Origin of the sequence: Thermococcus sp. ES12 (assembly GCF_012027515.1) — an archaeon.
Classification (GTDB): domain Archaea; phylum Methanobacteriota_B; class Thermococci; order Thermococcales; family Thermococcaceae; genus Thermococcus; species Thermococcus barossii.
Genome location: NZ_SNUP01000001.1, coordinates 493,524 through 709,452 on the forward strand (window position 1 = coordinate 493,524; position 215,929 = coordinate 709,452).

At 54.3% G+C, this 215,929-nt stretch carries 244 protein-coding genes and 4 tRNA genes (1 of these 248 running past the window's edge); 104 read left to right on the forward strand and 144 right to left on the reverse strand.

What is annotated here, in order from left to right; all coding sequences use genetic code 11:
* Window position 1 precedes the first annotated feature (1 nt).
* Window positions 2-835 (forward strand): winged helix-turn-helix transcriptional regulator, encoded by an 834-nt coding sequence (locus tag E3E37_RS02755; RefSeq protein ID WP_167714652.1) that lies wholly within the window; start codon window positions 2-4, stop codon window positions 833-835.
* Here E3E37_RS02755 and metG read toward each other — a convergent pair whose 3' ends face one another.
* Together metG and E3E37_RS02765 are read right to left on the reverse strand one after the other, a co-directional pair.
* Entirely contained in the window at window positions 836-3,058 is a 2,223-nt protein-coding gene (gene metG, locus E3E37_RS02760; protein WP_167715333.1) for a methionine--tRNA ligase, read from the reverse strand.
* Window positions 3,059-3,163: 105 nt separating this feature from the next.
* Complete coding sequence (locus E3E37_RS02765; RefSeq protein WP_167714654.1) at window positions 3,164-3,421, reverse strand: hypothetical protein; 258 nt, start codon at window positions 3,419-3,421, stop codon at window positions 3,164-3,166.
* 54 nt (window positions 3,422-3,475) lie between these two features.
* On the opposite strand from E3E37_RS02765, the gene E3E37_RS02770 reads away from it, so the two are divergent.
* Window positions 3,476-3,823, forward strand: a complete 348-nt coding sequence (locus E3E37_RS02770) for a 6-carboxytetrahydropterin synthase (RefSeq protein ID WP_167714656.1) — start codon at window positions 3,476-3,478, stop codon at window positions 3,821-3,823.
* On the opposite strand, the gene E3E37_RS02775 is transcribed toward E3E37_RS02770, so the two are convergent.
* Window positions 3,820-4,293, reverse strand: a complete 474-nt coding sequence (locus E3E37_RS02775; protein ID WP_167714659.1) for a DUF192 domain-containing protein — start codon at window positions 4,291-4,293, stop codon at window positions 3,820-3,822. The two genes, E3E37_RS02770 and E3E37_RS02775, sit on opposite strands and share 4 nt — an antisense overlap.
* Window positions 4,294-4,390: 97 nt before the next feature.
* Here E3E37_RS02775 and pfdA point away from each other — a divergent pair, with 97 nt between their 5' ends.
* Window positions 4,391-4,816, forward strand: a complete 426-nt coding sequence (gene pfdA / locus E3E37_RS02780; RefSeq protein WP_014787861.1) for a prefoldin subunit alpha — start codon at window positions 4,391-4,393, stop codon at window positions 4,814-4,816.
* A 28-nt stretch (window positions 4,817-4,844) separates the two neighbouring features.
* Window positions 4,845-5,138, forward strand: coding sequence for a prefoldin subunit (locus E3E37_RS02785; RefSeq protein ID WP_088864522.1), 294 nt, complete (start codon window positions 4,845-4,847; stop codon window positions 5,136-5,138).
* On the opposite strand, the gene E3E37_RS02790 is transcribed toward E3E37_RS02785, so the two are convergent.
* The 8 genes from E3E37_RS02790 to E3E37_RS02825 form a co-directional block, all read right to left on the reverse strand.
* Window positions 5,119-5,679 (reverse strand): 2-oxoacid:ferredoxin oxidoreductase subunit gamma, encoded by a 561-nt coding sequence (locus tag E3E37_RS02790; protein WP_088864523.1) that lies wholly within the window; start codon window positions 5,677-5,679, stop codon window positions 5,119-5,121. The two genes, E3E37_RS02785 and E3E37_RS02790, sit on opposite strands and share 20 nt — an antisense overlap.
* Window positions 5,676-6,521: a 2-oxoacid:ferredoxin oxidoreductase subunit beta gene (locus tag E3E37_RS02795; RefSeq protein ID WP_167714661.1), complete on the reverse strand. Its 846-nt coding sequence runs from the start codon at window positions 6,519-6,521 to the stop codon at window positions 5,676-5,678. Before E3E37_RS02795 ends, E3E37_RS02790 begins: the two co-directional genes overlap by 4 nt.
* Window positions 6,522-7,670: a 2-oxoacid:acceptor oxidoreductase subunit alpha gene (locus E3E37_RS02800; RefSeq protein ID WP_088864525.1), complete on the reverse strand. Its 1,149-nt coding sequence runs from the start codon at window positions 7,668-7,670 to the stop codon at window positions 6,522-6,524.
* Complete coding sequence (locus E3E37_RS02805) at window positions 7,667-8,179, reverse strand: 2-oxoacid:ferredoxin oxidoreductase subunit gamma (protein WP_167714663.1); 513 nt, start codon at window positions 8,177-8,179, stop codon at window positions 7,667-7,669. The genes E3E37_RS02800 and E3E37_RS02805 overlap by 4 nt, the downstream gene beginning before the upstream one ends.
* A gap of 5 nt (window positions 8,180-8,184) precedes the next feature.
* Window positions 8,185-9,039 (reverse strand): 2-oxoacid:ferredoxin oxidoreductase subunit beta, encoded by an 855-nt coding sequence (locus tag E3E37_RS02810; protein WP_167714664.1) that lies wholly within the window; start codon window positions 9,037-9,039, stop codon window positions 8,185-8,187.
* Window positions 9,039-10,229, reverse strand: coding sequence for a 2-oxoacid:acceptor oxidoreductase subunit alpha (locus E3E37_RS02815; RefSeq protein ID WP_167715336.1), 1,191 nt, complete (start codon window positions 10,227-10,229; stop codon window positions 9,039-9,041). Before E3E37_RS02815 ends, E3E37_RS02810 begins: the two co-directional genes overlap by 1 nt.
* A gap of 2 nt (window positions 10,230-10,231) precedes the next feature.
* Window positions 10,232-10,504 (reverse strand): 2-oxoglutarate ferredoxin oxidoreductase subunit delta, encoded by a 273-nt coding sequence (locus E3E37_RS02820; protein ID WP_167715338.1) that lies wholly within the window; start codon window positions 10,502-10,504, stop codon window positions 10,232-10,234.
* Window positions 10,505-10,654: 150 nt separating this feature from the next.
* Complete coding sequence (locus E3E37_RS02825) at window positions 10,655-11,629, reverse strand: archaeosine biosynthesis radical SAM protein RaSEA (protein WP_167714666.1); 975 nt, start codon at window positions 11,627-11,629, stop codon at window positions 10,655-10,657.
* Between the two features lie 60 nt (window positions 11,630-11,689).
* Here E3E37_RS02825 and surE point away from each other — a divergent pair, with 60 nt between their 5' ends.
* Both surE and E3E37_RS02835 read left to right on the forward strand, forming a co-directional pair.
* Window positions 11,690-12,469 carry a 5'/3'-nucleotidase SurE gene (surE, locus tag E3E37_RS02830; RefSeq protein WP_167714668.1) on the forward strand — a complete coding sequence of 260 codons (780 nt, stop codon included), beginning with the start codon at window positions 11,690-11,692 and terminating at the stop codon, window positions 12,467-12,469.
* A gap of 263 nt (window positions 12,470-12,732) precedes the next feature.
* A complete protein-coding gene (locus E3E37_RS02835; protein WP_167714670.1) occupies window positions 12,733-13,203 on the forward strand; it encodes a hypothetical protein in 471 nt (156 codons plus the stop codon).
* 6 nt (window positions 13,204-13,209) lie between these two features.
* On the opposite strand, the gene ftsY is transcribed toward E3E37_RS02835, so the two are convergent.
* Both ftsY and E3E37_RS02845 read right to left on the reverse strand, forming a co-directional pair.
* The gene (ftsY, locus tag E3E37_RS02840) at window positions 13,210-14,115 is read right to left on the reverse strand and encodes a signal recognition particle-docking protein FtsY (protein ID WP_167715341.1); all 906 of its coding nucleotides are present in this window, start codon (window positions 14,113-14,115) and stop codon (window positions 13,210-13,212) included.
* Between the two features lie 140 nt (window positions 14,116-14,255).
* On the reverse strand, window positions 14,256-14,705 hold the full coding sequence (locus E3E37_RS02845; protein WP_167715343.1) for a hypothetical protein: 450 nt from the start codon (window positions 14,703-14,705) through the stop codon (window positions 14,256-14,258).
* A gap of 123 nt (window positions 14,706-14,828) precedes the next feature.
* Between E3E37_RS02845 and E3E37_RS02850 the strand changes: the two genes are divergently transcribed.
* The 4 genes from E3E37_RS02850 to E3E37_RS02865 are packed head-to-tail and all read left to right on the forward strand — an operon-like array spanning window position 14,829 to window position 19,566.
* Window positions 14,829-16,061, forward strand: a complete 1,233-nt coding sequence (locus tag E3E37_RS02850; protein ID WP_088864535.1) for a BMP family protein — start codon at window positions 14,829-14,831, stop codon at window positions 16,059-16,061.
* 43 nt (window positions 16,062-16,104) lie between these two features.
* A complete protein-coding gene (locus tag E3E37_RS02855) occupies window positions 16,105-17,643 on the forward strand; it encodes an ABC transporter ATP-binding protein (RefSeq protein ID WP_167714672.1) in 1,539 nt (512 codons plus the stop codon).
* Window positions 17,624-18,676 carry an ABC transporter permease gene (locus tag E3E37_RS02860; protein WP_088864537.1) on the forward strand — a complete coding sequence of 351 codons (1,053 nt, stop codon included), beginning with the start codon at window positions 17,624-17,626 and terminating at the stop codon, window positions 18,674-18,676. The genes E3E37_RS02855 and E3E37_RS02860 overlap by 20 nt, the downstream gene beginning before the upstream one ends.
* The gene (locus E3E37_RS02865) at window positions 18,673-19,566 is read left to right on the forward strand and encodes an ABC transporter permease (protein ID WP_167714674.1); all 894 of its coding nucleotides are present in this window, start codon (window positions 18,673-18,675) and stop codon (window positions 19,564-19,566) included. Before E3E37_RS02860 ends, E3E37_RS02865 begins: the two co-directional genes overlap by 4 nt.
* Before the next feature lie 58 nt (window positions 19,567-19,624).
* On the opposite strand, the gene E3E37_RS02870 is transcribed toward E3E37_RS02865, so the two are convergent.
* Window positions 19,625-20,605: a metal ABC transporter solute-binding protein, Zn/Mn family gene (locus tag E3E37_RS02870; protein WP_167714676.1), complete on the reverse strand. Its 981-nt coding sequence runs from the start codon at window positions 20,603-20,605 to the stop codon at window positions 19,625-19,627.
* A gap of 103 nt (window positions 20,606-20,708) precedes the next feature.
* Between E3E37_RS02870 and E3E37_RS02875 the strand changes: the two genes are divergently transcribed.
* On the forward strand, window positions 20,709-22,517 hold the full coding sequence (locus E3E37_RS02875) for a DUF4932 domain-containing protein (RefSeq protein WP_167714678.1): 1,809 nt from the start codon (window positions 20,709-20,711) through the stop codon (window positions 22,515-22,517).
* On the opposite strand, the gene E3E37_RS02880 is transcribed toward E3E37_RS02875, so the two are convergent.
* The 3 genes from E3E37_RS02880 to cysS form a co-directional block, all read right to left on the reverse strand.
* Window positions 22,496-22,819, reverse strand: coding sequence for a hypothetical protein (locus E3E37_RS02880; protein WP_167714680.1), 324 nt, complete (start codon window positions 22,817-22,819; stop codon window positions 22,496-22,498). The two genes, E3E37_RS02875 and E3E37_RS02880, sit on opposite strands and share 22 nt — an antisense overlap.
* Window positions 22,820-22,840: 21 nt before the next feature.
* Entirely contained in the window at window positions 22,841-23,488 is a 648-nt protein-coding gene (locus E3E37_RS02885; RefSeq protein WP_167714682.1) for a phosphoribosyltransferase, read from the reverse strand.
* Window positions 23,489-23,578: 90 nt separating this feature from the next.
* Entirely contained in the window at window positions 23,579-25,009 is a 1,431-nt protein-coding gene (gene cysS / locus E3E37_RS02890) for a cysteine--tRNA ligase (RefSeq protein ID WP_167714684.1), read from the reverse strand.
* A 155-nt stretch (window positions 25,010-25,164) separates the two neighbouring features.
* Here cysS and E3E37_RS02895 point away from each other — a divergent pair, with 155 nt between their 5' ends.
* From E3E37_RS02895 to E3E37_RS02905, 3 genes are read left to right on the forward strand one after another with little or no spacing between them, the layout of a single operon-like run.
* A complete protein-coding gene (locus E3E37_RS02895; protein ID WP_167714686.1) occupies window positions 25,165-26,229 on the forward strand; it encodes a peptidylprolyl isomerase in 1,065 nt (354 codons plus the stop codon).
* A gap of 33 nt (window positions 26,230-26,262) precedes the next feature.
* Window positions 26,263-26,865 carry a CPBP family archaeomyxosortase MrtA gene (gene mrtA / locus E3E37_RS02900; RefSeq protein ID WP_167714688.1) on the forward strand — a complete coding sequence of 201 codons (603 nt, stop codon included), beginning with the start codon at window positions 26,263-26,265 and terminating at the stop codon, window positions 26,863-26,865.
* Between the two features lie 38 nt (window positions 26,866-26,903).
* Window positions 26,904-27,650, forward strand: a complete 747-nt coding sequence (locus E3E37_RS02905; protein WP_088864546.1) for a heparan-alpha-glucosaminide N-acetyltransferase — start codon at window positions 26,904-26,906, stop codon at window positions 27,648-27,650.
* Here E3E37_RS02905 and E3E37_RS02910 read toward each other — a convergent pair.
* Window positions 27,616-29,535 (reverse strand): GNAT family N-acetyltransferase, encoded by a 1,920-nt coding sequence (locus E3E37_RS02910; protein ID WP_167715346.1) that lies wholly within the window; start codon window positions 29,533-29,535, stop codon window positions 27,616-27,618. The two genes, E3E37_RS02905 and E3E37_RS02910, sit on opposite strands and share 35 nt — an antisense overlap.
* Before the next feature lie 92 nt (window positions 29,536-29,627).
* On the opposite strand from E3E37_RS02910, the gene E3E37_RS02915 reads away from it, so the two are divergent.
* Both E3E37_RS02915 and E3E37_RS02920 read left to right on the forward strand, forming a co-directional pair.
* On the forward strand, window positions 29,628-31,472 hold the full coding sequence (locus tag E3E37_RS02915) for a prolyl oligopeptidase family serine peptidase (RefSeq protein WP_167715348.1): 1,845 nt from the start codon (window positions 29,628-29,630) through the stop codon (window positions 31,470-31,472).
* 84 nt (window positions 31,473-31,556) lie between these two features.
* Window positions 31,557-32,261: an ATPase domain-containing protein gene (locus tag E3E37_RS02920; protein WP_088864549.1), complete on the forward strand. Its 705-nt coding sequence runs from the start codon at window positions 31,557-31,559 to the stop codon at window positions 32,259-32,261.
* Here E3E37_RS02920 and E3E37_RS02925 read toward each other — a convergent pair.
* Window positions 32,253-34,853 (reverse strand): ATP-dependent helicase, encoded by a 2,601-nt coding sequence (locus E3E37_RS02925; protein ID WP_167714689.1) that lies wholly within the window; start codon window positions 34,851-34,853, stop codon window positions 32,253-32,255. The two genes, E3E37_RS02920 and E3E37_RS02925, sit on opposite strands and share 9 nt — an antisense overlap.
* Before the next feature lie 90 nt (window positions 34,854-34,943).
* On the opposite strand from E3E37_RS02925, the gene E3E37_RS02930 reads away from it, so the two are divergent.
* The 5 genes from E3E37_RS02930 (at window position 34,944) to E3E37_RS02950 (ending at window position 39,242) form a co-directional block, all read left to right on the forward strand.
* Window positions 34,944-35,255, forward strand: a complete 312-nt coding sequence (locus tag E3E37_RS02930) for a hypothetical protein (protein ID WP_167714692.1) — start codon at window positions 34,944-34,946, stop codon at window positions 35,253-35,255.
* A gap of 24 nt (window positions 35,256-35,279) precedes the next feature.
* Window positions 35,280-36,329 (forward strand): glycosyltransferase family 2 protein, encoded by a 1,050-nt coding sequence (locus tag E3E37_RS02935; RefSeq protein WP_167714694.1) that lies wholly within the window; start codon window positions 35,280-35,282, stop codon window positions 36,327-36,329.
* A 93-nt stretch (window positions 36,330-36,422) separates the two neighbouring features.
* Complete coding sequence (locus E3E37_RS02940; protein WP_167714696.1) at window positions 36,423-37,343, forward strand: inorganic phosphate transporter; 921 nt, start codon at window positions 36,423-36,425, stop codon at window positions 37,341-37,343.
* A gap of 41 nt (window positions 37,344-37,384) precedes the next feature.
* Entirely contained in the window at window positions 37,385-39,127 is a 1,743-nt protein-coding gene (tgtA, locus tag E3E37_RS02945; RefSeq protein ID WP_167714698.1) for a tRNA guanosine(15) transglycosylase TgtA, read from the forward strand.
* Window positions 39,128-39,165: 38 nt separating this feature from the next.
* Window positions 39,166-39,242, forward strand: a tRNA-Val gene (locus tag E3E37_RS02950).
* 281 nt (window positions 39,243-39,523) lie between these two features.
* Here E3E37_RS02950 and E3E37_RS02955 read toward each other — a convergent pair.
* Together E3E37_RS02955 and E3E37_RS02960 are read right to left on the reverse strand one after the other, a co-directional pair.
* Entirely contained in the window at window positions 39,524-41,749 is a 2,226-nt protein-coding gene (locus tag E3E37_RS02955) for a hypothetical protein (RefSeq protein WP_167714700.1), read from the reverse strand.
* A gap of 114 nt (window positions 41,750-41,863) precedes the next feature.
* A complete protein-coding gene (locus E3E37_RS02960; RefSeq protein WP_167714702.1) occupies window positions 41,864-43,009 on the reverse strand; it encodes a DUF763 domain-containing protein in 1,146 nt (381 codons plus the stop codon).
* 95 nt (window positions 43,010-43,104) lie between these two features.
* Here E3E37_RS02960 and serK point away from each other — a divergent pair, with 95 nt between their 5' ends.
* Together serK and E3E37_RS02970 are read left to right on the forward strand one after the other, a co-directional pair.
* Window positions 43,105-43,833 carry an L-serine kinase SerK gene (serK, locus tag E3E37_RS02965; RefSeq protein ID WP_088864555.1) on the forward strand — a complete coding sequence of 243 codons (729 nt, stop codon included), beginning with the start codon at window positions 43,105-43,107 and terminating at the stop codon, window positions 43,831-43,833.
* Window positions 43,834-43,921: 88 nt separating this feature from the next.
* Entirely contained in the window at window positions 43,922-44,590 is a 669-nt protein-coding gene (locus tag E3E37_RS02970; RefSeq protein WP_088864556.1) for an HAD family hydrolase, read from the forward strand.
* Here the strand turns inward: E3E37_RS02970 and E3E37_RS02975 are convergent.
* Genes E3E37_RS02975 through E3E37_RS02985 form a run of 3 tightly spaced genes read right to left on the reverse strand, consistent with a single transcriptional unit; the run spans window position 44,578 to window position 46,461 of the window.
* On the reverse strand, window positions 44,578-45,351 hold the full coding sequence (locus E3E37_RS02975) for an MBL fold metallo-hydrolase (RefSeq protein WP_088864557.1): 774 nt from the start codon (window positions 45,349-45,351) through the stop codon (window positions 44,578-44,580). The genes E3E37_RS02970 and E3E37_RS02975 overlap by 13 nt on opposite strands.
* A 1-nt stretch (window position 45,352) precedes the next feature.
* Window positions 45,353-46,147, reverse strand: a complete 795-nt coding sequence (locus tag E3E37_RS02980) for a hypothetical protein (protein WP_088864558.1) — start codon at window positions 46,145-46,147, stop codon at window positions 45,353-45,355.
* Complete coding sequence (locus E3E37_RS02985; RefSeq protein ID WP_088864559.1) at window positions 46,144-46,461, reverse strand: hypothetical protein; 318 nt, start codon at window positions 46,459-46,461, stop codon at window positions 46,144-46,146. Before E3E37_RS02985 ends, E3E37_RS02980 begins: the two co-directional genes overlap by 4 nt.
* A 212-nt stretch (window positions 46,462-46,673) precedes the next feature.
* Between E3E37_RS02985 and E3E37_RS02990 the strand changes: the two genes are divergently transcribed.
* From E3E37_RS02990 to E3E37_RS03005, 4 genes are read left to right on the forward strand one after another with little or no spacing between them, the layout of a single operon-like run.
* Window positions 46,674-47,687 (forward strand): hypothetical protein, encoded by a 1,014-nt coding sequence (locus E3E37_RS02990; protein WP_088864560.1) that lies wholly within the window; start codon window positions 46,674-46,676, stop codon window positions 47,685-47,687.
* Window positions 47,688-47,692: 5 nt separating this feature from the next.
* Window positions 47,693-48,586: a hypothetical protein gene (locus E3E37_RS02995; RefSeq protein ID WP_167714704.1), complete on the forward strand. Its 894-nt coding sequence runs from the start codon at window positions 47,693-47,695 to the stop codon at window positions 48,584-48,586.
* A 10-nt stretch (window positions 48,587-48,596) separates the two neighbouring features.
* Window positions 48,597-49,091: a hypothetical protein gene (locus E3E37_RS03000; RefSeq protein WP_167714706.1), complete on the forward strand. Its 495-nt coding sequence runs from the start codon at window positions 48,597-48,599 to the stop codon at window positions 49,089-49,091.
* A gap of 1 nt (window position 49,092) precedes the next feature.
* A complete protein-coding gene (locus E3E37_RS03005; protein ID WP_167714709.1) occupies window positions 49,093-50,079 on the forward strand; it encodes an SPFH domain-containing protein in 987 nt (328 codons plus the stop codon).
* A 59-nt stretch (window positions 50,080-50,138) separates the two neighbouring features.
* Here the strand turns inward: E3E37_RS03005 and E3E37_RS03010 are convergent, their stop codons facing one another.
* The 7 genes from E3E37_RS03010 to E3E37_RS03040 form a co-directional block, all read right to left on the reverse strand.
* On the reverse strand, window positions 50,139-51,158 hold the full coding sequence (locus tag E3E37_RS03010) for a M42 family metallopeptidase (RefSeq protein WP_167714711.1): 1,020 nt from the start codon (window positions 51,156-51,158) through the stop codon (window positions 50,139-50,141).
* 47 nt (window positions 51,159-51,205) lie between these two features.
* Window positions 51,206-53,269: a hypothetical protein gene (locus E3E37_RS03015; protein WP_167714713.1), complete on the reverse strand. Its 2,064-nt coding sequence runs from the start codon at window positions 53,267-53,269 to the stop codon at window positions 51,206-51,208.
* A gap of 39 nt (window positions 53,270-53,308) precedes the next feature.
* Window positions 53,309-55,879 (reverse strand): calcium-binding protein, encoded by a 2,571-nt coding sequence (locus tag E3E37_RS03020; RefSeq protein WP_167714715.1) that lies wholly within the window; start codon window positions 55,877-55,879, stop codon window positions 53,309-53,311.
* Window positions 55,876-56,466 carry a hypothetical protein gene (locus E3E37_RS03025; protein ID WP_088864568.1) on the reverse strand — a complete coding sequence of 197 codons (591 nt, stop codon included), beginning with the start codon at window positions 56,464-56,466 and terminating at the stop codon, window positions 55,876-55,878. Before E3E37_RS03025 ends, E3E37_RS03020 begins: the two co-directional genes overlap by 4 nt.
* Window positions 56,463-56,876, reverse strand: coding sequence for a hypothetical protein (locus tag E3E37_RS03030; RefSeq protein ID WP_167714717.1), 414 nt, complete (start codon window positions 56,874-56,876; stop codon window positions 56,463-56,465). Before E3E37_RS03030 ends, E3E37_RS03025 begins: the two co-directional genes overlap by 4 nt.
* A gap of 7 nt (window positions 56,877-56,883) precedes the next feature.
* Complete coding sequence (locus E3E37_RS03035) at window positions 56,884-58,053, reverse strand: hypothetical protein (RefSeq protein WP_167714719.1); 1,170 nt, start codon at window positions 58,051-58,053, stop codon at window positions 56,884-56,886.
* Window positions 58,054-58,214: 161 nt separating this feature from the next.
* Window positions 58,215-59,096 carry an AEC family transporter gene (locus tag E3E37_RS03040; RefSeq protein ID WP_167714721.1) on the reverse strand — a complete coding sequence of 294 codons (882 nt, stop codon included), beginning with the start codon at window positions 59,094-59,096 and terminating at the stop codon, window positions 58,215-58,217.
* A gap of 122 nt (window positions 59,097-59,218) precedes the next feature.
* Here E3E37_RS03040 and E3E37_RS03045 point away from each other — a divergent pair, with 122 nt between their 5' ends.
* The 5 genes from E3E37_RS03045 to E3E37_RS03065 are packed head-to-tail and all read left to right on the forward strand — an operon-like array spanning window position 59,219 to window position 64,139.
* Window positions 59,219-59,632, forward strand: a complete 414-nt coding sequence (locus E3E37_RS03045; protein WP_014787932.1) for a helix-turn-helix transcriptional regulator — start codon at window positions 59,219-59,221, stop codon at window positions 59,630-59,632.
* On the forward strand, window positions 59,629-60,930 hold the full coding sequence (locus E3E37_RS03050) for a hypothetical protein (RefSeq protein WP_167714724.1): 1,302 nt from the start codon (window positions 59,629-59,631) through the stop codon (window positions 60,928-60,930). Before E3E37_RS03045 ends, E3E37_RS03050 begins: the two co-directional genes overlap by 4 nt.
* Before the next feature lie 6 nt (window positions 60,931-60,936).
* On the forward strand, window positions 60,937-61,590 hold the full coding sequence (locus tag E3E37_RS03055; RefSeq protein WP_167714726.1) for a DUF4097 family beta strand repeat-containing protein: 654 nt from the start codon (window positions 60,937-60,939) through the stop codon (window positions 61,588-61,590).
* A gap of 60 nt (window positions 61,591-61,650) precedes the next feature.
* Window positions 61,651-62,898 (forward strand): MFS transporter, encoded by a 1,248-nt coding sequence (locus tag E3E37_RS03060; RefSeq protein ID WP_167714728.1) that lies wholly within the window; start codon window positions 61,651-61,653, stop codon window positions 62,896-62,898.
* Entirely contained in the window at window positions 62,895-64,139 is a 1,245-nt protein-coding gene (locus E3E37_RS03065) for an MFS transporter (protein WP_167714731.1), read from the forward strand. Before E3E37_RS03060 ends, E3E37_RS03065 begins: the two co-directional genes overlap by 4 nt.
* Here the strand turns inward: E3E37_RS03065 and E3E37_RS03070 are convergent.
* Complete coding sequence (locus tag E3E37_RS03070; protein WP_167715350.1) at window positions 64,132-64,647, reverse strand: cob(I)yrinic acid a,c-diamide adenosyltransferase; 516 nt, start codon at window positions 64,645-64,647, stop codon at window positions 64,132-64,134. The genes E3E37_RS03065 and E3E37_RS03070 overlap by 8 nt on opposite strands.
* Before the next feature lie 141 nt (window positions 64,648-64,788).
* Here E3E37_RS03070 and E3E37_RS03075 point away from each other — a divergent pair, with 141 nt between their 5' ends.
* Window positions 64,789-66,957 (forward strand): Gldg family protein, encoded by a 2,169-nt coding sequence (locus E3E37_RS03075; RefSeq protein WP_167715353.1) that lies wholly within the window; start codon window positions 64,789-64,791, stop codon window positions 66,955-66,957.
* Between the two features lie 48 nt (window positions 66,958-67,005).
* On the opposite strand, the gene E3E37_RS03080 is transcribed toward E3E37_RS03075, so the two are convergent.
* Both E3E37_RS03080 and E3E37_RS03085 read right to left on the reverse strand, forming a co-directional pair.
* Complete coding sequence (locus tag E3E37_RS03080; protein WP_167715355.1) at window positions 67,006-67,833, reverse strand: translation initiation factor IF-2B subunit alpha; 828 nt, start codon at window positions 67,831-67,833, stop codon at window positions 67,006-67,008.
* Window positions 67,834-67,907: 74 nt separating this feature from the next.
* On the reverse strand, window positions 67,908-68,666 hold the full coding sequence (locus tag E3E37_RS03085; protein WP_167715357.1) for a molybdopterin-binding protein: 759 nt from the start codon (window positions 68,664-68,666) through the stop codon (window positions 67,908-67,910).
* A gap of 155 nt (window positions 68,667-68,821) precedes the next feature.
* On the opposite strand from E3E37_RS03085, the gene E3E37_RS03090 reads away from it, so the two are divergent.
* Both E3E37_RS03090 and E3E37_RS03095 read left to right on the forward strand, forming a co-directional pair.
* The gene (locus E3E37_RS03090) at window positions 68,822-69,826 is read left to right on the forward strand and encodes a phosphorylating glyceraldehyde-3-phosphate dehydrogenase (protein WP_167714733.1); all 1,005 of its coding nucleotides are present in this window, start codon (window positions 68,822-68,824) and stop codon (window positions 69,824-69,826) included.
* Window positions 69,827-69,934: 108 nt separating this feature from the next.
* A complete protein-coding gene (locus tag E3E37_RS03095; RefSeq protein WP_167714735.1) occupies window positions 69,935-70,936 on the forward strand; it encodes a hypothetical protein in 1,002 nt (333 codons plus the stop codon).
* On the opposite strand, the gene E3E37_RS03100 is transcribed toward E3E37_RS03095, so the two are convergent.
* Both E3E37_RS03100 and E3E37_RS03105 read right to left on the reverse strand, forming a co-directional pair.
* Window positions 70,922-71,227: a DUF167 domain-containing protein gene (locus E3E37_RS03100; protein ID WP_167714737.1), complete on the reverse strand. Its 306-nt coding sequence runs from the start codon at window positions 71,225-71,227 to the stop codon at window positions 70,922-70,924. The two genes, E3E37_RS03095 and E3E37_RS03100, sit on opposite strands and share 15 nt — an antisense overlap.
* Before the next feature lie 2 nt (window positions 71,228-71,229).
* Complete coding sequence (locus E3E37_RS03105) at window positions 71,230-71,736, reverse strand: DUF402 domain-containing protein (protein ID WP_167714739.1); 507 nt, start codon at window positions 71,734-71,736, stop codon at window positions 71,230-71,232.
* 59 nt (window positions 71,737-71,795) lie between these two features.
* Here E3E37_RS03105 and E3E37_RS03110 point away from each other — a divergent pair, with 59 nt between their 5' ends.
* Both E3E37_RS03110 and E3E37_RS03115 read left to right on the forward strand, forming a co-directional pair.
* Window positions 71,796-72,098, forward strand: coding sequence for a nucleotidyltransferase family protein (locus E3E37_RS03110; protein ID WP_167714741.1), 303 nt, complete (start codon window positions 71,796-71,798; stop codon window positions 72,096-72,098).
* On the forward strand, window positions 72,091-72,435 hold the full coding sequence (locus E3E37_RS03115; protein ID WP_167714742.1) for a DUF86 domain-containing protein: 345 nt from the start codon (window positions 72,091-72,093) through the stop codon (window positions 72,433-72,435). Before E3E37_RS03110 ends, E3E37_RS03115 begins: the two co-directional genes overlap by 8 nt.
* 2 nt (window positions 72,436-72,437) lie before the next feature.
* Here E3E37_RS03115 and glyS read toward each other — a convergent pair whose 3' ends face one another.
* Window positions 72,438-74,150, reverse strand: coding sequence for a glycine--tRNA ligase (glyS, locus tag E3E37_RS03120; protein WP_167714744.1), 1,713 nt, complete (start codon window positions 74,148-74,150; stop codon window positions 72,438-72,440).
* Window positions 74,151-74,306: 156 nt separating this feature from the next.
* On the opposite strand from glyS, the gene E3E37_RS03125 reads away from it, so the two are divergent.
* The 5 genes from E3E37_RS03125 to E3E37_RS03145 all read left to right on the forward strand — a co-directional run bounded on the left by E3E37_RS03125 (window position 74,307) and on the right by E3E37_RS03145 (window position 76,874).
* Window positions 74,307-74,537 carry an LSm family protein gene (locus E3E37_RS03125; protein WP_055428824.1) on the forward strand — a complete coding sequence of 77 codons (231 nt, stop codon included), beginning with the start codon at window positions 74,307-74,309 and terminating at the stop codon, window positions 74,535-74,537.
* A 27-nt stretch (window positions 74,538-74,564) separates the two neighbouring features.
* Window positions 74,565-74,753: a 50S ribosomal protein L37e gene (locus E3E37_RS03130; RefSeq protein ID WP_088864586.1), complete on the forward strand. Its 189-nt coding sequence runs from the start codon at window positions 74,565-74,567 to the stop codon at window positions 74,751-74,753.
* Between the two features lie 90 nt (window positions 74,754-74,843).
* Window positions 74,844-76,214, forward strand: coding sequence for an MATE family efflux transporter (locus E3E37_RS03135; RefSeq protein WP_167714746.1), 1,371 nt, complete (start codon window positions 74,844-74,846; stop codon window positions 76,212-76,214).
* A 47-nt stretch (window positions 76,215-76,261) separates the two neighbouring features.
* The gene (locus E3E37_RS03140) at window positions 76,262-76,483 is read left to right on the forward strand and encodes a hypothetical protein (protein WP_167714747.1); all 222 of its coding nucleotides are present in this window, start codon (window positions 76,262-76,264) and stop codon (window positions 76,481-76,483) included.
* Window positions 76,470-76,874 (forward strand): type II toxin-antitoxin system VapC family toxin, encoded by a 405-nt coding sequence (locus tag E3E37_RS03145; RefSeq protein WP_167714749.1) that lies wholly within the window; start codon window positions 76,470-76,472, stop codon window positions 76,872-76,874. Before E3E37_RS03140 ends, E3E37_RS03145 begins: the two co-directional genes overlap by 14 nt.
* Here E3E37_RS03145 and E3E37_RS03150 read toward each other — a convergent pair.
* From E3E37_RS03150 to E3E37_RS03165, 4 genes are read right to left on the reverse strand one after another with little or no spacing between them, the layout of a single operon-like run.
* Window positions 76,871-77,965 carry a VIT1/CCC1 transporter family protein gene (locus E3E37_RS03150; RefSeq protein WP_167714751.1) on the reverse strand — a complete coding sequence of 365 codons (1,095 nt, stop codon included), beginning with the start codon at window positions 77,963-77,965 and terminating at the stop codon, window positions 76,871-76,873. The genes E3E37_RS03145 and E3E37_RS03150 overlap by 4 nt on opposite strands.
* Window positions 77,966-78,013: 48 nt before the next feature.
* On the reverse strand, window positions 78,014-79,150 hold the full coding sequence (locus E3E37_RS03155; protein WP_167714754.1) for a tRNA (guanine(10)-N(2))-dimethyltransferase: 1,137 nt from the start codon (window positions 79,148-79,150) through the stop codon (window positions 78,014-78,016).
* A gap of 33 nt (window positions 79,151-79,183) precedes the next feature.
* Window positions 79,184-79,450 (reverse strand): 50S ribosomal protein L35ae, encoded by a 267-nt coding sequence (locus E3E37_RS03160; protein WP_167715359.1) that lies wholly within the window; start codon window positions 79,448-79,450, stop codon window positions 79,184-79,186.
* 41 nt (window positions 79,451-79,491) lie between these two features.
* Window positions 79,492-80,160 carry an HAD family hydrolase gene (locus tag E3E37_RS03165; RefSeq protein ID WP_167714756.1) on the reverse strand — a complete coding sequence of 223 codons (669 nt, stop codon included), beginning with the start codon at window positions 80,158-80,160 and terminating at the stop codon, window positions 79,492-79,494.
* 102 nt (window positions 80,161-80,262) lie between these two features.
* On the opposite strand from E3E37_RS03165, the gene pepQ reads away from it, so the two are divergent.
* Together pepQ and E3E37_RS03175 are read left to right on the forward strand one after the other, a co-directional pair.
* Window positions 80,263-81,309 (forward strand): Xaa-Pro dipeptidase PepQ, encoded by a 1,047-nt coding sequence (gene pepQ, locus E3E37_RS03170; RefSeq protein ID WP_167714758.1) that lies wholly within the window; start codon window positions 80,263-80,265, stop codon window positions 81,307-81,309.
* A 56-nt stretch (window positions 81,310-81,365) separates the two neighbouring features.
* Window positions 81,366-82,439, forward strand: a complete 1,074-nt coding sequence (locus E3E37_RS03175; RefSeq protein WP_167714760.1) for an mRNA surveillance protein pelota — start codon at window positions 81,366-81,368, stop codon at window positions 82,437-82,439.
* On the opposite strand, the gene E3E37_RS03180 is transcribed toward E3E37_RS03175, so the two are convergent.
* From E3E37_RS03180 to E3E37_RS03190, 3 genes are read right to left on the reverse strand one after another with little or no spacing between them, the layout of a single operon-like run.
* Window positions 82,440-83,432, reverse strand: a complete 993-nt coding sequence (locus tag E3E37_RS03180; RefSeq protein ID WP_167714762.1) for an AIR synthase family protein — start codon at window positions 83,430-83,432, stop codon at window positions 82,440-82,442.
* Window positions 83,401-84,222: a 7-cyano-7-deazaguanine synthase gene (locus tag E3E37_RS03185; RefSeq protein ID WP_167714764.1), complete on the reverse strand. Its 822-nt coding sequence runs from the start codon at window positions 84,220-84,222 to the stop codon at window positions 83,401-83,403. The genes E3E37_RS03180 and E3E37_RS03185 overlap by 32 nt, the downstream gene beginning before the upstream one ends.
* 37 nt (window positions 84,223-84,259) lie before the next feature.
* Window positions 84,260-84,622 (reverse strand): DUF4870 domain-containing protein, encoded by a 363-nt coding sequence (locus E3E37_RS03190; protein WP_167714766.1) that lies wholly within the window; start codon window positions 84,620-84,622, stop codon window positions 84,260-84,262.
* 223 nt (window positions 84,623-84,845) lie between these two features.
* On the opposite strand from E3E37_RS03190, the gene E3E37_RS03195 reads away from it, so the two are divergent.
* The 4 genes from E3E37_RS03195 (at window position 84,846) to E3E37_RS03210 (ending at window position 88,653) form a co-directional block, all read left to right on the forward strand.
* Window positions 84,846-85,073, forward strand: a complete 228-nt coding sequence (locus E3E37_RS03195) for a FeoA family protein (RefSeq protein WP_088864598.1) — start codon at window positions 84,846-84,848, stop codon at window positions 85,071-85,073.
* 10 nt (window positions 85,074-85,083) lie between these two features.
* The gene (gene feoB, locus E3E37_RS03200) at window positions 85,084-87,060 is read left to right on the forward strand and encodes a ferrous iron transport protein B (RefSeq protein ID WP_167714768.1); all 1,977 of its coding nucleotides are present in this window, start codon (window positions 85,084-85,086) and stop codon (window positions 87,058-87,060) included.
* A gap of 9 nt (window positions 87,061-87,069) precedes the next feature.
* A complete protein-coding gene (locus E3E37_RS03205) occupies window positions 87,070-87,324 on the forward strand; it encodes a helix-turn-helix domain-containing protein (RefSeq protein WP_206204001.1) in 255 nt (84 codons plus the stop codon).
* An 87-nt stretch (window positions 87,325-87,411) separates the two neighbouring features.
* Window positions 87,412-88,653, forward strand: a complete 1,242-nt coding sequence (locus tag E3E37_RS03210) for a sugar phosphate nucleotidyltransferase (protein WP_167714772.1) — start codon at window positions 87,412-87,414, stop codon at window positions 88,651-88,653.
* Between the two features lie 43 nt (window positions 88,654-88,696).
* Here the strand turns inward: E3E37_RS03210 and E3E37_RS03215 are convergent, their stop codons facing one another.
* Window positions 88,697-89,500 (reverse strand): diadenylate cyclase, encoded by an 804-nt coding sequence (locus E3E37_RS03215; protein WP_088864602.1) that lies wholly within the window; start codon window positions 89,498-89,500, stop codon window positions 88,697-88,699.
* Window positions 89,501-89,600: 100 nt separating this feature from the next.
* Between E3E37_RS03215 and E3E37_RS03220 the strand changes: the two genes are divergently transcribed.
* Genes E3E37_RS03220 through cyaB form a run of 3 tightly spaced genes read left to right on the forward strand, consistent with a single transcriptional unit; the run spans window position 89,601 to window position 91,134 of the window.
* A complete protein-coding gene (locus E3E37_RS03220; protein WP_088864603.1) occupies window positions 89,601-90,134 on the forward strand; it encodes a UbiX family flavin prenyltransferase in 534 nt (177 codons plus the stop codon).
* A 1-nt stretch (window position 90,135) separates the two neighbouring features.
* Window positions 90,136-90,618: an Lrp/AsnC family transcriptional regulator gene (locus E3E37_RS03225; RefSeq protein ID WP_088180376.1), complete on the forward strand. Its 483-nt coding sequence runs from the start codon at window positions 90,136-90,138 to the stop codon at window positions 90,616-90,618.
* Window positions 90,619-91,134: a class IV adenylate cyclase gene (gene cyaB, locus E3E37_RS03230; RefSeq protein WP_167714774.1), complete on the forward strand. Its 516-nt coding sequence runs from the start codon at window positions 90,619-90,621 to the stop codon at window positions 91,132-91,134.
* A gap of 2 nt (window positions 91,135-91,136) precedes the next feature.
* Here the strand turns inward: cyaB and E3E37_RS03235 are convergent, their stop codons facing one another.
* A complete protein-coding gene (locus tag E3E37_RS03235; RefSeq protein ID WP_167715361.1) occupies window positions 91,137-92,330 on the reverse strand; it encodes a redox-regulated ATPase YchF in 1,194 nt (397 codons plus the stop codon).
* Window positions 92,331-92,423: 93 nt separating this feature from the next.
* On the opposite strand from E3E37_RS03235, the gene E3E37_RS03240 reads away from it, so the two are divergent.
* The gene (locus E3E37_RS03240) at window positions 92,424-93,257 is read left to right on the forward strand and encodes an MBL fold metallo-hydrolase (protein WP_167715363.1); all 834 of its coding nucleotides are present in this window, start codon (window positions 92,424-92,426) and stop codon (window positions 93,255-93,257) included.
* Complete coding sequence (gene corA / locus E3E37_RS03245) at window positions 93,258-94,235, forward strand: magnesium/cobalt transporter CorA (RefSeq protein ID WP_167714775.1); 978 nt, start codon at window positions 93,258-93,260, stop codon at window positions 94,233-94,235.
* On the opposite strand, the gene E3E37_RS03250 is transcribed toward corA, so the two are convergent.
* On the reverse strand, window positions 94,232-94,930 hold the full coding sequence (locus E3E37_RS03250; RefSeq protein ID WP_167715365.1) for an aspartate racemase: 699 nt from the start codon (window positions 94,928-94,930) through the stop codon (window positions 94,232-94,234). The two genes, corA and E3E37_RS03250, sit on opposite strands and share 4 nt — an antisense overlap.
* Window positions 94,931-95,019: 89 nt before the next feature.
* Here E3E37_RS03250 and E3E37_RS03255 point away from each other — a divergent pair, with 89 nt between their 5' ends.
* Window positions 95,020-95,244 (forward strand): hypothetical protein, encoded by a 225-nt coding sequence (locus E3E37_RS03255; RefSeq protein ID WP_167714777.1) that lies wholly within the window; start codon window positions 95,020-95,022, stop codon window positions 95,242-95,244.
* Entirely contained in the window at window positions 95,241-95,537 is a 297-nt protein-coding gene (locus E3E37_RS03260) for a type II toxin-antitoxin system RelE/ParE family toxin (protein WP_371731671.1), read from the forward strand. Before E3E37_RS03255 ends, E3E37_RS03260 begins: the two co-directional genes overlap by 4 nt.
* Here the strand turns inward: E3E37_RS03260 and E3E37_RS03265 are convergent.
* The 4 genes from E3E37_RS03265 to E3E37_RS03280 all read right to left on the reverse strand — a co-directional run bounded on the left by E3E37_RS03265 (window position 95,534) and on the right by E3E37_RS03280 (window position 97,021).
* Window positions 95,534-95,875 carry a cupin domain-containing protein gene (locus E3E37_RS03265; protein ID WP_167714780.1) on the reverse strand — a complete coding sequence of 114 codons (342 nt, stop codon included), beginning with the start codon at window positions 95,873-95,875 and terminating at the stop codon, window positions 95,534-95,536. The genes E3E37_RS03260 and E3E37_RS03265 overlap by 4 nt on opposite strands.
* 39 nt (window positions 95,876-95,914) lie before the next feature.
* The gene (locus E3E37_RS03270; protein ID WP_167714782.1) at window positions 95,915-96,139 is read right to left on the reverse strand and encodes a hypothetical protein; all 225 of its coding nucleotides are present in this window, start codon (window positions 96,137-96,139) and stop codon (window positions 95,915-95,917) included.
* Window positions 96,126-96,476 carry a hypothetical protein gene (locus tag E3E37_RS03275; RefSeq protein ID WP_167714784.1) on the reverse strand — a complete coding sequence of 117 codons (351 nt, stop codon included), beginning with the start codon at window positions 96,474-96,476 and terminating at the stop codon, window positions 96,126-96,128. The genes E3E37_RS03270 and E3E37_RS03275 overlap by 14 nt, the downstream gene beginning before the upstream one ends.
* 197 nt (window positions 96,477-96,673) lie before the next feature.
* Window positions 96,674-97,021 (reverse strand): hypothetical protein, encoded by a 348-nt coding sequence (locus E3E37_RS03280; protein WP_088864613.1) that lies wholly within the window; start codon window positions 97,019-97,021, stop codon window positions 96,674-96,676.
* Window positions 97,022-97,247: 226 nt separating this feature from the next.
* Here E3E37_RS03280 and E3E37_RS03285 point away from each other — a divergent pair, with 226 nt between their 5' ends.
* Together E3E37_RS03285 and E3E37_RS03290 are read left to right on the forward strand one after the other, a co-directional pair.
* A complete protein-coding gene (locus tag E3E37_RS03285) occupies window positions 97,248-98,615 on the forward strand; it encodes a TldD/PmbA family protein (protein ID WP_167715369.1) in 1,368 nt (455 codons plus the stop codon).
* A gap of 10 nt (window positions 98,616-98,625) precedes the next feature.
* Window positions 98,626-99,951 carry a TldD/PmbA family protein gene (locus tag E3E37_RS03290; protein WP_167715371.1) on the forward strand — a complete coding sequence of 442 codons (1,326 nt, stop codon included), beginning with the start codon at window positions 98,626-98,628 and terminating at the stop codon, window positions 99,949-99,951.
* 73 nt (window positions 99,952-100,024) lie between these two features.
* On the opposite strand, the gene E3E37_RS03295 is transcribed toward E3E37_RS03290, so the two are convergent.
* Window positions 100,025-101,020 carry a class I SAM-dependent methyltransferase family protein gene (locus E3E37_RS03295; RefSeq protein ID WP_167714786.1) on the reverse strand — a complete coding sequence of 332 codons (996 nt, stop codon included), beginning with the start codon at window positions 101,018-101,020 and terminating at the stop codon, window positions 100,025-100,027.
* Between the two features lie 79 nt (window positions 101,021-101,099).
* Between E3E37_RS03295 and E3E37_RS03300 the strand changes: the two genes are divergently transcribed.
* Window positions 101,100-101,177, forward strand: a tRNA-Glu gene (locus E3E37_RS03300).
* A gap of 254 nt (window positions 101,178-101,431) precedes the next feature.
* On the opposite strand, the gene E3E37_RS03305 is transcribed toward E3E37_RS03300, so the two are convergent.
* From E3E37_RS03305 to E3E37_RS03390, 18 genes are all read right to left on the reverse strand, one after another.
* On the reverse strand, window positions 101,432-101,785 hold the full coding sequence (locus tag E3E37_RS03305; protein ID WP_167714788.1) for a hypothetical protein: 354 nt from the start codon (window positions 101,783-101,785) through the stop codon (window positions 101,432-101,434).
* Between the two features lie 215 nt (window positions 101,786-102,000).
* Window positions 102,001-102,252 (reverse strand): hypothetical protein, encoded by a 252-nt coding sequence (locus tag E3E37_RS03310; RefSeq protein ID WP_167714790.1) that lies wholly within the window; start codon window positions 102,250-102,252, stop codon window positions 102,001-102,003.
* A complete protein-coding gene (locus tag E3E37_RS03315; RefSeq protein WP_167714792.1) occupies window positions 102,245-102,712 on the reverse strand; it encodes a hypothetical protein in 468 nt (155 codons plus the stop codon). The genes E3E37_RS03310 and E3E37_RS03315 overlap by 8 nt, the downstream gene beginning before the upstream one ends.
* Entirely contained in the window at window positions 102,712-102,948 is a 237-nt protein-coding gene (locus E3E37_RS03320) for a hypothetical protein (RefSeq protein WP_167714794.1), read from the reverse strand. The genes E3E37_RS03315 and E3E37_RS03320 overlap by 1 nt, the downstream gene beginning before the upstream one ends.
* 6 nt (window positions 102,949-102,954) lie before the next feature.
* A complete protein-coding gene (locus E3E37_RS03325) occupies window positions 102,955-103,497 on the reverse strand; it encodes a hypothetical protein (protein ID WP_167714796.1) in 543 nt (180 codons plus the stop codon).
* Window positions 103,497-103,808 (reverse strand): hypothetical protein, encoded by a 312-nt coding sequence (locus tag E3E37_RS03330; RefSeq protein WP_167714799.1) that lies wholly within the window; start codon window positions 103,806-103,808, stop codon window positions 103,497-103,499. Before E3E37_RS03330 ends, E3E37_RS03325 begins: the two co-directional genes overlap by 1 nt.
* Before the next feature lie 184 nt (window positions 103,809-103,992).
* Window positions 103,993-104,361 carry a hypothetical protein gene (locus E3E37_RS03335; RefSeq protein WP_167714801.1) on the reverse strand — a complete coding sequence of 123 codons (369 nt, stop codon included), beginning with the start codon at window positions 104,359-104,361 and terminating at the stop codon, window positions 103,993-103,995.
* Window positions 104,358-104,591 carry a hypothetical protein gene (locus tag E3E37_RS03340; protein WP_167714803.1) on the reverse strand — a complete coding sequence of 78 codons (234 nt, stop codon included), beginning with the start codon at window positions 104,589-104,591 and terminating at the stop codon, window positions 104,358-104,360. The genes E3E37_RS03335 and E3E37_RS03340 overlap by 4 nt, the downstream gene beginning before the upstream one ends.
* Window positions 104,588-105,073, reverse strand: a complete 486-nt coding sequence (locus E3E37_RS03345) for a DNA replication complex GINS family protein (RefSeq protein WP_167714805.1) — start codon at window positions 105,071-105,073, stop codon at window positions 104,588-104,590. Before E3E37_RS03345 ends, E3E37_RS03340 begins: the two co-directional genes overlap by 4 nt.
* Window positions 105,066-105,233 carry a hypothetical protein gene (locus tag E3E37_RS03350; RefSeq protein ID WP_167714807.1) on the reverse strand — a complete coding sequence of 56 codons (168 nt, stop codon included), beginning with the start codon at window positions 105,231-105,233 and terminating at the stop codon, window positions 105,066-105,068. Before E3E37_RS03350 ends, E3E37_RS03345 begins: the two co-directional genes overlap by 8 nt.
* On the reverse strand, window positions 105,226-106,218 hold the full coding sequence (locus E3E37_RS03355; protein ID WP_167714809.1) for a hypothetical protein: 993 nt from the start codon (window positions 106,216-106,218) through the stop codon (window positions 105,226-105,228). The genes E3E37_RS03350 and E3E37_RS03355 overlap by 8 nt, the downstream gene beginning before the upstream one ends.
* 5 nt (window positions 106,219-106,223) lie before the next feature.
* Entirely contained in the window at window positions 106,224-106,397 is a 174-nt protein-coding gene (locus E3E37_RS03360; protein WP_167714811.1) for a hypothetical protein, read from the reverse strand.
* Between the two features lie 282 nt (window positions 106,398-106,679).
* Complete coding sequence (locus E3E37_RS03365; RefSeq protein ID WP_167714813.1) at window positions 106,680-107,135, reverse strand: AbrB/MazE/SpoVT family DNA-binding domain-containing protein; 456 nt, start codon at window positions 107,133-107,135, stop codon at window positions 106,680-106,682.
* Window positions 107,136-107,281: 146 nt separating this feature from the next.
* Entirely contained in the window at window positions 107,282-107,773 is a 492-nt protein-coding gene (locus E3E37_RS03370; RefSeq protein ID WP_167714815.1) for a hypothetical protein, read from the reverse strand.
* A 72-nt stretch (window positions 107,774-107,845) separates the two neighbouring features.
* The gene (locus tag E3E37_RS03375) at window positions 107,846-108,226 is read right to left on the reverse strand and encodes a hypothetical protein (protein WP_167714817.1); all 381 of its coding nucleotides are present in this window, start codon (window positions 108,224-108,226) and stop codon (window positions 107,846-107,848) included.
* An 11-nt stretch (window positions 108,227-108,237) separates the two neighbouring features.
* Window positions 108,238-108,468, reverse strand: a complete 231-nt coding sequence (locus E3E37_RS03380; RefSeq protein ID WP_167714819.1) for a hypothetical protein — start codon at window positions 108,466-108,468, stop codon at window positions 108,238-108,240.
* 138 nt (window positions 108,469-108,606) lie between these two features.
* Window positions 108,607-108,888, reverse strand: a complete 282-nt coding sequence (locus E3E37_RS03385) for a type II toxin-antitoxin system HicA family toxin (protein WP_167714821.1) — start codon at window positions 108,886-108,888, stop codon at window positions 108,607-108,609.
* Window positions 108,885-109,904 carry a type II toxin-antitoxin system HicB family antitoxin gene (locus tag E3E37_RS03390; RefSeq protein ID WP_167714823.1) on the reverse strand — a complete coding sequence of 340 codons (1,020 nt, stop codon included), beginning with the start codon at window positions 109,902-109,904 and terminating at the stop codon, window positions 108,885-108,887. The genes E3E37_RS03385 and E3E37_RS03390 overlap by 4 nt, the downstream gene beginning before the upstream one ends.
* A 246-nt stretch (window positions 109,905-110,150) precedes the next feature.
* On the opposite strand from E3E37_RS03390, the gene E3E37_RS03395 reads away from it, so the two are divergent.
* Window positions 110,151-110,984 carry an emp24/gp25L/p24 family protein gene (locus E3E37_RS03395; protein WP_167714825.1) on the forward strand — a complete coding sequence of 278 codons (834 nt, stop codon included), beginning with the start codon at window positions 110,151-110,153 and terminating at the stop codon, window positions 110,982-110,984.
* Between the two features lie 4 nt (window positions 110,985-110,988).
* On the forward strand, window positions 110,989-111,375 hold the full coding sequence (locus tag E3E37_RS03400) for a hypothetical protein (RefSeq protein WP_167714827.1): 387 nt from the start codon (window positions 110,989-110,991) through the stop codon (window positions 111,373-111,375).
* A gap of 47 nt (window positions 111,376-111,422) precedes the next feature.
* On the opposite strand, the gene E3E37_RS03405 is transcribed toward E3E37_RS03400, so the two are convergent.
* From E3E37_RS03405 to E3E37_RS03490, 19 genes are all read right to left on the reverse strand, one after another.
* Window positions 111,423-111,791, reverse strand: coding sequence for a hypothetical protein (locus tag E3E37_RS03405; RefSeq protein ID WP_167714829.1), 369 nt, complete (start codon window positions 111,789-111,791; stop codon window positions 111,423-111,425).
* Window positions 111,788-112,570 (reverse strand): hypothetical protein, encoded by a 783-nt coding sequence (locus E3E37_RS03410; RefSeq protein ID WP_167714830.1) that lies wholly within the window; start codon window positions 112,568-112,570, stop codon window positions 111,788-111,790. Before E3E37_RS03410 ends, E3E37_RS03405 begins: the two co-directional genes overlap by 4 nt.
* 11 nt (window positions 112,571-112,581) lie before the next feature.
* Window positions 112,582-113,994, reverse strand: a complete 1,413-nt coding sequence (locus E3E37_RS03415; RefSeq protein ID WP_167714831.1) for a helicase HerA domain-containing protein — start codon at window positions 113,992-113,994, stop codon at window positions 112,582-112,584.
* Between the two features lie 124 nt (window positions 113,995-114,118).
* Entirely contained in the window at window positions 114,119-114,940 is an 822-nt protein-coding gene (locus tag E3E37_RS03420; protein WP_371731673.1) for a hypothetical protein, read from the reverse strand.
* A complete protein-coding gene (locus E3E37_RS03425) occupies window positions 114,937-115,248 on the reverse strand; it encodes a hypothetical protein (RefSeq protein ID WP_167714833.1) in 312 nt (103 codons plus the stop codon). Before E3E37_RS03425 ends, E3E37_RS03420 begins: the two co-directional genes overlap by 4 nt.
* Before the next feature lie 5 nt (window positions 115,249-115,253).
* Window positions 115,254-115,679, reverse strand: coding sequence for a hypothetical protein (locus tag E3E37_RS03430; RefSeq protein WP_371731674.1), 426 nt, complete (start codon window positions 115,677-115,679; stop codon window positions 115,254-115,256).
* A 71-nt stretch (window positions 115,680-115,750) separates the two neighbouring features.
* Window positions 115,751-116,548, reverse strand: coding sequence for a hypothetical protein (locus E3E37_RS03435; protein WP_240921892.1), 798 nt, complete (start codon window positions 116,546-116,548; stop codon window positions 115,751-115,753).
* 3 nt (window positions 116,549-116,551) lie between these two features.
* Complete coding sequence (locus E3E37_RS03440) at window positions 116,552-116,785, reverse strand: t26-9p (protein WP_167714835.1); 234 nt, start codon at window positions 116,783-116,785, stop codon at window positions 116,552-116,554.
* On the reverse strand, window positions 116,785-117,054 hold the full coding sequence (locus tag E3E37_RS03445; RefSeq protein ID WP_240921893.1) for a hypothetical protein: 270 nt from the start codon (window positions 117,052-117,054) through the stop codon (window positions 116,785-116,787). The genes E3E37_RS03440 and E3E37_RS03445 overlap by 1 nt, the downstream gene beginning before the upstream one ends.
* Before the next feature lie 80 nt (window positions 117,055-117,134).
* On the reverse strand, window positions 117,135-117,677 hold the full coding sequence (locus E3E37_RS03450) for a hypothetical protein (protein ID WP_167714838.1): 543 nt from the start codon (window positions 117,675-117,677) through the stop codon (window positions 117,135-117,137).
* A 12-nt stretch (window positions 117,678-117,689) separates the two neighbouring features.
* Entirely contained in the window at window positions 117,690-119,507 is a 1,818-nt protein-coding gene (locus E3E37_RS03455) for a hypothetical protein (RefSeq protein ID WP_371731675.1), read from the reverse strand.
* 316 nt (window positions 119,508-119,823) lie between these two features.
* Complete coding sequence (locus E3E37_RS11635; protein ID WP_240921894.1) at window positions 119,824-121,005, reverse strand: hypothetical protein; 1,182 nt, start codon at window positions 121,003-121,005, stop codon at window positions 119,824-119,826.
* 725 nt (window positions 121,006-121,730) lie between these two features.
* A complete protein-coding gene (locus E3E37_RS11715; protein ID WP_256366104.1) occupies window positions 121,731-121,865 on the reverse strand; it encodes a hypothetical protein in 135 nt (44 codons plus the stop codon).
* Window positions 121,865-122,218 carry a hypothetical protein gene (locus E3E37_RS03465; protein WP_167714844.1) on the reverse strand — a complete coding sequence of 118 codons (354 nt, stop codon included), beginning with the start codon at window positions 122,216-122,218 and terminating at the stop codon, window positions 121,865-121,867. Before E3E37_RS03465 ends, E3E37_RS11715 begins: the two co-directional genes overlap by 1 nt.
* On the reverse strand, window positions 122,215-122,406 hold the full coding sequence (locus E3E37_RS03470) for a hypothetical protein (protein ID WP_167714846.1): 192 nt from the start codon (window positions 122,404-122,406) through the stop codon (window positions 122,215-122,217). The genes E3E37_RS03465 and E3E37_RS03470 overlap by 4 nt, the downstream gene beginning before the upstream one ends.
* Window positions 122,407-122,553: 147 nt before the next feature.
* Window positions 122,554-122,721, reverse strand: coding sequence for a hypothetical protein (locus tag E3E37_RS03475; RefSeq protein WP_167714848.1), 168 nt, complete (start codon window positions 122,719-122,721; stop codon window positions 122,554-122,556).
* Window positions 122,722-122,737: 16 nt separating this feature from the next.
* Complete coding sequence (locus tag E3E37_RS03480; protein ID WP_167714850.1) at window positions 122,738-123,637, reverse strand: integrase; 900 nt, start codon at window positions 123,635-123,637, stop codon at window positions 122,738-122,740.
* 44 nt (window positions 123,638-123,681) lie between these two features.
* Window positions 123,682-124,050, reverse strand: coding sequence for an EamA family transporter (locus tag E3E37_RS03485; RefSeq protein WP_167714852.1), 369 nt, complete (start codon window positions 124,048-124,050; stop codon window positions 123,682-123,684).
* Window positions 124,047-125,543 (reverse strand): glycosyltransferase family 39 protein, encoded by a 1,497-nt coding sequence (locus E3E37_RS03490; protein ID WP_240921895.1) that lies wholly within the window; start codon window positions 125,541-125,543, stop codon window positions 124,047-124,049. Before E3E37_RS03490 ends, E3E37_RS03485 begins: the two co-directional genes overlap by 4 nt.
* A 121-nt stretch (window positions 125,544-125,664) precedes the next feature.
* Here E3E37_RS03490 and trm10 point away from each other — a divergent pair, with 121 nt between their 5' ends.
* Window positions 125,665-126,777, forward strand: coding sequence for a tRNA (guanine(9)-/adenine(9)-N1)-methyltransferase (gene trm10 / locus E3E37_RS03495; RefSeq protein ID WP_167715379.1), 1,113 nt, complete (start codon window positions 125,665-125,667; stop codon window positions 126,775-126,777).
* A gap of 46 nt (window positions 126,778-126,823) precedes the next feature.
* On the opposite strand, the gene E3E37_RS03500 is transcribed toward trm10, so the two are convergent.
* Entirely contained in the window at window positions 126,824-129,490 is a 2,667-nt protein-coding gene (locus E3E37_RS03500; protein WP_167715381.1) for a valine--tRNA ligase, read from the reverse strand.
* A 237-nt stretch (window positions 129,491-129,727) separates the two neighbouring features.
* Between E3E37_RS03500 and E3E37_RS03505 the strand changes: the two genes are divergently transcribed.
* A complete protein-coding gene (locus E3E37_RS03505; RefSeq protein WP_167714854.1) occupies window positions 129,728-130,207 on the forward strand; it encodes a metal-dependent hydrolase in 480 nt (159 codons plus the stop codon).
* On the opposite strand, the gene E3E37_RS03510 is transcribed toward E3E37_RS03505, so the two are convergent.
* The 5 genes from E3E37_RS03510 to E3E37_RS03530 form a co-directional block, all read right to left on the reverse strand.
* Entirely contained in the window at window positions 130,204-130,965 is a 762-nt protein-coding gene (locus tag E3E37_RS03510) for a class I SAM-dependent methyltransferase (protein WP_167714856.1), read from the reverse strand. The two genes, E3E37_RS03505 and E3E37_RS03510, sit on opposite strands and share 4 nt — an antisense overlap.
* Before the next feature lie 31 nt (window positions 130,966-130,996).
* Window positions 130,997-131,965, reverse strand: coding sequence for an aminotransferase class I/II-fold pyridoxal phosphate-dependent enzyme (locus E3E37_RS03515; protein ID WP_167714858.1), 969 nt, complete (start codon window positions 131,963-131,965; stop codon window positions 130,997-130,999).
* Window positions 131,950-132,834 (reverse strand): adenosylcobinamide-phosphate synthase CbiB, encoded by an 885-nt coding sequence (cbiB, locus tag E3E37_RS03520; protein WP_167714860.1) that lies wholly within the window; start codon window positions 132,832-132,834, stop codon window positions 131,950-131,952. Before cbiB ends, E3E37_RS03515 begins: the two co-directional genes overlap by 16 nt.
* Window positions 132,822-133,568 (reverse strand): uracil-DNA glycosylase family protein, encoded by a 747-nt coding sequence (locus E3E37_RS03525; RefSeq protein WP_167714862.1) that lies wholly within the window; start codon window positions 133,566-133,568, stop codon window positions 132,822-132,824. Before E3E37_RS03525 ends, cbiB begins: the two co-directional genes overlap by 13 nt.
* A 63-nt stretch (window positions 133,569-133,631) precedes the next feature.
* Complete coding sequence (locus E3E37_RS03530) at window positions 133,632-134,561, reverse strand: hypothetical protein (RefSeq protein WP_167714864.1); 930 nt, start codon at window positions 134,559-134,561, stop codon at window positions 133,632-133,634.
* A gap of 48 nt (window positions 134,562-134,609) precedes the next feature.
* Here E3E37_RS03530 and cobZ point away from each other — a divergent pair, with 48 nt between their 5' ends.
* Together cobZ and cobS are read left to right on the forward strand one after the other, a co-directional pair.
* Complete coding sequence (gene cobZ, locus E3E37_RS03535) at window positions 134,610-135,023, forward strand: alpha-ribazole phosphatase CobZ (RefSeq protein ID WP_167714866.1); 414 nt, start codon at window positions 134,610-134,612, stop codon at window positions 135,021-135,023.
* A gap of 1 nt (window position 135,024) precedes the next feature.
* A complete protein-coding gene (cobS, locus tag E3E37_RS03540; RefSeq protein ID WP_167714868.1) occupies window positions 135,025-135,726 on the forward strand; it encodes an adenosylcobinamide-GDP ribazoletransferase in 702 nt (233 codons plus the stop codon).
* On the opposite strand, the gene E3E37_RS03545 is transcribed toward cobS, so the two are convergent.
* Window positions 135,711-136,769 carry an MJ1477/TM1410 family putative glycoside hydrolase gene (locus E3E37_RS03545; RefSeq protein WP_371731681.1) on the reverse strand — a complete coding sequence of 353 codons (1,059 nt, stop codon included), beginning with the start codon at window positions 136,767-136,769 and terminating at the stop codon, window positions 135,711-135,713. The genes cobS and E3E37_RS03545 overlap by 16 nt on opposite strands.
* On the opposite strand from E3E37_RS03545, the gene E3E37_RS11750 reads away from it, so the two are divergent.
* The 3 genes from E3E37_RS11750 to E3E37_RS03555 are packed head-to-tail and all read left to right on the forward strand — an operon-like array spanning window position 136,720 to window position 137,657.
* The gene (locus E3E37_RS11750; RefSeq protein ID WP_371731685.1) at window positions 136,720-136,866 is read left to right on the forward strand and encodes a hypothetical protein; all 147 of its coding nucleotides are present in this window, start codon (window positions 136,720-136,722) and stop codon (window positions 136,864-136,866) included. The two genes, E3E37_RS03545 and E3E37_RS11750, sit on opposite strands and share 50 nt — an antisense overlap.
* Window positions 136,863-137,438: an NTP transferase domain-containing protein gene (locus E3E37_RS03550; protein ID WP_167714873.1), complete on the forward strand. Its 576-nt coding sequence runs from the start codon at window positions 136,863-136,865 to the stop codon at window positions 137,436-137,438. Before E3E37_RS11750 ends, E3E37_RS03550 begins: the two co-directional genes overlap by 4 nt.
* Window positions 137,439-137,657 carry a hypothetical protein gene (locus E3E37_RS03555; RefSeq protein ID WP_088864628.1) on the forward strand — a complete coding sequence of 73 codons (219 nt, stop codon included), beginning with the start codon at window positions 137,439-137,441 and terminating at the stop codon, window positions 137,655-137,657.
* Here E3E37_RS03555 and E3E37_RS03560 read toward each other — a convergent pair.
* Window positions 137,654-139,105 carry a cobyric acid synthase gene (locus E3E37_RS03560; RefSeq protein ID WP_167714875.1) on the reverse strand — a complete coding sequence of 484 codons (1,452 nt, stop codon included), beginning with the start codon at window positions 139,103-139,105 and terminating at the stop codon, window positions 137,654-137,656. The genes E3E37_RS03555 and E3E37_RS03560 overlap by 4 nt on opposite strands.
* A 68-nt stretch (window positions 139,106-139,173) precedes the next feature.
* Between E3E37_RS03560 and cobT the strand changes: the two genes are divergently transcribed.
* Window positions 139,174-140,184, forward strand: a complete 1,011-nt coding sequence (gene cobT, locus E3E37_RS03565) for a nicotinate mononucleotide-dependent phosphoribosyltransferase CobT (RefSeq protein WP_167715384.1) — start codon at window positions 139,174-139,176, stop codon at window positions 140,182-140,184.
* Here cobT and E3E37_RS03570 read toward each other — a convergent pair whose 3' ends face one another.
* On the reverse strand, window positions 140,185-140,775 hold the full coding sequence (locus E3E37_RS03570) for an adenosylcobinamide amidohydrolase (RefSeq protein WP_167714877.1): 591 nt from the start codon (window positions 140,773-140,775) through the stop codon (window positions 140,185-140,187).
* A gap of 99 nt (window positions 140,776-140,874) precedes the next feature.
* On the opposite strand from E3E37_RS03570, the gene E3E37_RS03575 reads away from it, so the two are divergent.
* Window positions 140,875-141,390 carry a molybdenum cofactor biosynthesis protein B gene (locus E3E37_RS03575; RefSeq protein WP_167714879.1) on the forward strand — a complete coding sequence of 172 codons (516 nt, stop codon included), beginning with the start codon at window positions 140,875-140,877 and terminating at the stop codon, window positions 141,388-141,390.
* A 1-nt stretch (window position 141,391) separates the two neighbouring features.
* On the forward strand, window positions 141,392-142,582 hold the full coding sequence (glp, locus tag E3E37_RS03580) for a gephyrin-like molybdotransferase Glp (protein WP_167714881.1): 1,191 nt from the start codon (window positions 141,392-141,394) through the stop codon (window positions 142,580-142,582).
* On the opposite strand, the gene E3E37_RS03585 is transcribed toward glp, so the two are convergent.
* From E3E37_RS03585 to E3E37_RS03595, 3 genes are all read right to left on the reverse strand, one after another.
* Entirely contained in the window at window positions 142,583-142,798 is a 216-nt protein-coding gene (locus E3E37_RS03585; RefSeq protein WP_088864634.1) for a hypothetical protein, read from the reverse strand.
* A 337-nt stretch (window positions 142,799-143,135) separates the two neighbouring features.
* Window positions 143,136-144,230 (reverse strand): DUF835 domain-containing protein, encoded by a 1,095-nt coding sequence (locus tag E3E37_RS03590; protein ID WP_167714883.1) that lies wholly within the window; start codon window positions 144,228-144,230, stop codon window positions 143,136-143,138.
* Window positions 144,231-144,236: 6 nt separating this feature from the next.
* Window positions 144,237-145,295, reverse strand: coding sequence for a hypothetical protein (locus E3E37_RS03595; RefSeq protein WP_088864636.1), 1,059 nt, complete (start codon window positions 145,293-145,295; stop codon window positions 144,237-144,239).
* Window positions 145,296-145,414: 119 nt separating this feature from the next.
* On the opposite strand from E3E37_RS03595, the gene E3E37_RS03600 reads away from it, so the two are divergent.
* Together E3E37_RS03600 and E3E37_RS03605 are read left to right on the forward strand one after the other, a co-directional pair.
* Window positions 145,415-146,698 (forward strand): phenylacetate--CoA ligase family protein, encoded by a 1,284-nt coding sequence (locus E3E37_RS03600; protein ID WP_167714885.1) that lies wholly within the window; start codon window positions 145,415-145,417, stop codon window positions 146,696-146,698.
* Window positions 146,699-146,781: 83 nt separating this feature from the next.
* Entirely contained in the window at window positions 146,782-148,032 is a 1,251-nt protein-coding gene (locus tag E3E37_RS03605) for an HD domain-containing protein (protein WP_167715386.1), read from the forward strand.
* Here the strand turns inward: E3E37_RS03605 and E3E37_RS03610 are convergent.
* Window positions 148,025-148,981: a transcriptional regulator gene (locus E3E37_RS03610; RefSeq protein WP_167714887.1), complete on the reverse strand. Its 957-nt coding sequence runs from the start codon at window positions 148,979-148,981 to the stop codon at window positions 148,025-148,027. The genes E3E37_RS03605 and E3E37_RS03610 overlap by 8 nt on opposite strands.
* A gap of 44 nt (window positions 148,982-149,025) precedes the next feature.
* Between E3E37_RS03610 and E3E37_RS03615 the strand changes: the two genes are divergently transcribed.
* Complete coding sequence (locus tag E3E37_RS03615) at window positions 149,026-149,556, forward strand: GNAT family N-acetyltransferase (RefSeq protein WP_167714889.1); 531 nt, start codon at window positions 149,026-149,028, stop codon at window positions 149,554-149,556.
* 44 nt (window positions 149,557-149,600) lie between these two features.
* A complete protein-coding gene (tiaS, locus tag E3E37_RS03620) occupies window positions 149,601-150,875 on the forward strand; it encodes a tRNA(Ile2) 2-agmatinylcytidine synthetase TiaS (protein WP_167714891.1) in 1,275 nt (424 codons plus the stop codon).
* A 9-nt stretch (window positions 150,876-150,884) separates the two neighbouring features.
* Here tiaS and E3E37_RS03625 read toward each other — a convergent pair whose 3' ends face one another.
* Together E3E37_RS03625 and E3E37_RS03630 are read right to left on the reverse strand one after the other, a co-directional pair.
* Window positions 150,885-152,057 (reverse strand): ATP-binding protein, encoded by a 1,173-nt coding sequence (locus E3E37_RS03625; protein WP_167714893.1) that lies wholly within the window; start codon window positions 152,055-152,057, stop codon window positions 150,885-150,887.
* An 87-nt stretch (window positions 152,058-152,144) separates the two neighbouring features.
* A complete protein-coding gene (locus tag E3E37_RS03630) occupies window positions 152,145-153,152 on the reverse strand; it encodes a deoxyhypusine synthase (protein WP_167714895.1) in 1,008 nt (335 codons plus the stop codon).
* A 71-nt stretch (window positions 153,153-153,223) separates the two neighbouring features.
* Here E3E37_RS03630 and E3E37_RS03635 point away from each other — a divergent pair, with 71 nt between their 5' ends.
* From E3E37_RS03635 to E3E37_RS03655, 5 genes are read left to right on the forward strand one after another with little or no spacing between them, the layout of a single operon-like run.
* Entirely contained in the window at window positions 153,224-154,030 is an 807-nt protein-coding gene (locus E3E37_RS03635) for an SDR family oxidoreductase (protein WP_167714897.1), read from the forward strand.
* A 23-nt stretch (window positions 154,031-154,053) separates the two neighbouring features.
* Window positions 154,054-154,686 carry an isochorismatase family protein gene (locus E3E37_RS03640; RefSeq protein WP_167714899.1) on the forward strand — a complete coding sequence of 211 codons (633 nt, stop codon included), beginning with the start codon at window positions 154,054-154,056 and terminating at the stop codon, window positions 154,684-154,686.
* Complete coding sequence (locus tag E3E37_RS03645; RefSeq protein ID WP_167714901.1) at window positions 154,668-155,492, forward strand: NAD(P)/FAD-dependent oxidoreductase; 825 nt, start codon at window positions 154,668-154,670, stop codon at window positions 155,490-155,492. The genes E3E37_RS03640 and E3E37_RS03645 overlap by 19 nt, the downstream gene beginning before the upstream one ends.
* Entirely contained in the window at window positions 155,476-156,426 is a 951-nt protein-coding gene (locus E3E37_RS03650) for a radical SAM protein (protein WP_167714903.1), read from the forward strand. The genes E3E37_RS03645 and E3E37_RS03650 overlap by 17 nt, the downstream gene beginning before the upstream one ends.
* A gap of 45 nt (window positions 156,427-156,471) precedes the next feature.
* The gene (locus E3E37_RS03655) at window positions 156,472-157,308 is read left to right on the forward strand and encodes a hypothetical protein (RefSeq protein ID WP_167714905.1); all 837 of its coding nucleotides are present in this window, start codon (window positions 156,472-156,474) and stop codon (window positions 157,306-157,308) included.
* 367 nt (window positions 157,309-157,675) lie between these two features.
* On the opposite strand, the gene E3E37_RS03660 is transcribed toward E3E37_RS03655, so the two are convergent.
* The 4 genes from E3E37_RS03660 to thsB form a co-directional block, all read right to left on the reverse strand.
* Window positions 157,676-158,818 (reverse strand): amidohydrolase, encoded by a 1,143-nt coding sequence (locus E3E37_RS03660; protein ID WP_167715388.1) that lies wholly within the window; start codon window positions 158,816-158,818, stop codon window positions 157,676-157,678.
* Between the two features lie 112 nt (window positions 158,819-158,930).
* Window positions 158,931-159,830, reverse strand: a complete 900-nt coding sequence (locus tag E3E37_RS03665; RefSeq protein ID WP_371731682.1) for a M48 family metalloprotease — start codon at window positions 159,828-159,830, stop codon at window positions 158,931-158,933.
* An 81-nt stretch (window positions 159,831-159,911) separates the two neighbouring features.
* The gene (locus E3E37_RS03670) at window positions 159,912-160,790 is read right to left on the reverse strand and encodes a zinc metalloprotease HtpX (RefSeq protein ID WP_167714909.1); all 879 of its coding nucleotides are present in this window, start codon (window positions 160,788-160,790) and stop codon (window positions 159,912-159,914) included.
* A 99-nt stretch (window positions 160,791-160,889) separates the two neighbouring features.
* Window positions 160,890-162,545, reverse strand: coding sequence for a thermosome subunit beta (thsB, locus tag E3E37_RS03675; RefSeq protein WP_167714912.1), 1,656 nt, complete (start codon window positions 162,543-162,545; stop codon window positions 160,890-160,892).
* Window positions 162,546-162,722: 177 nt separating this feature from the next.
* On the opposite strand from thsB, the gene E3E37_RS03680 reads away from it, so the two are divergent.
* Both E3E37_RS03680 and E3E37_RS03685 read left to right on the forward strand, forming a co-directional pair.
* A complete protein-coding gene (locus tag E3E37_RS03680; RefSeq protein ID WP_167715390.1) occupies window positions 162,723-163,034 on the forward strand; it encodes a hypothetical protein in 312 nt (103 codons plus the stop codon).
* Between the two features lie 4 nt (window positions 163,035-163,038).
* Entirely contained in the window at window positions 163,039-163,707 is a 669-nt protein-coding gene (locus tag E3E37_RS03685) for a Kae1-associated kinase Bud32 (protein ID WP_167714914.1), read from the forward strand.
* A 5-nt stretch (window positions 163,708-163,712) separates the two neighbouring features.
* On the opposite strand, the gene E3E37_RS03690 is transcribed toward E3E37_RS03685, so the two are convergent.
* The gene (locus E3E37_RS03690; RefSeq protein ID WP_167714916.1) at window positions 163,713-164,888 is read right to left on the reverse strand and encodes an AAA family ATPase; all 1,176 of its coding nucleotides are present in this window, start codon (window positions 164,886-164,888) and stop codon (window positions 163,713-163,715) included.
* Window positions 164,889-164,987: 99 nt separating this feature from the next.
* Entirely contained in the window at window positions 164,988-166,712 is a 1,725-nt protein-coding gene (locus tag E3E37_RS03695; RefSeq protein ID WP_167714918.1) for an endonuclease MutS2, read from the reverse strand.
* Between the two features lie 91 nt (window positions 166,713-166,803).
* Between E3E37_RS03695 and E3E37_RS03700 the strand changes: the two genes are divergently transcribed.
* Window positions 166,804-167,328, forward strand: a complete 525-nt coding sequence (locus E3E37_RS03700; RefSeq protein ID WP_206204002.1) for a hypothetical protein — start codon at window positions 166,804-166,806, stop codon at window positions 167,326-167,328.
* Here the strand turns inward: E3E37_RS03700 and moaC are convergent.
* The gene (moaC, locus tag E3E37_RS03705) at window positions 167,313-167,798 is read right to left on the reverse strand and encodes a cyclic pyranopterin monophosphate synthase MoaC (RefSeq protein WP_167714922.1); all 486 of its coding nucleotides are present in this window, start codon (window positions 167,796-167,798) and stop codon (window positions 167,313-167,315) included. The genes E3E37_RS03700 and moaC overlap by 16 nt on opposite strands.
* A gap of 98 nt (window positions 167,799-167,896) precedes the next feature.
* On the opposite strand from moaC, the gene E3E37_RS03710 reads away from it, so the two are divergent.
* Genes E3E37_RS03710 through E3E37_RS03720 form a run of 3 tightly spaced genes read left to right on the forward strand, consistent with a single transcriptional unit; the run spans window position 167,897 to window position 171,875 of the window.
* Window positions 167,897-168,826 (forward strand): ABC transporter ATP-binding protein, encoded by a 930-nt coding sequence (locus tag E3E37_RS03710; RefSeq protein WP_088864654.1) that lies wholly within the window; start codon window positions 167,897-167,899, stop codon window positions 168,824-168,826.
* Window positions 168,823-170,952, forward strand: coding sequence for an NEW3 domain-containing protein (locus E3E37_RS03715; RefSeq protein ID WP_167714924.1), 2,130 nt, complete (start codon window positions 168,823-168,825; stop codon window positions 170,950-170,952). Before E3E37_RS03710 ends, E3E37_RS03715 begins: the two co-directional genes overlap by 4 nt.
* Entirely contained in the window at window positions 170,949-171,875 is a 927-nt protein-coding gene (locus tag E3E37_RS03720; RefSeq protein WP_167714926.1) for an ABC transporter permease, read from the forward strand. Before E3E37_RS03715 ends, E3E37_RS03720 begins: the two co-directional genes overlap by 4 nt.
* A gap of 36 nt (window positions 171,876-171,911) precedes the next feature.
* Here the strand turns inward: E3E37_RS03720 and E3E37_RS03725 are convergent, their stop codons facing one another.
* The 6 genes from E3E37_RS03725 to E3E37_RS03750 are packed head-to-tail and all read right to left on the reverse strand — an operon-like array spanning window position 171,912 to window position 175,922.
* A complete protein-coding gene (locus E3E37_RS03725) occupies window positions 171,912-173,351 on the reverse strand; it encodes an RtcB family protein (protein WP_167714928.1) in 1,440 nt (479 codons plus the stop codon).
* A gap of 60 nt (window positions 173,352-173,411) precedes the next feature.
* Window positions 173,412-173,861: a hypothetical protein gene (locus E3E37_RS03730; protein WP_167714929.1), complete on the reverse strand. Its 450-nt coding sequence runs from the start codon at window positions 173,859-173,861 to the stop codon at window positions 173,412-173,414.
* A complete protein-coding gene (locus E3E37_RS03735) occupies window positions 173,854-174,792 on the reverse strand; it encodes a tRNA (cytosine(49)-C(5))-methyltransferase (protein ID WP_167714932.1) in 939 nt (312 codons plus the stop codon). Before E3E37_RS03735 ends, E3E37_RS03730 begins: the two co-directional genes overlap by 8 nt.
* Window positions 174,793-174,801: 9 nt before the next feature.
* Window positions 174,802-175,230, reverse strand: a complete 429-nt coding sequence (locus tag E3E37_RS03740) for an archease (RefSeq protein ID WP_167715392.1) — start codon at window positions 175,228-175,230, stop codon at window positions 174,802-174,804.
* A gap of 1 nt (window position 175,231) precedes the next feature.
* Window positions 175,232-175,693 (reverse strand): type II toxin-antitoxin system VapC family toxin, encoded by a 462-nt coding sequence (locus E3E37_RS03745; protein ID WP_167714933.1) that lies wholly within the window; start codon window positions 175,691-175,693, stop codon window positions 175,232-175,234.
* A complete protein-coding gene (locus E3E37_RS03750; protein ID WP_167714935.1) occupies window positions 175,662-175,922 on the reverse strand; it encodes a ribbon-helix-helix protein, CopG family in 261 nt (86 codons plus the stop codon). Before E3E37_RS03750 ends, E3E37_RS03745 begins: the two co-directional genes overlap by 32 nt.
* 89 nt (window positions 175,923-176,011) lie before the next feature.
* Between E3E37_RS03750 and panB the strand changes: the two genes are divergently transcribed.
* Window positions 176,012-176,869 (forward strand): 3-methyl-2-oxobutanoate hydroxymethyltransferase, encoded by an 858-nt coding sequence (gene panB, locus E3E37_RS03755; RefSeq protein WP_167715395.1) that lies wholly within the window; start codon window positions 176,012-176,014, stop codon window positions 176,867-176,869.
* Window positions 176,870-177,538, forward strand: coding sequence for a glycosyltransferase family 2 protein (locus E3E37_RS03760; RefSeq protein WP_167714937.1), 669 nt, complete (start codon window positions 176,870-176,872; stop codon window positions 177,536-177,538).
* Here E3E37_RS03760 and E3E37_RS03765 read toward each other — a convergent pair.
* Complete coding sequence (locus tag E3E37_RS03765) at window positions 177,516-178,370, reverse strand: DMT family transporter (RefSeq protein ID WP_167714940.1); 855 nt, start codon at window positions 178,368-178,370, stop codon at window positions 177,516-177,518. The two genes, E3E37_RS03760 and E3E37_RS03765, sit on opposite strands and share 23 nt — an antisense overlap.
* A 233-nt stretch (window positions 178,371-178,603) precedes the next feature.
* Here E3E37_RS03765 and E3E37_RS03770 point away from each other — a divergent pair, with 233 nt between their 5' ends.
* The gene (locus E3E37_RS03770) at window positions 178,604-179,035 is read left to right on the forward strand and encodes a hypothetical protein (protein ID WP_371731676.1); all 432 of its coding nucleotides are present in this window, start codon (window positions 178,604-178,606) and stop codon (window positions 179,033-179,035) included.
* A gap of 72 nt (window positions 179,036-179,107) precedes the next feature.
* Here E3E37_RS03770 and E3E37_RS03775 read toward each other — a convergent pair.
* Both E3E37_RS03775 and E3E37_RS03780 read right to left on the reverse strand, forming a co-directional pair.
* Window positions 179,108-179,184 (reverse strand) — tRNA-Thr (locus tag E3E37_RS03775).
* Window positions 179,185-179,223: 39 nt separating this feature from the next.
* Window positions 179,224-180,039, reverse strand: coding sequence for a phosphatase PAP2 family protein (locus tag E3E37_RS03780; protein ID WP_167714942.1), 816 nt, complete (start codon window positions 180,037-180,039; stop codon window positions 179,224-179,226).
* A 109-nt stretch (window positions 180,040-180,148) separates the two neighbouring features.
* Here E3E37_RS03780 and E3E37_RS03785 point away from each other — a divergent pair, with 109 nt between their 5' ends.
* Together E3E37_RS03785 and E3E37_RS03790 are read left to right on the forward strand one after the other, a co-directional pair.
* On the forward strand, window positions 180,149-180,595 hold the full coding sequence (locus E3E37_RS03785) for an HAD family hydrolase (RefSeq protein ID WP_167714944.1): 447 nt from the start codon (window positions 180,149-180,151) through the stop codon (window positions 180,593-180,595).
* A 3-nt stretch (window positions 180,596-180,598) separates the two neighbouring features.
* Window positions 180,599-181,228: a YigZ family protein gene (locus tag E3E37_RS03790; RefSeq protein WP_167714946.1), complete on the forward strand. Its 630-nt coding sequence runs from the start codon at window positions 180,599-180,601 to the stop codon at window positions 181,226-181,228.
* A 42-nt stretch (window positions 181,229-181,270) separates the two neighbouring features.
* Here the strand turns inward: E3E37_RS03790 and E3E37_RS03795 are convergent, their stop codons facing one another.
* Both E3E37_RS03795 and E3E37_RS03800 read right to left on the reverse strand, forming a co-directional pair.
* On the reverse strand, window positions 181,271-183,970 hold the full coding sequence (locus tag E3E37_RS03795) for a DEAD/DEAH box helicase (RefSeq protein ID WP_167714948.1): 2,700 nt from the start codon (window positions 183,968-183,970) through the stop codon (window positions 181,271-181,273).
* A gap of 37 nt (window positions 183,971-184,007) precedes the next feature.
* Window positions 184,008-184,883 (reverse strand): cell wall-binding repeat-containing protein, encoded by an 876-nt coding sequence (locus tag E3E37_RS03800; RefSeq protein WP_167714950.1) that lies wholly within the window; start codon window positions 184,881-184,883, stop codon window positions 184,008-184,010.
* A 125-nt stretch (window positions 184,884-185,008) separates the two neighbouring features.
* Between E3E37_RS03800 and E3E37_RS03805 the strand changes: the two genes are divergently transcribed.
* The 5 genes from E3E37_RS03805 to E3E37_RS03825 all read left to right on the forward strand — a co-directional run bounded on the left by E3E37_RS03805 (window position 185,009) and on the right by E3E37_RS03825 (window position 189,865).
* Window positions 185,009-186,784, forward strand: a complete 1,776-nt coding sequence (locus tag E3E37_RS03805; RefSeq protein ID WP_167715400.1) for a ribosome biogenesis/translation initiation ATPase RLI — start codon at window positions 185,009-185,011, stop codon at window positions 186,782-186,784.
* A gap of 217 nt (window positions 186,785-187,001) precedes the next feature.
* Complete coding sequence (locus E3E37_RS03810; RefSeq protein ID WP_167714952.1) at window positions 187,002-188,183, forward strand: hypothetical protein; 1,182 nt, start codon at window positions 187,002-187,004, stop codon at window positions 188,181-188,183.
* Between the two features lie 191 nt (window positions 188,184-188,374).
* Window positions 188,375-188,671 (forward strand): winged helix-turn-helix domain-containing protein, encoded by a 297-nt coding sequence (locus E3E37_RS03815; RefSeq protein WP_088864672.1) that lies wholly within the window; start codon window positions 188,375-188,377, stop codon window positions 188,669-188,671.
* Window positions 188,672-188,673: 2 nt separating this feature from the next.
* On the forward strand, window positions 188,674-188,871 hold the full coding sequence (locus E3E37_RS03820; protein ID WP_055429438.1) for a hypothetical protein: 198 nt from the start codon (window positions 188,674-188,676) through the stop codon (window positions 188,869-188,871).
* Window position 188,872: 1 nt separating this feature from the next.
* On the forward strand, window positions 188,873-189,865 hold the full coding sequence (locus E3E37_RS03825; protein ID WP_167714954.1) for an AIR synthase family protein: 993 nt from the start codon (window positions 188,873-188,875) through the stop codon (window positions 189,863-189,865).
* Here the strand turns inward: E3E37_RS03825 and E3E37_RS03830 are convergent.
* Window positions 189,862-190,734 (reverse strand): type I restriction endonuclease, encoded by an 873-nt coding sequence (locus E3E37_RS03830; protein WP_167714955.1) that lies wholly within the window; start codon window positions 190,732-190,734, stop codon window positions 189,862-189,864. The two genes, E3E37_RS03825 and E3E37_RS03830, sit on opposite strands and share 4 nt — an antisense overlap.
* A gap of 85 nt (window positions 190,735-190,819) precedes the next feature.
* Between E3E37_RS03830 and E3E37_RS03835 the strand changes: the two genes are divergently transcribed.
* Genes E3E37_RS03835 through E3E37_RS03845 form a run of 3 tightly spaced genes read left to right on the forward strand, consistent with a single transcriptional unit; the run spans window position 190,820 to window position 193,604 of the window.
* Window positions 190,820-191,611, forward strand: coding sequence for a class II glutamine amidotransferase (locus tag E3E37_RS03835; protein WP_167714957.1), 792 nt, complete (start codon window positions 190,820-190,822; stop codon window positions 191,609-191,611).
* A gap of 44 nt (window positions 191,612-191,655) precedes the next feature.
* Window positions 191,656-192,063, forward strand: a complete 408-nt coding sequence (locus E3E37_RS03840) for a cyclic nucleotide-binding/CBS domain-containing protein (RefSeq protein WP_088864676.1) — start codon at window positions 191,656-191,658, stop codon at window positions 192,061-192,063.
* 5 nt (window positions 192,064-192,068) lie between these two features.
* A complete protein-coding gene (locus E3E37_RS03845) occupies window positions 192,069-193,604 on the forward strand; it encodes a metallophosphoesterase (protein ID WP_206204027.1) in 1,536 nt (511 codons plus the stop codon).
* Here the strand turns inward: E3E37_RS03845 and E3E37_RS03850 are convergent.
* Complete coding sequence (locus E3E37_RS03850) at window positions 193,570-194,460, reverse strand: 2-phosphoglycerate kinase (protein ID WP_088864677.1); 891 nt, start codon at window positions 194,458-194,460, stop codon at window positions 193,570-193,572. The genes E3E37_RS03845 and E3E37_RS03850 overlap by 35 nt on opposite strands.
* Window positions 194,457-195,764 carry a 2,3-diphosphoglycerate synthetase gene (locus E3E37_RS03855; protein ID WP_167714959.1) on the reverse strand — a complete coding sequence of 436 codons (1,308 nt, stop codon included), beginning with the start codon at window positions 195,762-195,764 and terminating at the stop codon, window positions 194,457-194,459. Before E3E37_RS03855 ends, E3E37_RS03850 begins: the two co-directional genes overlap by 4 nt.
* Window positions 195,765-195,947: 183 nt before the next feature.
* On the opposite strand from E3E37_RS03855, the gene E3E37_RS03860 reads away from it, so the two are divergent.
* Window positions 195,948-196,127: a hypothetical protein gene (locus E3E37_RS03860; RefSeq protein ID WP_055429436.1), complete on the forward strand. Its 180-nt coding sequence runs from the start codon at window positions 195,948-195,950 to the stop codon at window positions 196,125-196,127.
* A gap of 74 nt (window positions 196,128-196,201) precedes the next feature.
* Window positions 196,202-197,077 (forward strand): MBL fold metallo-hydrolase, encoded by an 876-nt coding sequence (locus E3E37_RS03865; RefSeq protein ID WP_167714961.1) that lies wholly within the window; start codon window positions 196,202-196,204, stop codon window positions 197,075-197,077.
* Here the strand turns inward: E3E37_RS03865 and E3E37_RS03870 are convergent.
* From E3E37_RS03870 to E3E37_RS03880, 3 genes are all read right to left on the reverse strand, one after another.
* The gene (locus E3E37_RS03870) at window positions 197,055-197,294 is read right to left on the reverse strand and encodes an ATP-binding protein (protein WP_167714963.1); all 240 of its coding nucleotides are present in this window, start codon (window positions 197,292-197,294) and stop codon (window positions 197,055-197,057) included. The two genes, E3E37_RS03865 and E3E37_RS03870, sit on opposite strands and share 23 nt — an antisense overlap.
* Before the next feature lie 149 nt (window positions 197,295-197,443).
* Window positions 197,444-198,082, reverse strand: a complete 639-nt coding sequence (gene cas4 / locus E3E37_RS03875; protein ID WP_167715404.1) for a CRISPR-associated protein Cas4 — start codon at window positions 198,080-198,082, stop codon at window positions 197,444-197,446.
* Between the two features lie 181 nt (window positions 198,083-198,263).
* The gene (locus E3E37_RS03880) at window positions 198,264-198,599 is read right to left on the reverse strand and encodes a hypothetical protein (protein WP_088865771.1); all 336 of its coding nucleotides are present in this window, start codon (window positions 198,597-198,599) and stop codon (window positions 198,264-198,266) included.
* 127 nt (window positions 198,600-198,726) lie between these two features.
* Between E3E37_RS03880 and E3E37_RS03885 the strand changes: the two genes are divergently transcribed.
* A complete protein-coding gene (locus E3E37_RS03885; protein WP_167714965.1) occupies window positions 198,727-199,566 on the forward strand; it encodes a class I SAM-dependent methyltransferase family protein in 840 nt (279 codons plus the stop codon).
* A gap of 1 nt (window position 199,567) precedes the next feature.
* On the opposite strand, the gene E3E37_RS03890 is transcribed toward E3E37_RS03885, so the two are convergent.
* Complete coding sequence (locus tag E3E37_RS03890) at window positions 199,568-199,726, reverse strand: hypothetical protein (protein WP_167714967.1); 159 nt, start codon at window positions 199,724-199,726, stop codon at window positions 199,568-199,570.
* 161 nt (window positions 199,727-199,887) lie between these two features.
* Here E3E37_RS03890 and E3E37_RS03895 point away from each other — a divergent pair, with 161 nt between their 5' ends.
* The 3 genes from E3E37_RS03895 (at window position 199,888) to E3E37_RS03905 (ending at window position 202,954) form a co-directional block, all read left to right on the forward strand.
* Complete coding sequence (locus tag E3E37_RS03895) at window positions 199,888-201,789, forward strand: aldehyde ferredoxin oxidoreductase family protein (protein ID WP_167714969.1); 1,902 nt, start codon at window positions 199,888-199,890, stop codon at window positions 201,787-201,789.
* Window positions 201,790-202,047: 258 nt separating this feature from the next.
* Window positions 202,048-202,380, forward strand: coding sequence for a hypothetical protein (locus E3E37_RS03900; RefSeq protein WP_167714970.1), 333 nt, complete (start codon window positions 202,048-202,050; stop codon window positions 202,378-202,380).
* A complete protein-coding gene (locus E3E37_RS03905; protein WP_167714972.1) occupies window positions 202,373-202,954 on the forward strand; it encodes a nucleotidyltransferase domain-containing protein in 582 nt (193 codons plus the stop codon). Before E3E37_RS03900 ends, E3E37_RS03905 begins: the two co-directional genes overlap by 8 nt.
* Before the next feature lie 181 nt (window positions 202,955-203,135).
* Here E3E37_RS03905 and E3E37_RS03910 read toward each other — a convergent pair.
* The 15 genes from E3E37_RS03910 to top6B all read right to left on the reverse strand — a co-directional run.
* Window positions 203,136-203,222, reverse strand: a tRNA-Ser gene (locus tag E3E37_RS03910).
* Window positions 203,223-203,238: 16 nt separating this feature from the next.
* Window positions 203,239-203,547, reverse strand: a complete 309-nt coding sequence (gene rpsJ / locus E3E37_RS03915) for a 30S ribosomal protein S10 (RefSeq protein WP_055429342.1) — start codon at window positions 203,545-203,547, stop codon at window positions 203,239-203,241.
* A 52-nt stretch (window positions 203,548-203,599) separates the two neighbouring features.
* On the reverse strand, window positions 203,600-204,886 hold the full coding sequence (gene tuf, locus E3E37_RS03920; protein WP_167714974.1) for a translation elongation factor EF-1 subunit alpha: 1,287 nt from the start codon (window positions 204,884-204,886) through the stop codon (window positions 203,600-203,602).
* Window positions 204,887-205,263: 377 nt separating this feature from the next.
* Window positions 205,264-207,462 carry an elongation factor EF-2 gene (locus E3E37_RS03925; protein WP_167714976.1) on the reverse strand — a complete coding sequence of 733 codons (2,199 nt, stop codon included), beginning with the start codon at window positions 207,460-207,462 and terminating at the stop codon, window positions 205,264-205,266.
* 166 nt (window positions 207,463-207,628) lie between these two features.
* Complete coding sequence (locus E3E37_RS03930; protein WP_167715406.1) at window positions 207,629-208,045, reverse strand: type II toxin-antitoxin system VapC family toxin; 417 nt, start codon at window positions 208,043-208,045, stop codon at window positions 207,629-207,631.
* Window positions 208,042-208,260: a division/cell wall cluster transcriptional repressor MraZ gene (locus E3E37_RS03935; protein ID WP_167714978.1), complete on the reverse strand. Its 219-nt coding sequence runs from the start codon at window positions 208,258-208,260 to the stop codon at window positions 208,042-208,044. Before E3E37_RS03935 ends, E3E37_RS03930 begins: the two co-directional genes overlap by 4 nt.
* A 78-nt stretch (window positions 208,261-208,338) precedes the next feature.
* Window positions 208,339-209,424, reverse strand: coding sequence for an HD domain-containing protein (locus E3E37_RS03940; RefSeq protein WP_167715408.1), 1,086 nt, complete (start codon window positions 209,422-209,424; stop codon window positions 208,339-208,341).
* A gap of 202 nt (window positions 209,425-209,626) precedes the next feature.
* Complete coding sequence (locus E3E37_RS11640; RefSeq protein ID WP_240921896.1) at window positions 209,627-209,752, reverse strand: type II toxin-antitoxin system RelE/ParE family toxin; 126 nt, start codon at window positions 209,750-209,752, stop codon at window positions 209,627-209,629.
* A 126-nt stretch (window positions 209,753-209,878) separates the two neighbouring features.
* Complete coding sequence (locus E3E37_RS03950) at window positions 209,879-210,064, reverse strand: hypothetical protein (protein WP_167714980.1); 186 nt, start codon at window positions 210,062-210,064, stop codon at window positions 209,879-209,881.
* A gap of 47 nt (window positions 210,065-210,111) precedes the next feature.
* Window positions 210,112-210,915 carry a GTP cyclohydrolase IV gene (locus tag E3E37_RS03955; RefSeq protein WP_167715410.1) on the reverse strand — a complete coding sequence of 268 codons (804 nt, stop codon included), beginning with the start codon at window positions 210,913-210,915 and terminating at the stop codon, window positions 210,112-210,114.
* A gap of 49 nt (window positions 210,916-210,964) precedes the next feature.
* Window positions 210,965-211,735, reverse strand: coding sequence for a DUF4129 domain-containing protein (locus E3E37_RS03960; protein WP_240921897.1), 771 nt, complete (start codon window positions 211,733-211,735; stop codon window positions 210,965-210,967).
* Window positions 211,723-212,133: a DUF1699 family protein gene (locus E3E37_RS03965; RefSeq protein WP_167714982.1), complete on the reverse strand. Its 411-nt coding sequence runs from the start codon at window positions 212,131-212,133 to the stop codon at window positions 211,723-211,725. The genes E3E37_RS03960 and E3E37_RS03965 overlap by 13 nt, the downstream gene beginning before the upstream one ends.
* Window positions 212,134-212,137: 4 nt before the next feature.
* The gene (locus E3E37_RS03970) at window positions 212,138-213,385 is read right to left on the reverse strand and encodes a DUF530 family protein (protein WP_167714984.1); all 1,248 of its coding nucleotides are present in this window, start codon (window positions 213,383-213,385) and stop codon (window positions 212,138-212,140) included.
* Window positions 213,382-214,542 (reverse strand): DNA topoisomerase IV subunit A, encoded by a 1,161-nt coding sequence (locus E3E37_RS03975; RefSeq protein ID WP_088864698.1) that lies wholly within the window; start codon window positions 214,540-214,542, stop codon window positions 213,382-213,384. The genes E3E37_RS03970 and E3E37_RS03975 overlap by 4 nt, the downstream gene beginning before the upstream one ends.
* A protein-coding gene (gene top6B, locus E3E37_RS03980) for a DNA topoisomerase VI subunit B (RefSeq protein ID WP_167715414.1) crosses the window boundary here: on the reverse strand, window positions 214,535-215,929 show its 3' portion. The gene runs 294 nt beyond the window's last position; only the last 1,395 of its 1,689 coding nucleotides appear in the window; its start codon lies beyond the right edge, outside the window; it ends in the stop codon at window positions 214,535-214,537. Before top6B ends, E3E37_RS03975 begins: the two co-directional genes overlap by 8 nt.

The following is a 215,929-nucleotide window of genomic DNA, read 5'->3' on the forward strand; positions in this document are numbered from 1 at the left end:
AATGAGGCTCGATTACCTCGCGGTGTTCATGGTAACCCTCATTCTTTTTCCCTGGGCTAGTTCCTATGCCGTCTCGTCCCTAGTTTTGACGGTTTACGATGACGGCTATGTCAAGGTTGAATACGAGATTCTCCCGGAGGAGTACTCCTCCCAGATTGAACTTCCCCTCCTCGGCGGCCACTACGAAAACGTCATTGTTGAGGACGGAAACGGGAATCCTCTAAACTTCAGGCTTGAAAACGGAAGCATTCTCGTATACTCTGGAGAAGCGGACATCGTCAGGGTATCATATTACACCCCAGATCTGACCGTGAAGGAGGGCATCGTCTGGACGCTTCACGTTGAGACCAACGATTCCTTCACCGTGGTTCTGCCGGAGAACGCCATAGTGGTTGACCTCAGCGACATACCGCTTGAGATAGCCGGAAACTCGATAACCATGCCCCCCGGCAACCAGAGCGTCTCGTACACCCTCAACGGCAGGGCGGCAGGTGAGGGGAACGAGGCCGGTAGCTTACCCTATCTTGCCCTCGTTGGTGGCCTCGCGGTGGCTGGAGCTTCCACCTACATTCTCTGGAGGAAGGGCAGAGGAAGGTCGATGCCCACCCGGGAGGAGTTCGAAAGGAAGCTCGACAACGTTGACCTCAACGAGGAGGAAAGGCGTGCGTTGCTATATATCTTCGATAGGGGCGGAAGGGCCAGCCAGGCAGAGGTCAGGGAGGCGATAGGTCTGCCCAAGACGACAGCGTGGAGGATGTTCAGGCGCCTTGAGAAGAAGGGGCTGGTAAAGGTTCTGAAGGGGAGAAAGGAAAACTGGGTGGAGCTGAAGCTCTGACTACCTTATCCTGGCACCCAGCTTAACCTCTTTGTCCGGCATGAGCAAAGCCACGTTCTCGCCGTCATCGGCCGCCAGAAGCATTCCCTGGCTTTCCACTCCCCTTAGCTTCTTCGGCTCAAGGTTCGCTATGATGACCACCGTCTTGTTGAGGAGCTCGTCCTTGCTGTAGTACTTCTTCAAGCCGGCGACGAGCTGCCTGACCTCATCGCCCAGGTCAACCCTGACCACGTACAGCCTGTCGGCGTTCGGATGGTCCTCAACGCTTATTATCCTCCCGACCCTCAGGTCGAGCTTCATGAAGTCATCAAAGCTGACGTATCCCATGTCCTTACCCTCCTTCTTGGCCTTCTCCTTCTTTGAAGCCTTTTCAGGCTTTTCGGTTTTGACCAGGATTTCATCACCGTAGATGCTCCTGAGGAGTGCCATCGCCTCCTCCCTCTTGGCCTCCCCGAAGCGCTCGATGACAACCTTTACAACATCGTCCCGCCTGTAGTACTTTTCGAGGAGGAGCCTCGCGCTCTCCGGGTTACCCCTGGCTATGTGGTTCACGATGAAGTAGATTATGTCCTCGTCGGTGACCTTCTTGAACATCGGGGTGGCCTTTCTAACCCTGTGGCCGGCCGGAACCTCGGTGAACTCCCAGCGCTTCACCTCCTCTAGGTTGAGGAGGTGCCATATCTTCTCGCTCGCATCGGGCAGGAACGGTTCGAGGAGGATTCCGAGGGCCTTGACGAGCTGGAGGGATATGTTCACGGTTGTGGCAGTCCTTACGCGGTCGGTTTTAGCGGTCTTCCACGGCTTCTGGTAGTCGAAGTAGCGGTTGCCGAAGATGGCCAGCTCCATGACCCTCTTGAGGGCGTCCTTGAAGCGGTACTGACCTATCAGCTCCCCGACTTCCTTGAAGGCCCTCTCGATCTCCTCAAAGGCCTCCCTGTCAAGCTCGTCCAGCTCGCCCCTTTCAGGGACCATCCCATCGAAGTAGCGGTTGGTGAAGGTGAGCGCGCGGTGAACGAAGTTGCCGAGGTTGTTGACGAGCTCCTCGTTTATCTTGCTCTTGAAGTCGGCGAAGCTGAAGTCGCTGTCACGAGTTTCGGGCATTATCGCGGTGAGGTAATACCTCAGGTAGTCGGCCGGGAAGGCATCGAGGAACTCGTGGACCCATATCGCCCAGTTCCTGCTGGTGGAGAACTTCCTGCCCTCAAGGTTGAGGTACTCGTTGGCCGGGATGTCATGGGGGAGAAGCCACTCGGCCTCGGTTTCATCGTCCCTGTATTTACCGTAGGCCATGAGAAAGGCAGGCCAGAATATCGCGTGGAAGGGCACGTTGTCCTTGCCTATGAAGTGTATGACCTTAGTTTCTCCGTCGAGGTTGAGCCAGAACTTCTTCCACTCCTTCTCTTTTCCAGCCCTCTTGAGGGCCTCGATGGTGATCGAGATGTAGCCTATAGGCGCTTCAAACCAGACGTAGAGCACCTTCCCCTTAACGTCCTCGTCGTCGAGAGGAACCGGAATACCCCAGTCGAGGTCGCGCGTTATGGCCCTCTCCTCAAGCCCCTCGTTGATCCAGCCGAGGACGGTGTTCTTTACGTTGGGCTTCCAGTGCTGTCCCTCGACCCACTCCCTCAGCCTGTCCTCGAAGTCCTTCATCTTGATGTAGTAGTGGGCCGAGTCCTTGAATGTTATCGGGTTGCCGCAGATGTTGCAGCGCGGGTTGATGAGGATTTCGGGCGTGAGCGGATGGCCGCAGACCTCACACTGGTCGCCACGCTGGTTTTCTGCCCCACAGTAGGGGCACGTTCCGATGACGTAGCGGTCGGGCAGGAACATCTTGTCGTGCTCGCAGTAGGCCTGCTTGGTGACCTTCTTGACGAGGTGGCCGTTCTCAAGGGCCTTGAGGAAGAACTCCTGGCTTACCCGGTAGTGGACAGGTAACTCGGTCCTGCCGAAGTAGTCGAAGCTTATCTTGGCCCTCTCGAAGGTCGTCTTTATGTGCTCGTGGAACTCGTCAACTATCTCCCTCGGGCTCCTGCCCTCCTTGAGCGCGCGGAAGGTTATCGGAGTACCGTGTTCATCCGTTCCGCAGATGAAGAGCACCTCTTCGCCTTTGAGGCGGAGGTAGCGCACGAAGATGTCCGCAGGGAGGTAAGCCCCTGCCAGGTGTCCCGCGTGTATCGGTCCGTTAGCGTAAGGGAGTGCTGAGGTTACCATGTACCTGACCATTTTAACCACCGTCCCGCTGTGGGTTTGGAGCCTTATAAGACCTGCGGGTTTTAAACATTACGGTGGGTTATTAAGTCGGGAGAAAAATATGCAGAGTTGGATATATCACTTGCCGAGGGAGAGGTTCTCCGCCCTCACGAGGACGGCGCTTTCGGGTACCTCAACCTCCCCGCGGGTGATTATCAACGCACCCTCGTAGGTGGTCATCGTCAGCCTGGTCTTCTTGAAACCTCCCGTCTCGCCAACTATGACGAGCGGCCTTTCCTTGAGCTCAAGGAACTTCCGGAACTCCTCGGGCTCAACGAAGACGAGGACGCCCCCCGCTATCACCCTGTTGGCATTGACGGCCATCCCGCATCCCATGATACCACCCCAAAGGTTTAAGGTCTTCCCATTGATGTGGTTTTCGGTGGTGGAATGAAGGCGAGGGTGGTTGAGCGCTTCAAGTTTGAAGCCGCGCACGCGGTCATAATCAATGGAAAGCCAGAGCAAATACACGGCCACACCTTCAGGCTCGAGGTCGCGGTTGAGGGCGAACTCAGGAGGGGTTACGTGATTGACTTCCTTGAGCTGAGAAGGCTCGTTGGGGAAGTCATTGGCAAGCTCGACCACGGGAACTTAAACGAACTCTTCGACAACCCGACGACCGAGAACGTTGCCCTGTGGATAGCCGAGGAGGTTGAAAAGCGCCTCCCCGATGGCGTGAGGCTGAAACGAATAGTCCTCTGGGAGGGCGACGAGAACGGGGTGGAGTTTGAGTTTTAAGGATTCTCCGCTTTCACTTCCCCCACGCCCTCCGTAAAGGCCATCCCGTTGGTGCCCTTGTCGAATGAGAAGCCATCTGGAAGGGACACCTTCACCGGGACGGCCCGCTCCTTCTCCTCGCTCGGGCTCCAGCTTATGAGGTCGCCCTCCTCGACGTCAAGCGCTTTTATAATCCCCACGGGGCCTTCGATTATGTATTTGGCCGGCTTTCTGGGAGCGTAGAGGCGCCACTTCCTGGCGGTCTTGAAATCGACGACGCGCCTCGTCGAATCGAGCCATATCACGTCTATATCGCTCAGCATGAAGAACATGTGGATCGAGGCGTTGGCCCTGGTCTCGGCGGGAAGGATGAAGACGAGGGCGTGGTTGACGTGCCTTGCCAGCATCAGCCCCCTAAAGCGCTTGAAAAAGCTGTCGGCGAGCTTTACGGGCCCGTGCCACGTCCGCTCTTTGGTCTCGTTGGTGAGCATGTTCTTCTCTCGCGTCGGGAGTTAATAACCCTAACGGCGAAAAACTTTTAAATACAAAAAGTAACTAAAATATGAGAACAGGCTGGAGGTGGTGGGCATGGCGAAGGTAAAGAGAACCCCCGAGAGGATACAGGACGAGATAAGGAGCTACCTCGGCGAGATAGAGTACCTCAGGAGCCAGGTCGGGGTCATCGACGCAACCATAAGCAACCTCCGCACCGTCGATGCGACGCTTGCCTACATCAAGGAGAAGGGCGAGGGCAAGGAGATATACATCCCGCTCGGCAGCGGCATAGCCATCAAAGGCAAGATAGAGAAGCCTGACGATGTCATAATGGACGTTGGAGCCGGCATACTGGTCGGGGCGAGCATCGAGGAGGCGAGGGAGAACATCGAGAAGCGCATAAACGCCCTGATGGAGCTGCGCCTTGCCCTGCTCAGGAAGATAGAGGAGGACGGCAGGAAGGTCACGGAACTCCTCAAGGAGCTTGAGAAGATGAAGCCCGAGGAGAAGAAGGAGTGACCCTTCCTCTTTTTTCGGAGGGTGGACGATGGAGCTGGTGAGGGCGTACGAGAAGGAGCTTGAGCTCCAGAGGCTCAGGGAGCTGAGGGCCTCGCTGGAGCTCAAGCTGGCGGAGGTCAATGAGGCGAAGAAGTATCTTAAATCTGGGGACAGGAAGCTTTACCGCCTTCTCTCGGGCCTCCTGGTGGAGGTGAGCGGGGAAGAGGCGAGGGAGCATCTTGAGTCAATCGAGATGGCCTACAGGCGGGAGCTGGAAAGGCTGAAAAGAAGGGAGGGAGAGATACTCGAGGAGCTCCAGGAGCTCAAAGCTCACCACTCTTAGCCTTCTCCCCAAGTTCGAATCCCTTGTGGAGCGCCCTGAGGTTTATCTCCTCGGTCCCCTTGGGAACGGCGTCGAGAACGGCCTTTTCTATGGCCTCCCTGCTGACAACTCCCGTCCAGGCCGTCAGGATTCCCAGGGTGAGGATGTTCATCGTGAGGCTTAGGCCAGTCGTTTCTTCGGCTATCTCGGTCAGCGGGAGGGCTATCACGTTGAGCTTCTTCTCGAACTCCGCATCGCGGTGCGGGACGAGCTCTTCCTCCACAATGATTCTCGCGCCCTCCTTTACCGTGTGGAGGTACTTGTTGTACGCTTCCTGGGAGAAGAACACCGCGCAGTCCGGGTGGAGGGTCTTGGGGTAGTCTATGGGCTCGTCGCTTATGACGACCTCCGCCTTGCTTGCTCCGCCTCTGGACTCGGGACCGTAGGCCTGGGTCTGGACGGCGTAGAGCCCCTCGTAAACGGCCGCGGCCCTTCCGAGGATGACGCTGGCGAGTATAACTCCCTGACCGCCGAAGCCGCTGAAGAGTATCTCCTTCCTCATTCCTCCCACCCCATCATCTTCTTCGCTCTTTTCTTGTAGGCCTCGTACTCCCTCACGAGCCCCGGTCTGTCCCTGTCGGCGAACTCGCCAATGACTATCTTGCCCTCAAGCTCCTCCGGCGACATCTTCTTCGCCTTCGCCAGCGGGACGGTTATCTTCTGGTACCAGCGGAGAAGCTCCGGGGCCGTCTTCATCCTGTTCCTCCTTCCGAAGCTTATCGGGCACGGAGAGAGGAACTCGACCAGGGTAAAGCCCTCCTTCTGAAGGGCCTTCTTTATGCTGTTGATTCCCTGGAGGTAGTTGAAGACGCTCCACCTGGCCACGTAGTTGGCTCCGGCAGAGACAGCGAGGTCAGCTATGTCGAAGGGGTTCTCAAACTGGCCGTAGGGAGCGGTCGTTCCGCGCAGGCCCTTCAGGGCAGTCGGTGCGACCTGGCCGCCGGTCATCCCGTAGGTGAAGTTGTTGATGAGTATCACCGTGACGTCGAGGTTCCTCCTTATGGCGTGGATGAAGTGGTTTCCGCCTATTGCCGCGGCATCTCCGTCGCCCATGAAGGCGATTATCTTGAGGTCCGGATTGGCGAGTTTTATGCCTGTTGCAAAGGCCAAAGCCCTCCCGTGGGTCGTGTGGAGGCCGTCGAAGTTGACGAATCCAGGCACGCGGGAGGAACAGCCTATTCCGCTGACCCAGACTATCTCGTCCGGGTCGAGACCAAGGTCGTCTATCGCGCGGAGCGTGTACTGTAGGGCCGAGCCTATCCCACAGCCGGGGCAGAATATCGTCGGGAGCATGTCCTTCCTCAGGTACTTGTCTCGAATATCGTAAGCGGACTTCAGGTACATTCAGCCCACCACCCTCTCGACTATCTCCATCGGAGTGTGAACCTCGCCGCCTATCTTGGGTATGAGCTCAACCTCCGCCTTCCCGTTGGCCCCTTCCTTGACGAGGTGGTAGAGCTGTCCGAGGTTCATCTCCGGGACGTATATCTTCTCAACCTGCTCCGCGAGCTCTTCAATCATGTCGAAGTCGAAGGGCCATATCGTGTTGAGCTTCAGCAGGCCCGCCTTGATTCCCTTCTCGCGGAGAATCTTAACCGCCCTCACGCCGGAGCGGGAAACGATGCCCGTGCTTATTATCGCTATCTCTGCATCGTCAAGCATGAACTTCTCGTAGCTTATGATCTCGTCCTTGTGGCTGAGGATTTTGTTGAATATTCTCCTTATGAGCCTCTCGTGGATCTCGGCGTCAACCGTTTTTGGCCTTCCGTACTCGTCGTGGGTCAAGCCGGTGACGTAGGTTCTGTATCCCCTCCCGAATATCGGCATTGGCGGTACTCCGTCGCCGTGGGGATCGCCGAAGGGAAGCTTAGCCTCCTCCTCATTTGCGGGAAGCTTTCTCTCGACAACCTCTATCTCGTCGGGATTCGGGATGTAAACCCTTTCACGCATGTGGGCTATCTCCGCGTCTGTGAGCAGAACCACGGGTGTCCTGTACCTCTCGGCCAGGTTGAAGGCCCTTACCGTGAAGTCGAAGGCCTCCTGAACGGTGGAGGGACTGAGGACGATGAGCATGTGGTCACCGTGGGTTCCCCATATGGCCTGCATTATGTCTCCCTGCGCCCCCAGCGTCGGCTGTCCCGTTGAGGGTCCACCGCGCTGGACATCAACGACGACGACTGGGGTTTCGGTCATTATCGCGTAGCCGATGTTCTCCTGCATCAGCGAGAATCCCGGGCCGCTTGTGGCGGTCATCGCCTTCGCTCCGGCCCAGGAGGCGCCTATTATGGCCGCCATACTGGCGAGCTCATCTTCCATCTGTATGCTCACACCATCAACCAGCGGCATGTAGAGGGCCATAGCCTCGAATATCTCGCTGGCAGGTGTAATCGGGTAGCCTGCGTAGAAGCGGCAGCCGGCGAGGATAGCTGCCCTCGCTATGGCCTCGTCGCCCTGAATAAAGTCGCTCTTACCGACCGGGAAGGGGTATCTCATCTGCATCCCTCCTCATAACCAACCCTGAAGGCCTTGATGTTTATCTCCTCGGTCCCCTTCGGGACGCGTCTCCTTATGGCCTCCTCAACGTTTTCCTTCTTCACAACGCCGGTCTTAGCCACGAGATAACCGAGGGCCACCATGTTAACGGTCAAAGCGAGTCCCGTGTTCTCCTCGGCGAGCCTCGTGAAGGGGGCACCGATGTAGTCCCTGTCCGGCTTTACGAGGTCTGTATCCACTATCAAAAGCCCATCCTTCTTCAGTTCGTCCTTTACGGTGTCGTAGCCGAGCTGGGCGAGCGCAACGAGAACGTCCGCCTCGGTGACCATGACATCGTAAATCGGCTCCTTCGAGATTATCACATCCGCTATGGAGTGACCGCCCCTGCTCGCGGAGCTGTAGTCCTGGGTCTGGAGGACGTTGAGGCCCTCTATGGCTGCGGCCTCTCCGAGTATAACCCCGGCCAGGACGACGCCCTGACCGCCTATACCTGCGAACCTAACCTGCATGGTTCTCAATCCTCCTTAAGGCCGAAATGCTCCTGAATCTCGTCTATCAGCTTGTTGAGTTCAGTGACGAACTCCGGCCTTTCACGGTTCACGAACTCCCCTATGACGAACTTACCCTCAAGCTCCTCAGGTGACATGTTTTTCGCCCTGCTGACCGGGACTGAGTTCTTGAGGAACCAGCGGAGCATCTCGGCCGGCTCCTTCATCCTGTTCCTCCTCCCGTACTGGACCGGACACTGGGAGATAACCTCGACGAGCGAGAAGCCCTTAACGTTAAGGGCCTTCTTTATGCTCTCGATTAGCTGGTAGACGTGGGCTGTGGTCCATCTGGCGACGTAGCTGGCCCCAGCTGCCGCTATCGTCTCGGAGATTTGGAGGGGGTGTTCTATGTTCCTGTACGGGCTGGTCGTGGTTCTGGCTCCAAAGGGCGTCGTTGGGGCAAGCTGGCCTCCGGTCATTCCATAGATGAAGTTGTTAACGAGGATGACCGTTATGTCTATGTTCCTCCTCGCCGCATGCAGGAGGTGGTTCCCGCCTATGCTCGCCAGATCGCCGTCACCGCTTATGACGACGACTTTCTTGTCCGGCAAACCGACCTTGACGCCGGTCGCGAAGGCTATCGCCCTCCCGTGGGTCGTGTGGAGCGTATCAGCGAGGAAGTAGGGCGAGGCTATCCAGGCGGAGCAGCCTATACCACTGACGACAACTAGGTCCTTCGGGTCGAGCTTGAGCTGGTCTATTGCGTTTGCAAAGGCGTTGAGAACGGTTCCACCGCCGCAGCCGGGACAGAGTGCCGTGGGCAGGGCCTCCTTTCGGAGGTACTTAACCATGGGGTAGGTTGAGTAGATTTCCTTCGCCATCAGGCAACACCCCTTATCTCGCGCAGAATTTCCTTAACGGTCAGGGGAACGCCGCCGATCTTGTTAACCCCCTTCAGCAGGACGTCGTCGTTGACGTAGCGCTCGACCTCGATTATCATCTGGCCGAGGTTCATCTCCGGGACGAGGATTGCCCTAACGCGCTTTCCGAGTTCCCTCATTCTCTCACCGGGGAACGGGTGGACGGTCTTCGGCACGAAGAGGCCGGCCTTTATCCCTTCCTCCCTCGCCTTCAGAACCGCACCGAGGGCCGGACGGGCTGTCACACCCCAGCTGACGACGAGTATTTCAGCATCGTCCGTGAAGTGCTCCTCGTACCTCTCGTAAACTTCGCGGTTCTTCTCTATCTTCCGGTGGATTCTCCTCACGAGCCTGTCGTGGACCTCTGGCGTGTAGACGTCCCTCAGCCCGTTCTCCTTGTGGGTAGAGCCGGTGACGTGGGTGAAGTAGCCGTGGCCGAAGAGCGGCATCGGTGGGACACCGTCGCCGTGGGGGTCGCCGAAGGGAAGCTTAGCCTCCTCCTCATTTGCAGGAAGCTTGCGGTAGGTTATCTCCACCTCCGAGACGTCCGGAATCCTTATCTGCTCCCTTGTGTGGGCGAGCACTCCATCGAAGAGAACCACAACCGGAGTTCTCAGCTTTTCGGCGATGTTGAAAGCTCGTATCGTCTCCCAGAATGCGTCCTGCCCGCTGGTCGGCGAGAGTGCAACTATCGGATGGTCGCCGTGGGTTCCCCATCTGGCCTGGAAGAAGTCGCCCTGAGCTCCTTTCGTCGCCTGTCCCGTGCTCGGCCCGCTCCTCTGGACATCAACGAGGACGAGCGGCGTTTCCGTCATCACAGCGTAGCCGAGGTTCTCCTGCATTAGGCTAAACCCGGGTCCGGCCGTTGCCGTCATGACCTTGAACCCGGTCCAGGAGGCTCCGACCATCGCCGCTATGCTCCCAATCTCGTCCTCCATCTGAAGGTAGTAGCCACCGAGCTTCGGAAGCTCGCGAGCCATCGTCTCCGCTATCTCGCTCGACGGAGTTATTGGGTAGCCTGCGTAGAAGCGGCAGCCGGCGAAGAGCGCGCCGTAAGCGACCGCCTCGTTACCCTGCATGAAGTAGTTGCCCGGTTTGTAGAGCTTTCTAAGGAGCCTGAGCTGTTCAGGCTCATCACCGCGAATAATCATAGTCACCACCTTACGGCTATGGCGAAGTCGGGGCAGAGGAGCTCGCAGAGCTTGCACTTGACGCACTTCTCGGCGTGAACGGGAACGGGATAGTGGACACCTTTCTCGCTCAGCTCTTTGCTCCACTCAAAGACCTTTCTGGGGCACATCTCGACGCAGATACCGCAGCCCTTGCACAGAAAAGTGTCCACGTCGATTTCAACGATTCCTTCCGCCTTGCCGGTCACGAGGTAGTCAACCCTTTCGACCACGGTTTTCCCTTCGACATCTGGCATAAGCATCACCCAAGATTTGTTAAGCCCTTTTACGTTTGTCAACATTTAAAGCTTTCGTGGGTGCACATAAATGTGCATCAAAGAATCACGAGGGGCGTTATAAAAAGGGCGAAAAGAAAGCATGAAAATTCTTTCAAAAGCGAAATAACTTCACCACGTCACCAGCTGCCAGTCGAGGAGGCCGTTCTCGACTATGTAATCCCATTTCTCGCGGCACTCGGGCTTGAGATTCTCGATGTAGCTGATGTCCTGAGTCGCGGAGAACTTCTTTATTGCCCTGCCTATGACCCTGTCGTAGTCGGTGAGGCAGTTGTGGGGTCCCCTCTTTGAACCAGCCCCCACCGGATCGCTGAGGATCCTCTTGTTCGGGAAGCGCTTCTTAGCCCAGATTAGAACCTCGACCGCACTCCAGAGCCAGGGCGGGCGGTATTCACCTTTTTCCCATAGCCTCTCGTAGAGCGTCCCCTTCTGGATGTCCGTGATGTTTATCGAGAAGGTATCAGTGTAGGGTTCTGCCTTGATTATGCTCTCCTTGATGTCCTCAATTCCATCCCTCTCGCCCAGGAAGATGGGCTTCAGCAGGAGGTAGGTCTTAACCTTCGCTCCTGCCTCGTGTGTTATCTCCGCCGCCTTAACGAAGTCCTCGAAGGTGTTTCCCTTGTTGATTGAGACGTCGGCAATATCGTCGTTTGCTGTCTCAAGGCCGATCGCAACCTCAAAGTGCTTACCGGGGACTATCTCGGCCAGCTCCTTAACGGCATCGTAGCGAACCAGCTCGCTCCGGCTTTCGATAACTATCTCCTTGACCTCCTCGATTTCAGAGAGAATCTCAAAGATTCTCCTCCTCGTCTCGGGCTTCAGCTCACCGTTGTCGAGGAAAGAGCCGGAGGTGAACATCCTCACGGCGAAGGGACCCTCCTTTCCCTCAATCTTCTTCAAAGCCTCTCTCACGTAGTCCACTATCGCGTCCTGGCTCCACCTAACCTTGGGCGCTGCCGTTGGATATGCGCACATGTAGCAGGCCTGGTTAATCCTGAAGCGGTAGCAGCCTATAGTCGGGAGTATGATGAACAGTGCCGTTCCCGGCTTTCCAGCGACGTTGTCCTCGCTCGTCCAGTAGGTCATTCTCTCACCTAAGCCTCGCTGGAAGTTAGGGTTTTTAAAGGTGAGGGCTTAACGGAAACCATGCCAAGGATACTCATCACGAACGACGACGGGATTTATTCAAGGGGCTTGAGGGCCGCCGTCGAGGCGGTGGCAGGCCTTGGGGAGGTTTACGTTGTCGCGCCCCTCTATCAGATGAGTGCGAGCGGAAGGGCCATGACCCTGCACAGGCCCCTCAGAGCCAAGCTCGTTGACGTCCCGGGGGCGAAGATAGCATACGGCATAGACGGAACTCCAACGGACTGTGTGATATTCGCCCTAGCGCGCTTTACGGAGTTCGACCTGGCGATAAGCGGCATCAACCTTGGGGAAAACCTGAGCACCGAGATAACGGTCTCGGGAACAGCTTCGGCCGCCATAGAGGCCGCCACCAATGGAATTCCAAGCATAGCGATAAGCCTTGAGGTCAGCAGGGAGAAGTACAAATTCGGGGAGGGAAACGAGGTTGACTTTTCAGTGGCCTCTTACTTCCTGAGAAAGGTGGCCCGAGCGGTTCTGAGGAACGGACTTCCCGATGGCGTTGACATGCTTAACGTGAACGTTCCAAGCGATGCCAGCGAGGAAACAGGGATAGCGGTCACGAGGCTCGCCCACAGAATGTACCGGCCTACCATAGAGGAGCGCATAGACCCCAAGGGTAACCCCTACTACTGGATAGTTGGAAGAAAGTGTAAGGAGTTCGAGCCGGGGACCGATGCTTACGCCCTAAAGGTGGAGAGAAAGGTCAGCGTGACGCCGATAAACATAGACATGACTGCGAGGGTTGATCTTGAGGACTTATACGAACTTTTAGTCATTTGACACATCTTTACGTCTCCTAGCATGCAATTGTATCCATCAGGTTCGGTTTGGGGAGGAGTAACGTGCCGACGTATTAATTTCTGTCCACACAAAGGTTATCAAGTGTTTCCGGATATGTCCAAACAGTGATTCCCCCGAAGAAGCGGATACCATCTACGTGGTGGTTCATGATGGACGGAACATGCGCGAACACTATCTTGCATGGGGCAACTGGGGCTCAGATACTCACCTTGTGAAGGTAATTCCTAAGAGGAGGTGAATTCATGAGACTTCGCTCGCTCCTCTATCTTTTCATCTTTCCTGCGTGGGAGTTCCTGCTCATGGTTTCACTCCCTTCGAGGTATTATGTTAAAGCATTCTGCCTTCAAATACACCCATATCCAATCTGCGACTTTCACTTTGGACCGTCAGCAACTTTCGTCCTTTTCGCAACAGCACCGTTCCTAATCGCAATCATCCTCGGCCTCTGGAAGAAATGGGGCAAACTCGTAGCATTTGGAGTTCCTTCCCTTGCCGTCGTTTTAATAACGATTCTTCTCTTGGACATCTTCGAAAGGTCATGGATTTCCTTTTTCGTACCTGCAGCAGTCTCGGTGGTCCTGTACAGCCTCCCAGGTATAAGACTGGACGGCCAGATAAGAAGAGTGGAAAGGCTGATATGGATAGCCACGTCACTCATAGTCTCGTTTATCCTCTGCCTTATGGTGTGGGGTGGAACATCCGTCTCGGTATGAAACGTTTCACCCCTCTCCAAAAATCCTCTCCACGAACCACTTCTCGTCGAAGGGCTTTAAGTCATCGTAGCCCTGGCCGACGCCGACGAAGAGTATGGGCGCGCCTATAGCGTGGCTTATGCTCAGCGCCGCACCGCCTCGCGCGTCCGCATCGAGCTTGGTGAGGATTACTCCGTCGATCTTCACCGCCTCGTTGAACTGCTTCGCCTGCTCCACCACCGAGTTGCCGGCAAGGCTGTCGCCGACGAATATCACCAAATCTGGCTTTGTAACGCGCGCTATCTTCTTCATCTCATCCATGAGGTTCCTGCTCAGCTCGTTCCTCCCGGCGGTGTCTATGAGGACGACATCAAGTCCCCTGGCCTTCGCGTGCTGGATTGCATCGTAGGCTACCGCCGCTGGGTCGGCACCGTAGGAGTGCTTTATGACCTTGACCCCGACGCGCTTTGCATGCTCCTCGACCTGCTCTATTGCCCCGGCACGGAATGTGTCGCTCGCCGCTATTACGACGCTCAGCCCGTTCTTTTTGAGCCAGTGGGCGAGCTTGGCTATGGTCGTGGTTTTTCCGCTCCCGTTGAAGCCCACGAAGGCTATGACGAAGGGCTTCCCCTCCTTGGAGCGTATCATCTCCAGGAGGTCAATCCTTTTTTCAGGCGTGAGAACCTCCAGGACCGCTTCGCGAACGGCCTCCTCAACCAAAGCCTTCTTGTTGGTTCCTATCTTGACCTTCTGGCCGACGAGCTTCTCCTTTATCCTCTCCTTCAGCTCCTCGACGGTCTCAAGTGCAACATCCGCTTCGAGAAGCTCTATCTCCAGGTCCCAGAGGGCGTTCTCGACGTCTTTCTCGCTTATTTCAGTCTGCGATACTTTCTCAACGAATGAGCCCAACTTCTCCTTGAGCTTTCCAAGCATGTTCATCACCTGATGAGCGAGGGACTTATGCCTATATAATTATTATGAAGATGCCCTCGGCGATAGCTGGTGTCATCATACTTCAGACCCGAAACCGCTCGTCATCGGGCGGTTCAACTCTATCCGAACCTCTTATAAACTCAGTACCTCCTGACGTAGGTTTTGCTCTCCACCACCCTGCCGTTCTCAAGGCGCATGACGTCCACTCGTTCGAAGCCGACGGTTTCCCTCTTGTATGCTATTAAATAATCAATGAATTCCCTAATTCCATAGCGCGTTATTGAGTCCTTCACGTACTTGTGCTCGTAGAGCAGAACGAGTCTGTCCCTGTGACTCCCCAGCCATTCCCTGAGCTTTGCCCTCTCAGCCTTTGACCGTGAGAGCGGGTTGACTATGAGGTAGACATCGAAGTCGTCGCTCTCGAAGGGTGAGCCTATGTAAACGTCACCGTCGATCTGAAACGGCAGATACTCCGCAAGTATGCGCCTTCCCGTTTTCCCCCATGCACTCAGGTATATTCTCGCGAGTCTCTTCCCGTCGCCGGTAATTAAAACCGCTCCCGAATTTAATTCGGCTATTTTCTTCAGCATGGTCATCACAAAAAACTTTTACTCCGAGGTTAAAATTCTTTCTCAAATTTTCGGCTCCCAGAGAACCATAAAGTATATATTGCGTTTTAATGCTATACCTTTGAAAACTTGCGGGGTGTTAGCATGAAGAAGCTGTTTAGCCTGTTTTTAATTGGCCTCTTGGCTCTCGGCGTAGTGGCCAGCGGATGTATTTCTCCAGGAAAGGAAGAAACTCAGACCAAGGGCGCCATTGCCATAGTTTACGATGTCGGTGGCAGGGGTGACCTGAGCTTCAACGACATGGCCTACCTTGGAGCTTCCAAGGCCGCAAAGGACTTCAATCTGGAGCTGGTGGAACTCCAGAGCAACAGTGAGGACGACTATGTCAAGAACCTTGAGACCCTCGCAAGCCAGAAGAAGTACCTCGTCATCATAGCCGTCGGCTTCATGATGACCGACGCGGTTAAGCAGGTTGCCGATGAGTATCCGGACCAGAAGTTCGCCATAATAGACGGTTACATTCCTGACAAGGACAACGTCATGAGCATCCTCTTCAAGGAGAACGAGGGTTCTGCCCTTGCCGGTGCGCTCGCTGGTCTCATAGCGGCCAACGACGGCAAGGACAAGGTTGGAATCGTCCTTGGAATGGAGATACCTGTTCTCTACAAGTTTGAGGCAGGTTACCGCTTCGGTGTCAAGTGGGCTGAGGACTACTACAAGCAGAAGACCGGAAATGACGTCAGCATAGACGTCATCTACCAGTACACCGGAACCTTTAACGACGCAGCCAAGGGTAAAGCCGCTGCCAGGGCCCAGCTCGCCCAGGGAGCATGGGTCATCTATCAGGTCGCCGGCGGAACCGGACTCGGTGTCTTCGACGCCGTTTCAGAGGTTCTCGACTCCCAGGGCAAGAAGATGGGTCCGCCGTTTGCAATCGGTGTTGACTCTGCCCAGGACTGGATCAAGCCGGGCGTCATAATAGCCAGCATGATGAAGCGCGTTGATGTCGGTGTCTACACCGCCGTTAAGGATGCCGTGGAAGGCACCTTCAAGGGAGGCATAGTCGAGCTCGGCCTTAAGGAAGACGGTGTCGGCATAAGCAGCGTTGACGACGTCATGGCAATGTTCAACTCTCTCCCGGAGGACACCCAGAAGCAGAAACTCAAGGACCTCGGCTTCAACAGCAAGGACGAACTCAAGCAATACCTTGAGCAGACCAGGGCCCAGGTTCCGGCCTGGATATGGGAGGCCGTCAACGACCTCAAGGGTAAGATAATAACCGGAACTATAAAGGTCCCGGCTCCGATGGACAAGGAAGGCATAGAGAAGGTCCGCGCCGCCAAGACCTGGCAGGAAATGATGGAGCTCGCCAAGTGAGCTCTTAACCCCTTTCTTTTCTCCACTTTAAGGGGGTGCTGTAATGGAGAGGACGCCAATAATCGAGATGAAGGGAATCGTCAAGGTCTATCCCGACGGCACTAAGGCCCTTAAGGGCGTTGACCTTACAGTGTATAAAGGTGAGATTTTGGGTCTCCTCGGTGAGAACGGCGCCGGAAAGACCACCCTTATGAAGATCCTTTTCGGCATGCTTCATCCAACCTCGGGTAAAATATTCATAAGGGGTGAGGAGGTCAGGTTTAAGAGCCCCTCCGATGCTATAGCTCATGGCATCGGCATGGTTCACCAGCATTTCACGCTCGTTGAGGTTTTCGATGCCCTCCATAACATAATCCTCGGCATGGAGGGCCACGGGTTGTTCTCAAAGATTGATGTTGATAGGGCCACAGAAAAGCTTCAGAAGCTCATGGAAGACCTGAACTTCAAAGTCCCCCTGGACGTCCCGGTTGAGGACCTCCCGGTGGGAGTCCAGCAGAGGATTGAAATCCTCAAGATGCTCTTCAGGGACGTTGACGTTCTGATACTCGACGAGCCAACGGCCGTGCTGACGCCCCTTGAGGTTGAGGAACTCTTTGCAGTGCTCAAAAAGCTCAAGGCGGAGGGCAAGACGATAATCTTCATCAGCCACAAACTCAACGAGGTCATGGAGCTCACGGACCGCGTTACGGTTATCAGAAAGGGCGAGGTTATAGGAACAGTCAACACGAGTGAGGCAACGCCCCAGCTGCTGGCAAGGATGATGGTGGGAAGGGACGTCGTTCTCAGGATACAGAAGCCGCCCAAGGAGCCTGGAGAGCCCATACTTGAGATACGGGACCTCTGGGTGAAGGGTGACAGGGGCGAAGAAGCCGTCAGGGGGCTGTCATTTGAGGTACGGGCCGGCGAGATATTCGGGATAGCAGGTGTTGAGGGCAACGGTCAGACAGAACTCATCGAGGCCATCACCGGACTCAGAAGGCCCGAAAAGGGACAGATTCTTTTAAACGGAGTGGAGATAACTGGCAGGAGTCCAAGGGAACTCTATGAAGCTGGAATGGCTCACATCCCTGAAGACAGGACCCGTATGGGGCTGATACTTAACATGACCGTCACGGAGAACGCGATACTCGGTCTCCAGTGGATGAAGGAGTTCCAGCGCTGGAAGGGGACGATAGACTGGAACAGGGCCAGGGAGCACACCAGACAGCTCATAGAGGAGTTCGAAATCGTCGCTCCGGGTGTTGATGCCCCCGTCAAGAGCCTCAGCGGCGGCAACCAGCAGAAGCTCATCGTTGCAAGGGAGGTCAGCAAGAAGCCCGTGCTCATAGTGGCTTCCCAGCCTACGAGGGGCGTTGACGTCGCCTCCACGGAATACATCAGGAACTACCTCGTGAAGCTCAGGAACGAGGGTAAGGCGGTTCTCCTTGTATCCGCGGATCTTGACGAGGTCGTCCAGCTCAGCGACCGGATGGGAATAATATACGAGGGCGAGTTCATGGGCATTGTGAAGCCCGAGGAGGTCACCACGGAAGAGATTGGTATGATGATGGGAGGTATCCGCTATGAAGAAATCAGGAAGTGAGCTCCTCAAATCCCTGAACTTCCGTCCGTTCATCGAGAGCCTCATAGCCATATTCGTCGGCTTCCTCATAGGTGCGATAGTTCTTCTGGCTTTCGGTTACAACCCCTTCGAGGCCTACTACTGGCTCTTCCAAGGTGCGCTCGGCTCCACCAGGGGAATCGCCTCGACCCTCAAGTACGCGACGCCCATAATGCTCACGGCACTAACCTTTGCGATAGGCACCAGAACGGGAATATTCAACATAGGTGCAGAGGGCTCCTTCTACTTCGGTGCAATAGCGGCGGTGATATTCACCAACGTCTGGGACAACATGCTCTTCGGCCTTGTCATGGGCATGCTCCTTGGAGCTCTCTGGGCGCTTCCGGCCGCGGTTCTCAAGGTTTATCGCGGCGTCCATGAGGTCATATCCACGATAATGCTCAACTGGATCGGCTGGTTCTTCGTGCTATGGCTTATAGTCGGACCATACGCCAACCCCAACGACCCCAACAAGACCATCAGGATTCCTGTTGATGCTAGACTCCCGGAGATTGGCTACGGCCTTTCAATAGCCATCATAATCGCGGTGGTAGCGGCCCTTCTGACGTACTTCTTACTCTGGCACACAACAATGGGCTTCGGAATGCGCGCCAGCGGGATGAACGAGAAGGCGGCACGCTACGCCGGAATGAACCCCAAGATGGCCGTTATGTGGTCTTTCCTCATCGGCGGTCTGCTCAGCGGACTGGGAGGTGCCATGAAGATTATGGGTGAAGGCCCCACCTATGCCATCAGTCAGGGAGGAGCTAACATCTACGGCTTCGGTTTTGACGGTATCGGTGTCTCTCTGGTCGGCAGAAACCACCCGCTCGGAATAATCCTCGCGGCGATATTCTTTGGAATGCTCCGCGCTGGAACGGCCCTGATGCAGGCTCAGGCACAGGTTCCGCTCGAAATCATCAAGGTCATCCAGGGAATCATAGTCATAACCGTTGCCATTCCGAGCCTCTACGACCTGATTAAGAAGGCCATTCACAGGGGGGCTGCCCAATGAACGTTGGTGACGTCCTCACAATACTGTTCACCTCCCTCATGGCCATGGTGCCGATAGTGCTCACCAGCGTCGGCGCCGCCTGGAGCGAGCGCGCCGGTGTGGTCAGCATCGGCTACGAGGGTGTTCTCCTGATGAGCGCATTCTTCGGCGCGATATTCGCAGAACTTGCGCACAACGCCATAGTTGGCCTCATCGGCGGAATAGTCGTTGGCGTCCTGCTTGGCATGCTCCACGGCGCCCTCACGGTGTACCTCAAGGGAGACCACGTCATTCCGGGTATAGGCATCAACCTCCTGGCGCTCGGTGTGGTTCCCTTCGGCATACTGGCCTACTGGGGAACCGCCGGGCAGCACCAGCTTCCCGATGACGCGCAGATGTGGCACATCAGAACCCCATACGGCGAGCTGAGCCCCATGGTCTTCGTGACAATAGCGATAGCCATAGTAACCTGGTGGGTGCTCTTCAAGACGCCGCTCGGTCTGCGCGTCCGCTCCGTCGGTGAAAACCCCGAGGCGGCAGACGCGCTGGGCATCAACGTCGAGAAGTACAGGTTCTGGTCCACAGTTTACGGACACGCCCTCGCCGGTCTCGGTGGGGCTTTCATGAGCGTTGACTGGCTCGGCCTGGTTCACAAGACGATGTCGGGAGGCAGGGGTTTCATAGCGCTGGCCAACATGGTCTTCAGCGGCTGGAACCCGCTCGTGTCCCTGATAGGCGGCTGGCTCTTCGGATTCTTCGACGCCCTCGCCACGTGGCTGGCACCGAAGCACATAATCCCCGGGCAGTTCATCCTCATGCTGCCATACATAATGACCATTATCATCGTGGCGGGAATCATCGGCAAGGCCAGGCCGCCGAAGTGGGACGGAAGGCCATACAAGAGGGAGTGATTACCCTTCTTTTTCCATTTCTGTTTCCCCCATTAAGAAAAGTGAAAACAAAGACCCATCACTTCTTCAGTATTACCCCCAGGGCCGTTCCAAGAACGAGCCCAACGACGAGCGAGATTACCACATACTGAGTGACGTCGCTTCTCTGTGTGGGTATCTTTTCCGGTGGCTTTCCTCCGAGGGCTTTGACGACGGCGGCGCTGTTCTCCATGAGGACTTTCGTGTAGGGCTCGTCCTTCCAGAAGACCCTTATCTCCGCGGACGGCTTTCCGCTCTTGGCTGCCAGTTCCCTCGCCGCGTCCTTTAGCTGGTCTGGGCTGTCCACGGCGTAGACCACGACGTCTGCCTTGGCCGCTGTGGGGACAAGTTCATCCACCCCTATGGCCGGCACTTCCTCCTCCGGCTTTATCGAGGCGATTGCTTTGATTCCAAGCCACTCCAGAGCGTACTGGTCTGGGGGCATCTGTATAACCGCCGTGAGGTTCCCATCAACAATGGCCAGGTACGCCTCCGTTATCGCCCTTACCCTGGCTTCGAAATCTCTGTATCCGGCAAGGTACTTCTCTGCGTTTGCGGGGTCGGTCTTTTCCAGGGCCTTTTCGGTGGCTCTGGCGATGGCCAGAGCGTTCGTGGGGTCAAGCCAGACGCCGTGTGGATTGTCCTTGCCCCCGTACCAGTGCTCCGGGAGGTACCTGAAGCCCTCGCGTTTGTAGTCGTCAATGAAGAGCGCCTCGCCCGTTATCGTGCCCTCCTCCTTCAGCTCCGCTATCTTCTTCTCCACCGGGAGATGGCCGCCGGTCGTTACGATGACGCTTGCCCCCCTCAGGAGTTCTATCTGACTTGCCGTGAGCTGGTACTCGTGGGGATCTGCTCCCGGGGGAATCAGGTAGACCACCTCCACCGAGTCACCGAAGGCGTCCTGAACTATTGCCGCCAGTGGTGCGATGCTGGTGACGACGAGCGGTCTATCATCCACGGCGCCGGTGAACGGTGCGATTATGCCCGTGAGGAGCATCATGATTACCAGCAGCCTCTTCATTTTCGGTCACCCTAATTCGATTAGTGTGCCGGGCTTTAAAAGCTGTCGGAAAAGGCGGAAAAGGTTTATAAGCGTGTAAAACTAAATACTCTAGGGTGGCGTCATGAAGAGACTGGTAGCATTAATAATAGTTTTTTTCCTTGCCAGTACTGCCATTCCAGCCGGTGCGTACAGCCTTGATTCCCAAACGACCGTCGCCATTCCTCAGAACTACGAGCTCCTTGGAATTGTTTACTACCTGGCCTATGGGCCGCAGGACCCGTTTGTAACCTATCGCGGGCAGTACCTCAACGATGTTGAATCGTGGTTCGGCCGGTACAGGAATCATGAAGTCGTGAGAATGCTGAGGGAGTACCTCACTGGCGCCAACTCCATCTCGGAGAGGGACTACCGCCTCCTATACCTTGACCAGGTGGCCCTTTCCCTGCCTCCCGGGATGCAGGTGGGTGTTCCGCCCTCCCAGATCAAGAACCTCGCATGGTTCCTGGGGGTTGATACGGAGTGGATGTCCGAGTTCCTTACGGCCCTGAGGGACTTCGCGGAGGAAACGGACTTCTCGGAATTTTACAGCCTCCATGAGGCGTACTATCAAAAAGATATAGACCTCTACGCTGGTGCCCTGCAACTGCTGCCTCCCAAGGACTTTATGGGTAGGTATATGGATTTAACCGGCATTGAATTTAAGTTCCTCCACCCTTACCTGGTGGCGTTCCATGCCCACGCGTACAGGCCGAGGGGTGTCTACGGCCTCGCCGGGATTCAGCCCCTTGTACGACGCATCCCCCAGAGAACTCTGTGGAGCCTCAAAACTGCGAGGGACACGATGTTTGGCCTGCCTCTCAACAGGGACTGCCTCAACAATCCCGGCCTGGACAGGCTTAACTACCTAGGCATGGTGTACCATGAGCTGGGACACGACATATCGACTCGGGAGCTTAACCTTTACGATTCCCTCCCTGAGGAACTCAGCTATCTTGAAAGCACAATTGAAGAGGACATGCCGTATCTGGCCGTCTATGACATACACTTCTGGGGCGACTACGGGATGGTGTACGAAGGCTTCGCGGATGGCTGGGAGGATTTCGCGATTGCGAACGTTGATCCAGAGTACGCCGAACTCGCCATGTGGATGCAGAGGGGATGGGGTGAGTTCTGGATCGATGAGATGGTTGAACTCTACAGGAAATATGCCAACGAGTCGGTCCGGAACAACGGGGATATCCGGATGTACATCCAAGAGATTGCCGAGGAGCTTAAGAAGAAAGTTCCCGAGGAGAATGCCCCCGTTCTCTATCAGAAACGTGTCCCCGTGACCCCGCTGAGGGCGTTTGACAGGGGCGCCATTACTGGAAAGGTTGTGGTGGTCTACGGAACGCAGAATCCGGACCCGGAGGGAACTGAATACGACAGAGAAACCGCCGAACTTATAGCCAACAACCTAAAGACCTTCTACTCCCAGTGGAACGGAAGCGTGGAGATAGTCGTTAAGGCCGACGTGAATGTAACGGATGATGAACTCGGGGAGAACCTCGTTCTCGTTGGAGGCCCCGCCGCGAACTCGATTGTCGCTGAAATGCAGGAGCACTTCCCACTGCGCTTTGTGAAGGAAGGGGACTACTGGGTGATTGAGCACAACACCAACTGGAGCGTCGATTCGTTCATAATAACGGAGAACGAGAGCGATCCGGTACTGAAGGGCCGGCTTGACCTGAGCGACGACCTCACGGCAGCGCTCCTGCTGGCAGTAAGGAACCCCGATGACCCCGAGAACTACATCGTCTGGATAGCAGGGGCGGACCGCTACGGTACGAGGCTCTTCAGAAACCCGACCTACTACCTGTCAAGCTACGAGGTATTTACAGGAAAAGAGATAGAAATGGGCTTCTACGTTCAGCCGCTGGCATCTTCGTGAGGAGATTCCTCTTCTCCGTTCTTTTCATTTCCGTTGCTCTTGATGTGGGGCTTTCCTATGGCTATTGTGAATCCCTTGAAGCTGTCGTCCTTCCTGTTGAACTCTATCGCCAGCGGGAGGCCGTTGTCCTCGTTGAAGACTATGCGCACTATCCTCGCCCGCGAGTGGTCGTTCAGGTAGTCCTCCTTGAGGTCGTCGTAATCTTCGAGAACCCTGTCTATGCTGTCGCTGTGCATATCGTATATCTCCCGGGCGTAGACGCTGTGATTTTTGATCTCCTCGACCTTTTTCTCCTTATTCAAGCTACCACTTCCCGGACTTCATCATGCCCTGCGCCAGGCACCCTCCCTGAACTTAAAAATCTTCCTCCTTTCAGCCATGCGGAGGGCTTCCTCAAGCCTGCCCTTCGGCACCTCGATGCCGTGGAGCTCCTTGAACAGCTCGATGATTTCATCGGTTGTTAGTACCTCCTTCTCCTCAAAGAGGTTGTTCACGAGGTTTATCATGTCCTCGACGAAGTTCCAGGGAAAGATTATCCAGGCCCAGTCTATTTCCTCGCCGTAGTAGTCCGGCTTGAAGCGCGAGCCCTTGATCGTGAGGAGTGTCGCAACCCTCACCTCTGCCGGCTTCTGCCCCTCGACGTAGTTCTTTGCGAGCGTCAGGCTCTCCCCGGTGTCGCTGATGTCGTCCACGATGAGAACCTTCTTTCCACCCAGGTCGTAGTTGCTGCCGTACTTGAGCCTTGCCTTTCCGTCTGGAGTTGCTGTAACACCCCAGTGCTCCACCTTGAGGCTGACGAGGTCTTTGATTCCCAGGTAGTCGCAGTAGAGCCTTGCCGCAATCCAGCCGCCCCTTGCGAGACCGACTATAACGTCGGGCCTCCAGCCCTCCTCCAGAACCTTCCAGGCACCTTCCTTTGCCCACCTTTCTATGTCGTCCCAAGAAGCGAGATAAGCCGGAAACTTCTTCATTGCATTTCCCTTAACGGAGCAAGGGGAAGGTTATATTTAAGCGTTACGCTCGGAGCTTTGACGGGAAGATGGCAAAAGAAGGTTGAGAAATCAGACCTTAACCCTCTTCCACACCGTTCCCTGCGGTGTGTCCTCCAGCTGAATGCCCATCTCCCTGAGCTCGGCCCTGATTCTGTCCGCCAGGGCGAAGTTCCTCTCCTTCCTCAGCTGGGCACGGACATCTATGAGGAGCCTTATCAGCTCTTCCTCCTCGCCCGCCCTCTGCTCCCTGAAGTAGTCCTCGAAGATTCCGAAGACCTCGCTAACGATTCTGAAGAACTCCATAGCCTTGCGGAGGATGCTCTCCTTCGGCCTCTCGACCTTTGTCAGGTATCTGTTAACGGCGTTGCTGATCTCGAAGACGGCCTTCATGGCTTCGGCGGTATTGAAGTCGTCGTCCATCGCCTCGTAGAATTTTTCCCTCGCGCTCCTTATGGCCTCGTAGGCCTCGAACTCCTCCTCGCCCCACTTGAACGATATCTCTGCCCTCTCCATGGCCACGCGGATGTTCTCAAGTGTGTTGTAGAGCCTCTCAAGGTTGTTCTTGGCGTGCTCCATGCCCTCCTCCGTGTAGTCGAGGGGTGAGCGGTAGTGCCTCTGGAGGACGAAGAGCCTTATCACCTCGGGGTCGTAGCGCTCCAGCATCTCCCTTATCGTCACGAAGTTGCCGAGGCTCTTGCTCATCTTCTCCCCGTTCACCATCAGGAAGCCAGTGTGGAGCCAGTAGCGAACCCACTCGTGGCCTGTGCATGCTTCTGTCTGGGCTATCTCGTTTTCGTGGTGCGGGAAGATGAGGTCGTTGCCGCCGCCGTGGATGTCGAAGCTCTCGCCGAGGTACTTGGTGCTCATCGTGGAGCACTCGATGTGCCAGCCCGGCCTTCCCTCGCCCCACGGTGAAGACCACTTCGGCTCGCCTGGCTTGGCCTTCTTCCAGAGCGCGAAGTCCTCCGGGTTCCTCTTGCCTTCCCCAGGCTCGACTCGTGCTCCCTTTCTGAGCTCATCGAGCTTTATCCCGCTCAGCTTGCCGTAGTCCTTAAACCTCTGAACCTCGAAGTAAACCCCATCGCTCCCCTCGTAGGCATAGCCCCTCTCCTGGAGCTTTCTCACGAACTCTATGATGTCCTCTATGTGCTCGGTAACGCGCGGGTATATGTCCGCCGGCTTGACCTTTAAAGCCTTCATGTCCTCAAGGAAGTAGCGGAGAAACCTCTCGGCCAGCTCCTTTGGATCCTCACCGGTCTCATTCGCGCGCTTGATGATTTTGTCGTCTATGTCCGTGAAGTTCATGACCATGAGAACGGTGTAGCCCCTGTGTTCCAGATAGCGCCGGATAACGTCGAAGGCTATGTACGTTCTGGCGTGACCGAGGTGAGTGTAATCGTAAACCGTAGGCCCACAGACGTACATCCTGACCTCATTATCCCTCAGGGGCCTGAACTCCTCCTTCCGCTTCGTCAGGGTGTTGTACACTCTTATGGCCATCTTCTCACCACCGGGGGAACTTTGCAAGGCTCTTTTATTAGGTTATCGCCTTCGCTCCGGGCAAGTTTGGGCATGACCTTTAACATTTCCGAACCCGGCAAAAGCTTAAAAACCGACCCCTTCAATCGGGGTTAGAGCAGTGAAAGGAGGTTACGATGATGAAGGTTCAGAAGGGAGACGTCATAAGGCTCCACTACACCGGAAAGGTCAAGGAGACCGGCGAGGTTTTTGACACCACCTACGAGGAGGTTGCCAAGGAAGCCGGGATATACAACGAGAACGGTATTTACGGCCCGGTTCCAATAGCCGTTGGGGCGGGTCACGTGCTCAAGGGTCTCGATGAGCAGCTTGAGGGCCTTGAGGTCGGGGAGAAGTACGAGATAATAGTCCCCCCCGAGAAGGGCTTCGGCAAGCGCGACCCCAAGCTCATAAAGACCTTCACCCTCGGCCAGTTCAGGAGGCAGGGCATCTACCCGTTCCCGGGAATGCCGGTTGAGATAGAGACCGAGGGCGGGAGGAAGCTCAAGGGCAGGGTCATGACCGTAAGCGGCGGCCGTGTGAGGGTCGACTTCAACCATCCCTACGCGGGCAAACACCTCGTCTACGAGGTTGAGATAGTCGAGAAGATTGAGGACCCGATAGAGAAGGTCAAGGCCCTCATAGAGCTCCGCATGCCAAGGGTTGACACCGAGAAGGTCATCATCGAGGTCGGTGAGAAGGACGTCACCGTTGACTTTGGTCAGCTCATCAACGAGGTCGACAGGAACACCCTCGTTCTGGGTGAGATACTCCTTGAGAGCGACCTCAAGTTCATCGGCTACGAGGAGGTCACCTTCAAGCCCTCCGTTGACGAGCTCCTCAAGCCGCCCGAGGAGGAAGTGGTGGAGCTCGAGGAGGAGGTCAGCGAGCCTCTCGTGGAGAAGACCGGGGAGGAGAAGGAGGCCGAGGAAGAGGCGGCTGAAGAGACCACGGAAGAGCCCATGGAAAAGGTGGAAGAGGCCACCGTGGTTGAAGAGGCACCGGCGGAGGCAGGAGACGTTGAGGTAGCCGAGGAAAAGAAGGAAGAGGTCACCGAGGAGGGCGAGGAGGAGAAGCCCAAGAAGAAGACCACGAGAAAGAGCACCAAGGGCAGGAAGACCAGGAGGACGACCACAAAGAAAACAACCAGCAAGAAGAAGGCCAAGGCCGCCGAGGAAGTCGATGAGAAGAGGGAGGAGTGAAAGACTTTTATCCTCCTCTCCCAACTTTTCTCCATGAGGCTCAAGCGAAACCCCTGGGTTCTCTACGTTATCTCTCTTCCTTTCATCCTTGCAGTTAGGTACAGTGATGGTGGAATTTTTCGCTGGGCGGGCTACAACTTTCTCTTCTACTTTGTCGCCCCCCTGTTACTTGCAAGGGCGATGGGTTTTGAACGAAATGAGCTCGGCGTTGGAATTGGGAAGCGTACCGGCTACATGTGGGCGCTCGTTCTCTTCATCCTCACCGTCCCGCTGAGCCTCTACGGTACAACAATACCCGCGATGAAGGAGTATTATCCCATATTCGAATACTCCGGCTGGGGTGATTTCATCCTCAAGGAGCTGGCCATTGGGCTGATAATGTTTTCCCACGAGGCATTTTACAGGGGTATTATTCTCTTCCCCCTCGCCAGAAAGAACGAATGGCTCGGCATTCTCGCCCAGGATGTGCCATACGCGCTCGTTCACATTGGAAAGCCCGGCATAGAGGTTCCATACTCGTTCGTGGCCGGGATAATCTTTGCCAAGCTTGACCTCAAGGGCGAAAGCTTCGTTCCAAGCTTCCTCCTCCACTGGCTTGGGTCGGTTCTCTTTGACCTGCTCTGCGTCCTTCTCTGAGCGAAAGTCCTATTTAGTATGAGGTATAAACCCGTTCTATGTTCGGCTCCGAGGTGTACATCGACCATCGCTACTGGGAGATAGACCTGCTCCGCGGCATCGGAATAACAATGATGGTGGTGTCAAACTTCGTCACGGACCTCCAGCTGTTTCTCAATTACTCGTCCCACAGAACCTTCTGGATGGCCTTTGCCATAACAACCGCTACAATATTCGTGTTCGCCTCGGGCCTCTCCATGTGGATAAGCTATTCCAGAACGCTGGAGACTACCCCAAAGCCGTACGGAAAGTACCTCCGGCGATTCTTCAAGCTCTTCGGTCTGGGAATGCTGATTACGGTCATCACGTACTCCCTGGGAATGACCATACATTTCGGGGTTCTCCATCTCCTTGGAACCGCGACCCTCCTTGGAGTGTTTTTTTACCGGTTTGGCAGATTCAACGCGCTCTGGGCGGCGTTCTTTATCCTCGGATACCTGGTCGTCAGGAACCTCCACGACGGTATCTGGCTCCTGCCGGTTGGGATAATGCCGGAGAACTACTCTGCCCCGGATTACTTCCCGATATTCCCCTGGTTCGGGGTCTTCCTCCTTGGAATGTCTTTAGGGAGCTTTCTCTATCCCAACGGGAGGAGAAAGAAGGAGATGGCTCTTCCCTCTAATCCGCTGATTCACTTCCTCGCCTTTGCAGGGAGGCACACCCTTTTCATCTACCTGATCCATCAGCCCATCCTCGTTGGCCTGCTGAGGCTCATTCACGGCCCCCTTCCGGGTATCCCGGTTTAGCCTGAAGCCGGGCAGTCCCGTAGCCCACGAAGAGGACTTTATCTGGGTCAAGGGCCTTGAGAACCTCCGGCCGGTGGGTGATTATTAGCGCGGTTATCCCTGCCTCGCGGATTATCTCGGCGACCTTCTTCGCAACGCGCATGGCCGTGAGGGTGTCGAGGTGAGCCGCGAACTCGTCTATCATGAGAAGGTTGGGCTTCTCTGCCAAAAGCGACGCTATCCTGGCCCTCTCCTTCTGCCCAGTGCTCAGCTCACTGTACCTGGCCCTGTAGAGAACCGCGTCGCTCAGCCCGGCCCTGTTGAGTATCTCCACCGCGGCGTTTATGTCTTTAATCTTCCTGTAAACGTGCTCCAGTATACTCTCTGAGCCAAAGCCAGGCTCGAACTCGCCGGGAATCATGACGGAGACCTTGACGTTCTTGGGCATCTCGATTTTTCCTTCCGTCGGCCTGAAGCGCTCCTCCCACCAGCCGTTCGCAGAGCCGAGGATGAGCCTCAGCAGTGTCGTCTTCCCGGCACCGCTCGCGCCAACAACGGCTATAAGCTCCCCGGGCTTTATCTCGAAGTTGAGGTTCCTCAAAACCGGCCTCTGAATGACGCGGTGCCTGACCCCGAAGGCCTTCAAAAGCTCCTGAATCTCCTCTGGCAGGCCCTTGATGTCCAGCTCGCTCTCAAAAACTTTTGAGACGTTTCTGAAGATTATCGGCCCCTCCAAAGGCTCGACCTTCCCGTAGCTCGGCCTCCACAGCTTCCCGTCCTCCGGCGCATAATGATCCTCGCGGAGGAAGCGCTCGATGTACTCCCTCGCCTCTTCGGTTAGAGGATAGAACAGGACGGGCCTTCCGCTCGCGGTCTCCCAGAGGAACTTGAAGCCGACCTTCTCGAAGAAGGGGTTGTAGCGAGCCATCTGGGCGATGGTCTCGACTACGTGCTTTCTCTTCCTCATCTCCGGAACCCTACGCTCGGCTATCCACTCAAGGGCGGCTTTGACGCTCAGCTGCCCCAGCCCGTCGGAGCGGTAGTCGGGGTGAACGACAACGCGCGCGATTCTGGCTCCAGCGGTGTTGGTTTCAGCTAAGGCCTTCCACTTGGCCTTTTCCCACAGGTAGGAGCGGGCGACTCGTTTTCTGTACTTCTTCCTGAGCTCCTCGTAGAGTTCCTTCATTATGCGCTCTGGCCAGAAGGCGGGGTGGAACCACTCTTTAGGAAAGACCCTCTCGCGGATGTTCCTCTCGATTTCGCCGTTCGGAAGCCTGCGGTGCATCAGCGGTATCGGCGGGTCAACGCGGACGTAGCTCAGAATCCTCGGCTCGTACTCCTCGCGCTCAACGAGCTCAAGGATCAGGAAGCGCGAGGCCGGGGTCGAACCTTTGATCTCCAGGATGTGGCTTTCCGCACCGCATACAGGACAGGCCTGCTTGGTGTTGGCCTCGAAGATGTGCCCGTTCTCACAGCGCCAGAGGGCGACCTTCTCCTTCTGGCTGGCGTAGTGGTACTGTTCGAGCTCGGCTATGGCCTCGAAGTCGCTCTCGTATTTAGCTTCTCTCGCCCGGAGCTTGTAGGTGTAGAGAAGCTCGCCGGTGAGGGAGGAGTAGCGCTTGGCCTCAACGGTTTTCTCAAAGAGGGGCCATACAGGGATTCTGTCCCCTCCGTGGAACTTCCAGAGGCGGTAGTCGTCGAAGTCGAGAACTTTAAGCCCATCCGTCTCCTTCGGCCCGCTTAAAACCTCAATCTCGACCTCGTCCCCGCTCAGGAACCACTGCGCCACGTTGCCAGTCATGTAAAGGGAATACCTCTCTCCCTCCGCCTCCACCTCAAGGATTCCGAACCATCGGTGCTTGAAGCGCGGGATTTCGCTTCCGACGACTTCCCCGTGTAGCATCATGAGAACCACCCCTACGAACTCGTCGTGAGAGGTTATAACGTTACCTCACAACCTTTTTATACTTACAGTTCAACGTTCAAATGGTGGTTTTCATGAAGGACCCCTACCTGTGGATGGAGAACCTGAGGGACGAGCGCGTTCTGAGGCTCATCGGGGAGGAGAACGCCCGTTTTAAGGAGTTCGTTGGGGAGCTGAGCGATAAGCTCTTCCCCGAGGTCTGGGAGTACTACTCGATGCCAACCCTTCACGGAGCCAGGCTCACCAAAAAGGGCATCATAGCGATGTTCAAGGAGAGGGACAGGCAGATAATCAGGTGGCTCGGCGGAAAAATCATAGTTGACTCCAAGGAGCTTGAGGAGGAGCTTGGCGACGAGGTTCTCCTTCAGGGGTTCACAGCAGATGAGGCTGGGAAACGCCTCGCCTACAGTTTCTCTATCGGAGGCGCCGACGAGGGGATAACGAGAATCATAGACCTTGAAACCGGAGAGCTCATCGACGAGATGAGGCCCTCGGTCTGGAACGTTACCTTCCTGGAAAACGGCTACTACTTCGGCAGGTTCTACCGCCACGACGAGACACCCGACGGCGTTAAGGCTCCAGCAGTGAGGCTCTTCTGGAAGGATGAGGGCGGAGAGAAGATGGTCTTCGGCGAGGGGCTTAGCTCCGGCTACTTCATCGGACTGAGGAAGAGCACCGACGGAAAGTGGGCGATGGTGACGGTGACCTTCGGCTGGAACAAGGCTGAGATATACCTCGGCCCCATAGAGGAGCCCGAAAAGTGGGAGGAGGTTTACTCAGCTGAGGTTCCGGCACAGCCGATAGACGTTGTCGATGGAAAGATCTACATCCTCACGAAGGAAGGAGCGGGCCTTGGAAAGGTCATCGCAATCGAGGACGGCGAAATCGAGGAGGTTATTCCCGAGGGCGAGTTCCCGCTGGAGTGGGCAGTAATAGTGAGCGACAGAATCCTAGCCGGCAGGCTCGTCCATGCCAGCCACAGGCTGGAAGTCTATTCTCTGGACGGTGAAAAGCTTAAGGAGATAACCTTTGACCGTCTGGGAAGCGCCTACCCGACGGACACCGATGGAAAGAGGGCGCTCATAAGGTATGAGAGCTTCACCGTTCCGTACAGGCTCTACGAGTTCGACGGCGGGCTTAGCCTCCTCGATGGAAAGGAAGTCGGGGGCGAGCTCACGGTAAGTGAAGACTTTGCCATCTCAAAGGACGGCACGAGGATACACTACTTCCTCGTGAGGGGTAAGAATGACAAGAGAAAGGCCTGGGTCTTCGGCTACGGCGGCTTCAACATCGCCTTAACTCCGCGCTTCTTCCCGCAGGTCATCCCGTTCATAAAACGCGGCGGAACCTTCGTGATGGCCAACCTGCGCGGCGGTTCTGAGTACGGCGAGGAGTGGCACAGGGCAGGAATGAGGGAGAACAAGCAAAACGTCTTCGACGACTTCATAGCCGTGCTTGAGAAGCTCAAGGGTGAGGGCTATCGCGTTGCCGCCTGGGGCAGGAGCAACGGAGGGCTTCTGGTTTCCGCTACGCTCGTCCAGAGGCCGGACGTGATGGACGCGGCGCTGATAGGCTACCCCGTCATAGACATGCTCCGCTTCCACAGGCTCTACATCGGAAGCGTCTGGATTCCCGAGTACGGCAACCCCGACGACCCGAGGGACAGGGAGTTCCTGTTGAAGTATAGCCCGTACCACAACGTCAAGCCAGCGAACTACCCACCGACGCTCATCTACACGGGTTTACACGACGACCGGGTTCACCCTGCTCATGCGCTCAAGTTCTTCACGCTCCTGAAGGAGGTAGGTGCCCCCGTTTACCTCCGCGTTGAGACCAAGAGCGGTCACATGGGTGCGTCACCCGAAACTAGGGCTAGGGAGCTGACCGATTTGCTTGCCTTTGTCCTCAGGACGGTTTGACATTACAACCATTTTCCTTTTGTTCCAGTAAGCTCGAAAAGTTCTTATATCTGAGAATGAGAGTAATAACCTAGGGGCGGAATCATGTACGGCAAAAGGATATCAACGGGTATCCCAGGACTCGATGTCATGCTCAGGGGCGGATTAATACCCGGAAGGACGTACCTGGTAAAGGGTGCTCCTGGTACGGGCAAAACAACACTCGCAATGCATTTTGCGATGGCAGGCATCGCCAACGGGGAAAACGTCCTCTATGTGACGCTTGAAGAGCCAGCCGAAAACCTGAGGGCGGACATGGCGAAGATGGGCTTTAGAATCAACGACAGCCGATTCACGCTGATAGATGCAACGCCGACCTCGGAGAGGTACGTTCTCGTGGAGGATTTCTTTGAGTCTTTTGCCGGCAGTCTGGAGAAGATGACGAACGCGATAAAGGAGCAGATACGGGAAAGGCACTACACCAGGGTCGTGCTTGACCCGGTGACCATGCTGAAGCTTACCACCCCCGATGAGATGGAGTACAGGAAAGCATTTCTTGGGTTCATAAAGTCTATGATGCGCATGAGGGCCACAGTTCTGATGACATCAGAGCTCCAGAAGACGGACATCGAGGAGTACCTGGTGAGCGGGGTCATGGAGCTGAGAATGTTCGACATTCAGGGGACGCTGTACAGGGGACTGAAGATACTGAAGTTCAGGGGCAGCAGTTTTGACTGCAGCATGCGGCCCTACGAGATAACGGACAGGGGAATCGTCGTTTACCACGACCGCGTCATTTCCCTACCCTGATGCTTCTATCATCCCCATTATCTTTCTGTGCAGCTGCTTGATGAGCTCCCTTCTGTCCTCCATTAGAACCACGTCACTTGAACCTATCACTTCGAGGTTGAAGGCGAACGGACTTGGCAGCTCGTTGTGCTCGATCACAACCTTAACTTTCCCGTCGCGAACCCACTTCAGGAACTGCTCCGCGCTCTCGACGTCCATCTTGTCCTCCATTATCTCGCGGTAGACCTCCTTGAGCAGGGGAAAGTTCGGATGGTTCTCCTTGAGCACCCTAAGGAGCGCCACCGCCATAACCTGCTGCCTTCCGAGCCTCTTGCTCCTTCCAACGTAGCGCCTTAAAATGAGCAGGCCCCGGTTTGCCACATGTCTGAACCTTCTCTTCAGCAGTTCGGTGTTGTCGAGGGCCCGCTTAAGGGTCTCCCTCAAGTCCTCGATCTCAAAGAGCGCCCGCATTTCCTCCTCGCTCAGCCTTTTCTCGGGAGGAAGGAGCAGGGCGAAGCCGTTGTCGTTTATCGCTATCCCAACGTTGCACTTCTTCCATTTGCTCACAAGGTAGGCAAACGCCCTGCTCAGGGCATCGTTGGCCCTCCTCCCGATGAGCGTGTGGAAGAAGTAGCGGTTGCGCTTTTCTCCGAGAACTTCCTCCACCAGAACCGTTTCGTCATCAGGAACGGTTGAGTACTTCGCCTGCTCTCTGAAGTACGCCAGGATTGCCTTTGCGGCCCTCTCGTCTATGCCGTACTTCCTCATGAGAAGGCTCTTGGCGCGCCGGTTATCGAGAAGCCCTGCGACTTCTCTCCTGAAGCGCTGAACGTCAAGGGCGAGGTCAAAGCTCAAAGGCAGCATCTCCGAGAACCAGGCTGGAATAGTTGGCTTAGCCCCCTCGCGGGGAATCACGTAAATTTTGTTACCCCTGCTCTTGACGAACTCGTAGGTTCTTCCAGCCAGGACGAAGATGTCCCCCGGCATAAGCCTCTCGGCGAACTCCTCCTCCACCGTTCCAATCATCTGCTTGTCCATAGTGTAAACCCTGATTTTTGCTTCATCCGGTATCGTGCCTGTGTTCATGTAGTAAATCGCCCTCGTCATCTTCCCGCGCCGTCCAAAGCGCCCGTCCTCGAGCCATATCTTGGCGTAAACCTTCCTCTCCTCCAGGCCGGCATACTCCCCGGCGAGATAACGGAGAACACTCATGAAGTCCTCGAGTGGAAGGTCGCGGTAGGGGTAAGCGCGCCTTACGAGCCTGTATGCGTCCTCGACGTCCCACACCTGGTTGAGCGCCATGCCGAGGAGATGCTGAACGAGGACGTCCAGGGGGTTCTTTGGAATCCGTATCCGGTCGAGCCTTCTGTTCCTCGCGTTGTGGGCCAGAACAGTTACCTCAATCAGGTCGTCGCGGTCCAGGGCGAGGATTACACCCTTGCTGACGTCGTGGAGCCTGTGGCCGGCCCTGCCGATCCTCTGGAGAGCGCGGTTCACGCTCTTCGGTGAGCCAATTAGGACAACCAGATCAATCGTCCCGATGTCAATTCCGAGCTCCAGGCTCGTCGAAGTGACAACTGCCTTAAGCTCCCCTCTCTTGAGCTTCTCCTCGACGTCCAGGCGAACCTCCCTCGACAGGGAAGAGTGGTGTGCCTCTATCAGGCCCTCAAACTCCGGAAAGCGCTTCTTCAGGTTGAAGGCGACCCTCTCGGCGCCGCTCCTCGTGTTGGTGAAAATCAGCGTCGTTCTGTGCTCCCTGATAAGCTCGGCCAGACGGCTGTACAGGGCATTGCTCAGCGTTCCCGCGTCGGTATAAACGAGGTCATCAACCACGCTCTCGACCCATATCTTCGTCTGCTTGGCGAAGCTGACGTCAACTATCAGGCCCGGCCTCGGCTTTCCATCATCGTCAAAGCCGAAGACGAACTTTGCAACCTCCTCAAGCGGATGAATCGTCGCGCTCAGGCCTATCCTCACGAACTCGTTTTCTGCCCAGTGGGCGAGCCTCTCGACGCTGAGCGCGAGGTGGGAACCGCGCTTGTTCTCAGCTAATGCGTGAACCTCATCGATGATGAGGTACTTTACAGTTCTCAGCCTCTCGCGGAACTTCGGCGCGTTGAGGGCTATGGCGAGGCTCTCTGGAGTCGTGATCAGGATGTGCGGCGGCCTCTTCACCATCTTGCTCTTCTCGTAGCTCGACGTATCGCTCGTCCTTATTCCAACCCGGATTTCAGGGAGTTCGTAGCCGAGCTCCTCTGCCACTTCCTTTATCTCGGCTAAAGGCCCTTCAAGGTTCCGCTTGATGTCGTTGTTGAGTGCCCTCAGCGGGGAGACGTAGAGCACGTAGATTTTATCCTCAAGCTTTCCTGCCTTTCCAAGGAGAATGAGCTCGTTTATTGCCGCGAGAAAGGCTGAGAGGGTCTTTCCGGAACCTGTGGGGGAGGAGATGAGGACGTTTTCGCCCCTGTGGATTTCAATAACCGCGTAGCGCTGGGGAGGGGTGAAGGTTCCAAACTTCCGCTTAAACCACTCCCTAACCGGCTCGCTCAGTATCTCAAATATCTCATCGTCGGTGTATTCCCTCCCGGCGTAGCGTATCCTCTCCCCGCTCATCGAAGGGTGGTTCGGCTTTGGATTTTTAAACTATTCGGTTGCCCTAACAAACTTTTTAAGTGCCGAGTCTGAACTAAAAGCGGTGGGACGATGGATGAGAAAATCGAAAAACTCGGAAAGGTTCTCAAGGAGTTCAACAGGCTTCACGGGAGCGAGGCAAGGGCGAGAATACTGGAACTTCAGGGGGATGAAGCTATCATCGAGTTCGAGGGCTCCTTCTGCGCCACCTGCGGGCTCTACGACTACTTCGACGACATCAAGTGGGAGGCGATGGACTTCGGCCTGGAAATTGAGCCAGTCGAGGTTCTGGAGGCCGAGGAGGACGACTTCGAGCACGGGCGGTACGTCGTGAGGTACAGGGTTGGAAAAGTGCCTTCCTCCCAGCTTTCAGATAAAGGTTAAAAGCTCCCTCTCCGAGTTCCAACCATGAACCCGCTCCTCCTGGGCTTGCTCCTCATCTTCCTCTGGGACGGCTACTTCTTCTTCAATTACATAATTAGCCTTTTCCACAATTACAGAATTAGGGAATGGACGCCGAAGGTTTCCATAATAATCCCCGCCTACAACGAGGGGAAGAGGGTTCTGAGGGCCATCAACTCGGCCCTTGAGCAGGATTACCCCGACCTCGAGGTCATAGTAGTCGACGATGGAAGCGAGGATAACACCTTTGAGGTTGCCTCATCGGTGAAGGACTCCCGTCTGCGGGTCTACCGGAAGGAACACGGCGGGAAGGCAAGGGCGCTGAACTTCGGCCTGTCAAAGGCTTCCGGAGAGATAATAGTCACGACCGACGCCGACAGCTACCTCGAACGGGATGCCATTACGGAGCTGGTGAGGCGATTCTACTCGGATGAGGTCCTCGGCGTCGGCGGTCAGGTCCGCGTCGCCGGAAGCTCCTTCCTCGAGATGGCCCAGGACGCGGAGCACCTCAGGATAGCGATGTTCCGCAGGGCCAAAGAGCTCGACGACCTGAGCCTCGCGCCCGGTCCGGTAGCGGCCTTCCGCAGGGAAGCCCTTGAGAGGACCGGCGGCTTCGTCGAAAACGTCGTGGAGGACTACGCGACGACGAAGGCCGTGAAGGAGCTCGGGAAGGTGGTGTACGCCCCTAAGGCAAGGGTCTGGACCGAGATGCCGAGGAGCTTATCCGGCCTCTGGCGCCAGAGGAAGCGCTGGTTTCTGGGAGACTTGAAAAACCTCGGGGGAGGGTTCACCAAGGACCTGGCCTTTCTGCTCGCCTCGGACGCTGTGGCCTTCCTCGATGTAATTGTGCCGCCGCTTCTCCTCATCACCGGGAACTTTGCGCTCTTCGCCCTCTGGTGGTTCTTCGAGACCTTCACGATGCTTTTACCCACTCTCTTCGAAGGCGGCAGATTGATAAACGCACTCCTCTTTCCACTCATCGTCTGGTTCTGGGCAGCGTTCTACCTTTTCCTTCACATCTACGGCTATCTTGCGGTGCTCCTGCGAAGGGTATGAGACGATGCGGGGCGAAACCCTTTTAAGTGCCCACTTCCGTGCTACATAGACTATATAGATTATTGGGCAACAAATAGACTATAGTGATGCGCGATGATTGTGTTGGTGCTCCCGGCGGTGTTCATGGCATGGGCGATAGGCGCGAACGACAGCGCGAAGGCCGTCGGAACCGCCGTTGGTTCAGACGTGCTCGGCTTTAAGAGAGCCGTGCTGCTCATAGGAATCTTCACAACGCTTGGCGTTCTTATAGGCGGTTCTGGTGTTTCCGGAACGATTTCCGGGCTCGCCGAGGGTATGTCCGCGGGTGAGGTCGGTCTCGTCCTCTTCAGCGTCGCCTCAGCGGTAACGCTCGCGAGCCTCTGGGGGAGGCCGATCTCGACCACCCAGTCCATAATCGGCGGCCTCGTCGGGGCTTCCCTTGCCCTTGGACTGCCGGTCGACTGGTGGACGGTTGGAAGGATAGCATCGGCATGGGTTCTCTCACCGCTCGTCGCCGCGCTCTTTGCGGTGGCGGTCTACAGGCTTTACAAGCCCGTGCTCGGGAGAATAAAATGCCTGAGAAACCTTGAACTGACCCAAAAGTGGCTCGTCTTCACGGCGGCGGCTTTTTCCGCCTTCAACCTCGGTGCCAACGAGCTTTCGAACGTCGCCGGACTGATGGAGAGCCTGGGAATCAACGGCCCCTTCAAACTGGTTCTAGCCATTACCCTCGCCCTGGGAGCGCTAACCTTCAGCTACGAGGTCATGATGACCGTCGGGAGGGATATCTCACCCCTCGGTCCGACGTCGGCCTTTTCAAGCCAGTTCGGTGCATCTCTGGCGGTGAGCGCGGCAAATCTAATAGGTTTGCCGGTCAGCTCCGGTCAGGCCATAGTTGGAGCTATCAGCGGCCTCGGCATCTACAAGGGGGAGCGCGTGAACCTCAAACTCATCGCCGGAATCGTGAAGGGCTGGGTGGTGGCCCCGGTCTTTGCCGGCGCTTTCTCCTACGTCCTCGTCGCGCTTCTGGCTTAGGCTTTTAAACCGACCGCCGAAGGTTCTTGAGGTGTTGCGAGATGGTCGAGTTCAAGTTTGAGGTAAAGGCGAGAGACGCCGCGGGAAGGATAGGGAAGCTGACCGTTAACGGGAAAACCGTAGAGACCCCCGCCATAATGCCGGTCATCAACCCAAAGCAGCTCATCGTAACCCCAAAGGAACTGAAAGAGATGGGTTTCGATATGGTCATCACGAACTCCTACATAATCTACAAGACGCCTGAGCTGAGAGAGAAGGCGCTTGAGATTGGCATCCACCGATTGCTCGACTACGACGGCATCATCGAGGTCGACTCCGGCTCCTTCCAGCTCATGCGCTACGGCGAGGTCGAGGTCACGAACCGCGAGATAATCGAGTTCCAAGAGAGGATAGGCGTCGACATAGGCACGTTCCTCGACATTCCGACCCCGCCCGACGCACCGAGGGAGAAGGCCGAGGAGGATTTGAGGGTAACCCTTGAGAGGGCGAAGGAGGCCGAGGGGGTCAAGAATATTGCAATGAACGCGGCCGTGCAGGGCTCGACCTATCCGGACCTGAGAACCTACGCCGCGAGAAAGCTCAGCGAGATGAACTTTGAGATACACCCTGTTGGGGCAGTCGTCCCGCTGATGGAGAGCTACCGCTACAAGGACCTTGTTGATGTTGTAATAGCCTCGAAGCTCGGCCTCAGGCCGGACAGGCCGGTTCACCTCTTCGGTGCTGGCCACCCCATGATATTTGCTTTGGCCGTGGCGATGGGAGTTGACCTTTTCGACTCAGCGAGCTACGCCCTCTACGCCAAGGACGACCGCTATCTGACGCCCGAAGGCACCAAGAGGCTTGAAGAGCTGGAGTACTTCCCGTGCTCCTGTCCGGTCTGCTCGCGCTACACACCCCAGGAGCTCCGCGAGATGCCGAAGGAAGAGAGAACGAGGCTTTTGGCCCTTCACAACTTGTGGGTGATCCGCGAGGAGCTGAACAGGGTCAAACAGGCGATAAAGGAGGGAACCCTCTGGGAGCTAGTCGATGAGAGGGCAAGAAGCCACCCGAAGATGTTCGCGGCCTACAAGAGACTGCTGGAGTACAGGGACTACCTTGAGAGGAACGAGCCGGTGACCAAAGCCTCGGCTTTCTTCAAGGTGAGCGAGGAAGCTATGAGCTGGCCGATAGTCCAGCGCGCTAAAGAGAGGGCTGAAATGGTTGCCAAAAAGTTTCCCGAGAAAGTTAGCCACCCCATCTTCGGCGAGATTCCGAAGTATCTAAGCCTGAGTTATCCCTTTGCCCAGAGCGAGGGCGAGGAGGACTTCACCATAACCAAGCCGGGGAAGAACGAGGCGAGGAGCTACGTCATGGCCATAGCGGAGTATCAGTTCGGAGAAGGGGCCGACGAGGCTTTCAAAGATGCCTTCGTCGAGCTTTCGAGGAAGACGGGCATGCCGAGGCAGATAAAGGCCAAAGGCAAACATCTCGCGACATTCAGGGCTGAAGATGGCCTCTTGACCCTCGGCATCGAGGGGGCAAAGAGGCTCCACGAGGTTCTGCCGTTCCCGAGGATGCGTGTGGTGGTGAATTCCGATGCAGAGCCCTTCGCGAGGAGGGGCAAGAACGTCTTCGCCAAGTTCGTGGTCGATGCAGACCCCTCAATCAGGCCCTACGACGAGGTTCTCGTGGTGAACGAAAAAGACGAACTCCTGGCGACGGGACAGACGCTCCTGAACGGTGAGGAGCTGAAAGTCTTCGGGAGCGGTTTGGCGGTGAAGGTTAGGAGGGGAGTCGGGAAGTAGAAAATTTTATAACGTCCCTCCCTTCTCCTATTTCGGGCGGGCCCGTGGTCTAGATGGTTATGACGCCACCCTTACAAGGTGGAGGTCCGGGGTTCGAATCCCCGCGGGCCCACCATAGGAAACTTTTGCCAAACAAAAGTTTGATCAAAGATTCTGTTGAACTGAAAATTTTGAAAAAGCAGGGCTTATTGTTTAGTGAGACTTTCTTCTACACTTCTCGGAGGGTTAATTGCCCTTATCCCCGATGATTTGCCTGCTCAAAGTTTGATGATATCACCTCTAAACTCAATAGTTCTTATATCAGTTTCTCTGCAATTCTGTGCTTGTTGCTGGTACTCTATAAGTGCCAAGATAAAATGAAACTTAACTGTTTAAAGAATAGTAAAAATAGAGGTTTTATAATTCTCTCTCTACCCACTGTGGAGGGAATTCGGGAACATGCGCTCCAATCGTCCGTTTGAGATCATCAATTATCTGTTTTTCATATTCTATGAGAGTAGAAAGGTCTCCAGTTTCTATTGAATTATTAACTGCTTGTATAAATGCACTTGTTATACGTGGTCTCATATTGCGAGCCCCGACTAGGTTTTTGTGCTCCCTAAATATTTTGAACAACTCCAGAATGAATTCTAATGTTATAATTCCCATCTCTATATCAGTGCCAAGATTAGATATTTCCTTTCTTGCTGGAAGATTAAGAGATTCCGTTTGTAGTTTTGAACTGCTAATAATAAACACACCCTTTTTTGTTATTCTGACATTACCCAAGTTCATTTTCTGGAGATATCCTTCGAGATATTCCCACATCTTCCGTATCTCGTCTCGCTCTAGGCGTTTGTGCTGTTTAGAATCAATGACATAAGTATGGACTATTGGAGTATCCCTGTCCTCCACCCAGAGTATTAGTATCCCGTCAGGTTCAGCTTCATTATAAATATATCCTTTGGGAATGAAACTACCATAAAGATATTTCAATACAATGCCCAGGTGTTCTTCAACTTTTTCTCCTGATAGTGTATCTAACTGGTTGCTTAATAAACGATAAGATACCGTAGCTTCATTTTCTATGAGTTCTGAATAGTAATAGTCTAAATACTCCAAAGTTTTGATATAAATCTCGAACACAGCATCCTCTTTATTGTCCTCTAATAAGCTTTTGAGGACTTTATATAGATCTAGGTTGTCTAAAAATACATACGTCAATCGTTGATATCTGCTTTTTTTAGTACTTTTTGCTTGGTTGCTTAATGGAATCACGATAGTTATGAAAAATTGATAGCTTCCACCTTTTGGATAATCCCACCGTCTGACTCCTTGGAGAACTATGGACTTGTCCTCTGTTTTATACTCTATATTAAAGATTTTAAACTCCTCATTTATTCCAAAACTATTAGTGAATGAGAATGTTTTCCCTTTAACTTTGTGGAGCTCATTTTCTAGAAGTGTTCCAAATTTATCCGTTGATATCCGATAGGACTTTTTGGTTTTTGATATAATCTTCTGTTCTTTAAGCTTGTTGAGAACGATATCATCACTGGATAATTTTTCTAAGATCTTGTAATATCTTACCCTATTCTGCTTGTCAAGGATCATTTTATTAAAGTAGTACGAGACTGGAGCCTCGTAAGGACTATTTAATTTTATCCCACTTCTTTCCAGTATTCCAATGATTTTTTTCTTGTCACTCTCTGGAACATCATGCTTAAATGATATCTTTATTTCAAAGATGTATTTTCTTTGATTAGTCTTCTCGTCAAGGCCATCTATTTTCGCTTTTGATCTCACGAGAGTCAAAGTGAACAAAATTGGAGATTCTTTTTGCCGATATTCTAAATGAACTTCTCTTAACTTCAAAATATCCTCAGGATTATGTAATAATTTGTCAATATTAAACCGGGTAATAGGTACATACATGTCACTCCATGCATTTATTTTCACAGTGTAGGGATATCCTGAAAGTTTTATTTTAGTCACATATATACCTTCATTACTCAACTTCTCAAAGATCTCTGCGGGAGATTTATTAAAAACCTCAGCTTCATTGATAATTTTTGTGATATCCTGTGCAAAGTGTTTATATGCTCTTGTAATTGTTCGCCTTGTCGCTGCGATTTCTACATTATTCATTTTTTGGCGTATTAAGATCAATGGATAGTATCGCCTTTCCTTGGAAACTAATGGCTGAATATATTTTCTTTCGACAGTTTCAAGAGGATAAAATATCAAGTTTTCATTTTCTTGCATGCCTTTGAGAATTATGGCATTTTGGCTTTTTTCTGTAATTTTCTTGAGAAATTCTTCAGGATTCTCTCCAGTAATTTTATACGTTTCTTTGGGAAGGGCTTCAAATTCTAGTTCAAATCGAATTCTCAATAAGGTAGAGATTATTTTTTCTTTATCATACATTTCTAAGGAAATGTCTCCTACTTTATCCTTTCCATACACTAGTCTAGCCAGTTCAATTAACTTCTTTAGGAATGTTTTTTCATCATTTTCCTGTGTTAGGTTAACAAGATCTTCTTCGGCAATCCCTGTAACTGGTCTTCCAAGGTAATCCGTAAATAAAATGCTAACAATTTCCTCCCTCTTAAGAGTCTCAACACTCGTAGCCATATCTACCATAGATATCACCATGCTTAATTTAATTTTTAATAAATTTCGTAATTGAAGAATTTAAAATTTTTCATAAGGAGGCACTATATTTGATCTTCTCCGTATTTGATGTATCTGGCATCTCTAAGTCGCCCTCTTCTCTTCCTCGGGGAACTTCCAGTTCTTCGTTATCCGCGTCACGTTCCGGACGAGGGATTTTTCCTCCGGGTGCCTCGAAACCAGCTCCTCCAGGAAAGAGATAAGCTCGTCGTATGCGGGTTTGTCTATCGGGAACGGCACTCTATCTTTCCCCCCGACGGCGTAGGTGAACTTGAAGGGGTCGGGCGGGTGAGTTACGGGGTCCTTCCAGCTCGGATGGACGTCGTAGACCAGCTCAAGGACGAGCGACAGGGCCCTCAGCGTGCTCGGACCGAGGCCCTTCAGGAGAAGGAACTCCTCGTAGTTATTTACGCTCAGCTCGCGGGCAAACTCTAAAGCTCGCTTGTTCAGCTCAAACCTTCCGAGGCTCTCGTAGCGCTTCAGCAGGGAGACCTCATCGACATCGCGGGGCTTGTAGTAGACGAGCGGCCGGTAGCCTCTCGCGAACGCTTTCAGGCTCTCCAACTCGCGCTCTATTTTAACTGGGCTCTCCTGAACCACGTCGAGGAGCGTCTTCTGATACTCCCTTGATTCTTTCGAGACCGTGTTCAGGGCGAACTCTTTCTTGAGACCGGAGATGGCCTTGTGAGGGTCGAGGGTGAAGGTTTCGGCGTCAAACCAGTGGAAGCGCCTCGCCATCCTCTCCCTCTCGTTCATGCCCTGCTGTACCACCGCCCAGTTGCCCTCCTCATCGAGGAAGAAGACGTGGTGGTAGAGCTGGTAGCCGGTCTGGAGTGCAACCGTGTCAACTTTGGCCACAAGCCTCGATGTCCTCACGTAGGGTTCCGGGTCGAGTTCGTAGAGTTCGGCTATGGTTTTCAGCTCCTCTGGCGTGGCGCGGCTCTTCTTCCCCTTGCCCCCAGCTGCCTTGACGCCCAGCTCCTCCCTCCAGAGGGCGTCCTTTATCATGCCCGCCGTTACGGTCGTCGAGCCGGAGGAGTCCCAGTCCATTCCAATGACGTTGTTGAAGGCCTGGAACCACAGCGGGTCGGAGAGCCTCTCGAGGAGACCCTTGGTGCCGTACTCCTCAATCGCCAGAACCAGCACTAACCGGGTGAGTTTCCTCATCCTCTGCGCTAGCCACGCCGGAACATGGCCGCCGTGGAGGGGTAAATCAGCGACGTTTCTCATCGGTGGTTATTGGGCTCGAAACGATTTAACCTTTGCCACAAGCTTTTTATCCCCCGGCACGTTTACCCCATCGTAAACCCACGGGAGGTATGCTCATGGGAGTTGAAAAGGTTCCGAAGTACGACATCCCCACCAAGAAGGTTGACTACGTTTTTATCGAGCTCGACAAGATGAAGCCCCACGAGCAGCTCGTTCAGAAGGAGCTTGAGGCCTTCATCGAGAGCGTTACCGGTAGCGGAATCTTCTGGAAGCCCATGCTCCTCGCCAAGGTTCCCGGTGAGGACACCTACCTCATCGTTGACGGTCACCACCGCTGGGCCGGCCTCCAGAAGCTCGGCGCCAAGCGCGCCCCGTCGGTCATCCTCGACTACTTCAGCGACGACGTCAAGGTCTACACCTGGTACCCGGCCTTCAAGGGAAACCTTGAGGAGGTTCTTGAGAGGCTCAAGGCCGAGGGGCTTGAGGTTGTGGAGGACCCCAACGCTGAGGAGAAGGCCGAGAGGGGAGAGATAGCCTTTGCCCTCGTCGGCGAGAAGAGCTTTGCCATCCCCGGCGGCCTTGATGAGCAGAAGAAGGTCAGCAAGGTTCTCGACGAGATGAGCGTTGAGGGTAAAATCGAGCTCATCTACTACGGCCTCAAGGAGGACGCCAGAGAGGACATGGCAAAGGGCGAGATTGACTACGTCTTCATCAGGAAGGCGCCGAGCAAGGAAGAGGTCATGGAGCTCGTCAAGCGCGGCGAGGTCTACTCCCCGAAGACCACTAGGCACGTCCTCCCGTTCAACCCGGACAAGATTGACGTCAAGCTTGAGGAGCTGTTCTGAAACCTTTTAACCCCTTTTTCCTATTCTCACTGCCGATGACGAGGGATCAACCGGCTGATGGGTGATGACCAGTCCAGGAGGCCGAGGCATGCTGAAGGGTCTAATCTTCGATGTTGACGAGACCTTGGTTTACTACGAGGGCTACGATCACAGGGAATGGTACGAGAAGTGGATAATGCCAGCGCTCATGAAGCATGGCATCAAGCTGGATTACGAGACCTACAGAAAGACCGTAACCGGTGAACTTCCGAGGAGCTACATTGAGCGCTTCGGCATAGACCATGTCGAGTTCTGGAAGATCGTGGATAGGGTGAACCTCGAATATCGCAGGTGGATGGCGGATAGGGATAAAATAACCCCGTTTCCAGATGTTGAGGCCTTGGGGGAGCTGAAAAAGATGGATTTGAAGCTCGCCGCGGTGAGCAACGCCTCCCAGGAGTGCACGGAGTTCGTTCTTGAACTGTTCAACCTCAGGGAATACTTCGATGTTGTTTATGGGAAGGACTACTCGAACCTCGACGGTGTCAAGCCCAGCCCGTATCTTGTGAAGAAAGCGCTGAATGCTCTTGGTATTAAGCCCGAGGAAGCGATGATGGTTGGCGACAGCAGTCACGACGTCCTCGCCGGCAAAAGGGCCGGCATGAAGGTCGTCAACATTACCCGTTTCGGAAAAATCGAGGGTGCCGACTACTATGTCAGGGACCTGTGGGAGCTTGAAAAGCTTGTAAAAGAGATTCTGGGGAGTTACTCCCCGTAAAATTCCTTCTCAAAGACGTCTATGCCCACTTCAAGGCCATCGAGCCAGTCGAGGAACCTGTCAACGTTCTCGTCCTGGAATATCGCCCCGTGCTGCGGTGCTATGACCTTCGGCTTCAGCTTCCTGATTGAGCGAACCCATGCCCTCAGCGCCTTGGTTGAGCTCATGTAGCGCCTGTGGAAGCCCTCCATGTACTGTGCATGTTCATCAAAATCCTCGACGAACAGGTACCATTCACCCTCTGGAAAGGCAGCCGCCCCTATGTCCGTGCTGAAGAGTATTCCGCTCTTCTCGTCGTAGAACGAGAAGTTTCCAGGACTGTGGAGGTAGTGGGAAGGAACCGCCTTTATCTTGGAGTTTCCGAGCTGGAACTCTGCTCCTTTGTCGGGTATTCCAATCGTTCTGCCGGCACTCAGAACGGCCATGTGGGGGATGAAGCGGACCCAGAGTTCCGAGATGACGAGCTTTGCGAGGGGGGCGTACTCAAACCAGAGGTTCAATCCAGCCACAACGTCCGGGTCCTGATGGGAGTACATGAGGTACTTTATCTGAGTCGGCGGGATAACCGAGGAAACGTTCCTCAGAACCCTTGAAAACACAAAGAACCCGCCGGGTTCCACGAGGGCCGCCTCGTTTCCATCTATGACCAAGTACTGGTTGGTGAGTATCCCCTTCTCGTCCTCGGCCTCTTCGATGCCGAGCCAGTAAACCTTGTGATTCCCATCATCATAGAGCGGGTAGATGTTCATGTTCCTTATCATCTCAAACACCTCCAACCGGAACCCAGACGTTCACCATGTATGCACCTTCGACCTTGGAAACCAGTTCAAGGGCCTTTCTTGTTTCGGACTCACTGTCTACCTTAACCACCGTAATGCCCTCCGAATCACGGTATTCGACTGCCAGAATCTGGCTTCTCCTTAACAGGAGCTTGAATGACTTTGTACCATCCTGTGTGATGCCGGAGACATAGAGCACCTCATCCTGAAGGTTTCCCCTCAGCTCCATTATGACATCAAGGAGCTTCCCCTGCCCGACTATGTGAAGGCCGCTGTGAACCATCTTAGCCTTGGCCAGAAAATTGGCCACGCTCATTGGGTCTGCGAAATCCACGTCGAGAACCGTTTCGGCCGCTGGTGCGGTGGGCGCGGGAGGGCGCATGCTCTCCGACAGGTCCTTGAGGGCCTTTGCAACACCCTCGGCCAGGAGTTCCAGTGTCTTGCCCAGGAGGAATTCTCCCCTCCCCTTGTATGACAACTCCACCTCAGCGCTGACGTTCTTCTGCCATTCCCTCAACCTGACGACGGCCGTGAGATGGCTCTTCTTTCCGATGCCTTCGTATATGTGGCTGTCGTAATCCTCGTGAAAGGTGAACTTGTAGGTGTCCCTGAACTTGAAGACAAACCTCGGCAACATTATCTCCGCTTCAATGCCCTCCTTGGTGTTCACCCTTACAACGTAGGGCCAGTTCGTGATAAACTGGGCGGGATCGTTCAAAACTTCCTTGATGGTGTCAATACCAGCGTTTATTTCCACGTTGGCCGTTTTTCTCTTCATACTGCACCCCTCAGTGCCTCGACTATTCTCAAATACGCTCCTTCAACCCCATCTCCGGCCCTTACGGGCAGTATAAACAGAACCTCATTTCCGTCCGCAAACACAAGTTCGGTTGGCCGCTCGTGGGCCACGGCACGTACCTCAAAACTGACAATCCTTCCTGCGGAGATTCTGAGATTTCCAACCAGATGGGGAATTGCCTTTTCCCCTTCAATCTTGGCCACATCCGGCCATATTCTATAAAGCGGCTCGAACGGATTCACGGCCCAGGAAATGCTGAACCCTGGGCCATCGGACACAGTTTTGGTATTCATCTCAATCACCCATTGTTGAATATCCAACATGTTGGATACTACAATCAATAGGCACATTTGAGTTTTAAACCTTCGGTTCCAACTTCGAAACCTAAGTCGTTTTAAGAGTTACACATGGAGAGTTTCATCTCAAACACAGGGAAAAAGACTCTGAATTTCGAATGCGTCACTCTTAAATACTAAAAAGACGCCTAAGTATAAGAGTGGTGCCTATGGAAGCCGGTTTTAGATGTGAGCGCTGTGGAGCTCCCCTTGAGGTTTCTCCGGAAACCATCGTTGCGATATGCCCTTACTGTGGTTTTCCAAACCACATAAGTGGCAACCTGAAGACTGAAAACATCCATATCGTCCCAACGATAGACAAAAACGCCATAGCCAAGGCCTTCTGGGATCGCGTTAACCGGGACTTCGACCTGAAGAGGATGAAGGAACAGATTGAGATAGTTGACATCGAAGGCCACTACGCCCCGTACTGGGTGGGCGATGTTCACGTTGAGGGTGATGTCGAGTACATGGTGCGAGAAGAGGAGTGCCACACCGATTCCGAAGGCGAAACCCACTGCCGTACCGTGGAGCGGTACTACCATGACTACGTTGATGAAACCCTCGGCCTAATAGGCCCCGCCAGGAGACAGGTCAAGAGCTTTGGCGTTGACGACATCATCGTCCACTACTCCCGCCACAGGCCGAAGGGGAAGAAGCTCCTTGAGCTGGACGAGGAGGAGTGGGGCAGGATAAAGCTGGAGATACTCAACACCGAGATAGACGAAACCCAGGCCAAGATGATAATGAGGGAGGATGCCATAGACGTCATAAGGAACCGCTATTCGGCCAAGGCGGACAGAATAGAGCGCTTCGACATAACCGCCGACGAACCGAGGAACGTCTCCCTGATTCTCCTCCCGATGTGGACGGTCTACTATAAACACGAGAACTCGATATACCACGCCGTCTTCGCTGGCTGGGACGGAAAGGACGTCGCCGCCACCGAGCCCATGCCAATCTGGAGACGCGCCCAGTATCTGACGGGCGTAGTCCTCGGCGTCCTGATAGGTGCCGCTGGAGCAGCTTACGGCGGTGCCAACGGCTCAGCACTGGTTTCGGTGCTCTCACTGATAATCGGCGCCGGCGCGGGAGGCTACTTCGGCTCGCTGGTTCTGGAGGGACAGAGGACGGAGAGGAGCACGGGGTTCATGGGAAACTTCATGGGAGGACTTAAGAGGTGATTCAGATGGAGGTTCAGTGTCCAACCTGCTCGGCCAGGTTCAAGGTTCCCGACACGGTGAGCGTGGTAACGTGCCCCTACTGCGGAACCACCTTCCACCTGGAGACCGGGGAAGAGGCCGGCGAGCACTTCTTCTTCCCGCCGATGAGAAAAGACGCCGGTGGTGTTCTGCTCAAGTTCCTCTCAAGGCAGTACGGCGCCCCGGCCGACATAACCGGGGCAAAGGTAACCAAGAAGGAACTCCACTGGGTGCCGGTTTACTTCTTCTACCTCCACGGAAAGAGCAGGCGGTGGTCAACGATAGAGGAAGTCCGCTTCGTGGGAATACCAGCTGGTTCACCGTTCCAGGGGCTTCTCAAGGACTACCCCTTCCCCATCAGGGGCAAGCGCTTCTTCGACGAGGCGGTGGTCAAGAAGGGCAGGTACTACGAGCCCAAGATGTCGAGGGAAGAGGCAGAGGCTATGGCGAGGAAGCTTATGGAGAGTGCATTGCTGAGCGAGGCTTCGCAGGAGGACAAATCCCTGGGAGACTTTGAGATAGAGGTGAAGTACCAGGGACTCGTTCACTATCCCCTCTGGGAGGTTCACTACGAGTACGGCGGAGAAGGCTTTGCCGGCTACGTCGACGGCACCGACGGGAGGGTCGTTCAGGCAGAGTACCCGCTCATGAGCGGGGCGAGGAAGAAGGCCAGCCTCCTGGGGGCAGGTGTTCTTGGAGCGGGCCTGGTCTTTGGCATAGCCGCGGCCGGCATTTACGGGAGTGCCTGGGGCCTCATCGGAGGACTTGTCTCAGCCGGCGCCGGAGCCTTCGGCATATTCCGGAAAGGAGCCGTAAAGAGGAGAAAGGTCAGCGAGGTTATGGGGCTCAACAAGGGCAACCTGTATTTCAAGCCTATGTGAGGTGTTGGTTATGGGAAAGGAAACATCGATAGTTGAGAAGCTCGAACTCGTCATACCGGGCTTCCACGGCTACAAGAAGAAGGAACTCATAAGGGAGGACGACAGGCTCGTCCGTGGAAAGGTGGCCGATACCCTTGCCCTGGCCAGGAGGGAGATGGAGCGGGCCCTGCAGCGCTGCGCCATGGTAAGCTGTGCCCAGCTGGTGGCTATAGACAACCTGAGAAAGAAGCTCATGGCCCTGGAGAGCAGGGTGAGGCACGCGGAGGCCGGTTATCGGGGCTACTTTGACAGGGTGAAGTTCAAGGAGGATGAACTCAACAGGCTCCTGGAATACGATGCCAGGATGATAGAGCTGGCCGAGGAGATACTGAACGAGGTTAAGGCCCTGAACGGCCAGATAGCAAATCCACAGGCTCTGGGCATGGCCGTTCTGAACCTCGACGACAAGCTGGTGAACTTTGAGGAAGTCCTTGGCAAGAGGATGAGCTTCGCGGCGGGTGAGTGAGATGGTGCAGGTCATAGAGTGGGTGAACCCCGGTGAGGACGAGATAATCTGGCGCTACCCCAACGAGGTCATCAAGTGGGGCGCCCAGCTGATAGTCCACGAGTACGAGGTAGCGGTCTTCATGCGCGACGGCAAAATCTACGACGTTCTCGGCCCCGGAAGGCACACGCTGACGACGCAGAATCTGCCCCTCCTTTACAGGCTCGTTGGCGGTTCAAACAGCCCGTTTAAGGCGACGGTAATTTTCGTCAGCATGAAGCAGTTCCAGGGGCGCTACGGAGGAGAAACGCAGACGAGGGAGCTTGCCCCAGTCAAGTACTACGGTGTCTACTGGTTCAAGGTCGCTGACCCCGTTCTCTTCATCACCGAGGTTGTCGGTGGCCAGAGCCTCTACGACACTGCTGACGTCACCAAGTTTATTCGCGCCTACTTCAACGAGGGCATGATGAAGCACCTCTCAGCTTATTCAATCGTCGACCTCTTCCAGAACCTCGACATGGTCAGCACTCAAGTGAAGGTCAAGCTCATGGAGGACTTCCGCAGGCTCGGCCTTGAACTGGTCGATGTGAAGATTGAAGGTGTGAACACGACCGACGAGTGGCGCCAGAGGCTCTTCTGGATAATGCAGACTGGCAATGCCCAGGCTGTTATGCAGATGGACACGGCGAAGCAGGTCGCGGCGGAGCTTGGGAAGAGCGAGGGGGCCGCGATAGGCACGGGGATGGTGGTGATGCCCCAGCTCCTTCAGCAGCCGGCTCAACCGGCCCAGCCAGCACAGCCCTACGCCGGTGGGGGCGTTCCGCCTGCAGGATACCAGCAACCGGCACAGCAAGCGGGCCAGGAGATATGTCCCTACTGCGGCAAGCAGATTCCAGCCGGAGCGAGGTTCTGTCCCTACTGCGGGCACGAGATCAAGCGCTGTCCCAACGGGCACATAGTCCCGGAGGGGGCGAAGTTCTGCCCGGTCTGCGGGGCGAAAATAGAGTGAGCTTTTTTCTTTACACTTTTGAGGGCAACGCTCCCCGCTTCAAAAATTAGAAAGGACCTTTAAGCCCCAAACCTCTCCTCAATGTAAGCCCTCATCAGCTCCTTCGTCGCGAGCAGGCCCTTGACGTGCGTCCTCTCCATGCCGTGGCTCGCGTGGACGCCGGGCCCGATTAGGGCAACCCTGAAGTCCCAGCCGGCCCTCAGAGCCGCTGAACCGTCGGAGCCGTAGTAGGGGAAGACATCAACGACGTGCGGTATGCTCCTCTCCTCGGCCACCTCGATGAGCTTCGTCGTCATCTCGTAGTCGTATGGGCCGCTGGAGTCCTTGGCCGCTATGGAAACGGCCGTCTCCTTTCCGGCCACCCCTTCGCCAACCACGCCCATGTCAACGACAAGGAGCTCCTCGGTGGTGGGTGGATAGCCAGCTGAACCGCCGTGTCCGACCTCCTCGTAGGGCGAGAAGAAGAAGGCCACCGGGAGCTTTTCGAGGGTTTCGGCTCCAAGGTCAAGCATGAGGTCTATCATCACAGCCACGCTCGCCTTATCATCCAAAAAGTGGGCCTTGACGAAGCCATTGACGTACTCGAACTTCGGGTCAAAGGCTATGAAGTCGCCCGGCTTAATGCCAAGCTTCTCTGTATCTTCCTTCTTCTCGACGAGCTCGTCTAGCCTTATGTACATGTTCTCCTCCTTGCGCTCCTTCTTTCCGGCTTCCCTGTTCACGTGGACGCTGGGGTTCTTGAGAAGGAGCGTTCCACGGTACTTCTTCCCGGAGCGGGTGACTATCGTGCAGTACTCACCCTCGAAGGCTGGCAAAAGCAGTCCGCCGACGCGGGTGAAGCTTAGATGCCCGTCGGGCAGGATTCCCTTCACCATCGCGCCGAGGGTATCAACGTGGCCCGCCACGACGAGCTTCGGCTCTGGATGGTTGCCCGCTATCAGGGCGCCCTTGTTGGTGTAGTACGTTCTGATTCCTGCCTCGTTGAGCTTTCTCTCTATGTGAGCCAGGACTTCCTTCGTATAGCCCGTTGGGGAGGGTATCTCAAGGATCTCCTTCAGAATCTCGACCGCTCGCTCCATTTAGACCACCGTCTAAAAGAGGGAAAAGGACGTTAAAAAGGAAACGCTCAGTCGAGCCTTCCGTTGTTCGGGCCTATGAGGGCGTAGTAAGTATTACCAGCCCAGAGGTAGAAGTAGTTGTCGTACCGATTGATGTGGCAGTAGCAGTAGTCCTCACCGTAAACAGCCTCGGCCGTGAAGGGTACCTCGAAAGCCTGGTCGAGGACAAGCTCCGGCTCGTCCCAGAAGATAGTAGCGTTGTATATCCTCAGCTCACCCGGCAGGGCAACGACCAGCTGGAATACGTAGGTGTTGTACATCAGGGAGAATGCCTGGACGTTACCGTCAACGCCGACCCCTCCGTGGATGTCTATGTAGGGGACAAGCTCGTCGTTGTCATCATACCTGGACCCGAGGTCGAGCCAGTAGAACTTCCCGTCGCGGAGAAGGGTCACGATGTCCTCGTGGTAGTTGTAGCTAACCTCGCCGGGCAGGTTTTCGGAGAGTGTGTAGAGATGCCACTGGCCGTAGCCGTATCCCCCGCTGGTGTCGAGGTAGTAGAAACCGTCCCCGGCCCGTATTATCAGGCCGTCCCCGTAGGAGTCCCTGAACACGCCGGTAATTTTCCCGGGCAGTGTGAAAGTCCTCGGTTGGACAGGGTTTAGCCCCTTCTCGTCCGCGTAGTAGAGGTCATCGCTGGAGTATGTGAAGACGTACAGCTTATCACCCTTCCAGGCCACGTAGCTGTAGTCACCGCTCGCTATGTCGGTAACGCCGTCAGCGGCGATGTCCCAGGAGACCCAGCTGGTGTAGCGCAGTACCCACAGGCTGGCGTCTCCCTCTTCTTCATCTTCGATCTCGTAGTCGTAGGCCAGGTAGAGTTTTCCATCTGGGGACGCAAAGAAGACCTCATTCGCGTAAATGCCCATCGCAACGTCCTTAACCTCCGCCGGAAGAACGTAGGCCTCGCCGTAGTACGACCGGGTAACGTCTTCCCCATCGGCGTACCTGTTCTTCAGGCCCTCCCCATCAACGCGGTAGAGGACGTTACCGACTGCAAAGTATCCCCACGAGAGGTCGGAGACTTCGTAGGTGGTCTTTCCGATGAACCAGGGTTCAACGTTCCTGAAAGTTGGCTCTCCGTTGACCTCGACGGCCACACCCCTGAGCCCGCCAAAATCAACCGTCTTTACCGTGAAAGCACTGAAAAGGTCTCCACCCTGTGGAGCCTGGATCTCGGTGGGAGTTTCGGTCTCAGTGCTCGTTGTGGTTTCCACTGATGTTTCACTCCCTGAGTGCTCCACGCTCACCTTTATCCAGTCCATCTTGGTGTAGTGGCCTGTATACCAGCCGTAGGAATGGATGAAAAGCCTCACGTACTTCGAGCTGTAAGATGCCGCCCTGACGCTCCCCACTTCCTTCCCGTTGAGGTAGTAGGTCACCCTTCCGTTTTCCGTGTTGTAAACTATCCTCTCGGTGAACCACTCGTCCCACACCGGTTCGGTCGTGACGTAGTTCCCGGAGTCTCTCCAGTCCGGCCCGGTAAGTGCGAAACCGTCCTTTACGGGGACGTAGTTCTCCTGGGGCTCGTAGTAGTGGTAGTAGTGAATCCCGAAGAGGAACGAACCGAACCAGCTTGTCCAGTGTCCGGAAATTTCTGAGGGGGGCGTTATCCCTGAGTAGTTGGTCTGATAGACCATCAGTTCCCCCTGGAAGTACTCGTTACCGTAGTGGACAAGGGCCTTTCTCTCAATAACGACGATGTCGCCCCGGTTTACTTCTATTGGCCTTGAGGCGAGATAGGGCCCCCTGTCGGTTTCCTCAACCGGTATTACCAGAACGCCGTCTTCGATTCTCACCTTGTCGTAAGCCGGCCTGTTCGTTTCCCACTCCCCAACAAACCATCTAGCCGTGTCAAGGTCGGTGAAGTCATCGAAGAAAGCCCCTTCAGGGCTCGTACCTGTGGTTGTTTCCGTCATTGAGCCGCTCTCAGTGTTTGCAGTACTTTCCGACCGTTCGGTCAGGCTTTCGCTCATTGTGGGGCTTTGGGTTTTTTCTGAGGGATTGGATCCTCCCATGCATCCGCTTATCAGCACAACCAGCACGAGCGCAAGTACGAGGAGTTTTTTCATATCAACACCCCCTCATCGGATAGTAAAAGAAAAGAAAGTTCAATCAAACTCGTAGCCATAACCCTGAACCGTGAATGTGTAGGGCACGCAGTAGAACTCGTTGCAGACCTTGACGGTAACGCGATACGTTGTTTCGTGCCTCCTTGCCTCAAGCTCCTTGGCGTCCGCGTACTCAATGGCCTTTTCGGTGACGTAGTCAAAGGTGGCATCGACGATCTTCTCCTTCACCCAGTCCAGGATTCCCTTCTTGAAGGCCTCACGGTCGAATCTGGCCGACTCCGGGGTCTCGATCCCCTCGGGCTTTTCCGTCTCCTCCTCCGGTATGAAGACCTCAACGCCGCCGACTATCGTCTTCACTCCCTTAGCCGTCGCCACCATGCCATAGATTATCTTCGAGCCCAGGCTCTTCGCCTCGACGGTCTTGGCCACCAGAAGGCCTATATCCTTGCCCGTTTTCAGCACCTCGACGCTGTCCTCGTACTTTGTGTAGATTGTCCCAACGTCCGACTGGCTCGCAACGGTGTAGCGGTGGGGGATTATCCGGGCGTAGAAGAACTTCAGCGGCCGGGTTGAGCCGAAGTCGATGACCCTCTTTGGTTCTCCGTTCACAAGCGCGCCCGGGACGATTATCGTGACGTTCTTACAGTGGCGGCACTCGAAGTACAACCTACCGACGTCGAGGGTGTTGAGCCAGGTGTAGTTCACGAGGCGAACCTCGGGCTTTGCGCGGTATTTCAGCTCGATGTTGAAGGAGTAGGTGAAACTGCTGTCGTCTTCGTAATCTATCTCGACCCGGAAGCTGAAGAAGTCGAAGCCCAGCCCGGTGAAGTTCCTCAGCTCCATGCGGTAGGAGCCGTCCCCTTCATCCACAAGCCTCTTCTCGTCGTCTCCGTAGATGAAAATTGTCCTTACCCCAATCTCGCGCTCGGAGCCGTTGGCGTAGACGAGCACGCGTGGCGATGCCTTTACCGTGAACACGGCCTCATCGTCGTCAAGCACGATGGTGGTAAAGGTGTCAGGCTCGACCCGTTTTTCGTTTACGTAGAACTCAACGCTCTTCTTCACGCGGACGCGTGGGACTTCCTCGATCTCCGGCTGAACCTCTTCGTAGCTCGGCTTCTCCACGGCCGGCGGTGCCTCCGGGTGGCTTATTTCATCGGTCGGATCGGTTCCTGCCTTGACCTCCTCGAAGTCCGTGAAGCCGTCCCCGTCTGTATCGGGATTGAGGGGATCAGTCCAGATTGAGACCTCGTCGAAGTCCTTCAGCCCGTCACCGTCGGTATCTGGGTTCTTGGGGTCAGTTTTGAGCTCGATTTCTCTGCCATCGCTCAGCCCATCCCAGTCGCAGTCCTCGAAGTAGGCGCAGGCGTCCTGCTCTATCACTCCATCATCGTCTATGTCCAGGTTGAGGGGAACTGCATCCTCGGAGTCGATTATACCATCTCCGTCGGTGTCCGGGTTTGTTGGGTCGAGGTGGATCGTCCTCGTGAAGGTGAAGTTCCGGAACGTGATGTAGGTCACCTCAAAGGACTCCTCGGAATCGCTCAGACCGTCGCCGTCCGTGTCCGGGTTCAGCGGGGAAGTCGCTATCCCGTAGAACTCCCACTGGCCGTCCTTGGTCTGGACGATGTATTTTTCCACGGTTTCCCTGTCGTAGCCGCCCCACTCACACCTCCCGATGACGGTCTCGTAGGAAGAGCCCCCAGAGGGGCCATCGCCCACAAGCACCTCAAGGTACCAGGAGTAGTAGCCCTTCCTGCCCGATTTCTCGTAGAACTCCTCGGCCTTCATCTCCTCGGGCAGTTTGGCCGAAACGATGATGCTCGGCCTGAGCTCGTCGAGGTCGCTGATTCCGTCGCCGTCCGTGTCCGCGCTGAGGGGGTCCGTTCCATACGCCACCTCCCAGCTGTCCAAGAGGCCATCGCCGTCGGTATCGGGGTCGAGGACGTTCGTCCCAGCTTCAAGCTCCTCGGGGTCAGTTAAACCATCGCCGTCGCAGTCGGCATTGAGGAAGCAGAAATACCCCTTAAACACGGCCCTGTCGATGTATATCTCTCCGGGACTGACGGTCGGGTGGTACTTACCGTCGTCCGGGTAGATCTCAAGCCCGTCGATTATCCCGTCGTTGTCCCAGTCGGGGTACAGGTAGTAGGGCCTGTCCCACTCGTGGTTGCCCTTCGCCAGCTCGAACTCGAAGTCGTCCCTTATCCCATCCCCGTCGGTGTCGGGACTCGTCGGGTCCAACGGTGGAACTGGTTGGTTGCTCCAGAAGCTTCCGTAGGCCTCATCCTCATCGTCAAGCCCGTCCCCGTCGGTATCTGGATTGTTGGGGTCTGTCCCAAATGCGATTTCATCACCATCGTTAAGTCCTTCCCAGTCGGAGTCTACCATGAGAGGGTCGCTCCCCAGCCTGACCTCAAGACCGTCCGAGAGCCCGTCTCCGTCCGTGTCGGGCAGGGCTGGGTTTGTCCCGAGTTTTAGCTCCTCCTGGTCGGTCAGACCGTCCCCGTCGCTGTCGAGTGGGGGATTAGCGTTTGCGGCGGAGTTTACCCGGACGAGGGGCAGGACCACGAGCAGGAGCACTAATAAGGTTAGCAGGGGCTTTTTCATCCCTCTCCCTCCGTCCAAACTATCTTACACGACTCGCCGCTGAGGAAGGTCACGTACTGCCTCTGGAGCGACTTTTCGGTGCCGTCTTTGACGAGAACGGCCGAGTAGCCGTACCTGCAGGCCACCATGTTCACGCTGACGACGAGACAGGTGATGTTCTCCACTTTGAGCTCCTTGAAGTCAACAGCCCGGTAGAGAGCATTATGGAGCTCTACGAGGGAGTCAGCATCGACCACGTCGAGGTCAAAGAACTCCTTCACGTCTTTTTCCTCCTTAACGGCGCGGTAGTAGGAAGCTATGACTTCAGGGGCATCCTTAAGGCACTCGAAGGTTTTCTCCGGGACGAAGGAGGCGTTCACAGCTATCGTGGTGTTGAGAATCTCGCCACTTATGACATCTTCCGCCCCGGATGGGGTGCTGGTAGGCTCCTCGGTCCCCGGGGAAACTGTACCACTTTCACTCTCTGGAGTTTCGGTTTCACCGGGGGTTTTGCTTGGATTGGTTCCCGTATCGGTTCCGCCGTTTCCAACGCATCCCGCCGTTGTTACTATTGCCACCAGCAGTAGAATTAGAAGAACCCTCTTCACAGTATTTCTCCCTCCTTGCTGACTAGCTTCTCGTAATCCGCCATTGTGAAGCGGATCTGGACCTTGTCATTCAGTCCGAAGCTCTTGTTTTTTGTTGTATCGTCCTCATAGCTGAACCAGCCCTCGTCTTCCTCCTCTTCCTCGTCGTACACAACGGGCTCCGAATACTCAACGAAGACCTTGTCAAGGTAGGACTTCCTGAAAAGCCCCACCTCAACCTTATCAATCCATACCCTGTTAATCGGGTACCAGTATGTCTCGTTTCCTATCTCAATGCCAATCTCCGGCCTGTAAAACTTTATTCTGTCCCACTTCTCCGCCAGCTCCTTTGCCCTCAGTTCAAACTTTTTGTGCCGCAACTGCTTGGATACGTTCGAAGCAGCCTTTTTCAGAGAGCTAAAAAACCCCATTCCGCCTTCACCCCCAGATGAGCTCTTGGGTCCCCTCAAATCCCTCCAGGGGGCCCACCATGTAGGTGAATCCTCCGTCCCATGCAACCCCTATCTCCAGAACCCCGTTTTCCACCGTTGCCACCTTCACATCCTTCGCCGGTTCTGGGAGTTTTATTGTCCCGTGGAGCCTGTACTCGCCTTCTTCTTCGAGTTTGTAGAGGTAGAGCGTATCTCCGTAGAGGAGGGCGAGATAGAGGCCGCTCACGGATGCCCCGTCTGGTTTGGTATCAACTTCGAGGAGGGCGCTGTGGGCAAACCCACCGGACTCCGGGTCGTAGAAGACACCCATAATCCCACCCGTATCCTCAGAGTACACCACGATAGCGCCTGATTCATCGTTGTCGTTTGAGATTATGTCCCAGCTTTCATCTCCGAGTCCGGAGTCGTGGACGCTGAAGTCCTCGTCCACATAGTAGAGGCCGCAGGATGTCGCCATGTAGAAGCCGGAGGGCATATCATCCACGAGGGCATGGTGGAGGTAGAAAATCGGGCAGTCGAAGGTATATGCCTCCTGAAGCGCTTCCCCCTCATTTGAAAACCTTGTCACTTCAATTCCATCCAGCGATGCGGTGACAACGATAATCTCCCCATCCTTCATTGTCAGAGCGTAAGATATTACCCCCTTCTTCTCCCTGTAACCCTTCGCCTCGGAGTTGTAGAGGCGCAGTACCCCGTTTTCCAGGCCAAGATAGCTCTTCTCGTTGAGTACCATGAAGTCAAAGAGGTCTCCAACGACCCTCATCGATCTGTGTTCCACCTCTCCATCTTCAATCGAGAAATAGTGCACCCCGTCGTCCACCTGAAAAACCACACTGTTGGCCCAGACGTCAGACATCGTCGCCTCCCAGACTGGATTGACCTTTGCAAACTTTGCTGGCTCGTCAATAAGAAGAACGTAAACATCCACGCCATCCTTGGATAGACGCCCCTCATTCAAGGAGTATCCGATATCGCCGCCGGAGGTTTCAAACTCAAAGTAGCTCCAGTCCTCCTGCTGGTTTCCTTCCACTGGGCTTTGAGTGTGCTCTGATTGCTGCTCCGATTTTTCGGGGCTGTTAGTGCTACCTGAACCGCCGATGCACCCAGCCATAAAAACTACAAGAATAAGAGCAATGGCAAGGAGGTACCTCCTCAACTTACCACCTCCGGGTACTTGAGCATCATCTCTGAACTTTTGTGCTTATTACTCTTTCTTTAGGTCAGTCTAATTATGTTAAGTTCAAACTTGAAGCCAGAAAATGCCGAAGATTTTTCTGCATATCAATTTCAAATGTACAATCGAAAAGCTGCAGATGGTTATTTTAACAAGATGCTTAGAGTAACAAACAGTCCTATCACCATCAGGGTCAGCACGAAGGTGACGCTTATCGCCTCCTCGGCCTTGAGCCTGTACTGAGCCAAAATCGCGTTGGCCGCTATCGCCGGCGGCATCGACGCTTCAACGAGAACGGAGTAGAAAACGTCTGGCGCCGCCCATCGGAGGGTGAGAAAGACGAAGGTGAAGGGAACAGCTATTCTGAAAGCACCCACTTCAGCAAGCTTGCGCCAGTCGAAGCTCCTCAGCGTTATCCGGGAGCCGAAGTATATGATAAGCAGGGGGATGCTGAGCCATCCGATGGTTTTTATCGGGTCGAGAACAGAGGCCGGGAGGTGGATACCCCCGACGACCAGGGCCAGGGCGAGGAGATTCGCCACCGTCGGTGGGAACTTCAGGGCCTTCAGAAAGCTCTCCCTGACGCTCGCTCCGCCGCTGGAATAGTGGGCCGCTATGAAGGTGACGATCGGGATGACTATCATGGAGTTGGTTGTCGAGTAGAGTATCGCGGGCGTTATGTCGTCGAGGAATAAACTCGCTATCGGGAAGCCGAGGGCGGCGGTGTTGGGGTAAACCGAGAGAACCATGAGCGCGCCGGCCCAGGGGTCCCCCTTGAGAACGAATCTGCCGTAGAGGTACGAGGTGGAGAGGCTTATCGCGATTATCAGGAAGACGTAGAGAAAGACCGTCTTTATGCTCAGGAGGTAGTTCAGGTCCTTGCTCGCCACGTTCCCGAAGATGAACAGGGCGAGGAGAACGTCATTCACCAGAATACGTAGGTAGTCAAAGGGCTTCTCCGATTTAATCAGTCTCTTGAGGACGTAGCCGACCGCTATAAGGGCGAGCATCTCGGCGATGTTCATGGGTGAGACTGGGGTTTAAGCGTTAAAACGTTTTTGGCATTCAAACCGATAAACTTTTATATACCCAGCGCGCTAGTTAAGTACAGAAAAGTGTACTACAAAAGTCTGTACCTGGTGGTACCATGGAGAACGATCTGAAGGTTCAGCTCGAAGAGCTGAAGAAAAGGCTGGAGGTGCTGGAGGAAAGCATTGACCCTGTTGATGAGGTCATGCTCTCGATAAAGGCCCGCCTCAGGAGGAAGCTTGAAGGCGGAAGTTTGCCCGAGATAGACGAGGAGAAGGCCGCGAAGACTCTCAAGGCCCTGGCCAACCCCGACAGGATAAGGATACTCAAAATGCTCTCCGAAAGGCCGATGGGCTTCAAGGAGATAAAGGAAGCCCTCGGTGTGGAGAGTCCAACTGTTTCACACCACCTGAAGCTCCTGGTGAAAACCCGCATGGTGAAGAAAGGTGAGAGGTATGAAATCTCGCCGGACGGACGTTTGTTTTTGCGTTTGCTCGAGATAATAACTGCCCTTGAGGAGGTGGAAGAATGAGTTTTAGCTGGAAATACTGGGCTGCCCCACACGAAGGCCCGAGGTTCAGGATAGCGGAGTATCTGAAGGCCCTTACGGCGATACTGCTCATCGTGTGGCTTTTCAAAGGGCCTTTGCGTCTGGAGGCCTATAACGACCAGCTGGTCTACGCGATAGTGGCGCTTATCTTTGCCTTCGAACTTCTCGCGGTGGGCAAGTGGTTCGGGGTAACGGTGAGCGGAATAGTCTTTGCCCTCGCGAAAGGCTTCTTCTGGACGAGCGTCTTTCTGTTCTTCGGCCAGTGGCTCGGGATGAGCGAGGCTCTTCACAGTTATGCTGGTACTGCCTTTGCCTATGCGGTGGTTTTGGCAATAGCCGGTCTGCTTCTCTCCAAGTTCGACGAGAAAAGGCTCGATTTGAAGGTCGAGAGCAAGGCCTACGAGTTCGAAGGCGCCGATTTCGGCGAGGTGAAGCTCAGGGGAACCGGCAAGGCCTATCCCATGAAGTTCGGACGGAAGAGAATAGGCTGGGTGATAGATGGGAGTGTTGAGGTGGAAGCCGAGACGCCGCTCGGAAGGGTAACGAAGAGGCTCCTCAGCCCGGTCATCGTGTGGACCGAGGAAAAGATAGTCGGACGAAAAACAGCCGCTGATTCGGGTTTCGTTTCGAGGGTAAACGAGATGATAAACCCCGACCGGCTCTACCGGAAGGGCAGAAAGGACAGCGTGGTTGACCTGGGCTTCATCAAGGTCTACGAGGGGGAGGGCTTCGAGTACGTAAAGCTGCCCTTCATCGAAGTGGTAGAGACGCCGAGCGGCGAAGAGGTCAGGATAGGCCCGATGAGGTTCCGCGAGGGCAACCCGGAGATGCCTCCCGGCGATATGCTGACCATCAAGGAGCTCCGCAATGGCTTCCAGCTCACAAAAGTTGGCGACAGGCTCAGGATTCAGACCGACGAGTACTCCATCGAGGTGGACGGGGAAAGGGTCACTTACCGGAGCGGAAGCGAGAGCCTCAGCCTCGGTGAGACGATCTCCCTGCGCTCCGGCGACGTTTCGGTCACCGTAGGCAGGGGGAGGGCAAAGATACGCATCGAGGACGTCGTCATCTCTGCCAAGGAAGGGAAGGTCCGCATAAGGGCCGGCGGGAAGACGTACACCGTCGAGAACCCTGAGGCCTACCGTCTGGTGATGGAGAAGGCCAAGGAGATAGTCGAGGAGCAGAGCGCGGAGCTGATAGAGGGACTCGGCATAGACAGAACCCTGCTCAACAGGCGCGTGAAGGAACTCTTGGATGAGCTGATGGGGTTCTTGGGGTGATCTGCGATGATGTTCGAGGACGTCTGGGAAGTCGAGATAAAGGCCACGAATGGCCGGATTGAGATTGAGGGCTGGGAGAACGACCACGTGGAAGTGAACTACGTTCCGCACGGTGAGGTTACGGTTAACGTTGAGCAGAGGGGGAGCAGGCTCATCATCAGGGAGGAGCCAAAGAGGAAGTTCCTGAACCTGCTCGGGGAAAAGGGCTGGGCCGAGATAAGCGTTAAAGTTCCGCGGGAGGTCCTGGTAAACGCGAAGAACGTGAACGGCGAGCTTAAGGCCAGGGGCGTGCGCTTTGAGGAGGTAACAACGGTGAACGGCGAGATAACTCTGGAGGACTGTGAGGCCGAGAAGCTTAGCACGGTTAACGGGGAGATAAGGGCCCATCTAACGGTTGCCGGCCCCCTTAAGGCCTCCACCGTGAACGGGGAAATCGAGCTTACCATCGAAGAGCTTGAGGGGGACGTCGAGGTAAGCTGCGTCAACGGAGACATCGTGCTTCGCCTGACCGAGTTCTGTGATGCCAGGATACTCAGCAAGAGCGTAAACGGTGGTGTTGAGCTGGTCGACATAGACTCCGATGACCCGGTCATTGGGACGGGCGAGTTCGAGGTGAAGATAAGTACGGTGAACGGTGGGGTCAGGGTCGAACTTATTTAATCATTTGATTCTTTAATTGCTTAATTCGGTAACCTGGGGGAGCAATGGGGGTTAGTGGAGATGTTCGAGAATTTCCGAAGGATGGGCCGGAACTTCTGGCTCTATACCGTGGGCAGGTGGATATCACAGGCAGGCTGGGTGATCCAGGACGTGGCGGTTCCGCTCTACGTCCTCGACCAGACCGGCAGCGGGGCGATGATGAGCCTCTTCATAATGGCAGAGCTGATTCCGCGGCTGCTCATCAACCCGATAGCCGGAGTAATCGGTGACCGCTACGACAGAAAGAAACTCATGTACGGCCTTGACATAGCTCGGGGAGTGCTTCTCTTCGCGGTTATCGCCTTCAACCTGCTCGGAATCTACCAGCTCCTGGCAGTCCAGATGGCGATGAGCGTTATGGGGGCGTTCTTCTCGGCCGGTATAGTCGGGATGTTCCCCGATCTGGTGGAAAAGGAGCATCTCGCCAGGGCCAACTCGATACTCCAGAGCGGCGGCCAGATATTGAGGATACTCGGTCCGATCCTTGGAGGGTTAATCTACGCCTTCGGGGGCATTAAGCTGGCTCTCCTGATAAACGCGGCCAGTTTCTTTGGCTCCGGCCTCTTCGAAATCCTGATCGAGTACCGCAGGGAAACGCAGGAGCTCTCAAGCATCCGCGAGGTCTGGGATGACATGCTCGACGGTTTCCGCTTTATCAGAGCTTCAAAAGACCTCATGGTGCTCGTGAGCTTCGGGGTTCTCCTCAACACCCTCCTCAACCCGGTGTTCGCGGTGGTTCTTCCCTACCTCGCCAGGGTTGAGCTCGGCCTCTCGGCAGTCCGCTTTGGCAGCGTCGAAACCGCCGCAACCCTCGGGGCTCTGGCCGGGAACATGCTCATTGCTCTGAAACTTGGTGAACGATCCGAGGACTTCCTTTTCAAAGCGCTCTTTGCCCAGCTCATCTGTTTAACGGGTCTGGCCTTTGTAACGCGCTCCGTTCTTGGGGAACTGGCTTATCCGGCCCTGCTGGGGATAATTGCCTTGACAGGACTCTTCAACACCCTGGTCAACATTCCCCTCTTCACGAAGCTCCAGAAGGCGGTTCCCGATGAGGTTCGTTCGCGATTTTTCACGGCGTTCGAGACGGTGATGATGGCGACGACACCGCTGGGAATGGCGCTGGTTGGGCCCCTCCTCGATGCCGCAGGAACCACCGTGATAATCCTTGCCCTCACCGTGCCGAGCGTCCTGATAACAGCGTATTATTACCTCCGCTTTAGGGAAACCGTCATAAACATCGGATTAGAAAACGTGGAGGTGGTGCCGTGAGCCTCAACAGAAACTTCTGGCTCTTCGCGATCGGCAGGTTCATAAGTCAGCTCGGCTGGGCGGTACAGGACGTTGCACTGCCCCTTTATGTCCTTGACCAGACCCACAGCGGCTCGATGATGACCGCTTTCATACTCGCCGAGATGATACCCGTTCTGATAATCATGCCATTTGCGGGGGTGGTGGGCGACCGCTACAACCGAAAGTGGCTTATGGTCGGCTTTGATCTTGCGAGGGGAGCCCTTCTCTTCGGCGTCATCGCGTTCGACCTCCTGGGCATCTACCAGCTCCTGGCGGTTCAGGTCGTCATGGCGGTCATGGGTGCCTTCTTCTCAGCCGGGACTGGCGCGATGTTCCCAGACCTTGTTCAACCTGACGAGCTTGAGAAGGCCAACTCCACGGTCTCGTCGTTCACCATACTCGCCCGTCTCGTCGGCCCTGCCCTCGGAGGGTTTATTTACGCCGTCGGAGGTATCAAACTGGCCATCCTCATCAACGCGGTCAGCTTCTTTGGCTCCGGCCTGTTCGAGATGCTAATAAGGTACGAGTGGCGTACAAGGGAGCTGGAAGGTTTCTCCCAGGTTATTGAGGACTTAAAAGAGGGCATCGGCTTTCTTCGCTCCAACAGATACCTTTCGACCCTTATGTTCTTCGCCCTCTTTATGATAGCCCTCGGTCAGCCCTTTGGGGCCGTGATCATGCCGTACTCCTACAGAGAAGTACTGAAGTTTTCAAGCTACCAGTTTGGACTGCTTGAGAGCGCTTTCATGGGAGGTGCCCTCCTTGGAAACAGCCTGATAGCGATTAAATTCGGAAAAAAGGCAGGGAGGTACCTTTTCCACACTCTCCTCCTGGACGGGGTGATGATACTCGCCTTCACGTGGGCGATAAGTCCCCTCTCCAGCCTGGGGAGAAACGAGGCGTTCTTTTTCCTCGCGGGGATAAACATCCTATGGGGCAGTATAGAGGCCTTCATAGACGTGCCCATCAATTCGAAGATACAGCGCGCGATACCGAGTGAGCTCAGGGGTAGGGTTATGTGTGCGATGGCCGTTCTAATGCACATCTCCAGCCCCCTCGGCCTGCTCGCCGTCGGGCCGCTCCTCGACAGATTCCCTGCCTGGGAGGTTACCATGGCCATCTGGGTGGGCATGGCGGTTGTCGTCGCCTATTTCTGGGCCAGATACAGGGAGGTTCTGCTCAGGGAAGAAAAGTTCGAGGAAAACGGGAGACTTACTTAACCTCCTTCAGTTTCCCCTCCCTCTTTTCTATTGCCCTCGCCATTACGAAGAGCAGGTCGCTGAGCCTGTTTAGATAGATGAGGGCATTATGGCCGAAGCCGTATTCAAGGACGAGCCTCGCGACGGCCCTCTCGGTTCTTCTGGCCACCGCCCGGCACACGTCAAGCTTCGCACTCGCCGGGGTCGAGCCCGGAAGAACGAAAGCCCTCAGTTGAATCTCTTCTTCATACTTATGAATAAGCTCCTCAAGCCACTTGACTTCCTCATCTCCGACCTTCGCGTACTTCCCCTTGCTGGCCAGCTCGGCCATCAGGTCGTAGAGCTGAACCTGTATTTTTTCGAGTACCTCAGACATCTCTCCCGGCACGTGGTGCTTGGCTTCCCCCAGAAAGCTGTCGAGTTCGTCTATGTTCCCGTTTGCCTCCATTATTGGCGAGTACTTTGCAACACGGTCCCCCGTGAAGAGGCCCGTTAATCCCTTATCCCCGGTTTTTGTGGTGATGGACATTTTAACCACCATCTTATCTGGGGATTGCAGGGTTTTTAGCCTTTGTGGAGCTTTAATGAACACTTTGGGTGATAACTGGGACGGGCAACTGGTGGAAAAACTTATTTATACATCAATGACCTTCTTTTTTGGGTGGTTCACATGAAGAAATCGGCGTTGATACTTGCACTGATTTTGGTTTTGAGCTTGATACCAGCATGGGCGATAAAGCCAGTACAAGCGCAGAGGACAATAATTCCAATTGCCGAAATTCAAGGGCACAACGATAGCTCCCCGTATGATGGGCAGATAGTAACCACCAGGGGTGTTGTGACTTTTGTGACTAAAAAAGGATTTTTCATACAAAATGGGACTGGCCCGTGGAGCGGTATCTACGTCTATGTAAGTGCTTGGGATTACTTGGATTCCGCACACGTTTATCCAGAGTATCTTGATAATACCCCCATACAGGTTGGCGATTTCGTAGAAGTTCAAGGCGAAGTAGATGAATACAATAAGCTCACTGAACTAGAAGTCTATTGGGATGGGACCTCAGTTGTTGGATACATTACCAAACTTGGAGAAGATAATGTCCCAGAGCCGGAGCTTCTCGCAACTGTGGAAACCATGCGGGAACAGTGGGAGAGTGTTCTTGTGAAGGTGGTTGATGCAAAAATAACAAATAGAATCGATGACGACCATGGAAATACAATCTTGCTAATTGACGATGGTAGTGGAGAAGCAAAGGTATTCTTTAAGGACGGGGCTCCGAAAGAACTTCAGGCGGGAGCAAAGTTCAAGTACCTGATAGGTGCTGTTAGTCAGCACAGAGACGACTATGAAATTATGCCCAAGAGCTGGGAACTCTACAATCCAGCTGTCAAAATAACAAATATTGAGTATTACTCGTTTATCAAGGATGCACCCTCAAAGGTCAAGGTTACTGTTTTCAACAATGGGACTAACTCGAGCAATGTGACTTTTACAGTCAAGCTAGATAATGCTGTTGTGTACTCTGAGGACTTCATCCTCCAGTCCGAGGAGACCAAGATTGTGAAGTTTTACGTGATTCCAACGAGTATTGGGGAACACGTCCTCACGATCATCACTGAAGAAAGTGAAAAAATCCTCACCATTAACGTCATTCCCAACCCCTACCAGCTCTCCTACGGCCTCACACCATACTACGAGAGGCTCTACAGCAAAGAAATGACGAACATAACCTCACTCTACGAGAACCTCACCTGGGTGGTCGGCAAGCTCCAGGCCTGCGGCGTTAACCTTGGAGACCTCGAGCCTAAGGTTCAGTGGATAAACAAGACTATGAGTGAGATAGAGAGGGAGTACTACCTCTACGACACCCTCAAGGGGCTTCTCGTCCAGCAGAATCCCTACCGGAGCGCGTACTACTATCCCGTTATGATGCACATCAGAAAGGCTGCCATGATGAGCAGGGACATCCTCAAGGAGATTGAGTCTGTGCTTCCTATACTCCAGAGCACCTACGAGCAGGTAAAGCCAATCTGCCACCCGCCGGCACCTGCACCAAGTAACGAGACCACACCCGGCAACGAAACCCCTGCAAACCAGACCAACGTCACACCCTCAACCAACGTCATCATCCGCGTAACCAGGGTTCTCATTGACGCCTCTCACGGTCAGTACTATGTCAAGAAAGTTGGCATCAGCAACTTGACAGACAAGATACAGAGCGAACTTGGCTGGGAGGTGGAGATAAACCGGCTCCCGCTTACTTATGACCATCTTAACAATTACGACATAGTAATACTTCTCAACCCGAAAGACGATTTCACTGAAGCCGAAATTTCAGGTATCCAGCAGTTCGTTGAGGAAGGAGGAGGACTCTTTATAGCGGGAGATTGGTACAAGTACCTCAATGCCGAAAGCCTCAACGCGGTAGTCGAAAAATATGGAATTAAATTCAATCCCGACGAGCTCATGGACGAGGAGAAGAACAGCGGAAGGCCGTACTACCCGTTCATAGGTCTCTACAACAGGGAACACCCGGCGATGAAGTTCGTTCCAGAGGATTGGACAATGTACTACAACGGCGACACTCTCGAGATAAGCGGAAGTGCTGTCTGGCTCATCAGGGGCTACGAGACCTCGTACTCGGTGGACAGCGAAGGAAATACAGTTTACGAGAAGGGCTCCAAGCCGGTAATAGCAGCCGCCGTTGAGATCGGTCAGGGGAGAATAGTTGCCTACGGTTCAAGCAAAGCCATAAGCGACGCCTATTATGGCAACTACATCAATACCAACTGGCCTTTCGTTAAGGGAGTCCTGCTCTGGCTAGCCCATCAGGAATGAGGACTTTCCTTTTCTCTCCCCTTTACGGGTTTTTTCATGTGCTTGATATCAGATTTCCTTCGGGGGCACCAGAATCCCAAACTCCGTTATTATGCCCCTCACGTAGCGCCAGGGCGTGATGTCAAAGAGGAAGTTCCTCACCCGATAGCCCTGCCGTGCATATGGCTTCTCGACTATTTCAACCTCATCCGAATTCAGCTCCGGGTGGAGCTTGAAGCTCTCGGCGGCGGCGTAGAAGGGAATGCCATTTTCATGGCAGGCGAGGGCGAGGGGGTAAGTTCCGGCCTTGTTCACCACCGCCCCATCGCGCGTAACGTTATCGGCGCCCACGAGCGCCAGTGTAGCCTGTCTGGTGAACAGACCAAGCTGAGCGTCGGTTATCACCTCAAACTGGACTCCAAGCGCATCGAGCTCTCTTGCAAGGGCAATACCTTCAAAGTCGGGGGCGCTCTCTGTCAGTATGACCCTAAAGCGTTTGCCCTTCTTCTTAGCGGCCTTGAAAATTTCAAGAACAGCGGACGAGAAGGAGTGCGTGATTACAACTTCATTTTCGTCTATCAGCTCGCTTCCGATGTTGCCTATCTCGCGCTTCGCCTCTTCGCCAAGGCGGATGAACTCCTCAGCCTTCGCTCTCACCAAGTCGGGGTTGCCCGTTACCGGTATGAACCTCGCGAGGTTGTAGAGTGAAGCCATCGTCCTGTTGACGGCTGGGATTTCCCTCTTCATGTCCCTCAGGGCTTCTTCAAGCTCGTCTCCCTCAAGAAGCTGTGAGAGAAGGGCGTAGGCTTCAGCTCCCCGCCTGGCCAGCCAGCTGGCACCCCTGATCCTTTCGGACCTCATCTCCTCAATGATTGATCGGACTTCGGGCGGAATCATTGGCAACACCACTCCGCGGGTCTTTCTGCACTCCGGACTCGGTTAGTTGGCGTTTTTACCTTATCATACTTTCGCTACCAGCCCTCCTCAAACCTAATTCCCCTGGACTCCATGAAGGCCTTCGCACGCTCTATCTCCCCCTCACTCTCGCCGAAGATTATTATCCCGATGTACTTCCCGAAACCCTTCGGCGATGAGTGTATCCTCACGCGGAACCTCTTGAGGGCCTCGATGAGCACCGGTGCGAGCTTGCTCTCATCTGTTATCTCCGCGAGGAGCTTCCTCTGGATGAATTTCCTCCCACCGAGCCGGGGGAGGACTTCCCTCTCAAGCATTGCCTTCATCTCGCGGGGCATCCCTGGGAGAACGAAGATCTTAACGCCCTCATGCTCGATGTAAGCTCCAGGGGCGGCTCCCTCGGTGTTTTCCAGAGGTTCGGCACCCTCCGGCAGATAGGCCATCTTCTTCCTCCCCTCGTTTAACTCAGGGTCGTCTATGAGGCCCTTCTCATACAGCTCCCTGTAAAAGGCCTTGATTCTCTCAAGGCACTCCTCACAGAGGACAAAGTCCTTTCCCAGGGCCTCTGCAACGGCAAGCATGGTTACATCGTCGTGGGTCGGCCCCAAGCCTCCAGAAATAATGAGAACCTCTGGCTTTCTCCCGAGGATTTCCCGAATGACACTCTTTATCTCCTCAACGTCGTCTCCAACAGTTGTCTTCCTCCTCACCCAGTAGCCCCGCTCGGTCAGCTTCTGGGCGATAAAGGCCGAATTGCTGTCCACGGTGTTCCCGGTAAGCAGTTCATCGCCTATCGTCAGTATCTCGGCAAACATCCTCACCACCGGAAGATTTTCGGCGAGGGAGCTTATAACTCCAGCGGAGGGGTTTTCCAGAAATCTGTCAAAAATCCCGCTTCAGAGACCACTTTTCACCACGAGTGAAAACAAGGCTTAAGTATTTCACGACCATAAAATTCTCCGGTGGTAGCATGAAGATGAAGGTTGGAGTTAACGGGTACGGAACGATAGGAAAGCGCGTCGCTTACGCCGTCACGAAGCAGGATGATATGAAACTCATCGGCGTCACCAAGACCAAGCCCGACTTTGAGGCCTACCGCGCGGCGGAGCTCGGAATTCCCGTCTATGCTGCCAGCGAGGAGTTCCTTCCGAGGTTCGAGAAGGCTGGCTTTGAAGTCGCGGGCACTTTGAGCGACCTCCTGGGCGAGGTCGATGTGATTGTCGATGCTACCCCCGGCGGTATGGGTGCCAAGAACAAGGCGGTTTATGAAAAGGCCGGCGTTAAGGCCGTTTTCCAGGGCGGTGAAAAGGCGAGCACCGCGGAGGTCTCCTTCGTGGCCCAGGCCAACTACGAGAAGGCCCTCGGCAAGGACTACGTTCGCGTTGTCTCCTGCAACACAACGGGTCTAACCAGAACCCTCAGCGCAATTCAGGGGTACATCGACTACGTCTACGCGGTGATGATTAGAAGAGCCGCCGATCCGAACGACGCCAAGCGCGGCCCGGTCAATGCCATAACGCCGAGCGTTACCGTTCCGTCCCACCACGGACCGGACGTCCAGACGGTGATCCCGATAAACATCGAGACCTCGGCTTTCGTCGTTCCGACGACGCTCATGCATGTACACAGCATAATGATCGAGCTGAAGAAGCCGATGGAGGCGAAGGACGTCGTTGATATCTTCGAGAACACCACGCGCGTTCTGCTCTTTGAGAAGGAGAAGGGCTTTGACAGCACGGCCCAGCTCATAGAGTTCGCCCGCGACCTGCACAGGGAGTGGAACAACCTGTATGAAATAGCGGTCTGGAAGGAAAGTATAAGCGTCCGCGGAAACAGGCTCTTCTACATACAGGCTGTCCACCAGGAGAGCGACGTGGTTCCTGAGAACATAGACGCGATAAGGGCCATGTTCGAGCTGGCCGAGAAGTGGGAGAGCATAAAGAAGACGAACGAGAGCCTGGGGATTTTGAAGTAATTTGAAGTAAGAGGTCTTTAAGTGTTCTAATTACTTCCATGATGTCTAAGTTAGTGTAGATATTCCAACGGAAAAAGTTTTAAGCTTTTTTCTATTACATTTATGTTGGTGAACGGCATGGAGATAGAGGGTTTGTATTTTAAGGTGGAGCCAATTAAAGATGCCATTAGACGTTTTGAAGAGAATGGGGAAGTTGCAGTTGACAAACATATAATATGTTCTGCGGTAAAGGAAGCATTATATGAGCCACTTAGAAATGAAACCAAGCTTAGGGAGCTTATAATAGACACTCAAAGTAGATATCAAAAAGAACTCCAGAATTTTGCAAGATTTTATGTGGAATTTGTTAATGAGTTGCCAAAGAATGAAACAATTGATCAATCTAATCAAGGAGACTTTCTAACTACTATTGACAAGTATTCCCAAAAGTTCGAAGAATTGTTTCCTTCGCTTCAAGATGCTTTCACTGAATTCAAAAAACTCTTAGACAACAAGCTCAAATCCTCTTTAACGGACATAGAAGTTAGGATTGCCCAGTCTATCAATGTAGGGAACGTCTCTCCAATATTGCTACTACGGTTAAACAGAGGTACATTACCCAATCCTGTTCCGCGGGAATCTCAAGAAGAGGGCAACAGTCCCTTGTACATATGTAGTGGGCCATTTACAGAATCATCTGATGGTATGGCGGGGGTATTTGCTCGACGGGAAATTAGGGTTTGGGTAACTAGCATGTCTAATTTTGTATCGTGGATTATTCTTTCAGAGTTTATCCAAAACAGTCCTCACTGGAAGATATACCTGACTACTAGCAGGTTATATAAGATCCTGAATAGAGAGGCAAACTATCTCACAATATCAACAAAGAAAGCTCTTAACTCATATAGCCACTACCTTAAGATTAACATATTTGCCGAAAGCTATAAGAAATGTATAGATAGGTTGCAGCTAACAAATTCTAGTGAACAGCTACAAGAACTGCTGAAAAATCTAGAGGAGTATGACCCAATTCTTTTAGTCGGGACTCAATTCACAATATGTAAAGTTAGAGCAGAAAAAGGATTTGATTTCGTTATAGTATTTCCGAGCCCTAACTCACGTTCTGAGTAGGGTGCTTTCTAGTTTTTCTTTCACTTCTTCTACATTCAATCCCCTAACTAGCAAATCCTTTTCCCTTCCTGTTTCCCCGCGGATTATCTTCACCTCCGCACCGAGGAGCTTCGAGAGGAACTTCACCAGCTCTCTGTTGGCCTTCCCGTCCACTGGTGGCGCCTTTATCTTCACCTTCAGCCTTCCGCGCCACTCATCCACGCCCTCGATCTCGTTCCTCTTCGCCTTCGGCTGGACGTACACGAGCAGAACCGTTCCGTCCCTGGTCTCCTTCACGAATTCGGCACCCATCTTCAGCCCTCCAGACCGTACTCCCAGACTATTTTCGGCGGAAACTCGCCGCGTTTAAGCCTTTCGAGTATCTCCCTCGCGACGGAATAGGCGAAGTCTAAGGTACCTTTGTCAATTACGCCGTAGTTGAGGGCCATCTCAAGCTCGTCCTCGTCGAGGAGGAAAGCCTCGCCGTTCGGAAAGACGAAGATGTCAAGGAAGAGGTCGAGCATCTCTATCGTGTTTCCTTCGCGCTTCGTGTAGGCCAGAACGTCGATGTAGAGGCCTTTGAACTCACCGTTTTCGTCGTAGACTTTCAGGATGTCGTAGTTCTCCCCGATGAAAGCGAAGTAGACCATCACGTAGCCGTTCCGTATTACCTCAACGCCGTTCACTTTGAGGGGAGCGAGCATGCCCTCGAACTTCGCCTTGGCAACGATGATGTTGCCCAAGTCAGCTACTATCTCATCCTCCCTCTCCAGCAAGCGGTTTGGAAGGCGGCGGTAGAGGAGGTGGATTCTCCGGCCCATTTCAACCGGAGATAACTCCTGCTGAACCTTTTTATACTTTCGTGTCGCACAAACGTATGATGGCGCGGGTTACCCTCCTAGACATCGAGAACACGCTCCGGGCCCACAAGGAAGAACTTAGGAAGCGCTTTGGGGTCAGTTCGATTGCCATCTTCGGCTCCTACGCCAGGGGAGAGCAGACCGAACTCAGCGACGTCGATATCCTCGTGGAGTTCGAGAGACCCATCGGGTGGGAGATAGTTGACTTGAAGGACTACCTCGAATCCCTGCTTGGGGTTGAGGTGGATCTTGTCACGAAGAACGCCGTCACGGGCAGAAAGAGGCTCTGGGAACACATAAGGAGGGAACTCGTTTATGTCTAAAAGGGATCCGTGTCTCTTCTTTGGGGACATCCTTGAGGCCATCGAACGGATTGAGGAATACACCGCGAATTACGAATTTGAAGACTTCGTAAGGGACAGGAAAACCGTTGATGCTGTTTTGAGGAATCTTGAAGTGATAGGTGAGGCCGCCAGGTATGTGCCGGAAGAAATAAAAGAGCAGCATGCGGATGTCCCCTGGAAGCGCATCATCGGGCTTAGAAACGTCGTCATTCATCACTACTTCGGTGTCGATTTGAATATCGTTTGGACGATAGTCCGTCTCCAGCTTCCAGACCTTAAGAAAAGTGTTGAAAAGATTGTGGAAGAACTGTGCTGAGCTCACTCCCCAAAAATCAGCTCCCTCAGCTTCTCCGGCAGCTCTTCAATCTTCACCCTCGTCTGCTCCCTCGTGTCGCGATCCCTTATCGTCACCGTGTTGTCCTCGGGCGTCTGGTTGTCTATCGTCACACAGTAGGGCGTTCCAATCTCATCGTAGCGCATGTAGCGCCTGCCGACGGTGTCCTTCTCGTCGTAGACCGCTATGAAACCGGCCTTCTGAAGGGTTCTGAAGACGTCGTAGGCTATGCTTTTGAGGGGCTCCTTGGCGACGAGCGGTAGAACTGCAACCTCGATCGGCGCCATGTCCTTCTTCAGCCTGAGGTACGTCCTGTCCTCCTCTATGACGAGGCTGTTCTCAAGGAGCAGGTAGAAGGGTCTGTCTATTCCAAAGCTCGGCTCAAGGACGTGGGGCACTATCTTCTCGCCCGTTATCTTCTCCTCGACCTCTCTGATTATGAAGTCATCCTTCTCCAGTTCGTAGCCCTCAATGGTTATCCTGCCGTCCCTCTCCAGCACCTCCACCAGGTTCCTGAGCTTCTCCTCGTCCCAGCTCTGGATCAGCTCGTTTATCCTCTTGGCGTCCTTCTTCAGCTTCGGTCCGACGCGCTTCATGTTGAGGCTCACTTTGAGGCGCTTGACTATCTTGGGCTCATCGTAATGGATGAGGACGGTCAGGTCAGCCCCGCTCATCTTCATGTGCTTGCTAAGGTCGTAGTCACCGCGGTAGGCTATGCCGACGCACTCAATCCAGCCAAAGCGCTCGCTGTGTATCTCGACGTCCCAGGTGTCGCTCGAGTAGTGTGCCCTCTCCTCGGGCAGCTGCTGGCGGAACCGTATGGCCTTCTCGGGGATGCCGATGTCCAGGAGCGTCCTCTTGACCATGACCATGTAGTAGGCGAAGAAGGTGTTCATCACGTAGCCCTTCTCAACGGCCTCTTCAGCGGTAAGCTCGACCATCCCGAGGTTCTTGAGCTGGTTTTCTATCGGGTAAAGGCGCAGAACCTCGTCCTTGACCTCGTCGAAGTGCGGATGAGCCGTTTCCTTCGGGTTGAAGAATATCTCTGCCTCCGCCTGCGTGAACTCCCTGAGGCGGAGCATGCCCTGTCTCGGCGAAATCTCGTTGCGGTAGGCCTTGCCGATCTGGAACACACCGAAAGGTAACTTGTTCCTGGCGAAAGCGTTGAGGCGCCTGAAGTTAACGAAGATGCCCTGGGCGGTTTCGGGCCTCAGGTAGCCCTTCTGGTCGCCATAGGGACCAATCTTGGTCTCGAACATTAGATTGAAGTACCAGACGTCGCTCAGCTCGCCGCCGCACTCCGGGCAACGGATGTCGTGCTCGCGGATGAGGTTTGTAAGGTGCTCCGCGCTCATTCCCTCGGTGTCTATGCCGAGGGCCTCCTCGACGAGGTGGTCTGCCCTGAAGCGCGCGCCGCATTTCTTACACTCAACCAGCGGGTCAACGAACTTGTCAACGTGACCGCTCGCTATGAAGACCTTCTCAGGAGTTATGTCGGGAGTTTCCAGCTCGAAGAAGCCCTCCCTCTGGAAGGCTTCCCTTATTTTCTGCTCTATCTTCCTCTTTATCGTCGCTCCGAGAGGACCGTAATCGTAGAAACCCCTCGCACCGCCGTAGATTTCAAAACTGCCCCAGGCAAAGCCTCTTCTCCTCATCAAATCCTGAAGAACCTCGTACTTGTCGGGCTTCTCTCCCATCACTCACCACCTGAAACTGGAGTAAGGCCATTTCATAAAAAGCTTTTGGGAGGAACGTTGTCCAACCGCCAAGTCCCGCGCCGAGGGGACGGAAAGAGTTATAAACCGTTTCCCTCGTTATCGTTACGAGCTTTGATTATTTGGAGGTGCGTGAAAATGGCGGAAAGACCACTTGATGTTATTCACAGGTCGCTCGATAAGGACGTGCTCGTGCTCCTGAAGAGGGGTTCCGAGTTCAGGGGCAGGCTCATCGGTTACGACATCCACCTGAACGTCGTCCTCGCCGATGCTGCCCTCATTCAGGACGGCGAGGTCGTTAAGAAGTACGGTAAAATCGTCATCAGGGGAGACAACGTTCTGGCCATTTCCCCTGTCGAGATTGAGTGAAGCTTAGCGAGTTAGTGGGGTGATACAATGGGAAGCGGGACTGCACCGAAGGGCAGGAGGAACCACACTCCAACTCACATTAAGTGCAGGCGCTGCGGAAGGCGCGCCTACAACGTCAAGAAGGGCTACTGCGCCGCTTGTGGCTTCGGCAGGAGCAGGCGCATGAGGAAGTACAGCTGGTCCCACAAGTGGAAGAAAAAGAGGAACCTCCTCTGAGCCCTTTTCTTTTCCTTTGATTTGAGCCTTCTCTGCACCGCAATCCTTATTAACTTCTACAGGCACTTCATCGTTTAGAGGGACGTCTTAATGATACACCTCAACGAAGACCAGCGAAGGCTCTGGAAGCTCGCCTGGCCGGCAATCATGGGCAACATATCCCAGACCCTTCTCAACCTAGTTGACATGATGATGGTCGGTCAGCTCGGTGCCCTGGCGGTGGCCGCAGTGGGCCTTGGGGGACAGGTGAGCTGGTTCATGATGCCAATAATGGCGGCCGTGGCTACCGGAACCCTCGCGCTGGTGGCCAGGTTCGTTGGAGCCAAAGACGATGTCAACGCGACCCTTGCACTGGAACAGAGCCTCTACCTCGCTTTCCTCCTGGGAATTCCCGTCATGTTCTTCGGATGGTTCTTGGGCGATGACATCCTCCGGATAATGGGGGCCAAACCGGACGTAATCGCTTTGGGCTACAAATATATCAAGGTTATCTTCGCCTTCTACCCGATACGGTTTGCCGGCTTCACGGCCTTTGCCGCTCTCAGGGGGGCGGGGGACACAAGAACGCCCATGAAGCTCGGCATCTTGATGAACGTCATCAACGCGACCTTTGACTACCTCCTCATCTTTGGAAAACTGGGCTTCCCTAAACTCGGACCGGTGGGTGCCGCCTGGGCCTCGGGGCTGGGTATAACGGTCTCTTTTCTCATCGGCCTCTACCTTCTCTGGAGCGGCAATCTCGTGCTCCGGTTTAAACCCAGCTGGAGCTTTCATCTCGACATGGCGAAGCGTATTCTGCGCATAGGCGTCCCCACGATGGTCGAGCGCGGTATATTCAGCTTCTACAACCTTCTGTACATGAGCATAGTTACCCGCTTCGGAACCCTTGCACTGGCGGCCCATCAGATAGGACTGCGCGTCGAGAGCATCGCGTACATGCCAGCGTTTGGCTTTAACGTCGCAACATCTGCCCTCGTTGGCCAGAGTCTCGGGGAGGGAAACCCTGAGAAGGCCGAGCGCACCGTTTATGAGGCCCTTAAGATGGTCGGGATTTTCATGGGGTTCATGGCGGCTATCCTGATAGTCTTCCCGCGCTACCTCGTCATGCCGTTCATAAGCCCGAACGACCCCAACTACGGCGAGGTTCTCCGCCTGGCGAGCATATACCTGATAATCGTTGGAATAAGTGAGATACCCCTCGGCTGGCTCTTCGTCCTCGGAGGTGCGTTGAGGGGAGCTGGCGATACAAAGACCCCGATGTACATCACCGCCACCAGCAAGCTCCTCTTCCGCATAGTTCCCGCTTACCTGCTCGGGTTTGGCTTCACGATAGGCCTGATACACTTCGAGGGCCTTGGGGTCATAGCGGCGTGGATAGCGATGAGCCTCGAAACCTTCACCACCGCGGCCCTCTTCTGGTGGGCGTTCAAGAGAGGAAAGTGGAAGTACGTAAAGGTGTGACGGTAACGTTTATATCTTCGTAATGCGTTCTTGTAAACGGTGGTTGTATGGCCGTGATAAGCGTTCGCGTCCCGGATGAGCTAAAGGAGAAGATGAAGAAGTACGACATCAACTGGAGCGAGGAGATACGGAGGTTCATAGAGCAAAAGATTAGAGATAAAGAAAAGGCAAAATTGCTCGACGAAATTGACTCCTTCCTCGAAAGCGTCCCCACGCTTGAAAGAGGGAAGGCCACAAAGCTTGTGAGGGATTCCCGTGATAGTAATTGACACATCTGCCCTCATAAAGTATCTCCTAAAAGAAGAGGGGTGGGAGACGGTTTCGGAATTCCTTAGAAAGAACGGAGATTTGGTCTCGCTGGAAATGGCACTGATTGAGGGTGCTAATGCCGTGTGGAAAAGGTACAACCTGTACAAGGATATATCCATTGAAACTGCCCAGAAAATACTAGACTATCTCCACGCCACCAAGGGTATAATACTGTACGAAAATCCGCTTCAATATCTCCCTGAGGGGGAGAAAATAGCCTTGGAGCACAAAATCACTGTTTATGACGCCCTCTACATAGCCCAGGCCCTCAAGTACGGCAGGCTCGCAACCAGCGATGAAAAGCAGGGAAAAACAGCGAAAAAGCTCGGCGTCGAGGTGTTCTATCTTTAAAGCGCCGAGACGTTGAAGAGGGCCTCCATAAGCCGGCCGAAGAGGTAGCTCAGGAACGCCGCCCCGAGGCCGGTCGCCACCATCTCCGCGACCTTCTTCCTGATGGAGATTCCCGAGAGAAGCGATATCAGGGTCGCCACTATCGCCAGTACGGAGCCGGCGAGGAGTATAGAGAACGGAAGCGCGGTTAGCGAGCTGGAGGCGAGGAAGTAGGGCGTGACCGGAAAGACCACGCCGAGAAGATAAGCAAGACCGGTGTAGATGGCCGCCCTTATCTCGTTCTCCTCCGCCTCGGGAAGGAGGAGCTGCATTATTGCCTCGCTGTTGTCTGCCAGTTCACTGGCAACCTCCCTTGCGACGTCCTCCGGCATGCCTCCTTCGACGAGCTTCTCCACCAGCTCTTCAGCGGCCCTCTCTGGGGAGACTCTGAAGAGAACCTCCATCCTATCGCGTATTGATTCCTTGATCTGCCTCTGAGAGCGGACTGAAACGAATGTTCCTATGGCCATCGAGAGCGCGCCGGCAACACCGACGATCAGGCCGCTGATTCCAACAAGCTGGGGGTTGTTCGGGTAAACCGCGGAGAGACCGGTGACGGCACCGAGTATCTCAACGAGACCGTCGTTCATGCCCAGAACCAAGTCGCGGGTGTTCTCGACGTGGAAGCGCTCCTTGCTCTCGTAGAAGAACTTCTCGTGCTCCAGCTCGTCGAGGATAACCTCTTTGATCTCCTCCATCTCTTCCTCGCTGAACCTGTCGGCGTAGGTGGTGAGATACTTGAAGTACTTCTGTATCGCACTGTTCTCGCCCATCTCAAGGAGAGAAGCTACCGAGCCTGGGCCGAGGAGCTTCCTCAGGAGCTTGACCGAGAAGACGGTCAGCCTCTTTACGGAAGGCTTTGGAACCTCACCGCCGTGTCGCTTTATGAAGTCGTGCCAGAACTTGGCGTGCTTTGATTCTATGTTCGAGAGCCTCAGAAATTCCTTCCTTATCTCCTCGTCCTTCTCTATCTTCGCCAGCTGGGCGTAGAGAACCGAGTCAGCGTACTCATCCCTGTAAAAGTCCCTTGCGAGCCTTATCATCTCGTCCATTCCCTCACCCCTCAATGGAGAACGGTGAAGTGGTTAAATGAATATCGGCTACTTCAGGGGCTTCATGGCCTCAAGCACAGCATCAAAGGGTGCGTCCGTTTTTATTGCAGTGGGAGAGAAGTGCGTCCTCGTCGCACGGTAGCCGATTTCACGGAGGGCCTCGATCACATCGGCGAGCTTCCCGACCTGAAGGCCGTTCCTCCTCGCGAGGGCGTGCGTGTCGTAGTGGAAGGGGAGGTCGAGTTCTTCGGCGAGGACTTCGAGAAACGGGAGGGTCTTTTTGTGGGCGAGGCCTTTCTCCCTGGCCAGGGTGAGCATCTCCTCAACGAATCCCTGCTCCTTGAGGGGACCAAGCCAGAGGGGGCCGTGTGCAGGTGTCCTCTCGGGGAGGAAACCCGTCTCGTACTCGAAGCGTCCGCTGGCTTCCTGCCTGAGGTAGCCAAGATTTGAAAGGCTCTCGTCGGCCTTCCTCGCACCGCTCCTGAGCCTTAAAAACGCTCTGAAGTAGTGGTCGCGGTAATATGCGAGGAGAACCTCGACGCCGAGGTCGTACTTCGCCGCGTATCTGACGACCGTCCCTATGAGAATCCTCAGCCCGGCCTCATGGCAGAGCTCGCCCCTTATCGGCTCCGCCAGATACTTCCTCCTGCAGGCCTGCCTGTAGGCGCCGCAGAGGACGCCGGTGTCTGTAGCTGTTACTGCCAGAACCCCCCGCCTTTTCACGCTCCTCAAGGCCGTGTCGAGGAACTCGACCGGCGAACCGAAGGGGTCCAAGTCCAGAAAGTCGAAGTAGCGGAACTTCTCGGCCATCAGCCTGTTGGCATCGTCGTGGTTGGCCACGATCGTTTTCTCGCCGCGAAAGACGAACCTCCTCTCGCTTATCTTCTCGCCCTCAACGCCGAGGTTTCTCCTGACGTTTTCCAGAATCAGGCTGAAGGCCTCTTCGCTTATGTCGTTCAGCCAGACCTCCCCCAATGGGGTCTCAAGGGCGTAACGAATGCCCCTTATCCCCGTCGCGGAGAGGGCATCAAGGACCCTTCCGGGCTTGAGCACGCTAACAGCTAGGACGCTTATGTCCCTGTTCAGGGCCATCACGGGGTTGTAGAAGACGGGGGCATCGTAAATCCTATCAGCCTTCGGGACAAGGATTCCTGCAAGACCCTCGCGCACCTCAACGAACTCCATTCTCTCACCGGAGAAATGAAAAGGTTGGGAGGTTTAAAGGATTTCGACGTAGTCGCCGAGTGCCTGTCCGGGCAGGCCAGGTTTGAAATAGGCCTTGACCTCGCCCCTGTTGCCATGAGCCCTGAGGATTTTGCCGTACATCTTCCTGCCGGTAGGGGTTCTCCAGACGACCTTCCTGCCTATGAGCCTTGAAGCCGCGTTCCTGTCGTCGATGCCGAGGGGCTTCAGAATCATGTGGTGGTTGTCTTGGTGCTCCTTGGTTCCGGCGTAGGCAAGGACGAGAGCCTTTCCCCTGGCCATCGCCCTCACCTCCACCGAAGGGGGTTCGCGGGGTGGAATTTTTAAGTTTTATCCCCTCCGGCGAACGCCGAGAGTCCCTCGTCTATCTCCAGAATCTCTCTGAGAGACTTGATTTTGAGGAAATTCTGTCTCTCGAACAGGAGCGCGACGTCGCTCTTGTATGGAGATGCTTTCTGGACGAGGAGGGTGTTTTCGTCGAGGATGTAGGTGAACCTGCTCGGACTGTCGTCCACCCAGACGAAGGGTTCATCCGGATAAAATTCTCTCAGGGTCTGGAACTTCTTGAGCATGTCCCTTGTGCCCCTGAATGTTATCACTTCATCGAACTCGTCGTACCAGTCCGTCTTCTTCATGAAGATTACCTTCCCGCCGGGATAGGTGTGCTCGCCGGAGAAGCTTATGACGCGCCTTCCCCGAGCCCTGAGCTCCCTAATAACTCTCCTCGCGTGGGGAAAGTCCTTGATGTATCTCGGCATGAGTTTGTAGTACTCGTGTATCGTGCCCTGGGCAACGAGCTCGTGGATGACGCCGAGATACTGATAGGTGAGCTTCCCCTTGATGAAGAGGAAGAGGGCCTTGTAGTAGTCATCGTAGAGGTCGCTCTCTATCACAGCAGGGATGGTCTTTTCGATGGCTATTCGGAGGGCCTTTTCAACTGCCTCTGTGCTGTCCACGAGGGTTCCATCGAAATCAAAGAGGTACGTCACCATGCCATTATGTATCACTGACGGGGTTATAACCTTTCCCGTCTCACGGAGATGCCCGAAAGGGTTTTATTGGTGGCAGGGTTAGGGGGAACTGGTGGTTGTCGGATGAGGATTGAAAGGCTCAAAGGGTTCATAGCCGAGAAAGAGCTCGACGGTGTTGTAATCACATCAAAGCCGAATCTCTTTTACTTCACGGGAAGCTCGCCAGTCCTCGGGGGTTCGTTGCTTGTGACTCCTGACGATGCCATTTTCCTCGTCCCCGAGCTGGAATACGAGGAGGCGAAAGAAACCTCCCGCGTTCCCGTTGATAAATTCAAGAAGGGAAGCGAGCTGTACGAGAAGCTCAGGGAGTTCGGCCTCCGGCGTCTCGGAATAGAGGGTAAGACAAGCTATTCCGCGGTTCAGGCTTACCGGGAAAAGCTCGGAGTTGAAGACTTCGTTGTGATTGACGACGTCATCAGGGAACTCAGGATTGTGAAAACTCCCGAGGAAATCGAGGTTATAAAGGCGGCCTGCGAGATAGCCGATATGGCAATGATGGCCGCTCTGGAGGAGATCAGCGAGGGCAGACGCGAGAGGGAGATAGCGGCGAAGATGGAGTACGTCATGAAAATGAACGGTGCGGAAAAGCCGGCCTTCGACACGATAATAGCCAGCGGCTGGCGCTCCGCGCTGCCACACGGCATCGCCAGCGACAAGAGGATAGAGAAGGGTGACCTGGTGGTTATCGACGAGGGAGCGCTCTACAGGCACTACCACTCCGACATGACCAGAACCATCGTTGTCGGTTCTCCCAACGGGAAGCAGAGGGACATCTATGAGGCCGTCCTTGAGGCCCAGAAGAAGGGAGTTGAGACAGCCAGACCGGGAATGACTGCAAAGGAGCTGGACACCATCGTCAGAGACGTCATCAAGGAGTACGGTTACGGCGACTACTTCATCCACTCCACCGGGCACGGCGTCGGCCTGGAGATTCACGAGTGGCCGCGCGTGAGCCAGCTCGACGAGACCGAGCTCAAGCCGGGAATGGTGATAACGATCGAGCCGGGCATCTACATCCCCAAGCTTGGCGGTGTCAGGATAGAGGACACCATCCTCATCACAGAAAACGGCGCAGTAAGGCTCACCAGGACCGAGAGGGAGCTGATTTAGGCCCCTCCTAACAACTTTTTAAAGGCCATCGCCTACTCTTCTCTGGGGGTGAGCGGGTGCAGATAATCCACCAGGACGTCAAGGAGGGCAAGGTGAAGGTCAAGGCCGAAACCCTCGACGACCTCTGGCACCTCTACCACATCATCGACCCGGGCGATATCGTTTACGCCAAAACGCTCCGAAAACAGGCCCAGAGGAGCGATTCCCTCAGGGCCGAAAAGGTGGAGGTCATTCCCGTCTTCCTTGGGGTTAGGGCCGAGAAGATAAACTTTCACAAGTTCGCCAACCAGGTCCGCGTTACCGGGCCGATAGTCTACGCCAGCAGGGACGACGTTCCCCTCGGAAAATACCACACGATAGCGATTGAAGAAGGCACGGTCGTAACGATTCAGAAGCCCCGCTGGAAGGAGCACCACATCGAAAGGCTAAAAGAAGCGGTTGAAGCCTCGAAGAGGGCAAGGGTGATGATAGTCGTCATAGACGACGGCGAGGCCGACATGGCGATAATCCGCGAGTACGGCGTAGAGATACTCAAGGGGATACGCTACAACCTCGGGGGGAAGCGCTACGCCACCAACCGCGAGAGCGAGGAGAAGAGGTTCTTCCACGACGTGGCGAAGAGCATGGAGGAGATAATCAGCCGGGAAGGCATAGAGCGGGCCATAGTTGCAGGCCCCGGCTTCGTCAAGGAGGACTTTTACAAGTTCCTGCGCGAGAACTACCCCGAACTGGCCAAGAAGGTGGTCATCGAAGATACGAGCGTTACCGGAAGGACGGGCATCTACGAGGTCATAAGGCGAGGGACCGTCGATAAGGTCTACCACGAGAACAGGGTTGCGAAGGAGGTTCAGCTCGTCGAGAAGGTGCTGGAGAACATAGCGAGGAACAACGGTTTGGCTGCCTACGGTCTCAGGGAGGTGGAGGAGGCCGTCAATTACGGCGCGGTTGAGACGCTCCTGGTTCTCGACGAACTGCTCAAGGGCGAGAACAGGGAGAAGATCGAGGAGCTGATGGAGGCCGTCCGCTACTCCCGCGGCGAGGTGGTCGTGGTGAGCTCGGAGCACGAGGGTGGGGAGAAGCTAAAAGCGTTGGGCGGCCTGGCGGCGCTGCTGAGGTTCAGGGTGAAGTGATCAGCCGTACAGCTCCACGTAGGGGTCGCCCTCAAAGACCGGAAACTCCTTCTCCTCTCCGTTTTCGATTAGGAGGCGTTCCTTATCCTCGGTGAACTCTCCAATCTCGAACGCCCCAATTCCATTTTTGTTTAATTCTGTAATTAAAGCATCAACCTTCCCGGGCGGGGTTATCGCTATCAGCGTTCCGGTGGAGGAGACGCTCCACGGCTCAAGGCCGTAGAAGTCGAGGACCCTCTTTACAATGGGGTCGAGCTGGAGCTTCTCGGCGTAAACCCTGAAGCCCAGTCCGGAGTTGTCCGCCACCTCATGGAGCGCCGTTAGGCCCCCTTCGGTGGCGTCGTGCATGCCCCTGACGAAGGGTCTGGCCGTTAAGGCCTCGGAGACAACAGTTTCAGACCTGAAGTACTCCCTGAGCCTCGCCATTTCCCTGAAGCTCAGGAACTTTCTCAGTTCATTTTCACGGAAATACGCGGCGGAAACAGCAAACTCAAGGCCGACTTTGGCCGTGAGGACTATCCTGTCTCCGGGCCTCGCGAGTGGAAGTTTCAGCTCGTCCTTCCGCACCAGCCCCATAACAGTTGTTGTGCCGGTTGGCTCCTTGATCGATGGATAAACCCCGGTGTGGCCGCCTATTATGGAACTCCCGTAGCGCCTGCACTCCGCGTTCAGCTCACGCATCACCTTTTCCAGAAAACCCTTCTCGCTCCCGGGAGGGAGAAGCAGATCCACCACCAGCCACCTTGGCCTCGCCCCGAAGACGGCAACGTCGCTCGATGCGAAGTGGTAGGCGAAGAAGCCGAAGGTCTCCTCCGGAACGCCGAGCGTTGGGTCCGTCGCGACGACGAGGTAGTGGCTTTCATCGTATTCGAGCACCGCCGAGTCGAACCCCTCCCTCGGGCCGTGGATCACCTTGGTATCATCTACACCGAGGTTTGGGAAGACTACCTCCCTCAGCACGTCATTCCTCAGCTTTCCGGGCGGAAGCTTCACCTTCCTTCCCTCCGAACCTTGAGACGACCCGCCTTACCTCCCCGAGGGTTTCCTCATTGCAATCCCAGCACATCACCTCGAAGCTCGGAACCCTCACGCTCACGCGGACCTTCCTCGCTCTGGCGATTTTGCTCACCTCGTAGTTCACCTTAAAGGCGAGGTTCATGAGCTCCTCCGTGACGACCTCCTCCCGGTCGATGTACTGGAGCGGACAGCCCTCGCGCCACTGCCTCCTCCTCGCGTGTTCATACATGCGGTAGGGCCTTATTCCCGCCTCTTCGGCGAGCCTTTCCACCTCCTCGGCGGTGTACCTTATCAGCGGCCTGAAGAAGGGAACCCCGATTCGGGGTATGTCGCAGAGCCTTATGTCTCCCCTGCACTGGTCTAACAAGGCCCCGATGATTTTATCGTTGGCGTTGTCGCCCTTGGCTAAGACCTCAAAGCCGTTGTTGAGAGCGAACCACTTGGCGTTCCAGAGCATGACCTTCTTGCAGTTGATGCACACCGGCCCCTTCCTCCCGGTTGCCTCGCGAATGAGGCCATCCGTTATGTCCACAAGGTAGTGTTCAACACCGAGTTTTTTTGTAAAGCCCATCGCCCAGTTTAAGGTTTCCCTCCAGCTCCAGCGGTGAAAGAAGGTGAGCGCCGATACATCAAGACCTGCTCTTTTCAGAAGGTAGAGAGCCAGGCTTGAATCCTTTCCGCCTGAAAAGAGGACAAGGATTCGTTTTTTATCCACACCGGTGCGTTTCGAAAATTCCCAGACTTCCCTGACCGCTTCCGATATCATGGAGAAAAATAATGGGGGAGGCTTAAAAATATGAGCCTCAGACGTTGACCTTACCGATCCACTTTTCTGCCAAGTCACCGAAGAACGGAAACTTGTAGCGCTCGCCCTGATAGGCTTTGACCATTCCCAGTATCCAGAATATCAGGCCCACAATCGAGAGCAGGCCCCCCAGGATGGCTCCTATCACCGGTATGAAGCCAAGCACAAAGCTGAGTATCGTCAGCCCCAGGAACGTTATCGTTGACTGCATGGCGTGGAAACGGACGAAGTCGCTCTCCTTTTCGAGCAACAGGAATATTATCCCAGTTAGCCATCCGAGCACATATGCCAGCAAACCCTCAATGTTCTCATCCATACCCAACGAAGTCTTTTTGGGTTCCTCGGGTGGAATCTCTTCCATAGTCAATGCACCTCCGAAATTCAATCAGTTGTATTCTCCTCAATCCTTTAAATACCTTTCCAAAGTTTTAACACGAGTGCCCAACGTTGCCCCATCTTCTTTAACGCATCAGAACTCAATGATTTCTGATCTCGAACCCCTGAGTTTTGTTAGGCTCACCAAAGCTTTTTAAGGTCATCGAGAGATTGGAATATCGAATTAGGAGAGCCTAACGGTGATGCTCATGATTGTACCTTTAAACAGCATGAGGCCCGGCGAGAGAGGAGTTGTGGTTAACATCCTGGGCGGTCCCAATGCCCGTGGAAAGCTTGTCTCAATGGGACTTAGCCCTGGTGCCACCGTTCAGGTGCTTGAGTCCCATCCTATGGGCCCTATAATAATCTCCGTCGGCGGCGTGAGGTTCGCCATAGGGAGGGGTATGGCCAGCAAAGTCATGGTAAGAAAGCTGTGAGGTGTCCGCTATGATGAAGGTAGTGGCCCTGGCAGGGAACCCCAACGTCGGGAAGACCACCATCTTCAACTCACTCACTGGAATGCGCCAGCACGTCGGAAACTGGCCCGGAGTCACCGTCGAGAAGAAGGAGGGGATACTCGAATACAATGGCCAGAAGTTTCTCGTGGTTGACCTTCCGGGGATATACTCCCTGACGGCCCATTCCATTGACGAACTTGTTGCCAGAGACTTCCTTCTTAAGGGAAGTGCCGATGTCGTTGTGAACGTCGTCGACGCGACAGCCCTCATGAGGAACCTATTCCTTACGATGGAAATACTTGAGATGGGTCTGGGGAACGTTATCATAGCCCTCAACAAAATCGACCTCGCAGAAAAGCGCGGCATTGAGATAAACGTCAGGAAGATGGAAGAGCTATTAGGGGTTCCCGTCGTCCCCCTGAACGCCAAGGAAGGCCTTGGCCTGGAGGAGCTCAAAGACAAGATCTACAGAATGGCAAACGGCGAGATAAAAACCAATCCCACAGTTCCCACCTACGACCCTGAGGTTGAGAGGGAGATCATGCACATAACAGAGGTTCTGGAGCACACAAAGCTCGCTGGGAAGTACAACCTCCGCTGGCTTGCGGTGAAGCTTCTCCAGAGAGACGACGGAGTGATAAAGCTCGTTCTCAGGCATCTTGGAAAGGAGAAGCTCGACGAAATCATGGGACACATAGCCGAGGTGGAGGAGCGCTACAAGAGGGCGATGGATCTGATAATAGCCAGCCAGAAGTACGAGTTCATAGACGGCCTCATGCACCGCTTTGTGAGGTATTCCCACGAGCAGGGAGAGACCTTCAGTGACCAGCTGGACAGGTTTCTCACACACCCCGTTTACGGCCTACTTGCCCTCTTCGGCGTGTTTTACCTCCTGTTCAAGTTTGTCTTTGCCCTCGGATTGCCAATGCAGGGACTGCTGGATGAGGCTTTTTCCGCCTTTGGCGAGTGGCTGGCGCCCCACATTGCCAACGAAACGCTTCGCGGTCTCTTAGTTGACGGTATCATTGCCGGTGTCGGATCTGTTCTGAGCTTTTTCCCGCTGGTTTTCCTGCTGTTCTTGGCCATGTCCATCCTGGAAGACGTGGGTTATATGGCCAGAGCCGCGGTCGTCATGGAGCGCATCATGAGGAAGTTCGGCCTTCCGGGCAAGAGCTTCATTCCACTGGTGCTTGCCTTCGGCTGCAACGTTCCTGCAGTCATGGCGACAAGAACCCTTGATGAGGAGAGGGACAGGTTGATAACGATGCTGGTCAACCCCCTCATACCGTGCAGCGCCAGGCTGAGTGTCATAAGCTTTCTGGCGGGGGCTTTCTTTGTGGAGAACCAGGCCTTGGTCGCGGTGAGCATATACGCGACGGCCATAATGCTGGCGCTACTAATGGCGTGGCTCTTCAGCCGCTTTGTGGTTAGAGGAGAGGAGAGCCCCTTCATAATAGAGCTGCCTGAGTACCTCATACCCTCGTGGAAGACGGTGACGTTACACTCATGGGAGAGGAGCAAGGAGTTCGTTAAGAAGGCCGGAACCATAATCCTGCTGGGTTCAGTTGTCATCTGGTACCTCAGCAACTACCCGGTTCCAATAGGCTCCGGCCAGAGCTATTCCGAGAAGATAGGCATGTTTTTCGAACCGTACATGAAGCTCATGGGGCTCGACTGGAAGGCGGCCGTAAGTCTTCTCTTTGGAATCATTGCCAAGGAGAACGTCATATCAACCTACGGGATAATCTACGGCAGCGTTGACGAGATAGTCAACTCAATGTCTGCCCTCCAGGCCTTTGTGCTGGCCCTCGTCACGACCCTATACGTTCCCTGCATTGCCACGATAGGCGCGATAAGGGCGGAGAGCAACTGGAAGTGGGCCGCTTTCACTGTCGTCTACATGATAGGCCTCGCGAGCATCGTGGGGATACTCGTCTGGAACATAGGAACGGCACTTGGGTTCTGAGGTGTGAGGATGCTGGAGAGAATACTTGAACTCATAAAGGAAGGGAAGAGCATTGAAGAGATAGCCCGGGAGCTTTCACTCCCCCGCGAGGAAGTAGAGGGTGCCCTCAGCGTTCTGGAGAGCATGGGATACGTCGAGAGGGTGGAGCTTGGCAGTACTCAGTGCGAAAGCTGTCCATTGAAAAGCGTCTGCCCTGGTTCGTGCTTCAGATTCAAGGGAAAGGTGTACGCGGTGACCGAATTCAGGATTGATGCACACAAATGAGCGCGTCCTCCTTCCGGTTCATCGTTGGGCATATTTAATGGCCGTAAAATATATAAGTTTCCCTCCTGAATGTTAAACGGTGATACCATGAAAGCTGTTATTCTTGCTGGCGGTTTTGGCACCAGGTTAAGGCCGCTCTCATCGACCAGACCGAAGCCGATGGTTCCAGTTCTCGGAAAGCCCAACCTCCAGTACCTCTTGGAAAGCCTGGAGAAGATACCGGAAATTGACGAAGTGATACTCTCCGTTCACTACATGCGCGGTGAGATAAGGGAGTTCATTGAAGAGAAGATGAGCGACTATCCGAAGGGCATAAGGTTCGTCAACGACCCGATGCCCCTTGAAACCGGAGGCGCCCTTAAGAACGTCGAGGATTACGTGAGCGAGGATTTCTTGGTCATATACGGTGACGTCTTCACGAACTTCGACTTTGGCGAACTCATAGAGGCTCACAAGAGAAACGATGGGCTCATAACAGTCGCAGTTACCAAGGTCTACGATCCCGAGAAATACGGCGTCGTTGAGATGGACGAGGAGAACAGGGTGACCCATTTCGAAGAAAAGCCGAAAAGGCCTAAGACAAACCTCGTTGATGCGGGAATCTACATGGTCAACAAAAAGGTTCTGGAGGCCATACCCAAGGGCAAGGAGGTTTACTTCGAGAGAGAGATTCTCCCGAGGTTCGTGAGCCAGGAGGCTGTGTACGCGCACAGGATACCCCGCGAGTACTACTGGATTGACCTCGGAACGCCCGACGATCTGTTCTACGCGCACCAGCTCGCTATGGACGAGATAACCAAGCAGAACGGCTACTACACCATAGCCGAGGGTGCCGAGGTTCCGGAGGACGTTGAGATACAGGGACCGGCGTACATAGACAAAGGCGCCAGGATAGGGCACGGGGTCAAGATAAAGGCCTACACCTACATCGGACCGAACAGCATAGTCGAGGACAAGGCTTACTTCAAGCGCGCTATTCTCATAGGCAACGACATAGTCGGGGAGCGTTCCGAGATAAAGGACAGCATCCTCGGCGAGGGTGTCGTCGTCGGAAAGAACGTTATCCTCAAGGAAAACGCCGTCGTTGGCGACTACGCGAGGATATACGACAACCTCGTCATCTACGGCGCCAAGATACTGCCCTGGAAGAAGGTCGAGGAGTACGAGGCATACATCAAGATAAAGCTCGATCCGACTAAGGTGAGGCCCGGCGTTACCCCGGAGCGCTGTCCGCTCGGCCTGCCCGAGTGCATCTACACAAAGTTTAAGGCAATAGCGGGAGAAAAGCCGCCCTGCGACGAGTGCATAGAGAACCAGTGGCTCTTCTGATTTCCCTTACCCCTTTATATCTCTACCTTCGTTTTCGCGGGATTCAGTACCGGATCCGCGGGTTATATTCGAGAAGCATGAGACCGTTTTTGAATATCCTTATCGTGCCGCTCTCCGAGAGGGTTATCGCTATCGCTCTCGTGAGCCGGGTTATACCCGCTGCCGCTATGTGCCGGCTCCCCAGGCCAGGTGGAAGCATCAGGTCTATCACCTTTGGCTCGACTTCAAGGTACCTCCCGGCGGCGGCTATTCTACCGTCGTCCCTCACTATGAACGCACCATCCAGCTGGGCGAACTCTTTTATTATCTCCTTGCTGTTCCTGTCGAGGACGTTCACCCTGTGCCCCTTGAAGGGATTGGGTATGAGCTGATGGGAATGCCTGAGAACCCGTCTCGTGTCGCCTATGACAAAGATCGTTCCAACGGGAACGCCCTCCCTGCCCTCAATGCTCAGCTCTATCGTTATCTCAAGGAGCCTCTGGAGAACGTTCTGATTCTGGGCAAAGAAACCCCTCATCGCAGAGATGCTCTTTTTAACCGTTTTGATCCCGATAAGTTCCCGGGTGACGTAAACGAAGGAGTCGCCCTCCCTGAGTATGTCGTGCTCAAGGAGAAAAGCCGAGATGAGGTTGAGAACGTTGTTAATATCGAGGTTCTGCGGGATTGAGACCCTCTTTACCCTGTCGCTCTCCACATCAAAGGATGAACCAACTATCACAACGGTGACGTTCACATCTGGAACCCTCTCGGGTTCTATGTCCTCCAGAATAACAAGGGCCTTTCCATTCAGGGCCTCCACAACATCCACCGCGCTCCTTATAAGAACCTCAGGAACTTCCTTACCCATACTCACCAACCAATGATAAAATAACTCCGGGAGGTATAAAAACCTACCGTCCCTAGAAAACGTTAAAACATAACCCGACGAAGCCTTTTTGGTGTGGGAGATGAGGATAGTCGTCGCAATCACGGGTGCGAGCGGTTCAATATACGGCCTGCGGCTGGTTGAGGTTCTGAAACAGCTGGGTCACGATGTCATCACCGTGGCATCAAGAACGGGTCTCGCGGTTATGAGGCACGAAACCGGCGTTGAGTTCAAGCCGGACTACATGGAGGATGACCTTTTCGCCCCCATAGCCTCGGGCTCAAATCCCTTCGACGCCATGGTCATAGCCCCCTGCTCCATGAAGACTCTTTCAGCGATAGCCAACGGGTACGCCGACAACCTGATAGCCAGAACGGCTGATGTGGCCCTTAAAGAGCGCAGAAAACTCATTCTGCTCGTCAGGGAGACTCCTCTGAACTTGATACATCTCCAAAACATGGTACGGGTTACACAAGCTGGGGGGATAATTATGCCAGCTTCCCCAGGATTTTACACAAAGCCCAAAACTTTGGACGATATGGTAAACTTTATAATTGGAAAAATCTTAGACCTTCTTGGGATTGAGAACGAGATATACCCTCGATGGAGGAGTTAACATGGTCCAGCTCGATGACCTTGATAGGGCTATCCTCCGCATCCTGAAGGAGGATGCGAGGTTAACGATATCAGAAATCGCCGACAGGCTTAACAGGCCTGAATCCACCATTCATTTCAGAATAAAAAAGCTCCAAGAGAGAAACATAATTGACAAGTACACCATCGTCCTTGGCGAGAACCTCCAACCCAAGAGCCTCGCGATAGTTTACATCCAGGCCGAGACCCCAATAATCGAGGATTTCCTTGAGAGGTACATCCGCCACATCATGAAAACGCTTTCCCTGCTCCCCAACGTTCTTGCCGTTGCCAGGAGCGGAAAGGATGGGGTTGTCGCACTCATAGGAGAAGATACCCCAGAGAAACTCAACCGCTTCGTTGACGAGACCATCCGGGTTCTCCCAACCCTTAAAAGGGTCGAGGTCTTCACCCTGGACGAATTCAGCAAGGGTGACGGCCTGGTGGGCTTCCTAGTGGGGGTTTGAATGGAGGTAGAGGTTAAGTTCCGCGTTGACTTCAACTCCACCAAAAGGGCGATAGAATCCATCGGAGCGGCGTTCGTCAGGGAGGAGATACAGGAGGACGTTTACCTTTCCATCCCCCTTCCCGAGCTCCTGAGGGTAAGGAGGATAGGCAATCTAAACCGTTCTTTTCTGACCTACAAGCACATAGCCGACCCGGGCAGGAACGAGGAGTTCGACGAGCTTGAGGTCGAGGTGAGCAGCTTTGAAACGACCCTTGAGATACTGAAGCGCCTCGGCTTTAAGGAAGACGTCGTGGTCAAAAAGCGGCGCCTCGTCTACCGTCTTGGCGACGTTACCTTCGAGCTGAGCGAGGTCGAGGGGCTTGGGGCCTTTCTCGATATAGAGGTCATCTCCGATGACGTCGAGGAAGCGAAACGCAAAATCTGGCAGATTGCTAGAAAGCTTGGACTGAGCGAGGAGGACGTCGAGCCGAGGCTCTACCAGGAACTCATCCGCGAGAAAATGGGAAGAAGGTAAGGTCAGCGGGCAGTGGCAACTATCTTGATGATGTCGTTGAACCCCAGCTCGTAGTCCTCCCCAACGCGCCTGTGGGTTCTCGCGTTCACCGCGTAAAGGAACGTCTTCCCGAGGTCGGTGTGCACCTTGTAGGCCAGGTCACGCGGCGTTGAGCCTTTCGGCAGCAGATGGACGTGCGGCAGGACGTTGCCGAACCCGTCGGTGAGCTTGTGCTCGTCCTCGACCGGGTAAACAGGAACGAGGTTAAGCAGTTCAAAAACTGCCCTGTTTATGACCTCCTGCACGCCGGTGGAGCCGAAGCGGTCGAGAACCTTCTCCTTTATCAGCTGGAGGGCCTTCTCCTGCTTGGGGCTCATGGGCCTGAGGATTTTGAAGTCGCTCGAACCGGGGACGTAGTCTATGAAGCCGGCCTTGGCGGCCTTCCTCAGCGTGAGCTCCGCCGCGGCGCTGGTCGGCACGACTATGTACCCCCTGCTCCTGCCCTTCCTTATCAGGCGCTCTATCTGGGCATCGGCGGCCGCGTCGGCCTTGTTGGCGGCTATGATTATCGGCTTGTTTATTTTCCTCAGCTCCCGGACGAAGGCCAGCAGGTCTTCATCGCTCCACTTGGTCGGATCGTTGTCGAGGCCGAGCTTGTGGATGGCCTCGAAGGCGTCCTCCTCCGTAACCCCAATTCCCGTCAGCTGGTCCGCTATTGCCTGGGCGAGCTTGAGGTGCTGGAGCTTTATCCTCTTCGCGAACTTCTCCCAGTTCTTCCTGAGGATGCCGTATATCCAGTAGTCTATCTCCCTCTCAAGGAACTCTATGTCCCCGACCGGGTCGTGATGCTCCGTGGGCTGGCCCTCGGCGTCGGTCTTGCCGGTGGCGTCAACGACGTGGATTAGGGCGGAGGCCATCCTCAGGTCGTCGAGGAACTTGTTGCCCAAGCCACGGCCCTCGTGCGCCCCCGGAACGAGACCGGCCACGTCTATCATCTTTATCGGAATGAGCGCGAGACCATCCTTGTACTCGTAGTTCTGGGGGTTCGGATTACAGCCGAGCTCCCTGCAGGGGTGCTCCGCTATCGCGTACGTTACACCAACGTTCGCATCGATGGTAGTGAAGGGATAATTGGCTATCTGAACGTCAACGAGAGTAGCCGCTGAGAAAAAGGTCGACTTTCCAACGTTTGGCTTTCCAACGACACCTATCTCCATGCTCACCACCGGGCTAAATTGGGTGGAGGGTTTTAAGGGGTTTCGGCCGAAAACTATAACTCCACCTTTTCCCTAATTCCTCCGGTGAAACCCATGCTAATACACGTCCTTGTTGAGGACTATTCTGGCTACGAAAGCCCCTATCTTGCACAGCACGGGGTGAGTTTTCTTGTGGAAAAGGGCGGAAAGAGAATCCTCTTCGACACCGGTCAGAGCGCCGGGCCGATACTCCACAACATGGGCCTTCTCGGGATCGAACCGTCGAGCATCGACTATGTCTTCCTCTCCCACTGCCACTACGACCACACGGGCGGGCTTCTGGAAATGCTGAGGGCCATCGGGAAGAGGATTCCCCTGATAGCGCACCCTGACATCTTCAGGAGGCACTTCGTCACGAAACCCTACCTCAGGGACGTCGGGATTCCCTTCAGAAAGGAGGAAGTCGAGGAGCTGGCGGAGCTATACCTCACAGCGAAGCCCCTTGAGATCGTAGGGGGTGTTTACTCCACCGGAGAAATCCGGAACCGGGAGGAGTTCGAGCGGGAGCACATTGGAGTATACACGCTGAGGGACGGCCAGGTGATGGAGGATAACATCATGGACGACATGAGCCTCGTTGCCAAAACGCCCGAGGGGCTGGTAATCGTGAGCGGCTGCAGTCACGCGGGAATAGTGAGCATCGTGAAGCACGCGGTGAGGCTTACGGGGGAAAAGCGAGTGCGGGCCGTTGTGGGTGGCTTCCACCTCATAGGGGCCAGCGACGAGAGGATAGAAAGAACGGTGGCGGAGTTCGAGGAACTTGGCGTTGAGGAGGTCTACACCGGCCACTGCACCGGACTGAAGGCCGAGGCGGCCTTTCTGAAGGCCTACGGCGAGCGCTTCCATAAGCTCCACTCCGGAATGGTCATCGAGCTCCGAGGTGATTGAATGGGGGAGGAAGAGAAGCCCAGAATAACGGTCATTGCGTACTCGAGGGACAAGTTCCTCAGCAGAAAGGTCCCGAGCATGAGAAACGTTCTCGAAATCGAGGGCTACGACGTCGTCTGGGCAAACGTGGATACCCTTGAGGCCGTTCCGGAGATAATGGAAGTCCTGGGCATACACGACCGGCCGATGAAGGTTCTTCGGAGGGCGAGCACCCACGCGAGGGTGTTTGTCTTTCCAGACTACCTGTTCCTCATTCTGCACCAGGTCTACGAGATAGACAACGGACTGAAGAGGGAGAGGATGGGCCTCCTGCTCAAGGGCAACCTTGTAGTGACGGTGCAGGAGATACCGGGGGACGTCTTCGACCCCATCAGGGAAAGCATCCGCGAGGGCGAGGGCCTCTTCCGCGAACGCGGTGCGGACTACCTGCTCTTTGCCCTCCTCGAAGCGATAGTTGAGAACTACGTTCCGATAATGGAGAAGATAAGCTCCAAGATGGAGTCACTGGAGGCGCGGATACTGTCGAGAGGGGAGGAAGGAGTTCTCCATAGGATACACGGCCTCAGAAGAGAGATACTGTTCATGCGCCGCACGATATTTCCCCTGCTGGAGGCCTTCCGGAAGCTTGAGCTGGAGGGAGGAAGATTCTTCACCGAGGAAACACAGGCTTATATCGGGGAGCTTCACGACCACGTCCTTGAGGTGCTGGAGATACTCGAGGGCCAGAGGGAGCTCGCCAACAGCCTCGTGGAGCTGTACTACTCGACCATCTCGATGAAGACCAACGACATAATCCGTATTCTGACTGTCGTCTCCACGATATTCATCCCCCTGACCTTCATAACCGGCCTCTACGGGATGAACTTCCGGTACATGCCGGAACTCTACTGGCGGTACGGCTACCCATTCGTGCTCCTGCTGATGCTGACCATGGCTGTTGGAATGCTCCTCTACTTCAGAAAGAAGGGGTGGATTTAGAGGTCATCGAGGCCAAGTGCGAGCTTTACCGCCCTTTCAGCTATGACATCCATTGGATCAATGAGCGGGACTTTGAGGTCTTCAGGCTTCAGAGCAACGCTGACCTCCGTACAGCCGGCTATTATCCCATCAACCCTGCGTTCAAGCCTTCTGGCCACGTCCAGGAGAAGTTTCCTCCCCAGCTCCAGGTTCCCGGCCTTGACACCGTCGTATATCGCCCTCATAACGAGCCCCTGGTCCTTCCTGCCCGGAACGGCAATCTCCACGCCACGGGCCATAAGTGCCCTGTGGTAGACGAGCCCCTTTATCGTGCCATCCGTCGCGAGGAGACCGACCTTCCTGAGGCCCATCCTCCTAACCGCTTCCGCCGTTTCTTCAACCATGCTTACGAGGGGGATGTTTATCGCCCCCTGAATCGTCTCGGCGAAGAAGTGGGCGGTGTTGCAGGGCATTATGATGAAGTCCGCGCCCCAGCTTTCGAGCTTTCGCGCGCTGTCTATGAGCTCGGGCCTCGGGTCCTCACCCTTCCCCAGTATGAAGGCCGTCCTGTCCGGTATCTTCGGGTTGTTGTAGATGATTATCCTCGGGTGCTCCTGGTCGCGCTTTGCGGGGGTCTTCTCGACTATTCTCCTGAAGAGCTCGGCCGTTGCCAGCGGCCCCATCCCGCCGAGGATACCTATTACCCTCTCCCCCATCTCGCACACCACAAAACCTTGGGCTTGGTGGAATTAAATCTTTCCAAAATTCTTTTTAAGTTTCAACGCGAAAGAGGCTCGGTGAGAGGATGGAGGCACAGGCCGTTAGGCTTCTTCTCCAGGACATCCGGGAGATGAAAAAGAAGCTTGAGGAGATGGAAAGGAAGTTAGTTCGGATGATTGCCGAGAGCGAGGAGCCGGAGATAATAGAGGACGAACTCCACGGGGAGCTTCTCCGGAAGGCGGAGGGGCTCAGAGAAAACCCGGAAGATGGAATGAGTGTTGATGAAGCCGTTGAAGAGCTGATGGAGTGAAGGTGTCCCCGATGCCCTACCGCGTCGTGATCAGCAGGGACGTCGTCAAGAACGCGAGGAAGTACCTAAAGGCGGGCCAGAGAAGGAAGCTGGCAGAGTTCCTCAAGACCCTTGAAGAGAACCCCTTTCCAAAGCCGCCCTTTGACGTCAAGCCCGTGAGAGGGCAGAAAAGCGGTCCCTCAAACGTCTACCGTTTCAGGATTGGCGATTACCGCCTCTTCTACGTTGTTTACTGGGACGAAAAAATGATAGTAGTGACCGATCTGAGGCCAAGGGAAAGTGCCTACCGTTAATCCAGCCACACCGAGTCGTCGCCGCGGTAGTTCAGCTTCACCACGAAGAGCCTGAAGGGTTTGTCACTCTCATTGATAACCCAGTGGATGGTTCTCGGCTTGACGAGAAAGATGTCGCCGGGCTTTGCAGGGTATTCCGTTTCACCTATCCCCAGCTTGGCCTCGCCGCTTATGATGTAGAACAGCTCGTACTGGTGGAGGTGGTAGTGCCTCCTAACCGTCTGCCCCGGCTTGACTTCAACTATCTGGGCGTAGCTTCCCTCGGGCAGTTCTCCTTCAAAGAGCGGGAGCTTCCTGTAGGTCCCGCGGTCTATGAGGTGCTTGATTTCGGCCTTCATGTGCAAAAATTCGCGAGGAGAACTAAAAAGATTGCCGGTTTATGCCCGGCTCTCTTCACCGTGCAAACGGGCAAAGGACAGACTCATCACAAGGTCGATGACCAGCAGGGTCGCAAGAACGACGATGGCCGTTCCCGTCTTCCCGTAGAGGGCCACAACTAAGGACGCAGCCAGGTAGCCGGAGAGTCTTTTGAAAAATGAGGTAAGGGAAGCGGAATAGTTCCTTTTGTACGCTTCTAAGAGCCGGACGTTATTGGCCCGCATTTATGGCCTCCTCCTCTCTGTTCTTACCCTTCCGGTCTAAGGCAATGTAAGCCACAGCCAGTATCACGCTCCCAAAAGCTTTCAAGCCTGCGGCCCTTAGCGTTTCCTGGGTAACTGTTCCCATCAGGAACTCCCGCGCAAGGAAGGCCAGTGCCCATAGAATCGGCACAAACACGAGACCTGGATTCCCAAACCTCACTATCAGCCAGTAGCCGGCCAAGATGGGCAATGCAACTGTCACCAGAGCAACAGGCGTGGGGGTCCCATTCGCTATCACCAACACTGTAAGGAGCAGAGATATGAAAATGAGGACGTACAGTTTTTTATTTCCCATCATCGGTCCCCCTCCATACCTATGTTCGGATGATCAGAGTATGCTCCCACAGGTTTTTCGTATTAGATTGTTTTCACCCATTGTATATAACACTTCTGCCCAAAAAGAATGCCTATATTCTTGATGTGGCAAGTATTTCACGGATACTCAAAAAAGTATGGCATAAAAATCCACCTGGAAAGTCCAATATGCAAAAAAATTTAAAGATTGTGTCTCCTGGCCTGAAACCCATAGAACGCCCTGACCGAGGCTTCCAGCACAAGATAAAGCATTAATCCGCCAAATAACGGCTTCAGCGATTCGGTCAGGCCCCATCCCTGGATGGCTGTGATCGAAACAAAGCCAGCTATAGTTATTGTCACCACAGTGAGAATTCTCCGAAGTTCCGAGCGGGCTTTTCCGGTGAAAAACAACATGGAGACTATCATCGCGGCCAACACTGCCTCACTGACTGCCCATCTCAGAAGCGAAGAAGAGCCATCCCACAGGATAATGGAAAAGAGCAGGAAGCTTAAAATTGCCAGCCAGTGATGATGGCCAATCTTCATGCTGCTCCCTCCGGAATCCTTTCTTCCGATTTATCACATTGAGTCATTTTCACCCATCACATATAACACTTTCGTTAGGAACAAATGTCCACAATATGGGTTGTTTTTCTCTCCGCTGGGTAGCTAAGTAATAATTCCAGCATGTTTCGACCTCCATCGAAACACTCAAAATACTTTTATATCCGGATGCAGAGACACGAGTGAACAAATGAAACCGGTGGTGACCATGGAGGCACTCGAAAGGGCCCTTGAGTGGGCTGAGGAGAACCTGAAAGCCGAGTACATCGAGCTCCGCTATGAGGACTTGAAGAAGACTACCCTCGGCCTCAAGGACGGCGTCTTCACAAGCTTCACCGGCAAGCTCCACAGGGGAGTCGCCATCAGAGTTCTGGCGGATGGAGCGTGGGGCTTCGCCTCGACCAGCGAGCTGGACAACCTTGAGAAGAAAATTGAAGAGGCCTACAAGCTGGCCAAAGCCGCGGCCCAGACGAAGAGGGAGAAAATCCAGCTGGCCGAGATTGAGCCAGCTCAAGACTTCGTGAAGAGCAGGATGAAGCTCAAGCCGAGGGAAGTGGACATCGAGGAGAAAGTTGCCCACCTGAGGGAGCTGGAAAAGCTCCTCAAGGAAGACAGCGCCGTCAAGAGCGTCCAGGTTCGCTACGAGGACGGCGGAGGGAGGAAGGTACTCCTCACCAGCGAGGGAACGCGCATAGAGTGGGACTACAACTACCTCTACCAGGGAACCTACGTCACCGGAAAGGCCGACGGAAAGCTGGCGATGGCAAGGGACAGCATTGGAGCCGTCGATTACGGCTGGGAGCTCATGACCGAGATAGAGCCGAACGAGAAGGTGACCGAGAGGCTCCTCAGGAAGATGCACAGCCAGCTGAAAGGAGTGGCCCCGAAGCGCGGCGAGTGGCCGATTGTTGCTGGGCCAATCGTCGTTGGAATCATCGCCCACGAGGCTTTGGGACACCTCGCGGAGGCGGACTTAACAATAAACTCGCCCTTCAAGGACCTCATCGGCAAGCAGATTGCTCCTGAATATGTCACGATGAGCGAGCGCTACGTTGAGGGCGGCTTCGGAAACGACAGATACGACGACGAGGGAGTTCCTGTTAAGGACATACATATCATCGAGAACGGAATTCTCAAGGAGATAATGCTCAACCGCGAGTACGCCCACAAGTGGGGCATGGAACCCAACGGCCACGCGAGGGCCGAGAGCTACCGCTACCCGCCGATAATCAGGATGCGCAACACCGTCTTCGAGCCCGGTGATTACTCCTTCGAGGAGCTCATCGAGGACATCAAGTTCGGCTACTATGTGGTTGACTTCCGTGGCGGTCAGGCCCAGCTCAACAGCGCCTTCCAGGTCGGAATCCAGGAGGGTTATGTGATTAGAAACGGCGAGATAGCGGAGCCGATAAGGGACACCTCCATCACGGGGGTTGCCATCGAGGCGCTCAAGAAGATAAGTGCCGTTGGTAAGGACTTCGGCCTTGAGGTCGGCTTCTGCGGCAAGGGACAGACGGCCTTTGTAAGCTCGGGTGGACCGCACATGCGCTTCGACGGGGGAATACTAATCGGGTGAGGTGGTGGAGATGGAGAACCTCATACGCTACGCCGAGAAGTTTTTCGACGAGGTTGAAATCGCCCTTTACCGCTCCCGTGATGTCAGCACGAACGTCGAGCTGAACGAGATTTCGATGGCCTCAACCAGGAGCGGTGCGGTAACGATAATCCGCGGAATCAAGGACAAGCGCCTCGGCCTGGCCATAGTGGACAGCGATGAGGAGAGCAGGGTTAAAGAGGCAATAGAGCAGGCCGCGAAGATGGCGAAGCTCAACAGCCCCGATGAGAAGTGGGTTTCCCTGCCGGAGCCGGGAAAGTACAGGGAGAGGCCAAAGCCCAACTACGAGCTGAAGGAGGCCTCGCCGGATAAGCTGGTGGAGATGCTCGTTGAGGCGATAAAGCTCGCCCGCGAGAAGGACGAGCACGTCGTCGTTGCGGGCGGAGAAGGGGGCGTTGGCTGGGAGGAGAGGCACATCATCAATTCCCACGGGATTGACGTCTTCCAGGAGGGCGGTGCCGCGTTCTTCTTCGTCGAGCTCGTCGGAAGGAAGGGCGACGTTGTAACGCCCGGAATCTTCGACTTTGACGCGAGGAGGGATTTAAACCTTGACGTCGAGGGCGTCGTCGAGAGGGCCGTCAGAAAGGTCAGCTGGGCCTACAACGTCAAAGCCAGCAAAAACGAGGAAGTGCCGGTTATCCTCGGGCCCTGGGCGATTGCCGGGCTCTTCAGCTACGCCCTCCTGCCGGCCTTCAGCGGTGAGAGGCTCGTTAAGGAGACCACTCCCTTAGCTGAAAAGGTCGGGGAGAGGATAGCGAGCGACGTCATAACGCTCTACGACGATCCGTTCCACGAGCTGGCCATCGAGCAGACCATAGCGGACGGCGAGGGCGTTCCGACGAGGAAGAACGTCCTCATCGAGGAAGGAACCTTCAGGGGCTTCGTCTGGGACAACTATTGGGCGAAGGTCTACGGCACCGAGAGCACAGGGAACGGGAAGCGCGACCTGAGGAGCGGCGGCATAAACATCGGCTTCCACAACGTCGTCATAGAGAAGGGCAGGCGCTCGCTTGAGGACATGATAGCCGAAATCGAGCGCGGCTACTTCGTGGACGGCTTCCAAGGTGCCCATTCAAGCAACCCCGACAACGGAAACTTTGCAGTTACTGCAAACCCGGCCTTCCTCATCGAGGACGGCGAGGTCGTCGGCTCAAGCGTGTTCCTTATAGCGGGCAACGTTTACGAGCTTCTCAAGCAGGCCAGCGAAGTCTCAAGGGAGCAGACAGTTATGCCCTTCATGAACACGATGATAACGCCCTTCATAAAGTTCGAGAACGTGAAGATAGCGGGGAAGTGACTCTTTTTCTAACTTTTTGTGTGTTCTATCCTGAAAACAGCGCACTTTTAAAGGCTGTTCGCCACACAAAACATCACTTCAAAACCCTGAAGTCAATCGCTATGTTGAACTGCCGCGGCGCGTAGGGACGGACCTTTCTTTCCTCCAGAAACTCAACGGTAAAGCCGAGCTCCCGCGCAACAGCTTTAATCTTCGCCTCATGCTCCGAGTATAGGTCCTCCTCCGGCCCAAAGCCATAGTAGTGGATTACCCCACCGTCCTTAACGCTCAGCATCGCCTCCCTCAGAAAGCGGTCGGCGAACTTGGGCAGGTTCATTATAACCCTGTCCGCCTCGACTTTGCCCGCGACCTTCCTCACATCGCCGAGGATCGGAACGACGTTTCGGGCTTTATTCAGCCGTACATTCTCCTCAAGGTACTTTATCGCCCAGGGGTTCAAATCAACGGCGAAGACGAGCTTCGCCTTTCTTGCAAGGAGTATCGCGTACGGCCCGACTCCGGCGAACATGTCAAAGACAACTTCCCCCGGTTGAGCCTTCTCAAAGACCCTCGTTCTCTCGGTGGCCAGACGGGGGGAGAAGTAGACTTTAGCCACGTCGAGCTTGAGCCTTATTCCGTTCTCGCGGTGGAGCGTTTCGGTTCTCCTCTCGCCGGCAAGATGAATCAGCCCCCTCACACGGTATTCCCCTTCAACTTTGCTCCCCTTAGCGAAGACGGCCTTTATGTGCCTGTGAACTTTGAGAATAGCCTCGCCGATTGCCCTGCCGTGGGGTACCAGTTCCTCATGGAGCTCGATTATCGCTATGTCCCCGATTATGTCAAAGGAACTTGGGAGAAGCGGTTTAACCTCCTCGGGAACCTCAACGACCTCACGGTAGCTGTGGGGTCTTCTCTCAAGCTTCTCGAAGTCGGCTTCGACGAGCTTGAAGTCCTCCACTGGCTCCGTGATGGGGAAGAGTATGAACTCCCCTTCTCGCTTGACGGCGTATCCTTTAGCCAGAACGCCGAGTTCTATAAGCCTTCTCCTAACCTTTTCCGCTTCCCGCTTGTGGACTTTTACCCCCAGCATCGGGGAAGAATCGGGAGGAGGATTAAAAAGAATTGCCCCGACGAAAGATTTTTAAACGCTCGCCCTTCCCTAATATCGAGCCCCGGTGGTGTAGCCCGGTCAAACATGCGGGCCTTTCGAGCCCGCGCCCCGGGTTCAAATCCCGGCCGGGGCACCAGAATTCTCCTGCCCGTCTTTCTAATAGCAGCTTCACCGTTACAGAAGGCTCTTCTCCAAAGAGAGCCACCCTTAACAGGCTGTTAATAAAACGAGACCTTACCACGTCCAATCTGGCCAGTTCTAAGAGGACGTCCTGGTCAAGAGTAATGTGCACATCTGTCTTTTTATGGCGGTTCCCTCCATAATCATCCATGAAAGTCCACCAATTCTGACCTGCGCCCCACGGGGTTATTGCTGTTGCGGTCATGTGAATCACCAGATTTCCTCGACTTTACCCATCTTGAAAAGCCAGAGTTTTCCGAGGTATTCCATGCGGTCCGTAAACTTCTTCGAGAGAATGTACGTGTGGTAAGCCCCGCGGCTGATGAAGCCAAGAGCCTCAAGCCTCTTGATGACGCGGAAGTAAAGGTAATGCTTCTCCGGCGGGAAGAGATCCTTGTACTCGTCCCACCCCATGCGTCCGTTCTTCTTAATGTACTCGACAATCTCCTCGGCCATCTTTCTGGCTTCCTCGCTCTCGAACACAACCTCGAAGACATCGCGAGGTTGGACTAACACGGGCATTTTGATGGTCACCACGTCCGGAAGGCGTCTTTTCCTCGGCATAATACCACCACCTTAGTTATTAACTGCGACGGGCTTAAAATTATCAGTCGGGTTGCGGTTAGCGAGTTGGGGGTGAATACTGCACGATGGTGCAAGTATTCCATATTTGGGCCGTTTGTCCTTGGTCATACGGGAACTTCTTTTCGGAAAGATGGATAATATACAGAGGCTGTTAGTATCCCGAACGTTAACATCCATACGAAAGTTAACATGAGTCATATCCAGTCCTCCTCGTCATCTATTGCAGAGGGAGAAATTATGCCAAGAACTCTTGATTCCTCAAGTGAGACTCTTGTGATGTTGTCAACATCAACTTCGTCAAAGTGCTCCTCAAAGTATTGAAATGCAAGCTTCTTTGCCTCGTCAATGTCTTTCGCAATCACGAGGATGTCAAAGATACTTTCTTCTTCGTAGGGTGCAATATCCTCGCACCAAACAGTTACTTTCCAGAGCTTCACATCACTCACGGCCATCACGCTCCTTTTCGAGCTCTTCGAGCCTGCGTTTTGCCTTCAAAAACTCAGCTTTTGTAAAGAGATACTCCATCTCTCTTGCAAACTTCTCATTATCCTCCAATTTGATGATGCCGTGCTTTTTTGACATAAGAAATCTTCCTTCATGCCCTTCAACCTCTGAAGCGAACACTATCAACGCCCAATCGTCATAGGCGTACGCTAGGGACTTCGCGAACTCAAACGCCGCCTCGAACTCCTTCTCAATTATGTCATAATTGTGATTGATGAACGCGAAGAATTTGTTGTCCTCAATGAGGTATCTTGCAAAGTGCTCTGCCACGCGCACTTTGTCAGAATCTTCGAGGTATAGTTCTCTGAACATCTCTAGAGCTTTCTTGACTCTTCCCTCGTGTGTCTTCAAGCTCGTATCCGAGTGATACACCGAAATGTATGAACTAATGCTCACGGCCATCACGCTCCTTGAGTTTCGAAAGATTCTTCGACCGCCAAGGTTGAAAGCCAGTCAAGGAACTCCATTACTGTCGTGCCTTCCTTCTCAGTTAGTTCCTTAGTTTTGCCAGTCCAGTCGAACCTCACAATGTACTTGTGCCGCTTGCTATCATATCTGAAAGTGATACTGAAAAAATCCCCCGAAGACGCCTCCACCTCATAATAGCCCCACTCCACCTTTCGAATTCTAATCGCCACGCCCCGTCACCTCCCTAAGAGTAGGCCTAAGTCCGTCCTGAGGTCCTCAATGCTCTTGGAAACGATAGCATCATCAAGCGGAATCAGCGCGTATAGGTCTTCGGCATAAGTCCCCTCGTACTTCCGCTCCAACTCAGCCCGAATCTTCAGCGGGTCAAAGAGCACGTACCGGGCCTTGGGATAATGCCCCACCTGAACAAAATAATACAAAGGAACCCTGAGGAGCCTGGCCAACCTCTTCACCCTGATGAACTGGTAACCATTCACCTCAAGGTACCCATCAAGCCACGCGGGCTTGGCTACCTTCCAGCTCTTGAACTTCAGCTCAAAGGCCGAAACGTAACGCTTAACCTGCCAGTCGAAAACAATCGCATCAATATCATAAACCGAGAACTCGCCCCTGCCAAAGAGGAAGTCAAGAGTCCTGCTGAACACCATCTTGTTCTCCGAAGTGAGGATTTCTCTCCTCATGTGCTCGTAGAAGTCCTTGAAAAGCTCCGGGCCCGCCTCAGGCTTAGCGTAAACCATCGCCGCCCTGGCTGCAACCATCACTCCCCACCTCCCCGAGCCTTCAGGAGGTTCAGCCTCCGCTCCGCCTCGTAAAGCAAATCCACCGCACGGCGACGAGGAACCCTGAGGAGGTGCGTTTCCCTGAACCCCATGACTCCAGCCGCCAGCTCAACGTCCATCAACGCCGCCCTATCATCCCCATCCGGAACATCCTCCATTGCTTTAAGCGCCAGCCACGCGGCGAAGGCCCTCTTCGCCTCCTCCCACGACTCCGCCTCAATGACGACCTCCGAGAAATACCTCTGCTCCGGCCCCTCCCGAATCTCCAAAAACCCATAAAACTGCCTCATGCGAACCCCTCCCTTGCGATGTACAAGGGCCCGTCACGGTAAACCAGGCCCCTCCTTGAGAGGTCCCTGAGGATGGCCTTCGCGTCGAGGATGTCAATGTGCAACTCCCTGGCCAACTCACTCGGGCTCCGCCAATCCTCCCTCAAAAGTTCGAGAGCGCGGAGGCGGAGAGTAGACCAGTCCCTCATTCTAGATCAACCCCACCAGTTTTTTCCAAGTGTGCGCGGATCTCTTTGACCGCCTTCTCCAGGTCATCCCAAGTGGGCGCCATGAGAACCTTCAAGCGGAATTCTTCATCCCCGCCTTCGAACTTTTTACCCGTCCATTCGCCCCAATAGAAGAGTATTTTAGCCCCTGCTGCTATTGCTTCCCTCCACTCGTCTATAGTGTCCTCTGTGATTTCCTTCAGTATTAGGTCGATGTCGACCGTGTTGTCAAAGCTGTTGTGGGTGATTGCTACTGCACCGCCTGCTTCAACCACCTGCCAAGGCAAATCGTCCATAGTCTTGTTGAAATAATTCCAAATCCTCAGGACAAATTCATCCGCGTTCATACCCCAACCCTCCTGAGCTTTTTCAGCACCGCGTTGATGACTTCCAGCCGCCCCTCCTCATAAGCCGCCTTGAGGGGCTCGTTGCGAAGCGAATACGAAAACCTCAACTCCTCCGCCTTGGCCTTCTGCTCCTCAAGCCACGCTACCACGTCCTCAATGCCCTCCTGCGGGCGGGCCTGCTTCACTTCCTCCGCAACCCAACTCCAAAACTCAGCCTCCGACTGGCTCATCCCAACCACCTCTCGACCACGGTTGAGAGATACTCGTAAACCTCCGCCTCCTCGGGAGTGAGGCGCGCCAAAATGCCATCAGAGTGGGGCCTCAGCATTGCGGTCGTGAGAATCTTCCTCAGCCTGATGGCGCGAAGAGTCCGAAGCTTCTTCTTGAGGTTCGCCAGCTTTGCCAGCCTGACATTAATATCATCCACAGGAGCGCGCCTGCTGTTCCTCCTGATGTACTCCTCCGTGTACCAGATCCAGAATTCCGCGCGCTCATAGAGGTTCTTAGGGAGCTCCGTGAGCGGTTCTGATTCCTTCTCCTCCATTACCGCCCTGTCAACTTCCCCGACCATCTTACCAATCTCGTCGATTACTTCCACGGCCCCAACTGTCCAGAGGACCTTCGCAACCTCCGGCTCTATGAGGTACATCATGCCCTCCTTGTAATCCCCAACCGAAACCAGGAACTTAACCGGAACAAACGGCTCAGACATCAGCACCCCTCCTGTGCTTGCGGTAGAAGTCCAGCAAGAACGAAATCGCCTCATCCGCGTTCTTCACCTCGTCATTACTCCTGACGAAAGCCAGGAGCCGCTCCTTCGTCTCCTTCGAAACTGGCAGCCTCTCAGAGAGGCGAACCCCATACTCAGACATCGGCCCTCACCTCGGCAAGTGATGCGCGTGAAAACTCATTCAGGGCACGCAGGGCAACGCGCCGGAGGTTAGAAACGAAAACATCTCCCCAATCCTCCTCATGCGCCTCCAGAACCGCAAGAACAGCCCTGCGCCAGTCCTCAGGGTCAATGTCCTGAAGGACCTTCTCCAGCTTCTTGGGGACATTCTCCTCCAAGTACTTCTTCGCGTCCTTGCCGCGCTTCTGGTTGATGAGCGCCGTGTAATCACGGTAGACGACCTCAAAGAACATCTCGATCCAGCGCTCTGCGGCTTTTCCAGTCTTGAGCGGCTTGACTTCAGGGACCTTCTCCTTCGCGGCCTCACCGACCTTCAGGTCCTTTGCAGCCTTGAGGGTGTCCTCCCTGTGGAGGACGTAGTCAATGATGTCCGCGACCTTTGTCTCTGGCCTCTTGAGAACCCAACCGTGGAACTCCTCCGCAATGTCCTTGGGGTAGAACTTGTCGGGGAAGCGGTTGCGGTCGTTCTTCCTGACGACGAAGGCCAGCTTGAGAAGATCCTTTATCTTCTTCTCATCGCGGAGGCCGAGGACCTCAGCACAGAGGGCCTTCCAGCTGACGCCTTCCCTCGCGTTCTTGGCCAGCTCCTTGAGCTTGAGCGCGTCCTGGTACGAGCGCACCGAGCGGCCCTGCCTGAGGGCCTCGTTTTCGAGTTCAAGCTTTTCGATTCTGGCGAGAAGTTTCTCGCGTTCTTCGAGAAGAGCCTGGTTTTTCTTTTCGAGCTGCGTGATGTACTCTTCTTGATGCTTGACTTTCGCAATGAGTTCCATAACGTCCAACTTGATATGACGAAGCATCCAGTGGAACCACTCGGCCCGCGAGAGGCCCAACTTGAGACGCTCTTCCTCGGCAAGCTCATAATCCTCCTGAGGAATGTCAGCCCTCCACTGCACAAGCGGGCTGTTCCATTTCCTTGGACGTCCAGGGCCCCTCGCGGGAATTCTCATAGAACTCACCTCTTGCTTTTGTAGGCACCCCACATGTCAAGAACGAGCTCTGGCCAAGAGATGCCGCGGCGCTGCTTCTCTTTCTCCATCTCTTGGTAGACATCATAAGGGATCCATGCCTCGAACCTCTTCACAGGACCTTCATACTTGCGAGGTCTTCCGAGCCTTCTCACATCCACCACCTTACGAGATTTTTTCCCGTACGAGAATATTTCTCGTAAGATAGTAAGCACTTCAAATATAAAAGATTTTTGCGGGCATAATTGTGGCAAAATGTACAGTGTTGGTTTTTTGGATGGAAAAATTCCGACAAATTATAAGCCAACGTAGTAAGTTAAAATATTTTATCGGCATATTAATTCAGTCCTCTAAAAATCAGCCCGGAGCATGGCGTAAAGAACAATAGGAGTTTTTAGGTTGTTCCTATAATCTTAATTAATTATAAGTACTTAATATTAAACTTAAACAAAAACATAGGTGAAATGTTCCATGCTTTTGTCTCCTGGCAGTTGATCGTCTGGTTTTAATTCTGTCCATTTGCCTGTGCTTTGGATTTTTGTCATCAGTTGTCTACCCTTCTCACTTACAAGTTCATCAAACTTATAGAAACCATACAGAACAACTTCAACAATATCCTTTTCATTCAATTCAAATTCTTTTTTCAGTTCTGCAGGTAAAAATATCAATCCCTTGGCACCGAGCCGGGTAATAAGATACGCTTGACGAAGCACGCGAATTTCTCTTCTAGCATAATTGATATTTATCTTTCTTATAATGACTTCTACATAGTCATTTTTTGAAAGATTCAGCGCATCACGAATCACTTTTGGGATTGCAACCCTACCTTCTTTGTCGAGTCGTGCATGAAATTTCGCGAGTGGTTCGATGATCTTAGTGTGATCCTGGTCGTTGGTCATTATATCCTCTCCCCGATTACCATAATTGTTTTGGCAATTGAAGATAAGGCACATAAGATAAATAAGGTTTACCGTCTATTTCCTGCCGCGTTCTGTAGTAGCATTCAGAAAAGCTCGGAGGATTCGTAGGTCTAAAAATTTGTGGGTCAGAGAAGGAGGGTTAAGGCTTGCGTGAGGGCGTGTCTGAGTTGGATTGGTAACCGATCCATGTCCCATGCTCTGTATGCTTTCACTCTTGACCCGATGAATATTATCCCTGCTATTTGAGGGTTTTGTGATCCGATTAATTCAATGAGCAGCCTTCCCTTGGGTGGTGAGCCGTTGAGGGAGAGGGTGATTGTTGCTGGAACGCCGTAGTTGTCCATCAATATTGAGATGTGCAGGATCCTGTGGCGGCCCCCTGGTACGGGTTTTATTCTTCTGTATTCATACCATCCGTAGATATATTCTGCGAGTATACCCCACGGGTCTTGGAGGGGTCTTCCTTTACTGGCGGGGATTATTGCGTAGTTGTCAGTTATCCATTTCAGGGTGGGGTCTTTTTTCTGTATTTTTAGGTGTTTTAAGTTCCATTGGATAATCCCCGGGAAGAAGTCTATGGTGTTGTCCCATGTGGGGAAGCTTCTCCATTTGTTCATTTGGTCTCACCATGGAGGTTGTGTTTCTTGAGTTCTTCTCTGAGAGTTTTCCATATTTTCGAAAAGGCCGTGTCAATGTCCCATTCCAATGGGACTATTATGCCGAAATACAGCTTGCCATCTTGTGCTTCGAAGATTTCCGTCTGAGCTCCACCGTTCATATAAAGCATTGTGTTGATGTATGCGGATGTTCTTTGGATGGGATCTGGTATATTCTTGAGGCTTTTCAATAAACTCTTTCTCATCAAAGAAAAAGACCCCGGCTTGATTTATTGGTTCCCAAATTTGCTTTAGAGATTCCATTATTCCCTCTAGCTCTTGTTTAACTTTCTCAAAAGTATCCCCAATGACAATATATCCTACTTCTGATATGTAATTGATTTGTCCGTGCTTTAGGTTTTCCTCAAGCTCCTTGCTAAGCCCCAATGGATACAATATTAGTATAGTTTTCATCGGAATCCACCTCAATCCTTCGGTTTTCTAAATCTAATTGCGAGGGTATCACTGTTTCTGTGATAATAAATCCTATCGAGGATTAATCCTCCTCTCCAAGCTGCGTTTTCTATTTCTCTAAATTCTTGACCAGAAAGGCCCCCATGGATGTGGATCTCTATGCCTCCATCCCTGACCCTTACATGCCCTTTGGTAGAAACTATGTGGGAGATAATATCTTGGAGGTCTTTTATAGAATACATGGTGTCACCTCAATCCAAAGTAATACTCTTGAGATTAATAAGATTTTGGGTTCACTATTTCCTCATCAGCAGAATAATTTCGGCAGTGGTTCGATGATTTTAGCGTCTGAGCTCCCTTGGGTGGTCATGCGCTCACCTCTATATAATGCCTTTTTGTTGGAGTATGGTGAGGTAGTCCTCGTATGTGAGGGGGCATTTTACAAAATCTTCAAACTTTTTTGGGTCATCAAAGTGGAGTTGTTTCTTTATTCTCTTTATCAGGTCGTCTCCAAGCTCTTTTTTGTCTTTGCCCCTGCTGAATACTGTCATTATTCGGGTTTTCTTGCCGTCCACATAGAGGATGTATTTGGTGTGTCTTCCACCTTCTTTTTTCTGAAATCCTTTCTTTTTGAGTGCTTTCTGGATGTCTGTGGCTTTCATGTGTCCACCTCCACGTACTGGAGAAGGGCTGAGCGGAGGGTTTTTGCACTGTCGTCTAAGAGCTCCTCATCTTCTAGGGCGTATTCTTCGATTAGGGCCTGGAAGACTTCCTCCGCGTCTTTTAGTGCTTCTTCGAGGGTTTGTCCGCAGCCGTAGAGTTCGAGATCAGGGTTTTCCACGCACCATACGTCGGTGGTGTGGTCGTATTCGGGTTGTAGGATCAGCTCTTTCTTTAGCTTGTATCCGGCGAATTTTCCAGAAATCCTTATGGCGTGGAGTTGTATGTCTATTGTTTTCTCGACTTCCTTTTTACTACCTTTCTGCTTCAAAATACCAATGACTTCGACGGGTTTCCAGAAGTGTTTATAAGCTTTCATTTCTAATTCGGGATCTTCTTTGGGGTCATAATAGCATTTGATCTTCTCCCCTGTATCCGAGATGATTTCGAAATATGGTTTGCGCCCGTGAGTCTTGAGGCCAACTATGGCGCCTACTATCTTGTCGGAGGCTTCTTTTATGAATTCGACAACTAGTTTTTCTATGTAGGGCTTCTTCTCGGGGGGGAGATAAACAAAATCGGTGGGTTCGTAACCTTTGGCTATCCCGACTTGTATGTCTTCTTCAGACCACATTCTTTCAAGGCGTTTAAGAGCACTCAAGACGGCTTCGGGAGTCTTTAATTCCTTCAATAGATATTCTTTTGCCTTTGTAATATCATCCACGTACTGGATGAGGTTTATTATGAAGTCTATTGCCTCTGAGGTGGGTTCTATATATCTGTAATATTCTCTGGTAGGTTCGGTTTCTACGAGGATGCTTCCGGGTGATATTTTGGTTAGGTATAATTTAAGGTGTTCTTGGGGCTTCTTAATGCCCTTTGCCTTCCCGTATTCAAATAAGAGGCGTTGAAAGTTTGAGAGGAAGTCTCCTAATTTCAAGACTTCTATTTTATTAGCTTTCACTCCTTTTCCAGTGAAGTGAATCAGCACTTTCATCTTGGGGTCTTGGTCGGTCATTGTGCCCCGCCTGCCTGTTGTTGTTAATAATATTATTACGGTATCACAATATGAGGATATGGTAAAAAAGGTTTGCGAATTTTTCTGGTTGATGGGGGATTGTTCGGGGTGGGTTTTGTTGTGGAACCAGAACTTTGAGTGATATCCAAAATCCTGGCGTTTTCCCAACGCGGCGCGGCGAAATGTTCTTATACGTGCTCGTAATAGGAGTATTGCATTGTCGAAAAGAGCGGAGGAGGGCCCATTATGGCGGATATCCCCGAGCCGTACAAGAGGTTAGATAGGGAGCCAAAAAGCTTGAAGGCTCTCACAGAGCCGAAGTCGTTGAAGCCGCCTTCTGGAATCAGGGTTCGTAAGCGTCGCGAGCGTACGTGGGGTTGGCTTATAGGCCTCTTGGTCATCGGGCTCATTGTGTCTGTTGCGGGATTAGCCATTATTGAGGATCATAAGTTCTACAAGTCTTGGCACGAGGAATTCACGGTCCTCCCAAAAGAGGCCAAGCCATGGGGATGGAGGCTCTCAAAGGGCACTATCCTCGAGATAAATGCCACGGTGTCTGGTGGAAACAGGGATATCCGCATTTATGTGGTCGATGATAGAACGGGGCAAACTGTGAAGGATTTCGGCCGTTTGGTGAGCCCGATTAGCATTCGTTTTGAAGCGCCTGAAAAGGGCAATTATACCGTGTACTTTGACAATACTTTCAGCACACTAATGCCAAAGGGCCTTAAAGTGACTTCCACGCTTTACGTCACCGACATAAACTTTTGGGGATTCATAATGATGATTTCAGGAGTGGTCATGGTTGTCTTGGCTGTTATATTCATTATAATCGGCAACGTGCCAGTACTCACTCTCGAGGATGGGGAAGCGGTGTATGAATTCAAGGTCTGGAGAAATGGAAAGATCAAAATTTGGGTGAATGGTGTCGAGGTTCCGGAGCAGGTCGGCAAGCATGCGGTCTTCAAGATAGGTCCTAATGATGAACACACGCTCGAGATTGAGCGGAAGTTCTCTTGGACGTGGACTTGGCAGTGGATCTTCAGGGTTGATGGCCGTGAGGTCGGTCGGTTGCCGTGAGGTGATGAAAGTGATAGAGAAAGATGTTTTGGTGGGAGCATTCGTCCTGATAGTATTAGGTGTGACATGTATACTCCTCCCTCCATTGTCTGGTCAGGAGGACATATCAAGTGTGTTGGCTATGATAGGACCAACACTAGGATCAATACTAATTTCTTTTGGAATTGCAATCATTGCATTGAGACTAGCAGTCAAGTCAGCATATTCATCAGAAGAGAAATTAGGTACATTACAAAATTCTATTAGTGACTTACAGAGGTCTGTCAAGGCGTTACAAAAAACCATTGGGGAGCTAGAAAGCCAGAATAAGGGGGTGTTAGATGAAATCAAAGAACTAAAAACTGATATCAAATCCATCAAAGAGATCCTACAAGAGTTGAATAAAGAATAGTGAATAAAGAACCTCAGGGTAGGTCGTTGATGATGCAGAGCTTTTCTTCAATCTTTTTGCTTCAACACCCCCGGAAACATGTCCTCGTTCTCCTCGATGATGCGCTTGAGGATGATTACGGCCTCACGGATGTTCTCCTTGACGTCGGGCTGGAACGAGTGCTCTTCCGCTGCTTTCAGCCTACGAAGCACAAGGAGCATCAGCGCCGAGTTTGTTCTGTCAGTAATGGAAATGTAGCGGCGTTTTCCTCCACTCTTCTGCTTTCTCTCCTTCTCGCTAACTTTCTCCTCCTCAGCCGGGGGAGTATGCTGTGGCTCCATGACCTCCTGCTGTTCGAGGATCTCTTTGAACAGGTCCTTCGCTACGACCTTCTGTCCATCCTGTGGTGGGGCGGTTGGTTCAGCTACCTCGCTCATATGTTGAACTCCTCCCAAATGTCTTTCTCTCCTCTGCTGAGGATGATTTCTCCACCCTCAGCCACTTTCAGGCGCTCTTCTTTCTTCTTCTGGTTCTTGGTCTTCTCAATGAGCTGGTAGCTCTTGACGAACGGGTTAATGTCCAGGGCTGTGTTGACGAGCGAGCCGGTCTTCTTGAGCACGTTATCAACCAGAGCCTCGAGCGTCTGGCTCTTCTGGTAGATTGCGTAGAATGCTGCGATCTGTTCTTCGCTCAGCTCTGGAGGCATTGCAAAGTCGCCCCACACTGTGCTCATTATCCTTGAAGTCTCCACGATTATCGTTGTGTCCATGGCCGAGAGTGGGGCGAACTGTGGGAAGGTCCAGAGGAGCTTCTGTTGTGGCCCTCTGCCGAGCACTCTGGCAAGGGAGAGAAATATCTCATCCAGCCAGCTTGGAGGCCGTGGGGTGTATGCTATCACGAGCATGTTGTTCGGAGCTATCGCAACGCCCTGGACGTAGCCGAGGGTTACGATCTCTTTTACCATGCTGTTGCCGCTTTTGAATTTGTAGTAAACCTTCAGAACTTGATGGTGAGTTCTCACAAACTTTAGGGACTGGATGGCCTGTTTCTGCCTCCAGTCCTGGAGGACCGGCTTTTCCTCATGCATCAATTTCTGTTCGGCCTGCTCGGCTTTCTCAAGGACTTTTTCTTGGAGCCCGCCTTGGGGTTCGGTATAATAATCCCTTCTTGGAAGGCCACCTTCTCTTTTCTTTTTCCTCCTCAACCACTCGAGCATCTCAACTCACCTCACAGGGTTTGTGAAGGGCGGAAATGAATCCGCTCGGTGAAGAACTTGTTATAAATGAAATACCCGCGCCCGCGGTACTTTCTTTTGAGCTCTTCAACTTCTTCGGGCGAGGAAGCGACAATACGCTCAAAGCTGACGTCAAAATCAGGAACGACCTTTTTCAGGAGCGCGTAATCGTCAGCTGAAGCGAGGGTTCCAAGGATGGCGATGTGGCTGGCTCCGTATATGAGTTCGGACGGCAGGCTGTGAAGGTACTGTGTGGCGGCGAGAAAGTTTACCTGGTTGGAACGGCCTTCTCTGAAGAGCTTGGCGGCCATAGCTTTGCCCCACCGGGAGCGGAGGTAATTCTGGATTTCATCGCCAGCGATGAAGACGGCCGTCTCTTTCTCTTGGACGTACTCGTTCAGGACCCACTCTACGACTTTCTTGAAGATGATGTTCTTTGCACTCTCGGTCAGGTCGGAGTTCTGGCTAAAGTCAATCACGTTGATTTTCGTGTTGTCGAGCTGGTCGAAGAGGTCTTTCCCTTTGACTTTCAACCACCGAACCTTTTTGAGGCTCTTGGCGACGTTGTAAACGCCCCACAGGCTCGTGGGCGGCTTCTTGTTTTCCACCTCAAGAAACTCCAGCATTTCATCGTAGATTCTTTTTGCCTCCATAACGAGATCATCAGGATCCCTTGCCTTCTCTTCATCCCACGCCGACTTTATGATCTGAGCATAGATTGTGTTGGGGTTGATGTTCACGACCTTGGCTACATCCTCGAAGTCCAAGCGCTCATACCGGATGAATGTTGCAACAACTTCCGTCTCTGGCCCGGAGTCCAGGGCTATGTGATGAGGATCTCTAGTTGGATTGAAGACGAACCTCCTGATGGGGAAGGCCTGTGGCCGGATGCCGAAGAGGCTGAAGAGGGTGTGCTGCCTATCGTACCTCAGCCAGCCGAGGATGTTCTCCCATCCGAGTGCGAAGTCCCCCATGAGCCCAAGCTGGCCCTCAAAGGCTGGAAGCTCAAGCATTTGGATATAGAGTTTGAGTTCTGTCACTTGAGTCATTCTGGCCCTCAGCCAGCCCTCTCCTCTTTCCCTCACCAGATCGTAGAACGTCTTCTTGACCAGTTGCGCTTTAGCGCGGTCGTACTTGCGCTCGAAGATTATGATAAGCGGAGGTTCTTGATTCCTGCCCCAACGAGTGTTTAACCAAATCTCTTGTAGGATGGCTTTCATTGTTGTTGACTTCTGGAAGCCGCTTGGCCCGAGGAAGAGCATGTGGTTGGCATCGTCCTCATTGATTCTCAGCCAGCGGTCTAGAGTATGATTCATGCTTCTAACGCCTCTTCCGAGATAAATCTCGTTCAGGCGCCCTTTTGTTGTGGGCGCCCATGAGGTCAGATTCTTGCCAACATACTCCACGCTAACCCCTCCGTTTCTTTATTGAAAATAAAATAACCCCTTTCACACACATAATATTTTAGCACCAGGCGCCCCGCTCATTTCTTCGTTTCCTCAAAACTCCAACCTCCTGCTGTGTTATTGCTTATGTCAGCTCCCACGCCCTTTTCTTCCTATAAAGCCCGTATCCAACCAATCCCACGACGACTAAGCTGAATACGATGCTCTTCAGCAGAACTGAACCTATCAGGCGTTCTTTCTTCGCTTTCTCGATGTAGCTCTGCTTGGCCTCGGAACTCTGCTCGTTCATCACCTGCTGAATAATCTGCCTGTACTCATCGTTCTGCTGGCTCAGGAAGTCAGCCTTTGCCTTGAGCTGATTGTATTTGGTCGTCAGGTTTGCTAACTGCGCTTTGAGCTCGCGGTTTTCCTTGGTCAGGTTCACTATCCTGGCATTTAGCTCGGCGATGTTCGGTTGGCTCTTCAGCTTCTCTTTCAGCTGTGAGTTCTCCTTTTTGAGAGAATCAATTTGGGCCATGAGTTTCGCGTTCTCGCTCTTCAGCGCGTTAATTTCCTCGGTGAGATTGGCCACCTGCTCCTTGAGCTTCGCGTTCTCGGTCAGGATTGCCGGATTTACCCCAACTGGCCGGCCAACTGTGAACAGCCCGGGCGCGTTGATGGTGATATACCCCTTCTCGTTGAAGGTAATGAAGGAAATCGTAAGATTCCCAACTCTTGTGCTCCCGTCCCCCTGAATCAGAGCGAGGATATTGCTTCCATTCTCAACTATGAGGGCCAGCTGGCCTGTTTGATTGTTCTGATCTATACTAAGAGTCAGATTGTTCACGGTGATGTTCTGGCCCACGCTGAGGACCCCCGACCAAGAGAATGTGGCCGCAAGCGCTGGCCCAATGGATAACATATATATTATAATGGGAAGCCAGAACTTTATACTTCTGAAGCTCACCCTCCCACCTCCTCGAGAATCCACTTGCAGAGTGCTTCCCTCCAGCCTGGAGCCAGCCAGATGAAATAGCGCGGATCTCCCCACCTTGTAGAGTAGGGCTTGACTACGAAGATGCCTCTGTCAGCGAGCGGAAGGATAATGCGGTGGAAGTACTCGTTCATCGTCTGCCGCTTGATTCCGAGGTCTCGAGCCATCTGCGCCTGATAACTGGTTCCAACGTGATTGAGCAATCTGATGATGTCAAAGAGCGTTTGAATCTCAAAGTTGTATTTGTCAGCTTTAGACCTGACACGCCAGTTTTGCCCCAATGTTCTCACCCCAAGAGGCCTTTCATCTTCACCGTGCCGGTCTTTCTGTTCACGTAGGCGAAGCCCGCAAAAATCTCGGTCGAGCCCTTGTGGATGTAGACTTCGAAGACCCAATACAGGTTGTTGTTCTCCTCCTTTTCCGCGAGGCTCTCTTTTTTCGGCTCGATTTTCATGTCGTACTGTTTCAGCTTCTGGTTGTAGTCGGCGAGGTAATTTCTCACAATCTCGTACGCCTGCTCGGCGGTGATTGGATAGTCTTCCACGTAGGCGCCCTGGAAGACTGTCAGATGCCCGTCGGCCCACCTCACCGTGTCGTTCGTGAAGATGTAGCCCTCTGTTGGATAGCCGAGCTCATACAGTCTTTCTTTCAGCGGGTCGTGCTCGACGAACGTCGAATAGCTGAAATGGAGCAAAAAAATTAGGCTAACCACTGCGAACAGGCGTAATATCACTTTTGAAAAAGATGGAGAGGCGCGGTAGGTGGGCATCATTTCAGCCCACCTCAGCCGCTCACGGTCTTAGTCTCGTTCGCGTAGAGCTGGACGGTGCCGTTCTCCGGCACTCTGGCCATGTTACCGCTGATGTCATGGACTTCCGCGTAAACGTCGAGGTAGTAGTAGGTCGTGTCGGTGGTGTTGCTGTCAACGGTGAGCGTGTAAGTGTACGGGCTGACGTTGAGGGTAACGTTGCTGAAGGTCACGTTGGTCAGGTTGCCGTCTGCGGTGACCGCATAGAACAGGACGACCTTGTCTATGGCGTCGTTGTCGCTGGCGTTGATGGTGATGGTCGCATTGCCGGTCGTGGCGTTGTACTCAATGCTCAGGGTCGCGGTCGGGGCAGTGGTGTCGGTAACGGTTATGCTCTGGACGTCGGTCACGAGCTCCTTAGTGCCATCATAGACGACCTTGACCTTGTAATAGACCACATCGCCGAATTTGCTCGGAATCTCGGCCTTGTAGGTGTCGTTCTCGGCGGTGGCGTTCAGGGCGGTGTAGGTGGCGTTGTTCGGGTCGGCGACGTTGAGCGCGTAGAGGACCTGGACGCTGCTGATGTTGAAGTGCTCCTCGTTCGTCAGGCTAAACGAGACGGTCACATGTCCGGTTGTCTGGTCAACGCTCGCGGCGAGGTCAGCGACAGCGAGCTGGTAGGTAGTCTCCTCGCTGGTGTTGTCGCCGCCAAGGGTGTTGCTCAGGTCAATGAAGCCGCCGCTGCCGAAGCCGCCGTTGTAGGCCCACCAGGCTATGGCCGCGAAGAGCACTATCAGGCCGATTGTTATCCACCTTTTCTCCTTCTTTCTCATTCTTCAAACACCTCCGAGTGCGCTTTTGATGAGGGAAGGAACTTCCTTCAGGAAAGAAAAGAAAGTGTCAACTAGCCCGAATGACTTGAGGAGTGCCAGACCGCCGAGAGCGTAGAATATCAGCGCTACCTTGCCCCTAACCAGCGCACCGATGAGGAACAGTATGAGGGCCAGAGCGATGTACGGGTGGCTTCCTGCGAGGCTTTGGAGCTGGTTGATTGCATCGTTCACATTCATCAGCGCCCACCTCCGCGGAGGGCAAGAGCTCCAAGGATGGCCGCAACGCTGAACGAAACGACGCCCTTCACAAGCTCGTAGGCGGTCGCTTCAGGGTCTGAAGTCATTGCGAGCATGATGATACTGCCGATGACGAGGAAGCTGGCCGCGTCCCACAGGCCCCAACTGTCCAAATCAGCGATTCTGTAGACTGCGAGGCCGATCAGGGTGCTCGGTATGAAGAGCGCCCAAAAGCCCGTGAGGCCGAAGAGGCTGGCTACTGAAGTCACTGCATCACTGAAATGGAAAATGCAGAGGAGGTACGCGATGAGAGCTACTGCGATCCTGCCGAGCACTGTTCTTCACCCCTTCAGAGTGCTGGAATCAGCGTCCTCACGAGCATGCTGATTGTGTCGAGGTTGAAGTCCCATCCAGGGAAGAGGCTCAGGTACTGGCCTTTCGTCGCTATTGTGGCTGCTATCCAGGCCCACAAGAGCAGTTCGTCGTCGCCGGTCTCTGGAGCGAAGATGTAGAGGCTGATTATTCCCGCAACGAAGACGTTAGCCGGGCCGTAGCTGCCGAGGTTCATGGTGATGGTTCCTGTCAGGGCCCACAGGATGACGAGCATTCCGAGCCCTGCGAAGAGCAGGCTGATGAGGATAGCACTTCCGCGGCTCTTGTTCGCTCCGAACTGCTTGTAGAGGGCGTTGTAGAAGTCGTTCTTGTCGGCTATCTTGTCGAATATCTCTATCAGTGCCACGAAGGCCAGTGGGATGCTGGCTAGGGCTGTGTTGGTCTGTGCTATTGTTATGCTCTTCTCGGCCCCATACCAAAGAAGGAGGCCAAGGAATCCGGAGGCCAGGGCCGTTTTCAGGGCCCACTGGCCCCATTTCAGGCTTTTTCCGTCCGCCATCTTTTCATCACCTCAGAGTAGCGTTTTCCAAATCACCACAGCTCCAACAAGAACGAAGATAATCAGCAGAAGCACCCACAGCTTGAGGCCGAAGACCTCCTTGTTCAGCAGATCCTTCGCGGTCGCTACGATGTCGATGTGAGGCCTGTACTCGTCAGCGAGCTGGCTTAGCTCGTCACCCTTCTGCGCGTCGAGCTCTGCCTGCTCGTACTCGCCGTAGAGGGCTTTCTCTGCCGCGCTCATGTAGAAGTCGCCGGCCTGTTCGAGCTTCTTTGCCACGTTCAGCCAGTTGAGGTATTCCTGAACCGCGTCGGTTTGGGTAATCTTGTTCAGTGCATCAATGGCGTCTTCGTACGCCTGTATTGCTTTCTCAGCGTAGAGAGAAGCCTTCTCGTTGTTCTCCGCGTCGGCCTTCTTCTTGAGGTCCTCAGCAGCGGTTATCTTCTCCTGGAGACCGTTGATGAGGCTGGCCGCGATGCCCTTGATCTGCTCCATTTCCTCCGCAGTGAGCTTGTCGTCGTTGGTGAACTGGACGAGCTGCTCCATCTGCTCGTCGGCTAGGACAGTCCTAGTGTTCGGGATGACGGAAATCTTTGGGCTGACTACGAGCCAGAGCGGAATGGTGGTATTATCATCACGCTTGATAGTGAAGGACGCCAGCCCGTAGACCTTGTAGGTGAGAGTGTTCGGATCTTCGGTGTAGCGGGCAGTCAGGAGCTTCAGCACTGGTGAATCAGCGCTCATTGTCCCGAGGTCGCCGAAGATGCTGTCCGCGACCGTCCAGGACAGGTCTTTGTACTCCCTCACAGCCACAAAGCGGAAGTCGTCGGTGAATGTGGGGCTCAGCGGGTCGAAGTAGCCTGGATTCGGCACGATGTAGAACTTATAGTCGGCGGTTGAGCCTATCACGTGGAGCGGCGTGGCAAAGGTCAGGATGATGAAGTTCGAGAGGGCTCCGGCGTATTTCTCCTGGTAGATCGCCCACTTTGTAGCTGCTTCAGTGTTGAGGAATTTGACCGGCAGGGAGGCATAGAAGCCGTCCGCCAGCTGCGCTATGTCGTGGGCCATTGTCACGTGCTTCCAGGCGGATGTGGTATAGGCTGTATAGTCTATGTCGACGTTCTTCACGAAGACGTAGCAGACGTTCTCGTTCGAGTCCCACTTTCCTCCGTTGTCCTCACAATCCTGCTGGTTCGTATAGCTTGGCTCGTTCTGCCAGACTTCACGGTAGGCGTCCACCTTGACGAAAATCTCCCACGTTGAGGTGTTTGCATCGAAAAGCTCTTCGATGAGGTTCCTGGTAACCTGGCCGGTCGAGATGGCTTGCTGGACTTTGTAGACGTAATCATCAGGGACCTTGAGGATCGTCGTATAGACTGCGCTCTCGCCGTTCATGCCTTCGCTGCCGTTACCATAGTCCCACACCCTTCTCCAAAGCGGGACGGTGCTGTTCTCTTTCTGAAGGTAGATTTCAACACTGCGGAGGTGGATAACATTGAAGGGTATGTTGCTCTCCTTCGTGTAGAGTTTTGCCTGGACGGGGAAGGCAGAGAAGCCGTAGACAGTCTTGGGCCCGTAGATTTCAATCCACAGGTCCCCGGTGGCGCCGTCTTCTTTCGTGTCGTACCTCGTGAGGTCAGAGCGGAGCTTTGCAGTAAGCTCGGCGATCCTCTTGTAGGCCTCCTGGTTCGACTCGTCGAGGAGCTTGCTCGTTTCGTCAGAATCGTTAGTAATGGTGCTCTGGTTTGCCTGGCGGTCGGAGGTGATTTGAGCACTTGCGTCCTGGTCCGAAGGCTCTGATACAGCATCCACTATCGAGCCAATTCCCACAGAGCCCGCAATATATCCTGCAAAGAAGCCGACTGCCGCCCCAATCGGCCCGCCGATAGAGGCTCCTATTGCAGCTCCAACTGCCGCCGTCGCCAATCCTTCCTTCCAGTGTGATAAGAACTTGCTTCCCCAATCCCAATCTGGAGAGGGGAAGCTGGATGCTGCAACGGGCTCGGCGACCATCCCGGTGAGGAGGATCATGAGCATGAGTGCTCCAGCGAGAGACTTCCGTCTCTCCGTGCGTTTCTTGTGCGGCTTCTCTCCCTCTTCTTCGTCTTTCTTCCGCTCAAAAAGGGAAAAGAAGGGCTTCATGTGCTCACCTCCTCCTCAGCACAAACACCAGCCCGCCGAGCACGAGAAGGCCGAGGAGGGCGTAAGCCCACGTGGAGGTGCTGGTTCCGCCGCCGAAGAGCGTGAATCCTCCAGAATCCCCGATGTTTACGGCAACCTTATCGCTGAAGACCGTCGCGTTGCCCTGGAGAACCTGGACGTTCAGCTCGTAGGCGTCATAAGCGAGGTCTTCCGGCACGGCGAAGGCTATGCTGACGTCTTTCTCGCTCAGTGGAGCAACGCTGATGCTCTGGTTGATTTCCGCCGGCAGGAAGCCGCCGGAGACCTTTATCGTGTAGTACTGGACATTGCTCGACGGGTTCTTGAAGTGGAGCGTGATGACTCCCTCGCCGCCTTCGGAGACGGTGAGGGTCTTGGTAACGAGGGTAATGGCCGGGTTCACGGTGATGTCATAGACGGCCGTCTGGCCGTTCCACTGCAATTCGAGAGTGTAAGAGCCCTCGCTCGGGACGTTGATGCTGAAAGTGTGCGCCTCGTACGGGCTGAAGGCATAAGAATCGCTCCAGACTTCATTGCCCTGGCTGTCCTTGAGAACGGCCGTGATGAGGTAGCTCTGGCCAGAGCTTTCAGAAATCCTCAGCTCGTTCGTGCCCACCTGCCACTCACTCGGCATCTGGATGCTGAACGGCAACGGCTCAACCTGGTATGTGACGCTCTTCGTCGTCGTGTAGGTCTGACTCATTATCGCGTCGTTCGAGGTGAGGGTGAGAGTGAAGCCGTGCTGGCCGACCGCGCCGGCCTTGAACTTGATAGAAACCTGCGTCGGGCCGCTGATGTCGCCGAGATAGTACTTCCCGTTCTCGGGAGAGATGGCGGAGCCGTCTTTTCTGACTTCTATGATGTCGGAGAGGCCGCTCAGGCTCAGGTAAGTGTTGTAGGTCGCGGAAGTGTCAATCGGGCTTAGGGTAAAAGTGAGTGTGTAAATCGTGTTCTCAGGAATCGTGATGTCAGCCGGAAAGTCTTCGAGCTTGAAGGCGGCGCTTGAGGGGTACATCTCGACTGAAACGCTCATATCACTCTGAACGTCAATCGTCTTCGTGACGCTCCAATAGCCCTGCTTTTCGAAAGTGAGTGTGTGAGTGCCTGGAGTGAGCCCTAACGTCCCGCCGTCGTCGAGAGTGCCGAGAACCGTATCGCCCTCCTTCACCGTCACACCCGTGAGAGCCTGGCCAGTTAGGGCATCTTTTAGCGAGAACTGTACAAAATATTTGTTCTCTGAAATTAGTAAGTATGAAACATAAGCATCAATAATTCCCCTCGTGTCAGGCCCACGCTCAGTATATAGTCTCAGTCTTCCATCAACAATCGATGTTGAAGCAGCATCATTGTATAATGCAACATTCAATTTTGTGAATGATACTGTCAAATTTGTTTCAACATTTGCAGTATATATTGTCTCATTAGTATCTAAATCAACAACTCTGAACTTTGCGAGCCCGTCAGAATATTCAAGAACAAAACGCACATAGTCTCCAGTATGAAGTATAACATCAGAGGTTGCACCTTGTCCGGCGACTGAAAAGCTGATTTTCGCACCACTTGAAACATAAGCCCTGTCGATAGTTATCTGTACTGCGTTGTCCCATGCTTTATAATCCGTATCAAGTCCTATGCCCAATTTTGGATTATACTGCCCTGCATCATTATCAAGCGAAGCAAAATCTACATCAAGAACGAACCTAAGTGAATCTCCCTGAAAGCTGATGTCTTTTGAATATAAGTCTGTCGTGTATGCGAAGTCTGCCTTAGAATATGACCATGCCCAATCTGTGAAATCTGAAATCTCTATCAACTGTGAAGCCTGCACCGTACCCGTGCCCACTGTCAGCATCGAACTGAACACCAGCAGAGCGAGCAAAACCCCGAACCGCTTCACTTAGACCACCTCCTAGAAGCTTTCCTATACGACAGCCATGCCGAGGCCATTTCATAGCCAAGGCCAATGAGCACAAGCGCGAGAACACCATATGCGAAGAGGAGCGGAATCTGGAGAACGTCCATCACCATCACCCTCCGACAAAGTAGTCAATGCCAATCCCGCCGAGGAGCGCGAGCAGAAGCGCGAGGTTCTGAACGGAGTCCTTGAGCGCGTCGAGAAGAGCCGTGCCGTTCTGTTGAATTAACGCCGTGAGGAAAGCCACGAACATCATGTCGTACAGCAGAACCCTCCAGCCACTCGTGAGCGGCTCGATGAGCGCAACCGCCTTCTTGCCCTTGTTCGTGAAAGCCCAATGAACCAATACTCCACCCACCGCGCCGATTGCCAGGCTCTCCTTCGTCATCACTGGCCAGCCGACCTTGTACCAGAAGGCCGCGATAATGATGAAGAGGATCAGCTGAGCGAGGCTCTTGGGCTTCATACGGCTGTCACCCCTTTTGCTTTTGCCGTGCGAATCTGCTTCAGCCTCGCGAGCTCGGCTATCTTCTGCTGTTTGATGCGAGCAATGCGGGCAAGCTCCTTCTGCGCAGCGTCAATCTGCTCCCGAAGCTTCTCAGCGTACCTGTCATAGAATTCAACCTCACGTTCAAGTTTCTCAAGCGGATCCATACTACCGCCTCCGGAGGACTTTGCCAATTTGAGAGAACTGATTTGAGCGGAGGAAGGCCCAAGGTAACCTAAAATAGAGAATACGGCGAAGATATTTAAGAATCCTCGAAAAGCTCATGCAAAAGGATTGAGAAAAGTTCGCAAAAATTAGGCCTTCACTTCGTTGTAGAGCCTCCTAATCGCCATCCTGACGACTGCTGACTCGTTTCTTATGCCAAGACTCCGCGAGAGTTCTTTAATCATGCGATGAGTCTCCTTATCAATGCTAAACCCCCAAACATAAGTGCCAGAGCCGTTAACCTTCTCCCGGGCCATCCTCCGCTCACCTCCATTATTTTTCTAAAACCTTCTTCAACTCACCCACAACCGCGGAATACCACTCGTCCGCGAGGAGTTCGAGGTTGAGGTAGTGTTTCTCCAAGACTCCGCGTTCAGCCCTGCCCTGGATGAAGTTGATGACCTCGAAAGGAGCTCCTTGACGGGCCATGAAGGTCGCGAACCACTCCCTCACTGCTGAGGCCGAGAACTGAATGCTTTTCTCAGTGTTCCTGACGGCACGAAGCTTGACGCGGAGCCTGTTCCTCACGTGCTCATAGTCGAGAGGGAACTGCTCCAGTTCTGAAAGCGCGAAGTCGCGAGGTAAGTATGCATAGAAAGCTTTTTTCTGGCCTTTCTGACGGTGTAGTGGATATTTTGCTATGTTCCCATGCTCATGAGGCAGAATTAGTTTCTCAGGATTGTACTCGTTGAAGAGCTCAATCACGGCTCTGAGCCGCAATCCTGAATAAACAAGAGCCTTGTAGATTGTCGCGAGGACGACGTCTTTTTGCTCGTAGTACTCTAGGGCGGCCCTAATCTGCTCGTCTGAAACGTTCACCTTTCGCGGGTTCGTGGGTTTTGTCCATATTACCTCCTTCAAGTCGAGGTACTGTTCGCGGGTGATCACTCCACGATTCCTCAAGAACCGGGCAAAGCTTCTCAAGGCTTTGGTGATGTGGCGCTTGTATCCAATCTCGGTGAGGACCTCCTGGAGATCCTCGTATGTCTTTATGCTATATGAGTCAAAGAACTTCTCAAGGGTATAGAAGTAGCGTTGCTTCGTTTCTTCGGTGGCAACTCTGAGGGAGAGCCACTTCGCGTAGGCCTCTTTGAGCTGAGACCACTTCTCATTGAGGCTTATTTCTGGAGAGGACGTCGCTGGAGGCCTTTCGAGCCCGCGCCCCGGGTTCAAATCCCGGCCGGGGCACCAGAATTATATTTTGTTTGTTTTCATAATCATCTGTTAATACCAATTAATATACTACCCAAAACAACTAACACCACGCCAATCCATCTAGTGGTTCTTACAGGTTCATTGAGCAACATAAACGCCAGTATCGTGGTTACGACATAGGCCAGGCTGAGTAAGGGATACATGAAACTCACATCCAACATTGAAAGCCCTAGCAGCCAAAGCATGGAGGATACTGCATACATCATTAAGCCTGCGAGAATGTATTTGTTTGCGAATATCATTATCATGGTCTTGAAAGAGAGCAATTCCTCAAGGGGGCCTATTGAGTTCATACCCATCTTAAACAAAACCTGGGTAGTTCCACCTAGGAGGATACAAGTAGCAAGGATAGTATAAGGCAAGAGCCTCATTCTTTCACCTCCCATATCGTAACATTCTCAATCTGATATACGGGTACAGCAATACACTCAATATCTGTCACGTTCCAGTGCTCATAAACAAATGGCTCGGTTATTATAACCTTGACGTCATATCTGGCAACGATCTCCTTTTTCCTATTGCAAGAACTTGTGAAGAGTTGTTCCAAGTCTTCTCGTCTTTTTTGGTTGTCAATAAAGGTGTTTCCATGCCCATATAACGTGGCAACTATTGGACGTCCAGTCAGTGCATTTAACACCATTCCCACTTCCTCACTAGTAGCAATAACATCATCCCTCTCTGTATTGTTCCATATCCAAGAACTCACCTCAAGAAAGTGTTCCTCAGGATAATAAAGGGAAAAGTCATATTCGGAAATCCATACAAATTGATCATTATCTACAGAATCCCAGAAAATCACCGCTCCAGCTAGGGGTACTAAAAGGAGCATTGTAACAGTTAGAAGGGTTGACGCTCTTTTAGTTGATAGCTCAACGCCAGAAGCTCCATATGCACTCAACAGGGTATATATGTACCTGAGCATTCCCACAAAACGCTTGGACCATATGTATACTCCAAATGGTTGCAGTAATTCTGGGAAGAGCCTAGCGATTGCAATGATTCCTACCAATAAAAAAAGTGCCCCAGATAAAGGGTCTCTTTCCCGATTCCATCGGAGAAACGACAAAACCAAAAAAGGAACAAGGTACACAGGAGGAAGTAGACTTTTCAGTTTATTTACAAGTGTATCGGTCTCCCAAGGATTGTAAATACTCTCTATTTGTGGCAGTCTTCCCGAATGAACCGCAGCATTGATAACAAACGGAGAGAATATAAGAAATGCCAAGATGGGCACTAAGATGTTCTTTTTTTCTTTCTGAACAATCGCGAACAGGATTGGAAGTCCCACAAGGGGCAGGGTGAAGGCATAATGCGTCCAAAATGCTAGGCCCAGTAAAAACCCAGACGGTACATACATACGCTTTAACACAAAATAAATAGAGAGAACACCCAATAATGGTGCCAACTCTTTGGGGTTGGGGTATATATGCGAGCCTAACAACATCAAGGATAGTGAGGCTGCATATACTCCTGCTTTGGCCCCCCACAGGCCTCTGGCCACATAAAACAGTACAAGGATCATTGTTATGGCAAGAAACGCTTGGAAAGCTATCATTATGGTTTCAATTGACATTCCTGTTGCCTTTGCTGCACTTGCTACCACAATATGATACAAAAATGGGTACCAGTTTGGATATATGTTGTATGTTTGGTCCAAAAAGGGGTTCCTGCCCAAATAGATACCCCTAGCTATAGCTGCATGAACCAACGTGTCACCACCAATTATGTATCCGGGAGGCGTTTTCCTAGTTAAAAAGTATGGAAACGTTATAATGCCTGCGATTATTATCAGGTAGCCTAAAAACAAATATACATGGGGATTATTACATTGTAGCTTAAACGTCCCTATTCTTCTCATGGCCATTGTGAAATATGTCTAATACGTGGAATTTAAAAGATTATGGGCTTCTAAAGAAGACAAAAGAAGCCCAGAGAATATCTCACGAAAACCTTTTAACCCCTCTCCCAACCCTCAACCGATGGCCATGAAAACGCTCGCCGACGTTCTCAGGAAGGCATTGAAAGAGAAGGGAATCGAAAGCATAGGCGTCCTCTCAAAGCGCTTCAGGAAGTCAAGGAACAAGCTTCAGGACATCGCGGTGGAGATAATCAACGGGAAGGGAGCCATCTTCCGGGTTCCGGAGAAGACCGCCGTTGCCTGGGACTTGAGCGGAAACCGCGTTGGGGGTTCTCACTACGCCTACGCTCCCCTCTGCATGGCGGACAAGTTCGAGATGGTTCTCTCACCAGAGGAGCTCCGCTCAAAATTGCCTGAGTGGCCATACTTCATCATCGACCTCTACCACTGGGACAGGCACACCCAGAAGGAGAAGGGCAAGATATGCCTCCAGGTAAGCCAGAGCTACGGCCTGCTGAGGGACTACTTCACGGGGAGAGAGCTGGCCGTCACCTGGGCCAACGATGAGTTTAAATCAATGTTTCACGGCCCCCTTGAGAGAATAACAACCTATACCGGCCCAACGGCGGAGTTTTTGAGAGAGAACGGCATAGACGAGGTCGTCCTCCTCGATCCCTGGGCCGAGAAGGTTCTGAGTGAGGAGGACTTCGGCGTCAAGGCCTTCATAATCGGAGGGATCGTCGATACCGGGGGGAACAAAAAGAAGACCACCCCCAAAATCGGAGAGGAGCTTGAAGGGGCAGGGATAAAGGTCCGCCGGAGGAAGATAGTCCTAAGGGGCGACGTCATAGGCGTCCCCGACAGGATAAACCGCATTCTCGGCATAATCCTCAAGATGATGGTGGAAGGAAAGTCCATGGACGAGGCAGTTTACGAGTTCCAGGAGCCCCTCCATGCCCGCTGGCGCCTGAGGAAAGAACTTCCGAAGAGAGCCACCCGCTACATGGTGGACGGAAGGGTTTACAGGGTCGTTGAGAAGGAGCTCTTCGACGAGTACTCACGCTGGCTCAAGATACGCTGGGAGGACTTCGTGAAGGTTCTAAGGGAGCTAGACCTGATAGCCCTTGAGAGGAAGAGGATACGCCACCTCAACAAGATATCCAACGCGAGGATAATAAACGGAAAGCTCTACCGCGTGATCCTGCTCAAGAAAGCGACGATGCTGTGCTATAACTGTTAAATCTCCTTTTCAATTCCATCTGAGGACAATAGGAGAAAAGAAAGGCTCAGAAGAACACCACAACCGCGTCCCCAACGACGGCCGTCTCTACCTCTTCGCCTTCGCTGAAGACCGCCTTCCTGAGTACAATGTCGTCCTTGCCCAGCTCGACCTTCTGTCCATCAATCTCGAACTCGACCTTTCCAGTCTCTTTGAGTGCCTTGGCAACCTCCTCTGCGTTCTCCTTGAGGTAGGTGGTTATCTTCGGCACGAGCTTGCCGTACTTCGGCCCGACGGTTCTGAAGTTGGGCTTTATCTCGACGATGCGCTCCTCCAGCTCTGGCTCACCCTTGATTATCTCCAGCCTCTCGATGTTCATCGTTCCCGCGATGTCCCTCTCGATGGCCTTCAGCATGTCGTAGCTGTCGGTGGCGTAGATGGCCACGTGCTTGAGCTTGGCGTTTAGGGCTAAGCCGTGGGAGTTCTTGTAGCGCCTCATGACACCCACTATCTCGCGGGCAAGTTCTCCGAGCTTCTCAGCCTCCTCATCGATCCTGGCCTCGTCGTACTCCGGCCACTCGAGGAGGTGCACACTCTTAACACCGACATGCCCCTTGAACATCTCCTGGTAGAGCTCCTCGGTTATGTGCGGAGCAAATGGAGCGAGCAGGAGCATGACGTTGTAGAGCAGCTCGTAGAGCGCCTTCTTAGCTTTCAGCTTGCTCTCCTCGTCGTCGCCGTAGAGGCGGTACTTGATCATCTCGATGTAGTCGTCGGCGACTTCGTGCCAGACGAAGGTCATGAGCTCCCTCGTGAGCAGGTTGAAGCGGTAGCGCTCCATCTCCCCGGTGGCGAACTTGATGAGCCTGTGGAGCCTGCTGAGGATCCAGCGGTCGAGGGGTTCGAGCTCCTCCGGGGCTTTAGCGGGGTCGAAGTCAGCGAGGTGCCTCTCGGCGAAGCGGTAGATGTTCCAGACCTTCTGGAGGAAGCGGTAGTTGTAATCGACGGTCTCCCACTTGAAGGGGTGGTCTTCGCCGGGCGGTGCAAGGGCCGTCCAGAGGCGGAGCGCGTCAGCGCCGTACTTCGGGATCACCTCGTCAGGTGCAACGACGTTTCCGTAGCTCTTGCTCATCTTCCTGCCGTCCGGACCGGCAACCATTCCGTTGATGAGGACGTCGTCCCAGGGCTTCTTTCCTGTTAGCACGTACGTCCTGAATATCGTGTAGAAGGCCCACGTCCTTATGATGTCCGTTCCCTGCGGCCTTAGTGCGGTCGGGAAGTTGTGCTCGAACCAGCGCTTTGCCTCTTCATCGCCCTTGATTGCATCGTGCCACCTGCTTATGATGAGCGGGGTTATGCTGGAATCGACCCAGCAGTCGAGGACGTCGGTAACGGGCTTGGGCTCGCTTCCGTCGGAGCACTTCCTCGGCGGCCTGTCGAAGCGCGGGTCCACGGGGAGGTCCTCCTCGTCCGGCAGGATAACCTCGCCGCTGTCGCAGACCCAGAAGGGAATCGGCGTTCCGAAAACGCGCTGCCTGCTTATGACCCAGTCCCAGTCCATGCTCTCGGCCCAGTCCTTCAAGCGGAGGAACATGTCGCTCGGATACCAGTTTATTTCCTTCGCGACCTTGACTATCTCATCCGTGAAGTCCTTAACCTTGATGAACCACTGGGTCTTGGGGAGCAGTTCAATCGGAGCCATACAGCTGCTCCTCTCGGTGTGCCTCAGCACGCGGTGCCTTATCTTCTCCTTCCTGTAGAGCAGGCCCATCTTCTCAAGGTCTTCGGCTATTTTCTCCCTGGCCTCCTCGGTCTTCAGCCCCTTGTATGGCCCTGCCCTCTCGTTCATGGTGCCGTCCTCGTTGATGGCTATGATGACCGGCAGGTTGTAGCGCTTCTGCCAGACGACGTCCTGCTCGTCGCCGTAGGTACAGTTGTAAACGGCACCGGTTCCGAAGCTCGGGTCAACGTCCTCATCTGCTATAACCGGCACCTCGCGCTCGAATATCGGGAGCTTCACCTTCTTGCCGACGACGTCCTTGTAGCGCTCGTCGTCCGGGTGCACGAAGACGGCAACACAGGCCGGCATGAGCTCGGGCCTCGTGGTTGCTATCGGCACGTGGCCGGAACCGTCAGCTAAGGGGAGCTTGATGTAGTAGAGGAAGCCGTCCTCTTCCACGTAGCCAACCTCAGCCTTGGCCAGACTCGTCCTGCAGCGCGGGCACCAGTAGACGGGGTGCTTGTCGCGGTAGAGCATTCCTTTCTTGTAGAATTCAAGGAGAGACTTCTGCACAGCGGCTTTATACCAGTCGTCCATCGTGTGGTACTCAAGGTCCCAGTCGGCGGAGTAGCCAATCCTTATGAACTGGTTGCGCATCGCCTCGATGGCCTGCCAGGTCCACTCGACGCACTTCTGGAGGAACTTCTCGGGCTGGTCTTTGCTTATTCCGAACTCTTTCTCCACCTTGAGCTCCGTCGGAAGCCCGTGGTTGTCGAAGCCCTGCGGGAAGAGCACGTTGTAGCCGGTCATTCTCTTGTAGCGCGCGATAATGTCAATCCAGGTGTGGCTGAGAACGTGGCCGAGGTGGAGCGTTCCGCTCGTGAACGGGGGAGGTGTGTCTATCGCGTAGCTCGGCCTCTTCTCATCGAGCTCGTACTTGTAAATCTTCTCCTCCAGCCAGAACTTCTGCCATTTCGGCTCAATCTCGTTCGGATCGTAGGTCTTAGGAAGCATGGACATCACCTTTCTGGATTTTTGAAGATGGGTTACCCTCAGAAGGGTAGCTTAAAAATCTTAGCAACGCCGGTGGTGCCGGAGTAAAGGCTAACCAAGAAGCGCGGAAGGCTTTACTAAAGGTCGAAATCGGCGTTGCGGTGGACGATAGGCACCACCGAGGTATAGAAATGAGCCCGAGGTTTAAAAAGTTTGGGGTTGACAAAACTTTATAAGCGATTCTCCCAACCTCTGACCATGCCGTTTACACCCTTCCATCTCGGTCCGGCACTGCTCTTCTCGGCTCTTTTTGGGTATTTGGATTTATTGACGTTTGCTATCGCGAATGTCATCGTGGATTTCGAGCCTTTACTGGTTCTCGGTCTCGACCCAGAGGCGCGCTACGGTTATCCCCTCCACGGATTCTTTCACACACTCGTTGGCAGCTCCCTCGCCGCCCTGCTCCTAGCTGAAGTTATAGCCCGGTTTTACGGCCATCTTGGAAAGGAGATGGACAAAAAGAGGCTCAGGATCACGGCACTGGCTGGGGTTTGGCTGCATGTAATCCTTGATTCATTCCTCTACACTGATATAAGACCCCTTTTCCCTTCAAGCTGGAATCCTCTTTATGGCGTGTTTTCTTCCCCGGAAGTTTACGGGTTCTGTGCGGCAGCCTTTTTGGCGGGAGCATTTCTTTACCTGTGGAGAGGGCTTAAAGAGAGGAAGGGCATCCCTTAATCTTTTTCCCATTCCTTGACCGCCACCAGCCAGTACCTCCTGTCGTTTGGCCTAAGCTCGTGGAGGTCTCCGTAGATTTTGACCTTCCTGAAGTGCCCCTCAGCCAAAAGCCTCAGCTCTCTTGGTGTGTAGATGTTCACTTCATCGTCCACCATGAAGGCCCTAACACTCCCGTCGGGCTTTATTATCTGCACGAGTCTCTTGAAGTGGAGCTTCTGGAAGGCAGGCTCGACCTCGCGCCAGTCGGTTATGACAAGCCTCTCATCGCCCTTCCGCTCGTCCCACACTATTGGCTCATCCCCTCCGACGATGTTCCACCCGGGTGTGTCCGCAATGAAAACGCCCCCAGGTTTCAGCGCCCGTTTTACAGAATTAAATAATTGTTGAATTGCAGAATCGTCGAAATACATAATGCTGGAGAAAAACATCGTCACGGCGTCGAACTCCTCCTCGAAGTCTATCTCAAGCACGTTTCCCTGAATGAACTCGACGCTAAGCCCTTCCCGTTCGGCCTTTCTTCTCGCAACGGCAAGCATCTCCTCATGGAGGTCGAGGCCGACCACCTCATAACCGCGCCTCGCCAGTTCGAGCGTTGGGATTCCGGTTCCACATGCCAGGTCAAGGATTCGCCGTACTTCCCTTTCCGCATCCTCCCTAAAGAGTTCCTCCACGAAGTCTATCTCCTTCCCAACGCGCTCGGCCCTTCTCCGGTAGATCGCGTCGTAGTACTCGGCAAGGACCGTGTAGAGCTCGTGCATCGCACCACCAAAAATGAATACTCCTTCAGATTTAAAACCCTTCTCCCAGCTCCCGGAAGGCCTCAATCAGCCTCCCGTTCTCCTCCGGCCTTCTGACGGAGAAGCGGACGTATTCCGGCAGACCGAAGCTCGTGCAGTCCCTCACAAGGATTCCGTGACCTTTGAGGGCCTCGGCGAATTCTTTCGCGTCTCCAACGCGCTTGATGAAGAAGTTAGCGTCGCTTTTAACCCGGAGCTCCTTCTCCAGCCTCTCCTTTTCCCGCCAGATCAGGGGCATCGTTTTCCTTAAGTGCTCGAAGCCGTCCTTGAGCAGGAACTCAAGGAAAGCAACTCCGGTTGAGCCTATGCTCCAGGGCATTCTGACGCTCCTAAATGCCTCGCTGAAGCCGAGAACGTAGCCGACCCTTATCCCGGGCAGGCCGTAGCTCTTGGTGAAGGTTCTGAGCTTTACGATGTTCTCCCCTTCGGGGCTGTCGGCATCTTTGACAAAGTCTATGAAGGCCTCGTCAAGGATTAGGAGGGCTTTTCTGTCCTCCACCGCATCGAGGAGGGGTCTCAGCTCTTTAACGCGGTAGAACCTGCCGTCGGGGTTGTTCGGGTTGCAGAAAAACACCACGGAGTCCCTCCCGACAAGCTCCGCAAGCTTATCCGGCTCGTTCGGGCCGTTAACTACCTCTGCCCCAAAGATCCTGGCAACGCGCTCGTACTCGCCGTAGGTGTGGCGCGGGATCACCACCTTCCTCCCTCGGAGCGCGAGGATTCCGAGGAGGTAGAGGGCTTCGGTAATCCCAGCCGTTACCGTCAGGGGCTCCCCGAGGAGCTCTTCCAATTCCTCCTCAAGCTCCTCGTAGTAGGGGTAGCGGTTGCTAAGCTCCTTTGCGCGCTCGAACATCTCGTCGAGCCATTCCGGCGGATATGGGTTCAGCGAGGCCGAGAAGTCAAGGTAACCTTCCTCCCTCGCCCCACCATGGTGGGTTTTGAAATTCATGGGCTCAAGCATGGAAACACCTCCGTTGCAAGGAGTAGAGCGACGATAATTATCCACTCGGCAACAACCAGCCAGTAAACCCTCAGGGCGCGCCTTATGTCGTCGTTGACCGGCTCCCTTCCGGGAAAGCGGTAGAAGCCGGGCTTTTCGAGCATGACCCCAAGAACCGCTGACATGGCCGCAATCGGCTTGTCGGAGTTGAGCTTGAACCTCGCGAGGCGGTAGTATTTCAAAACCCTCCGTCCGCCGAGCGGGAGGTAGAGGAGAACGGTTAAGCGGGCCGGGACGAAGTTGAGGAGGTCGTCGAGCCTCGCCGAGAACTTGCCGAAGAACTCGTAGCGCTCGTTTCTGTAACCCAGCATCGCGTCGAGCGTATTAGCGGCGCGGTAAACCAGCGCCCCTGGAAGGCCGAAGAGAAGGAAGTAGAAGAGCGGCGCAATCACCGAGTCGTTGAGGTTCTCGGCGAGGCTCTCTATCGCTCCCGAGTTAAGATGCGCCTCGTCGAGGGTCTCAGTGTTCCTGCTGACTATCATCGAGACGGCTTTCCTCTTTTCCTCGATGTCATCGGTTACCGCCCTCGAAACGTGCTCGTGGAGGCTCCTTATCGCGAAGGAGCCCTTGAGGAGGTAAACGGCCAAAGCATAGTTGAGAGGGAAGGGAAGGTAGAACGGTAGGAGTGAGAGGGCAATGGCAAAGAGAAGAACGACCAGAGCTGTCAGCGTTCCGGCTAAGAAGTCAGGAAGAGGACCTTTTCGCCCCCAGCGTTCGTCAAAAAATCCCGCCAGCTTACCGAACCACACAACCGGGTGGACTAACGCCGGCGGCTCTCCAATGAGCAGGTCCCAGAGGAGGGCGAGTAGAAAAACCGTCAGAACCTCCATTCCCCGAAGGCCTCCTTTATCACCGAGTACTCCTCCATCATCTCCTCCCCCGGTTCCCTCACGCCCCTGCGCACGTACCAAGCGGGGTGCCGGAGGTAGACGGCCTCATAGCCAAGCCTTTTCAGGGCCTTCTCCGCCGTTCTGCCGATGGCAAACATGGCCTCTGGCTTCAGGATTTCAAGCTCCCGCTGGAGGAGACCAAGCTCGCCCTCACCGAAGCCCCTCAACCTGTTCTCCGGCGGATTGCACTTGACAACGTTGGTGATGTAGACGAAGTCAGGGTTAATGCCGAGCTGGAAGAGTGTCTTCCTGAGCAGCATTCCGGAGGCGTCGCGGTAGAAGCATATCCCCGTCTTTCCGCAGCCTTTCCTTCCCGGCGCCTCCCCCACGAGCACCACTCCCGAGCCGGGCCAGCCGTTGGCGAATGGTAAGCCATCAAACTCGCCCACCTCAAGCTGGTAGTGGTAGTACTCCTCGCGGCAGAACCGCAGGGGCCGACGGAGAAGCTCCCGGTAAAGGGCCTCAAGCTCCCCCGCGAGCTTTTCATCTTTTCTGTCCACAGCGAGAAAGCGCTCTCCGGGGTTGTAAATCGTCCGGGCGTAGAGGCCGTAAGTCCTCTCATCGAGGCCCAGAAGGTCCCTCCAGTCCCGGATAAAGAGGGGTGCGACCTTGAAGTTCCGGGGGTTTATGTAAACGTCGCCGACTTTTCTTAGCTCTTCAAACCTCAGGAGCATAATGGATAAAAAGTCCAGAGGGTTTATAGGTTTGGTGGTTTCATTGAGAGAAACGAAATTTATTTACAAAAAACCTAGAAGAGTTAGAACCAACGTAAAAATTGCACCCGAGATAATTACTGATAATATTCTAGCTATCTCTCTAACAAAATTCGGATAAATCCAGACAGTGTGAAATATTGTGTAATCTTCTATTTTTTCTAACTCTCCCGTGTTGTTTTCTCTGAGGATAGACATCCTAAAACCCAAAATCTTTTTAGTAAAAACTGCTATAGCAGGGAAATGACAGATCCAAAAATATTGTAATTTTTTACCGCCCACCAGTTCTCTTTGTATTGAGCGCCCATTACATTCTATGGCCGGAGAGACTACAAGCTCTACTTGTAGGAAATACTTCTTACCACTCTCCCCAATAATGTCTAACTGGATGGAATATTTATTATTGGATTTGACTATCTTGAATTCGGAACTTTGGGTAACAACACCAGTCTTGGGCACATAAATCTTCCTAAAGATTCGTTTAAACTCAAGTCTGATTATCTTATCCGAATCTCCTGGAGTAATAGTTGGTACTATAAGACGGCCTTCGTATTTTGTTATCCATCTAGACAAATCTACGTATGCCCGCTCGCTTCTTAGGAGAAAAGAGGTGAGCCTTCCATTAGAGACGACATCAATGAGATATAGACCTGAAATAAAAGAGACCATAAAAAGAGCTAATCTCCTGTCAGTGTAGTATATAATTGGTATTAAAACGGCCGTAAGGAGTATTTCCGAGAAAGCTGTTCTAATAACTGTAAACATTAAGGAGTCTCCAAATTTCACTACCTCCCTTCTTGACATTTTGTGCCCAAGAATATCTAAATTAAGATCCCCTGAGTCGAATATTCGAATATCAAAAAGAACATCTGAATAGCGAGAGACAGCAAAAACATTCAGTAAGATCAGAAAGAGAAGGAGAACAACCAAAACATATACCTCATAGGGCAACATTGATCCCCACCAAAATCTTTTATTATCATGAGTCTTAAAAGGATATTCATGAGGATAGGAAGTCACGTTATGAATCTCCTCGAATCAAAGGGCATAACCCTCAACGGCATGCTCAATACAGCGATGGAGCTCTACATCGGCGAGGAAGAGGAGAAAGTCCGCGAGGAACTCAAAAACCTCATGCTGAGATACCTAGACGACATCAACGTCCGGGCTCTGCTCATGGCCGCGCTCCTCCTTGAGGAGAACTTCGAGGTTGAAGGTGACCCTGTGAACTTAGTCGCCGATGAGCTCATCGGAATAAGCATTGCCGAGTACATCGGCGGCAAGATGGCGCTCTTCAACTTCTTCTACTACGACACGAGAAAGCCCGGGATTTTAAAGGAGCTTCCTCCATTCCTCGATGATGCCATCGGCGGCTTCATAGCTGGCTGTATGACGAGGTTGTTCGAGGGGGACTAACATGAAGAACCTCCTACCGTTCCTGACAAGGATTCCAGTAAAAGGAGACTTCGAGAAGGCCAGGGAAGAACTCTGGGCTTTTCCTTTCCTCTCCATGGTTACTTCAGCCCTCCCGACGGCTGTTCTTTACCTCAGACTCCCCCTCGCCAACGTTCTTGCACTCCTCTCGCTCTACCTCACCATAGGCCTCCTGCACCTTGACGGCCTCGCCGACTGGGCCGATGGGATAATGGTGAAGGGCGATCGCGAGAAGAAAATAAAGGCAATGAAGGATCTGAACACCGGAATAGCGGGCCTCTTCGCGGTGGTCATGGTTCTGCTCCTTCAGGTTTACTCGCTCCCGCTCGTTCCCTTCTACGCGCTCTTTCTGGCCGAACTCAACTCCAAGTTCGCCATGCTTCTCGCACTGGCAACCCGGAAACCGCTCGGCCAGGGGCTTGGGGCATACTTCATGGAGGGTATGAACCGAAAACAGATGGCCATCGGAACGGCCCTTTACCTCCTCCTGCTGGTCCCCTTTGTCTTAATCGAACCCTTCGCGCTTGCATCTCTCCCCGGTCTTCTGGTAGGGGTTTATGTCGTCCACGTTTCCCTGAAGAACTTCGGCGGCCTTAACGGAGACTGCATAGGGGCAGTGGCGGAGATAACGAGGGCCGGGACGCTTTTGGTCATGGCATTCCTGTGGGCTTACCTCGGCGGCTGAACCCCGGGAATCACATTAAGCTCGTCCAGCTCCCTGTCTTCGAGTGCCGCGTAGGGTACGTATCCCCTCTCCCTGGCCTTTTCAATGAAGTCGAGGATTCTCGCAAGGTCTTCCCCGCTCCTCGTCCCGTCATCGAGGTAATCCACAACCAGAACAACTTTTCCCGCCTTAACAACCCTGTCCAGGAGGGGAACTTTCTCGTCCGTCCAAAGGCTCGGTTTGAGGCCGTCGTAGAAGACATCTTCACTCGCCCAGCCGGAGACGGTCTTCAGAAGGCTCCCGTTGTCGTAGTTGAGGAGCCACTCCCCGTTCTGAGGGATTACAATGAAATCCTCACCCGCCTTAGAGCGGGCGTAGTTGGCTATCTGGAGTATGAACTCGATCATCTGCCCCGCAGTCCAGTTCTCGTCGTAGCCGTTCTCAGCCCAGAACCAGTACTCGTCAACCTTGTCGAGATAAACCCCTCTAAAGCCCTGAGCGATGATTCTATCGAGGTACTCAAAGACTATCCTCCTCCAGCCCTCCTCCCAGTATTTGACGGCGTAGTTGCCCTCCCAGTCGGGGTTCTCCGGGCCGAGCCAATCCGGTGGCTCCGTCTTCCAGCTTTCGTTCCAGTAGAAGCGGTAGTCCTCAGCTTCGCCGATGCTGATGTAGGCTATGGGAATTACCCCGGCCCTCTTAATCTCAGCTATTTCCTCCCGCGTGTAGGCTGTCTCATCGCCCCCGTCCCTTGAGTAGTCCATGACGATTAAGTCGAAGCCGCTCTTCGCTATAACCTCCGGGCTGGCGTTTTGCAGCCAGTAGGCCCAGCTCCTCACCGAGGAGAGGTTCAGTGTTCTCTTATGTTGGATTTGGCTTGAGTTTTCACGTTTTGGAGTGGTCCGGGTCGTTGATGTCAGGTTTTGACGGGCTATTTCTGGAGAGGTTGAATTCGATAGAGCTGGAGGGGAAGAAGACGTCGTCTCAGGTGTATGGGGAGAAGGGGCCGAAGGCGTGCCGGTTTTCTCGCCGGCTGGAGCGTTTGAGAGACAGGCAGATGCCAAAACTATGAGGAGCGAGAGGAACATCACGCCGACATACCTCATAGGTGCTAACTGGACGGAAGGCCTTTTAACCGTTGCCCGCTATTCCCTTCCATGATAATCATCATGGCCGGCGGGCGTTCGATCAGAATGGGTCAGGAGAAGCCCGTCCTGGAGGTCGGGGGCAGGCCGATGCTCCTGCGCGTTTACGGGGAGGCGGAAAAGGTAGGGGAAGTGCTCGTTGCCGTCTCCAGAAACGCGCCGAAGACGAGGGAGCTCTGCCTCCGCGAGGGGATTCCCATCGTTGAAACGCCGGGCAGAGGCTACGTGGAGGACATTCTTTTCCTCCTCCGCGAGTTCGGGCCCTTCATAAGTGTCTCCGCTGATTTGCCCTTCCTGAAAGCGAGCGATGTGATGGCCATAGGGGAGGCCTTCGACGGGAGGACGAGTTTAACGGGCGTTCTCCCACTTGACAGGATACCAAAGGACCTGCACCCCCTCACCTACAGGGGCTACGCGGTAATCGGCCTCAACGCCGTTGGAACTGAGGGAGAGGAGTTCTTCGAGCTGAGCAACCCCCTGCTAGCTTTGAACGTGAACACTCCAGAGGAGTTAAAGCTCGCCGGGAGGATAGCGAGGCTGGTGGAAAAACCATTTAAGGCCTTCCGCGAACTCCAGGGAGGTGGTTGAATGGAAGGCTCAGGGTCGTCCATCGGCGGTTTTTTGATGTTCATAGCCCTCGCGATAATCGGCGTGATAATCATACTGGGCCTTCTCCTCTTCGCGGCCGCGTTCCTGGTGGTTCTGGTCCCGCTGATAGTAATCCTGCTCGTTGTCGGAGCGGCCAAGGGGTGGTGGAAGAAGAGACACCCTCCCAAGGAGCTTGAGAGCCCCGAGGATTATTTCTAAACCCCCAGCTCCCCTAAAATCCTCTCCACGTCGAGGTGTCTCTCAACGACCCTTGCGAACCTCTCTATCTCCTCCTCTATGCTCCAGCCTTCGATGGAAACCGGTTCGAGACCCCTCTCCGCCCGGAGGGAGTTGAGGAACCGCTCGGTGAAGGCGAAGTTGTGGAAGATGCCGTGCAGGTAGGTGCCGAAGGCCCTCTTGCCAATCGCCCCCTCAGGCTCAAAGGTTTTCACCCCGTTTACTGCCGTTATCACCGAGAAAGGCTTCGCAGAGGTGCTCCTGCCGAAGCGTATCTCGTAGCCCTCAACCGCCATTCCCTTAGCCGGCCCCCATAGAACTTCTGCCCTCAGGTGGTTCGTCCTCTTGACCTTCCCGAAGAAGGTCTTGGCCGGCAGAAGGCCGATGCCCCTGACCGTTCCGCGCTTCGATTCGACGGTGTCTGCTATCTTCTCGCCCAGCATCTGGAAGCCCCCACAGATTCCGACGACGAAAGAGCCTTCGCGGTGAGCCTCCAGTATAGCATCTTCAAAGCCATTTTCACGGAGCCAGAGCAAATCCTCGACAGTGTTCTTGCTCCCGGGGATTATGATAACGTCGCCCTTGATTTCCTCCGCTTTGGTAACGTAATCAACGCCGTTGGCCCAGTGGAGGGGCTCAAAATCTGTAAAGTTGCTTACGTGGGGGAGCTTGATTATCTGAATGTGAAGCTCGCCCTTCACCTTCGGGAACTCCGCCAGGGAGTCCTCTTCCGGTAGGCGGTGCTCGACGTAGGGGATAACGCCGAGGGTAGGCTTCCCGTAGCGCCTCTCCAGGTACTCAAAGCCAGGCCGGAGGAGTGATTTATCACCCCGGAACCTGTTGAAGACGAAGCCGATTATCTCTTCCCGCTCCCGTTCGCTCAAAAGCTCCATCGTGCCCACTATGCTGGCGAAGCTCCCTCCACGGTCTATGTCCGTAACGAGGATCCCTTTGGCCTTTGCGTGGAGCATGACGCGGGTGTTGGCTATGTCGTAGTCTTTGAGGTTTATCTCGACCGGACTGCCTGCGCCCTCGATTATCACCAGGTCGTGCTCCTCCTTGAGCCCGTCTAGAACTTCCATCGCCTTCCTGAAGAGTTCCTCCTTCCGGGAGAGCATGTACTCTCTGGCCGAAACGCTACCTATTGGCTTCCCCATGAAGACGACCTGGCTCCTCATTTTGCCCTCTGGCTTGAGGAGGATCGGGTTGAACTTTACGCTTGGTCTCTTTCTGCATGCTATCGCCTGCAGATACTGCGCCCTGCTTATCTCGCCGCCCTCTATGCTCGGCGCCGAGTTCAGGCTCATGTTCTGGCTCTTGAAGGGGACGACGTCGTAACCGAGGTTCGAGAAAATCCGGCATAGTGCGGTAACGAGGAGCGACTTGCCGGCTCCGGACGAGGTTCCGAGCACCATCAGGGCCCTTCCCATTCTCCCACCGTTCCCAGTTGGCCGAAGGGCATATAAACCCTTGGATAAAAACTCCAGCGGTGGTTGGAATGGAGAGCCTCTTCCTTCTCGTCTTGGGGAACACAGAGATAAGCACCGTACCCGGAATAAGCGTCGCCGGGGCAACCCCTGAGCTGACGAAGCTCACACCGGTGGCCGATGCCGAGTACCTCTTCCACGAGAAGCCCCTGACCATAGACGTGATTCCCGTAACGCCCGAAGGTCACCCGACGCCGGCGATAATAACCAAGGCCGCGAGGGAGCTCGCGAACTTCCCCGTTCTGGTCGTGAGGGGCGGGACTTATCTTGCTCCCCTCGTCCCGCACGTGCACGTCAGCGATGCCATTGGGAGAGACTTCAGAAAGGGGCCGGCTTTACCCGAGTTCGGGGAGATAATAAAGCGCGCCAGGCTGTTCGGGGAGGAGCTCAACAAACTGCCGGTCAAAGAACTCGTCATCGGGGAATCAACGCCCGGTGGAACGACAACCGCTCAGGCTGTTCTGTGGGCACTCGGCTACGACGCGAAGACCAGTTCAGCCTCGCCTAACAACCCGCAGGATCTCAAGGAGAGGGTAATCGGCGAGGCCTTCGAGAGGGCCGGAATCGGGAAAGGTCAACTGAAGGACAACCCGCTTGAGGCCCTGAGGCAGTTCGGCGACCCCATGATGGCAACGGTGATAGGTTTAGCCCTCGGCTTCAGGAAGAGCGTCGTCTTAGCTGGAGGAACGCAGATGCTCGCCGTTGCAGCTCTGTTGAAGGCCCTCGGCGAGGATTTAAACAGGTTCATGATAGCGACCACCAAGTGGGTGGTCAATGACAGAAGCGCCACATTCCTAGAAACGGCGAAGGAAATCGGGATAATAACTTATTCCGCCGATCTCGACTTCTCCAAGAGCGAGTTCGAGGGCCTCAGGGACTACGAGAACGGCTACGTCAAGGAAGGCGTCGGCGCGGGAGGAGCGACGTGGCTGGCCGTTAAGGCCGGTTTCTCACCGGAAGAGGTGAGCGAAAAGGTCGAGGAGCTTTACAGGAGGCTCATGGAGATGAAGGCGTCTCCCTGATTATTTTTCCCTCGTTTTCTCCCACTTCCTCAGGCTCTCTTTCAGCGCATTTCTTACCGCCCTTCCGATGCTTATCCCCAGCTCCGTCGCGGTTCCTGCCCACTCATTTTCCCCTTCGAAAGCGAAGACGCCGATGCCGTCGCTCGTCGTCCCCGTCGCGTTGTAGCCAAGGCTAAGGAGAGTGTAGGTTTTTGCCTCGGTTGCCGTCATTATCGCGTTGGTCATAGCACCAACGGTTAGTCCCTCGTTTATCACGAGCGCGATGTTTATCGTCCCCGGCTTCCAGGGAGGCGGCACATCGCCTGCTATCGCCGGGTTGGTGATTCCAGCGGTGATGTAGGCCGTAACGCTCCCGCTCCTTGCGACCGCTAAAACCTTCGCTACGTCAGCGGCCGTCATGAAGCCAACGAAGTTCTCAAGGCCGTTCTCCCGCTCGAAGGCGAGGCAATCAGCCCTGTAGTCGCCGGAGTAGTTCTTGTGAACCATCATGAAGAAGAAGCCGTTGGCCCTCGTAAGGCCTCCCCTGTGGGGCGCGTTGCTGAGGGCGAGCATCGGCTCGTCGAACGGAAGGATAAAGTGTTTGAACCCCATGACTTTCTCCTTGGCTTCCCGAAATATAACCCTAGTGTTAAACGCTTCCGTTTGCTGAAAGGTTATTAAGTTCCGGGACGAGCTTACTCCGGTGGTAGCATGGGAACGGAGGAGCACAAGAGGAAGGCCCCAAAAAAGTTCCGCTTCGCGGTCATAACCGTTAGCGACACCGCGAGCAGGGGGGAGAAGGAGGACAAAAGCGGGAAGTTCCTCGTGGAGGAGCTTGAAAAGGCGGGGCACGAGAGGGTTCTCTACAGAATCGTGTCCGACGAGAAGATGGCTATAATAGGGGCCGTCGTTGAGGCCTTCGAGAAAGGTGCCGATGTGGTTGTCACCTCGGGCGGAACTGGAATCACGAGCAGGGACGTCACGATAGAGAGTTTAAGGCCCCTCTTCGACAAAGAGCTTACCGGCTTCGGTGAAATATTCAGGCTCCTCAGCTACGAGGATATAGGAACGGCCGCGGTTATGACGAGGGCGACAGCTGGAATAATCCGTAGCTCGGGGAGGGCAATGGCGGTCTTCTGCCTGCCGGGAAGCCTCGGAGCGGCTAAGACCGGAATAAAGATCATCCTCAACGAGGCCGGCCACGTGCTGAAGCACGGGAGGGAATGAGATGAGGGAATTCAAGCGCCTCACCCCCTACCGCGGGGCCCTGAAGCTTCTTCTCGACGATCTGAGCGAGATTCCGGAGGTGGAAGAGGTTCCGCTCGACGAGGCGCTCGGCAGGGTTCTGGCCGAGGACATTGTTTCACCGATAGACAGCCCCCCCTTCGACCGCTCCGCCGTGGACGGCTATGCCTTGCGCGCGGAGGACACATTCCAGGCTAGGGAATACAGGCCCGTTGAGCTTAAAGTTATTGATGAGATAGTCGCCGGGGAGGAGAGTGTGGCAAGGGTAGAACCCGGAACGGCCGTGAAGCTCATGACCGGCTCGAAGATGCCGGAAGGGGCCAACGCAGTTCTCATGCAGGAGATGGCCGAGCACGAAGGCGACACCATAAGGGTTCTCCGCCCTGTTGCGCCGGGCCAGAACGTGGCCTTTGCCGGCGAGGACGTGAAGAAGGGCGAGGTGATCCTGCGGAAGGGGCAGATTCTAAGACCACAGGATCTGGCCCTCCTCAAGAGCATAGGGTTCAAAACGGTCAAAGTCAAGAGAAAGCCCCGCGTCGGGATAGTAGTTACGGGCGACGAGCTGATCGAAGATTTCGACGAGGAAGCGCTAAAGGGGGGCAAAATCATCGAAAGCAACTCGGTGATGCTGAAGGGTCTAGTCAGCCAGTACTTCGGCGAGCCCGTTTTCTACGGCGTCGTCCCCGACAACGAGGAAGCTATAAGGGGCGCGATAGAGAGAGCCAAGAAAGAGAACGACCTCGTCCTCGTCACCGGGGGTTCCGCCTTCGGCGATAAGGACTTCGCCCACAAGTTCGTTAAGCTCCTCTTCCACGGGACGACGATAAAGCCCGGCCGGCCAATAGGCTACGGCGAGAGGGTCTTCATAATGAGCGGTTATCCAGTGGCTGTCTTCGCTCAATTCCACCTCTACGTCAAGCACGCCCTGGCAAAGCTCGTCGGTGCTAAGAACTACGAGGTTCGTGTCAGGGCGACGCTCACCGAGCGCGTTCCCAGCCAGCTCGGGAGGCACGAGTTCGTGAAGGTCTGGTACGAGGACGGAAAGGCGAGGCCAATTAAGAAGAAGGGAAGCGGGATAATAAGCTCGCTCGTGGAGAGCAACGGTTACATCGAGGTTCCCGAGGACAGCGAGGGGCATCTTGAGGAGGAAACGGTTTACGTAACTCTGTACTGACTAAGCCTCTTGGAGAAACGATTCGAGCTTAATGAACTTCAAAATGGCACGGACATCCTCCGGGAGGTCATTAAGCTTCCTGGGGTCACCCAGCATCTCAAATACCTCAATCAGCTCGGTCGTTTTTCTTTCCTTCCTCTTCTTGGGAGGATACCCCTGCCACGGGGGATAATACTTCAAAAGAATTTCCCACTTGTTTCTGCCTGCAATTCTCATAGTCTTCTCCGTGTGTCTTTTCCCCCAGCACTTAATAAACTTTTTCAGCACATCAGGGAACATCGTCGAAGATGTTTCGACGAAGCGTCTATGGCCCGCCCGTAACACCCACCCCCATCGGTGCCGAACGGCGAACTCGGGCGGGTTAACCCAGGCGGGCCTGATTGTGCTCGGCCTGGGTTTCCCGCGGTCATCGCGCTCCGTAACGCGGAAGGCCCTCCCGCGGGGACCTCGCTGAGGCCGAGCTGTAGCCCCCGCATCGCCCCCCGGTTCATTCTCCCCGGGGTCCTCGCGCAGGGGCGTTATAAGGTTAAGAGAAAAGGTATATAAAGCTGTCTCACCCCATGAGCTTCCTGAGCTGGGCGTAGAGTCTGTTCTCAAGGCTCTCCTTCTCGATGACGAGTATCAGGGTACCCTTGTTGATTATCACAAAGTCCCTGAGCTTCGACAGGAACTTCATGAGGCTCTCCCATGAGTTGTAGACTGTAAGGTACTCAAGGCAGTCGATGACTATTATCCCATGACCACCCATTTTGGCAAACTCCTCTAGGTACTTGTACGAGAGCTCGGTCATCCTGGCGAGATTAGTCGGATTTATTGTGTTCTTGAACCTCCCCTGGAAGGGTATCGTCGTGACAAAGTAGTACTGCCATCCCTCCGGAACCTGGGTAACGTCCCTGACGAAGGCCAGAACCGGTCTGTCTTTGAGCTTCTCCTTGAGCTTCTGATACTCTTTTCCGTTGACTATAACAACCCCTGGCTTCAGGTCAACAGGTGCTGCAGTTCTCCCCCTCCTCGGTGTAAATGACTCAGAGGATGTGAGTTTTACCATGGCCACTACCATGCTGACTATCAGTATTGTGGAGAGCGTAAAACCAACGGCCTTATACCACTCCTCAATACCAAAGAGTGCAGCAGGAATCAGGTGCAGTCCAAAGAGAATTATGCTGATGTAGAGGTATTTGACCGCGCTCTTGTAAATTTCCTCGGTCTCCTTAAGAAGGAGTCCCCCCGCTATGACAAACACACCAGTTATGCCGAGGGTGGCGGCACTCGTTATTGTCCATACAGCGTCCCCGGTGTAAAGGTAAACCCCTACCATATATATCATGAATGCTACTGGCATTATCGCCAGCGCGCTCAGGGTTCTGTACCTAACGGCAATGGATTCTTCCTCCAAGAACTTCACTGCACCGTAGAATATTAAGCCGGAGAACGCGGGCAGTAGAAGAACACCCATCAGCTGTGCGGTGGGGTTCGCAATGGTTGTTAAAAGAATAGCCAGGAAATCGAAGATCCACGCCAACGAGAAGGCCAGGGCTGATTTTCTCCGGTTACGGAGGTATATACGGAATATCCATCCCGCGGCCACTAAGTCCGCAATCAGGACCATCACGGCCTCGACAAACACCAACGCATGGATGCCATCCAATACATCTCACCTCACTTTCCTTTCGGGGTCTCCGAATCCATCCCATTTAAACGGCCCATATGGGGGGGTTCTGAATGCCGTTTCGTCCTCAAATTTGACGACCAAAACTTCTGGTCTAGCTATCAACATGGCCACCCTTCCACGCTCGGAGCGCTTCACTATTCTATACCTGCCCTCCTCTTTCTTCATGGGGAACACTACTGTGAACGGATAGTTAGGGTAGTACCAGAACTCCCTGCCCCGGTGTATACCCATCAGGTCGCCAATGAGATAATACCCATAAAGGGGTATAAGCTTTGCGCCCTTGAATTTAGCACCGAGTTCCTCGAAGAATTCATGGTTTATGCCCACGCCGCTTATTATCGCCGTCTCAATTTCCTCGCTGTACGGTTCAAAAAGTGCCATCAACGGAGGCGCCGACCGTACGGTGTTTATGGAATCGCGCTCCATAACTCGGTGGGTGTATCTGACCAGCGGATCCAGCATCCTCAAAACCGCGGGTAAGCCCTGGGTTTCGTAGACCTTTTTCAGTCCATCTGTCTCCATGCCTATGAAATACAGCAAACCTCCGTAGCTCCACACCAGCTCGCTTATCTCTTCCTGAAACCATCCGTAGGGACCGTGGGCGATAGTTCTCATCCGGTGATCCTCACCGTAGGTCTTGTCAAGAGCGTAAATTTCGTCGAGGGAGGTTCTCAGATACCTGTGGACAGCAAAAAGGTACTCCCTGTCCCAGTGCCCAATGGCCCGCTCCCTCGTGGTTCCGGAGGATTGATAGAACCTTATCCTCCCGGTGTAGCCCTCGGGAACGAATTCCACCCAGTTGTGTCTGAGGTATTCCTCATCCACGGCAAGCCCGGAGTTAAAAATGTTCTCGAAAATTTCCTCCAGCGTCCCCTGGAATATTGAATCCAAGTCCGGTCGAAGCTCGGTGGAAATTCTCCTCCAGTAAGGGGTGGTTTGAAAATGAAACTCAAAAACCTCTCTGAGGTACTCCTTCATATCGGAACCATCTATTTTCAACGGATTCTTGTAGAGGTTATCCAATATTTCCCGATAGTTCATGGGGGTAATTTAACAGGAACTGTATAAAAACCTTTCTTGTTGGAATCTATCCATATTTGGTTGGACAAACCCCAACAATTATATACCATTAGCGCGATTTATTGTTCCGGTGAGTGTACATGACTTTGATTGTTGGAAGGGTTGATAGGGAGGGGGTTGATGACTTTAGGTACACCCTCAGAAAAGCCTTAGAAACGACGAAGTTCTGGCAGGAGAAGTTCTCAGGTGTTGACCCCGATGGGCTGTCCCTCGATGAGCTAGCTAATCTTGCCGATACCGTAAAGATAACCCCGCACGACCTCTATGCCATCGATAAGGTATGGCCCGACTACATACAAGAAACGCGGGTATTCTACACAGTCATGAGAACGAGCGGTACGACTGGACAACCCAAAAGGATTCCATACACTCGCGACGACCGTTTCAGAACGGCCCGACAGGTCGAACCGTGGATCCGAGAGTACATGGACAAAGGGGACAGGATAGCCTCGTTCTTCCCACCACTGCCCTCCTCATCGGGTATGTTTGCCTTCGGAAGCTTTGAGGCGCTCAACGCCAAGTCTGCATACTATCAGATACCAATCCAGTATCTCCTTGACAAGGACATGCTCCTCAAAGAGCTGAGCTACATAAAGCCCACAGCCCTTTTCTGCCTGACCGCCACGGCCTACAACCTGGGCCTCGTTCTCCCCGAGTCCATAAAGGAGGACATCCAGACCATAGTCGTCGGGGGCGAAACACTAACCCCTGAACTCGCGAGGGCTACCCTTGAACTGTTCGAGAACGCAGTGATAATAGACAACTTCGGCTCGACGGAGGATGCCATAACGGGCTACCGCGTCATTACTCGGAAGAAAGCAACGAAGTTCAACTTCGAGGAATCAATAGTCGTCCTCAAGGACAACGGGGACGGCTACGATGACTACAAGCGCATTTACATAACCAAAGTCATGAGAGAGGGAGAGCTTACCGGTCTGCCCCTCTTTAACTATGACATCGGCGACCTTGCAAGGATTGAAAACGGAGAAGTCAGGAACATAATCCGCATCAAGGACGTTGTAACGCTAGCCGGAGCCAAACTCCACATCGATCAAGTGATGGAGATAGTTTACGACCACCCGGCACTCCTTGACTTCGTGATAATTTACTACCCACTCTCACCGGAGAATCCCAAACCGAAAGCAATACTGCGCGTCGCTTACAGTGGAGAAAAGCCGGCGGGAATAGAGGATGAGGTCAGGGAGCTCATCTACGAGGCGAACAACCCCGTTCGCTATGAGGTGGAGGAGTCCAAGCAGGCCGAGTTGATTATCGAGGCTGTGCCGCTTGAGAAGCTCAGGGCAGACCTTCCAAAGAAGCTCGGGAAAACGAAGAGGATATACATCGTTGGCAAGGATCTCTGATTCCGCCCTCTTTTCCCTTCCAATTTTGTCATAACGCCGAAAATTTATATAAGGCTCTTCTCAAAATTCCAGCGGTGGTGTCAATGGATGGAAAGATTATTCACGACGGCATACACGGTAGCATGAAGCTTACCGGTATTATCCTCGACCTCGTTAAAACCCCCGAGTTTCAGAGGCTCAGGAACATAAGACAGCTCGGCCTGGCCTACCTTGTCTATCCCGGTGCCAACCACAGCCGCTTTGAGCATTCGCTCGGTGCATGGCATCTCGCCAAGAGGCTCTCGCAGGAAGTCGGCCTGGACGAAAACGAGAGCATGCTCCTGCAGGTCGGGGCGCTGCTTCACGACATCGGTCACGGACCCTTCAGCCACACATTTGAGAGCATATACAAGCACTACGTCAAGGAGCACGACCACATGCACCTGGGCCAGGATATGGTGCTGGGAAAGGTGAACATAACCGAGAGCGAGAACGGAGGAAGGATTCCGGAGATAATCGAGACCTACGGCTACGATTTCACACCCAAGGACGTTGCCAACCTCATACGCGGGAAGCACGAAACCCACTACCTCGGTCACATGCTGCACGGCGACGTTGACGTTGACCAGCTCGACTACCTCGTGAGGGATGCCCACTACACCGGCGTTGCCCACGGCATAATAGACCTTGAGAGACTGCTGAAGGTGCTCAGGATTCACGATGGCGAACTCGTCGTCGATGAGAAGGGCATAGAGGCCGTTGAGGGCATGATGGTGGCCCGCTCGCTGATGTACTCCAGGGTTTACTTCCACCACACGGTCAAGATAGCCGAGGGCATGCTCACGAGGGCCCTTGAATTCGCCCTGGAGGAGGGCTACCTCTGGGACTTCTGGCGCATGACCGACTGCAGGGTTCTGGTTGAGCTGGAGGACCTCGAAGGCTTCCCTGCGGAGATGGTGAGGCGCATAAAGTACCGCGAGCTTTACAAGGCTGCCGTTTTGGCAAGCGCGGAGGAGCTGACAGGCGAGGAGAAGAGGGAGCTCCTGGCTGCATATAGAAATGTGAAACGCAGACAGGAGATAGAGAGAACCCTCGCGGACATGGTCGGCGCGAAGGAGGGGGAGATTATTCTGGAGTTCAGCATAGCGGACCTCATGCTCAGCGAGCCAAGGCTCAAGGCAACGGAGATAAACGTCCTCCTGAGCAACGGAGAGCTCCAGCCTCTGACCAAGGTAACACCGCTCGCCAACGCTCTCAAGAGACGGCAAACGCCGCGCTGGGCAGTCCTCATAGCCGCGCCCAGAGAATATGTCCCGAAGGTGCGGGAGGTCTGGAGAAAAGTTCTCTTCAACTGAACAGCTGCTTCTTTATCTCCTTCTTGAGCTCCTCTATCATCTCTATGAGTTCATCGGCGTCCCGGACTTCCTTGAGACTTTCCTTCGGTATCAGGGGAACCTCCCCGACCACCTCGGTCCTGGTCTTCTCAAGAATGAAAACGCCGTCGCTGTTGATTATCCTGCTGACCTCAGTCACCATCTCGGCCCTCCTGACCGTTGAACGGGTTTTCGTCTCGTCTATTCCGGTGAGAATGTTGAACTCGCCCTCCTTGGACACGGCGTTGAAGGGCGCCTTCTTGACCTTCACGACTCCGAGGCCAAGTCCCTTGAGGCGCTCAAAAATTTCCTTTTCGAGGGGACTCTCTGGGGTCACGTCGAGGTTCGCCTCGACCGTCGAGTGGAGTATATCAATCGGCTCGGCCAGGGGCTCGTCGAACAGCTCCTCAAGCCGTATCGCGACCTCAAGAGATACAGCCTGCTCCCCGCGCTCGTAGTTTATCAGGCTCTTGCGCGAGACCCCCAGGAGCTGGGCAAGCTCGTTCACGGAGTAACCGTACTTCTCCCTCAACCGCCTCAAGAGACCGCCGTTTATCCTCACGTAGAAGCCGCCGCGTTCGGCAAATATCGCCGGCAACTCGTTCTCGACGAGGACGTCGTAGAGCGTCTCGGGCCTCAGGGCGTAAATGCCGAATCTCTCGTAAACGACACCCTCCTCAAGCTCGGCGTTCTTCGTCTTGAGCCCGACTATCAGCGGTGACGCCTTGAAGAACTTGGACAGGCGCTTAAGGTCCTCGGCCTGCTCCTCGGTAACGGTGTCTATGTTGGTGGCAACTTTGACGAAGAGCAGGAGGAGTAACCTGCTCGCCACTATGTCGAAGCACGAGCCCTTGAAGTCCATCCGTGCCGTTTTATAGCCCGTGCCCCTGAGTATCGCCTCGACGGTTCTTATGAGCCTCTCCCTGTCCATCATTTTTAAATACGCAAAGGACTTAATAAAGTTAAGGTGTTCGCATGAGACCGATAATACTCCGAGGCAATCTTGTTTCCCTCAGCATGCTCCTCCGCGAGGATCTAAAACACGTGTGGCTATGGTACAACGACCGCGATGTGAGAAAATACCTCTCCTTCCCGGAGGAGATATTCTTCTACGAGGACGAGCTGGAATGGTACGAGGCTCTCCGGAGAGAGAAGAAGCACGAGAAGGTCTTCGCAATCCTGGAAAATTCCTCGCGCTCCCTCGTCGGACTCGTTGGCCTTCACAGGATAGACCACCACAACGGTCGTGCCGAGCTGGGCTACTTTCTGGCCAAGGAGCACTGGGGGCACGGCTACGCGAGCGAAGCAGTCAAGCTCGCTCTCAAATACGCCTTTGAGTGGCTCAACCTGCGGAAGGTCTACGCCCACGTCTTCGAGACAAACATCGCATCGATAAGGGTTCTTGAGAAGAACGGCTTTCAACTCGCCGGCCGCTGGAGGAAGCACCAATACGTCCCCGGAGAAGGCTTCGTTGATGTGCTCTGCTACGAGAGGTTCAGGGAATGAACGTTGCCGTTTGCTTTTTAAACCCCCATCTCGTTTCTTCACCCATGCTCCTCCATATCGGAATCGACGACACCGACTCACCCAACGGCATGTGCACCACCTACCTCGGTGCCCTCCTCTACCGCGAGCTGTCCCGCTTAGCGGAGCCTATGGACCTGCCGAGGCTCATCAGGCTCAACCCGAACATACCCTACAAAACCCGCGGTAACGGAGCGGTCTCGATGACTTTTAAGGTCGAGGAAGAGCTGATCTCGGAGATCAAAAACACTGTCCTCTTCTACGTGAACCAGCTCGCAGATTTTACCCACGAGAACACCAACCCCGGCGTCGTCTTCTTCGAAGGGGCTATTCCGGAGGAACTCCGTGAGTTCTCGCTCAGGGCCCTGAGGGAGCACGTCACCATCGAGGAAGCTGAAAGGGTCGCGGGGAAAGTCGGGGCCGAGTACTTCAAGTTCAAGCTCGGGAGGGGTATAATCGGCGCGCTCGCTTCAATCGGCTACCCGCTCAAACGCTTCACCTACGAACTGCTGGCTTATCGCGAAAGGGAAAACTGGGGAAGGCCGAGAAGGGTCGATTCGGAGAGCGTTTTCATGGCAGACCGCTGGAGCTACCCCTTCACCTACGACAACGTTGATCCATACAAAAAGACCGTCCTCATAACACCCCACGGCAAGGATCCCGTCCTCGTTGGAATCCGCGGGATCGACGCGGGGAAGGTTCTCCAGACCTTTGAGATGGTTCGCTTTGAGGAGCCCGTGACATTTTACCAGCTCTACAAGACGAACCAGAACACCGACGACCACCTTACATACAAAAAAATCGGCGAGCTGAAGCTCTACGACAGCGCAGTTGTGAGGGGTAAAGTGGCTGGTCCCTGCTGGGAGCGCGGGAGGCACGTATTCTTTGAGCTGGAGGACGAGACGGGAAGAATCCGCGTTGCCGCCTTCGAACCGACGAAGAAGTTCAGGAACTACGTGAGAAAGCTCCTACCGGGCGATGAAATAATCGCCGCAGGTGGAGTGAAGGAGCACGAAGGAGTGCTGACGCTCAACCTCGAAAAGTTCTACCCGGTGAAGCTCGTCCCCAAAGTAGAATATCAGAAGCCGAAGTGTCCACGTTGCGGTGGGACGATGAAGAGCAAGGGCGACTACCTCAAGTGCAAGCGCTGTGGCTATAGAATGCCGAAAAAGCTCATTCCAGTTGAGGTCCCGCGCGGGCTGGAGAGGAAGATCTATGAGGTTCCTCCAGATGCCAGAAAGCACCTGTCGAGGCCCCTCGTCCTTCCGGGCGGGGAGGAGAGGATTCTTGAGCTTGTGTAGCCTGGAGGATTAGTACACCAGACCAAACAGGAATAGAGGAACCCTTCCTTTTCCGGTGATAAGGCCATCAACCGCTATATAGTCGGGCCTCTGATAACGGCCCTTGGATTCGCCGCCGACTTCTATGACCCATTCCCCAACCTTAAAATCTGCCGTTTTCTCGCCTCTCCTGCCCTTCAGGTAGCAGGGGCCAAAGTTTTTCAGGTGGTTTACAAAGAACTCCTCGCGCAGGGCACCCCTGTGGGTGTCAAAGCCTTTTCTGGCAAAGAACTCTCTCAGTGGAACCGTGAGGTATAGTTTAGGCTCCTTTCTCCCGCCCCTGCAGGGATGAAGGACAATCAAAAGCCCCGCCTTCGATAGGTCCCCCACGAGCCTTATTGCCATGTTCTTGGAAACTTCGAGGGCCCTGGCTATCCGCGAGTAATTGGCCTCGAATGGGGCGGATTTAGCGACGAGGTAGAGAAGCTTAAACGCATCGGTCTCGTACTTAACGCTGACCTCCCTCAGTGCGGAGAGGTCTTCGAGGATCACCTTCCTGATAGAGTTGTCGAGGGCATCGTAGAAGCCACTTCTCGGATAGAGTACTCCCCCCTCGCGCATGTATTCCCTCCAGAGGGGGTGGAGTTCAGCGTACATATTTGTCAGGTCAAACGATCTGGAAAGGACTTCTTCCAGAGGGTATCTGGGAACGTTGAAATTCCTCCTTATGTTGAGCCACTCCCGGAAGGAAGCCGGGGGGAGTTCCTTGAGGACGACCCTTCTTGACAGGTCTGCCCCGGAATGAATCAGGTCTATTGCTGATGAGCCCGAGAAGAACACCCTAACCTCGTGTTCATCGTAGAGCGTCTTTAAGTCCTCGGCCCACCCCGCTTTCCTGTGGATCTCATCGATGAAAATGTTTCTGTATCCCATCTCCGCGAGGGATTTAACAACCTCATACAGCGAGAAAGGCTTTATTGGAGTTGAGTCCGCGGAAAAATAGACACTGCTCTCGGTTTCGTTGGCGAGCTGAAGCAGAAGAACGGTCTTGCCCACGCCACGGATTCCTTTGATGCCAACGTAGTACTCCTCATCAATGGCCCTGAGCTCATCGAAGAGAAAGCGCTTTCTTGGGAACTTTCTCGCCCACGCCATTACCCGCCTGCTCGTGGCGATGAGGGATGTGAGGATTCTATCGTCCATGTTTTAACGTGGGAAGTTTTACTTATAAATCTTGTCCTCACACGAGGACGATATGCATGCATATCGTTTATGAAAAAGAACGAAATGTCAGCGCATCACCTTCCACACGAGCAACGGGAAGACGAGCGTGGCATCTGCCCAGATTTCGACGTAATCCGCTTTAGCCCTTATCTTGCCCCAGCTGACCCCTTCGCTCGGAGGTGCGCCGCTAAGCGAGCCGTCCCATGGGATAGCGGTTGTGATGTAGATGGCGTAGTCCGTTCCTCCCCTGAAGAGGTTGGCGTTGATAATCGCGTGCTTCGGCAGGGAACCACCCAGAATTATCGATGCCGTCTCCTTGGCAGTAACGGCCAAATTGTTGAGCTTGACTATGTCGTTGGCTATGTCTATGACAAGCTCTCTATCGTTTCTCTCCTCCTTGAAGAAGTAGAGCATGTCCCCTATCGAGCCGTCGGTAATGGCGGGGCAAAAGATGGGGACGTTTCTCTTGTAGGCCCAGTAAATAACGGAGCGCTCCTTCTCCTTCCCCAGCTTCTCGTCCATGTAGCGACCCATCTCGTGGATGAACTCGCTCGCCGTTAGCGGTTTGCCCCTCTCGCGCTCCATCTCAAGGACCCGCTCGAAGAAGGGAATCATGTACTTCTCGAACTCGATGTAGCGGTCGTTGGGCACGAAGATGTTGCCTATCCTGTTGATGCCCTTCTCGCGCATCTCCGCGTCGTTCACCTGCCAGTCACCGAGGATGAAGGGCTTAAGGGCCTTTATGAAGTCCTCCTCTATGCCACCGGCCGTGGTGACTATCACGTCCACCTTGCCCTCCTTGACGAGCCACGCGATCAGCTCCCTCAGCCCGGAGGAGATGATGTTGGAGGTGTAGCCGAGGAAAACTCTAACCTCCTCACCTTTAGCGCGCTTCTCCTCGACCTTACGCCATATCTCTACCGCCCTTCCGAGGTGCGTCGCCTGAAAGCCTATGCGCTCGTAATAGTCCAGAACCTCCTCAAGGCTCGAAACCTCATCAAGCCAGGGCCCCTCGATTGGAAGGCCCTCAACCTCTTCGCTCTCCTTGAGGACTATATCCTTCGGCTCGGTCATGGTTTCGGGTTCGAGGGTGGACGTATAAAGTTTTGGGAAAGCGTTTTATTCTCCAGCCCCAACTTCCCCCCATGTTGGTGGGGATAAACCTGAACGGTCTCGGGGTCATCGTCACGGCCTCATCGCGCGGCATAGGCTTCAACGTTGCCAGGGAGCTTTTGAAGAGGAACGCGCGCGTGGTAATAAGCTCCCAGAACGAGGAGAACCTGAAAAGGGCCCTGGAAACGCTCTCGGAATACGGTGAAGTTCACGCGGTCCGGGCGAACCTCTTCGACCAGCGCGATCTGGAGAACCTCGTCAAAGAGGGCTGGGAGCTTTTGGGGGGCATTGATGCACTCGTCTGGAACGTTCCCAACGTCCGCTGTGAACCCTGCCTCCTCCACGAGGCGACCTACATAGACTGGATTGAGGCTTCCGCACTTCACACGGTCGCCCCGGGCTATCTGACAACGCTTCTCGTCCAGGTGTGGCTTGAGAGGAAAAGGAAGGGCACGTTGATTTACCTCAACTCCGTCTCGATAAAGGAGCCGATGCCGCCGCTGGTTCTGGCGGACGTTACGAGGGCGGGTCTGGTTCAGCTGGCAAAGAGCGTTTCGAGAACATACGGAAAGCATGGAATAAGGGCCTACAGCGTTCTGCTCGGCAGCTTCGACACCCCCGGAGCGAGGGAGAACTTGAAAAAGCTCGCCGAAGCAAGGGGAGAACCCTTTGAGGAAACCTGGGAGCGGGAAGTTCTGGCCAGAACTCCGCTCCACAGGACCGGCAGGTGGGAGGAACTCGGCTCGCTCGTGGCTTTCCTCCTGAGCGAGGAAGCGGAATACATGCTCGGCTCGACCGTCATCATAGACGGCGCGATGACGAGGGGGATAGACATTTAAGTCTCCTTTCCCTTCTCACGCCCATGAAGGAGGACTACTTCACCGGGGAATTCATAGCTGAGATGAGAGGGAGGTACTTCAGGCCGAGGAAGTGGGAGAAGGTCAAACCGTTCCGGAAGGCGGCGATTCTGGCGATAGACCTTCAGGCGTACTTCCTCAGGCCGGAGAGCAGGGCGTTCCTGCCTTCCGCGCCGCGCTTCGTACCGATGCTGGTGGAGTTTTACAGAGAGGCAGAGAGGCTCGGCGTTCCGATAATCTTCACCCGTCATTTCCACCAGAACGACATCATGACCCGGTGGTGGGGCGGCAATATGCCAAGAGACGACCCGCTGAACGAACTTCTTGAAGAGTTCAGGCCCTTCGCCGGAACCGTCATTGAGAAGAGAACCTACGACGCCTTCCACGGAACCGAACTTGAGGGCATTCTGAGAAAACTCCACGTGGAAACCGTAATCGTCACCGGCGTCATGACGCACCTCTGCTGCGAGACCACCGCCAGAGAGGCCTTCGTGCGGGGCTTCAACGTAGTATTTCCGGTCGATGGGACGCTGACCCAGAACAGGTTTTTCCACGAGGCGACGCTCAGAAACCTCTCCCACGGCTTCGCGGTCACGCCCCTGTTAGAGGAGGTGCTGGAATGGCTCTCGTCGGGATAATCGGGGCTGGAATAGGAGGTATAGCGACGGCGGTGCAGCTGGCGCGCTACGGGATAGAGAGCGTGATTTTCGAGCGCGACCGAATAGGCGGGCTGATAAGGAACGCCTACTCCGTCGAGAACACGATGTTCTTCCCGGACGGAATAAAGGGTGAAAAGGTCGTCGAAATTCTTGAGGAGTACGTGAGGAAGTACGACCTGAAAATCCTCTACGAGGAAGTTAGGGCCGTGAGAAAGACCGGCGGACTCTTTGAAGTTGAAACCGCGAGCGGGGTTCACCGCTTCAAGTACCTCGTGGTGGCAACCGGAACGAGACCGAGAAGGCTTCCCTTCGAGGGGATAATCTACCACGTCACCGAAATTCCGGAGAGGCACTACGGGAGGGTTCTCATCATCGGCGGCGGCGATGTGGCCTTTGACTACGCCATGACCATGAGCGAGACCAGCGATGAGGTAATAATTCTCATGAGGAGCGAGCCGAAGGCCCTGCCCTACCTCCAGGAACTCGTGAGGAAGCGCCCGAACATCAGGACGCTGATGGGACAGGTATGGGAAATAAGGCCTATAAGCGGGAAGCAAAAGCTTTTAGCCAGAACGAGCGCCGGCAACTTTGAGGCTGACCTAGTGCTCGGTGCCATCGGCAGGGTGCCGAACATCGAGCTGGTGGAGGGCATTGAAGACGATAACCTTTTCCTGGTCGGGGACGTTAAGAACGGAATCTACCGCCAGACGGCCGTGGCGATAGCAGACGGAATAAAGACCGCGATGGTGATATGGAGGAGGGAGAGGTATGGAGATACTGAGTGAGGTTGGCGATCCCAACGTTGCGGTGGTTTATATAGGAAAGACCTCAAAGGGCAACATAGTGGAGTTCGTCGAGTCAATCCCGACCTACAATCCGGCCGAGAAGTGGGTGCTCATCGTCTCATCGCTCAACGGCTGCCCCGTGGGCTGCAAGATGTGCGACGCAGGCTTCTTCTACAAGGGGAGGCTCGACTTGGACGAGCTGATAGAGCAGATAGAGTACCCGATAGTCAGGCGCTGGAACGGGAAGCCCAAAACCAGGAAGTTCAAGGTGCAGTTCGCGCGCATGGGCGAGCCGAGCTTCAACATGGCGGTGATAGAGGCGATGCGCATTTTGGGCGAGCGCTACGAGAACTTCCACCCATCGCTCTCCACCGTTGCCCCGATAGGAACCGATAAGTTCTTCGAGGCCCTCCTCGAGCTCAAGAAGGAGATGTTCCCGACCAACTTCCAGCTCCAGTTCTCGATACACTCCACCAGCCCAGAGCAGAGGGACGAGATAATCCCGGTCAGGAAGTGGGACTTCGAGAGGATAGCCGGGTACGGAAAGGCCTTCTACGACGAGGGCGGCAAGAAGATCACGCTCAACTTCGCCCTGGCGAGGGAGAACGAGGCCGATGCAGAGGTCATAGCAGAGCATTTCCCGAAGGAGTACTTCCTCATCAAGATAACGCCGCTCAACCCGACGGTGAGCGTGCTGAAGAACAAGCTCACCAACGATGTGGACCTTGAGACGGGCCTTCCGATGAAGCACAGGAAGTTCGTTGATGACCTCAGGGGGCTCGGCTACGACGTCATAATCTCGGTCGGGGACACCAGAGAGAACCTCATCGGCTCGAACTGCGGCCAGTACATCCTCCGCTTCCTCAAGGAGAGGCCAGAGCTTAGGGAAGCCTACACCTTCGCGAGGGGGTTTAGCTACTTTAAAACAACGTAGCAACAAAAATCTTTAAATCTATAATAGTTAAAGAGATGACAGATCATGACATCCAGAAAGCACTTCAAACAAAAAATTCTCTACACCAAGACTATGTCGAAACTGGAATCTGAAATAGAAGCAACAAATAAATTACTTGCCTCATTGTCAAATTTTGGAGAGTTTAGTTACATAATGACAGTTGTGTTATTTACCGTGTCCATTATGATCTCAATGTTATACTCTAGTAAAATAGATACTGACCTCGTAGATTCAATTTCAAATTTTTTCTTTGTGCTAATTTTGTTATTCTTGTTAGTTGCATTATTTACCGAAATCATAGGAGCATTTTGGATCGTATCCAAAAGTGACTTGGAGAATAAAAATCCTAGCATAGATCCAAAGTTGTTACACACTAAGAGATACTCAACAACCGCACTAAAGTTTATTATCATTATCATAATACTAGCTTTTGGTTTTGGCATATTCACCCCCAGTCTTTTGCCAAATGGGGATTTAAGTAAACTATATTTTGTCCTTTTTGTTGCAATAGCATTTATGCTGATCATGTTGGGCTCGCTATTTATCGGAATAGGAGTATTCTTCGAGTTAAATATTAGCACAGAATACTTTCTCCCAAAAAGATATGAAATCTCTAACACGTCTAACAGAGCAATTAGAGCTCCGTCTAGCATCCTCACCAAAATCAGGAAAAAGCAATTTCTCGAAATATGGTATATTGTTAACATTGTCATCATGGGCTATTTAGGGGCCCCAGTAATCAGAGAAATGTCTAATATTATAATATCTGCACCGTCAATAGGAGTATTTGTTCTTGCACTAATAATGATTTATTTGTATGCAAGCTTTGTTCATACGACTGAACTCGTCAAAGACGCTTAGTGTTGCAAAATCTCCTTTTTTATCTTAACCATAACAGCGTTGATACTAGTACATTAGTGTATATTAACCGTAGATTAATGGAGATACAAAATCTGAGATATGTGCGTATTAAAGACTATGTCTTCGTTAGATTCATCGAATTTGATGGTCCAGAACATATTGATCCAATTAGCTATATCCAACTGGTAATGGGACTATGTTTTTTATGGGTCAACTCCCGGATAATGTTCAGTGGAATCCCAGAACCCAGTTTTTACAGCATGATCCAACCAATAATGCAACATATTAAACTTTTTGTCGGGGAGACTGGCATATTACTCCTCTTATGGAAATTTAAAAAGTCAAAGAAAGGACTAAAACAAAAGCCTCACCACCCAGCCTCGTGAATCAGCTCTCCCTCCGCGAAGACGTGCGTCGGGTAGTTCTCCAGGTGGAACGGGTCGCCGTTCCAGACGACGAGCGAGGCCCACTTGCCCCTCTCTACGCTTCCAAGCTTATCATCAACGCCGAGTATCTTCGCGTTGTTGTGGGTGATGACCTTTATCGCCTCCTCCTTGCTCATTCCGAGCCTTATGAAGTGCCTGAGCTGGAGGTAGAGGTTGGCCTGGAGCGTAACCGGGTGGTCGCTCATCAGCCCGAAGAGCGGCTTGACCTCGAGCAGGTATCTGGCGTTCTTCCAGTCCTCGTGCTTCAGCTCAACCTTGTATGGGTGGGCATCGAAGGGGCCGTAGATGACCGGAACGCCTTCCCTCTTTATCTTCTCAAAGGTCTCCCTGCTGTGGACGTCGCCGGCGTGCTCGATGGTTATCTTGAGCCCGAACTTCCGCTTTATCATGAGCAGCGCCGCGATGTCGTCCTCCTTGTGGACGTGGACGCGGAGGGGAACCTCTCCCTTCAGGACAGGAATCAGGGCTTCAACGGTGGGCTCAACCTCTTCCGGCTCCTTCTTGCCCTTCTCAAGGAGCGCTATCGTCTTCTGGGTCTTTATGAGCCAGCTGAGGAGGATTCCTATCGCCCCCATCCTCGTGCTCGGCCTCGTCCCCTTCCAGCTCGTTGTCGAGCGCGGGTTGTAGCCGAAGGCGGCCTTAACGCCGGCGTACTTGATGAATGCATCCTCAATGTCCCTTTCGTAGTTCCTGATGAAGACCGCCTTTCCGCCGATTATGTTCCCGCTTCCCGGCAGAACCGAGGAATACAGCACGCCGAACTCTATCGAGTGCTTGAAGGCCTTGTCGTCCATGTAGATGGAGTATAGGGCATCCACCAGGGGGAGAACCGCGTCCATCTGCTCGTTGGCCTCACCCTCCTGGTAGGGCTCCCCATAGCGGTCCATCCCTATATGGCTGTGCCCGTCTATGAAGGCAGGCGTTACGACGCCTTCGGCTATTATCTCGGCTTCCTTCGGCTTCTCCTTCGTCACGTCAACGATGTCTCTATCAAAAACGACATAGACGTCCCTCAGAACGTTCCCCAAACCATCGTAGAGAAGACTAGCCTTGACGGCTTTCACGTTCACCACCGTTAAGAGATGTGCACTAACGCTTAAATGCTTATCGACTCCGGAATTAAGGGGTTACGCAATTCAATAATTATGCAACAAAAGAGTAGGGGAAAGGAACGGCTCAGTAGGGGAACTCGACGCCCATCTCCTTGGCTATCTCGCGGAGGTGGGCTATCCTCTCCTCGGTGGGCGGGTGGGTGGCGAAGAGCCTCGAAACGCGGTCGCCCTCGAAGTGGTTCACGATGAAGAGGTGGGCCAGCCCCGGGTTGCCGAGGGGCTTTTTCTTCTTCGCCTCCGCCTCCTTCCGGAGCTTCTTTACCGCCTCGTCGAGCTTCAGAAGCGCGCTCGCAAGGGCCCAGGGTTTTCCGCTGAGCCTCGCACCGCCCTCGTCGGCCGCAAACTCCCTGCGCCTGCTTATGGCGGAGCGGATTATTATAGCCGCTATCGGAGCAGTTATGGCAATCAGCAGGGCATAGAGAAATCTGTCGAGACTGAGGTCGCCGAATATGGCCTTGAAGAAGGCGAGGTACTTGGTGAAGTAGGCTATGTAGACGACCGCACCCGCCAGTGCACCGGCGATGGTGCCGACGAGTATGTCGTGGTTCTTTATGTGGGTCAGCTCGTGACCGAGGACGCCCTCAAGCTCGTCCCTGTCAAGGAGTTCTAGGATTCCTGTCGTTACTGTCACGAGGGCGTGCTTGGCGTTTCTTCCCGTTGCGAAGGCGTTCGGCGTCGGGTCGTCGATTATAGCTATCCTGGGCATCGGAAGGCCTGCCCTCTTGCTGAGCTTCTCGACTATCTCGTATAACTCGGGTGCCTCCTCCCTGCTGACCGGCTTTGCCTTCATCATCTTGATCACGAGCTTGTCGCTGTACCAGAAGGCGAGGAAGCTCATTATGACGGCGAACCAGAACATGTAGGTCATCCATCTGGCGCCACCGAGGAGGTATCCCATGGCCATCAGAAGGCCCGTCAGGAGGGCTATCATGAACGTCGTTCTGAGGAACAGCCAGAGTTTCACATCCATCACCTCTTTGGTTTACCTTTCAAACCGCCTTTACAAAGCTTTCGTTCGCTTCAAACGATGGACAGAAATGGGAAATCAGAAAGTCGGGGCGTAGCCCATCTCCTCGGCTATCTTTCTGAGCCTCTCTATTCTCGCCTCGGTCGGCGGATGGGTTGAGAACAGAGTCGCCAGGCTGGTCCCCTTAAAGGGGTTTACGATGAACATGTGGGCCGTTGCAGGGTTTCCTTCGCGCATCGGCCTGTAGCGGACAGCCCTCTCTATCTTCAGCAGTGCGCTTGCCAGAGCATGAGGCTTTCCGCTTATCTTCGCCCCACCTTCATCCGCCAAAAACTCCCTTGAACGACTGACCGCGGTCTGGATGAGCATCGCCGCTATTGGAGCCAGGACCGCTATTAGTATAGCTGCCAGAACACTGCCTGCGTCGTCTTCATCTCTGCCGAAGCCGCCGAATATCGCTATCCACCTGGCCCAGTAGGCGAGCTGAATTATTGCCCCGGCCAGAGCGGCCGCGAACGTTCCGATGAGCATGTCTCTGTTCTTTATGTGGGTCAGCTCGTGACCTATAACGCCCTCGAGCTCATCCCTGTTCAGGATTTTGAGGAGCCCTGTCGTCACCGCCACGACCGCATGCTTGGGGTCCCTGCCGGTGGCGAATGCGTTGGGTGTCTCGCTGGGGATTATGGCAATCCTGGGCATTGGCAGACCCGCGTTTTCGGCGAGCTTTCTTACTATGACGTAGAGCTCCGGTGCCTCAAACTCGTCAACTATTCTCGCGTTGTACCAGCTCAGGACGATTTTATCGCTGTACCAGTAGGTCATGAAGTTAAAGACCATTGAGAACAGGAACATCATGAAGGCAACACTGGGGCCGCCGAAGACATAGCCGATGGCCATAAGTAGTCCGGTCAGCACGGCCATCAGCAGGCCCGTTCTAAGCCACAGACCAAGCCCCATGCTCTCACCTCCGTGGATTCATCGCTCCCATAAGAAAAGGCGGATTTACAAATAAAACTTTTTGGTACATGATTGGGTACAAGAAAAGAGAAGGGGGCATCACATGCCCATGTCCATGCCGCCCATTCCGCCCATGCCGCCGGGCATTCCGCCGGCCTGGCCGCCTTCGGGCTTGCTTATCTTGGCGGCGATGACGTCGTCGATCCTGAGGATCATTATGGCAGCCTCGCTGGCACTCTTGATGGCCTGCTTCTTGACGCGGAGCGGCTCGATGATGCCCTTGGCGAGCATGTCCGCCGGCTCGCCCTCGAAGACGTCGATGCCGATGTTCCTGCCCCTGTTCTTGTGCTCGCTGATGACCTTGACGAGGGTCTCGACGGTGTCGAGGCCGGCGTTCTCGGCGAGGGTCTTCGGGATTATCTTGAGGGCATCGGCAAAGTTCTCGATGGCAAGGGCTTCCTTTCCGCCGACGGCCTTGGCGTACTCGTCGAGCTTGATGCTGAGCTCTATCTCGCCGGCACCTCCGGCCGGAAGGACGTAGCCGTCCTCCATTACGTCCTTGACGACCTTGATAGCATCTTCCAGGGCGCGCTCAACCTCGTCGATGACGTGCTCGGTTCCACCGCGGATGAGTATAGTCACAGCCTTCGGGTTCTTGCAGCCCTCAACGAAGATCATGCTCTCGCCGGCGATCTTGCGCTCCTCAACGAGGTCAGCGTGGCCGAGGTCCTCGGCGGTGAGATCCTTAACGTTGGTGACGATCTTGGCACCGGTGGCCTTGGCGAGCTTCTCCATGTCGCTCTTCTTGACGCGCCTGACGGCCATTATACCGTACTTGGCGAGGTAGTGCTGGGCGAGGTCATCAATACCCTTCTGGACGAAGAGAACATTCGCACCAGTGGCAGCTATCTGGTCGACCATCTCCTTGAGCATCTTCTCCTCCTGCTCAAGGAAGCTCATGAGCTGGTCCGGGCTGGTGATGTTTATCTTGGCATCGGTCTCGGTTTTCTTGACCTCGAGGGCCTCGTTGATGAGGGCTATCTTAGCGTTCTCAATTCTCTTCGGCATCCTGGGGTGGACGCGCTCCTTGTCGATGACGACGCCGCGAACGAGCTCGCTCTCCTCGACGCTCTCGCCGGCCTTCTTCTCTATCTTGATGTTGTCTATGTCCACGACGTACTTCCTGTCCTTCTTCTCCGCCACCTGCTTAACCGCCTCGACGGCAAGCCTGGCGAAGAGCTCCTTGTGGCTCTCGGCGTTCTTGCCGGTTATCGAGGTCATGGCTATCTTCATGAGGGTCTCCTCGTCGTCCGGGGTAACCTCGATGGCTATCTCCTGGAGTATCTCCTGGGCCTTTTCGGCGGCCATCGTGTAACCCTTAACGATTATGCTTGGGTGGATGTTCTGGTCGAGGAGTTCTTCAGCCTTCCTGAGGAGCTCGCCGGCGATGACGACGGCAGTGGTAGTACCATCACCGGCCTCCTTGTCCTGCGTCTTCGCAACCTCAACCATCATCTTGGCGGCCGGGTGCTGAAGGTCTATCCTGTCGAGAATAGTAGCACCGTCGTTTGTAACAACGACATCCCCAAGGCTGTCCACGAGCATTTTATCCATACCCTTTGGACCGAGGGTGGTCCTAACAGTCTCGGCTATAATCCTCGCGGCGAGAATGTTGAGCCTCTGGGCGTCCCTTCCAACGTACCTCTGAGTCCCCTCAGGCAGAATAACAACCGGCTGTCCGCTAAGCTGTGCCATTTGACATTCCTCCTATCAGATTCCTTTTTGCAGAAACGCTTCGTCAGTGCTGCATATAAATTTTTGGGTCAAAAATTTCAAAAAATACCAGAATATCTGAACAAATGACAGAAACTATGGCCAAAACTGGGGGAAAGGGCTAAAACCCTGAGAACCAAGACACCGCCGGTGGAAGCGATGGGACCTGAGGTATATCCCCTAACCCGCGAGAAGGCCCTTCACGTTCTTGGCTCGATAGAGGATTACGGCGTCGTGAGCGTGGATGTCGATAACGCCGCTTCGATTCTCGATGATATGCTGGACTCTAACTCCAGAAAGCTCCAGTACGCCCGTAGAATTCTCGACGATGGAAACGTTGATAAGGCCGTTTTAGTTGTACGGGATAACGAGGGAATTCTGGTCATCAAGATGGAAAACGTCGTTGAGATAAGGGTTGTGGTTAGAAACTACCGCCGGCTGATGCAGGATCTCTCGCTTGAGGTGGGGTGAGCGAATGAAGCTGATAAAGCAGGGGGCAGAGGCCAAGATATACCTGGCTGGATTCGGAGAGTACTTTGGAACCGAGCTCCTTCCCGGGGAGAGGGTCATCGTCAAGCACAGGATTCCGAAGCGCTACCGGATAAGGAAGATAGACGAGAAACTGAGAAAGGAGAGAACCGTCCGCGAAGCCAGGGTTCTGCACCGGGCAAAGGAGTTCGGCGTGAACTGCCCCTACGTTTACGAGGTCGACATGAAGGAGATGATAATAGTCATGGAGTTTATCGAAGGTGAGAGGCTCAAGGAGCTGCTGGAGAGCGCCCCCATGGACGAAAGGCTCGAGCTGTGCCGCGAGATTGGGAGGCAGGTTGGAAAGCTCCATCAGGCCGGCATAGTCCACGGCGATCTGACAACATCCAACATGATACTCCGGGATGGAAAGGTTTACCTGATCGATTTTGGCCTAGCGGACTTCGACCCGACGCTGGAGGCACAGGGTGTTGACCTGCACCTCCTCAAGCGCGCAATGGAGAGCACCCACTATACATGGTTTGAGAAGGGCTTTGAGGCAGTTCTGGGGGGCTACGCTGAGATTCGCGGTGAGGAAAAGGTCGGGGAGATAAGGGACAAGATCGAAGAGATAGAGAGCCGTGGCAGGTACAGGGAAAGGAGCTGGGTTGGCTGAAGGTGCTAATAGACAAAACCAAAAAGGAACAGCGGGATCCTGCCTTTCCCAGTAATCAAGCCATCCACTGCCATGTAATCGGGCCTCTGATACCTGCTCTTTCCTCCACCCCCGACCTCTATCACCCATTCGCCGATCCTAAAGTCGGCCGTCTTTTCGCCGCGCTTTCCTTTCAGATAACAGGGTTCAGAGACCCAGCGCATATGGTTCACGAAGAACTCTTCCCTCAAAGCCCCCAGATGGACATTGAAGCCCTTCCTAGCGAAGAACATCCTGAGGGGGACGGTGAGATAAAGCTTTGGCTCCTTCCTCACGCTGTTGCAGGGCTGGAGTGCGTAAACTAGTCCCGCCTTTGAGAGGTCTTCCACGAGCCTTATGGCCATGTTCTTCGAAATGCCGAGCTCTTTGGCTATTGAGGAGTAGTTGACCTCGAAGGGAGCCGACTTCGCCACGAGATACAGCAGGCGGTAGGCGTCAGTCTCGTACTTCACGCTGACCTCCCTGAGCGCTGAGATGTCTTCGAGAATGACCTTTCTGATCGAGTTCTCAAGGGCATCGTAGAATCCGCTCACGGGATAGAGCACCCCACCCTTCTCCATGTAATCCTTCCACATGGTGTGCAGTTCTATGTACATATTTGTGAGGTCAAACGACCTGGAAGTGACTTCTTCCAGAGAAAGTCTCGGCAGGTCAAGACCCATCTTTATGTTGAGCCACTCCCTGAAGGACGCGGGAGGAAGTTCCCTCAAGACAACCCTGCGGGAGAGGTCAGCACCTGAATGCAGGAGATCAATCGCCGAGGAACCGGAGAAAAATATCCGGACTTCATGCTCGTCGTAGAGTGTCTTCAAGTCTTCGGCCCATTCCGGCTTTCTATGGATTTCATCGATGAATATGTTCCGGTAGCCGAGCTCGGAAAGGGTTTTGACAACTTCGTGCAGAGAAAAAGGCCTGATCAGCGTTGAATCTGCCGAGAAATAAACGCTTCTTTCCATTTCATGCGCTAATTGGAGGAGGAGAACAGTTTTGCCAATACCCCTGATGCCTTTAATGCCTATGTAGTACTCCTCGTCTATATTGAGTATTTCATCGTACAGAAACCTTCTCTTCGGGAACTTCCTAGCCCAAGACATCAACCTTCTGCTCGTGGCCAAAAGGGAAGTTATTACCTTTTCATCCATGATTAAGGATTGGTCGCGATGTTTATAAATCTTGTCCCCACGCAAGGACGCTACGCATGCGTTTCGTCCCTGCACAAAGACAATATGCAAAGCTCATTCCTACCTGAACGCCCTCAGCACCCTCTCGAAAATCTCCCTCTCCTTCCCGCGCTTTTTCCTCGCGAGGCTCTCAACTATCAGCTCCGGCGTGCTCCTGCCGAGCTTTCCAAAGACCGGCTGCCTGTCGACGATGAGGTTGAGCCTCTCGTCCAAACCCCTCGCCTCTATTCCATCGACCCTCGCGAAGGGGAGCTCTTTCCTGAGGTCCTCGCCGAGGTGCGACACTATGACAACGTAGAAGCCCTTCTCGTGGGCTATTTTGAGGAGTTCGCCGATTATCTTAACGGCCGCACCGGGCTCGGTTATGGCCTCGAACTCATCTATGAGGATCAGCTTCCTGCCGGAGCCTTTGAGCGCGCGGACGAAGGAGCGTAAGGCCGTCTCAAACGCCCCGGCACCGTAGGCGCTCCTCTTCCGCCTGAAGAAGAACAGCTCATCGAGGGGCTCGACCCAGGCCCTTTCAGCAGGAACCGGGAGACCCATGTGGAACAGAATTTCTATCTGAGTTATGAGCTCCAGAAGGCTCGTCTTTCCGCCGCTGTTGGCTCCGGTGAGGATTACGATTCTCTCGTCTTGGACGTTCTCCGAACCGCTCACGTTGAAACCCTCCGGCCTTTTACCGACAACGTAGCTTACGGGCTGGGGGTTTTCGATGAAGATGTGCCGTCCGTTGACGAACGCCATTCCTCCCTCCCAGAGCTCGGGGAAGGAGAATCCCTCTGCGAAATTCCTGACCGCCAGCAGAAAGTCCAGTTCGTGAACCCGGCCGAGTTCTTCCTTAAGTCTAGGAAGAAGGGGCATGATTCTCTCAAGTACCTCTCTGCTCTTGAGGTAAAGCTCGACCTTCAGCTCCCTCTCCAGCTCCTCACGGAGCATCTCAACCCTCTCGGGAGGAACGGTTACGGGATAAAGCTCCTCCCTGGAGAAGAGCTCTACCGTGATGCCGAGACTCTCGCTGAGTTGGTTCTCGGCCTCGTTTATCAGGTCGAGAATTTCACCCTCGACCTCACCGAAGTGCCTGAATATCGCCTCGTAGTTCCCGGCCTTGAGCTCGCCGAGGAAGTCGAGCAACTCCTTCCCGCTCAGCGTTAGGCTGAACTTCTCAAGCTTCTCCTCAATCTCCTCGTTCAGCTCGCGCTCCCTCTCGGCTATTAGCTCCTCAAGGCTATCGAGGAGCTTTCGCCTTTCCATGACTTCGCCAAGTTTCTCCAGCTTGCTGAGGATTTCCGGGGCAACACTGCCCTCGCCGGTTAGTTCTCCAATTCTGGCCAGGGCATCAAGCGTTTCTCTGTTCTCCCAGAGGGGCATGATGTACAGCTCCGGTGCAACCTGCGAGGGGACGGGCTCAACGTCGATGCCGTAGCCGATGGTGCTGAGCACGAGCGGATATCCCTCCGAATCCTCCGGGTTCGTAGAAACCTCGCAGAGGCCAAGCTCCCCTGCCCTTTCAATCTCGTCGTCATCCACTATTAGAATCCTGTCGTGGAGGTAATCACGGCGAAACTTTACAGGTTTAACCCTAGCGACCTGCTCCCTCAGTTCGGGGCTTATCTTTGGAAGGTTCCTGCTGAGGTAATCCTGTCTGCGGAGAATCTCCTCTCGGTCCGAAGTTGGCTCAAACATATCGAGAAAAGACGAACTCCCAGGGAGGACTAGCCGTTTCTTTATCTCCTCGCGGATTGAGCGGTATATCGCTTTAGCCTCAGGGTTCAGCTTGAGCGTCATCGCTAAGGGAATGTCCAAAGGGCTAAAAAAGTTACCTGAATCCCAGAGACGGCAAATTTTATAAACCTTTGAAGTAATATTCAGACAATGTTTGCGGGTGATGCGGGTGATAGTCGAGAGGCTTCTCAGCCCCAGCTACCGCATCAGGGTCCTCAATATGGGTAAATTCGAGCCGGGGGAGATAGTTGATGGATTTCGCCAGCGGGGGGCTTACATTATGGAGTTCCCAAGGGACATAGACCCCGAACTCGCCATAGAATCTTTTATGGCCTCAAGCTACGGCCCCTACGTCTACGTCCTGAAGTTCCCAAAGGGCAGACTGTTTCTTGCGAGACATACCACGTGGGTGTTCGAAAAGAAATGGCCAAGTCCAGAGCGCTACATTGCCCGGGATGAGAGCGGACTCAAGCGCTTTCTTCTCAAGGAGGCCTCCCGGAAGTCCATGATTCTCATGGAGGTGCCCGCCATGCTCATCTGGGGGGTGGTATGGTGGCTGATCTGGAAGTACTCCAGGGAGTATCCCCTCGCCACGTTTCTGCTGTTCTTCCTCGGCTTTCTCCTGAACGACCTCGCGAAGGTCTTTGAGTACTTCGTCCTCGGCTACTGTAAGGAATGAGCCCACTCCCCTTTCATCTTCTCGACAACGTGGACATCCTCGATCCTCGTGAAGGGGTACTGGCCGTTCTCGTCCTTCTCAACGGCTTTCACCATGTCCCATATCGTCAGCAGGGCAACCGTAACGCCGGTCAGGGCCTCCATCTCAACTCCCGTCTTGTAAGTGGCACGAACTTCGCAGGTGGCCTCGATGTAATCTTCGCCGAACTCGAATGAGACGTCAACCCCTGTGAGGGGTATCGGGTGGCAGAGCGGAATCAGCTCTGGCGTCTTCTTTACCGCCAGGATGCCCGCTATCTGCGCGGTGGCTATAACGTTGCCTTTCTTCGTCTTTCCGGCCTTTATCAGCTCTATTGTCTCCGGTCTGAGCCTTATCCTCCCCCTAGCGACCGCCCTCCGAAAAACTTCCTTCTTGTGGCCGACCTCTACCATCTTGACGCCCCTTTCATCAACGTGAGTAAGTTCCTTCATGACATTCCCCAAGCTTTGTACACAACACCCCCTTTAAAACTTCACTCCGTAATCCTTTTAAGTTATGCCCTCCTTACTATCGCCGGAGGTGGTAGTGTATGCCATCACCCGCTATACTCATTGAGAACCTTACCAAATCGTACGGAACGTTGAGAGCAGTGGATTCCCTCACCTTGGAGGTTAACAAGGGGGAGATCTTCGGTTTTCTAGGGCCCAACGGCGCGGGTAAAACAACCACCATCCTCAGCATGCTTAACCTTGTCATTCCAGACTCGGGGAGGGTGGAGATTCTCGGGATGGATGTAACAAAGGATTCAATTCGAATAAAGGAAAAACTCGGATATCTCCCGGAGAATGCCACGATATATGGTGAACTCACCGCATGGAAAAACCTCGAATTCTTCGCCAACTTTTACAGAATGTCAAATGCCGAGAAGGAGAGGCGAATAACCGAGCTCCTGAAGATGGTTGGCCTCTGGGATGCCCGCTACCGGAAGGCAAAGACTTTCTCCAAGGGCATGAAACAGCGGCTTCTCATAGCCCAGACGTTCATAAACGACCCCGAACTGCTCATTCTTGACGAACCGACGAGCGGCCTTGACCCTGAGGGGGCCCACCTCGTCAAGAGGCTTATCCGGGAGGCAAAGACGGATGGAAGAACCGTCTTTTTCTCATCCCATGTACTCAGTGAGGTCGAAGAGCTCAGCGACAGGGTCGGGATAATCGTGAAGGGAAAGCTGAAGGCCGTTGGAACTCTTGGAGAGATAAAAAGGCAGTTCATGGAGCTCGAAGGCTATGAGATAAAGGTCGAGACAAAGGAACCGCTACCGGAGATAGAGCACCCGGAGATAACAAGGATCGAGGTGATCCAACCAAATCGGGCTATAATATTTGCCCGCTCGGACATCAGGGAGGAGCTGTCGAGATACTTCACTGAGAAAGGCCTCACGATTCTCAAGCTCGATGTTGAGGAGCCGAGCTTGGAGGATGTCTTTCTCAAAACCATCTACGGGAGGGAGGAGGAATGAAGAGGTTTTTGGTAGTGCTCCTTTCGCTGGTTCTCTTGTCTTCACTCGTTGCGGCACAGCCATACGTGACCGTGTTCGAGGGAAGGATCTCCACGGGACAGACGGTTGCCGTTGGGAACTACACGATAACAGTCGTTCAGGCCGCCGACGGAAGCTACTACCTCATGCTCAGGAACGGGAGCAGGATACTGGAACTGAAACCCTTCGCCTTTGGAACCGAGATAGAGCGTGACGGCCTTAAGATACTCATCGGGAGCTACACAGCGCAGGGCGGTTTCATAGTTGTATCGGTGAAGCCGAACTTCGTTACATCACTTAGGCCCGAGGTCGGCGCCAGGGCCTCCTTCAACGGCAACGTCGTCGAGATAACGGCTGTGGGCAACAGGACCATCGACGTCTCCGTAAACGGTGTTGCACGAACCCTGGAGGTAAACAAAAGTGTTGTCGTTGACTTGATAGCGGTTGAGTATGATGGAAACGCTATCAACATCTACGCCGCCAACCCCGCTTCTGAAACTGTAAGCATGGAATACTCTGTGTTCTATCCCTACGGGAAGATAAGGGTCTCTGGACCCGTTGACGTGCCGATAACCATAACCAGCACATCGGACTCTGAGCTCAGCCTGAGTCTCAAGGTCACCTCAATACCTGAGGGCTGGAGGGCAAGCTTCCGATACGAAGGAGTTGAGGTGGAGGAGATAACACTTCCTCCGAGGGGTTCGGTAACCATTAGCATTCACATTGAACCAGCCGGTAGCGGAACTGTTGGATTCGTCATTGGCGACTTTCCGGGAAGCATTCAAGTGGAGGACGCCGCCGTTGATGTCTCGATTCCATATCTGAGCCTGGAGGCTGAGGCCGGACAGAGACTCGCGATTCCGGTAACATTCACCGGAAGCGGCACCGTGGAGTTCGAGCCGAAAGAGGTTCCAGCGGGATGGACAATGTATCTAACGGACGGGCAGTACAAGCTCAGGAGCTTTACCGTTTCTGGAACCTTCAGCGCCACCCTGTTAATCGAGATACCCAGAAACGCTACCCTCGGGGACCATAGGCTGAGCTTCACGGTAAACGGTGAGGAACACGGTCTAACGGTCCACGTATACAAGACCTACCTGGGTCAGCCGGCAAGATTGACGGTTATCCTGACTGATGAGAGTGGAAACCCCGTGAGGGGCTGGGTCAGCGTTGGCGGAAAGAACATCACAACATCTGCCGCAGGCAGCATAACAGTTGAGCTCCCGGCGGGAGAGTACAGACTTACCGCCAGCGCCCCAGGGGCTATTCCAAAGGAAGAAACGGTAACGCTAGGGGACGGCGAGGAGAAAACTCTCAGAATAACCCTTGCGAGGGCTCCCTACTATTTTGAGGCCAAAGTCCAGAACGATGTTCTTATGGTGCAGGCGGGAGCGAGTGCCACCACTGAGATAACGGTCACCAACCTCGGCTCTAACGAAGACGAGTACAGAATCACGCTTGAGGGCCTTGAAGCCGGATGGAGCTACGTGGTGAGTCAGGACCCCAGCGGCGCCACTCCCATTGGGAGCCTGAAGGTGGATCCCGGTGAGAGTGTCAGCGCATATCTCGTCGTTATAGCTCCGTTCAACGTTGCGTCGGGAGAGATAAACGCCAGACTCGTAATCACAGGGAAGGAAACCAAGAGAGAAATACCCGTCACGATTAAAGTTGAGAACCCCGCAACCCTCTCCCTCGATGTGGACTATCCAACGCTTACGGTTAAGGCGGGAGGCTCAACGGCCACCAAGATATGGGTTGACAGCATGGGAACCACAGTTACCAATGTTAAGATAACCGCCCAGGCTCCGAACGGCTGGGAAGTTGAAGCTGTTCCCGCTACGATACCCCGTGTAGGGCCCACCCGTGAGGGGAACATGATCATCAGCGAAGGTCCCACCAATGTTGAGTTGAGAATCAAGGTTCCGAAGTCGGCCCCGGCAGGAACCTACACCATCACAGTGACCGCCACTGGCGATCAGGCAAAGGCGGAAACCGTGATAACGGTCAGAGTTACGCAGGGATCAAGCAGTGCCTACATAGGCATCGTTTTGCTGGTGGTGGTCTTTGGCATTGTAATATGGCTGATGAGGAGGGTCGGTAGGAGATGAACCCGGCTTGGAACATAGCCACGAAAGAGCTTTATACCGCAGTGAAGAGCAAGAGATTCATCGTCATCATGGCCCTCTACCTCCTCATTTTTGGCCTCGCGGTCTACGGTATCAAGGACTACCTGATCCAGATGGGCGTCCCCAGAGTGGAATCCAACGAACTTGGCCTGTGGGGTGCCACAGGCGAGGTCTACATGACACCACTCTCAATGCTCTTCATGATAAACATGATGATCATCACCATCATAGGGGCGGTCTTGGGTGCGGCACTGGGCGCGGATGCAATAAACAGGGAGGTAGAAACCGGAACAGCCAAAGTTCTCCTTGGTCATCCGGTTTACAGGGATGAGGTCATCAACGGCAAGTTCATAGGCATGGGAGTCCTGATAGTTCTCACCAATATCGTGGTCTATGTGGCCATTGTCGCCGTGATGCTCATGCTGGGAATTCCAATGGACGGCGACTCTCTCTTCAGGGGGTTCCTAGCGATCCTGGCGACGATGCTTTACACGCTGACTTTCCTTTCAATCGGCGTTCTGTTCTCAACGCTCTTTAAAAAGCCGGAGACTTCAATGCTCGCTGCCGTTGGTCTGGCAATATTCCTTACTGTATTCTACGGCATAGTGGTTGGAATCGTCGCGCCCAAGCTGGCCGGCCCAGAGCCCCCATGGGGGACGAGCGCCCACGATGTCTGGCAGGAAACTGTGAACACCTGGATGGCAAGGCTGCACTTCCTCAATCCAGCGCACCACTACGTCCAACTCGTTCAATACATCTTCGGAGGCGACAAATTCCTCAACTACTACCTTCCGCTGGGCGATTCCTTCACATATGGCTTCAACAACCTGGCAATGCTACTGGTCATGCTCTTTCTGCCCTTCGCGTTCGCCTACATCAGATTCATGACCAGCGACATAAATTGACCTCTCATTTTCATTTTAAGAAAAGGAAAACCAAAATCAACCCTTGGCGACACCCATCGGGCGCATTCTCGCGACGAGCTTTGCTATCCCTGCCTGATGGACGACGCTAACCACGTTGTCCACGCTCTTGTATGCGCCCGGCGCCTCCTCGGCAACGACCCTGAGCGAGGCGGCTCTAATGTAGATACCCTGCCTCATGAGTTCGTTCCTGAGCCTGTCTCCGCGGTACTGCCTCGTTGCGGCCTTCCTGCTGAGCAACCTACCGGCACCGTGACAGGTTGAACCGAAGCTCTCCCTCATCGAGCCCTCAGCTCCAGCCAGGACGTAGCTTGCCGTCCCCATCGAGCCCGGAATCAGAACCGGCTGGCCAACGTCACGGTAAGCCCTTGGCACATCGGGGTGGCCGGCCGGGAATGCCCTCGTCGCCCCCTTCCTGTGAACAACGACCTTGACTTTCTTCCCATCGACCTCGTGCTCCTCGACCTTGGCTATGTTGTGGGCGACGTCGTAGACGATGCTCATCTCCATGTCCTCCGCTTTACGCTTGAAGACCTCCTCGAAGCTCTCCCTGACCCAGTGGGTTATCATCTGCCTGTTGGCCCACGCGAAGTTGGCAGCGGCCTTCATCGCGCTGAAATAGCGCTGCCCTTCCTCGGTCTGGAAGGGAACGCTTACGAGCTCGCGGTCGGGCCACGGAACCCCGTACTTCCTGTTGGCCTTCTCCATTATCCTGAGGTAGTCGCTCGCCACCTGATGGCCGAGACCCCTTGAACCGGTGTGGACCATCACAACGACCTGTCCCTTAAAGAGACCGTAGGCTTTCGCTATCTCCTCGTCAAAGATTTTATCAACGACCTGAACCTCAAGGAAGTGGTTTCCAGAACCGAGAGAACCGAGCTGGGGTTCTCCGCGCTGCTTTGCCTTCTGGCTGACCGCGTTCGGGTCTGCACCCTCCATTCTGCCTCCTTCCTCCAGGTGCTCTAGGTCCTCCTTCCAGCCGTAGCCGTTGTCAACGGCCCACTTGGCACCGTCCGCCAATACATCGTCGAGCTGGGTCCAGTGGAGCCTCACGCGTCCCTTGCTTCCAAGCCCGCTCGGCACGTTTCTGAAGAGCGTATCGACGAGTTCCTTGATGTGGGGCCTTACCTCCTTCTCGGTCAGGTTCGTCCTTATGAGCCTGACGCCGCAGTTGATGTCGTATCCGACTCCTCCTGGGCTTATGACCCCCTCTTTAACGTCAAAGGCAGCTACCCCACCGATGGGGAAACCGTAGCCTTGGTGGCCATCGGGCATGACGATGGAGTACTTGTAGATGCCGGGGAGCATGGCTACGTTGGCCGCCTGCTCAAGCGTCCTGTCCCCACGCATCTTCTCGATGAGTTGGTCGTCAGCGTAAACCCTTCCCGGAACGCGCATTCTCTTGTCGAACTTCGGTATCTCCCAGCGTATTTTATCTATCCTCTTCAGCGGTACCATCCTCCCACCTCCGTTTTAGATTACCCTAACGTTATTTTAAGCTTTCGCGGGACGGAGCCATCACTCAAGTTTCAGCCTTCTCTCCTTTGGCACGTAATTGATAAGCCTGCCCTCCTTGGCCTTGGCGGAGCCGAGGTAGTAGGAGCGCCACCTGACGATGACCCAGCCGTGTAGGTCTTTGTCATTAATTTCAACGCTCTCCCCGGCCAGGTAGCGCTTGGCCCTCTCGTCGTCCAGCTCTACGACGTTCTTCGTCGCTTTAGGCCCGACGAGGAAGGAACCTTCTATGCTCAGCCTTATCCCGTCGCTCTCCACCCTGCCGAAGTAGACCCCCTGTCTGTCGGGCCCCCTGATCTCAAAGGAACAGGGCTTCCATGCGTAGACTTTATGATACCTTCCGCGTATCTCGTACATCAGCTCCGGTGCGTAGCCGTAGCTCTCCATGAGGAGCCTTTTGACGAGCTCGGCATCCGGGGTTTTCCCTATCTTGCTCCTCGGGTTCTCAGTCATCGGTATCACCCGGCTTCACGATTTTCGCTATGAAAAACGCCTCGGTGTCGTTGTCGTTGGGGTGTATGCGGAGGGCTTTCTTCAGCTCCTCCGAGTAAACCCTGCCCTCCCACTCTAAAACAGGCTCGCTGGTCTTCACCGGCAGGTTTATGCGCCCAAGCCTCGCGTCTGTCTTCCTCAGGAGGTAATCAACGACCTCCTCATTCTCAAGGGGGTCTATCGTACAGGTGGAGTAGACGAGCGTTCCACTGGGCTTGAGGGCCTGATAAGCCGCCAAAATTAGCCTCTTCTGGATGTTCATGTATTTGATGACGCCTTTAAGGCGCCAGCTCTCCAGGAACTTCCACCTCTTCCTTATCATTCCAACCGATGAGCACGGTGCGTCGAGCAGTATTCTGTCGAAGGTGTTTTCAAAACGGCCAAAGTATGCGCCGTCCTTGGTTGTTACACGTGTGTTCAAAACACCCATCCTGTTGAGGTTCGCTATGAGGACGTTGGCCCTGCTGAGCTTCGGGTCGTTGGCTATTACACAGCCCTCGTTCTCCATGTACTGGGCTATCTGGCCGGTCTTCGAGCCAGGTGCAGCTGCCATGTCCAGAACCAGCTCGCCAGGTTTGGGTTCAAGGACTACGGGGGGAATCATTGAACTCGCTTCCTGGCCAAATACCAGGCCCAAACTGTGCTCAGGCACCTTTGCGAGGTTGTCCACGTTTATAAAGAAGCCCTCCCGAACCCACGGAATTTGCTTCAGCTCAAACTCTTCCTTCAGGCGCTCTACCACAACTTCAAGAGGGGCCTTCAGCGTGTTCACCCTTATACTCTGTCTCAGCGGCCTGACTATGAACTCCCAGAATTCATCCGTGTCTTCAAGTTTCGAGTACCTCTCATAAAACTCCGGGTTTGCTTCTCTAATTCTATCCCTCGCGCTCATGTAACCACCTCATATGTCCGGCACGAGCTGGGCCATCCATCTCCCGTCGGGCAGCTGTTCGATTTTCATTTCGTGGTAGGTTATCGCCTTCACCTCCTCCTTCGGCTCATGCTTCTCATAGTCGAGAACCTCGCCGCAGGCCTTCGCCCTGAGCCGGTATCCCCCGACACTTTTTTCTATCTCGACTTCAACGTCCCCAAAGACCAGGCCCTCCACATCATGGAGCACCAGAAGCTCCTCAAGGAAGGAGTAGAGGAGCGCCTCAAGGTCCTCCTCTTCAACTTCAACCTCCCTGCATTCCCTTGTCTCCACTTTCCTTACGTCAACCATGACATCGAAGAGAGCCAGAGCAACGGCCTCGAAGGCCTCCTCCAGAGTTGAGCCGTATCCCCTAATTCCAACATCGGCCGTGTGTTCGTAGTGCTCCCAGGTTCTCATTTTAATCATCCCCAAGAAGTACAGCTTTTAGCCCCTCGGATATCGAGGCGTCGTAAAGCCTCCTGTCGGCTGTGTATAATCTCTCCGTCCCGGCGTATTTCGCCGAGGCTATCTGCAGGGCGTCCGCCTGGTAGAGATGGTACCTTTCAATAAGCTCCCATGCATCGGCCAAAATGAGGGAGTGCACCGGAACCACTTCCAGAATCCCCAGCCTCGTGAACCTCTTGACCTCTGCCAGAAAGCCTTTTTTGAGAAAGTTAAAGTCTTCCTCACTGAGCTCTCCACGTCTGAGCTTTTTGTCGAATACACCGAGCACCTCCCCTATGTTCCAGAAGCTGAAAGCCAGTTTCATCTCCCCCCTGTAGGCGTCCCTGAAAAGGTCTCTCACAACCTCGCTACCTTTCTCGCTTATGTACCTCTTCAGGATCGCACTACTGTCCAAGTAGACGCTTTTCCCGGCCATCTCTCATCTCCCTCAAGAGCTTTTCGGTGCTCTCCCCACCAACTTTCAGCGGTTCAAACCACAGGGGGACCTCGGAATCGTCAACGTCCCTGAGGACTTCGGTTATGAGGTAGTTCACGAGAGCCTCCTCCAGCAACTTGCTGACCTCGCTCTTCTCCCTCTGGGCGAGTTCCTTGAACTCCCCCCACAACTCTTCATCGATGTAAACGCTGGTCTTCACCTTGCCCATCATACCACCGTAGGTAATTACCGATTTAGGTATATAAATCCATCGAAACCGTTAATTAGACCGCCGTCGAAATGAAGCCCGGTGGTGACATGAGGGAGATAACACCTCGAAAAATAATCGAAATGAAGGGTAAGGAAAGGATAGCGATGGTAACAGCTTACGATTATCCCTCGGCGCTCATAGCCGACAGAGCAGGTATGGACATCATCTTCATCGGTGATTCCCTGGGGATGGTCGTCTACGGGGAAGAAAACACCTTAAACGTTACAATGGACCAGATGGTCTTCCACACGCGGGCGGTTTCCAGAGCGGTGAAGAGGGCGCTCGTTCTCGCTGACATGCCCTTCGGGAGCTACGAGATAGACACCGACGATGCCCTTAGAAACGCGGTAAGGCTTATCCAGGCCGGTGCAGATGCCGTGAAAATCGAGGGCGGCTACGACCACCGAAAGCTCGTGAAGAAGCTGGTTCGCATGGGTATTCCCGTCATGGGGCACACCGGCCTGACCCCTCAGCGTTACCTCCGCCTCGGTGGATACCGGCTGATGGGGGAAACCGAGGAGGAGATTGAGGAAATCCTCCGCGATGCAAGGGCTCTGGAAAAAGCCGGGGCTTTTGCAGTCGTTATCGAGTTCACGCTCGCTGACGTTGCGAGGCTGGTGACCGAAGAGGTCTCAATCCCCACGATAGGAATTGGGGCCGGGCCTTACGTTGACGGCCAGGTCCTCGTATGGCACGACCTCTTGGGGATCTATGAGAACACCCCACCATTCGTCAAGAAGTACGCGGACATAGGCGGCATGATAAGGCTGGCACTTGAAAACTACCGCGAGGAGGTAAAGAACGGCGCGTTCCCGGCGAGGGACCACTACTGGGAGTTTCTCGACAAGGACGACTTTCGGAGAAAAGCGGAGAGAGCCCTCGAAAGGCTCGGAGAGGATGAATAGATGCTGAGAGGCAGGAAAATCACAGTCATCATACCCGCGTACAATGAGGAGAAAAGACTCCCGGAGGTTCTCAGGAGGATTCCGGACTTCGTTGATGAGGTTATCGTCGTGGATGACGGCTCATGCGACGGGACTTGGGGGGTTGCCCTGAAATTCTCAGAGCGGGACGGGAGAATACGGGCTATCCGGCTTGATAGGAACTGTGGCAAGGGCTGTGCAATGCGGGAGGGCATAAAGCACGCCACGGGCGATGTTGTAATCTTCATGGATGCAGACGGTCAGCACAGGCCTGAGGAGATAGCAAAGCTCGTCGAGCCAATACTAGCCGGCGAGGCAGATCTTGTCATAGGGGCGAGGAAGGTCGAGGAAGCCGGGAAGAGGCCCCTTCACCGAAGGCTCAGCAACATAATAACAACGCGCCTCATCCGCCTCAAACTGCGGCAGTATGTCTACGACACCCAGAGCGGGTTCAGGGCCTTCAGAAGGGAATTTCTTCCCGAAGTAGAGAGCGACCGCTATGAGGTCGAGACGGAGATGTTGATAAAGGCCGCCAAGAAGGGGGCACGGATAAAGGAAGTGCCGGTGAGCATGATATACGACCCCTCGCGGGAGGGGCGCTTCGGCCCAAAGGATGTCCTCCGATTCATTAAAGCGCTGTTCCGGTTCTAAGTTCACTTTTTGTCCTCACCGCACCGAGAGTTCCCAAGGTTATCAGGGTAAAACCCACCGCATGGTAGAGTGTGAAACTCTCGCCGAGCATTATACTGAGACCTATGGCAACAGCTGGGGCGGGTGTTATTATCGCGGTGGCCTTTGAGAGGTTTATGAGCTTTATCGACCGGTACCAGACCAGCTGGCCAACGGCTATCACCAAGCCTTCAGCGATAACAAAGCGGGAGAACTCAAGACCTGTGGCGACCGCCAGTGGAAGGAGCAGAAGAAATCCGAAGGTGTTTCTCAGGGCCGCTATCGTGGGCGGGCTGTAGGGCAGTTTCTTGGCTATAACGTGACCAAGTTGCCAGAAGAGAGGAACCAGGAAAAGCAGGAAATCCCCGAGATGGAGCTCCATTGAACGTCCTTGAAGTATCACGACCACCAATCCAGCCAGTATGGTGGCGGAGTAACCAACCAGCCTCCGCGTTATTTTCTCCCCGAGAAAGAGCCATGAGAGGAAGAACGAGAAGAGCACCTCACTTCGCGTTATCAATGCCGCGTTTATTGCAGTACTCATCCGTGCACCAAAGGAATATGCCAGGTAAGCTAGTGCCGTTCCGAAGAGACCCATAAGGAAGGCCTTCTTCAGCCCGCTTCTCTCTTTCTCAATCTCTTTCCACCCACCGCTCCAGAGAAGGCTTCCCCAGAGGAAACCCGATGCCACGAGGGCGGAGAAGGCGGCAAAGCTTATGGGATTTGAGGGGTTGGACTTTATTACAACCGGTTCAAGACCATAGATGAATGTTCCGGCGACTGCAAAGAGCGTCCCCAGGGTTTCACGTCTCATGCTTCCTCCTCTGGCATTCATCTTAAAAAATCCTCGTAAAAATCTTCGGGTTTGACCCAGATTTCTATAGCCAAGCAGAGCGCGAGTAAGGCTTCTCCATATCTTGGATTTTGTCCAAGATGGTGGGCAGACTCCAGATTGTAGGGACATACGTAACAAAAAAGAATAAAATTAAAACTTAAAGTCACAAGATTTAAATACTGCAATAACAAGATTATAATGGGTGAATTTGGGTGGCGGCGATAACTATGGGGCCCCTCACGATAAAGAGGATAGAGGCGCTCGGATTCACAGTTCTAATCGTTGGTGCAATCCTCCTAGCCGCCACCCTGTGGGGAGTCTCATACAGGTTCCAGGAGAACATCGTAATACCCACTGACGGGTACTACGCATACAAGCTGGACGGCTATGAGTGGAGCGTGATACAGTTCTCCGTGAAGTCGGATAAGCCGGTGACGGTGTGCATAACGGATGACGTGGGCTTTAGAATCATGAAATCAGGCGATGGGGCACTGTGTCTGTTCAAGGTAGATGGTACCACTAAAGTTGATAAAATCTGGCGGTTTCCGAAGAACGGCCCACTCTACATGGTGATAATCCCCGACTCAAGCGGTGGCCCCGTTTCGATTTCCCTTCGCTTGAAGGGTGGCCTGATTCTGTGGTGAGTTGCAATGGACAAAACCATTCTGATGGCGCTTTCACTTGAAAACCGGCCGTTTAGAAGTGAAGGAGGATTATGGAGCCGGGAGCGGGATTTGAACCCGCGACCTGCGGATTACGAGTCCGCCGCCCTGCCGAGCTAGGCTACCCCGGCACCCGATGTTAAGGTTCACGGGAAGTTTATAAGTTTTTCTCAGGGGGCTGTGAGAAGTCCGTTTATAATCTCCAGCCACCTATCGGGATTGGCAGCCACTATGAGAACGATTACCGCAAGGAGGAAATTCACCACAGTTACCTTCCGCAGGGAGGCTATCTCCAGATTGTAGATGGTCTCTGGAATCCGGGTTGTTCTCCCGTCGGTAACTTTGGATATAAAAGCGCCGAGTACTATGCCCGCCAGAACGTCGTAGACCCAGTGGTGGCCCAGAAAGACCGTTGCGAAGGGTATCAGCGTGTTCACCAGTATAAGGGTCTTGCCACCGAGCTCTTTCCTGTATCGCCAGAGGGTCGCGATGTTTATCGTTATGATTGTGTTGTGAAGGGAGGGGAGGACGAACTCCTGCCTCGTCAGGAGCGTGTTCGACGAATTGTATCCGGGCAAGTTGTAGACTATATGGGGTGCATATATGTGGAAGATGAGATATATTAAACCTGCCACGGCGTAGGCCATCAGATAGCGAATGAACAGTTCATCTGAGGCCTTGAGGTCTTTCTTGTAGATGAGCAGATACACAACTATAAGGGCTATGGAGCCCGAGAAGCCCAGATAGTAAACAACCGTGAAGAGCGAGTACAGTGGGGGAATGGCCTTCGTGAACTCAACGAGGCCCACAACAAAGTCTCTGGACGTTAAGGGTAGCCTGAGGAACTCGGGGGTCACATCAACGCTCCAGCGGCCAATAATGCCGTACAGAACCCCAAAGGCTATCCACCCAAAGTAGCTGAGGAAGAACGCGTTGAGCCGCACGAGCACCTCCGGGTCCTGAAGGCGGCGCTGGAGCAGGTTCATAACTTTTACCTCCGGGTAGTCAAACCTTTAATTCCGCATTCTTGAACACACTATCGCCTTAGACTCCAACCCTTAAAAACCTTACACTCGAATAACAGGTGGTGAGAACATGCGGATACCAAACTATGGGGAAATAAGGGCCCAAACGGTTCTTTTCGACCTCAACGGGACACTTGGAGAAAGTGGCCGTGTGGACGAGGAGACCAAACATCTCCTGGAGAGGCTTGCGGACAAGTACACGGTCGTCGTTTTGAGCGCCGACACATTTGGAACGCTGGAAGAGGAATTCAGAGGGCTTCCCGTGCGGATAGAACGGGTTTCAAGCGGTGCCGAGAAGGATGAGATAGCGAGGGGTTACGAGCCCTACATAGCGGTGGGTAACGGAAACAACGACGTTGCCATGCTTGAGGGGGCAGAGCTGGCCTTCTGCGTTGTTGGGCCGGAGGGGGCAACAATTGATGCGCTCCTCGCGAGCGACGTAGTGGTAAAGGACGTTAAGGACGCAATAGCAATGCTTCTCGACGAGAGGAAGCTGATAGCGACGCTCAGAGGGTGAGTTATGGGATACAGAACGCTGAAGGGAATCGGAACGGCGGAGCTAATTATTAAAAAGTCGGTCTTCATAGGCTACGCCTCGCCGGCGGATACCGAGGAAGACGCCAGGGCGTTCATAGCGAAGATAAAGGCCCACCACAGCGATGCAACGCACAACGTCTCCGCCTACCTAATCAACGATGGGAAGAACTTCGCGGTTCGCTATGATGACGACGGCGAGCCGAAAGGCTCGGCCGGAAAGCCGGTTCTCAAAGTCATCCAGAACAAAGGGCTGAGCAACGTCGTCATCGTCGTCACCCGCTACTTCGGCGGGATAAAGCTCGGCTACGGCGGCCTCGTCAAGGCCTACAGCGATGCGGCAAGCCTTGCCGTTGAAAACGCGGGGATAGTTGAGGTCTATGAAATGGAACACTTTGAGGTTACCCTTCCATACAGCTTTTTTCACACAGTTAGAGAAACGATCAAAAAGGCAGGGGGAAGGGTCGTCGGGGAGAACTACGACGAAGTGGTAACCTTCACCGTCGAAACGAGGAAGGGCGAGGCCGAGAGACTGATGGAGCTTTTGAGGGAGCGGACGATGGGCAGGGCGCGGCTGAGAAGGCTCTTCATGGCTCCCTTCGAGGGGAACCTTTAAATTTACATGCCATGTAATTTACATGGGGTGTAAAAATCGGAGTCAGTCTTCTCTGTTCTCTGACGGGAAGTCCTTCAAGATCTTCTCCAATACCCTTATAGCCATCCACTTGTCAAGGAACTCGTTGAAGGTGCCGCACCTCGGAGAGAGGGTGCAGACAGGGCATCCATCCCTGCACGAGCAGGAGCTGAGGTGTTCAAGGCTCTTTTCCATCAGCCTCTCGGCATTCTCGTACAGTATTGCCGCCAGACCCGCACCGCCTTCGTTGCCGTCGTAGATGAAGACAACCGGCCTCCCTGCGTGCGGCAGGCCTGGAAAGCTCGCGTAACTGTAGCCCCCAAGCTCCCTGCTGTCCACGTAGGTGAATATGGGGGCAATCTTTATCAGATTGTGTTCTATTGCATGGAGCGCCGAGCCGATTCCGTCCTTGCTGTCAACCATCTTCTTTATCGCGAAGGCCAGCCCATCATCCCGCACTCCGAGCCTCTGAAGGGCGTCGCCGATGGCCTTTCTTATGACGTGAGTTGTCGTCCCAAGGTAGAGGGGGAAGAGCTTTCTCCTGTCTAGATTGCTGTACAGGGTGAAGGCGAGGTCTTCGAACCCCTTTTTGGCGGCCACTCCAAAGAACTCCCTGAATTCTTCACCTGCAACCTCCCTTATCGAATCCGGAAAGACGAGCCAGATTCCCTCGGTCTCAAACTCCCGGACGTGGGGCTCCTCAAACTCCACCTTAGCGAATTTTTCCCAGTTGAGGATTGAGAAGTCCTCATCGGCATTGATACTCTTCCCTCTCACCGGGGAGTGTATCTCACCCCGCAGGACACCGTCCTCCTTCAGCCTAATCAGTTCGGCGACGTAGTTTCCAACGTCGCTGCCCTTAATGGCGAACCCGGTGTAGATGTGCCTGACCCTCAGCCGGCCGAGATGAATCTCAACTCCCATGTGGATCTTCTCCTCCCTGCTCTCCAGTATCTCGACCTCCTCCCTCTTGGCCGCGAGGGTCTCAACGTCCCATAGCCTGTTGAGGGGCCTCGCGAAGACGAAGTGGAACTTTCCGAGGCTGAGCCTTTCCCCTGCCATGTATAGGTCTCCCCTCGAAAAGTAGGCCATTCCCGGGAGGAGCGAGCGGTGGTACTCGGCCGAATCGACCTCCTCCACGATGTAGCCCTTGAGCTTGAGCCAGTTTATGAAGTTGAGGAGCTCCCTGAGCGAGGACTTCTCCATCAGCTTCCCCCTTATCCATGGCTCGTCCTTGACGAGGAAGAACGTCTCGTCGCTCGCCGTCCTCAGTGAGGAATAGCTTAGAGCAGGCCTTCTTAGCCGCAGCTCAAGCTTTCCGGTGAGGGGGTTCTTCCTCAGGTCTGCCTTCCGCTCGATGACGAGCCTCTCGGCGATTCTCCTCTCGAACTCGGTGAGCTCCTCCCACTCCACCACTCCCAGCTCCGTGAGGAGGTAGTGGATGTGCTTCTCCGCTATGCGCTCATTTTCGATGTTCACGGGCATGTATTCGATTATTCCCCTCTCAAGCTTCTCAACGAGCTCGTCGAAGTGCTCCCTGTAATAGTAGTCGAGGCCGTTCTTTCTGAGGACTATTGCGTTTAGGGCCTCCCTGTCGGCCTTTCTTCCGGCCCTGCCGAAGCGCTGTATCAGGGAGAAGAGGCCGTCCGGAGGGATACCGTAGTTCACGACGGCGTCGAGGTCACCTATGTCTATGCCAAGCTCAAGGGCGTTGGTGGTGAGCAGAGCGAGGAGCTTCCCCTCCTTGAAGTCCTGCTCTATCTCCCAGCGGACGTTCTTCGGCAGGGTTCCCTTGTAGGTGCTCGTTCTGTGAAATGCCGGCGAACCGAGGAGGAAGCGGAGGAGCTTTTCGGTACCCTTTCTGCTATCGAAGAAGACCAGAGTCTTGATGCCCTCATCCACGAGCCTCTCGATGACGCTCCTCATCAGCTGCCTCTCGTCGAGGTTCCTCGGCTCGAAGAGGACGAGATACCTCCTTGGAAAGGGATTCGTGGCACCGCTCACCGCCTCGAACTCCCTTCTGAAGAGCCTTTCCGCGAACTCCTTGGGGTTTCTCAGCGTCGCCGAAAGAGTTATGAGCTGGGGCCTTGCTCCCAGACGTTTAAGCCGGAAGTCCAGCCGTCTGAAGAGGTATGCCGCGTTGCTCCCGAAGACGCCGCGATAGACGTGGAGCTCGTCAACCACCACGTAGCGGAGGTTCCGCAGGAGCCACTCGTAGTTCCGCCATCTCCGCAGAATGTTGTAGTGGAGCATATCCGGGGTTGTGAAGATAACCCTCGGCCTCTCCCTGAGGATTTGCCGCCTCTCCTCCCAGGGCACGTCTCCTGTGAGGACTCTCGCGCTCACTCGCTTCCCGATGAGGCGGTAAAGCACGAGGTTCTGGAGCGAGAACTTTTCGAGCTGGTTGTTTATGAGGGCCCTCGTGGGATAGATGAGCAGGTATGTCGCGCGGGGATTCGAGAGGTATGAGTCGAAAATCGCCAGCCGGAATATCTCGCTCTTTCCGCTGGCGGTTGGAGTCGTCACGACGATGTTTTTCCCCGAGTAGAGCCTCTCAAGTGCCTCAACCTGGTGGCGGTAGAGGGTGAAGCCGAGCTCTTCGAGGAGTCCATTCACCTCTGGGTTGTTGAACCGGAACTCGGCGAATTCACCCGGCTCGGGAGGGAAGACGTGAACCCTCGCCATCTCGGACTTGAAGGATTTGAGGGTCTCGAAGAGGGACATGGGAATAAATTGGAAAGGGGGCTAAAAAACGTAAGGGTCATCCGCTGCTTCCGGAGCTCGTGTCAGCGGGGCCGGGTTTCTTCGTTGCCATCGCCGAGTAGGCAATCCCAAAGCCCTCGATGAGGATTTTCCTCGCCTTTTCGAGCTCACCCTGGGAGGCGAGCGATTCCGCGCTCTCCACCTTTCCGATGACGAGGGCCCTGGTGGCGTCGTCCCCTATCCCCCTCGACAGGGCTTTTAGCCGGGATACCGAGAGGCTCAGTGCCTTGAGCTCGTCCGCCTCCATGACGCTGCAGTTCGAGCAGGGCAGACTCCCGTTGGAGGCATCGACGAGCGTGGGATACACGTAGACCGAGCGGCCGTAGCCCGTGGCCGATGCCATCTTGTTCGTCAGGCCGCTCTTCTCGTGGATGGCATTGACGAGGTCGTGGTGCGGGAGGGCAAAGACGATGGCGTTTTCATCGCTCTGAAGGACGTAGAGTATCGAGCCCTCGTCCCAGCCGTCGAGGAGGTAGAGGTCGCCCTTGACCCTGTACCCCCCGTCAATTATCCAGTTCAGCACCGTCTCAGACGTCTCCGCACGGTCTTCGCCGGCTATCCTCGTGACCTTTATTCCCCTGGCGTTGAGGTTCTCGGCGTAGTCCCCAGGAACCGCCACCGGGCCGCCTATGATAATGACCTCGCCCGGGGCCAGGGAGAGAACCTTTTGAACAACGCTATCGTCGAACCTGCCCCAGGGGGATGTGATTATTTCCGCCCCTGTAGCGGAGGAGACCGCCCTGGCCGCCGCGTAATCCGCCGGGTTGTCGCTGACCAGAATGATCCGGCCAGCGCTGGCCCTCACAGGCCACCAGAAAGCGCCGCCAATAATCAGGAAGGCGACGAAAATGGAGAGTGGTTTCAGACCCATCATAAAGTTCCCTTCCCAACGTGTAAGGCGTCAGAGTATAAAAGGGCTCCGAATGAGGAAGAATTCACCCGGCGGGCATCGTGGTAACCTTTTAAAACCCTCTCCCTCAGCCTAACCCGGTGGTGGGAATGAGGATAGCGGTCATCGATTACGACAGGTGTAACCCTGACAAGTGCGGTAACTTCCTGTGCGAGCGGGTTTGTCCCGTCAACCGAATGGGTGGAGAGGCGATAATCATAGACGAGGAGAACTACCGGCCGGTGATTCAGGAGGCGAGCTGTACCGGCTGTGGGATATGTGTGCATAAGTGCCCCTTCAACGCGATAACCATAGTGAACCTCCCGGAGGAGCTTGAGGAGGGCTGCGTGCACCGCTACGGCGTGAACGCCTTCGTCCTCTACCGCCTCCCCGTGGTCAAGGACGGAATGGTCGTTGGCATACTCGGACCGAACGGAACCGGTAAGACAACGGCCGTTAAAATCCTCGCGGGCCAGCTCCTGCCGAACCTCTGCGGCGACAACGAGAGCTGGGACAACGTGATCAGAGCCTTCCGGGGCAACGAGCTCCAGACCTACTTCGAGAGGCTGAAGAACGGCGAAATCAGACCTGTGGTGAAGCCCCAGTACGTTGATCTGATCCCCAAGGCCGTTAAGGGCAAGGCCAGGGATCTGCTCAGGAGGGCTGACGAGCTAGGGGCGTTCGACGATGTTGTCAGGGAGCTTGAGCTTGAGAACGTCCTCGACAGGGATATAAAACACCTCTCCGGCGGTGAGTTGCAGAGGGTTGCGATAGCCGCGGCCATACTAAGGAAGGCCCACTTCTACTTCTTCGACGAGCCCTCGAGCTACCTCGACATAAGGCAGCGCCTGAAGGTGGCGAGGATAATCCGGAAGCTGGCAGATTCCGGAAAGTCCGTCCTCACGGTGGAGCACGACCTGGCGGTGCTCGACTACCTGAGCGACGTGATTCACGTCGTCTACGGCAAGCCCGGGGCGTACGGTATATTCTCCCAGCCGAAGGGCACGCGCAACGGGATAAACGAGTTCCTACGCGGCTACCTTAGGGACGAAAACGTCCGCTTCAGGCCCTACGAGATAAGGTTCACAAAATCCAGCGAGAGGCAGAGCCAGGCGAATGACGTGCTCGTCCAGTACCCGCGCCTCGTGAAGGACTACGGGGGCTTCAAGCTTGAGGTCGAGCCGGGGGAGCTCTACATGGGCGAGGTGGTGAGCATAGTTGGGCCAAACGGTATCGGCAAGACAACCTTCGTGAAGATGCTGGCCGGCGTGGAGGAGCCGACCAAGGGCGAAGTGGACTGGGAGCTCAAGGTCTCCTACAAGCCCCAGTACATCAAGGCCGACTACGAGGGCACGGTTTACGAGCTTCTGAGCAGGATTGACGCGGCAAAGCTTCTCAACAGCTTCTACAAGACCGAACTGCTCAACCCCCTCGGAATCCCCGACCTCTACGACAAGCAGGTGAACGAGCTTTCGGGCGGTGAGCTTCAGCGCGTTGCCATAACGGCGGCTTTGATAAGGGATGCTGATCTTTACCTCCTCGACGAGCCCTCCGCTTACCTCGACGTCGAGCAGCGCTTGGCCGTTTCGAGGGCGATAAGGCACCTGATGGAGAAGGAAGGCAAGACCGCCCTGGTGGTCGAGCACGACGTGCTGATGATAGACTACATCAGCGACAGGCTGATGGTCTTCGAGGGCGAGCCAGGGAGGCACGGAAGGGCCCTTCCGCCGATGGGGATGAGAGAAGGCATGAACCGCTTCCTGGCGTCGGTGGGGATAACCTTCCGCCGCGACCCCGAGACGGGAAGGCCGAGGGCCAACAAAGAGGGGAGCGTGAAGGACAGGGAGCAGAAGGAGATGGGCGAGTACTACTACGTCTCTGCCTGAATAGGCCCACTGTTCCTTTTCCATACTCGTATATACCAGCTGGCCCTTCTCCTTTCCAGGTAAACCCAAATAAACGTTGACTAACGTTTTTTAACGGTGAAACCCGAAAATGCCTGAAAAAAGCATTCGAATTAAACAAACGTGAATCTACGCAGACAATTTCGTGAAAAAAGCTTAAATATTGCTTTTTTCATAGAAACAATCGAGGTGAAGTACCATGATGTGGAAAAAAGGCGTTGCATTGCTTTTTGGTTTGATGCTCGTTGCGGCCACGATGTCCTTCGGAAAGGTTTCGGCCGAGAGTACATCGGTAACAGTGATTCTGGTCAGCGACAACGAGGCCGACTGCACCCTGGCAGAATACCTGGCCAACGTTACGGGGGCTATCGTGGTAACAACGGAGTGGGGAACCTACAACCCGAACGTTACGGCGGAGATCATGAGTTACGCCCCGGACAATGTGATAATAATCGGCGGCCCCGATGCGGTGGTCAAGCAGTACGTTGATGACCTCCAAGAGCTGGGCATCACGGTCGAGCGCTGGTGGGGCAAGAACAGGTACGAGACCAACGTGGCTGTCATTGGTAACGCAACGGTTAGGCTAAAGATAAAGTTTGAAAACAGCATAATAATCGTTCCGGGTAACGACAGTGGGGCGATAAAGGAGGCCCTCAGGAGGGCCGTCAAGATCCACGGCATCATAATATTCGTCAACGAAACCACGGACCCGATCAGAGTAATGGCAAAGTTTCAGATAATGCCAAAGAACGTTACCATAATCCACAGCCACGTGATGATGAACGTTGCCGAGAAGATCATGGAAAGGATGAAGATTCACGCCAACGTCACAGAGATTAAAGTAAACGTGACCCCTGAAATGGCGCTCGAAGCCATCAACATGAGCGAGGAGAGGGTGGCAACCGCAAAAGAGATGCTCCAGAACGTGAGCTTGGACGTCAGAGAGGAAAAGCTGGTGAGCAGGATGCTGGCCCTTGCAGAGAGGGAGCTGGAGAACGCCAAGGATGCCTACGAAATGGGCAAGTATGGAAGGGCCTACGGCCAGGCAATAGCGGCGAAAGCACATGCGGAGTTCGTGATACGTGTGGCCTCCGACGAGTGGGAAGTGAAGGTGCGTTTTGAACCGACGATGAGGGCACAGATATTCGTTCACCGCATCGAGATACAACTTAACGCCATGGAACGGGCAGGAATAAACGTTACCGAGCTGAGAGAGCTTGTGGAACAACTGAAAACGGCAATCAAAAACAAGGATTACGATGCAATCGATTCCCTCATGGAGCAGATACGGCGCGAACTGCTTGAGCTGTACGCAAACGGGAGGGGCAAGTTCAGAGAGCATGTGGTGCTTCCGGTCCATGGGAGCCACTCAAGGCCGTGAGCCCACTTTGGGATTTTCCTTCCTTTTTATTGCTTAGCCCCGTTCAAACGTGCTCCGCCTTTACAGCCTTTTCCCACTTCCGAATGCCTCTTTTTACAACATCTGCAAGTGTTTATTCGAAAGCTTTTTATCCCATCCTACTAACTCATGTAAGAGTCTACTGCCCTATGGAAGGTCAAGAGTGATGTGAAATGGTCGAGAGCATCCAAGAGATAACAGTGGTTGCAGAGGCACTGAGTTCCCCCGTGAGGGTGAAAATACTCAAAATGCTCTGCGAAAAGGAGTGGTACGTCTACGAGCTCGCCAAGGCTCTCGGTATTTCCCGTCAGCTGCTCTACCTCCACCTCAAAAAGCTCGAAAAGGCAAACCTCGTCGAGAGCGAGCTCCGCCTTGAACCGAACGACCCCAGGGCAAAGAAGTACTACCGGGCAAAGCCCTTTAAGTTCGTCGTTGATAACGAGACCATAAAGAACCTTAAGGAGGTGTGATGATGCCCTACGCATCGACCCCGAGCGGGTGGATAAGTATAATCCTCGGGCTCATCCTGATAGCGATAATGGTTTTTGCCTTTTACCAGATGAACAAGACCCTTGGGGAGCTCAAACTTGAGCTCGCCCAGCTGAGGAACACGCTTGAGGAAACCAAGAGGCACACCGAGGAAGTCAAAAAGAAACTTGAGGAAGTCTGAAATGTTGCCTCCAGGTAAAATCCCTCCGGAGAAGCTCAGGGAGCTGGTTTTTAACCATCTCGGAGCCAGGGGAGAGAGGGTTATAATTGGGTCAGATCTCGGTATAGACGCCGCTGCCATCGATTTCGGTCCTTCCGTTCTTGTGGCGTCAACGGACCCGATAACTGGAGCCGAGAAGGGAATAGGCTTCTACGCCGTCCATGTCAATGCCAACGACGTTGCAACCTTCGGGGCCAGACCGAAGTGGTTTCTGGTGAGCATACTCCTCCCAGAGAGCGCCGATGAGAAAGTTCTCACCGAGATAATGCGTGAGCTCCACGAGAGCGCCATCAAGCTTGGCGTTGCCATAGTCGGCGGCCACACCGAGGTAACACCGGGACTGGAGAGGCCCATAGTAGTCGGAACGATGCTCGGTGAGGTCGAACGGGGGAAGCTCGTTACCTCGAACGGGGCCAGACCCGGAGATGCCATTATCGTCACGAAGTGGGCCGGCCTTGAGGGGACTTCAATAATAGCAAGCGAGCGCAGTGAGGAGCTGGAGAGGGTCTTCGGAAGGGAATTTGTGGAGAGGGCTAGGGCCTTCATCGAAATGATAAGCGTCGTGGAGGATGCCCTCACGGCCAACGAGGTCGGGGTTCACGCGATGCACGACCCGACGGAGGGGGGTATAGCCAACGGCCTCCACGAGATGGCCGATGCTGCCGGTCTGGGCTTCCGGGTTTACAGGGAGAGAATTCCAGTGCGCGAAGAGACGCTGGAAATATGCAGGTTCTACAACCTGAATCCGCTGGCTCTGATAAGCTCCGGGACGCTGATGATAGCGGCCCCCAAGGGACGGATTGGCGACGTCGTTGAGGCTCTGAGAAAGAAGGGCATAAACGCCTCTGTAATAGGGGAGTTCGTTGAAGACCCAAGCGTAAAGGTGATCGTCGAGAACGGGAGGGAAAAACCCCTCAAGAGGCCCGAAAGCGACGAGCTCTGGAAGGTTCTCTAAAGCTCCACGGCTATTCTCAGCCTCTCCTCTTCCTCAAGCTTTCGGAGTATCTCAAGGGCGGTCTTGGGATCGAGCCGAACCGTCCTGAGGTGTTCGTACGCCTTTCGTATCTCCTCTCGCTGATAGCCCGATGAGGCCTTTTCCATGTACAGCAGAACGGCAAGAAGAACGCCCTTGATGCTCTTTTCTGGCAAAGGCAGAAGCTTCCAGCCGTTGTCGTAAACGTAGGCGGCCCTGGGGGTTTCGTCTCCGTGGAGTTCAGCAACCGGAATCGCTGTGGAGCCCTCGCGGGAGATCAGGTACTCAACAATGGTCTTTTCAGAGTAGCCTTCCTTTTTCAAACCCTCAAAGCTCAGCTCCAGCGCCTTGAGCAGAGAGGCCAGCCTCTCGATATCCCTTATCCGTGACTTGGAGAGCAGGGAGAGCTTAAGGACGATCCTCTCAAGGGGCTCTTCCTCCATGTTGACCGCGAAAAGAACCCTGTCCCACAGGTGAGAGCCTTCCTCAAAGGCCTTGACCGCTATCCAGACGGTGCCGTTGGTGAGGATGCCATATCTAACGCCGGAGTTGAAGCAGTAACGCGCCAGCTGACGCAGTGGTTCGTCCTTTTTAAGGATGTTCACTCCCATGTTCTTTGCCTCGACGTAGGCGAAAACCTTTCCGTCAAGCATGAGTGCATAGTCGGCCCGCCCATCCTCCGTTCTGGCCTCTGGTCTGACCTCCTCCGGATTGTTCCAGTCCCAGCCGAGAGCTTGGAAGATTTCGCCGATTAGATGCTGCTTCACAGCCTCCTCGTTCTTGGTGTAGAGGCTCCTGTGAGCCCGCACCTTCCTGAGAACGTTGATCACCGCGTCCCTGAGTTCATCCATCCCCATACCCCCAGCACGTAGGTTTCTGGTCCGGGCAACCTAAAAGCTTTTGGGATTGGCAGAGTAATATCGCCCGGTGGAGAACATGTGCCGAATCCTCTTTGCGACAGGATATGGGAGGGATATCATCCCCCTTCTGGACGCGCTGGTTAAGGCGTCCGAAAACGACCCCTACAAGGAAAAGCGCGGAAGGGGGAAACAACATCGCGATGGATGGGGTTACGTGCTGCTCAAGAACGGAAACGTGAGACACTACAGGTCAATGAAGCCCGTGTTTGAAGACACGGATGCGGTTGAGTTCCTCAGGGGTGAGCTGGAGGGCTTCGTAACGCTCATGGTTCATGCCAGGGCGGCATCCCAGGGGATTAAGAGCCTGTTTAACGTTCAGCCCTTCGCGTTCTCCTCAAGGCACGGCTTCACCTTCTGGCTCATCCACAACGGCGACCTCGACAAGTCCAGAATTATACAGCTGGCGGACCTGGACGAGAACGAGCTGGAAAACGTCTCGGACACCTACGTCTTTGCGACATACCTGTGCAGAAAGCTTCAGAGCCCAACTCTGAGCAATCTACTCGTTCACTACAGAACCATTGAAGAAACCACGAAATCCCTCTACAACACGGTGACGCTCTTCTATCGCTCGACTGGGGACTTCGTGGCCTTCATCACCGCAAGGATGAGCGACGAATACATGAAGAATCCCCTCAACTACGACTACGGCAAGCTCCTTGTACTGGAGAAGGAGAACCTCTTCGCGGCCGTCTCATCAACCTTGGAGCTCTATCATCCCGCGGAATACGAGGTAGCGCCGAATGAAACCGCGTTCTTTGTGCGCATCCACGAAGATTCTTTCGAGGTCAAGAGGGTTCACCTGTGAAACGTTATATACGATGTTCCCCTATTTTTATTTTGGGTGGTGGAATGGACACGAATGCCCCCATCAAGGTCTACATGACTCGAAAGCTCATTGGAGTCGAGCCGGACGATACGATAAAGCGGGCCTGTGAGGTAATGGTGGAGTTCGACATCGGTTCTCTGGTCGTCATTGAGAACGGTGAAGTGGTTGGGTTCTTCACAAAGAGCGACATCATACGACGCGTGGTCATTCCGGGGCTACCAAACACGACCCCGGTAAAGGACATAATGAGCAGCGAGCTGATAACGGTGGACTCAAACACGCCCCTCAGAGAGGTTTTGGATCTGATGGCGAAGAAGGGCATCAAGCACATGCTGATCAGGGAAGGAAGAAGAATCGTGGGAATATTCTCCCTCAGCGACCTCCTCACGGCAAGCAGAAGAAGACTTGAGACAGCCATAGCGGCTGAGTGATGACCATGATAAGGATAGCTCACATAAGCGACACCCACATAACGGGAGAGAGTGCCTACAAGGGGTACGCCTACGACCTCATAGTCAACGAGATAAACAGGGGAGATTTTGACTTTGTCATACACACGGGCGACGTGACCAACCAGGGACTCCGTGAGGAGTACGAGAGGGCCAGCTACGAGCTGAAAAAGATTCAGAAACCCCTCGTTGTCATTCCCGGAAACCACGACGTCAGAAACGTTGGCTACACTCTCTTTGAGAGATTCATCGGGCCGTTGAACGGCGTCTTTGAGTTCAAGGACGGCGTCGTAATATGGGTTGACTCCACGATCCCGGACCTCAGCGACGGCCGCGTCGGCGGTCACAAGTTCAGGTGGCTCAAGAAAAAGCTTGAGGAGTACTCCGACAGGAAGTTCAAAATAGTGGCTGCCCATCACCACTTAGTGCCCCTCCCGGACACTGGACGGGAAAGGAACGTACTCTTCAACGCGGGCGATGTTCTGGACCTCCTCCTCAGGCACGAAGTCAACTTATACACCTGCGGACACAAGCACGTGCCCAACGTTTATCGCATCGAGGACATGGTGGTGGACAACGCGGGCTGCGCCTCCTGCAGGAAAACCCGCAAGGGCGACGTCAACAGCTACAACATTATAACGCTCCACGACGACGGCAGAATAGAGGTCACGATAAGACGGGTGACGGGTGAGGAGCTCAGAAAGGAACACCGGCCGGTGAAGCCAAAGCTCTTCATTCCCCGGGGCAAACGGCTTCTCAGAGTAGTTCAGATGAGCGAGAGCAACGTCTCGGACAGGATGTACTTCAGGCGCAAGGTCTTGGAGAACGCCCTCAGAACCATAAACGAGAAGCTTAAACCGGACATAGTTATCCACTGCGGCGATGTCGTTGACATGGGCATAGAGCGCTACTACGAGAGGGCCTACGAGTTCTATGAGAGGATAAAGACGGAGAAGCTCGTCGTTCCGGGCCACAACGACATAACCTACCTCGGCTACGACCTGTTTCTGGAATACTTCGGCGAGCCGGAGATAAAGGAACTCGGGGGCTTCACATTCATTCCGGTTATAAGCGCCCAGTACGAAACGCCGATAGGAGTCGTGGGGAGAATAGGACAGAGAAAGCTCGCCCTTCGCCTGGAGGAGTACCGTGAGAGCTTCACGGTCGTTGTAATGCACCACAACATAGTCCCCATACCAAGGAGCAGGGAGGTTGGGTTTCTGGAAGATGCCGGCGATGTTCTCCGCGTCATTACAAAACGGGAGGCGAACCTCGTTCTAACCGGACACGGCGGGAACTCCTTTGGAATCAAAGTCGAGAAAACCCCCATCATCAACGCTGGCTCTATAAGCTGGGAGCTTCACAGAAACCCGTACGGAAATACGTTCAACGTGATAGACGTCTACCGGGACATGGTGGTCGTTTTCGAGATTCAAGCGACGTGGGGCTCCGGAAGGCTCGTGGGGATATGGAAGATAAAAGCACCGTTCAGGCCTTCATCTTTGTCTCCATCCTCTCCATGAGCCTCCCCATTATGTCCTCCATTATCGCGTTGACAGTTTTCTCAAGCTCGACGTTGTTTATGACAGGTACCCTGTGTTCCCTGGCTCTTTCAACGATGAAATCCTGTATCTCCATTATCGCATCGAGGTGTTCCAGATAGTAATCGGCCGACCTCTTGCTGTAGCGCGCCCTCTCGTAGAACCTAGCCTCCAAATCCTTCCTACTGCCCACGGTTATCACGTACATGAAGCTGTTCTCCTTGAGTTCAACGTAGCCCGGAACGAGGTGAATGCCCTCAATTATCGCGTTGAACCCCTCCTTGTAGGCCCTGTCGAGAACCGCCGCTATGCCCACCGAGACGTGCTCGACCTGGTTTTTGAAGCCCTTTATCAGGGCGGACTCACTTCCCCCCTCCCGGGGTATGGCTTTCCAGGCCAGGAACGATGAGGTGTGGATGTCCGGGAGGAGCTCCGGCGCGATTATCTTCCGCATGACCTCCCTTATCGTGTCAGTCCCGATGACGCTCCGTATGCCGAGCCTGAAGGCCAGTTCGGTGGCTATCGTGGATTTTCCGACACCGGTGGCTCCTCCAAGGAGTATCGTTATGGGTATCTTAAGCCTCCTGAGCTGGCGCCAGAATAGGTAGCGCTTTGCCGCCTCGCCGAGTCCGTGCTCGATGAGCTTCCTGTAAGTTAGCTCGCGTATCTCCTCCGTCGTCACCAGTTTGCGCTTCTCTTCGTTAAGCTCCTTCTGAACCTCTGTGGCGATTATGTACGCTATGCCCACCTCAACGCCGGCGAGGGTTATTGAGCGCGTCAGGATGCCCCTCGAAAAGGGCAGGCGTATTTTTCTCTCAGGGTCCGTTACGATTATCATCTCCCTCCCTCCAGAATCGAGCGTCCCAGTCTCAACACCGCCTCCCGCAGGTCTTTGCCGTCCACGTTAACCGGCTCGTTGTCCAGGTATATCACCTCGACCCCGTTCTCCAGCGCCCACCTGGTGACGACATCAACGGCGGCCGCCTTGAGCTCGACCGCCACGGCATCTATCCCGCTGAAGGCCTCCAGATCCTTAATGAGCAGACTCCTTTTGGAGAGGTTGGCGGAGGCGCACACTATTTCCGCCCCCAGCTTTTCAAGCCGCTCTCCCGCCTTCGGAAGGGCGTCGCTGGAGGTCATGACGAGGCCAAGCCTCTTTCCCGAAACGTCCCCGAGGGGCCTTGAACGCAAGACCGTAAAATGTATGTCCGCATAGGGATTGATGGACTCTATGGCCTTTCTCAGAGCCCTGAGACGTCCCTCACTCACGGCATCCGCCATGGTAACGACTACTATGTCCGCCAGGGCTATCCTGAAGGGGCCGAAGTAGCCCCCAATGAAGTCCAGCTTCTGCCTTGCGCTGGTTATTAGTATGTAGCCATCGGCGCGGTAGGCGGGAAAGGTTGCCCCGCTGCCTTCGAGGATTATTAGGTCGTGGGGAAGGCTCTCGGCGAGCTTTATGCCCTCGTCAACCATATCAAAGAATGAAAAGCCCGCCATACCTCCACCGCAACGACGACAGCCTATGGTCGTCACGCGTGATGTGAGGGCGTCCTCGAAGTGGTCCGAGGCGGCGTGCTTTCCGCTCTCCGAAAGTCTGAGGAGAAACTCAGGAGTTATCTCGAATTTCTCCCCGTCTATCAGCTCCGGCTCGGCCGGTCCACCGCGCCCCATCGTCACTATTACCGGCCTCGCTATCTCCTTCAGGGTTCGCGCTATGAATCCGCTCACTGCAGTCTTTCCGACCCTCTTTCCCGTCCCGATTACGGCCAAGCTGGGCTTCCGCGTCCTCTTGAGCGGGCGGGGGGTGAAGTGAAAATCGGCTCCCCTGTAGGGAACACCGTAGAACATGCAGAGGGAGGCTATTCTAAAGCGATCCTCGTAGTTGATAACCGGCTCGTCGCTTAGGTCAACGACCTCCGTTATTTCATTCTCGCTCAGGGCCCTCCGGAGGGCGGATAAATAATCGTGATCGTAATATACAGGAATGCCGAGCTTGCGCTCTATCTCACCGATGCTCCCGATCTTCTCAGTCCCGCCGAGAAACACGGCACAGCAGACATCGCCCAGCTTTTCTACAGCCCAGGCGGTAACGTCTGGATAATGCTCGCCGTCAATCAGGACGAGCCTTCCCTTTCCCATGACACCACCGTTAACATCTAATCTTAGGTGGATTTAACCTTTTGCCGGATTCCAGAAGGGGCACCTTCGAATTGGGACCGAAACGCACATCGCCCAAGGAACCGTAGGAAGGGTTATAAACCCCGGAGGGGTAAAATAAGTGGCAACCGCCCCACGGCGGTGCCTGAGATGGAGGTGTTGGAAATGGCTGAGCTGATAGTTAAGTCCAAGGTTAAGGAAGCCGTCAAGGCCATAGAGCCCGAGATGAGAGTTAACCCAGAGTTCTACGAGGCCCTTGAGGCCGAGATCAAGGCTCTCATCGAGAAGGCCGTCAAGAGGGCCAAAGACGAGGGCAAGAAGACCCTCTACCCGAGGCACGTCTGATTTTTCCCTTCTTTTTCCTTGTGTTACCCCCGATGTCCTTTTATTCTCCTGCGCCTAATATCCTTGGTGGTATCATGGGGCTGAGGAAGTTAGGAGATTCGGTTTATCTCTATCCCGGTAGCCCCTCAACACTGGTGAGGGTATCCGATGGGAAGGCCGTTCTCGTTGACCCGGGCCACGGGAGCGGAAGGCATAAGGACCTCAGGAGGGAGGTCAGAAAGCTTGGGCTTGAGATATATGCCCAGCTCGCAACGCACGGACACGCGGATCACATTGCCGTCGCGCCGAAGATTGACGCGCCGCTCTTCATGCACCGCTTTGAATTCTCCATCGCCGAGAGCCCGCTCAACAGGGAGCTTCTCACCTTCGGCTCGAAGGCACCGGAGGGGTTCCTCGTCTTCCAGTTTCCTGAGGAGGTTAAGGTTCACGCCGTCTTCGAGTGGGGCGACGAACCCTTTGGTTTGAGAGCCATCAAGCTGAACGGCCATTCGCCGGGGATGACGGGCTTTCTGGACGAGGAAAACGGGCTCATCTACGCAGGGGATGCGTTCTTCGGGGAGAGGGTGATAGAGGCCGTGGGATTGCCGTATCTGGTCGATCCAGAACTCTTTAAAGCTTCAATTAAAGAATTACAGAATTATGCAGAGAAGGGCTTTCTGCTGATCCCCTCCCACGGGAAGGCGGTGGAGGGTGAGGAAGCGCTTGAACTCCTCAGCTTCAACATGAAGCGCGTTGAAGAAGTCGAGGGGCTGATCCTGGAGCTCCCCAAAGAGCCGATGAGTCTCGATGAACTTGCCTTCAGGATAATGGTGCACTACGGGGCCGAGCCAACGCCCCAGAAGCTCGCCCTGAACCTCGTTCCGCTCAGGGCATTTATAGCGACGCTCTACAACGAGGGGAAAGTCGAGGCGAGGGTTGAGAGAGGTCTCAAGTGGGTGAGAAAGGATTGAAACCTGTCAGGAACTTCCAGAGGGGAACCACCCTAACGGCAATTCCATCAATCAGCGTCTCATCTTCCTCTTCCCATGTAACCACCAGCCCGTTCCTGGCCCCCAGACTCTTCGCGACCCTGGTGAGGCTCTTAACCTCTCTGTCAAAGGTTCCTTCAAGGGTAAAGGTCACCTGGATAGGGAGTAAGCGCCCGTTGACCCTGAGGATGAAGTCCACCTCACCCTTCTCGTCCCGCCAGTAGAAGAGCTCCCCCTGCGTTTGAGCTCTTTAACTCTCATAGAATCTCCCCTATGCAGAGGTGACCTTAAACTTTGTTGTTACTAACCAATAAGTTTCTGAAAATTTTGGGGTTGGTAACCACAAATCTATTCCTCGTCCGGGTAGCACAGGTAGCGGTAGGGGCAGAAGCGACAAGCGTAGGAGTATTCGCCCCTCGGGGGCTTTCCCTTTTCGTAGGCCCTCTTGACGGAGTAGAAGTGCCTCAGCGTCTCGCGGAAGAGCTTACCGTCGTAGGGCACCTCAAAGGCCCTGAAGTTCGGTCCCCTGACTATCGGGAAGCGCGAGAAGTCTATTTTGTTTATAACCTTCATGGGCTCCTCGTGGAGCTTGATGTAGTAGAGGTACCCGTACTCCGCCTCGGCCCAGCGGAGGTACACGTTGAGCTGCGCCAGATGGTAGTCGTAGGGACTCCGCGGAAGGCTCGTCTTCCCCTTGATTTCAATGGGAAAGTCCCTTATGGCATCAACCCGGCCGTGTATCTCGAAGCCGAGCCTGTTCGAGCGCAGAACCATTCGCTTCTCAAGCTCAAATCCAAAGCGTTTCTGTAGAATCTCACCGAGGACGTTGTGGGTGTTTACCCCCTGGTTGAGCCTCACCTTAACGAACTCCGGCCATCTCTCGGGGTAACCCTTCAGCCGGAAGTATATTCGCCTGGGGCAGGTTAATGCCTCGCTGGCGTAAAACTCTATGAGTTCCTCACCCTCATCGTGACCGTTGTTGCTCATGGTGTTCCCTCCAGTGACGGGACGGGTCATCGGCCCGCGAACCTCTCCGCCCCTGCGTCAGCTAATACCGACGTCATCACCCATCAGACTGGGCAAGGGTCGTCATCCGCTTGGAGAGTTAAGACTGCCCCACCATTTAAAGGTTTGGGGAAGAATCCGGGGAAAGTTGAAGGAGGGGAAATCAAAGTATCGTGCCCTTCTTCCTCTTGAGCGAGTAGCTGAGGCCGTACGCGGGCCAGAGGCTCGGTGGCTGCTCGTAGTGATGTAGATTGCGGAGTATCTTCTCCGCGGTCTTCCTGTTCCGGGCCTTCACCCTCAGAACCCCGTCCTCAAGCTCAACCGTTCCATCCGAGAGTCTGATGGTGAGCTTCGAGCCGTTCACCTCGGGGCGGGCTTTCATCAAAAGCTGCCTGTAGTCCTCGTATGCCTCCCGACTCAGTTTCTGCTCAAGAAGGGCGGGTTTTTCACGTGACTTAAACAGACGGGAAAACCAACTACTTGAGGGCTCATCATCCATACTCCTCATCGACCTCCGGAGGATTTCTCGCTCTAAATTCGGCCTTCAGGTTTTTAAGGCTTTCTCCTCGCTTTTTGCCGAAATGACGGGAGAAGACTTTTTAAGGTTTCCGGGTCGAGTAAGGCCGATGGGAAAGACGCAACTGATAAAGCCGCGCATCCGGGAGATACTGTCCCGCGAACTCCCCGGGGAGTTAATCCAGATGCTCCCGAAGCACTGGGTTAGGATAGGCGACGTTCTAATCCTCCCCCTACGGCCGGAGCTCGAACCCCATAAACACCGGATAGCCGAGGTCTACGCTCAAGTTCTCGGCGTTAAAACAGTCCTCAGAAAGGGCAGAATAGGCGGCGAGTTCAGAGAGACAAACTATGAGCTCCTCTACGGAAACGACGCGATAACGGTCCACGTCGAGAACGGGATTAAATACAAGCTCGATGTGGCAAGGATAATGTTCTCGCCCGCAAACGTGAAGGAGCGCGTGAGGATGGCAAAGGTCGCAAAGCCCGGCGAGCTGGTCGTGGACATGTTCGCCGGAATCGGCCACCTCAGCCTCCCGATGGCTGTCCACGGAAAAGCCAGGGTAATTGCCATAGAGAAGAGCCCGTACACCTTCCGCTTTCTGGTTGAGAACATCGAGCTCAACAGGGTTCAGGACAGGATGACTGCCTACAACATCGACAACCGCGATTTTCCGGGGGAGGACATAGCCGACAGGGTTCTCATGGGCTATGTGGTGAAAACCCACGAGTTCATACCGAAGGCACTCAGCATAGCCAAGGACGAGGCGATAATTCACTACCACAACACCGTGCCGGAAAGGCTAATGCCCAGGGAACCCTTTGAGACGTTCAGAAGGATTGCAAGGGAACACGGTTATGAGGTGGAAAAGCTCAACGAGCTGGTTATAAAGCGCTACGCTCCTGGAGTGTGGCACGTTGTCGTCGATGTGAGGGTCTTCAAAAAATGAGCTATTCTCCCATCCCGCCCCAGAGAGGCTCCCAGTCGTCGCAGACGAAGTTCATGTGGACTGTCTTCATGCGCCTCCTGCATATTCCGTGGGTGGGAATGCAGGAATCTATCGGCCCGAACCAGCGGCAGTTCTTGCATGCCTTGAATTGCTCATCCATTCAGTTCACCGATGGAAGTTTCCGCACCACCACATAAACCTTTGGGCATGCGGGGTACATCCAGTTAACAGATGAACTTAACTTAAGATGAGTGGTGAAACGCTTCCTTTTGCGAAGACCTTATATCTTTCAACCCGAAAATCTTTCGAGGTGATTCTGATATGGAGGCGAAAGGTGGTTACTGGGGCAAGATTCTGAGGGTCAACCTGACGACCCAGGAGGTCAAGGTGGAGCCCCTCCCAGAGGAGTTCCCGAGAAAGTACCTCGGAGGCGTTGGCTTCGGTGCCAGGCTTCTCTACGACGAGGTTCCTGCGGGAGCTGATCCCCTCGGACCGGAGAATAAGATGATAATCACCCCCGGTCTGTTTGTTGGAACCGGCATTGGAACCGGCTCAAAGACGGCCTTCAACTTCAAGAGCCCCCTCACCGGTGCCTACGGCCGTTCGATGGCCGGAGCCAAGATGGGCGAGGAGCTGAAGAAGGCCGGCTACGACGTCCTCATCATCGAGGGGCAGAGTGAAGAGCCCGTCCTCCTCGTCATAGAAGACGACGAGGTGAAGCTCGTCCCAGCGAAGGAGTACTGGGGCCTCACCACCGGAGAGGCCAGGAAGAAGGCCAAGGAAGAGTATCCAGGCTTCGCAACGGCCTTCATCGGCCCGGCCGGCGAGAACCTCAGCAGGATAGCCACGATAGAGACCGACGACAGGCAGGCCGGTAGGGGCGGCCCCGGAGCAGTTCTCGGAAGCAAGAAGCTCAAGGGAATCCTCGTCAAGGGGACCAAGAAGATACCGATAGCCCAGCCCGAGAAGCTCCGCGAGCTGATAAAGGAGTGGGCGATGGTCTTTAAGGACCACCCGGCCACGAAGGCCGACATGGACTACGGAAGCGGCGAGTTCCTCGACTGGATGAACCGCGAGCGCGGAACCTTCCCTGTCAGGAACTGGCAGATGGGCTTCTTCAAGAAGGCCTACGAGAAGGCCAAGGAGGAGGGCAGGGAGCACATCGGAATAGACCCCTACTTCTGGGCGCCGAAGTACCGCGTTGGAAGAAAACCGTGCCCGCTCTGTAACAAGCCCTGCAGCCAGTACATCAAGGTCGAGAGCGAGCGCTGGGGCACCTTCATGACGGACGGACCTGAGTACGAGACCCTTTACTCATTCGGCGGAGTCCTTGAGCTCGACGACTTCGAAACCGTTGCCTACCTCAACTACCTCGCGGACGAGCTCGGCCTCGACACGATTTCAGCCGGTGTGACAATCGCCTGGGCCATGGAAGCCTACGAGAGGGGCCTTCTCACCAAGGAGGAGGCTGACGGCCTTGAGCTGACCTTCGGAAACGGCGAGGCCGCGGTTGAGGCCCTCAAGAAGATGGCCTACCGCGAGGGCAACCTCGGAAAGCTTCTGGCGGATGGCGTCAAGAGGGCCAGCGAGAGGCTCGGCAGGGGAAGCGAGAAGTTTGCCCTCCACGTCAAGGGCATGGAGCCACCTGCCTACGACGTCCGCGGCATAAAGGGAATGGCACTGGCATTTGCCGTGAACGTCCGCGGTGCCGACCACCTCACCAGCGGCGCCTACGGAACCGAGCTCGTTGGCAGGTGGTGGAAGTTCGACGGCGTGGACAGGACCAAGGGCGAGAACAAGGGCTTCGAGATTGCCTTCCACGAGAACCTCATGGCGGTCTACGACGCCACCGGTGTCTGTAAGTTCTCAAGGCACATGTACTTCCTTGAGGGCTTCCCGCCGCTCGTTGAGGCCGTCACCGGCATGAACATCGGTGAAGCCGAGCTGATGGTCATCGGCGAGAGGATAATGAACATCGCAAGGGCATTCAACGTCCGCGAGGGCTTCACCAGGAAGGACGACACGCTCCCGTACAGGATCATGTGGGAGCCGATTCCAGAGGGTGTCAGCAAGGGCCTCCACGTCCCGCCCTGGGAGCTCGACAGGATGCTCGACGAGTACTACCAGGCCCGCGGCTGGAGCAGGGACGGAATCCCGACAAAGGCCAAGCTCATCGCCCTCGACCTCCCGGACATCGCCGAGGACATTGGAGCGGGGATTTGATTCCTGCCCTTTTTCTTCTTCGAAAAATTTTTGTCCGAGGCTTCGCCATTCAAGATGGAAGAAGGGTCGATGGAATCCTACAGGGGGTTATTCTCGACACGCCGAAACCAGTGTTTAACAAAGAGGATACCTCAGAAGGGGCCAGGCTTTGCTTCCCTGTTAACCCCTTAACATTTCTCCACTATTCAGCCTTTTTTGTTAACCAATTAACCACAAGCCTTTTATAGGCCTTTGATGTTAACCCGTTAACGTGATAGCATGGGCAGACTTGATGACCTGAGGGACAACATAGGGGAATACTTCCAGAGTGCCGAGCTCTTGTTTAAGCAGGGCCTTAATAACGCCGCCTTCATGATGTACTTCAAGACCCTCGTGGCTATGGCTGACTACATTCTCTGGCGCGACCTGAAAGTGCTCCCCGACAACCACAGCGAGCGCTTCCGGCTGTTAAAGCCCCGTTATCCTGACTTGTACAACATCCTAAGCTACTACTTCCCCTATTATCGTGACACGTACACAAAAAGGGTCGATGACCGCATTTTGGTGGCGATTAGAAATGACGTTATCAGATTTAAAGAAAAAATTGAGTGAGCTCGCCAGGGATTTTAAGGATGAAAACCCAAACGTCTGGGATATCTTTCTCTATGGCTCCGCAGTTAAGGGGAAAGAGAGTCCCAACGACATAGACATCGCCGTGATTTTGACTGAGGGGAACCCATTCGAGGTGGCGTTCCGTTTTAAGACGGCACTGGAAGATAGGGGATTCTCCCCTGAAGAGCTAGACGTTAAGGGTTTCCTTATGAAGGAACTTTTCAGTGAGAACAACCTGATGAGCTTTGCGTTGCTCGTTGAAGGCTATTCCCTCACCAAAAACGAATTCCTACACGAGGTGCTCAATGCCAAAGGCTACACTCTCTTTAGATTCTCATATTCAGGTCTCACCGGTAGCAAAAAGGTGAGGTTCATATACAGCCTGAGGGGAAGGAAGGGACAGGGGGGAGTGCTCCAGAAACTCAACGCCGTCGAGCTTGCCGCGGGGGTAATTTTGGTGCCAGTAAATGCGACGTTTGAATTCAAGGAATTCCTATCGAGATGGGGGATTGAATACGAGTACGCTCCACTCATAATGGGTGAGTTTTCCCGGGAGATGCCTTCCCCTGGATGAGATCCTCGAATACCTCGGTGTAGAAAGTCATCATCGAACCGTTGGAATCCTATTCCGGCGTCTCAGGGTGCCTTGTGGTGAGTGTAACGTTATAACCTGCTAATTGAAGAGTAACCCCCTCCAAAAGGCAATATTTAGAATTGCGTAACTTGATCAAAATTTCGCCAAGCGAAAGTTTGTATGGCGCCGGGGCAGGGATTTGAACCCTGGCGGGCAAACGCCCACGGACTCTCCAGGCCCGCGCCTTCCCAGGCTAGGCTACCCCGGCGCAAAAAGGAGGAGAATCATGAGATGAGCTCGATCTCGATGGTGACATCTTCCGGAACGCGGATGCGCATGATCTGGCGCATGGCCCTTTCGTCGGCCTCGATGTCCACGAGCCTCTTGTGGACGCGGAGCTCGAACTTGTCGAAGGTGGCAGTGCCCTCACCATCAGGGCTCTTCCTGGTGGTGATCCTTATCCTCTTGGTCGGGAGCGGTATCGGGCCGCTCATCCTGACACCTGTCCTCTCGGCTATCTGCTTGATCTGGTCGGTGACCTCGTTGAGGGCCTTAATGTTGGTGCTTGCGAGCTTAATCCTTGCCTTCTGCATTTCAGTCCCTCCTAAAAGTTCAAGGAAGTAAAGGAAAGGTCAGAGAAGGCCTTCAGTCGGCCTTCTGGATGGATATGACCATACCGGCAGCGACGGTCTGGCCCATGTCACGGATGGCGAACCTGCCCATCTGCGGTATCTCCTTGACCGGCTCGATGACCATCGGCTTGGTCGGCCTGAGGACGACGATGGCCGAGTCACCGGTCTTGATGAACTGCGGGTTCTCCTCGACGACGTTACCGGTCCTCGGGTCGAGCTTAGCCAGGAGCTGCTCGAACCTGACTGCCACCTGGAGGGTGTGCGCGTGGAGGACCGGGGTGTAGCCGACGGTTATAGCAGTCGGGTGGTTGAGGACGATGATCTGGGCCTTGAAGGTGTCCTTCGGCCTGACGACGGTCGGCGGGTTGTTGGTGTGTCCAGCGACATCACCGCGCTTTATGTCGTTCTTACCAACGCCACGGACGTTGAATCCGATGTTGTCACCCGGAAGGGCCTCCTGCATGGGCTCGTGGTGCATCTCAATGCTCTTGACCTCACCCTGGATCGGCTTGTGGAATATGGTGCTGGCCGGCTCGAAGATAACGACGTCACCGACGCGGAGGATACCGGTCTCGACACGGCCGACCGGGACGGTACCGACACCCTTGATGGAGTAGACGTCCTGGATCGGGATGCGGAGCGGCTTGTCGGTCGGCTTCGGCGGCTCGGGTATCTGGTCGAGAGCCTCGATGAGGGTCGGGCCCTTGTACCAGGGCATGTTGTCGCTCTTCTTGACGACGTTGTCGCCCTCCCAAGCGCTGATCGGGATGATCGGGAAGTCCTTGTAGCCGAGCATCATGAGGAGCTTCTTGACCTGCTCGGCGACCTGCTTGAACTTCTTCTCGTCGTAGTTGACCATGTCCATCTTGTTGATGGCGACGATGATGTGCCCGATACCGAGGGTCCTGGCAAGGAAGGCGTGCTCCTTGGTCTGCGGCATGACACCGTCGGTGGCGGCAACGACGAGAACTGCAGCGTCGGCCTGGCTGGCACCGGTGATCATGTTCTTAACGAAGTCTCTGTGGCCCGGAGCGTCGATGATGGTGATGTACCTGTGCGGGGTCTCGAACTTGGTGTGGGCGACGTCGATGGTGATACCCCTCTCGCGCTCCTCCTTGAGCCTGTCCATGACCCAGGCGAACTTGAAGGACTTGCCCTTCTCACCCATCTCCTCGAACTTCTTGATGATGTTCTCCGGTATGTTGGCGGTGTCGAAGAGCAGCCTTCCGATGGTGGTGCTCTTTCCGTGGTCGACGTGGCCTATAAAGACGATGTTAACGTGCGGCTTCTCCTTAGCCATTTTCATACACCTCCATATTTTGGTCTAGTCTCGTTGACTAGGATGGCTTTTTAAATCTTTCGAACCTCGGCCCCCTCGGGCGGGAAACCCGCCGTTTCTCGGGGAGGCCTCATGAGTTCCGTCCCTAACTTGCGGGGCAGGTTTAAAAAGTTAACTAATCGCCGTTGGGCAGAAATCTGTCAATCTTTGGAACAGGCCTTCAAATCTTTCAGAGACAGCAGGGGACAGCCTTCTTCCTCCGACTTGTCCCTTTCCACCGTGAGGATAATACCTGCGTTTCAACTGTTCGAGCATACGGGCGGGACTTCGTACTTTGGGATTCTGAAGCAGAAAAAGACCGAAACAGAAGGAGAAAAGTTCAGGGGGCAAAAAGCCCTTCACTGCTGCGGGCAGACGTCCTGCTCCTTCGGCGGGTTCGGGTCGAGGCCCTTTCTCTGCCTGATCTGCCTGATTATCTGCTGGGCGAGCTCGTTCGGGACGCGCTTGAAGCCCGCGTGCTCGGTGCTCCAGAGGGCCCTTCCGCTGGTCGCTCCACGGATCGCTCCCGCGAACCCGAACATTTCCGCAACCGGCGCCTCGGCGATGATGATCATGACCTCGCCCTCCTGGCGCATGTCTATGAGCTGGCCGCGCCTCTGGTTGATCTCCCTGCTGACCGCTCCCATGTACTCGTAGGGCACGTTGATGATGACCTTCTGGTAGGGTTCGTAGAGTATCGGCTGGGCCTTCATCATGGCGCACTGGATGGCACCCCTGATGGCCGGGTATATCTGAGCAGGACCGCGGTGGACGTTGTCCTCGTGGATCTTGGCGTCGTGGAGCCTGACCATGACCTTCATGACCGGCTCCTTGGCGAGCGGACCCTCGTCCATGGCCTGGTGGAATCCGTCAACGAGCAGGTCCATGACCTCGTTGAGGTACTGGATACCCTTGGTGTTGTCGAGGAACAGGTTGCCGTTGTAAATGTCGACGATGCCCTTGGCGACCTCGTAGTCCATTCCGAGCTCGGCGAGTTTCTTGGCGACCTCCTTCGGGTTCTTGGGCCTGCCCTCCGGAATGAGGCCCTCGCGGATGGCCTGGTAAATCTCGTCCGGGAGCGGCTCGACGGTGATGTAGAACCTGTTGTGCTTGTTCGGGCTCTTTCCTTCGACTATCGGACTCATCTTGCTGACGCTCTCGCGGTAGACGACGATCGGCGGGCTGACATCGACGTCGAGCTTCCAGTCCTCCTTGAGCTTGACGAGCTTGACCTCAAGGTGGAGCTCACCCATGCCGCTGAGGAGGTGCTGGCCGGTCTCCTCGTCGATCTTGACGTGGAGCGTCGGGTCCTCCTTGGCGAGCTGTCTCAAAGCTTCGATGAGCTTGGGCAGGTCCTTCACGTTCTTGGCCTCGATGGCGACGGTAACGACCGGCTCGCTGGTGTAGTGGAGCGCCTCAAAGGGCTCGATCTGCTCCTGGGCAACGGTCTCACCGGCCATGGCGTCGCGCAGACCGGTAACGGCGACGATGTTTCCTGCAGGAACGGCCTCCATGTTGACCCTCTCGGGACCCATGTAGATGCCGACCTGCTGGATTCTCGCCTTTCTCTTGGCGTTGATGAGGTAGACCTCCTGGCCGGTCTTGACGGTACCGCTCCAGACACGGCCGGTTGAAACCTCACCGGCGTGCTTGTCAAGGATTATCTTGGTGACGACCATGACCATCTTGCCCTTCGGGTCACACTTGAGCATGGCCTGGCCAATCTCACTGTTCACGTCGCCCCTCCAGAGGTGCGGTATCCTGTACTTCTGGGCCTCCAGCGGGTTCGGGAGGTGCTTGACGACCATGTCCAGAACGACCACGTGGAGCGGAGCCTTCTTCCTGAGGGTCTTGAGGTCGCCGGCGTTGGTGAGCTCGACGATGTCCTTGAAGGAAACGCCGGTCTTCTTCATGTAGGGCACGCTGAGGGCCCAGTTGTAGTAGGCACTTCCGAAGGCGACGCTACCGTCCTCGACCTTGACCATCCACTGGCTCCTGAACTCCTCGGGGGCGTACTTCTTGATGAGCCTGTTCACGTCGGTGATTATCTTGGCGAAGCGGTTGAGTATCTCGTTCGGGCCGAGCTTGAGCTCCTTGATGAGACGGTCAACCTTGTTGATGAAGAGGACGGGCTTGACGTACTCCCTCAGGGCCTGCCTGAGGACGGTCTCGGTCTGCGGCATGACGCCCTCGACGGCGTCAACGACGATGATGGCACCGTCTATGGCTCTCATTGCCCTGGTAACGTCACCGCCGAAGTCAACGTGACCCGGGGTGTCGATGAGGTTGATGAGGTAGTCGTTGCCCTCATAGTTGTGGACCATCGAGACGTTGGCCGCGTTGATGGTGATTCCTCTCGCCTGCTCCTGCTCGTCGAAATCGAGGACGAGCTGCTTTCCGGCGAGCTCCTCGCTTATCATTCCAGCACCGGCGAGCAGGTTGTCGCTCAGCGTCGTCTTACCGTGGTCAATGTGAGCGGCGATACCCATGTTCCTGATCCTCTCGGGCTGGGTCATGAGCTCCTTAATCTTCGCAATCATCTCTTCCCTTCTTCCCATTTACACCACCTTCTAACCTGATGAGCTTGTTCACCACTCACTTAAGAAGGTCGGTTATAAATCTTTCCCAGCGGGAAAGCGAGACCGCGCCGGAGCGTTCAAACTACTTAAGGTTTTTGCTCAGTGTCAAAGTAGGCCAAACAGGTCTTCAAGGCTCATTTGATGCTCAGCCCCTCACGACCCTGACGTCCAGCCTTTCAAAGTCCCTGTCAAAGGTGTAAATCTCGGCGATACCCCTCTCCTTCATCTTGAGGTAGGCCAGGGCGTCGTTGATGCCGAGCCCCTTCTCCCCGGCAATCAGCGTTGCCCTGAGGTAGTCCCCGGGCGAAACTTCCAGGACTTCTATGTTCCCTCCCGTCAGAACGGAGAGCACGAAGTCCCTCGCGAGCCCCTTGCCTCCCCTGCTCTCAAGGACGTTGGCAACCTCGCTCAGGTGAACCACCGTGGTGACGACTTTTTCCCCTTCGCTCACCCTTCTCAGGATCTCCTTGGAGTTTTCCTTTATTTCTCTGATGTTTTCGGGGGGCTCCCTCCGCGGTTTGAGAAGGGCGTAGATGAAAACGTTGGCGTCGATGAACCTCATTCCTCCCACAGCTCCCCCTCGAGCTCTTCCCACTCCTTAAGCTCGTCCACCTCCACGGAATCGAAGAACCTCGTGAGGTCCGCCCGTTTCCTCGGGAGAAGCTCAACCCTGTCCCCGAGATCCACTATCATGACCTCCTCACCGAGCTTCTCCCTGAGCTCCTTGGGGAGCAGAAGCCTTCCCTGGGGGTCGAACCTCTTCACCAGAACTTCCATGTTACCACCAAATTCCTAATGTTCTACCAGATTTAAGTACTTTTTGGTGAGTAGCCTCACGCCCTGCAGGCCCGTCGCTTAATCGCGGAGGGGCAGGAGCTTCCCCACGAGGGCTTTGACCCTCTCCACCACGTCGGCCCTCGCGTAAACGCCCCAGCGCCAGTGGGTGTCCTTCAGCTCCACCAGCGAGCGGACGAGGGGCGACACCTCGCTGAGGCGCTTCAATCCGGTTTCAGTCCTCACGAAGGCGTTCTTCTCCTCGAACTTGGGCTTTGGAGGATAATCCACGAGGACCAGGTGGCCGAACTCGGCATCGAGCTCCCGTCTCAGCTCATCAACCGCCTTCTCACCCGGGTCTTTATCCGTGTAGAGGACGCGCTTGTAGAGCCTCCTCGAATCGATGGCCGCTATCAGCTCGCGAACCTCTGCCCTTTCACTAGCCCTGAGCCGTGCTATCAAATCAACTTCGTCCATGGTGCGTATCTCGTCAAAGGGAATTCCTTCGAGCTCAACGGCCTTGGTCAGCATCGAGCCGGCTATCTTCGAGACGTGGTGCTGGTAAACGGTGGGATACATCATACTCCTCGCCAGGAGCAGGTTCTGGGCAGCTATTACCCCCTTTTCCCTAACGATGAGCATGCCATCCTTCCACAGCAGGTTCCTCACGAGCCTGTCGAGATCAACCAGGCCGTAGGCTGCGCCGGTGTAGTAGGCGTCCCTCACGAGGTAGTCCATTCTGTCGGCGTCGATGTCGCCGCTCACGAGGGGGTGCTTGAGGAACTTGAGGAACTCGCCGAGGGAATAGCGCTCCCTCACCGCGTCCCCGATTTCACCGTGCCTTATGAACCATTTCGTGTTCTCCTCGTGCCTCGGGTAGAGGGTCTCAAGCGTGTGGCTGAAGGGGTAGTGGCCGAGGTCGTGGAGCAAAGCCGCGTAAACAGCCCCATCATCAATCTCCGGATTATATCCGGCGATTTTCTTGGCGAGATGGAAAGTTCCAAGGGAGTGCTCGAAGCGGGTGTGCCTGGCGGAGGGATAGGCGAGAAAGGCTAAGCCGAGCTGGGTTATCCGCCTAAGGCGCTGGAACTCGGGGGTATCAACAAGCCTGACCGCGAAGTCGTCGAGCTCAATGTGGCCGTGTATGGGGTCGTGGACGAGCTTCATGGTGGGCACCACGCCAGAGTGGTGATGGAAATTAATAAACATAATCCCCAAGGGTCCAACTGCCGGAGGGGTATCCCTAAAAACCTTCAACCGAAAGCGACGAAAATTCGCTAAATGCTTCAACAAACGAACAATCTAACAGAAGTTCAACAAAAAGATAACGTCGGCCAGAGCTCGGCTCCACGCCTCTACTTTGGATCGATCAGGAGTAAACACTTCCCCTCTTACCGACCTTTAAAATTCTGATAACTCGCTCGTTTTTGTCGTACTCAAATATCACCCTGTATTCTCCAACTCTTAGTCTGTAAACGTCCCTGTAACCCCTCAATTTCTGAACGTCAAGCCTTACGAGGGGAAAGAGGGCAAGTTTGGACTGTCCTTTACGAGCTTTCTTTCGCTCTCGGGAATGTCTTGGAGCTCCTTTAGGGCTTTTTTGCTTATGAGAATCCTGTTCTCAAAGCCCATCCTTCACCACGTCCCACTCAAAGAACTCATCGTCCCTACGCTCTTCGATGGCTTTGATCTCCCACTCCTCAGGCTCGACCTCCTCGATGAGCTGGAGATTGACCTCCACCAGCTCCCTCAGGAGCTTCTCTATCTCGTCTATTCTGTGGAGTATCTCGGCGAGCGTAACGTCCATTCCCCCACCGAAGAATTGTTGGGAGAGGGAGATTAAATACCTTGCCCTCAGCTCCACGTCTCGGCTATGACGTCGTGTTTGTGGATGCTCTCGTTGCTGATTACCCTCACATGAATTTTGCCCCTGAAGCGCTCCTTGGCCTTGGCGAATATCTCCCTCGCGACGTCCTCGACGAACTTCGGGTTCCTGTACATCCCCTGCACGACCGCGTTCTCGTCAACCGTCTTAAGGAGCGTGTAGGTCGGATGACTGAAGGAGCTCTCGACCACGTCTATCATGTCTTCCAGCGCTATCTCCTCGTCGAAGGCCGTTCTCACCTCAAGCTCGCCTATCGCCCTCTGTATGTGCGTCTTCCCTTCATTGTTGGCCATGGCGTGCGGGCAGGCGGTGTTTCCGATGACCCTGACGCGGAGGACCTTCCCAAACGAGCCGTCCTCGTTCTTGATGACGCCCACCTCAACGTCGTAGGGCTCGTAGGTGGTCTTTTTGCTCGCCGGCGTCTCGCGGGGGATTATGAGATGGGTCCTTATCCAGACCTCGGCGCGCCTGTGAGGGTGCTTGCCCTCCAGGCGACGTATAACGCACTTACCGAGCTCCTCAAGCGAGGTGTGGGCCTGCATCACTTCCTCCTCAACGGCCTCGCTCATGGCCTCTGTTATGCTCTCCACGAGCCTGCTCATGTGTATCCCCTTCTTCTCCTCGGGGACGTCTATGGTCACCTCAAACACGGGAAGAAAGGTGTAGACCCTTCCCTTCCAGTTTATCCTCGCCACGGTGCGCAGGTTGGTGATTCCGACGCGGTGAAGGCGCTCCATTATCTCGGGCCTCTCCTCCTGGGTCTCAACGAGCATGAACATCACCCTCTTTTTTAGCGGCTTCTAATTCGACCGCTTTTTAAACCTACCTCAGAAACGTCATCAGCCGGTCATAGCTCTCGCGCGCGAGTTTAACGTCATCCTCTCTGAGCCTCCCCGCGTACTTCGCCTTCTCGAATATCCTCGTGAGGACGTCGAGGTCCTCCAGGTCCGGAAAAATCTCCCTCAGCTTTTCCTCGTGCTCCCAGTGGGTCCAGCTCTTCTGGTAGGGGTAGCCCCTCATAACGAGGCCGGCAACGACGTTCTTGTACATCTTTATGACCCTCTCCGCGGGGGTGCCCTCTATTGAGTCGAAGGTCATTTCCGGTTCGAACCGGATTTCGAACTGTGTAACGCGCCTCTTCCGCCTCCTGACCGTGAGGAGGAAGAGAATGAAGACCACGAAGGGGATGAGGTAGAATATCCCCGGGAGCTCCCGGAGCGTGACGACGAGGTCGCCGGAGGTGACGTTGTACCAGACCCCGGAGATGGTTTCTCCCACCCTGCCCCCGTTCACGAGGTTCTCGGGTCTTTTCTCAAGGAGCAGTTTGATGGCAACGAAAATCGCGAGGAGCGTTATCGCGCCGGCAAGGACGTTGCCCCTTCTGGTTCGCTGTATCCCCCTCTCGAACTTCCCTTCGAGGAGCATCTTCAGGATGTAGCCCGCGGCCGCGAATAGGAAGAGGTTCGCGAAGAAAAAGACCCATTCGAAGTTGAAGACCGTCGTCCCGCCATGGACGGCCGTCCTGCCCAAGAGCGTGGAAACCACCAGAAACGAAGTGAACAGGGCGAGATACAGGCCCTTCATTCTCTCCATGAACGGACACCCAGCTGCTCGATCATGTAGTAAACCGTCCGGAGCGGGATGCCCATTCTGGCGCTTATCTCCTTGGGGGGGACGCCGCTCATTACGAGGTTGTGAACCTCCTTAATCGTTCTCTCGTCGTATTTCCTCGGCCTCCCCCTCGGATAGCCCTCCGGAACGAGTTCTATGCCCATCTGGGCGAGGGCACTGATGGCTTTTTTGGAGACCTTCGAGTAGAGGCTCGGGGGACAGCTTATGCGTCTGACGTTGGGGGCGCGTTCAAGAATCCTCACGAGTATCTCCTTCGTCGGGCGGAGGTTTATGTAGACCTCCGTAACCTCGTCGTTCAGAACCTCGCCGAGCTTCCTTATGAGCTCGGAGTTGTTACGCGCCTTAACCTCCACCCTCATAAACTCACCCCTGGAGGAGGGCCAAAAACTGCTTGGCCTTATCGCTCTTCGGCAGGAACTTCTCAAACTTCTTCGTGTCGGCAAAAAGGGTCTTGTGCAGGCCGGAAATCACGAACTTCCTGATGGCCTCCTCAAGCTCATCCCTCGGAACACCGAGGAGCTCGGCAACCCTGTCCTCCCCGTATTCACTCATCCCGTAGAGGAGAACCGCGCCGAGGAGGTAATTGGGGATGGTTGTTATGTCCTTCCTCTTCCCGACCAGGGCGTTCTCCATCTCACACTTCCGTATGATTAGCATGCTTCCGTGACCCGTTCTGAAGCCCGGCTCGTTTCGGAACGGGAGGTCGAATATCGAGTAGTGGCAGTCTATGCAGAGCTTTATGTTGGGGTAGAGACCGAGGGTTTCCCTCTCGTTCTCGGAGGTGAGGAAGTAGTAGCGGAAGAGGTCAAGGCCGAGCTTTTCGGCACCCTTCTGTGGGTCGAGAATGGAGTAAGCCAGCGCCAGGTTGTCAACCGTGTAGTGGTTGTTTATGAGCACCCCCTTGGTCTTGACGAAGCTCAGCACGCGCCAGCGGAAGCGCCTTCCGTAGCGTTTTCTCAGCTCGCCTTCGATGTCAGCATCCGCAGGAAGGTCGAGGCGGGCCTTCTTCAGACGGTTGTTCTCCCAGTATTCAACCTCTATGCGCAGGCCGCGGGTTCTGACTGTTCCTTTCTCGCGGAGCTTGCCCTTTATGAGCTTGAAGGATTCCCTGACTGCTATGCTCTCCCTGGCGAGGAGCCGCAGGACGTCGCCGGAGTAGGCCATGTAGGGTAGCACCTCAATCCTGCCTATCTGGACGCTTCTCGGAACGGCCTCAACGTCTTCAACGTTCTCCCTGGTGAGTTCCTTGAGGGTTATCGGCTTTCTTCCGAGGAAAAACGTGTAGTTGGCGGATATGAGGGCGAGTGCCATCTTGTGAGCAGTTATGGCGGCGCGAAGCCTCTCAAGCGCGAGAACCCTGTTGCGCTTCTTTTTGTAAATCCACTGGATGTGCGGATCGCGGTCGCGCTTGCCCATTCCCTTAACGGATGGAGTCGTCTCCCCAACGCGCCTCGAAAGGTCTTCCTCAAGCTCCTGAAGGAGGGAAAGGTTTTCCCGGAGATGGTAGGAGATGGACGGGACGTCGAAAGTCTCGAATAACCCGTCCATGTCTATCCCGATGTCGTCCAGTATCTTGTTTACCTGGGCCACCAGCTCCTCGGTGGTCGTCATGGCAGCAGATCACCGCTGTTTATCTTTTCCGGGAGGTATTCCTTCGCCACGAACTCAAGGCTCTTGTTGGCGAGGGCCTGCTGCTCTATCCTAACGCCCATCTTAATGGCCATCTTGAGCTGCCTCTGCCACTCCCTGTTCTGGAACCATGGGTACTCCATCTCCTCAAGGATCCTCTTGTAGTCCCCCGTCGGACCGCCCTTCTTGTTGGGCGGGATGCCCTTGAGCTTCTCCGTGACGTTCTCAAGGCCGTAGCGCTTTATGTCGTCCATCGTCATCCCGACGAACTTCGCCTCCGGCGTTGCGAGCTTGTCGCTGAGGTAGGCAAGGTTTATCGAGCCCTGCTTTATGGTGGAGTAGATGTACCAACCGTAGGGGTCGCCGTCGGTGAAGACTATTATCGGCAGCCCCTCCTCGTAGTGGAGCCTGTGGATTAGCCTCCTAACTCCACGTGAGGCCTGGCCCTGGGTCGCTATGATGAGCGCCTTCTCCTTCTTCGGGAACTTTTCCTCAATGAGACGGTCGGCCATAGCGGCGGTCTCGACAACGAGGGCATAATCAACGTTTATCTCCGGAAACTGGAGGTGCTCGACCGTTCCCGGAACGGCCCAGCCACCCATGCCGAGCTTTGATGTGTTAAACTCGTCCTCGCCGTCGCGAATCACGATGTCGCCGTAGATGTAGCCGCGCCTGTCGGCGGTGAGATGCATCTCCTCACGCAGAACCCCAAGCATCCTCTCCAAGTCCTCGATGATAGGGTCGCTCTCGCGCTGGTCCTCGAAGGTGTTCTCCTTCGTTCCCGGAATCGTGTGCTTGTTGGCGTAGTAAGCCTCACGAAGGCTCGCGTGCTTGCCCTCGCTGACGAGGCGCTTCACGTAGGCCATAATCAGGAGCGTCTGCATGAACTTCCTGGCGTGGGCCACGTTGAGGAAGTACCTCCTAGATAGCTTGTCACCCATCCTGATGACACGCCTCTTCTCGTCGAAGTAGACGTTGTTGAGCCCGCGCATCGGGATGTCGAAGTAGGGGTTCTTCCCGCTCTTTATGTCCTCCAGGATTCTCCTTCCGTAGTCCTCCAGCTTGGTGAGGACCCTGGTCGGGTCGTAGGAGAAGCGCTCCCTGGGCTTCTCGCGCTTTACGGCCTTAGCTTTAGGCATTCTCTGTCACCTCCTCACTTGCCTTGGCCGCGAAGTGGCTCTCTATAAAGGTCAGGAAGTACTTCTTAACGGCCTCCTCATCCTCCCCGGTCAGAATGCTAAGGGCCCTCGCTATCTCCGGCACGTACTTCTCGAAGGTCTTCTTCCGCTTTACCTGATAGAGCCTCCTGTGCTTGCCGCTGAGGTAGGTCTGGAGCCTTCTCGCCGCGTCCATTATGGCCAGCCTTATCTCGTTCTGTATCTCCTCGACGTTTGCTATGCTCTGCTTCCCGGTGCCGGTGTAGGGGACGTGGACGCTGATGACGTTTATCATCAGCACCACCGGAGCGCGGTCGAGGTCGTCCACCTTATAGCGTTTCCAGTCTATGGAGCGGGCCGCGAGGGTCGTCACGCACGAACCGGCGTCGAAGAGGAGGGGAACCCTGTTGGCGTAGCGGAGGAGCTCGAAGCCGGCCGGAATCTCTCCCCCGTAGGCGAGGCCAACCTCGACCTGGAAGGGAATGCCTCCGGAATAGACCTTCGGCGGCCTCGTCACGGCGGTAACGAACTCCGGCTTGAGGATTCCTTTGAGGCCCTTTTCGATGTTCTCCTCGCCTATCGGCCTGAGGCCGTGGGTTGGCGGGGCGAGGAACTTCATGTACTTGAAGGCCTCGACTATCTCCTCCGCCTCGTGCCAGGTGAGCTTCTCAGGCGGCTTCTCCATGAGCTTCGCGACCTGCTTGAGGACCTTTGTGTAGCCCCTGAAGGAGCGGAGAACGGCCTTAACCTCGCCCCTCATTAGCCTCTCGTAGAGCTGCTCCTGGACGTTCTTGTCCTCCTCAGTCTTGATTAGTCTCAGCGCCGCGATGTACTCGATGAGCTCGTCTATCTTCTTGTCGCTTATCCTTGAGAACTCCCCGACGAGGAAGCGCTTCACGGTGTTCCTCCGGGTCTTTTTGGCCATCCTGTAAACGTCGTCGGTGAGAACGCCACGGGGATGGGGCTTCATCTCAACGGGAGGTTCGGGAATGTAATCGCTCGACCTCGGAAAGACTATGAGCTTTCCGTCGGGCTCTATGAGCTCTATGTGGGCGTGCGGGTTGGCTATGGCGGTGAGCTTGAGGTACCAGTAAACGCCCTGTTTGGAGCGGACGTAGCGGACGTTTTTCACTTCGAGCTCTATCCTCGTCCCGCGCCAGCCTTTGGGGTTGGGATGCTTCTCCTTTTTCACGATTTTACCCTCGTTTTTGTCAACGTCTATCTTCACCCAGGCCTCGATGGTTTTGTCGCCGCCGGTTGAGGTGATAACGCGCGTCGCCTTCCCACTGGTTATCTGGGCAAACATGACGGCGCCGCTTATACCTATACCCTGCTGACCGCGGCTCTGTATGTTCCTGTGGGCCTTTGT

What these genes read in the sequence shown, in the direction of transcription:
- E3E37_RS02755 (WP_167714652.1), top strand. Translation starts at nt 2, where the DNA reads ATGAGGCTCGATTACCTCGCGGTGTTCATGGTAACCCTCATTCTTTTT.
- metG (WP_167715333.1), bottom strand. Translation starts at nt 3,058, where the DNA reads ATGGTCAGGTACATGGTAACCTCAGCACTCCCTTACGCTAACGGACCG.
- E3E37_RS02765 (WP_167714654.1), bottom strand. Translation starts at nt 3,421, where the DNA reads ATGGGATGCGGGATGGCCGTCAATGCCAACAGGGTGATAGCGGGGGGC.
- E3E37_RS02770 (WP_167714656.1), top strand. Translation starts at nt 3,476, where the DNA reads ATGAAGGCGAGGGTGGTTGAGCGCTTCAAGTTTGAAGCCGCGCACGCG.
- E3E37_RS02775 (WP_167714659.1), bottom strand. Translation starts at nt 4,293, where the DNA reads ATGCTCACCAACGAGACCAAAGAGCGGACGTGGCACGGGCCCGTAAAG.
- pfdA (WP_014787861.1), top strand. Translation starts at nt 4,391, where the DNA reads ATGGCGAAGGTAAAGAGAACCCCCGAGAGGATACAGGACGAGATAAGG.
- E3E37_RS02785 (WP_088864522.1), top strand. Translation starts at nt 4,845, where the DNA reads ATGGAGCTGGTGAGGGCGTACGAGAAGGAGCTTGAGCTCCAGAGGCTC.
- E3E37_RS02790 (WP_088864523.1), bottom strand. Translation starts at nt 5,679, where the DNA reads ATGAGGAAGGAGATACTCTTCAGCGGCTTCGGCGGTCAGGGAGTTATA.
- E3E37_RS02795 (WP_167714661.1), bottom strand. Translation starts at nt 6,521, where the DNA reads ATGTACCTGAAGTCCGCTTACGATATTCGAGACAAGTACCTGAGGAAG.
- E3E37_RS02800 (WP_088864525.1), bottom strand. Translation starts at nt 7,670, where the DNA reads ATGAGATACCCCTTCCCGGTCGGTAAGAGCGACTTTATTCAGGGCGAC.
- E3E37_RS02805 (WP_167714663.1), bottom strand. Translation starts at nt 8,179, where the DNA reads ATGCAGGTTAGGTTCGCAGGTATAGGCGGTCAGGGCGTCGTCCTGGCC.
- E3E37_RS02810 (WP_167714664.1), bottom strand. Translation starts at nt 9,039, where the DNA reads ATGGCGAAGGAAATCTACTCAACCTACCCCATGGTTAAGTACCTCCGA.
- E3E37_RS02815 (WP_167715336.1), bottom strand. Translation starts at nt 10,229, where the DNA reads ATGATTATTCGCGGTGATGAGCCTGAACAGCTCAGGCTCCTTAGAAAG.
- E3E37_RS02820 (WP_167715338.1), bottom strand. Translation starts at nt 10,504, where the DNA reads ATGCCAGATGTCGAAGGGAAAACCGTGGTCGAAAGGGTTGACTACCTC.
- E3E37_RS02825 (WP_167714666.1), bottom strand. Translation starts at nt 11,629, where the DNA reads ATGACCTACTGGACGAGCGAGGACAACGTCGCTGGAAAGCCGGGAACG.
- surE (WP_167714668.1), top strand. Translation starts at nt 11,690, where the DNA reads ATGCCAAGGATACTCATCACGAACGACGACGGGATTTATTCAAGGGGC.
- E3E37_RS02835 (WP_167714670.1), top strand. Translation starts at nt 12,733, where the DNA reads ATGAGACTTCGCTCGCTCCTCTATCTTTTCATCTTTCCTGCGTGGGAG.
- ftsY (WP_167715341.1), bottom strand. Translation starts at nt 14,115, where the DNA reads ATGCTTGGAAAGCTCAAGGAGAAGTTGGGCTCATTCGTTGAGAAAGTA.
- E3E37_RS02845 (WP_167715343.1), bottom strand. Translation starts at nt 14,705, where the DNA reads ATGCTGAAGAAAATAGCCGAATTAAATTCGGGAGCGGTTTTAATTACC.
- E3E37_RS02850 (WP_088864535.1), top strand. Translation starts at nt 14,829, where the DNA reads ATGAAGAAGCTGTTTAGCCTGTTTTTAATTGGCCTCTTGGCTCTCGGC.
- E3E37_RS02855 (WP_167714672.1), top strand. Translation starts at nt 16,105, where the DNA reads ATGGAGAGGACGCCAATAATCGAGATGAAGGGAATCGTCAAGGTCTAT.
- E3E37_RS02860 (WP_088864537.1), top strand. Translation starts at nt 17,624, where the DNA reads ATGAAGAAATCAGGAAGTGAGCTCCTCAAATCCCTGAACTTCCGTCCG.
- E3E37_RS02865 (WP_167714674.1), top strand. Translation starts at nt 18,673, where the DNA reads ATGAACGTTGGTGACGTCCTCACAATACTGTTCACCTCCCTCATGGCC.
- E3E37_RS02870 (WP_167714676.1), bottom strand. Translation starts at nt 20,605, where the DNA reads ATGAAGAGGCTGCTGGTAATCATGATGCTCCTCACGGGCATAATCGCA.
- E3E37_RS02875 (WP_167714678.1), top strand. Translation starts at nt 20,709, where the DNA reads ATGAAGAGACTGGTAGCATTAATAATAGTTTTTTTCCTTGCCAGTACT.
- E3E37_RS02885 (WP_167714682.1), bottom strand. Translation starts at nt 23,488, where the DNA reads ATGAAGAAGTTTCCGGCTTATCTCGCTTCTTGGGACGACATAGAAAGG.
- cysS (WP_167714684.1), bottom strand. Translation starts at nt 25,009, where the DNA reads ATGGCCATAAGAGTGTACAACACCCTGACGAAGCGGAAGGAGGAGTTC.
- E3E37_RS02895 (WP_167714686.1), top strand. Translation starts at nt 25,165, where the DNA reads ATGATGAAGGTTCAGAAGGGAGACGTCATAAGGCTCCACTACACCGGA.
- mrtA (WP_167714688.1), top strand. Translation starts at nt 26,263, where the DNA reads ATGAGGCTCAAGCGAAACCCCTGGGTTCTCTACGTTATCTCTCTTCCT.
- E3E37_RS02905 (WP_088864546.1), top strand. Translation starts at nt 26,904, where the DNA reads ATGTTCGGCTCCGAGGTGTACATCGACCATCGCTACTGGGAGATAGAC.
- E3E37_RS02910 (WP_167715346.1), bottom strand. Translation starts at nt 29,535, where the DNA reads ATGATGCTACACGGGGAAGTCGTCGGAAGCGAAATCCCGCGCTTCAAG.
- E3E37_RS02915 (WP_167715348.1), top strand. Translation starts at nt 29,628, where the DNA reads ATGAAGGACCCCTACCTGTGGATGGAGAACCTGAGGGACGAGCGCGTT.
- E3E37_RS02920 (WP_088864549.1), top strand. Translation starts at nt 31,557, where the DNA reads ATGTACGGCAAAAGGATATCAACGGGTATCCCAGGACTCGATGTCATG.
- E3E37_RS02925 (WP_167714689.1), bottom strand. Translation starts at nt 34,853, where the DNA reads ATGAGCGGGGAGAGGATACGCTACGCCGGGAGGGAATACACCGACGAT.
- E3E37_RS02930 (WP_167714692.1), top strand. Translation starts at nt 34,944, where the DNA reads ATGGATGAGAAAATCGAAAAACTCGGAAAGGTTCTCAAGGAGTTCAAC.
- E3E37_RS02935 (WP_167714694.1), top strand. Translation starts at nt 35,280, where the DNA reads ATGAACCCGCTCCTCCTGGGCTTGCTCCTCATCTTCCTCTGGGACGGC.
- E3E37_RS02940 (WP_167714696.1), top strand. Translation starts at nt 36,423, where the DNA reads ATGATTGTGTTGGTGCTCCCGGCGGTGTTCATGGCATGGGCGATAGGC.
- tgtA (WP_167714698.1), top strand. Translation starts at nt 37,385, where the DNA reads ATGGTCGAGTTCAAGTTTGAGGTAAAGGCGAGAGACGCCGCGGGAAGG.
- E3E37_RS02955 (WP_167714700.1), bottom strand. Translation starts at nt 41,749, where the DNA reads ATGGTAGATATGGCTACGAGTGTTGAGACTCTTAAGAGGGAGGAAATT.
- E3E37_RS02960 (WP_167714702.1), bottom strand. Translation starts at nt 43,009, where the DNA reads ATGAGAAACGTCGCTGATTTACCCCTCCACGGCGGCCATGTTCCGGCG.
- serK (WP_088864555.1), top strand. Translation starts at nt 43,105, where the DNA reads ATGGGAGTTGAAAAGGTTCCGAAGTACGACATCCCCACCAAGAAGGTT.
- E3E37_RS02970 (WP_088864556.1), top strand. Translation starts at nt 43,922, where the DNA reads ATGCTGAAGGGTCTAATCTTCGATGTTGACGAGACCTTGGTTTACTAC.
- E3E37_RS02975 (WP_088864557.1), bottom strand. Translation starts at nt 45,351, where the DNA reads ATGATAAGGAACATGAACATCTACCCGCTCTATGATGATGGGAATCAC.
- E3E37_RS02980 (WP_088864558.1), bottom strand. Translation starts at nt 46,147, where the DNA reads ATGAAGAGAAAAACGGCCAACGTGGAAATAAACGCTGGTATTGACACC.
- E3E37_RS02985 (WP_088864559.1), bottom strand. Translation starts at nt 46,461, where the DNA reads ATGAATACCAAAACTGTGTCCGATGGCCCAGGGTTCAGCATTTCCTGG.
- E3E37_RS02990 (WP_088864560.1), top strand. Translation starts at nt 46,674, where the DNA reads ATGGAAGCCGGTTTTAGATGTGAGCGCTGTGGAGCTCCCCTTGAGGTT.
- E3E37_RS02995 (WP_167714704.1), top strand. Translation starts at nt 47,693, where the DNA reads ATGGAGGTTCAGTGTCCAACCTGCTCGGCCAGGTTCAAGGTTCCCGAC.
- E3E37_RS03000 (WP_167714706.1), top strand. Translation starts at nt 48,597, where the DNA reads ATGGGAAAGGAAACATCGATAGTTGAGAAGCTCGAACTCGTCATACCG.
- E3E37_RS03005 (WP_167714709.1), top strand. Translation starts at nt 49,093, where the DNA reads ATGGTGCAGGTCATAGAGTGGGTGAACCCCGGTGAGGACGAGATAATC.
- E3E37_RS03010 (WP_167714711.1), bottom strand. Translation starts at nt 51,158, where the DNA reads ATGGAGCGAGCGGTCGAGATTCTGAAGGAGATCCTTGAGATACCCTCC.
- E3E37_RS03015 (WP_167714713.1), bottom strand. Translation starts at nt 53,269, where the DNA reads ATGAAAAAACTCCTCGTACTTGCGCTCGTGCTGGTTGTGCTGATAAGC.
- E3E37_RS03020 (WP_167714715.1), bottom strand. Translation starts at nt 55,879, where the DNA reads ATGAAAAAGCCCCTGCTAACCTTATTAGTGCTCCTGCTCGTGGTCCTG.
- E3E37_RS03030 (WP_167714717.1), bottom strand. Translation starts at nt 56,876, where the DNA reads ATGGGGTTTTTTAGCTCTCTGAAAAAGGCTGCTTCGAACGTATCCAAG.
- E3E37_RS03040 (WP_167714721.1), bottom strand. Translation starts at nt 59,096, where the DNA reads ATGAACATCGCCGAGATGCTCGCCCTTATAGCGGTCGGCTACGTCCTC.
- E3E37_RS03045 (WP_014787932.1), top strand. Translation starts at nt 59,219, where the DNA reads ATGGAGAACGATCTGAAGGTTCAGCTCGAAGAGCTGAAGAAAAGGCTG.
- E3E37_RS03050 (WP_167714724.1), top strand. Translation starts at nt 59,629, where the DNA reads ATGAGTTTTAGCTGGAAATACTGGGCTGCCCCACACGAAGGCCCGAGG.
- E3E37_RS03055 (WP_167714726.1), top strand. Translation starts at nt 60,937, where the DNA reads ATGATGTTCGAGGACGTCTGGGAAGTCGAGATAAAGGCCACGAATGGC.
- E3E37_RS03060 (WP_167714728.1), top strand. Translation starts at nt 61,651, where the DNA reads ATGTTCGAGAATTTCCGAAGGATGGGCCGGAACTTCTGGCTCTATACC.
- E3E37_RS03070 (WP_167715350.1), bottom strand. Translation starts at nt 64,647, where the DNA reads ATGTCCATCACCACAAAAACCGGGGATAAGGGATTAACGGGCCTCTTC.
- E3E37_RS03075 (WP_167715353.1), top strand. Translation starts at nt 64,789, where the DNA reads ATGAAGAAATCGGCGTTGATACTTGCACTGATTTTGGTTTTGAGCTTG.
- E3E37_RS03080 (WP_167715355.1), bottom strand. Translation starts at nt 67,833, where the DNA reads ATGATTCCGCCCGAAGTCCGATCAATCATTGAGGAGATGAGGTCCGAA.
- E3E37_RS03085 (WP_167715357.1), bottom strand. Translation starts at nt 68,666, where the DNA reads ATGTTTGCCGAGATACTGACGATAGGCGATGAACTGCTTACCGGGAAC.
- E3E37_RS03090 (WP_167714733.1), top strand. Translation starts at nt 68,822, where the DNA reads ATGAAGATGAAGGTTGGAGTTAACGGGTACGGAACGATAGGAAAGCGC.
- E3E37_RS03100 (WP_167714737.1), bottom strand. Translation starts at nt 71,227, where the DNA reads ATGGGTGCCGAATTCGTGAAGGAGACCAGGGACGGAACGGTTCTGCTC.
- E3E37_RS03105 (WP_167714739.1), bottom strand. Translation starts at nt 71,736, where the DNA reads ATGGGCCGGAGAATCCACCTCCTCTACCGCCGCCTTCCAAACCGCTTG.
- E3E37_RS03110 (WP_167714741.1), top strand. Translation starts at nt 71,796, where the DNA reads ATGGCGCGGGTTACCCTCCTAGACATCGAGAACACGCTCCGGGCCCAC.
- E3E37_RS03115 (WP_167714742.1), top strand. Translation starts at nt 72,091, where the DNA reads ATGTCTAAAAGGGATCCGTGTCTCTTCTTTGGGGACATCCTTGAGGCC.
- glyS (WP_167714744.1), bottom strand. Translation starts at nt 74,150, where the DNA reads ATGGGAGAGAAGCCCGACAAGTACGAGGTTCTTCAGGATTTGATGAGG.
- E3E37_RS03125 (WP_055428824.1), top strand. Translation starts at nt 74,307, where the DNA reads ATGGCGGAAAGACCACTTGATGTTATTCACAGGTCGCTCGATAAGGAC.
- E3E37_RS03130 (WP_088864586.1), top strand. Translation starts at nt 74,565, where the DNA reads ATGGGAAGCGGGACTGCACCGAAGGGCAGGAGGAACCACACTCCAACT.
- E3E37_RS03135 (WP_167714746.1), top strand. Translation starts at nt 74,844, where the DNA reads ATGATACACCTCAACGAAGACCAGCGAAGGCTCTGGAAGCTCGCCTGG.
- E3E37_RS03140 (WP_167714747.1), top strand. Translation starts at nt 76,262, where the DNA reads ATGGCCGTGATAAGCGTTCGCGTCCCGGATGAGCTAAAGGAGAAGATG.
- E3E37_RS03150 (WP_167714751.1), bottom strand. Translation starts at nt 77,965, where the DNA reads ATGGACGAGATGATAAGGCTCGCAAGGGACTTTTACAGGGATGAGTAC.
- E3E37_RS03155 (WP_167714754.1), bottom strand. Translation starts at nt 79,150, where the DNA reads ATGGAGTTCGTTGAGGTGCGCGAGGGTCTTGCAGGAATCCTTGTCCCG.
- E3E37_RS03160 (WP_167715359.1), bottom strand. Translation starts at nt 79,450, where the DNA reads ATGGCCAGGGGAAAGGCTCTCGTCCTTGCCTACGCCGGAACCAAGGAG.
- E3E37_RS03165 (WP_167714756.1), bottom strand. Translation starts at nt 80,160, where the DNA reads ATGGTGACGTACCTCTTTGATTTCGATGGAACCCTCGTGGACAGCACA.
- pepQ (WP_167714758.1), top strand. Translation starts at nt 80,263, where the DNA reads ATGAGGATTGAAAGGCTCAAAGGGTTCATAGCCGAGAAAGAGCTCGAC.
- E3E37_RS03185 (WP_167714764.1), bottom strand. Translation starts at nt 84,222, where the DNA reads ATGATATCGGAAGCGGTCAGGGAAGTCTGGGAATTTTCGAAACGCACC.
- E3E37_RS03190 (WP_167714766.1), bottom strand. Translation starts at nt 84,622, where the DNA reads ATGGAAGAGATTCCACCCGAGGAACCCAAAAAGACTTCGTTGGGTATG.
- E3E37_RS03195 (WP_088864598.1), top strand. Translation starts at nt 84,846, where the DNA reads ATGATTGTACCTTTAAACAGCATGAGGCCCGGCGAGAGAGGAGTTGTG.
- feoB (WP_167714768.1), top strand. Translation starts at nt 85,084, where the DNA reads ATGATGAAGGTAGTGGCCCTGGCAGGGAACCCCAACGTCGGGAAGACC.
- E3E37_RS03205 (WP_206204001.1), top strand. Translation starts at nt 87,070, where the DNA reads ATGCTGGAGAGAATACTTGAACTCATAAAGGAAGGGAAGAGCATTGAA.
- E3E37_RS03210 (WP_167714772.1), top strand. Translation starts at nt 87,412, where the DNA reads ATGAAAGCTGTTATTCTTGCTGGCGGTTTTGGCACCAGGTTAAGGCCG.
- E3E37_RS03215 (WP_088864602.1), bottom strand. Translation starts at nt 89,500, where the DNA reads ATGGGTAAGGAAGTTCCTGAGGTTCTTATAAGGAGCGCGGTGGATGTT.
- E3E37_RS03220 (WP_088864603.1), top strand. Translation starts at nt 89,601, where the DNA reads ATGAGGATAGTCGTCGCAATCACGGGTGCGAGCGGTTCAATATACGGC.
- E3E37_RS03225 (WP_088180376.1), top strand. Translation starts at nt 90,136, where the DNA reads ATGGTCCAGCTCGATGACCTTGATAGGGCTATCCTCCGCATCCTGAAG.
- cyaB (WP_167714774.1), top strand. Translation starts at nt 90,619, where the DNA reads ATGGAGGTAGAGGTTAAGTTCCGCGTTGACTTCAACTCCACCAAAAGG.
- E3E37_RS03235 (WP_167715361.1), bottom strand. Translation starts at nt 92,330, where the DNA reads ATGGAGATAGGTGTCGTTGGAAAGCCAAACGTTGGAAAGTCGACCTTT.
- E3E37_RS03240 (WP_167715363.1), top strand. Translation starts at nt 92,424, where the DNA reads ATGCTAATACACGTCCTTGTTGAGGACTATTCTGGCTACGAAAGCCCC.
- corA (WP_167714775.1), top strand. Translation starts at nt 93,258, where the DNA reads ATGGGGGAGGAAGAGAAGCCCAGAATAACGGTCATTGCGTACTCGAGG.
- E3E37_RS03250 (WP_167715365.1), bottom strand. Translation starts at nt 94,930, where the DNA reads ATGGGGGAGAGGGTAATAGGTATCCTCGGCGGGATGGGGCCGCTGGCA.
- E3E37_RS03255 (WP_167714777.1), top strand. Translation starts at nt 95,020, where the DNA reads ATGGAGGCACAGGCCGTTAGGCTTCTTCTCCAGGACATCCGGGAGATG.
- E3E37_RS03265 (WP_167714780.1), bottom strand. Translation starts at nt 95,875, where the DNA reads ATGAAGGCCGAAATCAAGCACCTCATAGACCGCGGGACCTACAGGAAG.
- E3E37_RS03270 (WP_167714782.1), bottom strand. Translation starts at nt 96,139, where the DNA reads ATGCGGGCCAATAACGTCCGGCTCTTAGAAGCGTACAAAAGGAACTAT.
- E3E37_RS03275 (WP_167714784.1), bottom strand. Translation starts at nt 96,476, where the DNA reads ATGATGGGAAATAAAAAACTGTACGTCCTCATTTTCATATCTCTGCTC.
- E3E37_RS03280 (WP_088864613.1), bottom strand. Translation starts at nt 97,021, where the DNA reads ATGAAGATTGGCCATCATCACTGGCTGGCAATTTTAAGCTTCCTGCTC.
- E3E37_RS03285 (WP_167715369.1), top strand. Translation starts at nt 97,248, where the DNA reads ATGGAGGCACTCGAAAGGGCCCTTGAGTGGGCTGAGGAGAACCTGAAA.
- E3E37_RS03290 (WP_167715371.1), top strand. Translation starts at nt 98,626, where the DNA reads ATGGAGAACCTCATACGCTACGCCGAGAAGTTTTTCGACGAGGTTGAA.
- E3E37_RS03295 (WP_167714786.1), bottom strand. Translation starts at nt 101,020, where the DNA reads ATGCTGGGGGTAAAAGTCCACAAGCGGGAAGCGGAAAAGGTTAGGAGA.
- E3E37_RS03305 (WP_167714788.1), bottom strand. Translation starts at nt 101,785, where the DNA reads ATGCCGAGGAAAAGACGCCTTCCGGACGTGGTGACCATCAAAATGCCC.
- E3E37_RS03315 (WP_167714792.1), bottom strand. Translation starts at nt 102,712, where the DNA reads ATGGCCGTGAGCATTAGTTCATACATTTCGGTGTATCACTCGGATACG.
- E3E37_RS03325 (WP_167714796.1), bottom strand. Translation starts at nt 103,497, where the DNA reads ATGGTTGCAGCCAGGGCGGCGATGGTTTACGCTAAGCCTGAGGCGGGC.
- E3E37_RS03330 (WP_167714799.1), bottom strand. Translation starts at nt 103,808, where the DNA reads ATGAGGCAGTTTTATGGGTTTTTGGAGATTCGGGAGGGGCCGGAGCAG.
- E3E37_RS03335 (WP_167714801.1), bottom strand. Translation starts at nt 104,361, where the DNA reads ATGAACGCGGATGAATTTGTCCTGAGGATTTGGAATTATTTCAACAAG.
- E3E37_RS03340 (WP_167714803.1), bottom strand. Translation starts at nt 104,591, where the DNA reads ATGAGCCAGTCGGAGGCTGAGTTTTGGAGTTGGGTTGCGGAGGAAGTG.
- E3E37_RS03345 (WP_167714805.1), bottom strand. Translation starts at nt 105,073, where the DNA reads ATGTCTGAGCCGTTTGTTCCGGTTAAGTTCCTGGTTTCGGTTGGGGAT.
- E3E37_RS03350 (WP_167714807.1), bottom strand. Translation starts at nt 105,233, where the DNA reads ATGTCTGAGTATGGGGTTCGCCTCTCTGAGAGGCTGCCAGTTTCGAAG.
- E3E37_RS03355 (WP_167714809.1), bottom strand. Translation starts at nt 106,218, where the DNA reads ATGAGAATTCCCGCGAGGGGCCCTGGACGTCCAAGGAAATGGAACAGC.
- E3E37_RS03365 (WP_167714813.1), bottom strand. Translation starts at nt 107,135, where the DNA reads ATGACCAACGACCAGGATCACACTAAGATCATCGAACCACTCGCGAAA.
- E3E37_RS03370 (WP_167714815.1), bottom strand. Translation starts at nt 107,773, where the DNA reads ATGAACAAATGGAGAAGCTTCCCCACATGGGACAACACCATAGACTTC.
- E3E37_RS03375 (WP_167714817.1), bottom strand. Translation starts at nt 108,226, where the DNA reads ATGAAAACTATACTAATATTGTATCCATTGGGGCTTAGCAAGGAGCTT.
- E3E37_RS03380 (WP_167714819.1), bottom strand. Translation starts at nt 108,468, where the DNA reads ATGTATTCTATAAAAGACCTCCAAGATATTATCTCCCACATAGTTTCT.
- E3E37_RS03385 (WP_167714821.1), bottom strand. Translation starts at nt 108,888, where the DNA reads ATGAAAGCCACAGACATCCAGAAAGCACTCAAAAAGAAAGGATTTCAG.
- E3E37_RS03390 (WP_167714823.1), bottom strand. Translation starts at nt 109,904, where the DNA reads ATGACCGACCAAGACCCCAAGATGAAAGTGCTGATTCACTTCACTGGA.
- E3E37_RS03395 (WP_167714825.1), top strand. Translation starts at nt 110,151, where the DNA reads ATGGCGGATATCCCCGAGCCGTACAAGAGGTTAGATAGGGAGCCAAAA.
- E3E37_RS03400 (WP_167714827.1), top strand. Translation starts at nt 110,989, where the DNA reads ATGAAAGTGATAGAGAAAGATGTTTTGGTGGGAGCATTCGTCCTGATA.
- E3E37_RS03405 (WP_167714829.1), bottom strand. Translation starts at nt 111,791, where the DNA reads ATGAGCGAGGTAGCTGAACCAACCGCCCCACCACAGGATGGACAGAAG.
- E3E37_RS03410 (WP_167714830.1), bottom strand. Translation starts at nt 112,570, where the DNA reads ATGCTCGAGTGGTTGAGGAGGAAAAAGAAAAGAGAAGGTGGCCTTCCA.
- E3E37_RS03435 (WP_240921892.1), bottom strand. Translation starts at nt 116,548, where the DNA reads ATGAGAAAGAAGGAGAAAAGGTGGATAACAATCGGCCTGATAGTGCTC.
- E3E37_RS03440 (WP_167714835.1), bottom strand. Translation starts at nt 116,785, where the DNA reads ATGAATGTGAACGATGCAATCAACCAGCTCCAAAGCCTCGCAGGAAGC.
- E3E37_RS03450 (WP_167714838.1), bottom strand. Translation starts at nt 117,677, where the DNA reads ATGGCGGACGGAAAAAGCCTGAAATGGGGCCAGTGGGCCCTGAAAACG.
- E3E37_RS11715 (WP_256366104.1), bottom strand. Translation starts at nt 121,865, where the DNA reads ATGGTGATGGACGTTCTCCAGATTCCGCTCCTCTTCGCATATGGTGTT.
- E3E37_RS03465 (WP_167714844.1), bottom strand. Translation starts at nt 122,218, where the DNA reads ATGAAGCCCAAGAGCCTCGCTCAGCTGATCCTCTTCATCATTATCGCG.
- E3E37_RS03470 (WP_167714846.1), bottom strand. Translation starts at nt 122,406, where the DNA reads ATGGATCCGCTTGAGAAACTTGAACGTGAGGTTGAATTCTATGACAGG.
- E3E37_RS03475 (WP_167714848.1), bottom strand. Translation starts at nt 122,721, where the DNA reads ATGGCCCGGGAGAAGGTTAACGGCTCTGGCACTTATGTTTGGGGGTTT.
- E3E37_RS03485 (WP_167714852.1), bottom strand. Translation starts at nt 124,050, where the DNA reads ATGAGGCTCTTGCCTTATACTATCCTTGCTACTTGTATCCTCCTAGGT.
- E3E37_RS03490 (WP_240921895.1), bottom strand. Translation starts at nt 125,543, where the DNA reads ATGGCCATGAGAAGAATAGGGACGTTTAAGCTACAATGTAATAATCCC.
- trm10 (WP_167715379.1), top strand. Translation starts at nt 125,665, where the DNA reads ATGAAAACGCTCGCCGACGTTCTCAGGAAGGCATTGAAAGAGAAGGGA.
- E3E37_RS03500 (WP_167715381.1), bottom strand. Translation starts at nt 129,490, where the DNA reads ATGCTTCCTAAGACCTACGATCCGAACGAGATTGAGCCGAAATGGCAG.
- E3E37_RS03505 (WP_167714854.1), top strand. Translation starts at nt 129,728, where the DNA reads ATGCCGTTTACACCCTTCCATCTCGGTCCGGCACTGCTCTTCTCGGCT.
- E3E37_RS03510 (WP_167714856.1), bottom strand. Translation starts at nt 130,965, where the DNA reads ATGCACGAGCTCTACACGGTCCTTGCCGAGTACTACGACGCGATCTAC.
- E3E37_RS03515 (WP_167714858.1), bottom strand. Translation starts at nt 131,965, where the DNA reads ATGCTTGAGCCCATGAATTTCAAAACCCACCATGGTGGGGCGAGGGAG.
- cbiB (WP_167714860.1), bottom strand. Translation starts at nt 132,834, where the DNA reads ATGGAGGTTCTGACGGTTTTTCTACTCGCCCTCCTCTGGGACCTGCTC.
- E3E37_RS03525 (WP_167714862.1), bottom strand. Translation starts at nt 133,568, where the DNA reads ATGCTCCTGAGGTTTGAAGAGCTAAGAAAAGTCGGCGACGTTTACATA.
- E3E37_RS03530 (WP_167714864.1), bottom strand. Translation starts at nt 134,561, where the DNA reads ATGTTGCCCTATGAGGTATATGTTTTGGTTGTTCTCCTTCTCTTTCTG.
- cobZ (WP_167714866.1), top strand. Translation starts at nt 134,610, where the DNA reads ATGAGGATAGGAAGTCACGTTATGAATCTCCTCGAATCAAAGGGCATA.
- cobS (WP_167714868.1), top strand. Translation starts at nt 135,025, where the DNA reads ATGAAGAACCTCCTACCGTTCCTGACAAGGATTCCAGTAAAAGGAGAC.
- E3E37_RS03550 (WP_167714873.1), top strand. Translation starts at nt 136,863, where the DNA reads ATGATAATCATCATGGCCGGCGGGCGTTCGATCAGAATGGGTCAGGAG.
- E3E37_RS03555 (WP_088864628.1), top strand. Translation starts at nt 137,439, where the DNA reads ATGGAAGGCTCAGGGTCGTCCATCGGCGGTTTTTTGATGTTCATAGCC.
- E3E37_RS03560 (WP_167714875.1), bottom strand. Translation starts at nt 139,105, where the DNA reads ATGGGAAGGGCCCTGATGGTGCTCGGAACCTCGTCCGGAGCCGGCAAG.
- cobT (WP_167715384.1), top strand. Translation starts at nt 139,174, where the DNA reads ATGGAGAGCCTCTTCCTTCTCGTCTTGGGGAACACAGAGATAAGCACC.
- E3E37_RS03570 (WP_167714877.1), bottom strand. Translation starts at nt 140,775, where the DNA reads ATGGGGTTCAAACACTTTATCCTTCCGTTCGACGAGCCGATGCTCGCC.
- E3E37_RS03575 (WP_167714879.1), top strand. Translation starts at nt 140,875, where the DNA reads ATGGGAACGGAGGAGCACAAGAGGAAGGCCCCAAAAAAGTTCCGCTTC.
- glp (WP_167714881.1), top strand. Translation starts at nt 141,392, where the DNA reads ATGAGGGAATTCAAGCGCCTCACCCCCTACCGCGGGGCCCTGAAGCTT.
- E3E37_RS03585 (WP_088864634.1), bottom strand. Translation starts at nt 142,798, where the DNA reads ATGAGAATTGCAGGCAGAAACAAGTGGGAAATTCTTTTGAAGTATTAT.
- E3E37_RS03595 (WP_088864636.1), bottom strand. Translation starts at nt 145,295, where the DNA reads ATGAACTATCGGGAAATATTGGATAACCTCTACAAGAATCCGTTGAAA.
- E3E37_RS03600 (WP_167714885.1), top strand. Translation starts at nt 145,415, where the DNA reads ATGACTTTGATTGTTGGAAGGGTTGATAGGGAGGGGGTTGATGACTTT.
- E3E37_RS03605 (WP_167715386.1), top strand. Translation starts at nt 146,782, where the DNA reads ATGGATGGAAAGATTATTCACGACGGCATACACGGTAGCATGAAGCTT.
- E3E37_RS03610 (WP_167714887.1), bottom strand. Translation starts at nt 148,981, where the DNA reads ATGGACAGGGAGAGGCTCATAAGAACCGTCGAGGCGATACTCAGGGGC.
- E3E37_RS03615 (WP_167714889.1), top strand. Translation starts at nt 149,026, where the DNA reads ATGAGACCGATAATACTCCGAGGCAATCTTGTTTCCCTCAGCATGCTC.
- tiaS (WP_167714891.1), top strand. Translation starts at nt 149,601, where the DNA reads ATGCTCCTCCATATCGGAATCGACGACACCGACTCACCCAACGGCATG.
- E3E37_RS03625 (WP_167714893.1), bottom strand. Translation starts at nt 152,057, where the DNA reads ATGGACGATAGAATCCTCACATCCCTCATCGCCACGAGCAGGCGGGTA.
- E3E37_RS03630 (WP_167714895.1), bottom strand. Translation starts at nt 153,152, where the DNA reads ATGACCGAGCCGAAGGATATAGTCCTCAAGGAGAGCGAAGAGGTTGAG.
- E3E37_RS03635 (WP_167714897.1), top strand. Translation starts at nt 153,224, where the DNA reads ATGTTGGTGGGGATAAACCTGAACGGTCTCGGGGTCATCGTCACGGCC.
- E3E37_RS03640 (WP_167714899.1), top strand. Translation starts at nt 154,054, where the DNA reads ATGAAGGAGGACTACTTCACCGGGGAATTCATAGCTGAGATGAGAGGG.
- E3E37_RS03645 (WP_167714901.1), top strand. Translation starts at nt 154,668, where the DNA reads ATGGCTCTCGTCGGGATAATCGGGGCTGGAATAGGAGGTATAGCGACG.
- E3E37_RS03650 (WP_167714903.1), top strand. Translation starts at nt 155,476, where the DNA reads ATGGAGATACTGAGTGAGGTTGGCGATCCCAACGTTGCGGTGGTTTAT.
- E3E37_RS03655 (WP_167714905.1), top strand. Translation starts at nt 156,472, where the DNA reads ATGACATCCAGAAAGCACTTCAAACAAAAAATTCTCTACACCAAGACT.
- E3E37_RS03670 (WP_167714909.1), bottom strand. Translation starts at nt 160,790, where the DNA reads ATGGGGCTTGGTCTGTGGCTTAGAACGGGCCTGCTGATGGCCGTGCTG.
- thsB (WP_167714912.1), bottom strand. Translation starts at nt 162,545, where the DNA reads ATGGCACAGCTTAGCGGACAGCCGGTTGTTATTCTGCCTGAGGGGACT.
- E3E37_RS03680 (WP_167715390.1), top strand. Translation starts at nt 162,723, where the DNA reads ATGGGACCTGAGGTATATCCCCTAACCCGCGAGAAGGCCCTTCACGTT.
- E3E37_RS03685 (WP_167714914.1), top strand. Translation starts at nt 163,039, where the DNA reads ATGAAGCTGATAAAGCAGGGGGCAGAGGCCAAGATATACCTGGCTGGA.
- E3E37_RS03690 (WP_167714916.1), bottom strand. Translation starts at nt 164,888, where the DNA reads ATGGATGAAAAGGTAATAACTTCCCTTTTGGCCACGAGCAGAAGGTTG.
- E3E37_RS03695 (WP_167714918.1), bottom strand. Translation starts at nt 166,712, where the DNA reads ATGACGCTCAAGCTGAACCCTGAGGCTAAAGCGATATACCGCTCAATC.
- moaC (WP_167714922.1), bottom strand. Translation starts at nt 167,798, where the DNA reads ATGAAGGAACTTACTCACGTTGATGAAAGGGGCGTCAAGATGGTAGAG.
- E3E37_RS03710 (WP_088864654.1), top strand. Translation starts at nt 167,897, where the DNA reads ATGCCATCACCCGCTATACTCATTGAGAACCTTACCAAATCGTACGGA.
- E3E37_RS03715 (WP_167714924.1), top strand. Translation starts at nt 168,823, where the DNA reads ATGAAGAGGTTTTTGGTAGTGCTCCTTTCGCTGGTTCTCTTGTCTTCA.
- E3E37_RS03720 (WP_167714926.1), top strand. Translation starts at nt 170,949, where the DNA reads ATGAACCCGGCTTGGAACATAGCCACGAAAGAGCTTTATACCGCAGTG.
- E3E37_RS03725 (WP_167714928.1), bottom strand. Translation starts at nt 173,351, where the DNA reads ATGGTACCGCTGAAGAGGATAGATAAAATACGCTGGGAGATACCGAAG.
- E3E37_RS03730 (WP_167714929.1), bottom strand. Translation starts at nt 173,861, where the DNA reads ATGACTGAGAACCCGAGGAGCAAGATAGGGAAAACCCCGGATGCCGAG.
- E3E37_RS03735 (WP_167714932.1), bottom strand. Translation starts at nt 174,792, where the DNA reads ATGAGCGCGAGGGATAGAATTAGAGAAGCAAACCCGGAGTTTTATGAG.
- E3E37_RS03740 (WP_167715392.1), bottom strand. Translation starts at nt 175,230, where the DNA reads ATGAGAACCTGGGAGCACTACGAACACACGGCCGATGTTGGAATTAGG.
- E3E37_RS03745 (WP_167714933.1), bottom strand. Translation starts at nt 175,693, where the DNA reads ATGGCCGGGAAAAGCGTCTACTTGGACAGTAGTGCGATCCTGAAGAGG.
- E3E37_RS03750 (WP_167714935.1), bottom strand. Translation starts at nt 175,922, where the DNA reads ATGGGCAAGGTGAAGACCAGCGTTTACATCGATGAAGAGTTGTGGGGG.
- panB (WP_167715395.1), top strand. Translation starts at nt 176,012, where the DNA reads ATGAGGGAGATAACACCTCGAAAAATAATCGAAATGAAGGGTAAGGAA.
- E3E37_RS03760 (WP_167714937.1), top strand. Translation starts at nt 176,870, where the DNA reads ATGCTGAGAGGCAGGAAAATCACAGTCATCATACCCGCGTACAATGAG.
- E3E37_RS03765 (WP_167714940.1), bottom strand. Translation starts at nt 178,370, where the DNA reads ATGAGACGTGAAACCCTGGGGACGCTCTTTGCAGTCGCCGGAACATTC.
- E3E37_RS03780 (WP_167714942.1), bottom strand. Translation starts at nt 180,039, where the DNA reads ATGAACCTGCTCCAGCGCCGCCTTCAGGACCCGGAGGTGCTCGTGCGG.
- E3E37_RS03785 (WP_167714944.1), top strand. Translation starts at nt 180,149, where the DNA reads ATGCGGATACCAAACTATGGGGAAATAAGGGCCCAAACGGTTCTTTTC.
- E3E37_RS03790 (WP_167714946.1), top strand. Translation starts at nt 180,599, where the DNA reads ATGGGATACAGAACGCTGAAGGGAATCGGAACGGCGGAGCTAATTATT.
- E3E37_RS03795 (WP_167714948.1), bottom strand. Translation starts at nt 183,970, where the DNA reads ATGTCCCTCTTCGAGACCCTCAAATCCTTCAAGTCCGAGATGGCGAGG.
- E3E37_RS03800 (WP_167714950.1), bottom strand. Translation starts at nt 184,883, where the DNA reads ATGATGGGTCTGAAACCACTCTCCATTTTCGTCGCCTTCCTGATTATT.
- E3E37_RS03805 (WP_167715400.1), top strand. Translation starts at nt 185,009, where the DNA reads ATGAGGATAGCGGTCATCGATTACGACAGGTGTAACCCTGACAAGTGC.
- E3E37_RS03810 (WP_167714952.1), top strand. Translation starts at nt 187,002, where the DNA reads ATGATGTGGAAAAAAGGCGTTGCATTGCTTTTTGGTTTGATGCTCGTT.
- E3E37_RS03815 (WP_088864672.1), top strand. Translation starts at nt 188,375, where the DNA reads ATGGTCGAGAGCATCCAAGAGATAACAGTGGTTGCAGAGGCACTGAGT.
- E3E37_RS03820 (WP_055429438.1), top strand. Translation starts at nt 188,674, where the DNA reads ATGCCCTACGCATCGACCCCGAGCGGGTGGATAAGTATAATCCTCGGG.
- E3E37_RS03825 (WP_167714954.1), top strand. Translation starts at nt 188,873, where the DNA reads ATGTTGCCTCCAGGTAAAATCCCTCCGGAGAAGCTCAGGGAGCTGGTT.
- E3E37_RS03830 (WP_167714955.1), bottom strand. Translation starts at nt 190,734, where the DNA reads ATGGATGAACTCAGGGACGCGGTGATCAACGTTCTCAGGAAGGTGCGG.
- E3E37_RS03835 (WP_167714957.1), top strand. Translation starts at nt 190,820, where the DNA reads ATGTGCCGAATCCTCTTTGCGACAGGATATGGGAGGGATATCATCCCC.
- E3E37_RS03840 (WP_088864676.1), top strand. Translation starts at nt 191,656, where the DNA reads ATGGACACGAATGCCCCCATCAAGGTCTACATGACTCGAAAGCTCATT.
- E3E37_RS03845 (WP_206204027.1), top strand. Translation starts at nt 192,069, where the DNA reads ATGATAAGGATAGCTCACATAAGCGACACCCACATAACGGGAGAGAGT.
- E3E37_RS03850 (WP_088864677.1), bottom strand. Translation starts at nt 194,460, where the DNA reads ATGATAATCGTAACGGACCCTGAGAGAAAAATACGCCTGCCCTTTTCG.
- E3E37_RS03855 (WP_167714959.1), bottom strand. Translation starts at nt 195,764, where the DNA reads ATGGGAAAGGGAAGGCTCGTCCTGATTGACGGCGAGCATTATCCAGAC.
- E3E37_RS03860 (WP_055429436.1), top strand. Translation starts at nt 195,948, where the DNA reads ATGGCTGAGCTGATAGTTAAGTCCAAGGTTAAGGAAGCCGTCAAGGCC.
- E3E37_RS03865 (WP_167714961.1), top strand. Translation starts at nt 196,202, where the DNA reads ATGGGGCTGAGGAAGTTAGGAGATTCGGTTTATCTCTATCCCGGTAGC.
- cas4 (WP_167715404.1), bottom strand. Translation starts at nt 198,082, where the DNA reads ATGAGCAACAACGGTCACGATGAGGGTGAGGAACTCATAGAGTTTTAC.
- E3E37_RS03880 (WP_088865771.1), bottom strand. Translation starts at nt 198,599, where the DNA reads ATGGATGATGAGCCCTCAAGTAGTTGGTTTTCCCGTCTGTTTAAGTCA.
- E3E37_RS03885 (WP_167714965.1), top strand. Translation starts at nt 198,727, where the DNA reads ATGGGAAAGACGCAACTGATAAAGCCGCGCATCCGGGAGATACTGTCC.
- E3E37_RS03890 (WP_167714967.1), bottom strand. Translation starts at nt 199,726, where the DNA reads ATGGATGAGCAATTCAAGGCATGCAAGAACTGCCGCTGGTTCGGGCCG.
- E3E37_RS03895 (WP_167714969.1), top strand. Translation starts at nt 199,888, where the DNA reads ATGGAGGCGAAAGGTGGTTACTGGGGCAAGATTCTGAGGGTCAACCTG.
- E3E37_RS03900 (WP_167714970.1), top strand. Translation starts at nt 202,048, where the DNA reads ATGGGCAGACTTGATGACCTGAGGGACAACATAGGGGAATACTTCCAG.
- rpsJ (WP_055429342.1), bottom strand. Translation starts at nt 203,547, where the DNA reads ATGCAGAAGGCAAGGATTAAGCTCGCAAGCACCAACATTAAGGCCCTC.
- tuf (WP_167714974.1), bottom strand. Translation starts at nt 204,886, where the DNA reads ATGGCTAAGGAGAAGCCGCACGTTAACATCGTCTTTATAGGCCACGTC.
- E3E37_RS03925 (WP_167714976.1), bottom strand. Translation starts at nt 207,462, where the DNA reads ATGGGAAGAAGGGAAGAGATGATTGCGAAGATTAAGGAGCTCATGACC.
- E3E37_RS03930 (WP_167715406.1), bottom strand. Translation starts at nt 208,045, where the DNA reads ATGAGGTTCATCGACGCCAACGTTTTCATCTACGCCCTTCTCAAACCG.
- E3E37_RS03935 (WP_167714978.1), bottom strand. Translation starts at nt 208,260, where the DNA reads ATGGAAGTTCTGGTGAAGAGGTTCGACCCCCAGGGAAGGCTTCTGCTC.
- E3E37_RS03940 (WP_167715408.1), bottom strand. Translation starts at nt 209,424, where the DNA reads ATGAAGCTCGTCCACGACCCCATACACGGCCACATTGAGCTCGACGAC.
- E3E37_RS03950 (WP_167714980.1), bottom strand. Translation starts at nt 210,064, where the DNA reads ATGGACGTTACGCTCGCCGAGATACTCCACAGAATAGACGAGATAGAG.
- E3E37_RS03955 (WP_167715410.1), bottom strand. Translation starts at nt 210,915, where the DNA reads ATGCTCGTTGAGACCCAGGAGGAGAGGCCCGAGATAATGGAGCGCCTT.
- E3E37_RS03960 (WP_240921897.1), bottom strand. Translation starts at nt 211,735, where the DNA reads ATGGAGAGAATGAAGGGCCTGTATCTCGCCCTGTTCACTTCGTTTCTG.
- E3E37_RS03965 (WP_167714982.1), bottom strand. Translation starts at nt 212,133, where the DNA reads ATGAGGGTGGAGGTTAAGGCGCGTAACAACTCCGAGCTCATAAGGAAG.
- E3E37_RS03970 (WP_167714984.1), bottom strand. Translation starts at nt 213,385, where the DNA reads ATGACGACCACCGAGGAGCTGGTGGCCCAGGTAAACAAGATACTGGAC.
- E3E37_RS03975 (WP_088864698.1), bottom strand. Translation starts at nt 214,542, where the DNA reads ATGCCTAAAGCTAAGGCCGTAAAGCGCGAGAAGCCCAGGGAGCGCTTC.